We start from the raw sequence: 193703 nt of genomic DNA on the forward strand, positions 1-193703 counted from the left end.
TAATTTCATCAATAGAAATAGTCTGATCATCAAATACGAAATTGAAAGATCTGCTGTAATAATTTTTATAGTTGAAATAATCCGGGAGGGTAACGGAATCGTCTGAGGCATACGCACGAATAACCAGATCAGTACCTGAACGGATAAACTGAGCATCAGCCAGATTTGCACCTTTAAAGACTAAATCATTGCGTTGTGATTGATAAGATACATGATCATAGCCAATATCATAGATCACATCATGTCCGTGACCGGCTGTGAATTCGTAGCGGTCTTTTTCCCAGTCACCGCCATTAAGAATATCATTACCAGTGCCGCCAATAAGGATGTCGTAACCTCTGCCGCCGTTCAGGGTGTCATTACCGGCACCGCCGATGAGAATATCGTCTCCATCATCCCCGTTCAGCACATCATCCCCGTCTTCACCATACAGGATGTCATTATCATTACCACCATATAAAGTGTCATTACCGGCACCACCATTAAGAATATCTTTACCATACCAGCCGGCAATAACATTATCGTTATCATCCCCGGTTTGAGTAAAGGTGTAGTTATTCTTAATTTCATCAATAGAAATAGTCTGATCATCAAATACGAAATTGAAAGATCTGCTGTAATAATTTTTATAGTTGAAATAATCCGGGAGGGTAACGGAATCGTCTGAGGCATACGCACGAATAACCAGATCAGTACCTGAACGGATAAACTGAGCATCAGCCAGATTTGCACCTTTAAAGACTAAATCATTGCGTTGTGATTGATAAGATACATGATCATAGCCAATATCATAGATCACATCATGTCCGTGACCGGCTGTGAATTCGTAGCGGTCTTTTTCCCAGTCACCGCCATTAAGAATATCATTACCGGTGCCGCCAATAAGGATGTCGTAACCTCTGCCGCCGTTCAGGGTGTCATTACCGGCACCGCCAATGAGAATGTCATCTCCGTCACCACCGTCAAGTTCATTATCTCCGACTGTAGCTAAAAGGAAATCATTATTTGTTGTACCTTTTACGTTTTTATTATTATCAGAAGCTAAGAAAACCCCAGCATTTATAGCTGCTTCTTTATTAATATTGGATAACCATTTTTCTGTAAAATTGTTTTGAATTGCATAGTCTAAAAAATTAGATAATACTTCATATCTATTTGTCCATTGTTTGCTTATATCTGGTTGATAAATCAGAAAGTCACATAAATCTTCAAAGGCTTTTTCCGGGGTATTTGAAAATACCTGATTAAATAAAGCGGAAATATTTGAAAAATCTAAATATGCATTTCCTTTATCTATATTAATACAAATTTCATTAAGATAGGGTTGCAGACGGGTCTGTCCTAATAGACCTTGATAAATTGTTTCAGCTAAATCTTTATATGTCTTATCAATTGTATCATAAAGGTCTTGTCGCTCCTTTTCGGTTAATGTATAAAATATTTTGGATGATTCTCCCGTAAATGCATTCAATATGTTTAATTTATCTTTATATTTTTCAAGTTCTTCATCGGGCATAGGAATCATATCACGCTCTTGTGAAGGTGTTATGGCCGTACCTTCTGATTCAGTAGCAGACCAAACACTGGATATCCAATATTGCGCATTTTCAGTAAATTTCGGATCAGTTTTGGCCCATTCTAAAATAAGTTTATCTAATAAAGCTAACTGTTCTTCTTTTGTTTCTGCTGCTGAGTAAGCTTTTAATATTTTAGTAAGATTTGACGATAAAGCTGCAGCTTCTCGCAAATCACGTACTCTACCTACACCTTTTAAATTAGCAAGTTGCATTTGCTCATCGGTTAGTTCTATATGATCAATATATTCACTATAACGTGGATCATATTCAAAATTTACATCTCCCATTACATGTTCTGAGCCATCTGTTTTCTCATATGTTCCGGTTTGTGCTAATGTATTACCATTCCCTAATGATGTACTTGTATTTTTGTTACTTAGATTAAGAGATTTAATTCCAACCTGACTAAGAGTGAAAAGTTCATCTGCCTGAGTTATGCCATCTTGATTTAAATCACGCCAAACACGTAATTTAGAAAAATTTTTATCACTTGCATCTACCTTGCCGTCACCGTTGGTGTCAAATTCTTTTAATACAGCATAACCATTTTTAGCATATTTGCCATCTCCCATTGTTGTGCTATCACCAAACAATTCATTACCATTATTTATTATTCCATCTCCATTTCGGTCTATAACCAAAATTCCATCATCTGATTTTATCCACCCTGTAGCTGTTCTAATCCCATCATTATCGTGATCAAATAAAGCACCATCAAATTGATTTGTTCCAATTGTTTCAATACCATCTCCGTCTAGATCTAATACTAATGGATCGAATATATGATATTTTCCTTGACGGTTAGCTGACTTCCAGTTTTTATCTTTTGAACCGAAAAAGTTTTTCCAGTAGTCATTGATGTCCTGAATTTTTACAGGACCGTTATAAGTTTCATAAAAGCTATAAGCAATTCCTAAACCTGCAAATACTAGCCCAACAGCTTGTCCGCCGGGAATTATGGATGCAGTAGCAGAAGCAATATTAAAAATATCACCAGCCGTTAATTGTCCTACATCACAATCGTTATCAAGAAAATTAATTCCAGTTTGAAGATATGCAAATGCAGCTGATCCATATCCAAATTTGGCAGCCTGGCTGAATGGAATTGAAGATACATAAGAGCTCGTTACACTTGCCATACCGGCAGATGTTGATAAATTTGATTGACTGTGATTTGCTGCTGCAGCACCTTGAGCAGCGACACCACCTTTTGCAATAACAGTTCCTGCAAGTATTTGTCCAGCACCCATTAGAATTTCCTTAAATTGTTAAATATAAAAATAATAAAAATAATAAAAATAATAAAAATAATAAAAATAATAATTTAGATTGAATTATAAATTATACTGGCATATATTAACCTCGCTTTGTTTTGTATGAATTAGTTTTGCTAGTTTTAATATTAGAGTTTAGAATTTATGTAGATAATTTTACGTTATAAGTTAATAATAAATTTATATTACGATATATAACAATATGTATAATTAAAAATAATCAATTTAACAAACTTTATCATTATATTGTATTTGTTGCAATAACATAAATATATATATTGTTTTAATTTTTTAGTTAATATTAATAAATAAGTTCTGATTAAATTTATCCGAGAAATTTAATGGTTATAGTTATATTTTTTAATTTTTAAGTTATAGAAAATTATGAAAATTTCATATTTAAAAATATTTTATAAATATTAGTCTAAATTATTAGATTAATATTTATATAGCATTTATTGTTAAATTTGTATTATATTTTTACCGAAATCTCGTACCTTTTGCCAGTCGGTATATTCAATATGGGCATCCAGATGGGTTTCGCCTTTATTGAGTTTCATAACCAGACGCATCATGTAGCGGTCGAGCAGGTTGTATTTGGCATAGTGGAGCTCTCCGGCAAAAATTCCAATTAACTGAGGGCGCCATGGGCTTTTGGTAAAAAATTTACGTGTGTAGGTATGTGTTTGCGGTGTACTGCGATGAGGTTTGTTAGCCAGTATGCTAACGCTGAAAAAGGCACTTGGGGTGTTGCTGAGAATTTGCTGATGGCGTTCTATCCAGCGTGCCAGTTGAGAGGCGTAGTGTCCGTACCGGATAGAGGCACCGATAATGATCTTATCGTATTCCCCCTGCTGAATTAGCGGATCATCTGCAAGATTAATCATATCAACTGTGATACCGGCAGCAGTCCATTGCGCTTCAAGTGTTTGGGCAATTTTAAGGGTATAGCCAAAACGGCTGCTGTATACAAGCAGATATTTCATGGTGTACAGATTCAGATAAATAAGGCTTATCATATCACGTCTGCCGGTTTTTACTCAGGGTAATTATTTAAAGCTGATTTTGTTTATTCAGGTACAAGATATTGGCTTTTTTACTGCGCGGAGACTGGTACAATGGCGGCTGTTTTTGGAGATATATATGAAAGCCAGTCAGTTTTATATTTCAACATTAAAAGAGGCTCCGGCCGAAGCGGAGTTGGCCAGCCATAAGCTTATGCTGCGTACCGGGATGATCCGGCGTCTGGCCAGCGGATTGTATACATGGATGCCGATGGGGTTACGGGTACTGCGCAAGGTTGAACATATTGTGCGGGAAGAGATGAATCGTGCTGGTTCGATTGAATTGCTGATGCCGGTAGTTCAGCCGGCTGAATTGTGGCAGGAAAGCGGTCGCTGGGCATTTTATGGTAAGGAATTATTGCGTATTACTGATCGTCACGAACGTGAGTTCTGTATGGGGCCGACTTGTGAGGAAGTAATTACGGATATTGTGCGCAGTGAAATTCGCAGCTACAAGCAGCTGCCACTGAATTTTTATCATATTCAGACTAAATTCAGGGATGAGGTACGGCCACGGTTCGGAGTAATGCGTGCCCGTGAGTTTGTTATGAAAGATGCTTATTCATTCCATACTTCATTTGAATCATTGCAACAGACTTATCGGGATATGTTTGATGCCTATTGCCGCGTTTTTGACCGACTGGGACTGGATTATCGTCCTGTAGCAGCAGATACCGGCAGTATTGGCGGAACGGGTTCGCATGAGTTTCAGGTTCTGGCGGAAAGTGGTGAGGATGTTATTGCCTATAGTGATACATCTGACTATGCAGCTAATGTTGAGCTGGCTGCTACTTTGCCATTATCAGGAGAGCGCCTGAGTGCAGGGCAGTCTTTAAGCAAAGTTCACACGCCGAATGTACGCAGTATTGAAGATTTAGTGGCATTTTTAAATATTCCGGTTGAGCAGACTCTGAAATCGCTGGTTGTTGAGGGTGAAGAAGAGGGAACGGTGGTATTGCTGCTGGTTCGCGGAGATCATCATCTGAATGAAATCAAGGCTGAGAAGCTGGCAGGAGTAAAAGCACCGTTAACTATGGCTTCTGTGGCAGCTATTGAAGCTGCTTTCAATGGCGCACATGGTGGTTCGCTTGGTCCTGTGGGCTTTAATGGTAAGGTATACGCCGATTTTGCTACTGCAAAATCTGCAGACTGGGTAATTGGTGCTAATGAAGACGATCATCATTATACGGGCTTTAATTTTGGCCGTGATGCAGCAGAACCGGAATTTGCTGATTTACGCGAAGTAATCGCCGGTGATCCTAGTCCGTGCGGAACCGGAAGTCTGAAGCTGGCCCGCGGAATTGAAGTTGGCCATGTATTCCAGTTACGGACTAAGTATTCTGAGGCTATGCAGGCTACTGTTCTGGATCAGAACGGTAAAAGTGTTGTGCTGGAAATGGGGTGTTATGGTATCGGGATTACGCGTGTGATTGCTGCGGCAATTGAACAGAATAATGATGAACGCGGTATTATTTGGACCGAAGCTATGGCACCGTTTACGGTGGTGATTGTGCCGATGAATTATAAAAAGTCAGCTGATGTAAAAGCTGCCGCAGATAATTTGTATGCGCAATTACAGCAGGCCGGAATAGATGTGCTGCTGGACGATCGTGATGAACGTTCCGGTGTATTACTGCATGATTCTGAGCTGATTGGTATTCCGCACCGGATTGTGATTGGTGACCGTGGTCTGAAAGCGGGTAAAGTAGAGTATCAGGCGCGAAGGGATACTGAAGCTACTGAGCTGGCCGTTGATGCAGTAGTGCCGCATATTTGTGCTTTATTCAGCCGTAATTAATATTTTACATGTGCACAGACCGGACATTGTGCGTCTGGTTTTGGCTGATTATTATTAGAAAATAATAATCTGATTTGATAATGTAATTATGGTTGCAGTTTGAAGATTAACGAATAAAAAACCAGATTTTGCAATCTGGTTTTTTTTCTATTATTTAAGTAATTCGTCCGGAATCTTGCATACTGGAATTGGGTTGATTTTATGCTGCATGGCACGATGATAACGTTCATAAATAGCAAATACTTCGCGCTCGCGGTCAGTAAAATCGTCTATTTTATGGGTATCGTAGACACTCATAGCCCATTCGAGCTCAGGATAGGTTGCACCAATCTGCTCTTCATCGGTTTTATCGGCATCCCATAATCCATCCGTAGGCGGAGCATCAATAATATTCTGATCTATGTTCAGTTCTTCAGCCAGTGTATATACCTGACTTTTAAGCAGATCGGCAATCGGGCTGATATCTACGCCACCATCGCCATATTTGGTAAAGAACCCGACGCCGAAATCTTCTACTTTATTACCGGTTCCGACCACAAGCAGACCGCGTTCCTGAGAGTAGTAATATAGTGCAATCATGCGCAAGCGGCTGCGTGCATTGGCCAGTGCCAGCTGGGTTTGTTCATCTTTATTGTCACCAATGTCTACCGCCATGGTAAATGAGTCAAAGGTACGGGTAAGATCTACCCAGTGTTCTTCTATGTTGTTATAACGGCTTTTCAGCTGACGAATATGCTCCTGCGCCCGTGCTATCTGGTTAACTTTCTGATGAATAGGCAGTTCCAGTACTAATGTGGGCAAGCCTGTTCTGGCAGCAAGAGTAGAGACTACGGCAGAATCGATACCGCCAGAAACGCCTACAACAAAACCTTTGCATTTTGCCTGAGTGGCATAATCACGTAACCAGTTAACAATATATTCAATGATGGCTGCTGTTTGCATGGTGTATTCTTTCGCTGATTATTGAGCAGGATTAATATACTTCTTTAAGCTTTGCCTTGCAAAGGGTCTGTTGCGACTGTTGCTGCCGGCTTATGTATTTAATCTGATTGGGCAGTAAGTGGTATATTAGGTTAGAATAGGTATAGTTTATTAATGTCTTGTGACGGAAAAAATAGTTATATGCAGGATATGGTACCAGCTGAAATCCGCTTAAGTCAGAACCGGCAGAGATTACGGCTGGTTTACGGAGCAAAAACATATGAGCTTGAGGCTGAGTTTCTGCGGGTATTTTCACCCAGTGCTGAAGTGCGTGGTTACGTAGCGGGGCAGGAAGTATTACAGACAGGTAAGCGTGATGTAACGATTACTGCTTTGTCTCAGGTTGGTAATTATGCTTTGCGTATTGCATTTTCAGACGGACATGATACAGGGTTGTACGACTGGGATTATTTGTATGATCTGGCTGTTCGTCAGGCAGAACTCTGGGCAGGTTATGAAAAGCAGTTACTTCTTGCCGGTGCCAGCCGTGACCCCGACTGATTTGCGGTTATTCGGATGCAGGCAGCCGGATAAGTTTATTTGGGCAATATTTAATTCTGAAAGTGTGGTATGAGCGATCACAAAACTCATTTTGGTTATCAAACTGTTGATGAAGATGAAAAAGCGGGTCGTGTTGCCGGTGTATTCCATTCGGTGGCCAAAAACTATGATGTGATGAATGATGTGATGTCCGGCGGTTTACACCGGATCTGGAAGCACTTTACCATTACCACAGCTCCGGTACGTAAAGGCGATAAGGTACTGGATATTGCCGGGGGTTCAGGTGATTTGTCGCGCGGCTGGGCCAGACGGGTAGGACGCAGCGGTGAAGTCTGGCTTACTGATATTAATTCTTCTATGCTGACAGTGGGCCGGGATCGTTTGCTTAATGAAGGGCTGGCATTGCCGGTGGCGCTGTGTGATGCAGAAAAACTGCCTTTCCCAGATAATTATTTTAATCTGGTGTCGGTATCGTTTGGTTTGCGTAATATGACGCATAAAGAAGTGGCACTGGCGGAAATGTATCGCGTTTTACAACCCGGCGGTACTTTGCTGGTACTGGAATTTTCTCATGTATTCAAGCCGCTCAAGCCGGTTTATGATTTATATTCATTTAAGATGCTGCCGCTGATGGGTAAGCTGATTGCCAAAGATGCAGACAGCTATCAGTATTTGGCAGAATCAATCCGTATGCATCCTGATCAGGAAACGTTAAGAAAAATGATGCTGGATGTAGGATTTGATAGTGTGAATTATCATAATTTAACCGCTGGCGTGGTGGCTTTGCATAAAGGGGTTAAGTTTTAGTTTGTCAGTTGACACTGTGTTCAGGCTGCCATATGGTAGCCTGATTTGTTTTATATGTGACTGGATAATGTTATGAGTGAAATTGAACAATTACAGCCGCAGCCGGTATGGCAGTGGTTTGCGCGTTTGTGTGCGGTACCGCGTCCGACATTTCATGAACAGGCTGTGCGGGAAATGCTGGTTAAGGCAGCACAAGAACATAGTCTGAAAACAGATATTGATGCTAAGGGAAATTTGCGTATTTGCAAACCAGCCACTGCGGGTATGGAAAATTGTGTGCCGGTAGCCATTCAGGCGCATATGGATATGGTGGCACAAAAAGGCGCTGATTCGCAGCATGATTTTCAGCGTGATCCGGTGCAGACCCAGATTAAAGATGGCTGGGTTTGGGCTAATGACACGACCCTCGGTGCTGATAATGGTATTGGTCTGGCTATGGGGCTGGCAGTAATATTCAGTGAAGGTATTGCGCATCCTGAATTAACGCTGATTGTTACGGTTGAAGAAGAAATCGGTATGGGCGGAGCAGAAGCGCTAAGTGCGGATTGGTTGCAGATGCCCTATCTGATTAATCTGGATACCGAAGAAGCGGGTGAGATTTTTATTGGTTGTGCCGGTGGTCGTGATGCCAGTATGACCTTACCTCTGAACTGGCAAGCCGGTAAGCTGTCTGCATGTACTGTTCGGGTGTCCGGTTTACGCGGTGGTCATTCGGGCGTGGATATTGATAAAAATCATGCCAATGCCAATGTATTGCTGGCACGGGTGCTGTCTGGTCTGTATGCACAGATACCTTTTGCTCTGGGTTCATGGCAGGGTGGCGAGCTGCGCAATGTAATCACACGTGAGGCTCAGGCTGTGATTGGCCTGGAGGCTGATACAGCTCGTGCAGCTGTTGCACCAATTGCTGCTGTTATTGCTGCAGAATGGGCAGAAGAAACACAGTTGGATATTGAAGTTTTACCGGCAGAGGATCTGACTCAGGCCGCTACTTTGGAAAGTACTCAGAAAGCGCTTGATTTGCTGCTGGCTGTGCCCAATGGTGTAATGCGCATGAGTGAGCAGTTTAAGGGGATTGTGGAAACTTCTTCTAATATGGGGGAAGTGAAAACCGGAACCGATGGTTTACTGATACATTGTCTGATGCGTTCGCTTCTGGAAACACCTAAAGATGAGTTCAGTTTACGTCTGGCTGCATTGGCGCGGATGGCCGGGGCGAATCTGGAGTTAACAGCAGATTATCCGGGCTGGGCACCGAATGCAGACTCTCCTTTACTGAAACTAACCAGCACTATTTTTGCCCGTCACTATGGTAAACAGCCACCGTTGCAGATTATTCATGCCGGACTGGAATGCGGGATTCTCAGTGGTAAAGCACCTCATCTGGATATGGTGTCATTCGGACCGACAATACGTGCAGCACATTCTCCTAAAGAACGGGTAGAAATTAAAGCTGTGGCTGAATGCTGGTCTGTTTTGCTGGATTTACTCAAATCTATACCGCCACGGCAGTAATCTGGTTGCCGGTTGGTACTGAAAAGGCATGGCTGTGACATGCCTTTTTGCTATTTTTTTGCTGCTATTCTTCGTAAACAGGGATATAGTAATCCTTAGCCGGTTTGTACCGGCATAAATAATTTCGGTTTTGATATTGTTAATCAGAATGAATTACTTTTACAATGGCCCATATATTTTTGTCCGGACAATCTGCCGGATCAGGAAGTGAGTTTTATGGATACTCAACAAAATAGCCGTCGTAATTTTCTGCGTGCCGGCGCTGCTTTTGCTGGTGCCGGTCTGTTGCAGGCTTGTCGCAGCAATCCGAAGCCTGACGTCAAAACAGCATCAACACCTAAAGTACCTGTGCAAACCAATAATAATCTTAATACTATGCGTATTTTTGCCTGTTCTGGATTTGGTGAAAGCGTCAGCCGAAGTGAGCTGGCAGCCCAGCGTCTGGCTATAGCCGGTTTTGCCGTGAGTAATCAGCAGGCGTTTATGCGTCGCTATCAGCGTTTTTCTGGCAGTGATGCTGAGCGTGCTGCAGATTTGCAGGATGTTGCTATCGGCCGGGTACCTGTACCGAAGGTGCTGATGGGGCTGCGTGGCGGATACGGGGCGATGCGTATTTTGCCTCTGGTTAACTGGTCTTCTCTGGGTGCAAGAATGCGTGAGCAGGGTACATTACTGTATGGCTACAGTGATGTTACTGCTGTGCAACTGGCATTGCTGGCTCAGGGGAAAATGTGCAGTTTTGCCGGGCCAATGCTGTATAGTGAGTTTGGTAAACCACAGATGAGTTTATTTACCACCCGTTCTTTTATTGAGAACAGCTGTAATCCGAAAATGTCAGTTACAGTTGCCGATATACAGAATTATCAGATACGGGCTGAGGGTATTTTGTGGGGAGGCAATCTGAGTGTGTTGTCTGCGCTCGCCGGCTCTCAATTTATGCCACAGGTGAATGGCGGTATTTTGTTTATTGAAGATGTGGGTGAACAGCCATACCGGATAGAACGCATGCTTCAGACATTGTATCTGAGCGGAGTACTTGCACGACAGCAGGCAATTATTCTGGGTAATTTCCGTATGGGTTCGATTCGTGATGTCTATGACAGTAGTTATACTTTGAATTCTGTGATTCAGACGATGGCAAGGCTGACAAAGGTTCCGGTACTAACTGGATTTCCTTTCGGGCATATTACCGATAAGGTTACCTTTCCTCTGGGCGCTAAAGCAAGTTTGTATTCTACCAGTAATGGTGGTTATCAGATTGATTTCAGTGATTATCCGGTTTTGAATCCTTCTGTACTGGCTTTAAATACGCTACTTCCGCAACCGCCTGCCGTTGAGGGACTACTTAACGGATCTACTGCGCCTGCTAATGATTCTTCATCTGAAACCGAAGATACGATGTAATTATTCTGGCAGTAATTTGTCAGCTTGAGTTTTCAGCTGATTTATTCTGGCTGCTCCAGCCATTTGATAATTGCCTGATTATCAGCCGGAGCCCTGAGCTGACTGAGGGTATAGCGGTTCAGGGAATGATAAAAGGCTTGCTGCGCTTCGCTGAATAGTCGGGGAAGATAGCAAAACTCTGCCATTGAGCATGGGGGTTGCCGGCAGTTGATTAAATGAGGGGTCTCTGATGAGGCCAGCTCCAGTGCCTGAACAATATCACCCAGTTTGAGCTGATAGCTGGAGGCAGCCAGTTTTATACCGCCTTTTCTACCCTTAAAGGAATCAATCCAGCCGCTCTGTGCCATGAAATATACAATTTTTACCAGATGATTTTTAGATACGCTGAGCTGTCTGGCCAGACTTTCTACGGTAGAAAGTCTGTTCTCAGGCAGGTATTGTAAAGCTAATAATACGCGTAGGCCTAAATCGGTAAAACGGTTTAATTGCATGGCAGACTGTCAGACTAATGGAAGGTCAATTTTGCCTGTTTTCAGCTGCCATGAAAAGATTTCGTTTAAATAATTTCAAAATGGTTATTATGCTGCCAGCTGGCTGAATCCGCCTGTACCGAACAATTCCATGAAAATCTGACTTTGTGGTATTTGTAAATCACGCAGAGCCTGATATTGTGCATGCATAAATTCTATCGGGCCGCAAATATAATAGTCTGCATCAGCAGGCAGTAGTGAGCTGTCCAGTTCGGATAAATTCAGACGACCAGTTTTATCTGCTGCTAATTCTTTACCCGGATTTTCACAGGCCAGATAGCTGTGCAGATTAGGCATGCTTTGCTGCAATTCGGTGATATGCTGGTGCATCGCCAGTACATTACTGTTGCGGCAGGCATGAATAAAACTGATTTGCTGATGCGGATTTTTTTCTGCGGCAAGGGTATTCAGAATAGCAATCATGGGTGTGATACCAACACCTGCGCTAATCAGAACAGTATTTTTATGCGGATGGTGGAGTATAAAAGTACCTGTCGGGTTGGTTACTTCCAGTTCATCACCGATCTGGTAATGCTCATGCAGAGTTGTAGACACATAACCTTCAGCATGTTGTTTGTCACCAATTTCTTTTTTGACGCTGATGCGGAAATAGTTCGGGTGATTGCTGTCGGAAAGTGAGTACTGACGCGGTTGCCGGATGCCTAGCTGAGGTACCATAACCCGAACGGAAATATACTGACCGGGCTTATACTCCGGCAGCGGACTGTTGTCTGCCGGTTGCAGATAAAAAGAGGTAATCTCGCTGCTTTCAATCTGCTTATCAACTATTTTAAATTTTTTCCAGCCATTCCAGCCGCCTTCAGTTTTATCTTGTTTCTTATATAGATTTGCTTCTGTGGTAATAAGAATGTCGGCCAGTTGCTGATAAGCAGCAGTCCATGCTTCTATCAGTTCGCTTTCCATGGGGACGTTCAATACCTCACTGATGGAGTGCAGCAGATTGGTACCAACAATTGGATACTGATCCGGCTGAATATCCAGACTGACATGCCGGTGAGCGATCTGACTAACTGCATCGCCGAGGTTCTGTAATTTGGTAATGTTTTGAGCATAAGCCAGTACTGCACTGGCCAGTGCATGTGGTTGCGCATCATTGCGCTGGTTGCCAAGGTTAAATATTTCTTTCAGGTCGGGGTTATTAGTGAGCATCCTGTTGTAAAAGTAGCGGGTTAGTTCAACACCGTGTTCCTTTAGAGTTGGAATAGTAGACTGAACCAGTTCGATTTGTCTGGTAGTAAGTTGCATGATTGTTCTCCCGAAAATTTTGTATAATTTAATATGTATATAAAATACATATTTTATATTAGGCTGCTTAATAACAGCTGTCAATAAATACTGAATCAATTAAATGAATAATTTTTCTATTTCAATCTGTTCGGTATTGCTATCAAGGGATGAAATGCGGAAAGTGGCGCATAGATTGGCTAATATGAGTTAAACTGTCTGTTATTTTGGTTGTGGTATTTCTGGTCATTCTGGTTGTTATCCAGAATAGGGTGACAGGCTGTTGTGACTGATGAAATAAGCAGGATATCTGAGGAATGCTAAATTTATGATGATCCATCCGAATTTTGATCCAGTACTGATACATCTGGGTCCTTTGGCCATTCGCTGGTACGCATTAAGTTATATTGTTGGTTTTTGTTTGTTTATCTGGCTGGGACGCAGACGGATTAAAAGCGGGCAGACCATATTTACCAATGAATTGCTGGAAGATTTATTTACCTGGGGTGTATTCGGCGTGATACTGGGCGGGCGTCTGGGCTATGTGTTGTTTTATCAGTCTTCGTACTATTTCAGTCATCCGCTGGATATTCTGAAAATCTGGCAGGGTGGTATGTCGTTTCATGGCGGCTTTATCGGAGTGCTGGTCGCTATGTGGCTGTTTGCCTGCAAACACAAGGTTAAATTCTGGGCAGTAGCCGATTTTGTAGCGCCGCTGATACCGCTCGGACTGGCATGCGGTCGTATCGGTAATTTTATTAACGGCGAGCTGTGGGGGCGTGTTACCAGTGCTGATGCTTTCTGGGCGATGGGTTTTCCGCACGCGCATGATGATGATGTGGCGCTGGTGAAGCAGGATCCGCAACAATGGCTGCCGGTATGGGAAAAATTTCAGATGCTGCCGCGCCATCCTTCACAGTTGTATGAATTTATGCTTGAAGGAATTGTGCTGTTTGTGATTATGTGGCTGTTTACCAAAAAACCTCGTCCGCTGGGGCAGGCATCTATGCTGTTTTTACTTGGCTACGGTGTATTCAGGTTTATTGTTGAGTTTGCGCGTGAACCTGATGACTTTCTTGGTTTGCTGGCGATGCATATGTCTATGGGGCAATGGCTCAGTCTGCCGATGATTGTGATTGGCGCAGTCGGATTCGCTTATACTTGTAGAAAAGCAGCTTAAACTGAATTTATAAAGCTGTTAAAGCCGCAATAAAATATATTTATTGCGGCTTTAATTATTGGCGGACAGAGAAGGGTAATTAATCTTTACAGGCTGTCTTTGTGTGCCAGAATCCGCCGGCTGCCGCCCAGCTCGGCTGGTGAAACGATACCTGCGGCTTCGAGTGCTTCCATCAGATTTGCTGCACGGTTGTAACCAATGCGCAGATGGCGTTGTAAAGATGAAATAGATGTTTTACGGGTTTCCAGTACAAAGGCTACCGCCTGGTCGAATAATTCGTCACTGTTGGCGTTCGGATTAACCTGATTAACATTGGTCTGAGCAGCCTCTCCTGATAATAAGCCTTCTACGTATTGGGCAGGAGCCTGCTGTTTAATGAAGTTAACGATGGCATGAACTTCATCATCGGAGACAAATGCACCATGCAGACGGGTAGGTTCTGCCTGACCGGGCGGTAAAAACAACATATCACCTTTGCCCAGCAGGTTTTCAGCACCCATCTGATCCAGAATGGTACGGCTGTCAATTTTACTGGATACCTGAAATGAAAGCCGGGTGGGAATATTGGCTTTAATCAGTCCGGTAATCACATCAACACTCGGGCGCTGTGTTGCCAGTATCAGGTGGATACCGGCAGCACGGGCTTTTTGTGCCAGCCGGGCAATCTGCTGTTCTACTTTTTTGCCTTCTACCATCATCAGGTCAGCCAGCTCATCAATAACAACAACGATATAAGGCAGTTTATCCAGTGGCTCCGGATCGTCCGGATTGGTACTGAATGGGTTAACCAGTGGCGTTGATGCTACTTTGGCAGCTGCTACTTTGTCATTAAAGCCGGTAATGTTGCGTACTCCGACATGCGCTAACAACCGGTAACGTTTTTCCATTTCGGTAACACACCAGTTGAGTGCCTGAGCTGCTTCTTTCATATCGGTAACCACCGGAGCAAGCAGATGCGGAATGCCGTCGTATACACTTAATTCCAGCATTTTCGGGTCTACCATGATAAAGCGCACTTCGTCCGGCTGTGCTTTGTATAAAATCGACAGAATCATGCAGTTAACACCGACAGATTTACCAGAGCCGGTAGTACCGGCAACCAGTAAATGCGGCATTTTCGCCAGACTGGCAATCACCGGTGCACCGGCAATATCTTTCCCCATAGCCATGGTTAATTTATCAGCGGCTTCATGAAAGATTTTTGCGCCCAGAATTTCTGACAGCAGAACGTTTTGGCGTTCTTCATTAGGCAGCTCAATGCCCATTGTGGTTTTACCGGCGATGGTTTCTACAACACGTACGCTTTGTACTGAAAGGGAACGAGCCAGATCTTTATTAAGATTGACTATCTGGCTGCCTTTCACTCCCTGTGCCGGCTCGATTTCATAGCGGGTAATAACCGGGCCTGTAGTGGCACTGGTCACTTCTACTTCAACGCCGAATTCTTTCAATCGGGATTCGATGTGTGCAGCCGTTTGCTGCAAAAGCTCGCTGTTAACCACAGCAGGCTGACCGGAGGGTTTGCTGAGTAATTCTGTATCCGGTAAGTGAATCAGACCATTATCACTTTTTACTATAGATTCAGATACCGGTGCCGGTTCTGTTAAATCCTGTGCGACGGGTACTTCTGTACGTACAGCCACGGTTTTGCGGTTGCTGGTGGTAAGCTCGGGCGGTTCGATATTTTTTGCTGTAATATTTTTGGCCTGTTTAACTACACGCCGGACGGTTTTGTTGTTTGGAAATTCGGTAATTAACCGCTGCGGCCGGCGCAGTAATTTGCACCAGAACCATTCAAACTGTGCACCAAGTTTTTCGATTACGGTTAACCACGATACCTGCAATAACATTGACAGCCCGATCAACATCATAAATATACTGATAATCAGACCGCCGGTCATACCGAAGAACTGATGTAACAGTTTTCCGAAACTCTGCCCGGTTAAACCTCCGGCACCAATGGGCAGAGCATTCTCAAGCATACTGGTAAATACCAGATTTTCCAGGGCAGGGCTGAAAACCAGAAGTACAGCTAAACCACTCAGAGCCAGCCAGCTGCTGTAGGGTTTACTGTCAACGCTGGTGTTAAGAGAGCGTGCATTGAGCGGACGAAAGCTTTTATACAGGGCGATAATGGCAGCAATAATTAACCACCAGACAGATAAACCGAAAATGTAGTAGCCGATATCAGACAGCCATGCTCCGGTAAGACCAGCCAGATTATGAGTTTTATTAATTTGTGCAATACCGCGTGACCATGCCGGATCAGCCATATCAAAGCTGGCTAATGACAGTATGACAAACAGGGTAATCATCAGTGCCAGCAGCCAGAAAATATCATTAATGAGATTCATTAACCATGGCTGTCTGGGTTTGCTGATTTCCTGTGGTTTGAGTTTTTTCGGTAACTGCTTGCTCGGAGCAGTTTTTTTTCGTGTTGTGGCCATAAATGTTGCAGCTTAATTTGGTATTTTTATCAGAAATTAACTGGTTATTATACGTTCTGTCAGGCTCTGTATCTGATATTAGTAACAGGATTTAACGGTTTTTTGCGGAGTATCAAACCCAGTAACCGCAGCCGGGTATACGTGCACCATGAGCACCCGTAGCATGATGAGTGGCTACAGGCTGACGCTGATACCAGCATGCAGCCAGCCAGGCAAAGGCAGAAGCCTCAACCAGTTGTGCCGGAAGTTGTAAAGTATCGGTGCTGTATAGAGATATCCGGTGTAACTCAAGCTGCTGTGCCAGTGTTTGCATCAGAAGCAGATTTTGCGCCCCGCCGCCACATGCATATACGCTGCCGGCATCAGGTGCGGCATTTATAATGGCGTTTACTGCACTGTGTGCGGTTAGTTCAAGCAGAGTGCGTAATACATCTGCGGGATTTTCCTGTCCGTTAAGATACTGGCTGAGCCAATCGAAACTGAATAAATCACGGCCGGTGCTTTTGGGATAGGGCTGGCTGAAATAGGCATGGCTGAGCATGGCTTGCAGCAATGGCTCAATTGTCCGGCCTTGTGCGGCCAGTGTGCCGTTAAAATCAAATTCCTGCTGCCAGTTTTGCTGTACCCATGCATCCATCAGCATATTGGCCGGACCGGTATCAAAGCCGAATGCCTGCTGGTGTGGTTGCAAAACACTGATATTGGCAATGCCGCCCAGATTCAGAACCACACGGCATTGCTTTTCATCAGCAAAAACTGCCTGATGGAAGGCCGGTACCAATGGCGCACCCTGACCACCGGCAGCCAGATCGCGGCTGCGAAAATCACCTACTGTTGTGATACCGGTAAGTTCGGCCAGTAGTGCCCAGTCCATTAGCTGAATACTGTAATGCTGTTCCGGTACATGACGTATGGTCTGACCGTGACAGCCCAGTGCTGTCACGGCTCGTGCTTCAGTTTGTGCTGTAGTGAGCACTGTACTGACAGCCTGCGCATTCAGGTGTGCCAGCTGCTGTGCCAGTACGGCTGCCTGTGCCAGTTCGTTCTGCTGTGGTATTTGTAATGATAATAGCTGCTGCCTGAGTGTTTCCGGGTAGGCGACGAATGCATGTGCACAGACACCCAGCCATTGAGTACCGGAAAGTTTGGCCAGTACGGCATCAATACCATCCATGCTGGTGCCTGACATCAGGCCGATATAGTATTGAAAAGAAGGTGTGCTGTTCATCAGGCGAAAGTAGCCATTACCGGTGCATGATCACTGGGGCGTTCCCAGCCGCGGGCTTTGCTGTCTATCTGTACTTCACGCAAAGCCGGCAATAACGCATTGCTGATCAGTATATGATCTATGCGTAAACCAAGTTTGCGTTTAAACATATTCATACGATAATCCCACCATGTATAGTTTGTGCTGTCCGGGTAAAGATAATACAGACTGTCTGTTAATCCCAGATTCAGCAACTGCTGAAACCAGCTGCGTTCCTGTGCTGAACACAATACTTTGTCCTGCCATTTTACCGGGTCATAAACATCTGTATCGTGTGGTGCGATGTTAAAATCGCCCAGCAATATGGTTTTGGGATATTGTGTCAGCTCAGTGTTGATATAGTTATTCAGTGCCGCAAACCAACGCTCTTTATAGGCAAATTTTTCGCTGCCTACAGCCTCACCATTGACGCAATAAGCACAGATAATTCTGACATCATTAACCGTTGCCGCAATAATACGTTTTTGCGGTTCATTCAATTCGTGGATATCAACTGTTACGTCTTCAAGAGGCTGTCTGCTGAGTATGGCAACGCCATTATAGGTTTTTTGCCCGTTCCATGCTGCATGATAGCCAATTTGGGTAAAATCAGTTTCCGGGAATTTATCCTGCTCAAGTTTCAGTTCCTGCAAAGCCAGTATATCCGGCTGGTTTTCTTCGAGCCAGCGCAGCGTATGCGGCAGGCGCACATTGAGGGAGTTGACATTCCAGGTGGCAATTTTCATGATGGATTCTGTTTCAGCAAAACGGGTATTGTATGCGTAAAGTTTGGTGAGTTCCAGAGCAGATACCGCTATCAGTTAATCCAGCTGGGCAATGGTTACATTCAGATTACGAAAGCCGGATAACTGCTTATCCCAGTGATGCTGTTTCTTTTTGAAGTCAGCCAGTTCACGTGCATTCAATGTACGGGTGGGCAGGGCAACGCTGGTCGGATTTACCGGCTGTCCGTTAATCCGGACTTCGTAATGCAGGTGCGGGCCGGTAGAAACGCCGGTACTGCCTACGTATCCGATAATATCACCAGCCTGTACATGCTGACCAACACTTAGATTAGCAAAAGCACTCATGTGTCCGTACAGGGTTTGCATGCTGTCGTTGTGCCGAAGCACAACTGCATTGCCATAGCCCCCTTTGATACCAAAGCTTTCAACAGTACCATCCGATGGGGCATGTATGGGTGTTCCGCTGGCAACAGCATAATCGATACCGCTGTGCATGCGCAGAGTTTGCAATATCGGATGAAAACGTGTACCAAAGGGGGATGAAATCCGTGCACCATCGACTGGTACACTGGAAAACCCTTTGCGTAAAGGTTTACCGTTTACATCATAGTACTGACCGTTACCATCATTACCGGTATCGTAATAATAGGCATGATAAATATTGCCATTGTGGCTGAATTCTGCTGCGCGTATATCACCTGTTGCCAGTTCCTGACCGCGATAATACAGGCTGTCGTAAATCAGGCGGATAGTATCGCCACTTTGTAGCGAGTTAATATCAATTTTGTCTTTGAAAATTTCACGCAGTGATTCTCTGATTTCTACCGGAATACCGGCTTGTGCCAGTGCTCCGCGTGCAGAGGTTTTAACGACAACGGCTTTAAATGTCGGCAGGGTTTCAGTATCCACTGCGCTGATATCGGCATTCCAGTTATTACCGGTTTTTTTCAGTGCCACCAGATTTTTTTCGCCATTATCATCATCATTAAAAAACTGAATATCGGTAAGGAGGCCATTGTTATCCGTGCGGATACTGAAAACCTGATTGACCTGTAAATGCTGTACCTTATTTTTTATGATGTTAAGACTGGTAATGCGCTGAATTTCATCAGCACTGATACCAAAGCGGCTTAGTACCATGTTAATCGTATCACCGGGCTGGACAATTTCGTCCCGCCAGAAATTCTGTACAGGTACCTGGGTTTTAATGTTAACCGGAGCCAGTTTGAGTGTTATATGCTCTGGCTGATAACGATCTGAATTGTGTTTACGGCCGGATATGAGTACAACCAGTATAATCAGAAGCAATATGATTGCCACGGCAATACCACACCAGAGTTTTGGTTTGGCGGCTATTTTCTGTTTGAACTGCTTTAACAAGGCTGATGATTGAGTTAACAGGGACATGGTTGTGTATCGGGCAATCCATCCTAAAACAGGTAAATGTAAAACTATTTATCTGAAATTACCAGTGTCAGAATAATTTTTATGATTGATTTTGTGTTTGCTGTTGTAGTTGTCTTGCCCATCGGGACAGACTGATATTCAGTTGCTGTAAACATGGCTGTAGCAGGGTGTTTACGGAAGTAGCTACGGCTGAATTGTGATTAGGCTGATAAATAAATAGTTGATACAAATCTGACAGCATGATTTTATCCGGATCTTTTTGCAATATCCAGCCGTCAGTACAGTAAGCAATATAATGCTGCTTTTCGAGTTTAGAAAGTATCTGGTCTAAATGTTTATCACTGATTCCGAGCTTTTGCTGCAACAGACAGGATCTGACAGCCTGTCCTTGTTGCTGAGCTGTTACCAGTTGATACAACAGATCAAGTGCATTTTCAAATGGCTGATACTGACGCAGATGGCGAAATCTGTCCTGATGCCAGTAGGGCAAAGAAGAGGTAAGTACAGCACCGGCAAGTAACAGCAACCATAATAAATTCAGCCAGATTAAAAAAACCGGTATTGCTGCAAATGCACCATATACTTTCTGATAATTGCCGAAATAGGTAACAAAAATAGCAAAGCCGCGCCGCAATAAATCCAGCCCTACTGCTGTGATGAAAGCACCCAGCAGAGCATGCTGCCATTGAACAAAACAAAATGGTACCAGTTTATATAATAAAAACAATAAAATGGTGAATAGCGCCAGATTGGTGATAATTTTAAAAAGTGTGCTGTAAAACGGTATCTGATTGGCCATATTGGCCGGATTAGATAATAAATTAATAAAAGACAGGCTCATCCCCAGCACGACCGGTCCGAGGGTTAGCAGTGCCCAGTAAATCAGAATACGAATCCATAGTGGTCGCTGATCGCGTGCCTGCCAGATTTGATTAAATGCATGCTCAATTGTCTGTATCAGCATCAGTGAGGTAATAATCATAAAACTGATACCGACAGCAGTTAATCCGCTGGCTTTATCTCGGAAGTCATACAGATAGTCACCGACAGAATCGGCACCGGCTGCCGGTACAATAATATGGGTCAGAAACTGATTAAAGCGTGTGGCCATATCTGCAAACATGGGAAACGCGTTAATGACAATAACAGTAATGGTAAAAAACGGTACCAGTGCCAGCAGCGTAGTAAATGTCAGGCTGGCGGCAATAAGCGGCAGCTTGCAGCGCTGATAGTTATGCGCAACAAACAATAAAAACTGTGGCAGGCGCTGCTGTAAATATTTGCTTTTAAATAATTGTATATTCATGGCGACTCCTCACATGGCTGATTGTAACCAAAAAGAGCAGACGGCGCAGACTTTCCGTGCAGGCTGGTCAATTTATGACACTTACGGCACAATAATAGCTTTCAGACAATCTTCAAGGAGCAGTATATGGCCGATTTACCTATTCTGGTGGTGTATTACAGCCTGTCAGGCAGTACCCGTAATCTGGCACTGGCACTGGCTCGAGGTGCAGACAGTGTGGAAGGGTGTGAAGCTTTGTTACGCACTGTACCGAAAGTATCGGCTGTATGTGAAGCAACAGCAGCGGAGATTCCGGATGAAGGAGCGCCTTATGTTACTCTGGATGAAGTTCAGAACTGTGCAGCGCTTGCTCTGGGCAGTCCGACGAGGTTTGGAAATTGTGCCGCCCCGGTTAAATATTTTCTCGACAGTACCAGCAGCCTGTGGCTGGCGGGTAGTCTGATTGGCAAACCAGCCTGTGTATTTACCAGTACCACCAGTTTGCATGGTGGTCAGGAAAGTACGCTTTTAAGTATGATGACTCCGCTTTTGCATCACGGGATGCTGTTGTGCGGTATTCCGTTCAGTGAACCACAGCTTAATGGTACCCATAGTGGCGGAACACCTTACGGTGCCAGCCATGTGGCTGGTCATAATAATACCCAATTGAGTGCTGAAGAAGAGGCACTGGCGTTTGCGCAGGGTAAGCGGCTGGCTGAACTGGCGCTGCGTCTGAAACGCTAAAATTAATATCAGGAATAATCATGAGTTACCACACCAATCTAAAGAGTGAAGCTACTTTACCGACTATTTACCGTCATCGCTCCATCCGTAAATTTACTGAAGAAGCTTTAACGGATGAGCAGCGTGAAGCGATCTGGGAGGCCGGTCGTGCTGCTTCTTCATCCAGTTTTATGCAGAGTACCCAGATTATTCGCGTCACAGATGCAGAAAAACGTGCGGCTTTATGTGAAGTTGCAGCCAATCAGAAATACGTACGTACTGCTGCAGAATTCTGGGTATTTTGTATTGATTACACAAAACACAGGCAGGCTTTTCCTGAAGCCCAGCTGGACTGGACTGAAGGATTAATTCTCGGTGCTGTGGATGCCGGTATTATGGCACAAAACTGTCTTCTGGCAGCTGAATCAATGGGCTTGGGCGGTGTGTATATTGGTTCTCTGCGTAATAATGTCGTCCGCGCGGCAGAAATACTGGCGTTGCCGCCATTAACTTTTCCGCTGTTCGGCATGTGTATCGGGCATCCGGCTCAGGATCCGATGTATCGTCCCCGTCTGCCTCTGGAAACACTGGTGAGTGAAAACCGTTATAAGGCACTTGATGCAGCCAAACTGGCTGCTTATGATGAACAGCTCACTGCTTATTATAAAGAGCGTAGTGGTCTGGATCTGAACTGGAGTAAGGCTGTGGCTAATAATTTTTCTCAGCCGTTACGTCCGCAGATTCTGCCATTTTTGCATCAGCAGGGACTGGCGAAACGCTAAACAGACTGAATAAAAAATAACCGGTTTTGCAGGATAATTACCCGCAGAACCGGTTTTTTTATTTAAATACAGAATTACGCTGCTGCCGCATGGATAAAATCCTTTCACCCAGTGCCTGACCAAGCCGCTGATAACCTTTTGAGGTAAAGTGAACACCATCATTTCGGGCCAGTCCCTGATTAATCCATGGTTTCATACTGCATTCACCACCCATTACAGCCTGCCAGTCCCAGAAAAATACCTGCTGGCTTTGTGCCACTTCTTTTTGCATTTCCTGTAATTCAGTGAGTTTTTCCGGTCGTACGCCGCATGAGCCGGCTGTACTTTTCAGGCTTTCCGGTGCACCAAGAATCATAATGGCACTGTTGGGTGAGGCCGCACGAATGCGGTTAATAGTTTCAATCAGATTTTGTTTAACGGTTTCAATCTCAACCCCGTTATAGGCTTCGTTAGTACCGTAGGCAAGAATAATCAGGTCAGGAGCAATAACATTCAACTCCTGCTGCCATACCTGAGTATTCCAGCGTTGCCACTGAGTAAGCTGGGCTCCATTAATTCCCAGAGCAGAAAATACCACACCCTGACGGTTTTGATTACGTACCCACCAGCCGCCTATGGCTGTCTGAAAATTCATACCGGCGGTAACGGTAATCGGAAAACGTGCATTAAACTGACTGAAATGCCATTGATTGTCTTTGGGTTGTGCGCCAAGTTCAATCTGTTTACCATTACTGTCGGTAATCGTTAAATCTTCATCATTCGGTCCCTGACGGATAGTGACGGTAACCGTTTGTTCGGCTTCGGGCTCTCCACGTGTTTTGATGGTCATCACAGCCCCCACAGAAGGAACAGCTACCAAACCGCCAAGTGCATAATTCTGGCTGGTATCGGTACGGCTGGAGATAGCCTGCCAGCCCTGATTCTGATAGGTAAAACGCGCCAGACGTAAACCCGGAAACTGAGTCGGCATAGCCCAGCCGGGACCGCCATTGCCTAATTGCTGCTGTAAATACATACGGGCAGCATCAGTAAGGTAATCCGCTGCTGTATGTGAATCACCGATTTGTACTATATTGATGCTTTTTTTCTGTAATGCCTGGGCTATCTGAGCAGCATGATTATTCTGCGAAGATGCTGATACCTGTTTGCGGCCAGATTTTGCCGGAACCGGATCTGCTGAACAGGCCATGATCGACAGGCAGCAACTTAAAATGACAAAATGTTTTTTACTGTACATTTGTTGAATCGTTATCCATAGTTTGTGCTGGCAGGTTAAAGCGGTTAAAAATATTTTGGGCAATAATTTTTTGCCCGGTCACAGTAAAATGAATCCCGTCTGAACTGCGGGTTTTAATTTTTTTTCCATCGGTTTGCGTTACCGTATCATAAAATTGATCACCATTACTACCCAGCATTGCGCGGGTATCTACGACATATCCATGATTTTTGCTTACTTCATCGGCTGTAATCTGACGCAGATAAATCATTTGCTCATTCAATTTCTGTTTTCTCATACTTGGCGGAGTCAGCCACAAAACAGTGACCTGATGCTGTCGGGCACTATCCATAATCGTTTTGATGTGGTTGCGGTAAATACTTTCCCATTGAGGAGATGCGTAGCTGACAAATCTGCTGCCGTTATGCGGATCAGGAATATCCCATGGATCATTAGGACCAAGAAACATAACCAGTATTTTGATATGCGGATTATTATCCAGCGTATTTGCAATAGTTTGCGGCCAGTTAAAAAAGCTCGGATAGGTTAATCCGGTACTCTGTTTGCTCAGGTTAATGGTTTTAATACCATAAACATCACTGAGCCATTTTTGCACATGCGGTGCCACTCCCTGCATTAATGAATCACCGGCAAAAAATACTTCATCAGCAGCTGTAAGCGTAAAGGCTGCTTTCATATCATTTTCTTTTGCTGCTTTTTTCTGGGCTAACCGATGCTGTTCCTGTGCAAGTTTTAGTTGTTGCTGCAATTTGGCTTTATAGCTGTCCGTATAGGCATAATTATCATTAAAAGCAGTGATGATGCTGAGGTTAGCAGACTTGATATACTGATTAAGCTGGCTGACACCGTTATTAAGTGCTTCACCTGCACGGCTGCCTGTTTGCCACCATGTCTGCTGTTTCAGGTTCGTTAAAATACTATTGCTGTGGTAAGTTTGCTGATAATAGGCGATGACAGAATTTTGCATCAGCCAAAGTGAAATAGTTGCAGTGATGAGAAAGAATAGTAAAACAAAACGAAATTGTTGTTTATTACTTTTCTTTGGGCGCTCTCTGGTTTCTGTTTCTTCACTTGCAACGACAATAGGTACGGTCGTGATGGTTTTTACACTAACATCTGTTATTTCCCTGAACTGGGAAAATTTTTTTTTACTTCCCTTTTTGCGGTAAGAAGGCACGCGGCGATATTTAGAAATTGGCATAGATAAATCCCGGAATACCAGCCGGCGCACAGATTAATACCAGAACCACTAACAGTAATAAAGGAAGAATCAGACGGTATCGTGGCAAAGAATCCGCGCGCTTGTATAACATATTGGTAAATTTTGCCAGAAATGGATACAGTGTCCATGCCAGCAATAACAAACTAAAAAAATAAAACGGATTGGTACTCAGAGGTACATTAATATTGTTGTAAAGCAATGCGTGTAACAAAAGCATAGCATCGTTAAGTGTAGGTGCGCGGAAAAAAATAAAACAAAAACATACAAAATGTATAGTCACAACTATGCTGACAATTTTAGCTGGCCGGCTACTTTTACTCAAAGCGTCGCGAGCTTTATTCAATTCACAATGACGCAGACGACTGTACAGCCAGTCGCCCAGATTAAGCAATATCATCCCGGCTGCATGCAATAAGCCCCAGATTAAAAAATGCCAGCCTGTCCCGTGCCAGATTCCGGATAATGCCATCGCTATCAGTAGGTTAAGCTGAGTGCGTGCCATTCCATGTCGGCCGCCGCCCAATGGAATATAAATATAATCCCGTATCCAGGTTGATAAGCTGATGTGCCAGCGCAGCCAGAATTCGCGGATATTGTGTGCCAGTAATGGTGTGCGGAAATTTACCGGAAGGCGAAATCCCAGTAGCAGCCCCATTGCAATCATCAGGTCACTGTAACCGGAAAAATTAAAAAACAGCTGAACAGTATAGCCATATATGGCAGCCAGTATTTCCAGACTATGATATTGCATGGGATTGGCAAATACCGGATCTACCCAGTTGTCGGCAATCCAGCCGGACAGCCACCAGTTTTTCATTAAAGCCATTACAATCAGACACAATGCCAGAGTAGGTGCCAGAATTCTGCGGCGTTGCGGAGTATAGATTTGTGTTGCCATGCCGCAGGGCTGTTTATATATATCCGTTAACCCGCGTGCATCGTAGGCGCGTGCAATCGGGCCTGCAGTAATAGTAGGGAAAAAAGCCAGATGCAGGGCCAGACCCGGTAATGTAAAAACTTTACCGGCAGGCTGATTGTGGCATCGCTCCTGATAAAGCGAAACCAGATAGCTGATGGCCTGAAATGAGTAGTAGGACAGTCCCAGCGGTAATATGATACCCGACAGCCAGTCGGAACTCAGTTTCAAACTATCCAGGCCATAGCTGACAGACGTGCGGAAAAAATCAAAATATTTCCATAATGCCAGATTCAGAATAGTGCATATGATTGCAGTTATCAGCCATATTCTGGGTTTAGCGGCATGAACTATTCGTACAGATGTGGCATAAATAAATGCCGTAAATAGCAGTAATGCAATTAATGCCTGTATTTTTCCGCACAAATAAACAATCAGATAACTGGTGCACAGTAAAAGCAGATTTTGCAGTTTCGGTTTGCTGCCCAACAGCCAGTAAAGACAGAAAAAGGCAATAAATGAAAGGCCGAATTCAATAGATATAAAACTAAACATGAAACAGATAAACAGTCAGAAAGTAGTGATTGTTAAACCATGCCAAACATAAATAATAAGAAAAACAACAGTTGAGAATCAGTTAATTCATGTTTTTGCTTAAATCCGGATTATTTCCGGCAGCTAATATATGCATACAATATTCGTTTTGTAAAAGCATATAATCTATCAATGATCCGGTATTATGAATAAGCTTACAAAAAATCTCACATTACCAGAATAAACAAGTATTCTCAGTGTGAATGAAAAATACATATTCATAAAATATAAACACTGCAAACCGGAATATGTATTCTTTTCGCTTAATCTGAATTGGCTGTCAATTCTCAAGTCTATTAATGATTCAGTAGCTCACTGAACATGACTTGTACATACAAGTATTTTACCTTGATATGTGAAACAATGTAAGGAAATTAATAAATAAAAATTTATTATTTAAATAATAAACATATTAAAAATATTTACTGCTTTTGCTGATATCAATATTTCTCCGCACGAAGCCAGAGTAAACACCGGCAAAATTTCTGTGTTTTCTGCTATTATCAACTTATGTAAAAAATTTATTGCCGGTATGTATATAAATATTAACTATGGATTCCAGAATGATCTAAGCTGAAATCTGCTGATATTCACATTTGACTTTTACCATATGTCAGGGTTTAACGTATTAAATGGTATCAGACAATATTTAAAGGAATACTATGCACGACCACGACCATAACCATACACATGAGCATAAACATGATGAAACTCATCATCACCATCATCACCTTGGTGCACATAGTGCAGATAAAAAAGTTTTAAGTATTTCACTGCTGATTATCGGTGCATATATGGTGGTAGAGATTATTGGCGGCTGGTTAACCAATAGTCTGGCACTGCTGTCGGATGCTGGTCATATGTTTTCGGATGCACTGGCACTGGCACTGTCGTTAATCGCATTTCACCTGAGTGAGCGACCGGTAAACGGTCGGCAGACCTTTGGTTATAAACGCTTTGAAATTATTGCGGCGGCAGTAAATGGTCTGGCGCTAATGGTAATTGCAGTTATGATTGTTTATGAAGCCATAGGTCGTTTTGTTAATCCGCCGGATATCGCTACCCGGGGCATGCTGATTATCAGTACGATTGGTTTGCTGGTAAATATTATTATTGCCTGGTATATGCACAGCAGTAGTGAGACAGAACATAATGTAAACATGCGCGGAGCGTTTCTACACGTACTGGGTGATTTACTCGGTTCTGTGGGTGCTATTGCCGCAGCTGTACTGATGATGCTGTTTGGCTGGCGCTGGGCTGACCCGGTAGCAAGTATAGTGGTAGCCTGCCTGATTGCTTACAGTGGAATCGGAATCCTGAAAACCACTTTGCGTATTCTGATGGAAGGCACTCCGGATGCAATTGAGCTGGAGCAGCTGGGCAGAGTGATTCAGGATATGCCGGGAATTAAAGCTGTACATGATTTACATGCCTGGACCATTACCAGCAATATGAATGCTTTGTCCTGCCATATTGTTGTTGATGGTACATTAACGATAACGGAAGCAGAGAAACTGGTTAATGAGCTTGCAGAAGTATTGCTCAAACATGATATACATCATGTTACAGTGCAGACAGAAAGCGCAGCCCATAAACACAGCAATAATCTTTTATGCTGTATTCCTTCTGTTGCCGGTCAGCATGTTCATTAATACAATATAATCAGATTATCAGACCATATTTCAGGTAGAAAATCATGATTAAAGCTGTGTTATTTGATCTGGACGGTACCCTGGCCGATACGGCGCCAGACTTAGGGATAGCCCTTAATAATGTGCTGAAAAAGCAGAATTTACCGCCTAAAACTATGGCAGAGATTCGTCCGGTTGCCAGTCATGGCGCAGCAGGACTGATTAAACTCGGTACAGGTATGCAGCCTGATAAACCTGCGTTTGCAGCTTTGAGGCAGGATTTTATGGCTGAGTATGAACTGCATTTTACTGATCAGACAGTTTTATTTGGCGGCATCAATGAGTTATTAGAAAAACTGGCTGAACAGAACATAGCCTGGGGGATTATTACCAATAAGCCGCATGTTTTTACTGACCGTCTGGTACCAAAACTCGGATGCAGTATTGAACCGGCTGTAATAGTAAGCGGAGATACCACCAGTGCGCCGAAACCCAGTACCGAACCCATGTTCTATGCCTGCCGTCACATTGGCGTAGCTCCCGAAAATTGCCTGTATATCGGTGATGCAGAGCGTGATATGCAGGCAGGACGTAATGCCGGCATGATTACAGTGCTGGCGAACTGGGGATATATCGGTGCAGAAGACAACATATCGCAATGGCCAGCCGATTATATTGTTGAGCAGCCAAAAGAAATTCTTCAACTATTAAGTAAATAATTTTTTAAACGAACAAGGGGAAAACATGAAAACCATTGGGTTGCTCGGTGGCATGAGCTGGGAAAGTTCTGCTGAATATTATCGCATGATTAATGAACAAGTACGTGAGCGTCTTGGCGGTACGCATTCAGCCCGCAGCATCATGTTATCTGTAGATTTTGCCGAAATCGAAGCTTTGCAGCATCAGGGACGATGGGATGAACTGGCAGAAAATATGTGTACAGCTGCACGTCAGCTGGAGCAGGGCGGAGCACAGTGTATTGTAATTTGTACCAATACCATGCATCGTATGGCTGAACAGGTACAGAATAGTATAACAATACCTTTGCTGCATATCGCTGATGCAACGGCTAAGCAAATTTGCAGCCAGAAGCTGCAAAAAGTTGGCTTACTGGGTACCGAATTCACCATGAAGCAGGATTTTTATAAAGGCCGGCTTACAGAAAAATTTGGTTTAGAGGTATTGATTCCTGACGATAAAGATTGTCAGACAGTACATAAAATTATTTATGAAGAGCTGGTATCAGGTATCATACGTGAAGAATCACGCCAGCAGTATCGGCAGATTATCCGGCGTCTGGCTGATAAGGGCGCTCAAGCCATCATTCTTGGCTGTACCGAAATTATGTTACTGGTTTCGCAGGATGACAGTCCGGTACCGGTATTTGATACTACGGCAATTCATGCTACTGCAGCAGTAGACTGGGCTTTAACAGATAAATAATGCAGTTTCCGAAATATAAAAGCGGATAAACTGATAAAACAGATGGCTATCTAACCATCTGTTTTGTTTTTCACACAGATTCAGTTAAACGGTTGCGCAGCCAGCGTGCTGCTGTAGCTATTTCACCGGCGCATAAACCTATAGGACCGGTATCATTGGCAGCAAGAATATCTGCTGCAGCACCATGTAACCATACTCCGGCTGATACTGCCTGCTCCGGTGGGATTTGTTGAGCCAGCAAACTGCCGATTATACCGGCTAAGACATCACCGCTACCTGCTGTTGCCAGTCCCGGATTGCCGGTTTCATTTTGCTGTATCTGGCCATGAGGTGAAACAATCATACTCTGATGGCCTTTTAAAACTATCCATGCTGAATATTTTTGCGCCAGCTGGCGTGCGGCCTGATAACGGTTATTCTGAATTTCACTAATACTGCATTGCAGTAAGCGTGCAGCTTCTCCCGGATGCGGCGTTAAAACAACATTTTGATTATTATGCCTGCCAGTCAGCAAAGCAGGCTGCTGAGCAAGTAAATTCAGTGCATCGGCATCGACTACCATCATATGCTTCTGTTGCAGACATTCAGTCAGTGTTGCCAGTGCCGTAGTTGAGGTACTCAGACCACAGCCAATCACCCATGCGGTAACATCGGAACGGTGTAAAAGCCGTTCAGCGGTATTTAACATAATTTCTGGCTGCTGGCTTAGTATCGGCATTGGTAATGCCGGTTGCTGAAAACCAAGCCATACTTTACCGCAGCCACAATGCAGTGCAGCTATTCCGGCCAGAATAATCGAACCGGCCATGCCTTCTGCACCACCCAGAATACCCAGCGTACCAAACGTACCTTTATGGCTCTGAGACGGACGCTGCTGACACAATGCAGGAAACTGTCTGTTTGCCTGCCGTTGCCATTGGCTGAGAATATTTTTATCAATCTGAAAACTGTTCATTACCTGTTTCCCGTTATCATTGCTTAGCGCAGTAATTGATCCAGAAGGGCATTTTTAAGCTGCAATTGCTGTTGAGTATCGGCCAGTTGAGGCGCATATACCAGAAAACTGTCTTCTACCCGTTCATCCAGAGTAGTGATTTTGGCAAAGCGAATACTGATATTTAAATCGGATAAAACAGCAGCAATGTTGGCAAGTAAAAAACGCCGGTTTGCTGTAATAATGTGCAGACTGTACCAGCCCGGATTATCTTCTTCATCAATACTGATTCGTGGTGCAATCGGAATATGACGGCTACGTCGGCTCAGACTGGCCGGATTACTCGCAGACATCGGCAATTTACCATTTACAAACTGATTAAGCGCCAGCTCGGTTTTATTCTGAATGGTGAGATAATCATTCGGGTTGAGATTCGGCGGAAATTGCAGAATAAAAGTATCCAGAATAAAGTTGTGTTCGGTGATATAGGCGCGGGCAGTCAGAATGTTCATCCCTGCTTCACTGAAAACCGAAGCCAGCTCAGTGAAGAGTTTCGGGCGGTTAGGCATATAAACCATCACCTTCAGGGTATCATTATCCGGCAGCATCTGGCTGTGTGCCTGAGCCTGCTGTTCGTAATTAATAATTTTTGATAAATGCCATAAAATATCCTGCCACTCATGGCGGGCAAAATAAGCCTGACCGAGAATATGCCACAATTGGCGCTGCTGTGATTCGCTGATGTGATATTGATTTAACTCATGCATTGCCTGTTGCCGGCGGTCAAGAATAGTCGTGTGCCGGTTGCTTTGTTTACCATTGAGCTGATGCAGCGTGGCTTTATATAAATTTTCCAGCAAACTGGCTTTCCATGAATTCCAGATTTTCGGATTGGTGCCCCGGATATCTGCTACGGTCAGCAGATATAAAGCAGTGAGCCGTTCAACAGTTTTAACCTGTTTGCTGAATCGGGTAATCACTTCAGGGTCTTGAATATCTTCTTTCTGCGCTGTCATAGACATCAGCAGATGCTGTTCTACCAGCCACGCCAGTAAATCGCTTTCTTCACTATCCAGAAAATGATCTTCGGCAAAGGAGCGGGCATCGGCTACGCCTTTTTGTGCATGGTCACCACCACGGCCTTTAGCAATATCATGAAACAGTGCAGCCATATACAAAATATGTTTGCGTGCAAAAGTATGCATTAATGTTGCGGCAAAAGGCAGTTCATGGCTGTGCTGTTCCATAGCCAGACGCCGCATATTGCGTACCACCATTAAAATATGATCATCTACCGGATAAATATGAAATAAATCATGTTGCAGCAGACCGACAATTTTTCCCCATGCCGGCAAATACCGGCCGAGCACACCATACAGATTAATAAAGCGCAATAAATGAGTCAGACCCTCTCCGTGTTTGAAGAATCCGGCAAAGCATTCGCGATTTGCCGGATTTTGATAAAACTCTTCATTCACCAGCTGGTGTGCAGCCGCCCACCATACACGCAGAGTTTTTGGTGCCAGACCAATTATGTCATTGTGTTCCTGAGCAACACGTAAAATGGTAAATATATGCTCAGGCTGTTGCGAGAAAAGTTCAAGATTATGCACCGCCAGCATATTACCTACCTGATAATAATGCTGATCAAGATTAACCACCACACGCGGCAGAGAAGCGTAGACACGGTCGCGCAGCATAGGTACCAGAATACCACTGAGTTGTTTCACGCCTTTTAGTGCACGATAAAAATCATGCATTAGTTTTTCACTGGCACGGGAATTTGCATCATCGCGATAGCCAAGATTCTGTGCTACCTGAGTTTGTAAATCAAAAATTAATCTGTCTTCAGCCCGTCTGGCAGTCAGATGTAGCTCAATACGGATTCTGGCCAGCTGTTTCTGGCAGCTCAGTAACAGCCTGGCTTCAGTTCGGTTCAGAATAGCATTTTTCATCAGCTGATGAATCTGAGGAGGTAATCCCTGAACTTTTGCCAGCCACAATAAAGTATGAATATCGCGTAAACCACCCTGAGTGGTTTTTACATTGGCTTCCAGCAGACTGGCTTCACCGGCCGCTTTGGTATATCGTTGCCGTTGTTCCAGTATTTTACCTTCGATAAAAGCAGCCACATCCCGCTGTAAATCAAGCTGATGAATCAATTCAGCAGCCAGATCCTGCCGGCCGCATAAATACCGGCTTTCCAGTAAGGCTGAATCACCCGTTAAATCAACCCGGGCACTTTCACATAACTCATTAATTGTTCCCACCTTAGGGGCGGGCTGTAAATGGATATCCCATAATATTTGAACAAAAGCACCAATTTTCTGCTGAATATCGTCATCAATCGGATTTCTGCTGACAATAGCAATATCCATATCCGAATACGGATACATTTCGCCGCGTCCGAATCCACCTATTGCCAGCAGACACATTTCTTCTTCGGCAAACAATTCCTGCCACAGTGTAGACAGCACATCAGCAATTACTCCGGTATGCTGGCGAAAATAGACAAACGGATGCCTGCGCTGCCGGTATATTTCTGCCGCTTGTTGTTTGTGCTTGTGTAGCTTGTCCGACAACTGAGTAATAAGTGCTGAAGATGACATAATTAATAGCCGTGTGGTTGAGATTGACAATATGCATTTTGTATCGGGCGAATCTGATTCAGCCTTGCCTGATCGATTGCCTGAGCTATCTGCTGCGGTTCAGCCACTGTCCGGGCAATTGATGCTGCATCAATTGCCATTGCCGCAGACTGTAAATTTAGCCAGTGCTGTTGCTGAGGATATGGCTGATGTTCAAATCTGAGGCGTCCGCGTATATCAGCAAGGCATACACGCAAAATTTGCCTAAATCGATCCGGACGGCGCAATGCATCGGTTTTTTTCAGAATATCCAGTGTCGTTTTGGGTTTAAGCTGGCTGACACTATGTAACCTGATATGATATTCACATACCAGTAATGCCAGTTGCGCACAGGCTTTGGGTACCTGCCAGCGCCGGTTTATCGCTTCTACAGGTTCTATTCCGGCATAATCATGTCCGGGGTGGCGTGGTAATTTATCTGCCGGAGTCAGTCCTTTGCCCAGATCATGAGTGAGAGCAGCATAACGTTCTTCCAGTGAATAATCATTTTCAGCAGCATACTGCAGACACAGTAATGTATGCTCACCGGTATCTATTTCAGGGTGGAAATCAGCGCGTTGCGGTACGCCGAATAACGCATCAACCTCTGGTAAAATTACTTTCAGCGCACCGCAGGCACGTAAAACGTCTATCATCAGCCGCGGATTCTTTTCCATCAGCCCTTTAGCCAGTTCCTGCCATACCCGTTCGGCAACCAGAGCATTTACTTCACCATTATTTACCATCCGGCACATCAGTGCCATAGTTTCATCGGCTACTTTAAATCCATAACGCGCTGCAAATCGGGCAATGCGCAAGATACGTACCGGGTCTTCTGCAAACGCAGGGCTGACATGACGTAATATACCGCAGCGTAAATCAGCCAGCCCGTTATACGGATCAATCAGATTACCCGATGCATCTTCGGCCATAGCATTAATAGTTAAATCGCGTCGTTGTAAATCCTGCTCCAGCGTCACATCTGCCGCTGCATGAAAAGTAAAACCATTGTAACCGGCAGATACTTTACGTTCGGTACGCGCGAGCGCATATTCTTCATGAGTTTGCGGATGCAGAAATACCGGAAAATCCTTGCCTACGGGCTGATACCCGGCTTCCAGCATTTTTTTTGCATCTGCACCAACCACTACCCAGTCGCGGTCGACCACCGGCCGCTGCAGATACTTATCTCTTACTGCACCACCAACCAAATAAATTTGCATATAAAATATAAAAAAGTATTAACAGAAAACAGATGATTATTGTGCCGCAGTCCAATCAGCTTGTTAACTGGTTTTTTGCAAACATGCAGCTGGCAGTTCCGTCAGCCAGCATTAATAAGCAAACAGCCTTTGGAAAAGAGCAGGCTGAATCAAAATCATCTTAAAGAATATTTAACAGGCAGATAAATATCTGCTGTACGGAAATATAAAACGCTCTGCTTTAAAACAGAGCGTTTTTAAATAATATTGATATTACATCATCAGAGCCGGAACAATCATAGCCAGCCCTGGAAAAAACGGTACAGTTGCAAAGGCAATAATCAGTAAACGTTTAAACATCATTTCCTGCTGTTTTTCTTCGGTTACACTTACCACCAGAGTACCGGCAATATGAATCGGGTTAACGACACTGAGCATAGCTGGTGCCGCACAGGCAGTCAGAATCAAAGAGATTTGCGGAGAATCGCCAAAAATCGTAAATACCATCGGAATCATCAGGCTGATAACACCCAAAGTAGAGGACTCCACATTACTCAGGAACGTAGTCAGGTAAGCGAGCATAAACAATAAAGCAATTTTACTGCTGGTCATACTGAGCAGACCTTGTTCTACCGCTTTCATTGTATCTACCTGCATCATGGTACCGATGAAAACCAGCAGACCACTAATAACCACTACAGCATTCCATGGGATTTTTTTCACAAAATCTTTACTTTGCTGCGTAAAAAACAGCATCATAATTACTGCCAGCGTCAGAGCAGTCAGACCGACATTGGCTTTAGCAAATATCACTAATATCAGAAAAATCAATACCGCAATAGTAGAACAGATTGCATAAAATGGCTGTAACTGATGGTTATCACCATTTTCCTGTTTAATTGGTTTTAGCAGTACAAAGCCTTTTTCAGGCGCTTTAGAATCACCTGTTTCGACTACTCTTTTATCCTGAAATACAATTTGCAAGGCAATAACCAGCACAAAACTGATTAACATTCCCAGAAACCAGACCAGCCACGGACTATACTCAACATGTGCTTTTTTTGCTGCATCCAGAATAACTTGACCAGTAGGATTAATAGGTGAAAGTGCACCGGTATTGGCACCAATAATTGCTGCCATTTCACAGATGAAAAATAATCTGGGATGTTTTCTGCCTAAAGCAGCAATAACCGGAACCAGCAACGTTATCGATGCCGTAGAAAAGGCACCGGCTGTCGAAATCGCAAATCCGATAAAATAGCCAATCCAAGGAACAATATTAGTGCGATGTCCCATTTTTGCGTAAATCTGATCTGTAAACCAGCTTAAGCCACCGCTTTTTTCCAGATGAGCAAAAAGTAAGGACACACCGATTAACAGCGTTACAATGGCTCCGGGAAAATGGCTGAGTACATCCTTGCTGCTTAAAACTGTATTTGTATCAGAACCATCAGCAATTGCAGTTGTCGCCATAACCATTATCGCCGCAGCACTAAAACCTAAAAGACCAATATTGACATGTCGCCAGACTGCCAGAACCAAAATCACAACCAGTAATATAAGCGATAAAATTTGTGGTAAGTTCATAAAGTGTCCTGAATGGTTATTGTTTCAGAATGAATATGCTGAAAATCGCACAATAAATAACATTTGTATTTATTTCGGATTCAGAAAACTTTTCAGCCTGCAGCTAATATACGGATATCATTAAATTGTCATATAATTAGATTTAAAAAATATATATTCTTTATAAAATAATAAAAAAAATTACTTTTAATGTAAAGTAAAGTATAAGATATCTTTTTTAATGTTAAATAAAAGAAAATAAATCAGTATAGTCTGAATTCAGATATATAGTACTGCCATGAGAACCCTGTAACCCGCCTGAACAGGAGTCAGACGGCAGCATTTAACTTAAAGCTAAAGCATCACTGCCGGCAAAATCATTGTTAACCCCGGAATAATCGGAACAATGAAAAAAGCAATGGTTAGCAGGCGTCTGAACATTGCATCCTGCTGCTTTTCATCGGTATAGCTTACCACCAGCGTACCGGCAATATGAATCGGACTAATCACACTGAGTAAAGCCGGTGCTACACAGGCAGCCAGAATCAGCGACATATGTGCTGAACCGCCGAATATCGTAAAAATCATAGGCGTCATCAGACTGAGCACACCAATAGTAAAAGATTCAACATTACTCAGACTGGTAGTTAAATACGTAATAATGAACAATAAAATTATCTGATTAGTAGTCATACCGAGTAAACGGTTTTCTAAAGCATCCATGGTATGTACCGACATCATCGTACCAATAAACACCAGTAAACCACTGATTACCACCACAGCATTCCAGGAGATATTTCTGGCTAAATTTTTACTATATTTCGGAAACAGTAACAACAATAATACAGCCAGAGAAATTGCTGTTAAACCCACGTCAGTACCTGCAAATACCACCAGAGTGATAAAGAACAATACAGATAATGTTGAGCAAATTGCATAGGCAGGATTCAGTTGTCCTTTATCATTATTATCAACAGCAACTGGTTTCAGTAAAGCCAGACCACGAGCCGGTTTTTTTTCCATTCGTACTGTCCTGTATGCGACTAGGACTAAAAATTATTTGCAATACCAATACAGTACTGACACTAACTATTGTGCCCAGTAACCATAACTGCCATCCGTTAAAACTGACCTGGGCATGATTTGCAGAGTCACGAATAACCGTATCTACCGGATTAATCGGAGATAGAGCACCGGTATTGGCACCCACAATTGCAGCGACTTCACTGATGAAGAAAATTCTTGGCATACGTCTGCCTAAAGCCGCAATAACCGGTACCAGTAATGTAATTGTTGCAGTAGAAAAAGCGCCGGCAGTAGAAATAAACAAACCAATCATGTAGCCAACCCACGGAATCAGTAAAGTATGTTCACCACTTGCCTTATATACTTTATCCGTTAGCCAGCTCAGACTTCCGCTGCGTTCGAAATGCCTAAAAAGCAGCGATACACCAATGAGTAAAGTAACAATTGAACCCGGAAAATGCTCGAATACTGATTTAGAAGTAAGTAGCAGTGCCGGGTCTGGTGCTGTCGCTGAACCAGTTACCGTGTAGAACTGTGTTGCTGTAACCATTACTGCGGCTGCACAAAAACCCAGTAAGCCAATATTTACATGCCGCCAGATTGATAATACCAATATCAGTACCAGCAATACCAAAGATAGTATTTGTGGAAACTCATAAAAAAATCCGTAATTTATAATTTTATTTAATAAATTAAATATTTAAAATGTTTAAGTTTTAATGGATCAGATTAATCATGTACTGTGTTTCTTCATGGATTAATACCTTCGATGTATGTGAACAATATATTATTTTTTCTTTAACTTTATAACTATTATCCATAACAAATATTGTTCTCTATTAATTAGCTTTATCCAGCCAAAATAATAATGATAAAAACAATATTGATGCTTATAGTTAATATAGGTATTAAATATTTGCACAGCCGTAAAATAAAGTAATTTATCAGACAAACTTAAAAATTAAATTTTGATTCAGATAGTATTTGAAACCGGATATTAATATTTATTAATAAAAAACATAAACTAAGCATAAAAATAAAATAAAGTACATCAGTTTCGGTGTTGCATATTTATGCAGAACGTTTATCCGGATTCAGAGCAAAACCAGTTTAGTTTGTCTGTTTTAAGCGGAAATATTGAATCAGAGAATAAAAATAGCTTGATATTCAAAGAAGATTTGATGATTCAGATGGAACTTTGATAAAACAAAATAAACAGATTAATATCAAAGTATTCCATCAATTCGTACTGTTGTAAGATTTTTTTCTGAAAAAAGCGGCAAATAATATCAATTGATATAAGACTGATTTTTCTAATCAAGTAACATGATCAGGATTAAATAAAAGAAAGCTGCCTGATTACATTGATACAAGCTGTAAATATAGTTTATCCGAAAAAATACATATATGTAATCAGACAGCTTAATAACAGAAAATATTTAATGTTTACCGTCAGGAGTCCTGTTTTTTAATTTCCAGGTATTACCCGGATGCTGGGTTGGAGGTGCTTTTTCATGGTCTTTAATCGTGGCAAAATTATCCAGCTCATGGCCATGCTGATCAACTTCCTGATAAATCCCGCCATTGGTTCCAGAGTTATCGCCGGGTTTCAGATTGCTCATATACAACTCCTTTTCAATAATTACCGTGAATCTACGGTAGCTTTATTATTCTTTTAAATTTTAAATAATACAAGTACTTAACTATAATTTAATTAGCCAGAATTAAATTAACACAGTAAATTCCATTAAGGTAATGAAAAGTAAATTGCTTAGTGCCAATACTGCCATAATAATGTCGGTTCTGCTTATACCGGATAAAATGAATAAAAAATATAAATTGCTTTAAAATGCTTGAGCTTTTGCTATCCGGTATCTGCATCGTTTTCGGTTACAATACCTGTTTGCAAAGAAAAAAGTAAGGAAGTGTATGACATGCGCTCAGGTGCGTGATTACCTGCAAACGCAAGGATTAAAATTACCAGAGCAGGAAGTCCGGATGGCAATGCTGGTTGCGCAATCTGTACTGGAGCTTGCTCAGGCAGAAATCGATATGTCTGTGCTATGGTATGAAGAAAACGGATTTAGTCTGGCTCGTAAATTCAATTTAAGTCCAGATTCACTATACCAGATTCATCCGGCAGACTTATTTACAGCCAATGAGAACAGTGCATATACCTTGCGCCAGCTATATCTGGCTTTCGATTCAATAGCAAGCCGGCATCATAATGATGTATTTGCTTTATATTTATATGAAGGAAATAATGAAACAGGGAAGTTATGCCGGCTACTGGCACGCGGGTATCATTTTCCCGCTGTAATAAACTGCGATCAGCAGCAGGTAAATCAGTATTTGTTTGCACGTACAGCTTCTACTGGCTGGCTGAACCAGATAAATAATGTACAAATGTGGATTAATGACAGCAGTCTGACAGGAGAACAAAGCGGGGCTTCACAGCTGGCTGTTCCTGTTACTGGTGAAGAAGGGCAAGTACTGGGTGTATTGTTTGCCGCTCATCAGCAGCAAGATGCCATTTCCGATACGGAACTTATCGACTGGATTGCCCTGGCAATGGTAATTACACCACTGATGCATAATTTGCATAACGCTGCCACAACACATACCAAGGGATAAATATTATGTCAAAAATATATCAAAACCACATACAAGATAATAGTCCTGTACGCTTTATTGCTTCCTGCCGTTTACCAACGCAATGGGGTGAATTTACCATGCACGGATTTGAAGATGTACGCAACAGGCAGGAACACATTGCTCTTACCGTAGGCGATATTTCTACAGGAGAAGATATACTCGGACGAATTCATTCTGAATGTCTTACCGGTGATGCTTTATTTTCCAAACGCTGTGATTGCGGCCCTCAGCTTGAAGCTGCGATGAAAGCAGTACAAGAGGCAGGAAAAGGTGTAATTATTTATTTACGTCAGGAAGGCCGGGGTATAGGTTTACTGAATAAAATCCGGGCTTACAAACTTCAGGATGAAGGGCTGGATACCGTAGAAGCAAATCTTGCTTTGAATTTACCCATCGATGCCCGTGATTTTTCTTTGGCCAAACACATTCTTGATCATCTTGGCATACAGTCCGTACAGTTAATGACCAATAATCCGCAGAAAGTCGATACACTAAAAGCACTGGGTATTCATGTAACTAATCGTGTTCCCTTACATGTCGGACAAAATCCTGAAAACCGGCATTATCTGCATACCAAAATGGAAAAACTCGGACATTTTGCGGATTAATCTGATTAAATGACATCGAGGATGTTCTCCATAATATTTTTGCAATTAGTTAAGTATTACGGATTAAATTTAAAATCTCAGAACACAGATACTTTAAAAACTGCAACTGTGTGCCAGTAAATGAAATAGAGGCAAAAATTGCAGCCGAACGTTTTCAACAGCTTCAAATATCATGTGAATCACAATCTGAATTATTTTTGAATGTGGCATATCATTCTGTTATTACTCTTTGATTCACATCTGGTGATATCACCAAATACAATCAACTCGTCGGCATCAACCCATAAATAAGAAATTATCCCCTGAAATTTTGTACAGATAAAATTTCAGGGGATGAGTGTAATGTTTATGTTCAGATGAAGTTTATGAATATTCCTAGCTTAAATAACCAGTTTTAATTTCTCTCCATGATAAACGATTGATGCTGACGGGACACATAGCAACACCTTTAATTTTAGTAACGGTTACGCCACTAGGTCCGTTTTCAATTAATTCTGGTGTTTTTCTTAAACATGTAGTTAGAACAACTTTTCCTGGGTCTCTTAAAGGTGTATCAGTACCTTCTCCATATATTAAATTAATTTTGGCATCTTCTGCTATTAACTGTTTACTAAGTTGTCCTTCAGAATAAATTGCACCAGGTACCGTACCATCAGAATTAACAAATGCATGAGGATTATCTTTCGTTAGAGCACCACCATTTCTGACATCAAGCTGCAATCTACCCGTTGTAGTTGTGATTTGTTGCAGTCTGGTAGTTTTTACACAAGGGTCTTCTGGTAAGGGATCTATTGTTGTCTTATAGCTTTCTGTATACACGATACCGGTATTAAATATACCGTCAATTGGTGATACTACACGTTCTCCATTATCATGAAGATTTATATACCATCCTTTTTGTGATTTATCAAGCTTATGGTCAGATAAAGAATTATCAGATAATTCTTGCTTCAGTAACTCGGATTTTGTTACCAACGCATCGCCATCAGTTTTGCTTAAATCGTCATAGATACCATAAATTGACTGTTGATCATGGTTATTCAAATCAGATTGATAAATTGAACTACCCGTACCAAAAACTATTATTAATTTATCATAAGAAGTATTAGCATTTTGATTCGTATTTATATCTGCAGCATATACCATAGGTGATATAGTGATTGGTTGTCCGCTGCTGAATATTTTAGTGGCTTTCCATTTGCTCGGATCAGCACTATTCAAATCAAATCTGAATACATTGCCGCCATAATCACCAGCATATACATAATTGATAATGCCATCACCATCTGTATCAATCTGTGTAGGACTTGATAAACCGCCTATACCACCCGGTGCGACGATTTTTGTTATTAATGATCCTTTATTAGCTCCAGTTTTTTGGAATCCATCCGTTCCTACATCAATTCCTAACAGATCATATATATATAATGATGATTCTTCGGACATCTGTGGTGAGTTATCTGATTCAAGTGTGTCTGAATAATTATAACCATTACTGATAAAACCAACTTGTCGTACATGATTTGCTACAGATACAGAATCAGGGACTTCAGTATTTACCCGCAGACGTCCGATTGCAGGTTTACCGATAGTATAGCCAAATTTATTATCTTCACCGGATGGAGTTTGGAATAATGGTACATTTTCATACCAGTTTCCGCTTCCGGTATTATCAGCTGCTACTGCAGTGTTAGAAGTTAAATCTTTACCGCCAATATTGATAGCAAAAGCTCCTCGTCCTGCCTGTCCCATAGTAGCTAGCATAAATGAAAGCTGAGGACTATCTTTTCCTCTAGCTTCAGTTTGCCGTAAATATACTTGACCATTCATTAGATAACGATGAGGTTGTGTTGATTCTTCACCATATTTTTCTTGTACGAAATCTTTGTAATAATGTTCAACTAAATCACTACCGTCATTACTTTGTCTTTCAATTCCCATTGGCATATAGTTAAATTTCAGAGAATACGGATTTGTATCGCTATTTGTATATTTAAATACATAAACCATTCCGTCATTGGCTGAAGTAACCATATATTTCTGGAAAGAACTGTTTTCATTATGACCAATAAATGAAATATTATTAGAAAGAATATCACCCATTTTATTATCCGTAGGGCGTTTACGGTAATCCAATACAAAATCTGGATTGGAATTTTTTATATCTTTATCTGCTTTGGAGCGTCCTAGCCAGGTTAGTAAACCATCAAGCCATTCATTTTGATTTTTACCGTCATTGTTTTTAATTTTGAATGTTTCATTGTTCAAAGATTGACTAGAATGGGTTGATAAATGTGAGTCGGCATATAAATAAGTATTCTTGCCGTCGTTTAAAATAAGCTTTCTTTCACCAAAAGTAGGTTGATTACATGTGGTTTCACCTTCATATATTTGTTGTAAACTTCGAATACAAATTGTACTACTCCAGCCATCTGTACTTGTTTTAACCGTAGTAATGAGATTTCCGCTAATTGTATTTGATACACCTAGTACTGGTGCTGATGCGGTTATATTTACTCTTTCTTCTTTTATACTACCTGCAATATCCTCAAAAATATTTTTAAATGCATTGAGTATTTCAATTTCATCATTAGCATTATAAAAGCGACCTTCAGGGTGATCTTTAGTGTGTTCTCCTTCCGGTGTGGCTGCGTTTTCAAGATAAGGTATAGCAATCTTTCCCCTTTTACTATTTTTTAATCCAAGTCCGAAGCCTATAGTAAAAGTTTCTGCTGTTTGAGTAAATTGTTCTTCCAAAGGAGTGCCTGGATTTTTCGGATCCTCTTTATTGGCGTCCCAGGCCTTACCAGCTTCATCAACAGTTCTTCTTATTAATTTATTATATTTGCTTGCATCAGTTAGTTCTCTACCTTCTTTTTGGTATACAGCACTGGTATAAATATATGGACCAAAATTTTTAGAACTTAAAGTCTTACTATAAAATGAAAGAGCTGTAGTCGGGTCATTATTGAAATCCTTTTCTTTTTCCTTTGTCGTTTTACCTTTATAAAAATAGTTATCAAAAGTTACATCTGATGGTGCCACAAAGGCTTTAGCTTCACCATCTGTTAGTGCAACTATGAAAGACTTCTGACAACGAAATCTTAATTGATTCATAATAAGATTTCTGGCTAAAGAAACGTAGACACGGTGCATCGGAGTTGTACCGTGAGTAGTATACTTATTTATTAATTCTCTTACAAAATACTTATATTCTTCATCTGATTCCGTATCGTAGAATTTCAAGAATTTTGAATCTGCGGTGCTATCACTTGAATTATTCATGGGAACTAGAGCAAAATACATACTATTTCTATATTTTTCAACAATATCACGTAAAATAGGACGCAATATATTATCTTTGGTTGTTTTCAAACTTTTGCAGTGCCCATATCTGCGTTCACCATCAGGCGATATATGAGCATTAGGATTACCTATTGAACTTACAGTAATTTTATCTGGATGATATTCTGACCAGACAATGCTTATACTCCCATTCTTATTAACTTTTTCTATTTTGGTTTTATAAGAGCATTGATATAGAGTATTCTCATCCATACTAGCCGAATTATCAATATATAAAAGGATGTTTGGTTTTATGCTGTAGGATGTAGTTATCAGATTCTTTTTCTGGAATGAAAAAGGTGTGTCTGCAAAAAAATCGGTTTGTGCCTGAATTGTTAAAGGCAATAATGACAATGCTCCTATAATTGCTTTACAAAGTAATTTTTTCTCAATTCCTAATTTCTTGTTTCTAAATGTTTTATGGGTCATGAGGATTACCTATATATTGAATGTTAATTTAAGATAAAAACAAATGCATAATAGTAAATAAATTTTATTAGTGTATATTATCACTAAAACAGTTATCAATTATCAAATAAATGTGTTTTATATTAAATTAAGTAAAAAAAAAATAAATATATTATATTATTTGTAGCATTTAGGTCATATTTAACTAGAAAATTTTTATCAAAATTAGTTATATTTAATTATTTTTTAAATAAATATTTTTATTTTTAATTTTATTTTATATGTTAAGCTTATTATATTTATATTAATTTGTATGTTAGGTTGCTAAATAAAAATTTTAACTTGTTTCTATAATATGATTTTTTATTTATGATTGAAATATACTATTAAGAAACTAATTGAAAATCAGTTTTTAAGTATTCTTAGGATAAATTTATATAAATAAAACGACTGGATATACCAGTCGTTATCTGTATGAAATTATAAATTGATGTAACTTTCTTTTATTTCACGCCATGAAATCCGGTGAATTATGATCGGACAACGCGGGACATTAATAGTTAATTTATTTCCGTCTGTTGTCGCTGCTATCACGGCGGCACGCGAGCAGTTTTCTACCGGAGGAGATTTTTCAGTTAATGGTTTTTGGGTATATGAGCCGCCTATATCAATATTATTATTGCCTGAAACGGTAAAACCAAAAGGTCCTTCCGTACTCACGCTACTGCCTGCCGGCGCTGCTTCATCAAATACAAAATTCGGATCTGTGCTTTGTAATGCGCCCCCGGTTTTTACATTAAACTGAATTTTACCGGTGGTAACGGAGTTGCGCTGGACGACAGAAGTAATTTTGCACGGATCAGGCAGTTTATTTTCTTTTTCTACGTTATAAGTGCGCGATAGGACTGCGCCAGCATAAGAAACAATTACCGGTTTGGATACAATGCGCTCACCGGTGTTTTCTTTGAGATTAAAATACCAGCCTCGATGAACTGCCGGGTTTAGCGGATAGTTACTCAGTAAACGGTAATTGCCGGCTTGGATAAATTCTTGTTTTACCAGGCTGCTTTTGCTGATTTCGTGCACTTCTTGCTGGCTCAGATCGTCATAAATGCCATATACACTTTGCTGATCTTTATTTGTCAGGTCTGACTGATAAATATCGCTGCCTGTGCCAAAAGTAACAATTGCTGTTGGTATTTCGCTATTTGTATGCTGTGCTCCTTTTGCTTTAAGAAGAAATACCCCGGGTGCTGAAGTGATGGGACCATCAGCAGTAAAGATTTTATACACTTTCCAGTTTGACGGATTAGGAGCACGTAAGTCAAACCGATACAAATTACCCTGATAATCACCCGCATAGACAATATCAGCTACGCCGTCTCCGTCTATATCGATAACTGTCGGGCTGGAAAGGCCGCCGCTGCCATTAGGAGCAACCAGTTTGGCGATTAAATCTCCTTTTTTGCTGCCGGTATGAATATAGGCCTGGGTGCCTACATCTATTCCCAGTATGTCGTAAATATATAAAGCTGATTCAGGTGAGGGTTTGGCAGCGATATCCTGAGCCAGAGAGGGGGAGTAGTTATAGCCATTGCTGATAAATGCAGCCTGACGTATATGGTCTGTAATAGATGAATCTGAGGCATCGATATTTGAATTGACCCGAACTCTTGCAATGGCAGGTGAACCGATAGTATAACCAAACTGATTGTCTTTTCCACTGGGTGTCTGGAACAGGAAAACATCCTCATACCAGCGGGACGAATGCATGTTGTCTCCAGCTAATGGTCTGCCGGTAATAATGTCGTTTCCGCCGATATTGATGGCAAATGCGCCTCGTCCCGCTTGCCCGAGGGTTGAAACCATAAATATCTGCTGTGGCCGCCCGTTGCTGCCATCTGTTTGCTGTACCGCCATGCCTCCGTTAAGCAGGAAACGATGAGGAAAATTATCATTAACGCCATATTTTTTGCTGGTTAAATCCTTGTAATAGTGAGCAACCAGATCAGAACCGTCATTACTCTGCCTTTCAATCCCCATTGGCATGTAATTAAATTTTAAATCATAAGGAAATTTGGAATTATTACTCGAGCGGAAAACATAGACCATTCCGTCATTAGCTGATGTAATCAGATACCGCTGGCGGTTATTTTCTATATTGCCGGCTGTAAGAATCGGATTATCTATAATATCTCCTAAATCCCGCGTATTTCCGAAGTCTGGCAGAGAGCGGCGGGTACGATAATCCAATACAAATTCATTTTTTTTCTGAGTATCAGCAGTAAGTGAACGATTTAGCCATGCTAGTAAGCCATCGTGCCATTCATTACGATTTTTATTATTGTTGCTGATTTTAAATGTGCTGTTATTAAAGCTGTTAAGGCTTTCGTTAAAGAGTTGTGTATATTTACCATCATTAAGCAATAATTGCCGGTTGCCGTATGTAGGCCGCATCGGGCATGAGCTGCTGTCATTTTTGGTATTGATATCGTAAATACAAATCCTGCTGCTCCATGAACCGGTTTCAACCTTGGCGGTAATCGACAGATTACCCTGGTTGGTATTGGAAATGGCTACAGTCGGAGCTGTTGTAGTAGTCTGAATGGTTGATGCGGTCATTTCTCCTTTGATTGTTTTAAATATTTTTTCAAAAGCGCTGATAATTTCATCACGGGAATTTGCGTTAAAGAAACGTCCGTTAGGGTTGGTTGTTTCATTGTATTCGCCACTTGGCGTTGCGGCATTTTCCAGATAAGGAATGGCGATTTTGGCTTCGTTTGTATTGCGCTGCCCGAGTCCTACTCCGATGGTGAATGTTTGTGCAGTCTGGCGAAAACGTTTTTTTGTTTTTGGATCAACTTCATTCCATGGCTGACCCGCATCATCAGTTTTTTTTCGCACTGGTGAGGCATTAATGGATTTACCGGTTGAGCTATAGTAATCACTGGTGTAGATGTAGTCACCAAAGTTATAGTTATTGAGCCTGTCTGTATAGTATTTCAGACGCAGTGGTTTATTGGTATTGTGATTGCGGGCAAGAAAATTTAAGCGATCGTTATTAGTTTCAAAATCCCGATCAAAGTAGCTATCGTAGCGTGAATCTGTATTTTTGGTGAAATTTTTATCTGAAATAGAATATGTATTATCAGCTTCACCATCACTTAGCAAAATAATATAAGATTTTTGGCAGCGATATTTCAGTTTGTTTATTACCAGATTGCGTGCAATAACAGGAAACTGGCGTGTAGTGGGGGTGTCGCATGGTGTTTCCAGTTTTTTGATGTTATTTAGCATGCTTTCATAATTGGCCGGATCAGAAGTGTCATAAAATTTATTGAATTTTTTCTGGTCACCGGTGCCGCACATCGGGCGAAATGCAAAGTACATATCATCATGATATTTTTTGATGATATCTGTCAGTACTTCTTTAACGGAATCAATACGCCGGTAGGTATCACAGCTATATCTGACTTCTGAGGTATTTTTGGGTTTTTTTGTAAATCCGTATTCATAACTACCAAATGGCGGCCATTTGCCCCCTTTACCATCCGGATTGGGAATCCATTTACTCACCCGGCATTTATAGGTAATCGGTACGATGTTCATAGACATACTGCCTGAATCATCAATGTAAAAGGTAACATTGGGTTTAACGCTATATGACGAAGTAGTAATGGATTTACTTTGCAGATGCAGCGGAATATCAGCAAAGATATTTGCCGCAGCCAAAGCTGACGGAATAGCAAAAAGATTAAAAAGGCCCAGGACTGTGCGGCACAAAGTTCGACCGGATGTGATGTGTTTTGTTCCGGTAATTTTGAATTTATCTTTTTGTTTTTTCATGGAATTCCTTGTTTAGTAGCTTCTGTTGCTGACTTTTAGTAAATTCTTAGGCAATTAAGCTTTTTATGTGACAGACAAAAATAAAATATGAATGTGCAGCTGATTGTCAGATAAAATATAAAGATTCAAATAGAGGGGTATATTTAACTTTCCGGTGATAGTTACTCAGGAAAAATCTCTGTCAGGTTTCTGATTCAATACCGATGGCATTAATATGCTAAATAACTTATTTGGCAATTTTATGCTATTAAAGTTTAAATCTGAAAAATTAAAATCTATAGTTTATTTTAGAAGAAGATTGATTAACTTTGATTAGTTTATGCTGATAAGTTAGCGTAAAATTCTTAATTATTGCTCTTTATCTATTTTTATTATTATAAATTGCTATTTAATTTTATATAAATAATTTTTTATTTTTATTTAATAAATATTTAAAATCATTATTTCAATGTGAATAATTTATTTTAAAATTAATTTTATAGATTTTTAGCAATTTTATTGCTTAGAATATGATAATAAGCGTTTGTTGCTGTAAATATTGTATTTGGTTTTATATATTTTTTTTAATTTTAGGTGAATATGAAAGTATTGTTTGATATAACAAAAGTTCTATATGCCTTGGTTTGTTTTGCAGGTATATAGAATATCGTTTTCCACTTTCAATATAGAGATAATAGGGAAAGGAACAGAATTTTATATATTGAATGTCTGAATCAAACAGAGGATATAACCCATGCTATTGGTTAATCAATAACAAGTTTCAAGTACTATAAAATTTAAATTTAAAAAACAGTAAACTAAAAAAAATGTGCAACATTGCAATAAAAAGGGCTTGCTGTGTTTCTTACTCTGTGATTAAATACGCGCCTCGACAGCACAGGGTGATTAGCTCAGTTGGTAGAGCGTCTGCCTTACAAGCAGAATGTCGGCGGTTCGACTCCGTCATCACCCACCATTTTTCTGTTTTATGCGTTGCATAAAACTTGCGCGGTGGTAGCTCAGTTGGTTAGAGTACCGGCCTGTCACGCCGGGGGTCGCGGGTTCGAGCCCCGTCCGCCGCGCCAATTTCATATTTGCTGTTTTCTTTCTTAGGGGTGATTAGCTCAGTTGGTAGAGCGTCTGCCTTACAAGCAGAATGTCGGCGGTTCGACTCCGTCATCACCCACCATGTTTTTCTCTCCTGATTTCTGATTTAATTAAATTTTTGATTGTTAGTTAGCTATTTGTTTGCTGTTTTTATATGCAATCAAACTATCTGTGCTGGTGGCATTCATAGCCGATCATCAGTTTGTGATATTCAGGCTATTATTACTTGGTATTGTGCAATAAGAAACTCCATGGTATCTATACTCATTCACAGCTTATTTGCATCTGTCTGTATATGCTTAAGATATTTCACTTGGCACAATTTGCAAACTAACCTATAATTCATCGCTCAATCTTTTACTGATTGATTGCGGATATGGCGAAATTGGTAGACGCACCAGATTTAGGTTCTGGCGCTGAAAGGCGTAAGAGTTCGAGTCTCTTTATCCGCACCATTAAATATTTTGGAAACAAAGAATTATCAAGGTATTGTGACGAATTCGTGACAATACCTTTTTTGCATTTGGTAACTTGTATAAATGACTGTTTTGGCAGTAGATTCGTACTGAGTTTAGGTACTTTTATATATTGGAGTCTCTATATTCAGAAGAAGTTAAAAAATATTCAGCATATTTTTTATTATCTTTAAAGTAATCGGTCTGACTCTGACTAAAAACTATTTAGAAATTTGTTTTATCTGCTTTCAATTTTGTATTTTAAGTATAACTATCTTTGGTGGGATATTCGAATTTGCCAGAATTGGTAGTTAAATTAATTCTATATATATCTGTTATTAGTTTTTATTGACAGGTATTTATACAGATATATAGTTTATGCGTAAGGTATGGTTTACGGATAAATGATATTTATCAATAGGTAAAAAACAGTATATCGTAGATATTGTCTGACTGATTTTGAGTTTATTTGCCAGTTAAAACAAAAAATGCACCATTGTATAAATTCAAATGGTGCATTTTATTTTGCTGATATCTTTGTTTTAGTTACATGGTTTCAAGTGTCTCTATGCCTAGTAAGGCCAGACCCTGTTGCAAGGTTTTGCCGGTAAGGCTGGTGAGTTGCAACCGGCTATTGCGAGTGGCTTCGTCTGCTTTCAGTATCGGGCAGGCTTCATAAAAGCGGCTGAACAGGGTGGCAATCTGATACAGATAAGCGGCGAGATAGTGCAGATAAGAGGTATTGGCAACACTATCCAGAACATCTTCAAATTTAAGTAATTCTACAGCCAGTTGTTGTTCCATGGCTTCGTTCAGGGTGATCGCAGCATTGTTATCCCAGGTACCTGCTTTGCGAAAAACACTTTGCACGCGGGTATAGGCATATTGTAAGTAAGGAGCAGTATTGCCTTCGAAAGAGAGCATGCTGTCCCAGTCGAATATGTAATCACTGGTACGATTTTTGCTTAAATCTGCATATTTTACGGCACCTATGCCTACGACTTCACCTATATGTGCGATTTCATCGGCGCTCAGTTCAGGATTTTTGCTGGCAACCAGAGCAGATGCACGTGTTACAGCTTCGTTTAGTAAATCCATTAATTTTACTGTGTCACCGCTACGGGTTTTAAACGGTTTGCCGTCTTTACCCATCATGGTACCGAAAGGTACATGTTCCGCATGCACGGTATCAGGCAGCCAGCCGGCTTTACGGGCAACTGTAAATAATTCATCAAAGTGCAGGCTTTGGCGCGCATCCACAACATATAACAATCTGTTGCCGTGCAAGGTATTAATCCGGTAACGCAGGCAGGCTAAATCGGTACTGGCATACAGGAATCCGCCATCTTTTTTCTGAATAATAAATGCTGCTGGTTCATTATCCTGATTTTTAAACTCATCCAGAAAAACAACTTTAGTACCGTCACTGTCAACGGCAATACCTTTGGCAAGAAGTTCATTTACAGTTGATTGTAACTGATCATTATAAAATGATTCGCCGGTTACATCGGCTGGTAAAAGTTTTAGGCCAAGTTTTTTATAGACCGCCTGAGCATGTTGCAAAGAGGTCTGTACAAACTGTTGCCACAATGCCAGAACGCTGGCATCTCCGCTTTGAAGTTTAACTACGTAATCACGTGCTGTGTCAGCAAAGTTTTTATCTTCATCAAAACGTACTTTGGCATTACGATAGAATTGTTCTAAATCCGCCAGTTCGAGATCTGCACGCCCGTTTTGCTGTTGTTCTATCAGGTAGGCGACCAGCATACCAAATTGTGTGCCCCAGTCACCTACATGATTTTGGGCAATAACTTTATGTCCGAGAAAAGTAAGTACCCGGTTGAGGCTGTCTCCTATGATGCTGGAGCGTAAATGACCTACGTGCATTTCTTTAGCCAGATTGGGTGAGGAGTAATCTATAACTATTGTTTGTGGCTTGCTGTTTCTGGCAATACCCAGATGCTCATCCTGCAATGAGTCCTTAATATATTGTGCCAGTTTTTCAGGGCGAAGTTTTAAGTTAATAAAACCAGGGCCGGCAACTCCTGCTGTGGCAATCAGTGGGTTCTGCTGTAATGCATCGGCAACTTTTTGTGCCAGTTCGCGAGGGTTTTGTCTGGTTTTTTTTGCGGCACCCATGACGCCGTTAATCTGATAATCGCCAAAGTCTCGATTTTTGGCTGGTTGCAGAATAATTGGCTGGTCTGTGAGCCCGTTTGCACTGAATGCTTGTTCAACTTCAGCTGCAACTAGTTGATGTAATTTCATGTTGATCTGATAAATAGGAAAATGGCTAATTTTCGCATAAATAAGCGTAAATCGCATTAGCGCAGCACAATGAATAAACAGACTTGACGGGAATATTGCCTAAATTAGTTAAGAAAATTTTTTTGTGGCTATATAAGAATACTATATAGATAAATGGATTGGTAATTATCAATCAGATTAGCTGATTTATGCTGAATATGATTTGTGCGTTTTTAGTGTGTAAATGGATAATGTTGTTAAAGTATACCGGATACCAGCCGGTATACTTTAACTGTGTGATGATCAGCCTACGCGATAAAAGGCCAGACTACCAAGCAAGTTTGGCCAGAGGGAAATGCGTTTATTTCCGCTCATCACTGCTCGTTGCAAAATTTTTAAATGATTTTTGGCACATAATTTATCAAAATCCTGAAGGGTGCACCAATGAATGTTCGGGGTGTTATACCATTGATAGGGCATGCGTTCGGATACCGGCATATGTCCGCCCAGTGCGATTTGCAGGCGGTTGCGCCAGTAGCCGAAATTGGGAAAGGTGACAATAGTTTCTGCGGCGACTCGTTTCATTTCCTGCAGGATGTTTTCCGTATTTTGCATAGACTGAATGGTTTGGCTCAAAACGATGATGTCAAAGCTGTTATCATTAAAATGTTGCAAACCGGCTTCCAGATCAGCCTGTATTACGTTGATGCCACGTTGCATAGCAGCTAATACGCTATTGGTATTAATTTCTAATCCATATCCCTGACAATTTTTGTGTTTGACTAGTGCGGCCAGCAGTTCTCCGTCTCCGCAGCCTAAATCCAGTACACGACTATTGGGTGTAATCCAGTCGAAAATCATTTGCAGGTCATCACGCAGTGGTACTGATGATATGTTCATTGTGTTAGTTCAGTGGCAATATTGTTGAAATAAATGCGGATAGCCGCCTGATAATCAGTATCTTCCATTAAAAAGGCATCATGTCCGTGAGCTGATTTAAGGGCAATATATTGCACGGGTTTGTTGGCCGCTACCAAAGCATCCAGTAATTCCTGTGAGCGTCTGGGTGAAAAACGCCAGTCGCTGCTGAAGCTGGCTATCAGTATTCTGGCCTGAATTGCCGATACTGCGGCTACCAGACTACCATCATAATCACGCGCCGGATCAAAATAATCAAGTGCTTTTGTCATCAGTAAATAACTATTGGCATCGAACACTTCGGCAAATTTATCGCCCTGATAGCGAAGATAGGATTCAACTTCAAATTCAACGTTGTAATCATACTGATAGTTTGGTTGTCGCATCTGGCGCCCGAATTTTTTACCCAATCCGTCTTCTGCCAGATAGGTAATGTGTCCCATCATGCGAGCGATACGCAAACCTCGTCGTGGAATTTTCTGCTGTTGCGCGTATTGTCCCTGACAAAAATCGGGATCGGTAAGAATGGCTTGTCTGGCTACATCATTAAAGGCAATATTTTGGGTAGATAATCGTGGAGCTGAGGCAATAATCAATGCATGTCTCAGGCGTTGCGGTTTGTCGATTGCCCATTGTAATGCCTGCATCCCGCCCAGACTTCCGCCCATAACTGCTGCCCATTTATCAATGCCGAAGCGGTCGGCCAGCATAGACTGACTTTCTACCCAGTCCTTTACGGTTACCATCGGAAAATCAGCGCCGTAAGCTTTTCCTGTGTCCGGATTGATACTCAACGGACCGGTGCTGCCGTGACAGCCGCCCAGATTATTTAAGCCGACAACAAAAAAACGATTGGTATCAACAGGTTTTCCCGGACCAATCATATTATCCCACCAGCCGGGGTGTTTATCATTTTTACTATGGTAACCCGCTACATGGTGATTTCCTGACAGTGCATGACATATTAATACCGCATTACTTTTGTCTGCATTAAGTGTGCCGTAGGTTTCAATCATTAATTCAAACCGGGGCAGAACACAACCGTTTTGCAGGGTGAGCGGGCTGTCAAAAGACCACTTTTGCGGGGTTACAATGCCAATGCTGTCTATTTCTTTCATAGGATTAGTTAAAAGAATAGAAAACTGGCATTATAACGACTTTGTCTGGTTTGCACAGATATAACGTGTTTTGGAAAATAAATGATAGGCCGTTTGCTGCGTCTGTTTCTTTTTGTAATGTTATTGGGTGTTTTGCTTAAGTATATACTTGGAAGGCAGCAAAAACAGACGCTCGGATACTGGGTAAACTGTCTGGCGCTGGTGTTGATAGTAATTAGTTCGCTAATATTGCTGATATTTGTATTGAAATCTATTTTGTATTAATCAGCATTAATACAAACAGGTGATAAAAAAGCCGGTCTGATGTTTCAGGCCGGCCAGAGATATTTTCAGTATTTAAAGTAAGCTGCTCACTTCTGCTTTTTCTTCTTCAAGTTCAGCCAGTGTCTGATTAATACGCTGCTGACTGAATTCATCAATAGGTAAATCCTGGACAATAGTGTACTCGCCATTTTCACAAGTCATGGGAAAGCCGAATACTATTTCTTCCGGGATGCCATAAGAACCGTCTGAGGGTACGCCCATAGTAACCCATTCTCCATTACTGCCGATTACCCAGTCATGAATCTGATCGATAATTGCATTGGCGGCACTGGCAGCAGAAGACAGACCACGGGCTTCAATGATGGCTGATCCGCGTTTGCCTACTTTAGGCAAATACTCTTTTACATACCAGTCCTGATCATTAATCATTTCTGCTACGTTTTCATTATCTATCCGGGCAAAGCGGTAATCAGTGTACATGGTAGGACTGTGATTTCCCCATACACACAGCTGTTTTATTTTGCTTACTGGTTTATTAATTTTTTCTGCCAGCTGACTAAGTGCGCGGTTCTGATCCAGACGCATCAGTGCGGTAAAATTTTTTGCCGGTAAATCAGGGGCAGACTTCATGGCGATATAAGCATTGGTATTGGCAGGATTACCTACAACAAGGACTTTCACATCGCGGCTGGCCACTTTATTCAGTGCTGCACCCTGTGTTTTGAAGATTTCGGCATTGGCCTGTAATAAGTCGCTGCGTTCCATACCTTTACTTCGCGGACGTGCACCGACGAGGATAGCTATATCTGCATCTTTGAATGCCACTTCAGGATCATGAGTCGCAAACATATCGGTGAGCAGGGGAAATGCGCAATCCTGTAATTCCATCATTACCCCCTGGGCAGCAGTTTGCGACTGAGGCAAATCAAGCAATTGCAGGATAACCGGAGTATCAGCTCCCAGCATATCACCGCTGGCAATCCGGAACAGTAAAGCATAACCAATCTGACCGGTAGCACCCGTCACGGCAATGCGTACAGGTTTTTTCATAACATATCCTCTTAAAATAAAAACACGACTATAAATATTTTTTCTTGTCTTAAAGGTATTTAATATGTCTGTACTACAAGAATTTGGGCTGTATGATAGCAAAATTATTTTCAAAATTAAATTAATTGAAGTAATAGATTGATGCTTTTTTGAGAATATTAAGTGAGTTTTTCTGTGTTATCTTATGTCTTATATAAGACTTTATTTACATGAGTTTGAAATGTCGTACAATAGATTTAAAATCAGTTCGCTTAAAAGACACATTCCTTTATACCAGTCTGTAATGCAGCGGGTTTTTCATTTGCTTGCTGATGGTGATTTCAAGCCTGGTCAGCTTTTGCCTAGTGAATGGGATCTGGCCAGGCAGTGGAATGTAAGTCAGGGAACCGTGCGTAAAGGTCTGAGTGAACTGGCCGCGCGGGGTATTCTGCAGCGTTATCAGGGGGTAGGAACCTTTGTTACCCAGCAAAACTGGGACTGGGGATATTATCCTTTTACTGAAATTCCGGTATTGCAACAAGCTAAAACTGAGCAGGTTTGGCCGGTAGCTGAAGTTCTGAGTGTGACTGTTGCTGTTGCGGATGAAGAAACTGCTATGCAGTTAGGTATAAAAATCGCAGAACCGGTATGGAAAATTATGCTGCTATGGCGTACCGGTTATATTGAAGTGGCGGTGGATGAATTATTTTTACCTGTTGCGTTATTGCAGGATTTAAATGTACGTTTTATGCGCCGCCGCCGTAGTTTTTATGCTTTTTTGTTGCTTGAGTATGATGTTTTGATGGATACTTCGCGACAATGGCTTTGGCAGACAGTTCTGCGTCCTGAGATTGCCAGACTGTTGAAGGCAGATATGGCTTCGCATGCCCTTTGTATCGGGCGTTTGAGCCAGAGTGTCGACGGTGTTCCTTATGAATGGCGCCGGCGTTATTTACAACTTGGAAATCAGTCTTTGCAACTAAGTGGCAGCTCTGCTGAGTACTGATGCCAGTATTGTAAATAATTGGTGTGTAGTAATGTTGCCTGTTTGTTAAAAACTGGGTCAATTGCAGTAAATTTCGGTTGGGTGCGGCTTTGGTCGCTGGTTTTGAGTTTATATCTTCTAATAATACAAGAGGAGTCACCGATGCAAAAAGAAAGGCCAGTGTATCTGGATATACAAAAGATACGATTACCCATTCCGGGTATTGTGTCTATTTTTCATCGTTTTAGTGGTATCGCGCTATTTATCTGTATTCCGCTGTTTTTATGGCTGTTTTCAGGTACGCTTTCCCATGAATCTGCGTTCAATACTTATCAGGAGCTTGTGCATCATCCTATGGTGAAGTGCATTCTTTTTGTTCTTTTGCTGGCATATGTTTACCACAGTCTGGCCGGTGTGCGCTTTTTGTTTATGGATATTCATAAAGGTACAGAACTAAAAACGGCACGCGCTTCGGCTAAAGCGGTGGTTATTTGTGCAATTGTATTGTCCGTTATTATTTATGGAGCGTGCTTGTTATCATGATTGATCGTAAATTAGCCGGCGCGCACTATGGTCTGCGCGATTGGATTATGCAGCGTATCACGGCAGTAATCATGCTGGTGTACTCAGTCTTGTTTTTAATTATGATTATCTGTTTACCGCATAGTTATCAGGAATGGCAGTGTTTCTTTGCTCAGACGTGGGTTCGTCTGATAACACAGATTTTTGTGCTGGCACTGGTATTGCATGCATGGGTTGGTATACGTGATTTGTGGATGGACTATATCAAACCAGCAGGTTTGCGCCTGTTTTTGCATGTTGCCACTATCCTGTGGCTGGTTGGCTGTCTGATTTATTCTGTTAAAGTGATTTGGGGGGTAGCATGAATATGCCCAAGAGTTTGCCGATACGTCGTTTTGATGCCGTAATCGTAGGCGGCGGTGGTGCAGGGCTTCGTGCCGCTCTGCAATTATCTAAAGCAGGTTTAAATACAGTAGTGCTGTCTAAGGTTTTTCCAACCCGTTCTCATACGGTAGCTGCCCAGGGCGGGATTTCTGCTTCGCTGGGTAATGTACAGGAAGACCATTGGAACTGGCATATGTACGATACCGTTAAAGGTTCCGACTGGCTGGGTGATCAGGATGCAATCGAATTCATGACACGCCGCGCTCCTGATGCTGTAGTTGAACTTGAACATATGGGTATGCCGTTTGACCGGGTTGAATCCGGCAAAATTTATCAGCGCCCGTTTGGCGGACATACTGCTGAGTTTGGTAAACGTGCTGTAGAACGTGCCTGTGCAGTGGCAGACCGTACCGGTCATGCAATGCTGCATACCTTATATCAGCAAAATGTGCATGCAGAAACCCAGTTTTTTGTGGAATGGGCTGCTCTGGATCTGATTCGGGATTCAGAAGGTGTGGTAATCGGGGTTATTGCAATGGAAATGGAAACGGGTGAAGTTTTCATTTTGCATGCAAAGGCTGTACTTTTTGCTACTGGCGGTGCCGGACGTATCTATGCTTCTTCTACCAATGCCTATATGAATACTGGTGATGGTCTGGGTATGGCTGCCCGTGCAGGTATTCCTCTGGAAGACATGGAGTTCTGGCAATTCCATCCTACCGGTGTGGCGGGTGCCGGGGTGCTGATTACTGAAGGTGTGCGTGGTGAAGGCGGAATTTTGCTTAACAGTGAGGGCGAACGTTTTATGGAACGTTATGCGCCAACTGTAAAAGATCTGGCCTGTCGTGATGTGGTGTCCCGTGCAATGGCTATTGAAATTCATGAAGGCCGTGGTGTAGGTAAAAATAAAGACCATGTACTGCTGAAAGTGGACCATCTTGGCGCAGAAAAAATTATGGAAAAACTGCCGGGTATCCGCGAGATTTCCATTCAATTTGCCGGTGTGGATCCAATTAAAGATCCGATTCCGGTGGTTCCGACCTGCCACTATATGATGGGCGGTATTCCTACCAATTATCATGGTCAGGTGGTAATGGCCAAAGGTGATGATCTGGAAGCTCCGGTTCCCGGTTTCTATGCAGCAGGTGAATGTGCCTGTGCTTCAGTGCATGGTGCAAACCGTCTGGGTACCAATTCTTTACTTGACCTTGTGGTGTTCGGGAAAGCAGCCGGCGATCATATGATTGACTACATCAAAAAGCAGGTAGCACACCGTGAGTTGCCGGCAGATGTTGGTGAAAAAACACTTGCACGTCTAAGCCGTCTGGAAAATCAGACTAATGGTGAAGAGGTATCTGAAGTACGTAATGATTTGCAGCGGTGTGTACAGTCACATGCTGGGGTATTCCGTACAGATGCTCTGCTGAAAGAAGGAATTGAGAAAATCAATGAAATTGCCGAACGTGTAGCCAAAACCCAGATTCACGATAAGAGTAAGGTTTGGAATACTGCACGGCTGGAAGCGCTGGAGCTGGATAATCTGATTGAAGTGGCTCAGGCGACCCTGGTTTCTGCTGAGGCACGTAAAGAATCACGCGGAGCACATGCTTCCGATGATCATCCGAACCGTGATGATGAAAACTGGATGAAACACACATTGTACTACGCTGAAGATCAGCATCTGGAATATAAACCAGTACACACTAAACCTCTGAGTGTGGAATACATAAAACCAGCTGAACGCGTTTACTAAGGAACTATCAAGATGGAAAAAATCCGCTTCCAAGTGTACCGCTATAATCCCGATGTGGATGATAAGCCGTACATGAAAGATTATGAACTCGAAATTGAACCGACTGATGTAAAGCTGTTGGATGCGCTGATTAAACTTAAAGCGCAGGATGACAGTTTGTCATTCCGCCGTTCCTGCCGCGAAGGTATTTGCGGTTCTGATGGTATGAATATTAATGGTAAAAATGGTCTGGCATGTCTGACTGATATTCGCAGTCTAAAACAGCCGATAGTGTTAAAACCGTTACCTGCTTTGCCGGTTATCCGTGATCTGATTGTTGATTTTACTCAGTTCTTCAATCAATACCATTCAATTAAACCCTATGTGATCAATGATACAGCTGCTCCGACACGTGAACGTCTGCAGTCACAGGCTGAGCGTAAAGAGCTGGATGGTTTATATGAATGTATTCTGTGCGCCTGCTGTTCTACTTCATGTCCTTCTTTCTGGTGGAATCCTGACAAATTTGTTGGTCCTTCAGGTTTGCTGAATGCTTACCGCTTTATTGCTGATACTCGTGATACGTGCACCAATGAACGTCTGGACAATCTGAATGATCCTTACCGTCTGTTCCGTTGTCATACGATCATGAACTGTGTGGATGTTTGCCCTAAACATCTGAATCCGACTCGTGCTATCGGTAAGATTAAAGATTTAATGTTGAGAAGAGCTATCTGATGCAGGATTTTGATGATAATGCCAAACGCCGCATACGCTGGCTAACCCGACGCGGTTTACTGGAGCTGGATATTATTCTGGGCCGGTTTATGACACATGCTTTTGATCAGTTATCTAACGAAGAGTTAGCTGTGTTTGTGGCGTTAATGGATTTGCCTGATCCGGAAATTCTGGCGTTAATCAATCAGTCTGAGGGTTGTACTGATTCTGAATTTGAGTCTGTTCTGGCTAAAATCAGGCAGGCTCAGTAGCTGTAAATACATTGCTTTTGTTAACGTATTTAAGTTTAGTTTATTTAAATAGAAAAATTGAAAATTAAGGAGTTATGGATGACTAAGAAAGCTATACTGAGCATTGAGGGGCAAGAGCCTTTTGAGATGCCGGTTTTGTCTGGCAGTTTGGGTCCGGATGTAGTGGACATTCGTAAACTGTATGGTGAGACCGGGACATTTATGTTTGATCCAGGGTTTACTTCAACCGCATCCTGCGAATCCAAAATCACTTTCATTGATGGTGAAAAGGGGCAGTTATATTATCGGGGATATCCTATTGAGCAGCTGGCTGAACACAGTGATTATCTGGAAACATGCTATCTGCTGGTATATGGTGAATTACCTGATGCAGTCGAAAAGCAGAAATTTGAACTGGGTGTTTTGCGCCATAATATGGTGCATGAACAATTAACCTGGTTTTTCAGGGGTTTTCGTCGTGATGCTCATCCGATGTCAATGATGGTCGGGGTAGTAGGTGCACTGGCTGCATTCTATCAGGACAGTTTGGATATCAATAATCCTGAACACCGCCGAATTGCGGAATACCGCATGATTGCCAAGATTCCGACTCTCGCAGCTATGTGTTACCGCTACTCAAAAGGATTGCCATTTAATTATCCGCGGAACAATCTGACTTATACCGGTAATTTCCTGCATATGATGTTTGCTAAACCAACTGAGGATTATGTTGTTAATCCTGTGCTGGAACGTGCTTTAGACCGGATTTTCATTTTGCATGCGGATCATGAGCAGAATGCATCTACTTCTACAGTACGCATTGCCGGTTCTTCTGGGGCAAATCCGTTTGCATGTATTGCTGCCGGGATTGCCTGCCTGTGGGGACCTGCTCATGGTGGTGCCAATGAAGCAGTATTAAAAATGCTGGATGAAATTGGTGATGTGTCCCGCGTTGAAGAATTTATGCAGGGAGTTAAAGAAAAGCGTTATCGTCTGATGGGTTTTGGACATCGCGTGTACAAAAATATGGATCCGCGTGCCAAAATCATGAAGCAGACATGTGATGAAGTGTTAAAAGAACTGGGATTGCATGATAGCCCTAAATTCAAGCTGGCAATGGCTCTGGAAAAAATTGCGCTTGAAGATCCTTATTTTGTTGAACGCAAACTTTATCCGAACGTGGATTTTTACTCCGGTATTGTGCTGAGTGCACTGGGTATTCCGGTAACTATGTTTACCGTGCTGTTTGCACTGGCACGCACAGTAGGCTGGGTATCACACTGGCACGAAATGATAGCTGATCCGAATCAGAAAATCGGTCGCCCGCGTCAGCTGTATACAGGTTCCGGTCGGCGCGATTATCTCCCGGTGGATAAACGCTAGTTATTTATGTATTCAGGCAGCTTTATTGCTGCCTGAAGCATACTGATGCTTCATCACCATGCTTATACGTGGTGATCTGGAATCGGTATGTTGATATGCGGTAATCAGGAATCGGCAATCGATTCTTTATTGGTAGGGGATAGTGATATTCCTGTTTTATTAGTTTGAGGTAAAAAGGATTTTTACCATGATGGAAGAACAAACCAATCTTTCTTATTTATATGGTGCCAATGCTCCTTACATTGAGGAGCTTTACGAGAGCTACCTAAAGGATCGCGATTCAGTTGACGAATACTGGAAAGATTATTTTGACAAAGTAGCTGCATTACCGGGCTATGTTGCCAAGGATATACCGCAATTACCGATTCAGGAATCTTTTGTTAATCTGTCCAGACAGCATGCTGCTACTCAGGGTAGTGTTGATTTAAATGTATTGCAAAAGCAGGTATCAGTATTAAATCTGATGAATGCTTATCGTATTCTCGGTGCGCGTAATGCAAATCTGGATCCGTTAAAACGCCGTCCTAAAGAATATCTGGCTGAACTTGACCCGGCACAATACGGGCTGACTGCAGCAGATATGTCTACTAAATTTTATACCGGCAGCGATTTTGGAAGCAGTCCCAAACTGCCTTTATCTGAAATTATTAACCGCCTGGATCAGACTTATTGCGGCACCGTGGGTGTGGAGTATATGCACATTACCCGGCCGGATGAACGTAACTGGGTGCAGGAGCGGGTGGAAAAAGATTTATCAGTTTCCAGTTATACGCCTGAACACAAACGTCGCATTCTGAAACAGCTGACTGCGGCTGAAACGCTTGAACGCTATTTGCACACCCGTTATGTCGGTCAGAAACGCTTTTCGCTTGAAGGTGGTGAAAGTACAATTGTCGCCCTTGATTATCTGATTCAGCACTGTGGTAGTCAGGGTGTTGAAGAGGTTATGATTGGCATGGCACATCGCGGCCGCCTGAATGTGCTGGTAAATATTCTGGGTAAAGAACCCCGTGATTTATTCAGCGAATTTGAAGGTAAATATACAACTACTCTGCCAAGTGGTGATGTGAAATACCATATGGGTTTCACTTCTGATCTGGCTACAGGTAACGGGCCTTTACACGTTTCACTGGCTTTCAATCCTTCTCATCTGGAAATTGTTAACCCAGTTGTCGAAGGGGCAGTACGTGCGCGGCAGAAACGCCGCGGTGAATCCGGTCGTAATGCGGTATTGCCGGTATTGATTCATGGTGATTCTGCATTTATTGGTCTGGGTGTCAATCAGGCTAATTTCAATCTGTCACAAACCCGCGGCTATACTACCGGCGGTACTATCCATATTGTTATCAATAATCAGATTGGTTTTACGACTTCTGATTTACGTGACACTCGTTCTACAGTTTACTGCACAGATCTGGCTAAAATGGTTGATGCGCCGATTTTCCATGTGAACGGTGATGATCCTGAAGCTGTTAGCTATGTAATGGGTCTGGCAATGGATTACCGTAAGTCTTTCGGTAAAGACGTGGTGGTGGATATTGTCTGCTTCCGTAAACTGGGTCACAACGAGGGTGATGATCCGATGCTGACTCAGCCAATGATGTATAACAAAATTCATCAGCATCCGGGCACTCGTTCTCTGTATTCTGATCGTCTGGTAAGTGAAAATGTCATTACCAAAGAACAGGCTGAGGGACTGATTCAGGCTTACCGTGATGCACTGGATAAAGGTGAGCATGTTGAGCAGACTACTCTGACTGATTATAACCATAAGTATGCAGTAGACTGGACACCTTATATGGGTACCCACTGGAATCATCCGGTTGAAACCGGTATTCCTGCTGCTGATATTAAACGTCTTGCTGAAAAATTTACTGCATTGCCGGAAGGGTTTACTCCGCATAATACGGTGAAAAAAATGCTGGCCAGTCGTATGGCGATGGCAGAAGGTACGCAGCCGGTAGACTGGGGTATGGCAGAAACTTTGGCTTATGCCAGTCTGGTGACTAATGGTAATGGTGTACGCATTTCCGGCGAGGACTCCGGTCGTGGTACTTTCTCACACCGTCATGCAGTACTGCACGATCAGAAACGTGAAAAAAGTGATGCCGGGGCTTATGTACCATTGCGTAATCTGAGCGAAAATCAGGCTTCTTTCTTAGTAATTGATTCTATTCTGAATGAAGAAGCTGTATTGGCTTATGAATACGGATTTGCCTGCAGTGCGCCAGACCAGCTGGTTATCTGGGAAGGGCAGTTTGGCGACTTTGCCAATGGTGCTCAGGTTGCCATTGACCAGTTTGTCACTTCCGGTGAAACCAAATGGGGACGTTTATGCGGTCTGACGGTGATTCTGCCGCATGGCTATGATGGTCAGGGGCCGGAACACTCTTCTGGTCGTCTGGAACGCTGGCTGCAATTATGCTCTGAAGAAAATATTCAGGTTGTAATGCCGTCTGAGGCTTCTCAGATGTTCCATCTGTTGCGCCGACAGGTATTACGTCCATACCGTAAACCACTGGTAATCTTCATGTCTAAACGTCTGCTGCGCTTTAATGAATCCATGAGCCAGCTCAGTGACTTTACTGAAGGCCACACTTTCCGCCCGGTTATCGGCGATCAGGTTGAAGGTAATGAAAATAGTGTTAAGCGTGTGATTTTGTGTGCCGGACAGGTTTACTACGATATCAATAAAGCACGTCTTGAACGTGATCTGGGTAAAGACATTGCGATTATCCGCGTAGAACAGTTATATCCGTTCCCGTACGAACAGCTAGCTGCTGAACTGAGCCGTTATCCTAATGCAACTGAAATTCTTTGGGCTCAGGAAGAACCGAGAAATCAGGGTGCCTGGTTCCAGATTCGCCATCGCATTGAAAAGATTGCTGGTAGCAAGCAAAAGGTTATTTTTGCAGGCCGTCCGGCTAGTGCCTCACCAGCAGTGGGTTACATGAGTAAACACGTTGCCCAGCTTAAACAGCTGGTTGATGATGCGTTGGACTTAAAGTAATCCGAATCTGTTATGAATAACTGGCCACTGTAGTGGTGGCCGATACCCTTTTTTTTAGGAGTAATCCATGATTATTGATGTAACCGTTCCTATGCTTCCGGAAAGTGTGACCGAAGCTACCCTGATGACCTGGAATAAAAAAGTGGGTGATTTCGTACAGCGTGACGAAAACCTGATTGATCTGGAAACAGATAAAGTTGTACTGGAATTACCGGCTCAGCAGGCAGGTAAACTGGTTGAAATCATTGAAGCAGATGGTGCTACCGTAACTGCCGGTCAGTTACTGGCAAAAATTGATACTTCAGCTACTGCAGAAGCCGCAGCTCCGGCAGCAGCCGCTGCTGAAACTGCTCCGGCAGCTGCTGCAACTCAGACTGCCGCTCCGGCTAATCAGTCTCAGGCTGGTGTTGCCATGCCTGCTGCTGCCAAACTGGCAGCCGAAAAAGGTGTGAATACTGCTAATATTCAGGGTTCAGGCCGCGACGGACGTGTACTTAAAGAAGATGTTGCCGCTGCTGCTTCAGCTCTGGCTGCTGCTCCGGTTATGGCAACCAGCAAAGCCTCTGCACCTTCTACAACCGGTGAACGTGTGGAACAGCGTGTACCTATGTCGCGTCTGCGTTCTCGTGTTGCTGAGCGCTTATTACAGTCACAGCACGAAAATGCTATTCTGACAACATTTAATGAAGTGAACATGAAACCGGTTATGGATTTACGTAACCGTTATAAAGAACAGTTCCAGAAAGAGTATGGCGTTAAACTGGGCTTTATGTCTTTCTTTGTTAAAGCAGCTGTTGCCGCATTGAAAAAATATCCGGTTGTTAATGCTTCTATTGATGGTACTGATGTTGTATACCATGGTTATTTTGATATTGGTATCGCAATTGGCAGCCCGCGCGGTCTGGTAGTACCGATTCTGCGTGATGCAGATCAGATGAGCATAGCCGATATCGAACAGGCTATTCATGATTATGCAGTTAAAGCGAAAGACGGCAAGCTGGCACTTGAAGACCTGACTGGTGGTACCTTCAGTATTACTAATGGCGGGACTTTCGGTTCTATGATGTCTACACCGATTATTAATCCGCCTCAATCTGCTATTTTAGGCATGCATGCGACTAAAGAACGTGCAGTAGTAGAAAATGGTCAGGTTGTTGTACGTCCGATGATGTATCTGGCTCTTTCTTACGACCACCGTTTGATTGATGGACGTGAAGCCGTACTGACTCTGGTAGCGATTAAGGATGCTCTGGAAGATCCTGCCCGTCTGTTGCTTGAACTGTAAGCAAATAAACTGGCTGCTATAGTTAGTATTTTTATCTGGCAGGCAATAATAACAACCGTAATGATGGCCGCCACACATTATCAAATGGCGTTTGTGCCGCATTACGGTTTATTTTATCAGTCAGAAATATTCATGATTGAAAGGAATTTTAATGTCTCAATTTGATGTTGTGGTAATTGGTGCAGGTCCTGGCGGCTATGTCGCTGCTATTCGTGCCGCTGAGCTGGGTTTTAAAACTGCTTGTATTGATGCCGGCTTGAATAAACAGGGTGATGCACCGGCATTGGGCGGTACCTGTCTGAATGTTGGCTGTATTCCTTCTAAAGCTTTATTACAGACCAGTGAAAATTACCATGCAGCGCAAACTGAATTTGCCGAACATGGTATTGATGTTCAGGTTAAAGGCTTTGATGCCAGAAAAATGATTGAACGTAAAGATGCCATTGTAAGTAAACTGACTAATGGTATCGGTTTTCTGTTTAAAAAAGATAAAGTAGAAAGTATTTTTGGTCGGGGTTCTCTGCAAGGGCAGGCTGATGGTTTATGGCAGATTGAAGTTGATACTAATGGTAACAAGCAACAGATAACTGCCAAACATGTAATTGTGGCTACAGGATCTTTACCTCGCCCGCTGCCTTTAACTGAAATCGACAATGTTAATGTACTGGATAATGAAGGTGCACTGAATCTGGAAGCGGTACCGGCTAAACTGGGCATGATTGGTTCCGGTGTCATCGGGCTTGAAATGGGTTCTGTTTGGAATCGTCTCGGTTCAGAGGTGACTATTCTGGAAGCAATGCCGACATTCCTTGCTACAGCAGATCAGCAGGTAGCGAAGGAAGCCTTCAAAATCTTCACTAAAGAACAAAGTCTTAATATTCACCTTGGTGTAACAGTTAATGAAATTGTTAAAGGTGAAAACAATGTCACTGTTAAATATACAGTTGCTGGTGAAGAAAAAACTGAAACTTTTGATAAACTGGTTATTGCTATCGGCCGTGTTCCCAATACTAACGGACTGAATGCTGAAGCTGTTGGTCTGCAGAAAGATGAACGTGGCTTTATTATCGTTGATGATGAATGCCGCACTAGTTTGCCAAATGTCTGGGCAATTGGTGACGTAGTTCGTGGTCCGATGCTGGCACATAAAGCTTCTGCTGAAGGCGTGGCTGTGGCTGAACGAATTGCCGGTCAGAAACCTTTTGTAGATATGAACACTATTCCTGCGGCTATGTATACTCATCCGGAAATTGCATGGGTTGGCCAGACCGAAGAACAGCTAAAAGCTGCCGGTGTAAAATACAAAAAAGGTCAGTCCAGCTTTGCTGCCAACGGCCGCGCCCTGGGTATGGGTCAGGCTAAGGGATTTGTGAAAATTCTGGCTGATGCAGATACTGATCGTGTATTGGGTGTGCATATTATTGGACCTGTTGCATCAGAACTGATTGCCGAAGCCGTTATGGCAATGGATTTCAAAGCTTCCAGCGAAGATATCACCCGAATTGTTCACGCTCATCCTACTTTATCTGAAGTGACCCATGAAGCAGCATCTTCAGTTAAATAAGTTTTAAATAATATTCAAAAACAGCCCGTATCCATGAGGATACGGGTTTTTTAGTAGATTATTTTATATTGCTTGATTTATCTATTTGTCCTATCTATTTGTATTATATAATTATTTTTGTAGGTTTTTGTTTTGTTTTATTGTAATATCTGTAATATTGCTATTTTATTCATTAGAAAAAACTACATCAGGGAAGAAATATGGCACATAATTACAGTATTTTTCATGTTGAAGAACCGTTCAATGAGCTATCTGCGGGTGCTTTAGCTCAGAAGGACTATTATTATTATAATCAGTTAAGAACATGGAAATTTAAGGATGAACTTTTTCCTTTTAATGATATACATCATAAAAAATACGATGTCCGTGACGGTAGCGACTGGGACAGTGTGTTAAAACCACGTATTAAAGAGCGTCTGGACAAAGCTGATAATATAATTTTGTTTTTGAGTGAAAATACTTTTCAGTCCAGAGGGGTAAAAGAAGAATTGGAGTATGGTATAGGATATCTGAAATTACCGGTTATTGTGCTGTATGCAGATATACAGGATAAAAAACTTATGATGGTAGAGGGCAAAAAAGACATGAGTTTTAAGGTACATTATTTTATAAATAAATTACCCTTATTCAAACAATTGAAATCGCAAGTTCCTGTGTTGCATGTACCGCTAAATAAAGAAATGGTATCTAAAGCCTTAAAGAAAAATAATTTTGTTAAAAATAGTCATCTTAGTCCGAATAATTATATGCTAAATGATTAAAATATAATTATTTTTAATCGTTATAAATTTTAATGTATTTTAGAATCTGAATATTATTACCTATTAAGGTTAAAGAATTATTCCTGCCAGTGTTTTTTTATTTTATCAAGTGCTCTGCGATCACGTTTGGTGGGTCTGCCGTCCGGATATGCAGCAGTTATCTGACTTGCCTGATTTAAAGCCTTGATCTCTTCACGCTTAGCGATGCTATTGTTGTCTTCGCTATAAAGTAAACGGGCTTCAGGAGCCGGGCGGCGCATATGATTTAATCGTTTTACCTGAATTTTGTAAGGAAGAGAATTTAGAGTTAAATCAATGGTATCACCAATCTGAATATTCTTACTGTTTTTGACTTTGGCGCCGTTGACCTGTACCCGTCCCAGTTCAATATGCTTTTGTGCCAGTGCGCGGGTTTTAAAGAATCTTGCAGCCCAAAGCCATTTATCCAGACGCATTACTACTGTGCTGATATTATTGCTTTTATTCATATAATTTATATATTCCTGCTTATAATCTTTATTTATTTTAGTTGCTGATAATTGTTGGATTAAATAATTTAGCTTATTTAAAGCAGATTTTGCGCGAAATGTATAAGTTTAATCCGGTTTAACAGAAATTTTGTCGGTTATATTGAAAACCTGACGTAAATAAGCCAGAAATGTGCTGTTGTCTGTCATGGTTTTACCTGGCGAATCCGATATTTTGGCCACAGACTGACCATTACATTCAACAAGTTTTAATACGATATTCAACGGGGTTAAACCCATATCATTGGTAAAATTAGTGCCGATACCAAAGCTGGTTTTAAAACGGCTGTTAAAGTGAATATATAAGTCCCACGCGCGTTGTAAATCCAGACTGTCACTGAAAGTCAGCATTTTGGTACGGGTATCTATTTTGAGTTTCTGATAATGGGCATAGGCTTTTTCACCCCAGATATACGGATCACCGCTATCATGGCGCAGTCCGTCAAATAATTTGGCAAAATACAGATCGAAATCACACAAAAAAGCATCCATGCCGACTACATCTGTTAAGGCAATACCCAAATCACCACGATACTCATGTACCCAAGCTTCCAGTGCTGCTTTCTGAAAATCACGTAACCGGACATCTAAAGCCTGAAAAGCCTGCAAAAATTCATGAGCCATAGTGCCAATCGGTATCAGATTAAGTTCTTTGGCGATATGTACATTGCTGGTTCCTCTGAAAACGCCGGGAGCCGCCTCATGAAGGGTTTTAATCACATGCTTTTGCCATGAATAACGATAACGCCTCCGGGTACCAAAATCGGAAACAACAAAAGGAGAGTTGTAATGGTGCTGTTCATTAGCATAGTGATGAATCAGTTCAGCCTTTGCTTGCAGACGGCGCTCTCCCTCTGCCAGTATTTCCGGAGATTCCAGCCGATGAAAGTACAATTCGTTAACAATAGACAGCACAAATATTTCGAAAAACATCGCCTGAATAATCGGTCCTTCAATGCGGATATTCAGGTATTGATTATCATCTACAGATGTTTTGATAAAACGCCGTTTTAGCTGAAACAGCTCCATATAGTCGACGAAATCACTTTTAATAAAGCGCAGGCTGCGCAAATATTGCAATTCATCTTCAGTGAATTTCATCTGGCATAGCCGGTCAAGCTCCCAGTCAAGTTCTTCTAAAATTTCACCAAGCGGGTAGGCTGTTTCATGATTGTTACGGCAACGAAACTCATAGACACCGGTTGCCTGAGGGAATTGATGCAATACTACCTGAAGCATAGTGAATTTATATAAATCTGTATCCAGTAAAGACTGGATAATGGGCGGACGGTTGGTATCTATGGTCATATTGCTGGAGCAATTCATAAAAGTAATTAATATGTACTATGCGGAAATATATGTACTGAATTCTGTTTCAGAATTGTTACAGAGTTTTTATCCGCATTTCAAAATTTGAGCTCATTCATTTAACAATCCTCATTTATTCGGGGCTAAATTTTCCGCTCCTGTTTCCATTTGAGAAATGGGTTTTATCAGCATAGTTGTAATCTTTACCCGGCTGCTGTGCAGTTCGTTTGAATAACTGTAACATGATTTATTATTACAGTTGCGTTGCTTGAATATAATTTACTATCAGTATTGTTTCTGGTCTGCTTTGGATTTACTTAAACTGGGATTGAGCTTAATTTCATGTTCAGCCGAGATTTAATACTGTTTACTTTTGAAAAGCTTTTTATCAGTTAGCAATTGCCGGCATTTGCAGATGTGCCCGTACAAAAGCAATGGGTTTATCTGACTGAGCCTGCCACATAGTTGCAGTAACATGTGAAATGCGCTTTCCGGCATGCATAATTTCACATTGTGCATAACTGTCTACAGGCTTACCGCTTAATAAATAATCCGTTGAGTAGTCAATAATCCGGGCAGATTCCTGCAGGTTTTGCTGCTCCATCAGATATAAGCTGATACAACTCTGTAAAAAGCCGCCAATCAGACCCCCATGCAGTGCAGGCAGGAAAATGTTACCAATATTTTGTCTGGCAAAAGGCAAGCTGTACAGACGTTTATTAAGACTATCCGTACCAATTTGCAGATTAATTGCTGCACAGTACGGTATGCGCTGATGAGCTTGAATAGTCAGCTGTTCATCCGGTTGAAAAATTGTTGGGTTCATTTTGCCTGCTCCTGTTGCAGATACGCCTGTAATGCTTGCTGTTCTGCTTGGGTTAACGGGTTATGAATAAAAGTAGACATTCCCAGTGCAAATGGCCGGGTTTCATCATTTTGAAAGCAGTGGCTGCGGATAAAGGCAATTGGACCTTCCTGCCGGTAACAGTGTGCACGTACATGTATAGGCTGATCAGGCACTGGCTGCATCAGATAATCTATGCGCATATCCAGTGTAGCAGTCGTTTCAAACTGTTGAAACAATGCTGCTAATGTACAGGCGGAAGCCATATCTACCAGAGTAGTAATGACCCCGCCATGAATATTGCCGGTTTTCGGACTTTCCAGCAATTCGTCGCGCCAGTCTACCGAAATAACAGGTTCATGAGAACTACTGTCACCGTAGATTTTTAACCAGCGGCAATGCGGAATATTTAAGTAATGATTAAACAGAGTTTGAAATAATACAGGGTTAGCAGGCATAAGATTATCCTGATTGGAATATTAACTGTTATATTAGGGTTTTTTACAGTTATTGTCACTAGAATGCTGGTTTATTAATCGATTCTTGATTGTTGCCGGATTCGATACCGGCAGTCTGGATAGAAATCGGATCTCCGGTACTATGCTGGGTAATAAATACAAGCCCTTCTTTGGCCAGCTCCAGTAATGCTATGAAGGTGGTGACAACCAATGCCATACTGTCGTCATGCTTAAAGAGTTCTGTGAAATAACAGTGCTGCCGGGTTTGCAGGAAGCGCAGGACAACGGTCATCTGAGCCCGTACTGATAATGTTTCTTTGACCACATTATGGCTACGATTGTGCTGAGAGCGGGCAAGAATCGCCAGCCATGCCCGGGTTAAATCAGCTACTTGTACATGCGGTGGTTGCGTTACGGCTACCAGTTCAACTGGTAACCATGCCCAGCCGAAATCACGTCCGGCACGCGGTAAAGCATCCAGTCCGGCTGCAGCCAGCTTCATTTGCTCATAGGCAAGCAGACGGCGTACCAATTCAGCACGCGGATCGGCTACTTCTTCTTCGCTGGCGGGCGGAGCAGGAAGAAGTAAACGGGTTTTAATTTCAATCAGCACCGCAGCCATTAGCAAATATTCAGCGGTTAAATCCAGCTCATGCTGTTGCATCTGATGAATATAGGACAAATACTGCTCAGTAACAGTAAGCATGGGAATATCCAGTACATCAATATTTTGCTTACGAATCAGATACAGTAATAAATCGAGCGGACCTTCAAAGCTTTGTAATACCACTTGAAGTGCATCCGGGGGAATAAACAGGTCCTGTGGAATTTCGGTAACAGGCTGCCCGAAAAGCATAGCAACGGTTTTATCCGCTATACTTTCTTTACTCATGTTATGGTTCAGTGTTTGCACAGATATTCCAGACAAGCCTGAGCACAGCGCAAACCGAAGCTGGCTGTTACTACCATGGAGGCACCATAACCGGCGCAGGAAAGACCTTGCGGAGCAGTTTGTTCTGTTAGGCAGATACCAGACTGAGGCGGAGTTATAGTTTCGCTGGAATAAATACAGGGGATATGCATTTTATCTGCCGGCTGACGGCTAAAACCATAGTGTTTACGCAATGTATAACGCATATTTGCCAGCATGCGGTCATGGGTTACTCTGCTTAAATCAGCGCATTGAATCAAACCGGCATCTTTTTGTCCGCCTGCTCCACCGGAAACAATAAAAGGCTGGTTTCGGGAGGTAAAAAATGCAGCCATGGCCGCTTTTACGCGTACCTGATCAATAGCATCTATTACGAAATCGAATGGCTGGCTGAATATATGTTCGATATTATCTGCTTCCACAAAATCTTCAATGCAGTTAACCTGACAATCTGGATTAATATCAGCAATACGTTCGGCCAGAGCTTCGACTTTGGGTTTGCCAATCAGGCTGATTAAGGCCGGAAGCTGGCGATTGATATTTGATTCGGCTACATTATCCAGGTCAATCAGGGTCAGATAACCAATACCACTTCGTGCCAGAGCTTCTACTGCCCATGAGCCGACGCCGCCCACTCCGACTATACATACATGAGCCGAAGCAAAACGCTGAAGACAATCTTCACCGTACAATCTGGCAATGCCGCCGAAGCGACGTTGATAATTTGCAGAAAAAGTGAGTATTTGCGACACGTAAATTAAATCCGTAAAGCTGTTTTGTACAGGTAGTGGTATTATACTGTATCTGCCATGTGATTCGAATTGCAAAAAAGATAGGAGGGTTTCATGTATAGACATTTACTGGTAGCGGTAGATGGCAGCCATACTTCGGAAAATGCTTTAGATCATGCTATTGGTCTGGCTAAGGGTGAGGATGCAGAATTAACTGTCGTGAATGTTGCCAATCCGACTGAATATATGGCTTTGGCTCCTGAGTTTCTCCAGCATGAAAGTTATGAAGCTGCTGCGTTGTCAGAAGGCAATACTGTACTGGATGCAGCAATCGAAAAAGCAAAAGCAGCTTTACCGGAAAATAAAGTTCACCGGCATTTACTAATTGCCAATAAAGGGGCAAGAGAAATGGCTCAGATGCTGGTTGATTACGCTGACGGACATGGTAGTGATCTGATTATTCTCGGTACTCACGGACGCAGTGGTCTGATGCATTTATTAATGGGTAGTTTTGCCGAAACTGTCATGCGTGAAACTAATCTGCCGTTACTGATTATTCGCAGTGAATCCAAAAGTGAAGGATAAATAGTTTGATTTTATAAGTTAAGTATAAAGTCACAGCTGAAAAATAAAGCTGAATCCGTAACAAATCGGGTTCAGCTTTTTAGCTATTTATCTGAATTGCATTAACTGCATAATAACTTAAAAGTATTCTGGCAATTTAGCGAATATATTTTTTATGAATGTCTCTGAATAGCGGGTTATTGGCACTACCCAGCCATTCAAATGCAATCATCTCACGGCTGACAATTTCACAACCAGCCGCCTGCATTCGTGCCAGACCTAATTTAACATCTTCCGGTTTGCGAGAGCTGACAGCATCAGCAACCACAAAAACCTCATAGCCATGTGCGCGCAGATCCAGGGCCGTTTGCAGCACACAGATATGAGCTTCAATGCCGGATATGATGATTTGGTTAGCCTGTTGCAGGCTGTCTTCATTCAGCACACCGGCAGCATATACAGAAAAACTTTGTTTCTGAACGATTCTTGCTTGTGGTGCAGCAGTGATGATTTCTTCACGAGTTGCACCGATTTTATCAACACAATGCTCACTGATTAGGGTAGGAATCGCCATATCATGCGCCAGACCGGCCAGCCAGATATTATTGGCCAGCAATTCTTCAGTGTTGTTTAAAGCAGGCAACAGGCGTGTTTGTAAATCAATCATTAATACTGCGGAACGTTTACTGTCTAACAACATAATGTGCTTTCAGAAAGGTTAAATAATTTGCATGTAAATTATGCAGTATTTATATGTAGCTTAAGGTAAACACAGGTTAATCAGAGCAATGATGCTCACTGGCTGTATTAGCGGGCGGGAACGGTACCCATGCGTTCTGTCAGGGTGGTTCTGGGTTCACCAAACAGATTGGCGTAATAAGTTGTATTGGCCATTACATTTTTAACATAAGTTCGCGTTTCATCGAAAGGTATCGTTTCCGCATAAATTGCTCCTTCAAGAGGCGTATTGGCCTGCCAGCGACGAGCACGTCCGGGGCCGGCATTGTAGCCGGCTGTAGCCAGTACTTCATCGGCAAATTGTTTACGTACGCTACTCATATACCATGTACCCATGCGAATGTTTCCGCTCATGGTATACAGCTCACTGCTGTCCATGCCCAGACGTTTGGCTATATCACGGGCTGTAGCTGGCATGACCTGCATCAGTCCGGTCGCGCCAACACTGGATCGTGCACCTATCATAAAACGGCTTTCCTGCCGGATTAAGCCATACACCCAGGCAGGATCTATGCCGACTTGCTGAGCAAACGGAACAGTCAGTTCTTTAAATGGTGCCGGATAGCGCAATTCATAATTAAGCTGGTTATCAGCCCGGTCTGCACTATAGATACTCATTTCATAAAAACCATTGTTTTCGGCTAATGTTGCGGCAGCAATTAAGGTGTCATCATTGAAATTACGTGTCGCATAGCGCCATTCCTGCTGAGCCTGACGCCGCATTGTCCAGTTGTTTTCAGCCTGTGCAGTTTTAAATAAAGTCAGGGAGCGGTCAATATTGCCATCGGTTGCTATTTTGCTTTGAATTTGCTGGCTACTTTTAGCAACAGTGTTTTGAACACTTGCTTTGTTCCCGAGTGCTTCTTTTGCAAGCAGAGAGTAAAAGTTGTGTCCGCGTTTGGCAGTTTGTTCGAATATTTCCCGTGCCTGATTATTTTGCCCTAAAGCACGGTAGCTGCGTGCCAGCCAGTACTGCCATGTAACTTGTTGCTGCAAAGCTTCCGGCATGCTGCGAATAATATTATTCAGTTTCTGCCAGCGTTGTAAACGCAGCGCAGAACGGGCATACCATTCCCACATTTCATTATTCATCTGAGCCGGATCGGCACGGTCGAAATATGTCAGTGCATTTATAGAATTCAAACTATAAGCCTGCGCCAATCCCAATTGCCCCCAGCCAAAACCGATTTGTTCTTTAGTCAGACTGGCTGATATTTGCATTAATGTGTTTGCAGCACTGTCTTTACTGCGGTTTTCTTTATTGGTTACCTGATATAACAAAGCTTCCTGTGCGCCCTGACTGTTTCCTGCGCTGGCATTCAACGGATCAGGTAAAGGACTGCCCAAAGCCTGAGCCAGATTACGTGCATTTGTAATTTGATTCAGTGCAAGCAGATAACGTACACGCCGCCAGCCATTTTGTGCATTAATTTGCTGGCTGGCAGCAGCTTGTACAAGCAGGCGATTACATCCTGTCGGCAGATTACCCGTTTCCTGACTCAGACTGGCGATCAGGCTGGAATCACTTTCTATACCACCTTGTACCGCATAGCAACGGGTTTCCATATCACGGGCATTTTTATCCAGTAAAGCATATTGCTGACGAAAAACAGCCCAGTTTCCCCTTTTTCCCAATTGCTGTAACCAGTTATTACGAATACTGTTACTCATTGCACTGTCCGGCTGACGGGCCAGGAATTGAGCAGGTAAAACATCATCTCCGTCTTTAACTGCCTTAAGGGCATTCTGATATTGCTGGAAGCTGCTAATAATTTTATCTGGTGTTTCGCTAGCCTGAGTCCCCGGCAGAACCGCATTACCTGTATTAGTATTGATTGGCTGGACAGCTACTTCATGCTGATTGCTGCATGCTGTTATTAAAAGCACAGTACCAGAAATCAGACGATGCCGTTGAACTAATAATTTTGATTTCAGCATCATTAAATGTTTTATCAATTTTTTTCCTTCACTTTTTCTCATAATGTAATTTATTTTTTCCAGTAAGCTGGCGTAAAGAGTATAAAAACAGTAAAAATTTCCAGACGACCAAGTAGCATAATCATAATACATAACCACTTTTGAATGTCTGAAAGAAAAGCAAAATTATTGGCCGGTCCTACAGCACCCAGTCCGGGGCCGGCATTAGTAATACAGCTTATGGCAGCGGTAAGTGCAGACAGAAAATCCAGTCCGCTGATCATAAGTGCAAAGCTGAATAAAATAATAGTCAGCACATATACAAATACAAAGGCCATTACTGTCAGTGCACGCCGATCAGGAATATTGCTGCCGTTTATTTTAACCATACTGACAGCATTTGGATGCAGCATCAGCAGCATTTCTCTCAGACTGAATTTAAATAATACAATAGCTCGTACCGTTTTGATACCGCCACCGGCTGAACCGCCGTTAGATAGTATATTGGACAGAAAAAACATCCATAATGAAGCGATTAAAGGCCATTTGGCAAAATCTGTATTTGAGTAACCGTTTGCCAGCCCGATTGAAATCAGATTAAAACTGGTGTAGCGAAATGCTTCTGAAAAAGAATAAAAGCTATGCCACCACAGATACAGACTGATACTGACAATGCTGAATAAGAGAACACATAATAAAACTCTTACCTCTTCATCACGCCAGTAATAACGTAATGAGCCTTTCTGTAATGCATTAAAATGATTACTGAAATTGATTGCGCCTAATAAGGTAGCAATACTAAGAATAATTTCAATCGGAACAGAATGAAAATAGGAAATACTGTTGTCATGGGTAGAAAATCCGCCCAGTGAAAAAGCAGACATGGCATGACAGACCGCATCAAACCAACTCATTCCGGCCAGACGCAGTGCCAGTAAAGTGACTATAGTAAATAATACATAGACACCCCATAAGCGCTTAGCCGTTTCAGAAATACGCGGCGCCATCTTACTGTCTTTATTTACACCGGGTATTTCTGCTTTGAATAGCTGTGTTCCTCCTACGCCGAGCATTGGCATCACCGCAACAGCCAGTACAATAATACCCATGCCTCCCAGCCAGTTAAGCATGTGTCGCCAGAAATTCAATGATGGCGCAAGTGAATCCAGACTGGTAATAATGGTAGCACCGGTAGTAGTCAGCCCTGAAATAGCTTCAAAATAGGCGTTAGTAAAGCCTAGTCCGGGTAAATAAATATAAAAGGGCAGACAGGCAATCAGCGCAAAGCCAATCCACAGCATAAATACCAGTGTATAACCATCACGTGGTCGCAATTCACGGTTATAGCGCATGGTTAATAACCATGCCACTACACATACACTCATGCAAATGCCGGCAGTGAAAGCAAATGCCGGAAATACATGATCCATATAGATTAAAGAAACAATCGCTGGAGCAAGCAGTAACAAGGAAAACAGAAAACCGGTTTTAGCCACAATATGTGCCGTAGGCGCAATTTTATTTAGAAAACCTGATTCCTTGTGATGCAAAACAAAGCGATTGGTAAAATGGCTCATAGTCTGGCAGCCTTAAGCAAAAAAGCCCAGTTTGACCTGAATCATTTTTTCCAGATCCTGAACAGCCTTACGCCGAGCGATAAAAAATATAACATGGTCTCCATCTGCAAGAACTGTATCCTGATGATACATAATTATTTTTTCATTGCGTATGACTGCGCCAAAATAACAGCCGGCTGGCAGGCGCAGCTGAGTCATGGTACGACCGATTAACTTAGATGTATGGCGATCACCGTGCAGCACAACTTCAATCGCTTCTGCAGAACCGCGGCGTAACGGATAAACTGCCATAATATCGCCCAGATGTACATGAGTCAGGATAGAACCAATCGTAATTAAATGCGGAGATATCACGATATCAATGGCACTTCCCTGCAATAAATCAACGTAGCTGGAGCGATTAATAATCGCCATTACTCTTTTCGCACCAAGATTTTTAGCTAGCATTGCCGACATGATATTATTTTCATCATCATTAGTAAGCGCACAGAACACATCTATTTCATCGATATATTCGTTTTCCAGCAGACTTTCGTCAGATGCATTACCTACCAGTACAAGAGTATTGTTTAGGTTTTCAGCCAGCCATTCAGCACGATTTTGTTTTCGTTCAATAATCTTGATATCCAGCTTAGTTTCCAGTTGTTTGGCAACGCGATAGCCAATATTTCCGCCACCGGCAATCATTATCCTGCGTGTGCGTTTGTTAATCGGGCGCAGCTCACGCATGATGTTTTCTAGATAGGCTGTGGGTGTAAGAACAAAAACCTCATCATCTTCCTGTATGACTGTACTTCCGGTGGGAACGAGCAGATGATTATTGCGGTAGATAGCACAAATCTGACAATCTACACCTTCTTCCAGATGCTGTTTCAGGTTACTGATGGGCTGATTGACCAGCATACCGCCATTCTGAGCACGAATTACCAGTAAACGAATTTTATCGTGAGCAAATCGCAGAATTTGCAGCGCACTGGAATGTAGTAATAAATTGACGATTTGCTCTGTTACCAGTTGCTCAGGACTAATGGCTTCAGTGATATTGAATAAGTCCAGACTGGTTTTGTAATTATTATTACCGGTTTCGAATTCAACAAAATCGCTGTAGCGAACCCGGGCTATACGGTTAGGTGTATTGAATAGAGCATAGGCAATCCGGCAGGCTGCCATATTGGTTTCATCATTCTGAGTTAATGCTAATATCATGTCTGCATCCTGTGCACCGGCTGCGGACAATACGGAAGGCCAGGCACCATTGCCTACAATAGTTTGTACGTCAAGGCGTTGGTTAATTTGCTGCAAGGCACTCTCATTGATATCAATAATAGTGACATCATTATTAGTCATTCTGGCCAGATTACTGGCAATAGTTGAACCAACCTGCCCGCAACCGAGTATCAGGATTTTCACGTTATTTACATCACCTCAGTGGTACCTTCATTATTGTAGCCTTTGTGCTGAATGGTGGAAATATTGGTGTAAAACTACGACACTTATGTTAATTGAATATTAAAGATAGCAGAAAATCCAAATAGATTTAAAACTGATAAGAATAATATTTAAATAATTGAATCTATGTATTAATAATAATTCAGACGAACACGGATGGCGGTTGAAAATTGCAGTATGGAATACTTCAATGTATTATTAAGTTAAATTAATCATATGTAAATTAATGTAATACAATACAATAAAACCCATTATTACATTTTTAGCTAAATGTAAGGCATTTAAAAGTGTTAATTTTCAATTTACTTTTATACTTGGATAAATTATGAATTTAATCAGGCTTAAACCGAAATTAATTACTCTGGCATCTGTTTTAATGGCTTTGAGTGGTTGCGCTCAGGTTGCAGAAGTAATGGGTTATGATACTCAGACATTAAATGCCGCTGCTGCCAAAAGTTATACTCAGATGATGGGGGAGGCTAAAGCCAAAGGTGAAATTGAAACCAATACTCCTGTTGCGAAGCGTGTACATACAATATTTCAGCGATTAGTACCTTATGCTAATGAAGCTAATCAGACAGGCGTACCATTTGACTGGCAGCTTAATGTAATTAATAGTGAAATACCAAATGCCTTTGCAATGCCGGGTGGAAAAATGGTGGTTTATACCGGTATTGTTAATCGTCTGAATCTGAGTGATGATGAAATTGCGGCAATTATTGGTCACGAAATGACGCATGCTCTTCAGGAGCACAGCAAAAAAGCTGCCGGTCAGCAAATTCTGACTAGTGTTGCTCTTGAAATAGGTAGTTCTGCCTTACAGTCAAAAACAGGTGCCAGTGCCAACAATGTAGGCATTTATAAAGATGTTTTAAATCAGTTTGGGCTGACCCTGCCTTTCTCACGTCATCAGGAAAGTCTGGCAGATGCCGGCGGGCTGAAACTAATGGCACAGGCTGGATATGATCCGCATGCAGCCATTACGGTATGGGAAAAAATGAATAAAGTTATGGGTAATAACCGTGGCACAAGCTTACTCTCTACTCACCCGAGCAATGATGCCCGTATTAATGCACTGAAGAAAATGCTGCCAGAGGTATTACCTGTTTATGAGCAGGCAAAACAAAATAATCTGACAATGCAAAAAACCGGGATTAGTCAAAGTAAAAACACACAGGGAAGTGGTGCGCGAAAAGGAACCACTAAAAAGAAAAGTCGTTCCTGAATTTAAATAAATAAGATTGATTTCTTCAGATTAAATTCTGTCCTATATTATTTTCAGCAGCCTGTCTGAGGCTGCTTTTATTTTAATCTTTACATTTTCTTATCCTGACTACATTCGACTACAAATTATTTCAATCGTCCCTGTTTTCGGTTATCATTCATATTATTGCATTGGGAATGCATAATAAATTTACAAGAAAAATTTAAAAAACCATTACATTAAGGACATTCAAGATGTTAGAAGCCTACCGCGCAGCCGCTGCTGAACGCGAAGCACTGGGTATTCCGCCATTGCCGCTTACAGCTAAGCAAACAGAAGAGTTGGTTGAATTGCTGAAAAATCCTCCCAAAGGAGAAGAAAAATTTCTGGTTGAGCTGCTGTCGCATCGTGTACCGCCGGGTGTAGATGATGCATCTAAAGTAAAAGCATCCTTTCTGGGCGCAGTTGCAGAGAAAACTGTTACCAGTCCGTTAATTACACCGACTTTCGCTGTTGAATTGCTGGGTACCATGCTGGGTGGATATAACGTCCAGCCTTTAATAGAATTTCTTGATAATGAAGAATTGGCTTCTACTGCAGCCAATGCCTTAAAACATACCTTACTGATGTTTGATGCATTCCACGATGTAGAAGAAAAAATGCGTGCTGGTAATCAGTATGCAAAGGAAGTCATTGAATCATGGGCTAATGCAGAATGGTTTACTGCGCGTGAAAAAGTTCCGGAAAAAATCACGGTCACAGTATTTAAAGTAGTAGGTGAAACCAATACCGATGATTTATCACCTGCACCTGATGCGTGGAGCCGTCCGGATATTCCTTTGCATGCACTGGCTATGCTTAAAAATCCGCGTGAAGGTATTCAACCCGATAAACCGGGTGAGGTGGGACCAATCAGACAACTGGCTGAGCTGAAAGCCAAAGGTAATCTGGTTGCCTATGTAGGTGATGTAGTTGGTACAGGTTCGTCACGTAAATCAGCAACAAATTCCGTAATCTGGCATACCGGTAAAAATATCCCTTATGTACCGAATAAACGCTTCGGCGGCGTATGTCTTGGTGGCAAAATTGCTCCGATTTTCTTCAACACACAGGAAGACTCAGGTGCATTGCCTATAGAAGTTGATGTATCCAAATTGGAAATGGGCGATGTAGTTGATATTTTGCCTTATGAAGGCAAAATTATTAAAAACGGCGAAACAGTTGCTGAATTTGAATTGAAATCACAGGTAATTCTGGATGAAGTTCAGGCGGGTGGCCGTATTAATCTGATTATTGGTCGTAGTCTGACTGCTAAAGCCAGAGATGCATTAAATCTGGGGCATTCAGAAGTTTTCCGCTTGCCACAGTCTCCGGCGCCAAGCACTGCCGGCTTTACTCTGGCACAAAAAATGGTTGGCCGCGCTTGTGGTTTGCCGGAAGGTCAGGGTATTCGCCCGGGTACTTATTGTGAACCACGTATGACCACAGTCGGTTCACAGGATACTACAGGTCCTATGACCCGTGATGAGCTGAAAGATCTGGCCTGTCTGGGATTTAGTGCGGATTTGGTGATGCAATCTTTCTGCCATACCGCCGCTTATCCGAAACCGGTTGATGTTAAAACCCATAAAGAATTGCCGGTATTCATGTCTTCACGCGGTGGTGTGGCACTACGTCCGGGCGACGGCATTATTCATTCTTGGCTAAACCGCATGCTGCTACCCGATATGGTAGGTACTGGTGGTGATTCACATACACGCTTTCCGTTGGGTATTTCATTCCCCGCTGGTTCCGGTCTGGTAGCTTTTGCTGCTGCAACCGGTGTTATGCCGCTGGATATGCCGGAGTCAGTACTGGTACGCTTCTCCGGTAAAATGCAGCCGGGTATTACTTTGCGTGATTTGGTTAATGCTATTCCCTTGCAGGCTATTAAAGAGGGGTTACTTACCGTTGCCAAGGCAGGTAAAAAGAATATTTTCTCTGGCCGAATTTTGGAAATCGAAGGTTTACCGGACTTGAAAGTTGAGCAGGCCTTTGAGCTCACAGATGCTTCTGCTGAGCGTTCAGCTGCCGGCTGTACGGTAAAACTGCACAAAGAACCTATTGAGGAGTATCTCAAATCCAATATCGTATTGCTGAAAAACATGATTGCCAATGGTTATCAGGATGCACGCACACTGAAACGCCGTATTGAAAAAATGGAGCAGTGGCTGGCAGAACCGAAATTACTTGAAGCTGATGCTGATGCAGAATATGCTGCCATTATTGATATCAATATGGATGAGATTAAAGAGCCTATTCTGGCTTGCCCGAATGATCCGGATGATGTGAAAACCTTGTCTGACGTGGCCGGTACCCATATCGATGAAGTATTTATCGGCTCATGCATGACAAATATTGGTCATTATCGTGCCGCCTCTGCATTACTGGATGGTAAATCTGATCTGCCAGTCCGGCTGTGGGTAGCTCCTCCTACCAAGATGGATGCTAAAGAACTGTCTGATGAAGGGTATTACGGTATTCTTGGCCGGGTAGGTGCGCGTATGGAAATGCCGGGCTGTTCTTTATGTATGGGTAATCAGGCACAGGCAAGAGAGGGATCAACTGTCGTTTCAACCTCTACCCGTAATTTTCCGAACCGACTGGGTAAAAATACCAAGGTATATCTAAGCTCAGCCGAACTGGCAGCCATCTGTTCAAAACTGGGACATATTCCGAATATCGATGAATATCGCGAAAATATCGCCATTATCAATGATAAAGGTATTGAAATTTATCGTTATATGAACTTCAATGAAATTCAGGAATATGTAGATGTAGCGGCTAAAGTGGATGCCTAAGATGTAACATATATACTGATTGCTGTACAAAAGGCTGCTGGTGACGGCAGCTTTTTTATTGGCTGAAATTTTTATGACAATATCAAACCTGCATAAGCTTTCTAATTGAGTAGTTTTCAAAATGTTAAGATTAAATAATTTTTCAGATTACTGTTATAATAATTGCTAGCATTTTAGCAATAATATTAATATTTTAAGCCTATATCATATATATTTAGTACGCCTATATAAATATTAATTGTATCTATCCGCATATAAATTATTTAGACTGGTCATAATTTTCATCTAAGATAACAAAGATAGTTTCTCATGACGAAGGATAATAAATGAATATCGCCTCTAGCATCACCGATTTAATTGGTAATACACCACTGGTACAGTTGAATCGTCTAAGTGCGGGTTTACCGGGTAAAGTTGTAGTCAAACTGGAATTTTTTAATCCGGGCAATAGTGTTAAGGATAGAATAGCAGCCAGTATGATTGATGCTGCAGAAAAGGCCGGTAAAATTCATTCTGATACAGTGATTGTAGAACCGACAAGCGGTAATACCGGTATTGGGCTGGCCATGGTTTGCGCTGCACGCGGATATAAACTGATTATTACCATGCCGGAAACAATGAGTAAAGAACGGCGCATGTTATTGCGTGCTTTTGGCGCTGAGCTGGTATTAACGCCCGGAGCAGAAGGCATGTCTGGTGCCATTGCCCGTGCACAGGCTTTCGTTGATTCAGACCCGAAAAAATATTTTATGCCGCAACAGTTTGAAAATCCGGCTAATCCGGAGATTCACCGTGAAACTACTGCACAGGAAATATGGCATGATACCGATGGCAAAATCGATATTTTCGTAGCCGGTGTCGGTACAGGAGGTACCATAACCGGGGTAGGTGAAGTATTGAAAGAGAAGAAACCTGAAGTAGAAATTTATGCAGTTGAACCTGAAGCTTCTCCGGTATTGTCCGGTGGTTGCAAGGGGCCGCACCCGATTCAGGGTATTGGCGCAGGTTTCATTCCCAAAACTCTGAATACCAAAATATATGATGGTATTATTGAAGTGCCGAACGATGTTTGTTTTGATACTGCACGTGCCATGGCATCTAAAGAAGGTATTCTGGTCGGTATATCTTCCGGTGCTGCTGTATGGGCAGGCCTGCAGCTTGCAGCTAAACCGGAAAACAAAAATAAACTGATTGTAGTTTTAATTCCTTCTTATGGTGAGCGTTATCTTTCTACACCACTATTTGCAGATCTAGCCTGATAATTTATTTGCCTGAATAATGCCGAACCAGAAAACAACTGGTTCGGTTTTTTATTACAGTCATGGCTGTGTTACAATTGTAAACGATATATGTACAGCCACACGCTTAAGCTAGCTGGCTTTTAATTTTGTTTTAAGCAATATTTTCAAGCAATATACTGAGTAAACAAATGATGAAAAAAACATTAGCATTATGTGTCGTTGCAGCCTTTTTGGGTGGTTGTTCATCTGTTAAAAACCCTTTAACGGCTAAGAATAATAAAGAAGTTAAACCAGTACAGGTGGTAGATGGTACTGGAAGTAACGAATTTCATTTAGCCAGCAGTCATTGGTCTGATGTGGCACGAATCCGTGATGAAGCTACCCGCCTGAGCTTTCAGGTTTCACAGGGAAGCATGACCAAAGTTCAGGCTGCACAATTACTGGATCAGTTTCGCATTGCTCAGGTAGGGCATAACATGGTAGATGATGACATGTATGCCATTTATTTACGCAGTGTGGTTGAAAGTCAGCAAGGTTCAATCGATACAGCACAATCAAAAGCTTATATTCAGAATGCTTTATCAGGCTGGCAGCAGCGCTGGCCGGTAATGCGCTCCAAACCGGCTAATCCGGCATTCACCAACTTCCTGATGGAAGTGATGAATATGAAGCCACTTCAATAAATCATTTAATGTTATAGCTAAATACCCTGCCAAAATAGTTTAGCAGGGTATTGTTTTATTCATAGATACAGTTTCTTTGATAGCATAAAAAAGCAGCCTTTAACAAGACTGCCTGCTGTGAAAATATGGACTTAATTACTTAATAAGTTAGGCGGGATTTTAGCAGCTTGAAATAAAGTAAATTCTAAATCAACAAGATCATAAACACAGAATGGATCTGACTTCATAATGTTTTTCGCTTCTTCAAGTGAATCACTCATTACTATGCCGCAACGCTTTTAATGACTTTATATAAAAATTTAATGAAAAGCTTTTGTAGTCCTTCCCTTAGGTATAATAAATTCTTTTTCAAGATAGTTATAGTCTGCATCACTATTTGGATAAGTACTTAAGGCCTTAAAAAAGAAATTACCAGCACCTAAACTCTGATTCCTAAATAACCTACACCTTACTTAAGTCAACTATTCAACATTGCCCATAATGCACCTCATTGCCGCATAGAAATGGCAAGTCTGTTCATTCCATTCATCAGCGATATTGCAAATGTAAGGTCAGATATCTCTGTATCATTGAAGAAATTTTTTAATAACTCAAACGACTCATCATCGGCGTGGCTTGTCGATATTAGCGTTAACTGTTCTGCCCAGTTCAATGCCGCTTGTTCTTTTTTAGAAAATTGATCACTAACACGCCATCCGGCCACTTCAGATATGCGGCGCTGCGTTTCACCAGCTTTTAGCAAGGAATTTGTATGTAGATTCAGGCAATATGCACATCCATTAATTTGAGAAACTCTGAGATAGACCAACTCAATAAGATTCTGTTCAACAACGCTTTTCCCAAGGGCGACTTTCACGGCTCTAAAACCACTCATGAGTTCTGGCGATAAGTCAAAATATTTCATTCTAAGATTTTTCATGTTCTCATCTCCTTATTATCATTATTGTCTGCTAAATATATTAATAATGCAGCGGCATAACTAACTATAACATTAAAATTAATCATCATTCTTACCACAAATAATATTAATATATTTGCAATATTAATGATTTTGTTCTTTACGTTAATAATAGCACCAGTTTTATTGTCTAAAGGATTTGATGCTATTAACTTATTTTAGCAAAATATTAATCTAAAAATTTATTATGTTCTTCAAATTTAGCCAGTAATTCTTCCAACCGTTTTTTAAGTTTGAAAGTTACTATATTCATTAAGTCTTCCTTGTATTTTAATTATTGAAGTAAATCTTTAGCAAAATTTTTCATTGCCGAAAAATTTTGCTTATGAAGACTTCATTAATTATACAAAAAAGAGTTAAAAAAGCAGTTAATTGCTGTTTTAAAATGCATCAGGATTATCTAATGCATTTATTTTAATGTTATTTAAACAATTTCAGCTTTTTCAATAATCACATTTTCAACTGGTACATCCTGATGCGGGCCATGATTACCGGTTTTGACGCCTTTAATCTTATCAACTACATCCTGTCCTTCAACTACCTTACCAAATACAGCATATCCCCAGCCGTGTAAATCCGGTTTAGTATGGTTCAGAAAATCATTATCTTTTACATTGATGAAAAATTGTGCGCTGGCTGAATGAGGCTGCATGGTACGAGCCATTGCAATAGTATAGCGATCATTTTTCAAACCATTATTGGCTTCATTTTCAATCGGTTCATGAGTGGGTTTTTGTTGCATATCTTTATCAAAGCCGCCACCCTGAATCATAAAATTATCGATAACCCGGTGAAAAATGGTGCCATCATAAAAGCCTTCACGAACATAGCGTTCGAAATTTTCAGCGGTTTTGGGTGCTTTCTTATGGTCAAGCTCAATACCGATAACACCAAAATTCGTAGTTAATTTAATCATTAAAATCTCCTGAGGGGAGTAAAATAAAAAAATTGCAGAATGATCTGCAACGGTTAGTCTGCATTATGCATAGCAGTAACGTAGTCTACTTCTTCCTTGCTGCCAAGTACAACGGCTACACGCTGATGCAGGCCTTCTGGCTGAATATCAAGAATGTTCTGACGGGTGTTTGTAGCAGCCCCTTGAGCTTGCTCAACCAGTAAACTCATAGGATTTGCTTCATACATTAAGCGTAGCTTACCAGGTTTATCAGGATTGCGATTATCCTGCGGATAAGTAAAGATACCGCCGCGAATAAGAATCCGGTGCACCTCGGCTACCATCGATGCCACCCAGCGCATATTATAGTCTTTTCCGCGACAGCCACTTTTACCTGCCAGCAACTGAGCAATATAATTTTGCATAGCTGGCTGCCAGTGGCGCTGATTAGACATATTAATAGCAAATTCAGCTGTAGATACTGGTATCTGCGGATTTTCCTGAGTCAGTTGAAACTGGTTATGTTCATTCAGAGTAAACATGGCAATACCATGTTTCAATGTCAGTACCAGAATGGTTTGCGGTCCGTACAGCACATAACCACTGGCAAGCTGTAGCCGGCCGGATTGTAAAAAGCTTTCTGTAGTAAGCGCACCATCCGGCTTAGCCAATACCGAAAAAATAGTCCCGATTGATATGTTCACATCAATATTGGAACTTCCATCCAGTGGGTCGAATAACACCAGAAACTGTCCATTCTGACTGGCTGTAACAAATGAATCCTCTTCCTCGCTGGCCAGTCCGGCAATAGCCGGATTAGCAGAGAGGGTATCAATTATAATCTGATTGGATAAAACATCCAGTTTTTTCTGCTCTTCACCTTGTATATTACCAGTATGAGCACTGCCCAGAATATTATCCAGAGCGCCCATGCGTATTTCACGATTAATGTGTAGACAGGCCTGACTAATGCTCGTAATCACATCAGGCAAATTCGATGTAACAGCATATTTTTGCTGCTGCTGTTGCAGATAATCAGACAGTAAAACAGACATGCGAATACTCCCTTTTAAAACTCACTGTTATTATACATTTCTTAAGTATTATTCAGCTCGTTTAATCACTATATACATTAGATTTTATTTATCTTTGAATGATTTTTTTCAGAAAATCAATGAAGTTATTCAGCGATAATGATTGCGGATTTCCACTTTAATCCGATCTTCTTGATTTATTTATTACAGGCCGGATACACTTCGCATGAAAGCTTACAGAATAGCTTTAACTTTTCCCGACTAAATAACAGACTTTACTAACCATAAATTATTTATATTCAGGCAATCACAGAGTTAAGAACGAAATGTGCGCTGTCATCCTGAGCCAGTAACCGAGTCATTGCCGGTAATACCTTTTCCAGTATCCCGGGCAATGTGTACGGCGGATTGATAATAAACATACCACTGCCGTGCATACCAAAACCATCCGGGCGTGGTGCGTGTACATACAATTCTGCCTGAACAAAATTATCAGGAGCCAGTTTTTGCAGATTTTGGGGTAATTTCAGACTTTCACCACGGCTCAGACATGGATACCATATTAAATAACAGCCACTAGCAAATTTTTTCAGGGCGGTCTTAAGCGTGTCTGTTACCTGTTGGTAATCTTGCTTTAATTCATATGGCGGATCAATTAACACGACTGCACGCCGGCTTGGTGGGGGTAGCATAGATAGCAGACCTTTAAAGCCATCATCGCAAAAAACTTGAGCACGGTTTGGCTGTTTAATATTACGCATATTATTACGCAATAGTTCTGCATCCGCGGGATGTAATTCAAACAGGCGCAGACGATCCTGTTCGCGAGCCAGAGCCTGAGCCAGCCATGGGGAGCCGCAATAAAGATTTGTATCATCCGGCAGGCAGGAGACAACAGCATTACGGAATTGTTCTAAACTATTATCCAGATTAGTTGCAGCCAGAAGCCTGCCGATTCCCTCCCTGTATTCACCAACCTTCTGAGCTTCTTTACTGATCAGACTATATAACCCTGCACCTGCATGAGTATCAACATAGCAAAAAGGTTTGTCTTTCAGTTTGAAATATTCCAGTACTGTCATCAGACAATAATGTTTAAGAATGTCGGCATGATTACCGGAGTGAAAAGCATGGCGATAGCTGAGCATGTACAATAACTGCTGTAGGACTGATTAATTTAGCCTGTTATTGTACCGAATTTACCGGCACGGGCAAAAAAATCTGTATTAAAGCACTTTTCTGATTTATCTTTTCTTTGCGCTAGATTACACAAGATTAAGCTGATACTATGCTTAATCAATTAGAAAATATGACTACTAAAAGAGAAAAGCGAATGAATTACACACTTTATATCGGCAATAAAAATTATTCTACCTGGTCAATGCGGCCATGGGTAGTCATGAAGCATTTTCAGATAGATTTTACTGAGCATCTGGTAAGCTTTGACAGTTTTGCACCCGATTCGGTTTTTAAACAAACCATACTGCCGCTCAATCCTTATGGTACTGTGCCTGTATTAACAGATGATGATCTGATTGTTAGTGATTCTCTGGCAATTTGTGAATATCTTGCAGAACAACATCCGGAACTGGCATTATGGCCGCAAGACTATAAAGCCCGTGCCAGAGCAAGAAGTATAGTGGCTAAAATGCATAATGGTTATAATCATATACGCCGGCATTTACCCATGAATATTGAGGCAGTGCTGCCTGAAATCGGCCAGATTATCCTGCGGGATTTTCCCGCAGTAAAACAAGAAATTGATTTCCTTGATCAGCATTTGTCATCATTTCTGGCTGTATCTGAAGGACCGTTTCTATTTGGTAAATTTAGTATTGCCGATGCTTTTTATGCACCCATGTGTTTAAGATTAAAAGGTTTCCAAATTCATACTTCAGCAATACTGACTAATTATATAAATGCATTATGTGCCAATGAAGCAGTAGCAGCATGGATTGCTCAGGCGCTTGAAGAAAAAGATTTTATTGCTATGGATGAACCTTATCGCATAAAGCGATGAAAAAATTCTGAACATATAAAGCAGACAGCCTGATCAACTTCCGGCTGTCTGCTTTTATATTATTTATTCAGACTTTTCTTAATTTCTATAGCCAGCTGCGAATTCCACATGGCACCAGTAGCACTCATCACAGCATCAGCTCCGGCGGCACGGTAAGCCTGATAATGTTCAGTACAGCTTACACCGCCAACACCAATAATCGCAAAATGGTTTTGCAGACGGGCTCTTAATCTGGCCAGACGTTCTACCATTTCTAATCCGGCCCAGCGGATGGCATCACCACAAACACCACCGGTAGGTCGGTCTGTACCTAAAGCAGGTTTACCATCTGCATCAACCGGTCTGGCTGATAACGTATTTATAGTACTGTAGCCGTCAACTACTCCGTCCAGCTTACTTAATAAGGGGAAGATAGCATTATCATCTGCAAAATACGCTAGTTTCAGAAACAAAGGTTTATCCGGAACAGCATTTTTAATTTCTTTAGCTATCCGCTCCACTTTGTCAAAATCAAAGCACAATAATTTATTTACCCCTTCATTCGGACAGCTTAAATTAGCTTCCAGTATCGGTGCCTTTGTTTCATTTACTAGAACGGCCGTTCGGGCATAATCTTTTTCTATACTGGATTCATTACCCGGTGTTCCCTGAAAGCTGCCGATAACATATTGGCCTTTCTGCGCAGCCTGAATTGCTTCTGCCATATCAGCCTGCCAGATATCCGGATTATAAGAAGGTACGCCAAAAGAATTTGTTATAGATAAAGGCTGAGTGTACTGATTATCAGCCAGAACAGTATCCACATTAGCAGAAAGCTTACCGGCAGGATGAATAGATAGAACATTAGGCAACGGGTGGCTGGCCTGAGCTCGGCTTCGGACAGTTTTATAAACACATAAATCAAAACCATGCTTAAATGCAGCCCGAATAAAATTTGCATTTAACAAAGGGCCGGCAGGAATACCAAAAGGTAAATTAACCTCCATATTCAGAAAACGCTCAGGCTGGCTTTGAATATCAGCAGATACATTTAAATTTCTGAAATCACCGAAAGGCCCTTGATGATAATTATCTTCATAGCTTAATAAAGGGTTATAAAACGGAGTCGGGCTATTTTGCATTGTTATTCCTGTAAGTTTAAATTATTTTCTGTGGCATATTGAGTAAATATTTAATACGCACACTTATCCATTGCCTGCCTGAAAATATATATATAATTCGCTGGCGCAAAAAAAGCTACATACAATTTGTAGCTTTTATCAATCGTCTCAAAAACTCAGATTTTGTTTGATAACTTATAGTGTACACCACGATTTAAAACATAATAATGTTTTAAATTAATTTAACTCAGATGTGCAGTTCGGACAGCGTTTTGCCTGAATCGGAATATCTGTACAGCATTGAGGGCACTGTTTTGTGGTGGCTTTTGGTGCAGGGCTTTTATGCAGTTTGTCGATTCCTTTGACAACCAGAAAAATCGCAAATCCAATGATTACTAAACTAATAACAGTATTGATGAATAAACCAATATTCAGTGTTACCGCACCAGCAGCCTGTGCCGCACCCAGTGTTTCATACGGGCCCGGATATTTAGAACCACTGCGTAAAGTGATAAATAAATTGGAAAAATCTACCCCGCCAATCAGCAGACCAATTGGTGGCATGATGACATTATCTACCAGTGATTTCACCATATTAGTAAAAGCAGTACCGACTACCATACCGACAGCCAGATCAATAACATTGCCTCGTAATAAAAAAGCTTTAAACTGTTCAATAAATTTCATGTTTGCCTCCATAGTTGGCCTGAAAATCAAGTATTTGGCTTTTTCATAGTAGCGCGATAAAGCAGGCAGTCATACCAGAGCTAAGTTATTCAATGTAAAAATAATAAAAGATATAACTTAATTAAGAATAAATTAAGTTGGCTAAGGAGAATAGAATAATTAAAACAGATGGCTTCAACTTAAATTTGTCAATCTGGTTACTTTATATACAGTTTGCAAACCAGATTAGTAGCATAATAAAGTAAGTCAGATTTTGTTTATTAGCTTGGCTTAATTGTCAGATTTCTTAATATCTGAATATTTAAGTTCAATAATAGAATATTCGCACATATCCATATAATGCATACAATGGTCAATCGCTTCATCCATGACTTTTCTATCAGTTGCATGCGTTGCCTTCATAAATGCCCGGAAATTTTTCTTTTCCATTTTACGCAGAGCAGATGCATTACAAATATTTAATTCCTGACAATAATCATGCTGTACCTGCTGTTTAATAAATTGTTTTACTGCTTTTTTCTGTTCCTGAGAACCATCGTAATCCATCGGATGAATAAATTCAGCCTGTACCAGTGCTGAATATAATAAAATTAAAAAAAGTATGGTTTTCTTCATTATATTTTTAAATTTTATACACGAATGAATTGTCGGGATGAGAGGAGTTACATCTGGCATCAGCTCTGTTGCTATTATAAATAAAAATAATAGAATTATTCGAAATTATTATTAATAAATAGACTTTAGTGATTCAAAGCTTACATTACAAAAGCCAAACCCGAAAAAAGTTTGGCTTTGCATATACTGAGTTTTATATCAAAACAGCTGATACATAATATTTTATATACTCTAAATTAAGTTTGTATTAATAAAACTATTTACAATTTAGCTGTTATGAGTACTTACCAGATCTTCTGGTACGCCCAGAGCATTGATACTGTAACCGCCATCAACATATGTGATTTCGCCTGTGATACCTGAAGCCAAATCTGATAACAAGAAAGCAGCAGTATTTCCAACTTCATCAATAGTGATATTACGACGAATAGGATTTTGTGCAGATACATGTGCCAGCAAACGGCCGAAATTGGCAATGCCTGAAGCAGCAAGAGTTTTAATCGGGCCTGCTGAAATACCATTGCATCGAATTCCTTCCTCTCCGAGGCAGGCTGCTGTGAAGCGGATACCTGCTTCTAATGATGCTTTAGCCATGCCCATTACATTATAGTTAGGTATGGCACGTACTGCACCAAGATAGGTCAGGGCAAGAATAGAGCTGTTATGGCCACTCATTAACGGACGGGCAGCTTTAGCCAGTGCAGGCAAGCTATAAGCAGATACTTCATGAGCCGTCATAAATGCTTCGCGTGTAATACTATCCAGAAAATCCCCGTTTAAGGCTTCTTTTGGTGCAAAAGCAATAGCGTGTACCAGACCGTCAAGCTGCGACCAGCTTTTCCCCAAATCAGAAAACAACTGGCTGATTTCATCATCACTTTGTACATCACAGCGATATACCAGTTCTGAACCCAGTTCGGCAGCCATTTTGCGTACCCGGTCTTCTAGTTTGTCTACAACATAGGTGAAAGCCAGTTCTGCTCCCTGTTCACGACAGGCTTTGGCAATGCCATAGGCAATAGAGCGTTCAGAAATCATACCGGTGATGAGGATTTTTTTGCCTTGCAAAAAGCCCATAATTATTATCCTTGAACGTGATTTGTGTTTAGCTTAAAGGTCGCATTATAACTAATATTTACTTTTACGCGAAATATAGCGCTAGAGTAGAAACTTTAAAACCGGCTGATGTGATGACATTCAGCCGGTCAATATATAACTAAATATAATTAAAAAATTATTCAGTTAATCCGGATAAATAATGGTCTGCATCGAGTGCAGCCTGACAGCCTGATGCCGCGCTGGTAATAGCCTGACGGTATATGTGGTCTTTCACATCTCCTGCGGCAAATACGCCAGGAATATTTGTTGCGCCGACGTTGCCATCATTACCACCTTTGGTAATGAGATAACCTGTTGCATCCATATCCAGCTGACCTTTGAAAATTTCGGTGTTGGGCTGATGGCCAATAGCAATGAATATGCCGGTTATTGCCAGAATTTCACTTTCATTATCGGCATAATTGATGCGTACTGAATTTACTCCTTTGTCATCACCAAGAATTTCATCAACTGTAGCATTAAGTTTAAGAATGATTTTGCCTTCTTTTACCCGCTCCAGTAATCTGTCAATCATGATTTTTTCAGCACGAAAGTTGTCACGGCGATGTATCAGGGTAACGGTACGTGCGATATTTGCCAGATACAAAGCTTCTTCAATCGCAGTATTACCCCCGCCGACAACAGCTATATCCTGATCTTTGTAGAAAAAGCCGTCACAGGTAGCACACGCGGAAACGCCTCTGCCGGCAAAAATTTCTTCACTGGGTAATCCCAGGTACTTGGCAGAAGCACCTGTTGCAATGATTAATGCATCACAGCTGTAACTTCCCATATCACCAATAAGAGTAAATGGGCGCTGCTGTAAATCCACCTGATTGATATGGTCAAAAATCATATTGGTACCAAAGCGTTCGGCATGTTCCAGAAAACGCTGCATCAATTCAGGACCCTGCACACCATTAACATCAGCCGGCCAGTTATCTACTTCAGTTGTTGTCATCAACTGACCACCCTGTGCCATACCGGTAATCAGTGTAGGTTTCAAGCCTGCACGGGCTGCATAAACCGCAGCTGTATAACCGGCAGGTCCGGAACCAAGGATAATTAATCGGCTGTGTGTGAGTTCGCTCATGACATTTCCTTATTATTTGGGCAATACTAGGTAGGATAAATGGAGGTAACTGTACCACAATATCAAAAAAGAATTAAATTCTCCAATTTCAATTTAATAGAGTAGTTATTGGTTATCTGCACGCCTGAACAAAGTTAGTGATGATTATCAGCAATACCATCCAGATGATATTGTTTGCCACAATAGGGGCATTCAATACTACTGTTAGATTGAATGGGTAAAAATACTCGGGGATGGCCATTCCATGTTTCATGTTCCGGGCCGGTACATATCAATGGTAAATCATGCGGTGTAATGGTTGTAACTGATTGGGCTGTATTACTCATAATTATTTCCCTTGGTTAAGCTGAGAGCTAATCATACAAAACAGGCCTGATTACAGCAAATAATGTTGTAATCAGGCCTTTTATTCAGATAATTAAATGATATAAGTCAGCCAGGATTCATATTTGGTATTTTTGCCATGAACAATGTCAAAATATCGCTGCTGAATCTCTGTAGTCAACGTACCGCGGGAGCCACAGCCAATTACGCGACCGTCAACTTCACGGATAGGTGTGACTTCAGCTGCCGTGCCTGTAAAGAATACTTCGTCTGCGCAATAAACTTCATCACGAGTAATATGCTTTTCAGTAACGGTTAAATTCATATCAGCTGCGATAGCCATTACTGTACGCCGAGTAATCCCATCCAAAGCTGCATCCAGAGCCGGTGTGTAAAGTTTACCATCATTGACGATAAATATATTTTCCCCAGATCCTTCAGCAACAAAACCGTTTGAATCCAGCATAATGGCTTCATCATAGCCATTACGGGTAGCTTCGGTATTAGCCATAATAGAATTCATGTAGTTGCCATTGGCTTTGGCTTTAATCATGGTGATATTGGGGTGATGACGGGTGAACGAGCTGATTTGCACGCGAATACCCTTTTGCATACCTTCTTCGCCAAGATAGGCTCCCCATGGCCAGGCAGCCACAATTACCTGTACATCATTTTGATCTGGTGCTACACCCAGTTTGTTTGAACCATAAAAAGCCATAGGTCGAAAATAGCAGGAAGCCAGTTTGTTGGCTTTAACTACTTCAATGTGAGCCTGATTGATTTCTTCCATTGTGAATGGCAGATGCATGCCAGTAATTTTAGCGGAGTTAAACAGACGTTTAGTATGATCCTGTAAACGGAAAATAGCTGTTCCGTTTTGCGTTTCATAAGCACGTACGCCTTCGAAAACCCCCATACCATAATGCAATGTATGAGTTAAAACATGAGTTTGAGCATTTCTCCACTCAACAAGATTACCATTAAACCAGATAAAACCGTCTTGGTCGGCCATAGACATAATAAAACTTCTCCAAAATAAGACATTAAGCTGCGGTGGCCGGAACCCTGTGTTGCAATGGATAGGGCAAGGCAGGATTGGTGACTAGGCAGTACAAAAAATAATGGTAACAACAGCTGTTGGTCTTATCTTTAGCCGATAGCCGCTGTTACTTTATGTAAAAGTAAATATTATCACTGCCAGTTTTGCTTGCCAATGCTGAAAGCAGGGGGCAGTTTTTGCTAAAAAGGCGTGAAATCGTTTAAACTGTGTTGCTTCCTCAATAATCCGGCTTGTATCTGACGTCTGATTAAACCTTCAGAAAACAGTACAGTGTAAGGTGAATAAGTATGAAAATTATTTATGCATTAATAAAAATAGTGGTGTTGCTGATATTGTTGCTGCTTGCTGTAAGCAATACACAAATGACTGCATTCAATTACTTACCCGGACAAACTGTCAATTTGCCATTAATTGTCCTATTACTGATATTTTTTATTATTGGTGCTGTTTTTGGTGTGTTTGCCATGTTTGGGCGATTATTACGTCTGCGCAGTCAGGTCAATCAGTTACAGGCTAAGCTCGATAAACAAATTAAGGCAGCCGCTCAGGCAGTACATACTGAAAATCTTGCCACTACTGCTACTCAGTCACAATCCGGTAATTCTGATCAGAAGAAAGTAAATAATTAATATGGATAGTAATGATTTCTGGATGTGGCTGGCACCAGTTATTTTGTTACCTGTATTTTTTGCTATGGGCTGGTTTGCTGCCCGGGTAGATATGCGGGCAGTGCTGAAACAGGCGAAAGCCATTCCGGAAGGATTTTATAAAAGTCTGGATGCCCTGGCTGAGAATAAAAGTGCGGTTGCAGTACGTGAGCTGGCTGAGGTTGTCGATCAGCAAAATGATGCCCGTCAAAGCACTTATGAGCTGCATCTGACATTAGGGAAGTTGTACCGTCAGCGTGGTGAAAATGATAAGGCCATCGCTTTACATCAGAAATTACTGGAGCTACCGGAAACTATCGCAGAACGTCGTGATATTGTCGCTTTCGAGCTTGGCCAAGATTATCAGGCCGCCGGTCTGGTAGACCGTGCCGAGCAGATTCTGGTTGGTTTGCTTAATGGCAGTAAAGCCAGACAGGCACGGCAGATATTGCTGAATATTTATCAGCAAGATCGGGACTGGGAAAAAGCCATTAAGCTGGCAGAAGAACTCAGTACCGGAGACCAGACTTATCAATTTGAAATTGCTCAGTTTTATTGTGAGCTAGCTCAGCTGGCTTTGTATCAGTCTGAGTACAATAAAGCACGTGAGTATATTTTTCAGGCTCTGGCAGTCAATCGCAAATGCAGCCGGGCTAATATGATTCTGGGTGATGTTGAACTGAAACAACAAAATTTTCAGGCTGCTGTAGATGCTTATAGCGCTATTGAAAAACAGAATTATGAATATCTCAGTCTGGTAGGTGAGCGTTTATATGATGCCTATGATGGAATGAATAAAGCCGCAGACGGTCTGGAAGTTTTAATTGGTTTTGCCCAGACGTTTCCGCAGCTGGATTTATCTGGTGTGATATATGAAAAGTCTTTACCTGTATATGGTGAAGACCGAGCTACCGAAATTGTTATTGATCTGGTGCGGCGTAAGCCTACTCTGACCGGAACTTACCGTTTACTCGGCGTTTTACAAAATACTATCAGTTCGAAGTGGAAAGCCGAAGTTGATATGATGCGTTCAGTAGTGGGCATGCAGATGCAAAAATCTGTGATGTACCGTTGCCGCCATTGTCATTTTAAATCTCAGGTATTCTTCTGGCATTGTCCGGCTTGTAATAAATGGGAAACATTTACGCCAAATCGTATTGATGTGTAGTTGGCTGATAAGTCTTATCAGTTGCTGAATATTTGGTCTGATGTACAGAAATTCTGCACACAATCAGTTACAGATGATTTTTAAAAATAATAAATGATTTTTAAAAATAATATGATATTAAATTAGGGTTTAATATCATAATTAAATTATTTCTATAAATAAGTCTTTAGCAATATATATGTGTATTGTTAAAGACAATATTGAATGATGACTTGCGGAATATGAATCCATTGATGCTTGATACTACTTTAATGAATCAGAAAGCTAAACCTGTCATTGTGGCACTGGATTTTGCCAATGCTGAAACAACGCTGGATTTTGTTCGTCAGTTGGACCCGGATTTGTGTCAGCTTAAAATAGGTAAAGAACTATTTACTGCTACTGGCCGCTATTTGGTTGAGCAGCTTGTATTACAAGGCTATCGGATTTTTCTTGATTTAAAATACCATGATATTCCCAATACCGTAGCGTCTGCCTGTAAAGTGGCTGCTGATATGGGAGTGTGGATGGTAGATATGCATGCATCGGGCGGCCGAAGAATGATGGAAGCTGCTGCTGAAGCTGTTAGTAATTGCAGCCAGCCGCCATTATTAATTGCAGTAACGGTATTAACCAGTATGACTCAGAATGAACTGGCAGAAATCGGTATAAGCTCATCTATAGAAGAAACAGTTATTCGTCTGGCTGAATTAACCCGGCAATCCGGTCTTGATGGGGTGGTTTGTTCTGCTCAGGAAGCATCTTTATTACGCGGACAGCTCGGGCAGGATTTTTTACTGGTTACGCCCGGTATCAGATTACAAAATTCAATTACAGATGATCAGCGGCGCATTATGACCCCAAAAGCAGCTCTAGCAGCAGGCAGCAGCTATCTGGTAATGGGCAGACCGGTAACGCAAAGTCAGAACCCGATTGAGTTGTTGCAAAAAATTAATAACGGTCTGATTTAAGCAGAAAAGTTTTGATAAAAAATAGCTGCTAACACATATATAGTTAGCAGCTATTTTATTGGTTGTATAAATTGGATTATCCGGTTAACTGTTTGCTAATCAGTTTTTTCACCGGAGGCAGATTATTACTGATACGCAATACCAATGAGCGCATCAGTCGGGCAGGGTGGCTGTCGTTAGTAAATAAAGACACCATAGCGTTAGTTCCGTGATACAGAATCCGGGTATGAGGCATATGCTGTCTCTGGTATTGAGCCAGTAATGTCTGACTGCCAATATCTTTTCCTTTAGAGACGGCTTCATTAATCAGTTTGGACAATATGCCTACTCCGCTTAGTCCAAGATTAAAACCATGAGCTGTTACCGGATGCATACCAACTGCCACATCTCCAATCAGAGCACTGCGCTGAGCATAAAATGCATTGGCATGGACGCCGACAAGCGGGTAATGATGAACAGTGCTAACCAAATGCATCTCACCTAGCTTGCCTTTAAGCTGCTGGGTAATATCAGCCGCCAATTCAGCGGGAGACATGGCCAGAATGTCACCTGCATGTTCATTATTAATAGTAACAACACAATTAGTGAGATTTTCTTCAAGTGGCAGTAGCGCAAGAGTACGCCCGTAATGGAAACACTCCAGTGCAGTATGCTGATTACTCAATGTATGCTTCATTCGGAAAACAATTACTGTACGCCCGAAATCGTGAATCTGAGCCGAAACACCCAACTGGCGGCGTGTATTGGAAAAACGGCTATCGGCAGCAACAAGTAGTTTCCCTTTGATTAGCCGGCCATCATCCAGCTTGGCTTCAATTTGATTTGCATGATCATTTTTTACATCAATAATACTATGGCCAGTAATAATATTTACATTATTAAAGGCTTTGACTGCTTCGTATGCAGCACGCCGGATATTATGATTACTGATTAAAAAACCCAGTGTATTGGCCGGTTTGCCGCGAGCCATTGTTGGCTGTTCAAAATGGAGCTGATAGTTAGAATAGCCGTTAATTACTTTAGCATCACGCAAAGGATAAATTTCATCTGGTGCAATTTTGTCCCACATATCTAACTGCTGCATTAATTCCTTTGAATAATGTGTCAGAGCAATTTCCCTGCCATCAAAAGGCGGGTGCGCCAGTACAGCCATTTCCTGTTTTTCAACTACAGTAATTGAAAGCCCTGATGGAGCTAAAGCGCGTGCCAGACTTAAACCAGCAGGTCCGGCTCCAACGATAATGACATCAGTTTCTTTATCTGAGTGTGAAGACACATTATTTGCTGCCATAAAATCCATTCCTGAATGAATATATTCAATACAGCGTTAGAATAACTGAAAATGAACTTGAATCCTATATCCGTTTGAAAGAAAGTTAATAAACGTCAAGCTTAACCCTTAAATTATTGCTCTGTTAAAATCATGGTAATAGGATTTATATATGAATGATTATACAAATGGTTAAAAACTCATTTCAGGATCAATTGCAGCAACTGGGTAAACAGGCTAAAGCGAAACGTCTGGCAGAAGAGCAGCAGGCAAAAGAAGTACAAAAGCGCCAGGCAGATGTCAATTTTGCTGAAGCGATCGGAAAAGATATTACGCCATTAAAGGCAAGAAATCAGTTTCAGCATCCGCGTGATACCAGCCCGATTAAATTGCGAACCCGTCAGGAAGAATCAACAGACGAAAGCAGCTATTTTTATGTTGGTGAAAATCAGAATGATACTGCACCGCCAGTATTCAGTAAAAATGGTCGCGGTACGGCTGATATTAAGCGCCTGCAGGCGAAGCAATGGCCTATCGTAGCTTATGTGGATTTACATGGCTATCGTCAGGATGAGGCCCAGGAAGTACTGAATGAATTTATAGATTATATTCAGCAATATGGAGTAGTAGGTGAAATAGTTCATGGCAGCGGACTGGGATCAAAGGATTATCAGCCTGTATTGAAAACACTTGTACGCCGCTGGTTAATGGCACACCCCGAAGTGCTGGCTTATGCCCAGCCAAATGAGCGTAATGATGGTGCAGTATATGTGCTGGTTAAAAAGAAGCATCGTGCGTTTGAACGGGAATAAATTTGTATTTAAGTACCTGTCTTAACCCCTTAGCATAAAATAAAAGTGAAAATCAACAGAATCAGGTTAAACCGGATATTAGTATTAAGTTATTATCATAGAAAATGTCTGATTTTTTGTTTGATTTATAATTAAAAAAATAGGTTATGTTTTTTAGTATAAAAATCTGTATTGGTAATTTTCAAAATTGGTCTCGGCAAGATGATAAACATTAGCCTGACCAAATGGATTCAGTATATGCGGCAAAAAATGCCAACACAGGCATCATTATTTTCGTCTCCATGGTTTAAACCATTTGCACGCTGGTTTGACAGGCCATACTACTGGCAGCTCAATCGAGAACGTGCTGCCTCTGCTGTAGCTGTTGGCATGTTTTGTGGTCTCATGCCCGGACCTACCCAAATGCTTACCGCTCTGATAGTGGCTTATGTGGTACGCACACATTTACCCGTGGCACTTTTAACTACACTGTATACGAATCCGCTAACTTATATACCCTTATATTACTGTGCTTATCAGATTGGTGAGGGCTTATTATATGGTCAGTGGGGCAAAGCCATGCCTGAACTGCCAGAGTTTAAATTAGGTCATCTCGGGACTGAATTATGGCAATGGCTGATTCAGTTTGGTAAGCCTTTACTTTTGGGTGTGCCAGTATTGGGCATGATACTCGCAACCCTCGGATATATTGTGGTCTGGAATGGCTGGCAGTGGTTTGCACGCAGACATGTGACCACCATTCAGAAATAAAGACATGCAAAGATCATTAACGGATAACGAGTTGAGGTTGGTCAGAAAGTTTCTGGGTAATGCAGCAGACTGGACAAAAGTGCAGATAGTATGTGATGCATGGTGGCTAGTACATCCGCATGCTGCCATAACGTGCGGAAATCATATTATTTTTCCGGCGGCATATTATGTTGATGATTTTACTCAGTTAGATTTGAGTATGCAAGGCTGGCTGATGCATGAGCTTATGCATGTCTGGCAAAGCCAGCATGGTTTTCCAATTTTATTTGCCGGAGTTTGTCTTGCACTTAAAGCAGGCTACTATCAGGCTCGTGCCTACCGGTATCCGCCTCCGGAAACAATTATCAGCCTTAATCAGCTGAATATGGAGCAACAGGCGAATATAGTACAGCATTATTTTCTGGCATTGAGCGGTGATAAACGGTATCAGCACTCTCTAGTGGATTTTCGTCGCTTGCTTAAACCGCTTATCAGACATCCGGATAATCGTAGTCTGTTACCGCATTATTAACAGCCGGCTTTGGCCGGTTATTTTAGATAACTCTTAACTGTTATAATCCACACTTGTTTTATTGCCGGAGTGATACATGTCTGTATTTGAAGCAGCAGCGCAGCAACTGCAAACTGTACGTGATTTTTTACGCTTTACTGTGAGTCAGTTTCAAGAGGCAGAATTATTTTTTGGTCATGGAAATGATAATGCCTATGATGAAGCTGCCTACCTGATTTTACATACCTTACATTTGCCACTGGACACATTAGAGCCGTTCCTTGATGCCCGTTTGCTCGACACAGAAAAGTCACTGCTGCTACAGCTTGTTCAGCGCCGTACCAGTGAACGCATACCAGTGGCTTATCTTACCCATCAGGCATGGCAAGGTGCATATGAATTTTATGTTGATGAAAGAGTAATTGTGCCGCGTTCATTTATTTATGAGCTTTTAGGTGCACCGCTTCATCCATGGATTGAATATGATGAACTGGTACACAGAGCACTGGATTTATGCACGGGCAGCGGTGCACTGGCTATTCAGATGGCGCACATTTATCCGGATGCGATGATTGATGCAGTAGATATCAGTCTTGATGCGCTTGAGGTAGCAGGTATGAATATTGAAGACTATGGATTAGAGGATCGAATCAATCTGATTCATACCGACCTGTTTACCGGTATTGATACAACTTATGATTTAATCGTGTCAAATCCGCCCTATGTTGATGCCGAATCAGTCGCACAATTGCCAGAAGAGTATCTGCATGAGCCAGAACTGGCATTAGGCAGCGGGATTGATGGTCTGGATGCTACTCGGCAGATTATTCAGCAGGCTGCCAGATATCTTAACCCAAAAGGGGTATTGCTGGTTGAAATCGGGCATAATCGCGAAGTACTGGAGCAGGCATTTCCGGAATTGCCATTTACCTGGATGCCTACCAGTGGCGGAGATGGTTTTGTCTTTTTGCTGACACGCGAACAATTGTTAGGTGAAGCATAGATTAACTGTGATATATCTGGTTAGATTGTTCAGAAGTCCGCAAATTAAGACTTATGCCACGATGTAAAAGGCTTTCTGACCAGATTATTATTGTAATATCTGGGATCATCCGATACTTCCTGTCCTATCCAGTCTGGAAAAATAATATGCTCATCAGTGTGGTTTAATTCAACTTCAGCCACAATCAGGCCTTGATTCACACCTAAAAATTCATCAATTTCCCAGATAAGTCCATTTAAAGGTATGCGGTAACGGTATTTTTCAATTATTGGCTGCTCTGCCATATGAATGAGCATATGTCTGGCATCTGCAACCGGAATTGAGTATTCAAATTCAGTACGAGTAATGCCACGATTTGTGCTTTTAATCGTTATCCATGCTTTATCATCACAAATACGGATACGTACGGTTCGTTCTTTAACCGTCGATAAATAGCCCTGACAAAGATGCTTAGCTGATGCCAGATTCCGCCACGCATTGCCTACTACCAGAAATTTACGTTCAATTTCCTGTGCCATAATAAAATCTTATGAATCAACCTATATGCCAAAAAGCACCAGAAACTGTTTGGTAGTAAACTGGTGCACAGATTTGTGTCAGGCTGAATAATAACAGTTATGATGCAAGTCTGTTAGCAATTGCATTAAACATTAAAGATGCTTCCAGTGGCTGTTCCAGAAAAGAGGGCTCTGCTTTAGGCCAGGTAGACCATTGTACAATAACCAGCTTCTGTTTCTGATTAACCATAATAATCTGTCCGTAAATTCCTAAAGCCCACATGCTGTCCTGACTGTTCAGCCCTGTTTTTGGAGAAACATCATTTACAGTAGCCGGTACACTATTATTCCACCATTCATAGCCATAACTTCCTTCCGGATGCAGTTTGCTGACTGAATTTTTCGCCTGATTCCAGTTACGGGAATCTTTAACCCAGTTTTTAGGTAAAATCTGCCTGCCATCTGGCAGCGTACCATTATTCATTACGAAGAGGCCAAATTTACCCCAGTCTTCAAGCGTAGCATTAAATCCGTGTGCACCCACATCATGTTGTCCCACAGTATAACTGTGCCACACACCATCTTTGCTCATACCGAATGGTTGCCATATTTTATTCTGTAGATATCGGGCAATACTTTCACCAGTTGCTTTTTCCAGTGTGTCTCCTAGCAGCCATGCACCACCGGATGAATAAGACCATGCTTTACCGGGCTTAGCATATGATTTGCGGCCGGGTGCTTTTACCAGACTGTTAACGCAGGTATAAGTATCAGGATTGGCCTCACATTGAGTAAGTTGTGAAAAATCTGATTTCGGATCAGTGTAATCTTCGTTCCAGTTCACACCAGAAGTATGCTGAAGCAATTGACGAATCGTCACGTGCTCCCATGCTGTTCCCCGCACATCAGGATTATATTTAACTATCTCATCATTCAGTGATTTGATTTTACCTTCTTTCAGAGCAATACCTACTAGTGTAGAAACCACCGATTTACCCACTGAGCGTGATGTCCAGAGTGTAGTAGGATTATTACCATTGGCGTAATAATCCCATACTACTTTGCCATCTTTAATTACCATCATTCCGGTTACATTATTACGCTTTAAATAATTTTTTAGCAGATATGACTGACCGTGAATCTGATAATTTACATTAGACAGATTTTGAGGCGCTCTGGGCAGTGGCAGGCCATGAGCAGCGTGAAAAACATCACCGGGATAAGAGCGATAGTCATTACGAAAGCCAATTGCCCGTTGTTGCTGATTCCAGCTTAACATGTTTTTGACATCCGGTAATTTTTTGTCCAATGGAGCAGGGCAATTGTTGAGACCTAATGATTTACAGCTATTTGGCGTAGTTGCTGCATGAATATTAAAACTGGTAGTTAAACACAGAGTTAATAAAGCAGTTTTAAAAGTTTTATTTATCATTTTCATAAAATATTCTGTACATTATTTAAATCGTCAAGTATAGATAAAGTTAAAAATTCAGAAATTATCAGATTAATGCTTCCAATAATTTTAGATAATACCAATATAGATAAAAGGTAAAGCTAATTTAGAGGTTAAAAAAAAACCTGCTTTACAGCAGGTTTCTCAATTAATAATCAGGCAAAAGTCAAAATACCATCCTGAGCCGTTAACATAATTGTACTGTTAGGAGCATAGTCTCCAGCCAGTAATTCTTTAGCCAGTGGATTTTCGATTTCGGTCTGAATAGCCCGTTTCAGAGGACGTGCGCCATAGACCGGATCAAATCCCACCTTAGCCAGTACATCCAAAGCGGCATCATCAACCTGTAAATGTAAATCCATTTTTTCCAGACGCTGACGCAGACCGGCAAGCTGGATATTAGCGATAGCACGAATATTGGATTGGTTAAGACTATGGAATACAACAACTTCATCAATACGGTTAATCAGTTCAGGGCGGAAGTATTGTTTAACTTCATCCATTACTACTGCCTTAATCGCAGCATAATCATCGCTTTCCATTTTCTGGATTTCCTGACTGCCAATATTGGAAGTCATAACGATAACCGTATTTTTGAAATCAACTGTACGTCCCTGACCATCAGTTAAACGACCATCATCCAAAACTTGTAACAAAATGTTGAATACATCCGGATGAGCTTTTTCAACTTCATCCAGCAAAACCACACTATAAGGATTGCGGCGTACCTGCTCAGTCAAAAAACCACCTTCTTCATAACCAACATAGCCGGGAGGCGCACCAATCAAACGCGCAACGGAATGTTTTTCCATATATTCCGACATATCTACCCGAATCAGATGGGTTTCGCTATCAAACAAAAAGCTTGCCAGAGTTTTACACAACTCTGTTTTACCTACACCGGTGGGGCCGAGGAACAAAAAGCTGCCATAGGGTTTATTCGGGTCTGATAAACCGGAGCGTGAGCGGCGGATTGCATCTGCTACAGCGCGTACAGCTTCATCCTGTCCCACTACACGTTCATGCAATACTTCTTCAATTCTCAATAGTTTTTCCCGTTCACCGGCCATCATTTTGGATACCGGAATACCGGTCATACGCGAAACAATTTCGGCAATTTCTTCTGAGCCTACTTTAGTGCGTAACAGCTTGTTAGGCTGATTATTCTGTTGCCCGTTGTCAGCAGCCTGTAACTGGGATTCAAGCCGGGGTAATTCTTCATACTGGAGCTTGGCCACTTCTTCCCATTTACCATTACGCTTAAGCGCATCCATCTTAACTTTTAGCTGATCAATCTGCTCTTTAATTGTAACGCTGCCTTGAGCTTTGGCTCGTTCCGCTTTCCAGATTTCATCCAGATCAGCAAACTCACGCTTAACATTATCCAGCTCTTCATCTAGCAGTGCCAGACGTTTTTTGCTGGCTTCATCATCTTCTTTCACCAGAGATGCGCGTTCAATTTCCAACTGTATTTCACGGCGTTTAAGCTTGTCCATACTTTCAGGCATAGACTGGCTTTCAACTTTAATTAATGATGCAGCCTCATCAATCAGGTCAATGGCTTTATCTGGTAAAAAACGGTCGGTAATATAACGATTAGATAATTCAGCAGCAGCTACTATTGCCGGATCAGTGATTTCTACGCCATGATAGATTTCATAGCGTTCCTGTAAGCCACGTAAAATGGCAATGGTATCTTCAACTGTTGGTTCTTTTACCAGTACTTTCTGGAAACGGCGTTCCAGAGCAGGGTCTTTTTCAATATATTGACGATACTCGTCCAATGTTGTCGCACCGATGCAATGCAATTCACCCCGCGCAAGAGCCGGCTTGAGCATATTACCTGCATCCATAGCACCATCGGCTTTACCAGCTCCTACCAGTGTATGTATTTCATCAATAAAAATAATGGTATTGCCTTCGTCTTTAGCCAGATCATTAAGTACTGCTTTCAGACGTTCTTCAAATTCACCCCGGAATTTTGCACCGGCAATCAAACTAGCCAGATCCAGCAAAAGCAAACGCTTATTTCGCAAAGAATCCGGAACTTCATTATTCACAATTCGTTGAGCCAAACCTTCAACAATGGCAGTTTTACCTACACCCGGTTCACCGATAAGTACAGGGTTGTTTTTAGTACGCCGTTCAAGCACCAGAATAGTGCGCCGGATTTCATCATCTCGCCCGATTACGGGATCCAGCTTACCCGAACGTGCTTTTTCAGTCAGGTCGGTTGTATATTTTTTCAATGCTTCACGTTGATCTTCTGCGTTAGGATTATCCACACTTGCGCCTCCGCGAACGGCATCTATCGCCGAATTCAATTTATCTTCTGTAACACCAGCCTGTTTCAGAATACGTCCGCATTGTCCGTTTTCCTGAACAGCACCAAGCAAAAACAACTCGCTGGCAATATAAGCATCATTACGTTTAATAGCAGCTTTATCCATCAGATTGAGAATGTGCTGCAATTCAGTACTGGGTAGAATTTCACCCCCCTGACCGGATACTCTGGGTAAACCATTAATAGTAGAGTCAACCTGCTGTTTAACCTGTGCAACATTTGCACCAGCCTGGGTAAGTAAAGCAGCACAGCCGCTATCATTATCATTCAGTAAAGCCTTCAATATAAATACGGCTTCCAGATAACCAGCATCCTGTCCTAAAGCAAGACTTTGTGCATCTTGTAAAGCTTGCTGAAACTTTGCGGTAAGCTTATCGAATCTCATCAAAATTTCCTTTAGTTATATTTTCATTAACAGATATATTGGTATCAGAAAATTAATGTCAAGTACCAGTATGGATAAATATTTTGATTAGATTTAAATTCTTGATTTATAAAAAATCAACCTAAATATATTTAATATTTTTTATTTATGTTTATTGAAGAATTCAAGTCTCAATTTCCTACTTTGTATAATTTTATAGTGCATCATCAATATTATTGAAACAAAATTTATACAAATAGAAATTGTGAGCGTTTGTCAGGATGCTTTTAATTCAAAACGTCTGGAGCTACTGAACTTGAATTTCAATTATGTTGTTTTACTTTTTCAATTTACTTAATGAAGTAAAATTGTTTTAAAAACATATATATATGATTGGTTATTTTTATTATTCAGCCTTTATTATCATTTCAAAGTCCTTCAGAATTTCACAATTTTTGTGAGTATATCTGTGGATAACTATAAAAAAACAAGGTGAATCAATCCAATTTAAGCGTGATTAATTTTTGTGCAATTGCTTTGCTTATATCTCTAATATTTTGAGAAAAAAGTACTTGAAATTTTGATTCAGAATTTTAAATTTCTCTATTCCCGTATTTGTGAGAATAAAGATAAATTTTTTAACGAATGTAATATCAGATATTTAGATTAATAATATCTGAATAACTTAAATATTAATTCAATTTCTCAATGCTAATTTCTGTAAATGGTGTAAAATTTAGATATTGAGATTTTTTTAATATATGAGCCATGAGAACTGAAGAGTTTAATAAATGCCGTGAATTTCTTGAAGGGCAAATCATGCGAACTCCTGATAATAAAGAGTTGATTGCTACTTATCAAAAATTGCTCGAACTGAAAAGCATTTATGATACAGAAATTCATATATCAATGCTGGATAAAAAAGCCCGGAAAATGGAGTTTCAGCAACATGTTCAGACAAGTTTATCTTCAGGATCCAGTAGTACTGAAGATAATCCCGAGCTGAAAGATGGTAATTCCAAATATACTGAACTACAACAAAATCAACCTAATTCGATGTCAAATCAAACAAACTGGTATAACTATCAGCGAATCAAGCATCATGATTTCGGGAATAGTTAATTAGTTTCACATGGTAGAGTATAAAAAATATGTCTATGATATGTATGTTAAAATTGTAAAATAAAAGTTTCATGATATCGACGCAAAACTTTTATTTTACATATCACAATTATTTGCTGTATCTTTTAAAAACTATAGTAAGAATTTAGTTTTTTTATAAGTAGATAATCTTTCGTATAGAGTAGTCATTTCTACTAATATTTTCTAGCTAAGACAGTCTATGCAGTTTTCTGCTATTTATCCCATTAAAGCATTAATATCAAAAATTTTTTTGATAATTGGCAGAAATATTGCCAACCAAGAATAGTGAAATGAGTGGTAAAAATTATTTATTTCATTATGCAATTTACTTAGACTTATTCTTATAAAATATTCTAATATTTTGGAAATAACTGTGATCAGCAGGTTAAAGGTTTTGCTTAAGGCTTATCAGCCTTTATCTCAGCTTTTTTACAATCTACTTTTCCTTTTTAATGTGTAATTCAATGCAGTATTTTATTTTTTATCTTCAACCTTAACCTAGATAAATGAAATTTGAATAAAATTATCCTAATAATTTATCCGTTTTATAGCTACTTAGTCTGTTAAAGTTGATTAGCGTAGGACGGCATGCCGTAAACGGTGCAGAAAGACTGTTTCTGCGCATCGCTAGGGGATTCTGTACATAAGTGTTACGCATAGCTGACGGATGGATATGACAGAAAGACAATGGCAAGTCTACAGTGCATCGGCAGAGCGAACGACTAGGCAGTTAACCTGAAGTTTCGTTGACCGAATCCTACCGCGAAATCAGCACGTTCATTGTCGAACTGAGTAAGCATGAAGACGTGTCACAGCGCGCCAGCCATGAAAGCGAAATTCGGAATATAGCCGCGAACAGGCGAAGCAAGCAGACCGTCCGGCGAAGGTGCGTGCGGCGATACTCGAAAGCAATGACGTTGCCGCTGTCATCTTTCATTCGCGCGGCTTCCTTGTGGGCTTAAATGCCAAAACCCATTCGAAGCTTCGTTACGATACGATGGAACGTTAGGTTTCAGACGTCCACAAGCGCATGACAGACTGCATAGCGCTTCGGGAACTTGCGTTGAAGTTCGACAAGGCCATCGGCAGCATTCGCAGCAGCTTATAAAATAGGCGTTTGTTTCGAAAGCTTTAAAGCGCGTTCGCATGTGAATTCACAGTACCAGAAGGACTATGCACGACTTTCATACCGGGCTTATTTCGTCTAGCTGCGGTTGTTTAGCCCCAAATCGCTTTCTTGGCTGATTCGCTCAGAACGTCTACAACAATATCCCGAACACCCGATGCGATAGACTTTCCAGCCTTGCCCATTACCTTCTTGAAGCGAAGCGACGCAACTTGTGTCTTCGGGCTGTCTTTCGTAAGCTCGGTCAAGTCGGAACGGAACTGTTGCATTTCTTCGGGGGATAGATCTGCCCCAACTTCGACCAACTCAACGGCACTTGCAATCTTTCGTTCAGTCCAAGGGAACGCTTTACCGCAGTTGTGGCAGAACGCTGGTGGTTTGTAGAAGACACCGATGACTACTGCGTGATCATGTTTAAATTCGCCCCGAATAAATTCGCTGCAGCTAGGACAATTCATGATGGTCGCTTCACCACACTTCGAACAGAATGCTTCTCGTTGTTCGGGGTGTCGATCTGCGGCACTTGTTGTAACATGCCCGTTCAAACAAACTTGAGCGATTTGATAAGTACCCATATCTTCCCTTCTCGGTAATGCACGCTTTTTATAGATTTTTATGTGAGATAAAACTAATATTAATTAGTTAATTGTTTATTTTATTTATTATTTGGCGGAAGCGGTGAGATTCGAACTCACGGAGGGCTATCAACCCTCGACGGTTTTCAAGACCGTTGCATTAAACCGCTCTGCCACGCTTCCGTCTTTGAAGATGCGCATAATAGACGATTAATACGGATTTGCCAAGTGTTTTGTATAAGCAAACAGCGAATTTCTGGTTAAATCATTCATTTTATTTTTGATTAAATTTAGTGATGGCTGTTTTCATCACGCAGAAATACCCACTCTGTTTCACTGGATGAAGCTTTATCATAATAATAGCCATCATAATCGAATTCTTTTAACTGTTCCGGATCTGTTAGTTGATTTTCTGCCGCGAAGCGCATAAACAAACCTCGCGCACGCTTGGCATAAAAGCTGATAATTTTATATTTACCGTTTTTTTGATCTTTAAAAACAGGTGCAATAACAGGTACAGATATTTTTTTAGTATTTATTGCTTTGAAATATTCTTGTGACGCGAGATTAATAAGTACTTTATATTCTTCTGACTGTATATTCTGTTCAATGGTGTTGGTAATGATGTCTCCCCAGAAAGTATATAAATCTTTGCCGCGAGCATTTTTAAGTTTAATACTCATTTCTAAACGGTAGGGCTGAATTAAATCTAAAGGTTTAAGAACACCATATAAACCTGACAGGATAGACATATGTTGTTGCAAATAATCTAATGCAGATTCAGTTAAATGCAGCGCATCCAAGCCTTCATAAACATCACCATTAAAAAGATATACAGCCTGTTTGGCGTTTTCAGGTGTAAAAGGGGGCTGCCAGTTATGATAACGTTCGGCATTTTGTAAAGCGAGTTTATCGGAGATACTCATAAGAGTAGCAATTTCATGGGGAGCCAGTTGTTGTAGTAATGGCATTAGTTGTTGTGCCTGATCCAAAAGTTTAGCTTGCGTATACTTTTTTGTAGGTATCTCTACTGATTCATTTAATTTTTTTGCAGGTGAAATGACAAAATACATTTTTTATCCTTGTTTTCAATTATTTTTCCCAATATATATAATTTATCAAAATGTATGATAAACATATACTGAGGTGTTGCTATTTGCTTGATGTATGAGGCTTAAAATAAAGAATATAGTATTCTTTATTTATAAAAGCCGGTTATTTGCACAATTATAAAAAAAGCGGCACAATTCTTTACTCAATATTTATAGATAAATTAAACAATCATGTCTACTTTACAATTGCATCCTGAAACTATCGCCATCCGGGGTGCTAAGGAACAAACTCCCTATAATGAACACAATTCTGCACTGTTTCTGACCAGTAGTTTTATGTTTGAAAATGCAGAAACTGGTGCATCTTTATTTGCCGGTTCTACACAGGGTTATACTTATACACGTACTAATAATCCTACTGTTGCGGCGTTTCAGGCAAGGGTGGCTCAGCTCGAACAGGGAGAGGCTGGTCTGGCAACGTCTACAGGAATGGCTGCAATCAATGCTACTTTTCTTGCTCTGTTAAAAGCTGGCGATCATTTGGTAGCCAGTAAAAGTTTGTTTGGAACCACGATTGGATTACTGAATAATATTTTGCCACGTTTTGGGATTGAAGTGACACTGGTAAGTCAGACTGATATTACTGAATGGCGGTCCGCTATCCGTCCTAATACCAGAATGCTTTTTGTTGAAACGCCGTCTAATCCGCTGAATGAACTGGCTGATATTACTAAACTTGCAGAAATTGCACATAATAATCAGGCTATACTGGTTGTTGATAACAGTTTTTTATCGCCGGCTTTGCAACAGCCGCTGCGACTGGGGGCAGATTTATCAGTAGAGTCTGCTACTAAAGCGATTGATGGTCATGGGCGTGTAATGGGAGGAGTTATCTGCGGCAGTGCTGCATTGGTAAACGAAATTTTTTTACATGTCCGTACTACCGGCGAAGTGTTGTCACCTTTTAATGCATGGATACTTCTAAGTGGTTTGGAGACTTTGTATATCCGCATGGAAAAGCAGTGTGCTAATGCGCTGGAAGTTGCTCAGTTTCTTTCAACTCAACCACAGGTAATAACGGTACATTATACTGGTCTGTCTAATCACCCGCAGAAATCACTGGTGCAAAAGCAACAGCAAGGTGGCGGAATTGTTGTAGCTTTTGAGGTTAAAGGTGGTGAAAAAGCTGCCTGGCAGGTAATTGACATGTTAACTCTGTTTAGTAAAACCGGAAATCTGGGCGATGTTAAATCAACTGTCACTCATCCATGGACGACTACACATGGCCGTATGCCTCCGGAAGCCAAGCTGGAAGCCGGAATTCAGCCCGGACTGATTCGCTTATCTGTCGGTTTGGAGCATGCCTCTGATTTGAAAGCTGATTTAGCTAATGCATTAAGTAAGATAAATATTTGATGTATTGAAAATAATTTTCAGATTAATTTAAACAGCTATTAGTGTATTGTATACATGGTATCTAATTATCATATAGTCAGTTAGTTTTATTTTACTATTGCATTGATAGCTGATTAGCTATATTTTATATAGAAACCCGATAATAAAAGGAAACCATAATGAGTAGTGATTTAATTGTTCATGTAGGTGATGGCAATTTTGATAAAGAAGTTTTGCAGGCGAATGTACCGGTACTACTGGATTTCTGGGCTCCCTGGTGTGGGCCATGCAAAATGATTGCGCCTATTCTGGACGAATTGGCTTCGGCTTATCAAGGTAAGCTGAAAATTGTGAAACTTAATGTAGATGAGAATCAGGATACTCCTGCTAAATTTAATGTTCGTGGTATACCCACATTAATGATATTTAAAGATGGTGCCAGTGTTGCTACAAAAGTTGGAGCTTTGAATAAAGGACAACTGGAAGCATTTATCAATGCATCTATTTAATAATTTCTAACTAAATTAAGAATTATTTCGTGCTTTTGAAAGACTAAATCATATATAAGCCAAATAAATAGCTTAATATGATTCAGTTTTTCAAAAGCAAAATTTTTTATTATTTGTATTTATCTATTATTTTGTAGCTGGCAGGTTTTTCAAAATTTTCTCTAATCCATTAACTGCAAGTTTATTTGTATAAACTGAATAAATATTCTTATAATAAAGTTTTTTACTGGATTAATATAAAAATATATTTAATGTCTTATAATTTTATTATTTATTGAATTTAAATAATAATTAATCCATCACCAAAACATATAATACTATCGCTATCAATATTTATAATACATAAAATATTTGTTTATGTATTAATCTTGAGCTTAATTAAAATTGTGTTTATAAAACTTCATTTAATACTTTTGTTCATGCTATGATGTTTTTTGTGTCCTGTGTAAATATGGTGTAAATCAAAAATCCGATAATTAGTGAAATATAGTTATATTTGTAAAATTGAACAGAATATTTTATTAATTTGACATTTTGAAAGCATAATATTGTTCTAATAATGCTTAAGTTTGATTAATGTTTTATTTTTTTGTTTAAATTAATGTAATTTAATTATATTTTTTCTTATTTTAAGTATTTGGGAACTTTATTGTGTACGTAACACGGGTTTTGTTAGAATGATTTTGTGATATTTCATTCGGAATTAAACGAAAGCGAGTACGCTATGAATCATAAATCCAATATGTCAGTTTCTCCACCAAATGCTGATCAATCCAGTGCATTAAATAAAACGTTTATAATTGCCTGGTTTATTTGTGCTATTTTTTATTTTGTACAATATGCATTGCGCTCGGCCCCAAGTATTATGCAGGCTGAAATTATAGACACTTTGCATATTTCTAAAGTTGAAATGGCTGGCATTATCGGTCTGTATTTTTATTCATATGCTTTCTTTGCGCTGGTATCAGGTGTGATGCTGGATCGTATCGGGCCGCGTTTTACTGCCTCGTTGGGTATTATTTTAGTTGCTATTGGTTGCGTACTATTCTGTTCCGGAACAGTTATAACTGCTCAATTCGGTCGATTCCTGCAAGGTGCAGGTTCCGGACTTGCTTTTACCAGTGCAGTATTTCTGGCCACACGCGGTTTTCCGAAAAAATGGCTGGCAACTGCTGTCGGTATGACTCAGTGTTTCGGTATGCTTGGCGGATTTATGGGACAAGCTGTTGTATCGCCGATTATTAAAAATCAGGTGCTGACATGGCAGATGTTCTGGATAGTGGCTGCTGGTATACTGGTTGTAGTTTTCTTTGGCTCAGTGTTATCTACACCACGTACTCGTGAAGGTAAAATTGACTGGAGTGGTTTAAGCCATCCTTATATTGTGGTATTGAAAAATCCACAGTCTTACATTTGTGCTTTCATCGGTGCCATGATGTTCCTGCCTACCAATGTTGGTAATATTGCATGGGGAAATCAGTTTTTACAGGACGGACTGATTGCTAAAGATGATATAGCCTTACGTTTGGCAATGGTTCCGCTAGGCTGGGTAATTGGTTGTCCGATTTTAGGTTATTTATCTGATGTAATTGGTCGCCGTAAGCCAGTTGTGATGGGTAGTCTTATTGCTATGGGCATTACTGGTGGTTTTATTGTTTACTTGCCTGATGTTATGCCGCCTTTTGTGATGGGTTTATTATTCGGTATTGCTTCCGGTGCGGCAATGATCCCTTATACGATGATTAAAGAAGTGAATCCTGATGAAGTTAAAGGTACAGCTACTGGTGTGATTAACTTTTTCGTATTTGTGATTAGTGCAATTATGACCAATATGTTTAATATTCTGATTGACCATCTGACAAAAGCAGAAGGTCAGCTGAATTTGAAAGTTTTCCAAACTGCTGACTATGTTTTTGTAGGTGGTTTGATTCTGGCATTTATCATGACAATGTTTGTTCGTGAAACTGGCAGTCAGGCTAAAAAATAATGTTTGAGCGGATATAATAATCGGCTTTAAATTTAAAACGGCTACTTTATGTAGCCGTTTACTTATATATATTCTAAGTCAGAAAATTATTGGACTAAAGAAAATTCAGTCCCAGTTTAAGTCTGGATTTTGAGCAATAACTGCTTTGAACTGAGCGATAATATTATCTAAAGCTTGCTGATTATCAGCTTCAAAGCGTAATACTAGTACAGGAGTGGTATTGGAAGCTCTCATCAGCCCGAATCCATCTTTAAATTCCACACGCAGTCCGTCTATAGTGATGCGCTCAATCTCATTTTCAAATTGTGCATTTTGTGCCAGACTGGAAATAATTTCATGTCCGGTTTGTCCGGCCGGAACAGCAATATTCAGTTCTGGTGTAGAAACTCCTTCAGGTAAATCATTCAAAACAGCAGAAGGATTTTCATGTCTGGATAAAATTTCCAGCATACGTGCGCCGGCATATAATCCGTCGTCAAAGCCTAGCCAGCGTTCTTTAAAGAATACGTGACCACTCATTTCACCGGCTAATAATGCATTGTGTTCCTTGATTGCTGCTTTGATAAAACTGTGACCAGTTTTGCTCATGATAGCTTCGCCACCATGCTGTTCAATCCAGGGTTTTAATAATCTGGTGGATTTTACATCATAGATAATTTTTGCTTGCGGATTGCGTGCGAGAACATCAGCAGCAAAGAGCATTAGCTGACGGTCAGGATAGATAATCCGTCCATCTTTTGTTACAACACCAAGACGGTCACCATCTCCATCAAAGGCTAGTCCGATTTCGGCATCGCTTTTTTGCAGTACCTGAATTAAATCCTGTAAGTTAGCAGGTTTAGCCGGGTCAGGGTGATGATTGGGAAAATTGCCATCTACTTCGCAAAATAATTCCTGTACTTCACAGCCCAGAGCGCGATATAAATCGCCGGCATAGGCTCCAGCCACACCGTTTCCGGCATCAATAACGATTTTCATTGGTCGCTGGAGCTGAACATGATTAGTTATATAATTAATATATTCTGATGCAATAGGTAAGGGAACAACATTACCGGTATGTTCAGATTGAGCGGCAAGCTCGTCGGATTCGATAATTTTACGTAAAGCCTGAATATCATCTCCAGCCAGAGTAGTACCTGCCAGCATCATTTTAAAACCATTATAGTCAGGTGGATTGTGACTGCCTGTAATCATGATACCGCTGCCTTGGCAATGTTCAACAGCTGCAAAATACAACATTGGTGTGGCAACCATACCTATATCGATTACATTGATACCGCAGGCAGTGATGCCCTGAATCAGACTTGCTGCCAGAATCGGACCGGACAAACGGCCGTCACGTCCTATTGCAATCTGATCAACTCCTTTGCTGAGGGCTATTGTGGCAATAGCACGGCCAATCAGTTCGGCAGTATCTTTATTCAGTGAAACATCTACGATACCGCGGATATCATATGCTTTGAATATGCCGGCATCTATCTGTTTGGTATTCATGTGTTTTTCCTTGTTTGTTCCTGTATTTGAATCTAGGTATGTTTATATTTAATTGGTATTTGATGATATAACCGGAATATTAGTGCAACAATTAAGCTTTATTGCCGGGTGTAGGTAAACCAAAATGACTATAACTTAGTTCAGTGGCCATGCGTCCCCGCGGCGTGCGCTGTAAGAATCCTTGCTGAATTAAATAGGGCTCGATAACATCTTCGATGGTATCAGTTGATTCACCAATTGCCGCGGCAATATTATCCAAGCCGACAGGTCCGCCTGAAAATTTATATAAAATTGCTTCCAGATATTTACAGTCCATAACATCCAGTCCAGACTGGTCAATATCCAGCATTTTTAAGGCTGCATCTGCTGTAACGGCATTTATTTCACCCTGATGTTTTACTTCTGCATAATCTCGTACACGTCTGAGCAGACGATTAGCGATACGCGGTGTACCGCGGCTGCGTCTGGCTATTTCTGCCGCTCCGGTATTATCAATTTTGAGTTGCAGCAGCTGAGCCGATCGGCTCACAATCGTAGTTAAATCTGCATTATTATAAAATTCCAGACGTGAAACTATACCGAAACGATCTCGCAATGGATTAGTTAACATGCCGGCGCGTGTAGTTGCTCCGACCAGAGTAAATGGCGGGAGATCGATTTTGACTGAACGCGCAGCGGGTCCTTCACCAATCATGATATCCAGCTGATAATCTTCAAGTGCCGGATACAATATCTCTTCTACTACAGGATTCAGCCGGTGAATTTCATCAATGAAAAGTACATCATGCGGTTCCAGATTGGTAAGCAGTGCGGCCAGATCGCCTGCGCGTTCGAGTACAGGTCCCGATGTCTGACGTAAATTGACGCCAAGTTCATGAGCAATAATATGTGCCAGAGTGGTTTTACCAAGTCCCGGCGGACCAAACAATAAAGTATGATCCAGAGCTTCGTGCCGTATTTTTGCTGCCTGAATGAATATTGAAAGCTGCTCTTTGGATTTGTGCTGACCTATATAATCTGATAACGCACGCGGACGCAGAGCTCGTTCGAGTAGCTCTTCCTGTGCTGAAGCTGTCTGCGGGCTGATGACGCGTTGTGGCTGTGCGCCTGATAGTTGGTCTGTTTGTAACATGAGTAAATAAAAAAATAAATTATATCAATATTGAACTGAAACCTGAGTAAATGGAAAACAGACTAAGTAAAGTTATGATTTTAAACAGGTGTACACATGCTGGCAAAAACCTGAAAATATTCTGGGAAGGTCTTATTGACACACTGCGGATCATCAATATAAACAGGTGTTCCCAGTAAACTGATAAGTGAAAAACACATAGCCATTCTGTGGTCATCATAAGTGCTAATATGAATATCTGAATGTAATTTTGCCGGTGGTGTAATACTGATACTGTCTTCAGTCTCTAATACTGTGGCACCTAGTTTACGTAATTCGCAAGCCATGGCATTGATTCGATCAGTTTCTTTAACACGCCAGCTGGCAATACTGCGAATATGACAGGTACTTTTGCTGGCAAGAGCGACGATAGCCAGTGTCATAGCTGCGTCAGGGATATTATTAGCATCAATATCAAAAGGCAGAATGTTCTGATGTGGGGCACGGGATATTTCAATAAATTGTTTACCCCAGTGTACAGTTGCTCCGATTTTTTCAAGCTCTTGCACAAATGCTACATCACCTTGAATACTTTGATTGTCTATGCCATTGACACGAATAGGTTCTCCTGAAATTAAGCCGGCAGCAAGAAAGTAGGAAGCACTGGATGCATCTCCTTCCACATAAATTTGAGCCGGAGCATGGTAACGTTGTCCTGCATTCAGTCTGAATGTCTGATAATGATCATGTTCAACGTCTACTCCAAACTGTTTGAGCAGATTCAGAGTAATTGCGATATAAGGTTTAGAAATTAATTCACCTGTAACTTCGATAGTATACTTTTTACCTGTTAATGGTAGAGCAATGAGTAATGCAGTTAAAAACTGGCTGGAAACATTACCTTTAACACTAATATGATCAGTATTCTGTTGCCGGATTTCATGAATTTGTAATGGCGGAAAGCCGTTTTGTCCTTTATACTCAATCTCGGCGCCTGTCATTCGCAATGCATTAACCAAATCGCCGATAGGACGTTCATGCATACGATTTACACCATGTAAATAATATTCACCGCCTGTTATCGCCAGTACTGCTGTTAATGGTCTGAATGCAGTACCTGCATTACCAAGAAATAAATCAGCTTTCTGTTTAGGGAATTTACCCTGACAACCATATATTCTGATATTTAAACCAGAGTTAGTACTGTTTACGGGAAGATGTTCAACTCTAACGCCAAGTGTTTTCAGTGCTTCCAGCATATAGCGGGTGTCATCTGAATCAAGTAAATCATAAATTTCACTGACATTATCCGCCAATGCAGCAAGGAGTAAGGTGCGGTTGCTGATACTTTTGGAGCCGGGCAGATTAATACTGGCAGGATGACAGGTACAGGCTTTTAAATGCAAGGTCTTCATGTATAAATTGGTAAATTTGAAGTATTTGATTGAAAGTTTATCAGTTAATTGTACTGTGGGATATGCATATCAATCGCAAACAGGATAAATATACATAAAATCGGGAACCATGAAGGAGTATAATTTAGCTGAGCAGCAGTAATATTGGTTATAATAGCAAATATATTAATATATTAATTTAGTAAGTATAAATATGAATTTTGATTGGCGCTGGTCTATACCCAGTACAGTTTGGTTATTAATGATACTGGCTGTTCCTTTTGTTCAGCAATTACATATCAATCCTGACTGGGTATCCTATGTAGAAAATACACAAACCATTTTTCTGCTATTTTGTTTTTTATTTACTTTACTTTCAACTTTATGCAGTGGTTTAAAAGGAAAAGAAAAAGCATTCTGGCTCTGGGCATCATTATGGTGGCTGGTATTGCTGGGTCGTGATCAGAACTGGGGCAGGCAAACTTTTTCCGGATATTCTCATGCTGTGTATCATGGAATTGCTGCTGTACTGATTTTAGGCCTGATTTTAATGTTGCTGTGGCCGCAGCTACGTGCAGGAATCCAGTATTATTACCATCAACCATTTCCTGTATGGAATTTCCTTTTGGCTGCAGCCGGCTTTCTGCTGGCTGATGCAATTGAGCGTGGCCGATGGATTGCACAGTTTATTTTGTTAAATCCGGTTTATGATGATATGCTTGAAGAATTGTATGAATGTCCGTTTATGCTTGCATTATTTACTGTCTCTGCAGTATTGCAATGGCGAACAATTATGCAGATGAAAAGATCTTTAAAGCAGGTTAAGGTGTAATATTTCATTGATTCAGATAAAAATTGAGCCATCAGAGTTTGCTAACCAGTCTGATGGCTCATTAGTTTTTGATATAAATGATATCAGTTTGTGTTTAAAACGAATTTTATGATATATAAATATAATTTAGAACAATCTATAAGGCTGAAAAGAGCTTGTTAAAAGGTACTAATATGGTTGCAATACAATCAGAACCGCGATTAAAAGTAATTGCAATTGATGGTCCCAGTGCATCTGGAAAAGGAACGGTAGCAGCACGGGTGGCAGCTATTTTGTCCAGAGATTATCTGGATTCAGGGGCGCTTTATCGGTTAACTGCACTATATGCCCAGCAACAGGATATAAGCTGGCATAACGAACATGAAGTGGCTGCTCTTGCACAAGAGCTTCCGGTAGTTTTCAAGAATGATTCAATTATTCTGAATGATGAGGATGTAACTTCAGCTATACGGACAGAAAGTATTGGCATGGGTGCATCAGCTATTGCGGCATTGCCTGAAGTGCGGACTGCATTGTTGCAGCGTCAGCGAGATTTTTTAACTCCAAGAGGACTGGTTGCTGACGGAAGGGATATGGCTTCTGTTGTTTTTCCGCAAGCCGAACTCAAAATATTTCTTACAGCCAGTGCGCAAGTACGGGCGCAGCGGCGGGCTTTGCAGTTAGGGTTGGCTGTTGATGGTCCGGATTTTGTGCAAATTCTTACTGATATTGAAAAACGTGATCAGGCGGATCGTCAGCGTACTGTGGCACCGCTTAAGCCAGTGAGTGATGCAAAAATTTTAGACACTTCTTCTCTTAATATTGAAGAAAGTGTGAAAAAAGTACTTGATTGGTATCGAAAAATCTAAAATTAGGTTATAATTAAACTTTTTGTACTAACATTCTTAGCATTTCAATATTTGAAAATGTTTGAATTTTGTACTAAATAATTGTTTTACATGTTTTTATACTGACAGGCTTGTAATAGATGCCGGCAGTAATTATATGGTTTGACTGGCACAGTCAGGGTGTGCCGGTTTTGATTAACTAACTTTTGTATCCCCTGACGATACCTGTTTGAGAACATAAATATATGACTATGGAAAATTTTGCCCAGTTGCTGGAAGAAAGTTTCACCTTGCAAGAGATGAATCCCGGCGAAGTCATCACCGCAGAAGTTGTTGCCATAGACAATAATTTCGTCACTGTGAATGCCGGTCTGAAGTCAGAATCTCTGATTGATGTGAGCGAGTTCAAAAATGCAGCGGGCGAGATTGAAGTTAAGGTTGGCGATTTTGTTACCGTAACTATTGAATCTGTGGAAAACGGTTTTGGTGAAACCAAGCTGTCACGTGAAAAAGCCAAACGTGCTGCTGACTGGATCAAGCTGGAAGAAGCCATGGAAAATGGTGAAATTCTGTCTGGCGTGATTAATGGTAAGGTTAAAGGCGGACTGACTGTGATGATTAACAGTATCCGTGCATTCCTGCCTGGTTCACTGGTTGATGTACGTCCGGTTAAAGATACTTCTCACTTTGAAGGCAAGGAAATTGAATTCAAGGTAATTAAACTGGATAAACGCCGTAACAATGTTGTGGTTTCACGCCGTGCTGTTCTGGAAGAAACTCTTGGTGAAGAACGCAAAGCCTTGCTGGAAAACCTGAAAGAAGGTTCAGTAGTGAAAGGTATTGTGAAAAACATTACCGATTACGGTGCTTTCGTTGATCTGGGTGGTATCGACGGTCTGCTGCATATTACTGATCTGGCATGGCGCCGTGTTAAACATCCAAGCGAAGTGCTGGAAGTTGGTCAGGAAGTTGAAGCTAAAGTATTGAAGTTTGATCAGGAACGCAGCCGCGTTTCTCTGGGCCTGAAACAGCTGGGTGAAGATCCGTGGAATGGTCTGGCCCGTCGTTATCCGCAGGGTACCCGTCTGTTTGGTAAAGTTACCAATCTGACTGATTATGGTGCATTTGTGGAAATCGAGCAGGGCATCGAAGGTCTGGTACATGTTTCTGAAATGGATTGGACTAATAAGAATGTTCATCCAAGCAAAGTAGTTCAGATGGGTGATGAAGTAGAAGTGATGATTCTTGAAATTGATGAAGATCGTCGCCGCATCTCTCTGGGTATGAAACAATGTCAGGCTAACCCATGGCAGGAATTCGAATCCAACCATGAAAAAGGCGATAAAATCAAAGGCGTTGTGAAATCCATTACTGACTTTGGTGTATTTGTCGGCTTGCCTGGCGGTATCGATGGTCTGGTTCATCTTTCTGATCTGTCATGGACAGACGGTGGCGAAGAAGCTGTACGTCAGTTCAAGAAAGGTGAAGAAGTTGAAGCTGTAGTTCTGGCCATTGATGTTGACAAAGAACGTATTTCTTTGGGTGTAAAACAGCTGGCTGGCGATCCGTTCAGTAATTATGTCAGCGTAAATGACAAAGGCAGCATCGTAACCGGTAAAGTGAAATCACTGGATGCTAAAGGTGCTGTTATTGCATTGGCTGATGATGTTGAAGGCTATCTGCGCGCATCAGAAGTTTCAAATGATCGTGTTGAGGATATTCGCAATGTCCTGAAAGAAGGCGATGATGTTGAAGCTGTGATTACTACGGTAGATCGTAAAAATCGCAATATCAATCTGTCTATTAAAGCTAAGGATGCTCAGGAAAGCAGTGCTGCTATGCGTTCGTTGTCTACTAACAACAATGCTTCAGCCGGTACTACCAGCCTGGGTGATTTGTTAAAAGCTAAATTATCTGGTGAAAGCGAATAAGCGGTTATGACGAAGTCGGAATTAATGATTCGCCTGGCGGAATTATATACTGCTAATAATGATAGTACTGTATTAAATGCTAAGGACGTTGAGCAAAGTATTAAGATTCTTGTTGATACGATGACTCGAGCTTTAGCTAAAGGTCAGCGAATTGAAATTCGTGGATTTGGTAGCTTTGATTTAAATCACCGTCCAGCTCGTGTTGGACGTAATCCTAAAACAGGTGAAAAGGTGTCAGTACCGGAAAAATATGTACCGCACTTCAAACCTGGTAAGGAATTACGTGAACGTGTTGACAAAGCTCTCGTATCTAAAGATAAATAATTCTGTTTTATTTTAGATAGACGTTAACGCCGCAGTTTCTGCGGCGTATTTTTATTTTATGGTGGTCGGATGTTAAGTAGGTGTGCTAAGGTTACGTCTTTTAACTTTTGCTAAATACAATTCTGACATCTAGAAGAAATCAATTATATGGCCACATCAGTCTTTGTTGCTCCCGAATTTAATAATCAAAGTCCTCTTACTTGGTATCAGGCTGCAGAACAGCAACCCGGATTCATACATGATGCAGCTCAGTTACGTGCAATTAAACAACTGGACAGACTCTGGACAGAGTTGATGATGTTCAAACGTAAACGAAACCGCTTTCTCGGGCGCAGTCTGCGTTCGCCGCGCGCACCGAAAGGCTTGTATATGTATGGTGGAGTCGGGCGTGGCAAAAGTTTTTTAATGGATATTTTTTTTGGATGTTTACCATATCGGCGTAAACGCAGAGTCCATTTTCATGCTTTTATGGCAGAAGTGCAGGAACGATTAAAAGATCATCATAGTCAGACTAATCCATTAAGTGCAGTCGCACAGGATATTGCACGTGAAGTAAGGGTGTTGTGTTTTGATGAATTTCATGTCAGTGATATCGCTGATGCCATGATTCTGGGAAGATTACTTGAGGGCTTATTTGAGCAGGGTGTGGTTATGGTGGCTACGTCCAATTACGCTCCATCTGAGCTTTATCCGCAAGGTCAGAATCGTTCCAGTTTTTTGCCTACTATTGCACTAATTGAAAAAGAGCTGACTATTTTAAATGTAGATGGCGGTGAAGATTATCGAATGCGTACATTAAAGCCGGCAGATATATTCTATATACCAGCAGATGCAAGCAGTGAACAAAAATTAACAGAGTTATTTCACAAAATTAATGGTGAACAGGAAATTACTGGCGGAGAAATTGAAATACTTGGGCGTAAATTACCATACAAAGCAATTTCTGATACAACAATTTGGTTCGACTTCAATACATTATGCTGTGGTCCGCGCTCACAAAATGATTATCTGGAACTGGCAAAAAAATTTCGCGTATTAATTTTGTCAGACATACCCAAAATGGGATCTGGTCAGATGGCTGAAGCACGACGGCTTACCTGGTTAATTGATGTTTTGTATGATTATCGTATTAAGTTATGTGCCAGTTGCGAGGTCGCTATAGATGATATCTATACAGACGGTGATTTCGCCAACGAGTTTACTCGTACAGCCAGCCGTCTTACAGAAATGCGTTCAGAAGAATATTTAACTTTACCTCATTTAACACTTGATAGTGAAAATGCAAGTATAGGAAAAGATATTAAATAAGACTGAATTTTGTTAAAATGACAAGATATGTTTTTTGAAGCAATTTGCGGCAAAAAATTAGTATATTCAATATTTATGGAAACAAATATGACTATCGAGCGCACATTATCTATTGTTAAACCTGATGCAGTTGCTAAAAACGTTATCGGACAGATTTACAGCCGTTTTGAAAATAACGGCCTGAAAATTGTTGCTGCTAAAATGAAACATTTGTCTCAAGCTGAGGCTGAAGGTTTTTATGCTGTTCATAAGGAACGTCCATTTTTTGCAGATCTGGTAAGTTTTATGATTAGCGGACCAGTGATGATTCAGGTGCTGGAAGGTGAAAATGCAGTCGCCAAAAATCGAGAATTAATGGGTGCAACTAACCCTAAAGAAGCCGCTGCAGGCACAATTCGTGCTGATTTCGCTGATTCAATTGATGCCAATGCTGTTCATGGCTCAGACAGCCTTGAAAATGCAGCTATTGAAATTGCATATTTTTTTGCAGCCGATGAGCTATGCGCTCGTTAATACTGTAAATAAATTTACTGAACTTAGTCCACCTGTACAGGTGGACTAATTTGTATAAATACAAGTAGGAGAAATAAAGTGTCTGATTTTTTTAATTTATCTGTTTTGAAATCGCTTCCGGTTCAGAAATTTAATGAAACCAAACCATTTCCAAATCATTTATTTAAGGAAATATTACTACCCGAAGCATTTAATGAATTGTATAACAATTTTCCCAGTCTGGATCTATTTGAAAAGCATGTGAACAGACCACGCGGAAAAAGCGGGCAGCGACCTCATAATCGATACTATCTGGCATTTGAAAAATCTATATATCATAAAAATGATCAGTCCGGACTTGGCGTAACCAAAATTGAGCAGTTGCCGAATGTATGGCAGGAATTTGTACGTGAGGTACAAACATCGGAGCCTTATCTGGAGTTTTTAAATCGTTATTTAAATCTTGATGAATATACTATTCGTTATGCATGGCATGTAGGTGAAACTGGTTCTGAAGTTTCACCGCACTGTGATAGTCTTGATAAAATCGGTACACACATTTTTTATTTCAATACTTCAGCCGACTGGGAAATTGAATGGGGCGGTTCCATTTTAGCTCTTGGCGGTAAAAAAACAGATAAAACGAATCCTGATATCAGTGATTTTGAAACTGTGGAAGGTTTTGATATCCGCGATAACAGCAGTTTTTTATTTAAAAATACTTCCGACGGATGGCATGCAACTGAAGTTTTGACTTGTCCTCCAAACCACTATCGTCGTTTATTTAATGTCATTGTTCAGAAAAAGAAAACGGAAACACCACTGAAAAAAATATGGCATTATCTGTCTGGTAAAAATTAAAGAATTGTATAGATTGTTGAATAAAGTTGTATTATCAGCATAATAGAATGACTGAAAACCAGTTATTACTATTTATTGCTTACTTAATGTATTACCCTGATGAAAACCAATTTGCTAAATTTTGACTTACCCGGTTTAACTGCCCATTTTGCTCAAATGGGAGAGAAACCTTTTCGTGCCAGACAAGTGATGCGCTGGATGCACTTAGGCGGAATAGCCGATTTTACAGATATGACTGATCTGGCTAAATCTTTGCGTCATAAATTACTGGATAATGCGGAAGTAAAAGTACCGGATTTACTGATTGAGCAAAAATCAGCTGATGGTACATGCAAATGGTTGCTTGATGTTGGTACTGGTAATGGTGTGGAAACGGTTTTTATACCGGAAGATACCCGGGGTACGTTATGTATTTCTTCGCAAATAGGCTGTGCATTGGAATGCATGTTTTGCTCTACCGGCAGACAGGGTTTTAACCGCAATCTGACCACAGCAGAGATTATCGGGCAGTTATGGTGGGCTAACAAAGCCCTTGGTGTTACGCCTAAGGATGAAAGAGTAATTTCCAATGTGGTTATGATGGGAATGGGCGAGCCATTAGCCAATTTTGATAATGTGGTGACAGCATTAAGTATCATGCTGGATGACCATGGCTATGGTTTATCACGTCGTCGTGTAACTGTATCTACTTCGGGTATGGTACCCCAGATGGATCGCCTGAAAGAAGTTATGCCTGTAGCATTAGCTATTTCACTGCATGCTTCTAACGATCAGGTGCGTGATAAACTCATTCCATTGAATAAGAAATATCCGCTTAACCAGTTAATGGCTGCATGTCAGCGTTACTTGGTAAAAGCACCGCGTGATTTTATTACCTTTGAGTATATTATGCTGAAAGGCATTAATGATGCTCCCGAACATGCGCGTGAATTAATCGCTCTGGTTAAAGATGTGCCGTGTAAATTTAATCTGATACCGTTTAATCCGTTTGCAAATTCGGGGTTTGAACGTTCAACAAATGAACGGATCCGTGTATTTCGTGAAATTTTGCAGGAAGCAGGTTTTGTAGTAACAGTCAGAAAAACCCGTGGTGATGATATTGATGCAGCATGTGGTCAGCTTGCGGGAAAAGTAAAAGATAAAACGCAGCGACAACAAAAGTGGCAACTTGTACAGGGATGATTCGATGAAAAAATTGGGGTTAACTCTATTATGTGCACTGGTATTATCAGCCTGTGCTACTCAGACTATGAACAAAAAACCGACAGCGGCACAGCGAGCCAGAGAGGTAGCACAGATTAAAACTCAGCTGGCGGTAGAGTATTTGAAAAATCAAAATTATCGTCAGGCTGTTGAAGCGATTGATGAAGCGATAAAAAATAATAGTAGTTCACTTGATGCATGGTTGATACGCGCTCAGATATGGCAGTATTTAAAAGAACCGGCAAAAGCAGAAGAGAGTTTTCAGCGTGCTTTGTCATTAGCATCAGATAGTGCAGAAGTAAATAATAACTATGGCTGGTTTGTGTGTGATGTTTTGAAGAAGCCGAATGCATCATTAGCTTATTTTGATAAAGCTTTGGCTGATCCGACTTATCCTACACCGGAAATTGCCCAGTTCAATAAAGGTATTTGCAGTAGTCGAATGGGGCAGTATCAGCTAGCCAACAGCTATTTTGAACGATCTTTAGCAGCTAATCCGAATTTTATTGCTGCAAAGAAAGAAATGGCACGTAATAATTTGCTGGCAGGTAATGCTTCGGATGCCAATTATCTGTTTAAGCAGTATCAGAGTCAGATAAATAACTTATCTGCTGATGATTTATTATTGGGGTGGAGAATTGCAAGATCTTTGGGTAATATGCAGGCCGCTTACGAATATGAAGCACAACTGCGTAATAATTTCCCTTATTCTGCTGAGTTAGAGCAGGTTTCTACAGGAAAATTCTGATGAATGAGCAAACCAAAAATCCCGAGTCCGGCCCAAATGCAGCAGTTACTCTGGGAACATTACTTTCTCAGGCACGAAAACAGAAAGGACTGTCTGTAGGTGAAGTTGCCGAACGTTTAAAACTGCCGGCACGGCAAATTGAGGCAATGGAAAGCGGTAGCTATAAAGGTTTGCCAGAAGCTGTATTCATCAAAGGCTTTTTAAGCTCATATGCCCGTTTGCTCGAAGTAGATGAAAAAGAACTGAAGCAATATTTTCAGCAGATTTTTCCTGCTGCCAGTCATTTGTCAACTTCAGACAATAATAAAGTCGTTTCTGCGGATCTTGATTTTAAAGGTAAGCCGCAGCGTCGTCATTTTCCACGCTGGCTGATTGTTGTATTGGTAGTAATTTTAATCAGTGCAGTGGTATATGCATGGCAGACTAAATCTACATCTGAAAATGCCAGACAAACTGCTACGGCGGGTCAGGAAGTATCTGTGCAAACAGCTTCTATTAGTGATATCGCTGCCAGTAATATTCGTGTTGTACCAATGACGGACAATGAACACACCGGTTCCCAGACTGTTACCGAAGTTACTGCCGCCAGTCAGTCTGCTAGTACAAGCAATACTACAGATACACAAGTTTCTCAGCCTGCTGTATCAACTTCAGATACATTGGTAATAAAACTTGAAAACAGAGGCTGGTTACAGGTAAGTGATAAAAATGGCAAGCTGCTCATCAGTCAGGTGGTAGATCCCGGTAGTACACATCAGTTTAGCGGAGCTGCTCCATATAAAGTAATACTTGGTTATACCCCTGGTGCCAGTATCCGGTTTGCCGGCAAAGATATCGCTATTGAACAAAACAAGAAAAGAACCGCAGCAATGACGGTAGGTGGAAATTGAAATGACCTTGGCTGGAGTACGAAGGAAAACCCATCAGGTAAAAATTGATCATGTAGTTATCGGATCTGAAGCACCCGTCAGAGTACAGTCTATGACTAACACTGATACTGCTGATGCTGAACAAACAGCCATTCAGGTAAAAGCACTGGCAGATGCCGGTTCTGAACTGGTTCGAATTACAGTTAACTCACCTCAGGCGGCGGCCAGAGTATCTGAAATTCGCCAGCGTCTGAATGACATGGGCTGTAATGTCCCCTTAGTTGGCGATTTTCATTTTAATGGCGATCGCCTGCTTAAAGATTATCCGGATTGTGCGACAGCACTTTCAAAATACCGGATTAACCCGGGTAATGTGGGTAAAGGTGTGAAGGGCGATGAAAAATTTGCTTTCATGATTCATACAGCAGCAGAGCACGATAAAGCTGTTCGCATCGGAGTAAACTGGGGTTCGCTGGATCAGGCTCTTGCAAAGCGCATGATGGACAATAATCTGGCTTTAGCAACTCCTCAGCCTGCAGAAACAGTTATGAAAGAAGCATTGATTGTTTCTGCACTGGAATCTGCGCAAAAGGCAGAAAGTCTTGGTTTACCGGCTGACCGGATTATATTGTCTTGTAAAGTATCTAATGTACAGGATTTAATAGAGGTTTATCATAATCTTGCTTCCCGTTGTATGTATCCGCTGCATCTTGGTTTAACCGAAGCAGGAATGGGGAGTAAAGGTATCGTAGCGTCTACTGCGGCTTTGGCTATTTTATTGCAACAGGGTATAGGTGATACCATTAGAGTATCGCTTACTCCTGAGCCGGGAAGTGCACGGACACAGGAAGTAGTGGTTGCTCAGGAAATCCTGCAAACCATGGGATTGCGTTCTTTTACGCCGCTGGTAACAGCATGTCCCGGATGCGGACGTACAACCAGTACCGTGTTTCAGGAACTGGCGCGGGATATTCAGCAGTATTTGCGTGAAAAAATGCCAGTATGGCGGCTGCAATACCCGGGCGTTGAAAATCTGAATGTAGCGGTTATGGGTTGTGTTGTTAACGGGCCTGGTGAAAGTAAACTCGCCGACATTGGCATATCTTTACCGGGTACGGGTGAAACACCTGTTGCTCCTGTATACGTGGATGGCGAGCGCAAAACTACCTTAAAAGGCGAGCATATGGCTGAAGAGTTTCTGGCCTTGGTGGAAGAATATATTCAGACCAATTATGGTGAGCAGGGTAAAAAGCGGGAAACAGCGAAAGTGATTCCGATTACGGCTTTATAAGATAAATATACTGTTATAGCTGTCAGCAGCTAATCTAGTTTAATAGGGATATACAAATTAATTAATATGGGTCAGAAAATCCAGGCCGTTAAGGGCATGAATGATTTACTGCCAGTAGAGCAGAAAGATTTTAAACTGACATCTGCACTCTGGCAGGCATTTGAAGACGTAGTGGTCGCATGGACACGCAGTTTTGGTTATAACCAGATTCGGACACCGGTTGTTGAGCAAACTGGTTTGTTTGTACGTTCAATCGGAGAGGAAACCGACGTTGTGGGCAAAGAAATGTATACATTTGCCGATTCCAACGACAAACTGAGCCTGAGCCTGCGGCCGGAAGGTACAGCCTCCTGCCTGCGTGCAGTTGTTGAGCACAACTTACTTTATAATAGTCCGCAAAAATTATGGTATATGGGGCCGATGTTCCGACGGGAGCGCCCACAAAAAGGGCGGTATCGTCAGTTCCATCAGGTTGGTGTTGAAGCATTAGGATTTAACGGCCCTGATGTAGATGCCGAGCTGATTGCCATGACTGCGAATCTCTGGGAACGGTTGGGTATTCGGGAATACCTCACACTTGAATTAAATACTCTGGGTAATCAGCAGGAGCGTACTGCTCACCGTACTGCACTAATTGCTTATTTACAACAGCATGAAGCCATTCTGGATGAGGATAGCCGGCGTCGTATGCATACTAATCCGTTACGTGTGCTGGATACTAAAAATCCCGATTTACAGGCAATGGCGAATGCTGCGCCACGTCTTATAGATTATCTGGGTGCAGAATCACTTGCACACTATAATACTTTAAAAAATATGCTGGACGGGCTTGGTATCACATATGTAGAAAACCCGCGTCTGGTTCGTGGTCTGGACTACTATAATCTGACCGTTTTTGAATGGACGACAACTAAACTTGGCGCACAGGCAACTGTATGCGGTGGTGGTCGTTACAACGGGCTGATTGAAGAGCTTGGCGGTAAACCAGCGCCGGCTATTGGCTTTGCATTGGGTATTGAACGTCTATTACTGCTTGTACAGGAATTTGGCAAACTGCATATTAACAATGCGCCTGATGTATATATCATGCATCAGGGAGAAGGAAGCAGTCTGATTGCCATGCAGCATGCCGCATTATTACGTGCAGCAGGTTTGAATGTTTATTTACACTGTGGTGATCAGAGTCTGAAAGCCCAATTGAAAAAAGCTGATGCCAGTGGTGCTGCAATAGCAGTAATTGTTGCTCAGGAAGAGCAATTAAACAATACACTAACGCTTAAGAATTTGAGTACTCATGAACAACAGACTGTTGCTGCCGAAGCAGCTTTACAGTTAATCCAACAATGGAAGAATGCATAATGGTTGTACATATTCAGGATGAACAGGAAGTTGCAAATTTCAAATATTTCTGGCAACGCTGGGGACGCTGGATTTTTGCTATACTGGTTATATTGTCATTGGCATATCTGGGTTATGTGCTGTATCAAAGTCATTTACGCAGTAATAATGAAAAAGCAGCAGAAGTATTTGATACATTTATTTCACAGGCTAGTGCCAATAATTTGACTGAGAGTAAAAAAGCACTTGTACAATTACAGGAAAAATATCCTGATACCATGAATGCAACTCAGGCTACACTGATGATGGCCGGTTCAGCATTTGACGATGGTAAATATGACGAAGCCATCCGCCATTTGCAATGGGTTAAAGCCAGACAGCATGATGACTTATTGCAAACAATCGTTGCGCAGCGGCTGGCTACCGTATATTTGCAGCAAGGTAAATACAATGAAGCCTTACAGGCGCTGGATGTAAAAGTAACCAATGAATTAAAGCCGGTTCTGCTTGAAACCAAAGGTGATGTTTTACAGGCACAGAAAAAAAATACCGAAGCCGTTGCTGCTTACCAGCAAGCTTTGAATTTATTATCAAAAGATTCAGTACAACGCGAAGTCATCCAAATGAAAATAAGCAGTTTGAGTTAATCAATGCTTAATAAAACCTGAAATTCCGGCCGGAAAAACCGGTAGGAATTTCAGGTTTATCAGTTGTACTGAAAAGCTTGCCGCTGGCAGGCTATTGCTGTTTTAAAGCAATAGAAATTATCTGAAAGAATGAATATGAAACCAACGATTGTTCTGGTTGGTCGCCCGAATGTAGGCAAATCAACATTATTTAACCGCCTGACCCGTACACGTGATGCACTGGTTGCCGATTTACCCGGCCTAACCCGCGACCGGCATTACGGGCATGGTAGAGTGGGAAGTAAACCTTATCTGGTTGTTGATACCGGTGGTTTTGAGCCGGTAGTAGATAGCGGTATCTTATATGAAATGGCTCGCCATACTCTGCAAGCCGTAGATGAGGCGGATGCAGTTATCTTTCTGGTAGACGGACGTACCGGTCTGACGCCACAGGATCAGATTATCGCCAACCATTTGCGCCAGAGTTCCCGGCCTGTATATCTGGCAGTGAATAAAGGTGAGGGCGCTAACCGACCGATTCTGGCAGCAGAGTTTTACGAATTAAGTCTGGGAGAGCCTATCGTTATATCAGGGGCGCATGGTGACGGCGTGTATGGACTGATAGAAACTGTACTGGAAGACTTTCCCGAAGAAGAGGAACCGGTAAACAGTCATCATCCGGTTTTTGCAGTTATTGGTCGGCCGAATGTCGGCAAATCAACTTTGGTTAACGCAATCTTGGGTGAGGAGCGGGTTATTGCTTTTGACATGGCCGGTACCACACGTGACTCAATTCACATTGATTTCGAGCGCAACGACAAACCTTTTACCATTATCGATACCGCCGGAGTACGTCGTCGTGGCAAAGTAGATGACGCCATTGAGAAGTTTTCCGTTATTAAAGCAATGCAGGCTATCGAAGCAGCTAACGTAGCTGTACTGGTACTTGATGCACAACAGGATATAGCCGATCAGGATGCAACTATTGCCGGCTTTGCATTGGAAGCTGGGCGTGCTTTAGTTGTTGCAGTAAATAAATGGGACGGAATAACCGAAGAGCGCAAGCAACAGGTTAAGCGTGATATAGCACGTAAACTGTATTTTCTTGATTTTGCTAAATTTCATTATATTTCGGCATTGAAAGAAAAAGGAATTGACGGGCTCTTCAGTTCAATTCAGGCCGCCTATGATGCTGCAATGATTAAACTGCCTACCCCGAAAATTACCCGCGTATTACAAAGTGCGCTGGAACGACAGCAACCTCCACGCGCCGGCTTAATTCGCCCTAAAATGCGTTATGCCCATCAGGGCGGCATGAATCCGCCAGTTATAGTCATACATGGTAATGCCTTACAGCATATCAGTGATGCTTATACCCGATATCTGACACAAACATTTCGCAAAGCATTTCATTTACAGGGTACACCTTTACGTATTCAATATAATGTAAGCGAGAATCCATATCAGGAAAATGACAGCAAACCAGCGCAGCCATTGCGTCGTGTCAAACTAAGTAACCGGATTGCCAAGCGTGAACAGATAAAACAATCGAAAAAGCAGGTAAAGCGTAAAAATAAAGTCAGTTCAAAGAAAACAAATGCCCATTAATGTGATAGCATTGACACTGCTTTCTAAATCGCTGTACGCAGGTGCAGCTAAGCGATAACATAATCAAAAAAACAGGAGTAGCCAAATGAGCGCCAAAGGACAAATGTTACAAGATCCTTTCTTGAATGCACTGCGAAAAGAGTATGTGCCAGTTTCAATTTATCTGGTAAACGGTATTAAACTACAGGGTCAGGTGGAATCATTTGACCAGTATGTTGTACTTTTACGTAATACTTCAGTAACACAAATGGTATACAAACATGCGATTTCCACAATTGTGCCTGCACGTGCAGTAAGCTTGCAGCATGAACCGAAACCTGCATCAGCAGAATAATACAGTCATACTGCATTAGCAAAAAGCCGTGGATTTCCACGGTTTTTTTTGCTAATGAGTCATCGATTTGGAAAACAGATTAATCACAATAACACCCGCCAGTATCAGACCGATGCCAATAATTGCCGGCATATCCAGCTTTTGTCCGAATTTGATCCAGGCTATGACTGACACACAAACAATGCCCACACCGGACCATACTGCATAAGCAATGCCTACAGGCATAGTTTTCAGAGTTTGTGCAAGAGAATAAAACGAAATAATATAGCCCAGAATAGAGCAAATACTGGGCATCAGCCGGGTAAAACCATTACTCAGCTTAAGCATACTGGTTGCAAATATCTCAGCCAGTATAGCGATGGAAAGAAAAATCCATTGATTCATATTTATCCTTCTCGTTACTGCATTAGTTTCCTTGTGCAGTTATATTACGTATGGTTGTTATAAACTGAGTACAAATTTATTGAGTTTTACATAATGTTCAACAAAAAATTTTCAATATCAGCTTGAATGAAAATAAAGCCGTTCCTGAAAATTTAACCTGAACACTTTCCCATATAAAAACGGATTCAAGACTGAATCCGCTTTTAGAGTGCAATACTGATGAAGTGACTCAAAATACAACCAATGATTAGCAAAAATACTTAAGCCTTTTCTTCAGTACCATAAAATTTCGTACCAATTTTAATGCTTTCTCTGCCATGCTCACGCCGCCAGGCATTGCTGTCACGTAAAGAATAAGCACAGCCACAATATTCCTGCTGATAAAACTGCTCACGCTTACTAATCTCAATCATACGCTGACTACCGCCGCCTTTACGCCAGTTATAATCCCAGTAAACAAGATTAGGATATTTTTCTGCCGCACGTTTGCCGCAATCGTTTATTTGCTGCATATTTTTCCAGCGGGAAATCCCTAATGAACTGGTAATAACCGAAAAACCATTTTCATACGCGTACAATGCTGTGCGTTCAAAGCGCATATCAAAACACATAGTGCAGCGAATGCCGCGTTCCGGTTCAAACTCCATCCCTTTAGCGCGTTCAAACCAATTGTCCATATCATAATCAGCATCAATAAAAGGAATATTGAATTTTTCCGCAAATGCCTTATTTTCATCCTTACGGATTTCATATTCTTTTTTCGGGTGAATATTAGGATTATAGAAGTAAATCGTATAATCAATACCAGAGGCCAGCATTGCTTCCATAACCTCACCCGAGCAGGGCGCACAGCAAGAATGAAGCAATACTTTATTTTCCCCGTTGGGAGGAGTTAATTTCGGGCGTTGTATATCAGTAGTCAGTTTTTGTGGGTTCATTGATGTGATTTCCTGTTATTCTAGTTAAATATCTTTATCAGTAGATTTTAGCAAAGCTACCAGCGCAACGACATAGCCCGAAAGAAAAAAAGCGTTCAGATATCTGAACGCTTGTATGAAAAAGCCATTTTAAAGAGCGGCTAATGCCTGCTCATAATCCGGCTCTGTCGTAATTTCAGCCACTAACTGACTGTATAAAACCTGATTATTTTCATCCAGCACAATAACCGCACGGGCACATAAGCCGGCTAAAGCACCGCTGCTCAGTTTAACCCCGTAGTTTTCCTTAAATTCAGGATGACGGAATGTTGACAGAGTTTTTACCTGATCCAGCCCCTCTGCACCACAAAAGCGAGCCTGCGCAAATGGCAAATCGGCAGAAATACACAACACAACAGTATTAGAAAGATTGGCCGCAGCTGCATTAAAATGGCGTACAGATGCAGCACAAACACCCGTATCTACACTAGGGAAAATATTCAGTACTTTACGTTTACCGGCAAAATCGGTAAGCGATAATTCATTTAAACCGGCATCAGTCAGCGTAAAAGCTGGTGCTGTACTGCCTGCTTTTGGAAACTGACCACTGACTTCAACAGCGGTACCTTGAAGAGTTACTGTACTCATGACTGCATCCTTCTGATGTTTAATTTGATTAACAATGTGCAGGCTTATTGTGGGGGATTGGCAGGGAACTGTCAAAGATTATCTATGCTGATTATATGCAGTAAATAGCAGCAAATATAGCACCTGCATAAACGCAGAAAACCAACATTTTTCTGACAATTCAGCAAAAACGTAAATCTTAGAAAATACGACTGAGAAAATTTACAGCATCATCAATCAGCCAGTCTGCATTGCAGTCTCTGATTTCAGAGCAATCGGACTGAATACAAACTGGCTTGCGTAATAAAGCTTATTCAACACCAGACCGGCGTACATAATGCTGTAAATCATAAGCAATATTATTTTTACTGCTTACATGGCTGCTGCTTTCAGTTTGTTGCCAGATATCCGTATCAATTGCCGGAAAAAAAGTATCTCCGGCAACATCAACATGAATTCTGGTTAACCGCAAATCGGTAGCCAGAGGCATCGCCTGAGTATAAATTTGTGCCCCGCCCATAATAATAATTTCAGGGCAACCGGCTAATTGCCTGAGCGCTTCTTCAACACTGTGACACAAAATTGCTCCGCTGAATGTCTGCGCATCCTGCCGGCTGATAACATAATTGGCGCGGCCTGGAAGCGGTTTTCTGGGCAGCGACTCCCAGGTTTTACGTCCCATAACAACCGGCTTGCCCATAGTGTAACTTTTAAAAAATTCAAAATCTTCGGGCACATGCCAGGGAATACGATTATTTTCGCCAATACAGTTATTATCCGAAAGAGCGGCAATCAGCGTAATTTTATTCAGAGTATTCATACAGCTACAGGTGCTTTAATGTGGGCATCCGGATGATAATCAGTAAGCGTAAAATCTTCAAACTGAAAAGAAAATAGATCTTTTACATCAGGATTCAGATGCATTTGCGGCAATTTTTTCGGTGTGCGGCTTAACTGCAGTTTAGCCTGTTCAAAATGATTACTATATAAATGAGCATCACCCAGCGTATGAATAAATTCCCCCGGCTCTAAATCACATACCTGAGCAATCATCATCGTAAGCAGAGCATAGCTGGCAATATTAAAAGGCACACCCAGAAAAATATCAGCACTGCGCTGATAAAGCTGACAGGAAAGCCTGCCTTCAACCACATAAAACTGAAACAGAGCATGGCAGGGCGGTAAAGCCATCTCATCTATCAGTGCCGGATTCCATGCAGAAACAATCAGGCGACGGCTGTCGGGATTGTGTTTAATCTGTTGCAGCAGATTACTGATCTGGTCAATATGGCTGCCATCCGGTGCCGGCCAGCTGCGCCACTGATAACCGTATACCGGCCCCAGATTACCATCAGCATCTGCCCATTCATCCCAGATAGAAACATTATGTTCATGCAAATAGCCGATATTAGTATCGCCGCGCAGAAACCAGAGTAACTCATAAATAATTGAACGTAAATGCAGCTTTTTAGTAGTCAGCACAGGAAAGCCATCAGCCAGATTAAAACGCATCTGATAGCCAAAAACCGAGCGCGTACCCGTGCCGGTACGGTCTGCTTTATCTGTGCCACGGTCTAAAACATGTTGCATTAAGTCAAGATACTGTTGCATGCGGATTTATCCAAATAAAAACGGCCTAATTGTAACTTAAATCAACTCAGACTGGTTTGCGGCACCTTCTTTTACCGCCTGCCATGCTTCTGCAATCAGGCTGGCATCGTTATTTTTTAATAACGAAGCATCAGACAGCATCCTCCGCCACTGGCGCGCACCGGGTAAACCATGCATCAGACCCAGATAGTGCCGAGCCATATGGCGCAATGAAATATCCGGATTAGCCAGCTGCCGTTGAGCATAGTCAATTAACTGATTAACCAGGTCTTCATATTCAACAGCCGGCTGGTGACTGGCGTAAAATTCAGCATCCCAGCTGCGCATCAGCATCGGATTATGATAAGCCTCACGTCCGACCATTACCCCGTCAACATACTGCAAATGCCGGTGAATTTGTGCATTATCAGTAACCCCGCCATTAAGAATAATTTCCAGATCAGGAAATTCCTGTTTCAGACGATAAACATAATCATAACGTAAAGGCGGGATATCACGGTTATCTTTCGGCGATAACCCTTCCAGCCATGCATTGCGTGCATGAACAACAAAAATACGGCAGGCCGTTTTTTCACGTAGCGTACCGACAAAATCAGCCAGAGGCTGATAGGCTGTTTCCTTATCCAGACCGATGCGATGCTTAATCGTAACCGGAATATTAACCGCTTCCTGCATAGCATTTAAGCATTGTGCTACCAGTTCAACTTCACGCATCAGGCAGGCACCAAAAGCACCTTGCTGTACCCGCGGGCTAGGGCAGCCGCAGTTAAGATTAATTTCATCATAGTCATAACCGGCAGCAATTTTAGCAGCCTGTGCCAGAACTGCCGGCTCACTGCCGCCCAGCTGCAAAGCAACAGGTTGCTCCTGCGGATGATAGGCCAGTAATCTGTCACTGTTGCCATGGATGATTGCATTAGCATTAATCATCTCTGTATACAGCCACGCATTTCTGCTAATCAGTCTGGCCATATAGCGGTAATGCCTGTCTGTCCAGTCCAGCATCGGCGCTACGGATAAAGTTCTTTTTGGTTTGGCATTTTGCCGGAGCTGGTGTGCATCACTTCCGGCTGAATATTCTGCGGCAATTAATTGTTTATGTTCCTGCATAATCCGGCACTCATATAACACCGCCAAAGAAATACCGAACGGATATTTCCGGCCGGTATTTAGTCGGTTAAATTTCTGATACAGGCAGATTATACATGGGATAACCGAACTGCCAGTTTAGCAATAGCAGTAAAGCTGATATTTTAATTAATCCTGTTGTTTTAGCCTGAATCAGCGCAACGGCATTTCAGATTTAATCAGCTTAATTTCTCTTTCACGCCGTTTCTTTTTAAAATGATTTTGCAGCCATATTTTATGCTGTATCTTGCATTGCGGACCCAGATAAATATTATCAATATATTCTTCTACATGCGTATATTCGACATACAAACTGTTAGCAGATTGGTAATCCTGCGGTTCAACAATATTATCATCGGCAATATGAGTAATATAAATCATCCGGCACTCATCTTCATCTTCAAAAGCAGCATGTTTTATCAGGCAGGAAATGGGTAAAACCGCCAGACTGAGTAGTTCGTCTAGATTAGAGATTTTTTGTAACTTGGAATTATCCAAAAGTTCTTTAATCAACTCTTTTATTTTTTCTAAATTGTCACGAATACAACTGATTTTTTTAGGTTCATCTAATGATTTAATATATTCATTCCACTCGCTATCAATGGCTTTTGGTGTTTTTTCATTTTTGTTTTCCAGATAAAAGGATTGTTTATTGCGTTTTGCTAACGCCATATATCCTGTTTCTGGATCATAAAGTAGAGTATTTATTTATATTATTGAAAATAATATAAATAAATGTAATTTTGCGGTGGTAAAGTACCTCATTAGGTACCAGTTTAAAATTTGGCTAACAAGCCAAATTTCTTTACATTTTATTTGTTCAAAAAGTTTCACAATTATGCACAAAGTGGTATAATGTTTCTGTATTAATAAGTAATTAGCAAGTATGGCGTTTTTATCAGGTGTTAAGCAGTTTTTTAGCCGCAATTCCGCGGCTCAAAGTACACCTAAAAACGGCACTAAAGTCAGTGTTCAGCAAAATAATTTTAACCCCTCGCAAATAAAAGTACCTAAGCAGCAACAGGGTAAAGCTGTCTATTTAACTAAGTCTGCAATGTCTAGTGGCCAACCACTAAGTAATGAAGACCGAAATTTAGTTAATACTGACATTACTTCTTTCAGAACTGAACAAGATACACAGAAAGTAATCCGGAAATTTGCCATAGCAATGCCAGATTTATCGGCATCTGTAGCTGCTTATATCCGGATGGCAGTAACCAAAACATATACTGCCACTGCCAAAAATCAAGATGGTACTTTTAATAGAGATGCGACTACAGCTCTTCAATCAATTTTGACGAGATTTGATGTCTTAAAGAATTATGAAGAAGGTTTTTCAAATACAGCTTCTATTCGAGCTGTAGCTGAGATGCTGGCAAAGGAATTGAGATACTACGGAGCTTGTGCTCTGGAGTTAGTTTTAGATAAGCAACGATTACCTATTCGCTTACAACCTATCACAGTTACATCTATTAAGTTTGTTCCTGAAACAGATGGCAGTTTAAAACCAATTCAAAAAGTAGATAACGACGAGATTGACTTAGATATTCCAACATTTTTTTATCGCCCTATTGATCAGGATTTACTCACTGCTTATCCAGACAGCCCTTTAGAAGCAGCTATTCAACCTGCACTTTTTAATCAAGAGTTCATGGACGATTTACGGCGTATTGTTCGTCAAGCTATTCATCCACGAATGAAAGTGACGATTAATACTGAAAGTATATTAGCGCAGATGCCTGCTTATTATCAGGAATCTACGGATGATGAAGACGAGAATACTAAGGTAAATAATTATATACAGGGCGTTGTTGACTCAATATCTAACATAGTAAACAGCATGGAACCGGAAGATGCCTTTGTTTCTACTGATAGTATTGAGGCGTCATATATAACTGCCGGTAACAATTCTCACGATTCAGAAATAGCTAATTTACAAAATATGATTGATGCCAAGGTTGCTACGGGTACTAAAACTTTACCTGCAATCCTTGGTTATGGTTCAGCTTCTAGCAATATTGCATCAACTGAATCGCTTCTGTTTATGAAGTCCGCAGAAGGTGTCCAGTTTGCCTTGAATGACATTTTCAGTCAGGCATTGACACTTGCCCTGAGATTGATGGGTTATGACGTCTATGTGGATTTCAGTTTTGGCTCTATTAATTTACGCCCAGATGCTGAGCTGGAAGCTTTTAAAGCAATGGAACAGTCCAGAATTCTGGAACAACTAAGTTACGGATTTATTTCTGACGATGAGGCTAGTTTACGACTTACAGGGAAATTGGCTCCAGAGAGTATGCCTGAATTGTCAGGAACAAATTTCACAGTTAATAAATCGTCTGTTTCAGAAAATCCTTATAGTAACACATCACAAGGTGCCTTAAATCAGGATTTGAATCAGACCAATACACCAAAAAATGCAAAGAGCAAAAACGGAGGGAAAGCAGGTAATTGAGTATTAGTTTGAATAAACCAGAATTATGGTTAGGTACTGAAAGTTCGTTGGCTTCTTATCAAAATTTTTGTGCGAACTACGAAGAAAAACTAGCAGCCAACATGAAACTTTCTTCAAGTGATTCTCCGCAATCACTTCTTGAGCAAGACCTTTACATTAAACATGGAGATGTTGCCATTGTACCTATTAAGGGTGAATTAGTTAATGAGGATATTCCCGTAGTTTTAGCAAAATTGTGGGGGGTAACTACATACAACTCTCTACAAGAATCTTTTTATGAGCTTGCTGAAGATAAGGATGTAAGCCGAGTCATTCTAGATATTAACTCAGGTGGTGGAAGTGTCTCAGGTATAGATGTTACACACTCAGCTCTTAAGTATCTTAAGAGCAAAAAACCTGTTGCAACATTTGCTGATCAGTGTCATTCCGCAGCTTATTGGTTGGGTAGTTTAGGGGAAAAGTTCGTACTGGCTAGACTTGGTTCAGTAGGGTCAATAGGTGTAGTTACGTTTCTTTTATCACATAAAAATCGACTGATTAAAGAAGGTATCACCCCAACGGTAATTCGGTCAGTCGATAAAAAGTGCTTAGTCAATCCGTATGAAGACCTGACAGATACTGCTAAAGCCGAGGTACAAGAACGTGCAGATTATATACATGGCATTTTTGTAAATACAGTAGCCCAAAACCGGCTTTTAAATCCTGAATATGTAAAAACCAATATGGCAGACGGTAGCAGCTATTTTGGTAATGAAGCAGTTAACCGTCATTTTGTGGATTCAATTGACACCTTGGAATCCCTTTTATCTACGTGGCAACCACAAGATTCGGGTAGCCGCAATTATCAACCCAGTAGTCACCTGACTACATTTAATGGAGAACCTAGTATGAGTGTAACAGCTCCAGAGGAAAAGGCAGCTACTGAGGTAACTGCAAACACTTTTCAACCTGAAATTGCAAGCTTACAAGCTCAATTAAAGGAGCAAGCAACAAAACTTGCAGACTTGACTAAGCAAAACTTTACGCTTTCAAGCCGAAATACAGAATTAGAGGCTACAAACAAAGCTTTAGCTTCCAATTTAGTAGATGCTAATCAAACTGCGGATAAGTATGCCGAACTTCTGGGTTCAGCTATTCAGGCTAAAGCGGCTGCTTTAAACGTAGAAGCTTACCTGCCGACTGACATTGCAGGTTTAGAGGCTCTGAATCAACAGATTGATATTAAATTCCAGCAGAAATATCCATCAGGCGGAGTAGCGATAACTGACCCAAAAGTTATGGAGTCTGAGACTAAAGAGGAAGTTAACTGGATGAGTCAGATTAAGACCAACTAAGGAGATTAAATGGCTAAATTTATTTTAAGTATTGTCGCAGAACATAATTCTCGAAATACGATTACTAATACCTTTGGTACCTTAGATTCTAAGTTTACGAATGAGGATCACAATAAAGCAGTTAAGCGTACTGATTCTACGGCTATGCAGTTATGTGAAGAAGGTGATGAGATTGAAGGTTTTGTTGAATCTGTTGAGCCCGGTACACAAGACGGCTACTCCTACGGGACTTGCGTTCGGTATGCTTCTCTGGTTCGTATGTTTGTAACCGGACAGGATTTAAAAATTGGAGACTACGTTGTTTGTGGTGCACAAACTGCACCAGGTGTTGCCAATGGAAATGATGATTTTCCATTAAATAGTTATGGTACGACCGTGGTGAAGAAAGGCTCACCCGTTAATTTTAAATGGCGAGTTATCGCTTTAGATATTCGTAATCCTAATGTGTATTTAATTGAAGCAATTTAATAATGAAAGGAACTTATGTCCGGAATAATTGGTAAGGCATCATTTATTGAATCAGGTGGTAGACCTTCTCAAATACCTATTTCAATAGATCTTTATAAAGCAGCCGCTGAATGTAATCTTTCTGTACCTGCTTATTTACAGCAAGAGTATGGTCAGAAAGCTGATAAAAACTATGCTAAAGGTAATGTTTTTTCACAAGTGATGGCATCCCTAAATGCACCTATTGATGAAAAGGGTAAAGGTTTTCGAGCTATGAAGCTTGGAAATATTTTGGATGGGTCATTCCGAGCAGCAGTAACTCAGGATGCAAAAACAGCGAGTACGATTTTAGCACCTGCTGCGATTTTAGCATTAGTAGAAGAAAACCCCGCCGGAAAAAATAACGGTACGCTCAGTCTGTTTGAAAAGTTGATCGCAGTAGATGAGTCTATTGAAAACGACACTTTTGCACTGCCAACTTTTGATTCGTCAAACGCAGATAAACAACATGTTTCCACTATTGGTCAGTTAGCGACTCCTAATATTGTAGGTCAGTTAAAGGTTTCTCAGAGAGCTAACACAATTCCAACTTTTTCTTATGCCTTAGAAGCCTCAGATAAGGCTCTAAAAGCATACTCCATTGATGCTATAGCAATTTACCTAAGACGTCTACGTAAGCGATTAGCTCTGAATTTAGTACACCAACAGTTTAATTCTTTGATTAATGGGGATGTTGATATAGGTATGAAACCTCTACCTGTAGTTCCTATCAATAAATATGATAGTGAAGCTGGTAATGGTGTGTTAACCCATAAAGCTTATGTGAAATGGTTACGGGATAACTGGGAATTTAGTCTGGTAGATTATGTTCTGTGTAATGAAGATGATTATTTCAGAATTATCGAGCGTAAAGGTCGGCCTACTATATTAACTAACCCTGTTACTAGCTCAGAACAAATGGCTTATCCGGCTAAACCTATCAATATGGATTTTTATGAACCTCAAGTATTCATTCTTAAAGCTGGCATTATTCCGGCTGGTACTTTGGTAGGAATTGATTCACAGAGTGCTATCGCACGAGTTAGAAATTCTCAGGCTAATTACAGCGCGGTTGAAGATATGGCTATGCGTCGTGGTAAGGCAATGCGTTTTGACGAAGGTCAAATTATATACCGTCATGATGATGAGGCTTTTAAAGTAACTACTCTATTTTAAACTAATTTAACAGGCTGCTTCGGCAGCCTGCTGGAGAATTTTATGGCAAAAGATAACCAACAAGATAAGTCTGATCAGGTTGAACAAATTGAAACCTCTGATAATGTTGAGGAATTAGAACAAACTGAAACCTCTGACCAGAACCCAAATAAACAGAACACAACTAAACAAAAACCCCCGAAGGAAAGTCCTGCAATGGAGACCAAAAAAGTCGTTTCAAAATTACCTGAAGCTGTCAAAGTCCGTGTAACTCGTGGCTATAATTTACTTCACCCTTATACAAATAAACATGTTACAACTGAATTACGAGAATTTCCTTGTGATAACTGGTTGCTGGCACAGTTACAGGCAGGTTTCGTAGATATGTACACAGTCACCAACGAACGTTTACTGTGGACAAACGGTAAATTGGTGTATGAAAAGTAGATAAGTATGTCGATGGAAATCCCTGAAACAGGGCTACCAGACCCGGTAGCTATTCAGGCTGCCGCCGGTGCACCTCTGGATATTGTATTAGAACCCTTCGGCACACTGACAACGACTGACGAAGTCCGGGCTATTTTTGGGCTTTCCTCAGCGGAGTTGTCAGACGACATGTTGATGCAACCTGTCTATATAAGTGAAGTAAAGGAAACTTTGTTACGGATTCGTCCAGAGTTATTCAGTAACTGGGGCACTTTACAGAATGAACGATTGCTGGAGATGGTCAAACGAGTTGCTCTTTACAGCATCTGTAATTTAATAGGTGAGACTTTACCGCTTATAGCAGCACGTGTATTGACTGATTCCAAAGCTTCAATTCAACGTTTCAACTCAGATTTATCCAGTATAGCTGAAACGATTCGAAATCGACTGAATCAGGCAATAAGAGCATTGAAGCAGTCTAAAGCTTCTAATCAACTTCCACGGTTTATGGGTGCAGGTCAGCCTAGCTATGATCCTGTGACTGGATAAATATGGATTTAGTAGCGGTTTCTAGACGGTTCGACATGACCCCTATATGGGATGCTTACACAGGGGAGAAATTAAAAGACACCTGTCAGGTAACTGTATGGGATAACCCAAGACGAGACGGTTTAACCACATTACGGCGAACGTTGTCTATGGCGTATTCTGTAAAACTACCTGTAAGGCATACCCTTATTATAGGGGGACAGGTTTGGATAGTATCAGCTTATTCAAACCCGGATACATGGGAAAAAGATGTAAGCCGTAAAGGTTATGTTGCTCAGTTGGCTGAGTTAGGGAAGGTAGCCAGAACCAGCCAACTGTTAGACGGCTCAGGTGAACATGTTTATATGTCCAGAGTCTGGGTTAAGGATGTTAAAGATATTACAACATCCTCTGAATTTCAAAGTCAGTACTACATCTACTTTACAAAAGGTGAGCATTTTGAAGAGGGTGAATTTGCATTCATTAAAGACCGCTGGCACATCATTCGAAATATATACACGTCTACTGCCGGGTTTTATATAGCTGAATGTAATGAATTGGAACCTGAGTGTCTTTTCTCCTTATCAGTTGATATCGGAGATTACGATCCTGTTTCAGAGACAACTACTAAAGATATCTGCCAAATACCTGTTATTAAGCTGGATTGGCGGGACGACTATACCAATAGTCTTCCCTCAGCAGAACCTCAGCAGGTCGGAGATATCCGGTTCAGAACCTCCCAAGAATATGCTGAATATTTGGAGAAAGCTGTAGAAGTGTATTTTGAGGGAGCGAAGTGGAAGCTTGTTAGGGTTGAGCATAAAAATCATGGAGCTATTTCTGTAGTGGTTAGGAAAGTTTAATGCGGGTAGTTTTGAAAAAATCAAAGAACGGTTTACCTGTACTTAATTTGCTTCAAGCTCATGTACGAAAAGAAGCTGCTGAACGGTTGATGTTTTTAGCTAAAGTGGCTCTTGAAGTTGCTACAGAACATACGCCAAAGTGGTCAGGAGCTGCCACAGAGAGCTGGAAATTGTCGCTAAACGGGGAACCCACAGTAGATTCAGGTTATCCAGTATTTGTTGATTCTCCTGCATTTGAGGAAGGTATCCATGACTCAAAAGCACCAGCATTTAACAGGTCTGTTGTAAATGCCGAATTAAAACGAATTCGCTTGGCTGTGTATGCAAAAGTCCGGGCAGGTAAAGATGTAAAAATCACTCTGTACAACTCTCAGCCTTATGCTACCAGATGGCTATCTTCCAACTCATTGGGAATTTTGCTGCGTGCAGTAAATCAGGATTACTACACGTTTAATGAGATTTGTGCCGAGGTAAGGGTATCTGCACGTTTGGCGCAATTCGGGAAGTGGTAATGGATAGAGAACTTTTTCGTGACGCGGTCACAACTAAATTTAGAGATAAATTCTCAAAAAGAACGGACTGTCTCATTCAGTATGAGAACGACAAACTTATCGATATTGGAAAAATTACTTTACCAGTTATTTCTTACAATATTATTTACTTAGATTCAAGGCAGGCGGATTTTAATGCTGACCCTTACATACTTGATGAAGGACATGTTCTGGTAACAATTCTAGTAAAAGACAGTGTAGGTACGCTGATTCCCGTCAGACTTCGTGATGAGTGCGCTGTCTTATTGCAGCGACAACATCTGGCTGGCGCTCAAATGGAGATTGGTAAATTGTTACCCAACTCCTATGCCGAAAAAGGGTGGGTAGGTTATAGAGTTTCTGTACCTTTTCATCATTATCATCTTTAAGAAAGGAATTCATGACATTACGTGTTGGCTCAACCTCCTATGCTCAGTTAGCTTTTATGCCTGAAGTTGAGATAGGAAAAACCCCGACTACCGGTAAGGGTATAAATTTGAGAATGACCGGTGAAAGTTTGGAACAGAACATTACAAAGGATGTTTCAAAGGAGATTAACCAGTCCCGTCAGGTATCCGGTATGTTTCTTACCGATGCCCAGACATCCGGTGGTTTTAATATTGAACTTAGTGCTCGTGAGTATGACCCGTTATTTGAGGCTCTGTTGATGGGTACATGGTCTAAGTTTGGTGATAACGGTGTACTTAGTGTTCAGAGTATAGCAATCTCTTACGATGACACTACACAGTTAAGTAAACTGGAAATCACAGCAAACAGAAATACAGACTTTACCAAGCTTCTGTCCGTTGGCAATTATTTTTCAGTTTCTGCTGACGAAGCTTCGGCAGAGTTTAACTATCCTCTTATAGTGGCCCAGGTTGAAGCTGGAAGTATTTATGTAAAAACAAAGCTCACTGACACTACTTTGGCCACCAATGTGAAGATATATCACGGCCATGTTAGTAACGGAGTGACAGATCGCTCGTTCTCTATTGAAAAACGCTTAACTGATAAAGATCAGACTTTTGTGTACTCAGGTATGCATGTTAATAAAATGTCTTTAAGTTTTGAGAGTCAGGCTGCTGTAACCGGTAACTTTGATTTTATCGGTATGTCCTCAGAGTGGGGTACTGGCCGGATGCTGGGAGATAAAAGTGAATATATCCCAAGCCAGACAGGAATCCCTATTAATACCGTTGTTGGTATGAAAGGTGCACTACTGGATGGGGAGGATGTCCGTGAGAAATTAACCGCTGCTATCGAAAAAATATCTATTGATTACGATAACTCTATGAAGGGTCATGCGGGGATAGGTGTTCTGGGTTTTGTTGATATTACAGCCGGAACTATTAATGCCGGTGGCACTATATCGATGTATTTTAATGATGCCAGTATATACAACGATGTGATTAGCCAGAAGCATCACCGTCTGGAATTCGCTGTCTACGATAAAGATGGCCATGGCTATGCATTTATCTTCCCTTGCTTAGAGTTGAAAGACCCTAAAGCAGCAGTTAGTGGTAAAGACGAAGCATTAAAAATGGAGCTGGGCTATACAGCTTTACAAGACAGCGGTAATACAGACAAGACATTTTTTATTGAGAGGTTTTAAGCATATGCCAATACCAAAAGATCGGCGAATTCCAAAACGAAAAGTAGCAGGCTTTTGTCCTGAACGAGCGTACACATTTGATACGGAGAAGGAAACTCAAGGCGTCTGGTTTGATATAGATGTTACTACAGGGGCTAAGGTTAAAGTAGCCCGCTTTGGTTCTTCTAGATACTATCAAGTTTATAATCAGGTTCTGCAACGAATCGCCCCGAACCCCCAGAGTCTGACAAAGGAGCAGCAGGAGAAGGCTGTACGTAAAGTTGTTGATGAAACTGTAGCAGAGTGTGTTCTTCTGGATTGGAGTAATTTTGTAAAACTAGATGGTACCGAGCTTCCTTATTCAAAAGAAGAAGCAATTAAATTACTCAGTTTAGATTCTTTCTTCGATGTAATTTTGTCGTTTGCTCAGCAGTCTGAACAGTATCATAAATATAGTGTGGAGGAGGCTGTAAAAAACTAACTGCCGTCCTCAAATGGGAGAATAAGTTTGGGTCTTCAATTAAACACTATCTAGCTTTACAGGCCGACGGGATGCCGGTTAAAGCTCTGGAGACAAGACCCGAACTAAAACAGGAATATGTATGGCTATACAATGCTTATTCCTTTCTCTCACCCAGCAGGACACTAGGTGCAGTGGGTGAGTACTATATACCGTTATCGGAATATGAAGCTTATTTTTCTATATTTAAAATAGAGGAGGTGTCAGTAAGAGAATTTGCTTTGACCGTTTTGTATCAAGTAGACCATGCGATGCTTAGTTTACGTTATGCAGAAAAAACCACCGGATAACCGGTGGTTTTCTTTAAAGCTCAAAATCGCTTAAATCGTCTTCATTAAGTTCGGCATCAATCTGTCCGACCAGATAAGAACTAATTTCTACCTCCTGAGGTGCTACCTGCACGTTATCAGAAGATAGCCATGAATTAATCCACGGAATGGGGTTCTGTTTAATCCTGTACAGATCAGGTAAACCTACAGCCTGCATTCTCTGACCAGATATAAATTTAATGTATTCAGTCAGGATAGTTTTGTTCAGCCCAATCATAGAGCCATCTTTGAACAGATACTCCGCCCAGTTTATTTCCTGTTGAACAGCTCGTTGAAATATATCTACTGACTCCTGCTGACACTCATTAGCAACCTGCTTCCATAACTCACCCTCTGAGCCGTTACGCAAGTTATTCAACATCTGCTGGGTACCTGTGAGGTGTAAAGCTTCATCACGGGCAATCAGTTTGATGATTTTGGCATTGCCTTCCATCAGTTCGCGCTCAGCAAAAGCAAAGGAGCATGCAAATGAAACATAAAAGCGGATTGCTTCCAGTACATTGACACACATCAGGCATAGATACAGCTTTTTCATAGTAGGTACAATATCAGTACCTCCCTGAATCCAGTCTTGGGTAGCCGCTATCAACTCATCATAGTAGACAGCCACCTCATCAGCGCGGGCCAGAATATGCTTATTGTCCATGATGTCATTGAAGACTACCGACGGGTCGGTAAAGATATTCCGGATAATATGTGTATAGCTTCTTGAGTGTATGGTTTCGGAAAATGTCCAAGTGGTTACCCAGGTCTCCAGTTCAGGTAAAGAGCATATAGGTAAAAAAGCTATGCTCGGGCTTCTCCCCTGAATAGAATCCAGAAGAATCTGATATTTCAGATTACTGATAAAGATGTGTTTTTCATGTTCAGGAAGATTGGCAAAATCTGAACGGTCTCTGGATACATCAATTTCTTCCGGTCTCCAGAAGAAAGACAACTGTTTTTCAGTTAATTTTTCCAGAAACAGGTATTTCTGCTGGTCATAGCGAGCCACATTTACAGATTGACCAAAGAACATAGGTTCCTGTAACTGATTATTATGATTCCGATTAAATATTGAAAAAGTCACAAATACTCCTTGAGGTCTTGCGACCTCATGAATTTAGATTTTACAAGCTCCACTGTCACAACCACTGTCTGCCAACGAATCCTGAGTATCATCAGACCCGTCTCGGGTATTGTGGTAGTACAAGGTTTTAACTCCATATTTATAAGCAGTCAGCAAATCTCTCAGCAGTACTTTCATAGGAACTTTAGCGTTCTCATATTTTGCTGGGTCATAATAAGTGTTAGCAGAAATAGACTGATCCACAAATTTTTGCATCACGCCGACCAATTTTAGATAGCCCTCATTAGATTCCATATCCCAAGCCAATGTGTAGTCTCTGGCCAGTCGGTTAATATGTGGAACTACCTGCTTTAATATCCCGTCTTTAGAAGCTTTAACAGTGATAAGTCCGCGCGGAGGTTCAATACCATTAGTAGCATTAGAGACCTGACTGGAAGTTTCTGAGGGCATAAGTGCAGTAAGCGTAGAGTTACGTAAGCCGTATTTTTGAATGGCGATTCGTAAGTCTTCCCAATCCTGAATTAACGGAGTTGAGCAAAATTCGTCTATATCTGTTTTATAGGTATCAATCGGAAGTAATCCTTGAGCATAGGAAGTATCTTCAAAACTACTGCATTTTCCGCGTTCTCTAGCTAAATCAATAGAGACAATTAATAACATATACTGGATTGCTTCAAATAATTGATGAGTTTTACGAACTGCTTCCGGACTATCATATTTCAGGCCGTTAGCGGCCAGATACGTTGCAAAATTAATGACGCCAATACCCAGTGGACGACGGGCTAGGGTCGCTTGCTTGGCAGCTTCGGTTGGATAATCCTGATAGTCCAGTAAATTATCCAAGGCTCGCACTAATAAAAATAAAACCATACCAAATGAAGCAGCAATACCTTCGTCATTTAAACTTTGTGTTTCAAAATCTATTTTAATAAATTTTTCAAGGTTAATTGCGGCAAGTGTACAGAGTGCAACTTCCCCTAACTTTTCAGGGTTTTCGAGGCTTTCTCCCGGACGAGTGGGTAAAGTAATTTCAGCACAAAGATTAGACTGGTAAATCGGAGCTTTCTCTGGGTTAAAAGCACTGTGTGTGTTGCAGTGATCTACATTCTGAATATATATACGTCCGGTACTAGCCCGTTCCTGCATTAAAAGGGAGAATAAATCTTTTGCCGGTACAGTTTTTTTACGAATAGATTCATCAGCCTCATAAAGAGTATACAATCGCTCAAATTCCGTTTGGTCAGCAAAAAATGCTTCATACAAGCCAGGGACATCAGAAGGCGAAAACAATGTGATTTTTCCGTTTTCAATTAAACGGGTATACAGCAGGCGATTAATTTGTACACCGTAGTCAAGATGCCGTACGCGGTTCTCTTCAACCCCACGGTTGTTCTTCAGTACCAGCAGATTTTCTACTTCCAGATGCCATAACGGGAAATATACTGTGGCAGCTCCCCCACGGACACCACCTTGTGAGCAGGATTTAACGGCTGCCTGAAACATCTTATAAAATGGAATACAGCCTGTATGCTTGGCTTCACCGCCACGAATTGCACTGCCCAGTGCGCGAATTCGACCAGCATTAATGCCAATGCCTGCGCGCTGTGATATATATTTTACAATTGTATTAGAAGTAGTATTAATGCTGTCGAGGCTGTCATCACAATCAACTAGAACACAAGATGCAAACTGACGGGTTGGGGTACGTAACCCTGCCATAATGGGTGTGGGGAGAGATATGAAAGACATGGCTAAAAACTGATAGAAAAATTTCACATAGCCTAGACGGACATCTGCTGACTCTTTTCTGAACAAACACATTGCTACAAGCATGAACAGAAACTGAGGTGACTCATAAATTTTCCCAGTTGTCCGATTCTGTACCAGATATTTGCCTTCTAACTGTTTAATTCCGGCATAAGCAAAAGTCATATCATAGTCATGATCCATAAGGTCATCGAGATTTTCAATTTCTTCTCTGCTGTAATCTTTTAAAATCTGACTATCATATAAGCCCAGTTCAGTTAGATTAGTGATATGTGTATATAACTCAGGCGGAAAAAAATCACCAAATGCCAGTTTCCGAATTCTAAATAAAGCTAATCGGGCAGCGATGTACTGCATCTCTGGTTGCTTTTCTGAAATTAAATCGGCTGCGGATTTAATGAGCAGCAGATGGATATCATCAGTAGAGATACCATTGTAAAGTTGAATATGTGCATTTGCTTTAATTTCACTGATAATATCCGGAACCTCAAGCTGTATATAGTTCTGGTTATCCTTTTTTTCAGAGCAGCTTATTACTGCCCATTTTAAGACATCGTCAATCTTACTTTCATTATAATCTTCCAAATTACCATTACGTTTAGTTACTTTTAGATTTGACATAGTTTCACAGTGTTAATTAAGAGAAGTAGTATTGTAATTTTTTGCGTTCAATTTGTATATAAAAACGAAACAAAAAGAACGAAAAAATGGTAAAATTAGGACTTCAAATGTGATGTCTGAGAGTTAATGGAAGAGAAGTACGAATTAGGTTTTAGTAGTGAAGGTTTGGCAGAGCTATTAGCACAAATAGTTAAATTAAACCAAGCTCTTACAAATTTAGGTCAAAATACTCAGGGTTTAGAACACTTTAATCAGGAATTCCGCAATGTCGATGCGCAGATGCGTAAAAGCACGGCAGGAATGGTTCAGGCTTCCAGAAACCTATCACAGACGCTAGCCAGTCACTCACTTGCAACAGCAGAGTCTCTAAAAAATATTAAAAAAGCTCTGAGAGAAGTAGAACCCGAAGCTCGTAACTTTCTGACTAATCTTCTTAAGAATAATAACTTTGACCGTTACCTGTCTGACCTGAATAAATTGAATAAGGGTCATGAATTTACCCGGAATCAATTGCAAAAGCTGGCTAAACAGGCAGAGGATTTCAATTCTGTCGTCGACCATCTTCGTAAGGACTCAGGGATTTTTACTGCGTTCAAAAATATGTTCGGCAGTGATGCAGCCTCACATCTGCAAAGTAAGGATTTTCTGGCTGACTTAGACCGAATCCGTCGGTCTCTTAATCAGATTCAGAAGGTAGACACCTCCAAATCCCTAGACTCTCTGACTCGTCAAAATAATAGAAATCAGCTTTTAAATGATCAGGTAAGAGAACGTGTCAAAGTCTTACGTTCAGAAACAGAACTCAATAAGCTTAATGCAGCTCAGCTAGGTAAACATCTTGATGCGCTTCGGGCGATAAGCACCGAATATAGTCGCATTCAGGCCATGCCTAAAGGAGCTGAGAGGTCTTCGGCTTTTAGGGAATATCGTAGAAACTACGGTTCGGCTGCTGCTACGGCTGCTTCACAACAGAGTATCAGTAAAGCACTGGCGAGTGGAGATGTACGAGCTGCGCAATTACTGGCTCAGGCAGAAGGGCGGACTTTAGATGTACTGGTTAAACAGCAGAATGTCAGTCGCAATCTGAATCAGCAACTGGAACAGCGATTAGCTATTGCACAGGCTGCATCTGTAAGTAATAGCAGACAGGCTGCACAATTAGAGGCACAGCTTCACTATTTGCGCGAGATGCGTAATGAGTATCTGCGTATCAGTGCTTTACCAGCCTCACCCTTAAAGTCCGCAGAACAGCGTGTTTATAAATCCCGTTACGGTGCCTATGCAGCATCTGAAGCAAGTATGCCTACTATCAACAAGGCAATTGATTCCGGTGAATCTGCATTATTACGGTGGCGACAGATAAACGGGGAAATTCGCAATGTAATGGTGTCTTCGCGCGACCTGCATCAGGTGTGGCGAGGTATGGCCGCGGGTGTTAATCAAATATGGTTGAGTTGGGGTTCTTTACTCCCAATGGCGGCCGGTCTTGCCGGAGCCTCTACAGTATTTAAGTCTTTAACTGTAGGTAAAGACTTTGGCTGGCAGATGGAACAGGTGGGTGTGGCTGCCGAGGCTGGTAGTGCTAAAGTAGCAGAGCTGTCTCAAAAAATTCTGGATATGGGTTCCCAACGGTTGGTTCAGGGACCAATTCAGATTGCACAGGCTTTAAAAGTTCTGACACAGGCAGGTCTTTCGGCATCTGACGCTTTTAAGGCAATACCTGCCACACTTAATCTGGCTCTTGTAGCTGGCGACCTGTCCGATGAAGATTCTGCTAAGTTCCTGGCAGGTTTGCGTTCAGCATTTCATCTGAATAATGAAGACGGGTCTTTAAATGCGCATGCTTTGCAGGAGGCTGCTGACCAGGCTGCAATGGCAGCGAACGTTTCTCAGACTTCCGTAGGGAAGATGACTGAAGCACTAAAACAGGCGTCCTCTGAGGCTGCCCGTTTCGGCTTATCTGTTACAGATACTTCTGCTGCGCTGGCTATTCTGGCTAAATATAATATTGAAGGTTCCGCAGCCGGTACATCTCTGAAGAATTTTCTAAGTGACCTTTCAGGACGTACAGCGAAATCTACTAAAGCTCTTAATCAGTTAGGTCTGTCAATTTATGATGTGAACGGAATGGTAAAACCGTTCAGCCAGGTGGTTGCTGAGCTGCAATCTAAATTGCGCGGATTAACTGATCAGCAGCAACAGCAGTGGTTAAAAGCCATATTCAACGAGCGTGGTTTGAAGACAGCCAACATTTTGCTGTCTCAATCTGGAGATGAATTTACTAAACTGCATAACCAGATTGCCCGTGCGGGTGAAAACATGGGTTACACCACGACGCAGGCTGCTCGACTGGGTGATACTGCTCAAGGTTCTTTCCTGAAAATGAAGAACTCATGGGAAAACACCTTTGCCTCAATCGGACAAAACACCCAAGGGGATTTTAAGGGTTTGATGTCTTCACTTTCGAACTTTGCTAACGATGGCAATGTTCGTCAGATTATTACAGGGCTTACATCGGGATTCCTGAAACTGGCCGACACGGTTGTAAATACCATTAAGGTTTTAACTCCGGTTGCTCCATTACTCACAGGCATTGCCGCAGCTGCCGCTACTGTATCCTTTATGAACTGGGTAGGCGGACTTGGTCTGGTATCAACGGCTGTTGGCTTAGTTTCATCTGCCTACAGAAGTGCGTCTCTGGCTACACAGACGTTTGCAGCTATTCAGGCTGGTACAGCAACCACGCTGGCAGGAACTACCGGAACATTAGCTGCTCTTAAAACAACTGTTACCGGGTTGTTTACCGCAATGGGACCCGTTGGCTGGTCTGCATTAGCTGTAGGTGGTTTTGCTGCGTACATGGTTTTATCCAAAAAGGCTGTAATTGATTTATCCAGTGAAATTAAAACTCTGGATTCCAGTTTAGCTGCGGTTAAAACCGATGTATTGGAGAAATTTAATACAACTGGTGCCGGTCTTCGTTTAGATCAGAAATTAGGTTTAGGCTATAAGTCGAACTTCCAGCAATATGCTCTGGAAGCTGAAACTACAATTCAGGCTTTTGAAAAGAATCGTCAGAGAATTGATGCGGCAGTACAAGATTCCCTTGGTCAGATAAACTCAGCAGCAAGTCAGAGCTCAGCCTACCGGATAGAGCAGGAAACCTTGCTGCTTGACCGTAAACGGACATTGATACAAGAAGAATTGACACGGTTTGACCAGGCTACGCAGCATAAAAATAAATTAGATACTCAGTCTGCTCAGATTAGAAGCAATCTGGTAAACGACCTGTATACGCTTGAAATGAACTTGATGTCTAAGCGCACTGCTATGGCTATGCAGCATATGCAGGAAATTCAGGCGGAAGCTGTGAAAACTCAGAGTTTTCTCAGTAGTATATTTGATAAGAAAAATTCAGAAGTCAAAGACCGTTTAGACTTTGTAAACAATAAAAACTTCCAGCACCTGTTAAATTCAGAAGATAAGAAATTTAAACTTTTTGTATCTCAGGGTATGCCGGCAAATCAGGCTAATGCTCTGACATCTTCTACATTTACAGAAGGTGAATTGAGAGAAAGATTAAATCTGTTACTCTCTCCTGACGGTTTAAAAGAACTTAAAAAGCAAATTGAACAAGACCCTCAGCGGACAGCCATTTATCTGCAAAACCTGAAAATTGGTGCTGAAAATCTGGCTTCAATGAGTGCTTACAAAAATCAAATTCCTTACAGTGAAAAAAAAGGCTCTGAAGGTATTGCCCGTAATCTTCTATCTATTGGTGATGAACAACTAAGTAAGAAAGCCCTCACAACATTAACGGCACTGCTGACACAGACAGAATCTAAACTGGCCGGAGAACGTAAAACTTCACTTGAAGTTCGTCAGTCTAAGAATCTGATTGAAAACCCTCCTGTATTAAATCCGGCGTCGTCCAGACCTTTACCTACATACAATTCAGACTTAGGTAATCTGGAAAAGACTGCTTTACAGGATACACAGAAGTCACTGCGTGACCAGATGCAGAAAGAATTGGCTGCAAAGGGGAGTGTCTCAGATTCTCTGGTAAAAGCCTTTATGGACAATGCACGTGCACTGGATGAAATCAGCCAGTCTGAGTACACCCGTAAACTGCGCCAGAAACAAATAGAGGCTGAGAATTTTCTGAAAAGTAAAGGTTCCGCTGAGGATAAAGCCCGTGCTCAGAAAACTCTGGATGCTATCAAAAATGTGACAAACAAGGGTTCAGAACTGGCATATCAGGCTCTGACCAATGGTATGACGCGGGTCACCTCCGGTTTTGGTCACAGACATTCACCTAAAGCTGGGGCTTCCACTTACCACAATGGTATAGACTTGGCCATGCCTGTAGGCACAGTGATTAATGCACCGGAGAGCGGTAAAGTTATCCGCTCCTGGTCTGGGGGTGCCGGTGGAACACAGATGCAATTTCAGGGCGACAGCGGAATCATATATGGCATGGCGCACCTGTCTGCCGTTCTGCGTCAAACAGGTGACAGAATAGAACGCGGGCAAGCTTTAGCCCGCTCTGGAAACACGGGTAACACTACCGGACCACATCTACATCTAACAACAACTGTTAATGGAAAAAAGGTAGACCCCAGAACAGTAAAGCTTGGTCCGCGTAGTGGAGCGTCCAATGCGCTCGCAAGTGCTATAGGCGGAGATACTACTAACTATACTGAAGCTGCACGAGATACTGTACGTGAGCTGCAAATGCAGGCGCAGAAATACTCTTTAGACCAGCAGAGTAAACTACTGGAGCAAAAGAAAGTAGAAGTAGATCTGCAAAATCAATTGGGCGTTATTACTGACCGTGAAAAGGCCAGACAGGAGATGCTTCTGCAAGTTGAAAGCCTGCGTATAAAACAGGCTCAGGCTCTGGCTGAATTAAAGTCTAAAAACGTAGATGAAAATGCAACAACTTATAAAGATACATTTGCAGATTATCAACGTCAGATTGAAAACACACAACGTACATTTGAAGCTGCTCAACAGGCACAAACTAACTGGAAAGTGGGCTTAAAACGTTCTTATAACCAGCTAGTAGATGAATCTATCAGCTACGGTACTTTTGCACAAAAGGCATTTAGTTCAGTTACTGACTCTGTCATTTCGGCTATGCAGAATCTGGCTGTAACCGGAAAACTAAATTTTAAGAGTATGACAGCAAGCATTCTCGGAGACTTAGCCAAAATAGCAATGCGAATGGCTATGCTGAAACTCATTAATGTAGGGATGAGTGCTTTCGGAGGTGGTGCAGGTGGTAGTTTAAACAGTTTATTTGCTCGCGGCGGTGTTGTATCACAAGGTGGAACCCTCGCTTATGCTAACGGCGGCGTGCTGCATCACCCGACTACATTTGCTATGGCCAGAGGCATGGGTCTGGCAGGTGAAGCTGGTCCGGAAGGAATTCTACCCTTAACCCGAATGGCAAATGGTGATTTAGGTGTACAGGCTACCGGAGGCGGAGCAGGTACGGTAATAAATTCTCCTGTAACGGTGTCTGTAACTGTTAACTCAGATGGTAGTTCTGAGTCGTCTGTGGATGCTAAAGGAGCTGAGGGTTTAGGTCGGACAATTGGTAAAACTATAGAGACTGAAATTTATAGGATTTTAACAAAAGAAACACGTGCCGGTGGCATGTTCGCAAAGAGTTAATAAAGTATGGATATATTTAATCGGGACTGGATTCCGGACAGAGATATGGGTGTTGAGGATAGCTCGGATGCTGTAAAGGTAATTCAATTTGGTGGAGGTGTCGTGCAGCTAATACCATTAAGAGCTGGTTCACCTCTGAAAGTCTATAGCCTGTCGTTTACACGTAAACCTGCAACCATTAAAGCAATTGAGGATTTTTTAAACCAGCATACAGGTAAGCGTTTTCTATGGGAACCCCCATTAGAGAACCGGCAAATAATTGTTATTCATTCTGATAAATCCATTAAAAAAACAGGATTTGAAGACGTCCTGTCTGTAAAGTTCACGGAGGTTGCTATTTGATGAATGCACGTATTAACCAGATGAGTGAAGAGTGGTTTAAAGCCACTGAAAAGTTGGATCAAGATGTATTGGTTGAACTCTGGACAATTGATTTACGGAATATTGGTGGTCAGATTTATAGATTTGCAAATAATACTAACGAGCTGGGTAAGAATTTTATCTGGCAAGGGCATGAATTTGCAGTTTACCCGATTTTAGGTGAGGGATTTGAAGTCTCCACGCAAGGAACATCTAACAGACCAACTCTGACAATATCCAACGCTCTGGGCTTTGTAACCGGAGCTGTAGAAGAATATGACCAATTAAAACGAGCCACTGTCTATCGGCATTTGGTCTATAAGCAATTTATGGATGCTGAAAATTTTGCTGAGGGGAATTCTTCTGCTGACCCTTTACAGGAGATTAAAACCAGCTACGTTATTGAACGTATGGTCTCCTTAACAAGAGAACAGGGAGTATTTGAACTGGCAGTGCCCAGTGAGTCAGACGGTGCAACTGTACCATGCAGGGTGATGACCTCACAAAATTGCTGCTGGCAGTATCGCGGTGAAGGCTGTGGTTATACCGGGCACGCTGTGGCCGATGAAAATGATATGCCCACCAATGACCCCTCACTAGATAACTGTGGTAAACGTTTATTGAGCTGTAAAGCCCGATTCGGAGAAACCGCTGTGCTACCAATCGGTGCCTTCCTGTCAGCAAGAAATGTAAAGGCTTAATATGAAATTAACTAAAAAAGTCCAGGGTCTGATTAAAACTCATGCAGCAGACAGCAAAACAGAAATTTGTGGGTTTGTTGTACAGAATAAAAGAAGTCAGACCTACTACCCGTGTACAAATGTTTCAGCTCTACCTAAGGAGAGTTTTGAAATTAGTCCAGATGATTGGATAGCTGCGGAAAAGCAAGGAGAAGTAATCGCGATTGTTCACAGTCACCCGAATAATGAGCCTTATCTGTCGGGTGCTGACCGGGTAGCTCAGCACCAGAGTAAGTTACCCTGGGTTTTGGTAACCGGAGGTGAAATAAAAACGTTCAGATATGCCCCGTTATTACGTGGAAGAGTGTTTGAATATGGAACCCGGGATTGTTTTACTCTGATTCGTGATGCTTTTATGTTGACTGGCATTGAGTTTCGTGACCATCAGCGAATTGACATTAATTATGATGCGGAAATTCATAGCTTTGAAAATAACCTACCTGACGGAGGCTTTTCTAAAGTTCAGGATCTACAAGTGGGTGACGTTATTCTGACAGCTTACAGCAATATCCCTGCTCATGTTCTGCTGTACATCGGCCACGGGGAAGTTATTCACCACAAGGTTGACCGCCTAAGCGGTAAAGAAGTCTACACAGAGGCACTGCGCCGGCGCACTGACAGCATCTGGAGACATAAAGACTGGCAGCCAGACATGATTGTGGCCATAAAGAATGATTTAGAAAATAATGTAAGAGGTTTAAGTGATTAAAGTTGTTTTTCATGGTGATTTACGCCGATATGGTCAGGAGTTCAGTCTGCACGCTCACAGCCCGGCTGAAGCTTTGAAAGCCTTAATGGTACAGATTGAGGGCTTACGTTCTTATATTAATGCCGGGCAGTATCAGGTTAAGTTCAATCAGGATATTCTGGATGAAGAAGCTGTTAAAGAAAAATTCCACCAGTATGCTAAGGGTGAGTTACATCTGACACCTGTTACTTCTGGTGCGGGTAAATATACACAGATTGTTGTAGGTGTAGTGTTGATTGCTGCAAGCTGGTATGCGGGTGGTGCTGCTGGATGGGCATATCTGGGAACAAGCACACTGGCCGGCGGGATGTTTATGATGGGTGCGTCACTGGTACTCGGGGGTATAGCCCAGCTATTAACTAAAACACCTTCTCTGGATATGAACTCTGGCAAAGAGGAAAAGTCCAGCAGAAATACATCATTCTCTAATCTGCAAAATTCTGGGGCAGATGGTCAGCCTGTTCCTCTTGCTTATGGTCGTGTCCGGTGTGGTGCGAGAGTGATCAGTCAGGGGTATCAGACCCGCAGGGTAGATACTAAAAATGACCCGGTAATGCAGAATCCTGATATTGGTTTAAATCTGAATTTAAAGAAAACGTTTGTGACTCCGGTAGCAGCAACTGCTCCTAACGGCGTTGCTTACAATATTGACCGTAATAATGATAGTGTACTTAATGCCAATTATACCGTTAGCGTAGGAGTGGATTGATATGGGTGGTAAACAGTCTAGTGGTGGCAGTCGAACACCTTATATCGCCCCTAATACTGGCTCAAGTGCTCAATCTCTGAAAGTAGTTCATGCTATATGTGAAGGGGAAATACAAGGTTTTGTAACTAAAGACCCTCTGCAATCTGTATATTTTGATAACACACCTGTACAAAGCCGGTCTGGAGAATTTAATTTTCACGGTGTAACCGGACTATTTACTACAGGTGCCGCTGATCAGACTTATCTACCTGGATTTGAGCAGGTTGATAATGTTACAAATGTAGGCGTGGAAGTTAAAAAATCTCTGAATATTTCCAGAACTGTGTCTAATGATAATCTGACCAGTTTACGGGTGACTGTAGGTGTAAGTAAAAATTCCAAGACAGATAAAAAGACCGGAGATGTTAAACCTACTACCACACAAGTAGTGGTGGATTTAGTTAAGAATACTGTCTTCTCTTCTCAAGTAGTAACATTTACAGAGAAAAGCAGCGGTAACTTTATGACCGATGTGGTATTTGATAAAGTACCTGCCTCACCATTCAATATCAGAGTTTCCCGAATTACCGATGACAGCAACTCTGATTTAGTGGTGAATAATACATATTTCTTCTCGTATGTCGAGATTATCGGTACAAAACTGAATCACGCTAACACTGCGCTGGCTGCGTGGTCAATTGATACTGACCAGTTTGGAAATAGTATGCCTACGATTACCTATGATATTTTGGGTAAGCTGATTCAGGTTCCTTCAAATTACGACCCTGTTAATGGGACATATAACTCTCCGGTTTGGGATGGCTCTTTTAAAGTAGCCTGGTCTAATAATCCGATGTGGGTGCTGTATGATATTTTAACGACTAGTCGTTATAGTAGTATTGCCAGTCGGATACAGGCTTCTGACATTGATAAGTGGACACTTTACGCTATAGGTAAGTGGTGTGATGATTTAGTTGACGATGGATTTGGTGGAAAAGAGCGTAGGGCAGTATGCAATGTTTATGCCTCAGAAGAGCGTGCTGCTTATGACTTAATATCTGACCTGTGCTCGATTGTGACCGGTTATCAGATTTGGAATGGTGCTCAATTCTCAGTAGTGGTCGATAAAAACGACCCGCCGGTTGCACAATATACCAATACCAATGTGGAAAATGGTCAGTTCACTTATTCAGGTGTAGGTGTTAAAGCTATTCATACTGCGGTGTATGTTCAATATATTGACCGGAATAACAATAGCGAGCCTACACAAGAGTTAGTACAGGATGACGAGGCAGTCCGCAAATATGGATTTATTGCCAAAAATGTTACTGCATTCGGTTGTGACAGTCGTGGTCAGGCTATCAGGTTTGCAAAGTGGCTGCTTGAAACTGAGCGACGTCAGCAGCTATCCGTATCCTTCACTGTAGGTCGGGAAGGTTTAAGGCATTTACCTCATGACATCATTCAGGTGGCTGATAGTGACTACGCAGGAACACCATTAGGCGGTCGGGTTACTTCGGTTAAGGGTAATAAAATACGAGTGCCAAGCCTGAGGCTTGAAGAAGTTCCAAGTAAGCCTAAAACGTAATAGATTGCTGAAATAATAGGCAAAAAAGAGTATAATATACGCGGTTTAACTGCGTATATTTTTATGGTTGACATAGTAAAAATTGATCTGGGATTAGATTCTACAGGAAGAGGTGGAGACAGTCAAAGAACTGCATTTGAGAAGTGTAATGATAATGCTGAAGCATTAGGTGGAGGTGTCAAGGTTCTCACAGATAATCTGGATACATTAACTAAGGCTGCAACAAATTTTGCTGCCAAAGGTGATAATTCAGATATTACATCTTTAAACGGCTTAAAACACAATATTGTTCAAGCAGCGGATGCTTCGGATAATATGGGTTCTGTTACCCTGCGTCAGCTTAATGCTAAATTTGCTCAAGGTTCAGGCTCTTCAAGTGGTACAACACATGTAGTTTCAGACTACATCGGAGCTATTCAGTGGTTTAATGGCTCTCGTGCTGCAATTCCTGTCGGTTATGTTCCGGCGGACGGGCAACTTCTGAATAGAGAAGATTACCCTGAATTGTGGGACACACTGTCTAGAAACTTACTCAATATAATTAGCGATAAAGAATGGCTCAATACACCGGATAAACGTGCTTCTTTTTCTTCTGGTAATGGCTCAACAACCTTCCGGGTTCCGGATATTAACGGTAAACAGTCTGGCAGTCTGAAAGGGTTGTTTGTTCGTGGTGATGGTTATGCTGCGAGCGGTACTGTAAATGGTGATGCTATTAGAAATATTTCGGGAAAGATATCAGCAGCCGGTGCTGTGGCTTGGCAGGAAGCAACCGGAGTATTAGAAGCCTATGGAGCGACCGCCCCGTATGCAGATGATGTCCCAAACAGTCAGCAATTGCCTACGCAATTAAAATTTGATGCGTCAAGAGTCGTTCCCACCGCTGATGAGAACAGGCCTGTGTCTGCTAATTTTATAGCTATCATTCGTGTAAACAATATTCTCAGTGTTAATACACGGCAGGAAATTGTGACAGCTCAGTCTAATGTACCTGCTAATGGCTCAGTAGTATCCGGAGGTGTTTTAGAAACTTCACTCTCAGTTAAAGGCAGTAAATATGCATCAGCCAGTATAAATAGTATTAAAACGGTTAGTGTAGACGGAGTGGGTATTCAATTTAATACAGTGGATTACTCAACTAAAACGCCTACTACTCGCCAATATACTTTAAATTCTGATTCCGGAGAGATTTTTACTTATAGTAATCCGGCAGTAGGACGAAATAAGCTAGGGCTGGGTACTGCATCTACCTATAATGTTGGTCAGGATGGTGCTGTCATACCTGTACTGAATCAATCTAACGTATTTTCAATGCCTCAGGTTATTAGAACATACGGAGGTGGGAACACTAATCTTTGTTTAGAGAATAGTGCGGGTTGGGGTGCTGGAGGCACAATTGTAACTGGACAGGTATACCGAGGTCCGTTGTTGACTTCTAGTTGCCCTATGTGGGGTGATCTGCAAAGAGGAATACGGGCAGACTTCTTTATAGAAGAATGTGCGGGTTATTCTACACAGGCAACTATTAGCCTTAAAGATTGGAGTCAGAACTGGCATTACTGGGTATTTAAAAATGATAACAACGCTTATAGTTCTGGTACTTGGATTAGTTCATCCGATAAACGTTTAAAGACTGAATTTAAGGTTATAGGTTCAGATACTGATATTCTAGAACAGTGCAAATCCTTCAGAGGTTATGTATTTAAACGAAAAACCAATAATCATTATGAAGCAGGATTTATAGCACAGGATATTGAAAAGGTGTTGCCTGAAAGTGTCTACGTGAATCAGGATATCACTCTGAATGACGGTACAGTAGTCAAAGACTCCTTAAGTCTGGACTATGGTGCCATGAGTGCCTATAACCATGAGTGTATTCTGGCTTTAATCAGTAAAGTGGATGAATTAACTAAAAAGATAGAGAGTTTAGAGAAGAAGCAGGAGACGGATGCCGAAGTTTAAGCATAAATCCGTAGTAGGCGGTACAATTTTTGTAGCAACAAAAGAGGGTATCAAGAGCGCAAAGATAACAGCGCAATCTGGAAGTAACTTAACTATCAACCCTGTCATCCCGATACAAGAAGGTGATACCTGTGTTATTCATATGGATGTTAAGTCGAGGCTGTTTCGCACTGTAAGTATCACAGAGAACGCCAGAGAAGAGACCTACACCATCTCAGCAGTTAGCCATGATCCATCTAAGTATGGTGAGATAGATTCAGCCGCTAATTTCCCGACCACAATTAATAAAACTGATAAAGCCGAAATTAATAATATTACGGTCTCAGATGAGGGCGGTAAGGTTAATGTAGGTTGGGATGGTTCACTGTCTGGTTCCTACGTTTCTTATGATGTCAAGGTTTACCGTAATGGTGCGTTTTATCGCCATATACCTGACGCGCAAACCCCTAATATAGAATTAAATGACTTACCTTGCGGTAACTACCGTATAGAGATACGAGGCAGGACTGCTAAAGGTACATTATCAGAGCCTCAGGTTAAGACTTTTGTTATTGACTACACCTTGACAGGATTTCAAGCAAAAGGTGGCTTATATTCTATTCAACTATCTTGGGTTAATCCTATAACTGTCGTAAATCAGGCTTGTACCGAAATATTCATAAACACTGAGAACAGATTAGACACTGCGCAGTTATTGGTTTCTGTACCTTATCCCACTAGTAGTTACACAGTACAAAATGTAAAACTATCCGACCACTATTTTCTATGGGCGAGATTTAAGGATGAAACTGGGGTAACTGGTGATTTCACGAATGTTATTGAAGCAACCGCCGACCCTGACCCTAAACCTATTCTCGACCAGATTAATGGAAGTCTGTCTTTTGAACAGTTTAAACCAGAAATTGCCGACGAATTACTTCAAAACATCCCAGACTTCGCTGGTGACAGTCAGGAGATGGCAGGGAATGATACACCGCGCGCTGGAAAATGGGATGTTTACTCTCAGATTACCAGCGGTGACTACGCTCTAACCAAACAAATAAAAGCGGTTAAATCCCAGGTTAATCAGAATATAGCTACTGTCGCTGAACAGATAACAACATTAGCTGACAAGCAGCATGCTGAAAGTGAAAAACTAACTACAGTCGTTGCACAGGTTAATGATACAAAAGCTCAGGTTACTGAGGTTGCCCGTTCATATGCTGACCTAAATGGGAAGCTGTCTGCGACATGGCAGGTGCAGGTATCTGTAGATAATTCCAAAGGGCAACCGATTATCGGAGGTGTGCATTTGGGTGTGGACGGAGCCACAGGTCAGTCTGAATTTGTGGTACAGGCAGATAAGTTTGCCGTCTGGACAAGTCAGAAAGTGCCTCTGTTTACCGTTCAGGAAGGCATACTTGGTTTAAATGGTGATTTAGTACTTTCTGGTACTTTGAGTGGTAAAACGCTGATCGGTAATGAGCTACGAGGGGGACAGATAAATGGTGGTTCATTAAACATAGGTAATGGACGTTTTGTAGTTGATAACGGTGGTAACGTCAGCATACGGGACAACAGCCAGGCTAAACAAGGTATGGTCTTTACTAGTCAAGGTCTCCGTGTATACGACACTAACGGAAATATTATGGTTGTTATCGGATATTTGTCTGGACATTACTAGGGGTATTGTTTGTACGGTATAGAAGTTTATTTAGGTTCAGGTGTAAAACTCCTGTCTACAACTGAAATGGGTGTAGCGTTTGATATCAATAAATCCGGGCAGAATGTTGATTATAGTTGGACACCCAATAAATATTCTCAAGTTGAATTCCCACTTTCGCCCATTATGGGTTATTGGTCAGACTCTGAACAAGGTGTAGTTGATCAGTTCAATGCTGCAACCACAGACTCTGTAGCTCATCAATTATGTGAGAACACTTATACTCCTGGCTCAATTTCCTATGCCAACGGGCATATAGTTAGTTCAACAGCCAGCCTTCTAGGTTTAACAAATACAATAAATTCCCCGGCTAAATCTATAATTCAACCCAGCGCACCTACATATGGGTTTTGGGGTCAGGGGAGCCTGATCAGCATTATGCAAGAGATGTCTTCATATATGCTTAAAAGTAAATTTGTTCAGCGGTCACGGCGGATGTGGATGAAACGCGGCAAAGTGAAATTTGACAGCCCTACCATGCATCTATTAGTAGTGCGTGTAGGACAAGATGAAGTGGCTGCTTTATATCCAGCAGATTTCTCCAGTTCATTTTCTATTGGATTATTCAGTAAGACACCTACACAGGAAATCTACGTAATTTTCAGTGAAGCTGATTACGTGGATATTCAGATACAAATATATAGTAAATGGCCCACCGCACCTATTTATCCAGGCTATGGCATTGAAACTTTCCGGACCGACGGTAGTAAAACATTTACATCTCAAAATCCACCCCTGTTACCTGTCTTTGTTTCTAACTCAGGAAGTATCAATTCTATCCCTTCATCAAGCTACAAACTTGGATGCGTATTTAGTCGTGTAGATACTTTTGTCTATGGGAGACAGTCAGGGTCAACTGCCTGCTGTGTATTTAACGGTATCAACTGGGTGCATGGTAGTAAATGGGCTTCATCTCTAATGGGGTTTACTGGCGGAGGTGAGTGGAATCCGAGTGATAAATCCCGACAGTTCTCTTTTAGTATGGGTACGTTTGACTCAAATACATGGGACTGGATGGCCAGCAGAAGTTCAAATTCGAAAGAGGGAGCCTACGTGAAATACTCCTTACCTAAGTTTGCAAAAGACAGAGGAATAACTAAAGAAGCTTTAGAGCAGGTAGGAGTTTTTATGGGTGTGGTAGTGTATTAGTTAAATTCACTATTATAATTCATTTATGATAGTGAATTCACTATTTATAAGGAAAAAATAGTGAATTTATGCTATAATATAACTTATTAAATACCAAAAGAATCTATGTCTTTAAGTTCAGGCGGATCTAACTATGTTCTGAATCTGGGTGCTGTAGGTATAACCGGTACTTTTCTAGGAATGCCTATTGAGGCTCTTGTTTTAGGTGCATTAGCCGGTGCAGCAGTTCAAAGTCTTCAACCGTCTATAACACGGTTGTCTGGCGTAACGAATGTAGTTACAAGCACATTATTAGCCGGTGCATTCACACCGGTATTACAGTTTACGATTGAGAAAGAATTTAATCTTGATAATGCCAATGCCTTTTTTAGCGCAGCTATCCCTGTTGTGATTGGTGGCGCATGGCCTTGGCTGTTACCTATTGTTGCAGATGGAGGAAAACGAATATTGACAAGTTTATTTGATAAGTTCGGAGGCTCAAAACATGATTAACCTATTAGCATCCATAAAAATAACTGCGTCAGTATTTATCTTCCTTTTTGCAGTGTGCCGGATATCCAACCGGCAGTGGAAATTTTATCAGCTAGAGATGTGGGCGTATGTCCTGCTTACAGCCGGAGCAGTCTCGGCAATTGCAATGGTGCTTCTGTCACCAACGATTGTTCTGGCACCTGCTGATATTCCGATTGATGTGGGTATGGCGTTATTTTTCTATTCCCAGATCACTCAATTAACTAAAAACCGCAAACCAAAGGGTGTACATGATAAGACAAGGTAGCAAAGGAGCAGAGGTGCGTGCGTTACAACACGCATTAGGTTTAACAATAGATGGTATGTTTGGTGTCAAAACCCAAACGGCAGTTGAACAATTTCAACGACAATCAGGTTTATTAATAGATGGTGAAGTTGGCTCTAAGACTTGGGCTAAATTAATGCCGGTATTAAGAGAAAAAGACCTGAAACCTATTAATCCGAAGATATTTTTTGACAATATCCGACCGTTATTCGGTAAGTTCACTCAGACCCAGGTAGATTGCCTGAATATTCTCGTGCCTTGTATGGCAGGGCAAACCACTAATAATACAGCTTATATACTGGCAACTGCTTATCATGAGACGGCTGCGACTATGCGGCCAATTGAAGAGTATGGTAAGGGTAAAGGGCGAAGATACGGCCAACATATAAAACAAAGTGGCAAAGCATACAGCAGCAGCCTGCCTATCTATTATGGACGAGGTTACGTTCAATTAACCTGGTATGAAAATTACGAGAGAGCAGGTAAGGCATTAGACCTTGACCTGATTCATCACCCAGAACTGGCTTTGAAAACAGATGTAGCTTATGCCATTATGGAACAGGGTATGGTTGAAGGTTGGTTTACCGGTATGAAGCTAGAGGATTATATTTCTTTAAATAATGCGGACTACAAAGGAGCAAGGAAGATTATTAATGGTACAGACAGAGCAGTAAAAATTGCAGGTCATGCAGAGCTGTTTGAATTGGCTTTACGTAGGGCTCGCGCATGACTGTAAAAGACGTTAAATCTCTAATGGCAATTGCCGTATTTATAGGTTTGGTGTCGTATTTTACTGTAGATAGAGAACTGAAATATGAGAAAGGGCGGTTAGAGCCAACCGAAGATTGTCAACCTAGACCCAAATAGACAACTGGTCAGATGAATTACGCATCTGACCAGTTTTTGTAGTTAGTGTAATATATTGAGTTGCTTAAATTAATATAATTCATGCAAACCTCATAGTTTAAAGATTAATTTTTAGTTCCCATTTTAGAATGTAATTTCCGTAAATTACTCAGACAGTTGAGAAGAATCTCCAGTTCCTGCATGCTGACATTACTCTTTTCCAGCATTTCTAACATCTTCGAAGAGGATTTCGAATCAACAGGGGTATTAGGGACACGGTCAGGTACCTCCCATTCCAACTTAAAAGCCTCTGCTATAAGAAGCATAAGTTTCCGATTAGGTTGTCTGCTGTAAGACTTGTCTGAGCTTTCGTACTTGACACCCGAACTTCTGGATAGTCCTACAATATCCCAGAACTCTTCAGTAGTTAAACCCAGAAGAGCAGTCCGGAGATTAATGATATACGACTTCCATTGCCTGGGGTCTTGCGGGATGAGTGGATTGACACCTATATCTTTAAGCGTCCGTTGAGCTCTCGCAGCTAATATTGAATTGTCTTTAGTCTTGTCTTTGTTAGTCATTCTCACTTGTTCTTGATAAAATTAATTTAAAAATTTATTTTACCGTATTAATAAGGAAATAAAAACCAGAGGAGTTAACTCTGGTTTTTACGTTTACAATGTAATTAGGTTATCAGCAACAGCTTCCGTTGTATCTTCATGCGTGACGATAATTATCTGATCAAAACCTGTAGAAGTAATAAATCCTAAAGCTCGCATCTGGCGTTCAACATCACAGGCTGCAAAAGGTTCATCCAGTAACATAAAACCGCATGTTGGCAAAAACGTTTTCGTTAGTGCTACCCGAATCGCTATGCCTAACACATCCAGCGTACTGCCTGACAATGCTTTAGTATTATGACCATCTACTTCAAACCCGGTACTGGCTTTAGTAACCATAGAAGGTGTATCTCGCATGGTGCTGAAATACTGGGAAATTGTATTGCAGACCTGCTGCCAGATGGTGTTGGCCAGTATAGGTTTAATCTCACGTAAAGCCTTTAACAATGCGTTATTAATTTGAGTATTAATAATCTCATTCTTAAAGTTATTAATTTTGTCTTTTACATTATTTTCCTCAGTTTTAAGTTCAGAATATTGTTTGCGCAGTTGCTCAACTTTAACCGGTATCTCAGATTTTTTACTATTAACTGAATTGATACCATGTTGAATATCATTCAAGTCTAGTCTAACCTGATTTAAAGTGTGGGAAAGTTCAGCAGATGAGGTATCAGATTCAGGTACCAGAGCAAGGTTTTCAGTTAACTCCGCCAGTTGGGTTTCAGCATCAACAAGCTGTTGTTTAAAAACTTCCTGCTTAGATTCCCACGCTGATAAGTCCTCCAGTAAATCTTCGTACACTTCCAGTTGCCTGGAGACCTCATGATCTACCTCTGCGAGTTCTCCACCTGCCCATTTATATTTCAGAGGGTATTTTCCGTCATCGTCTATAACCCATTTTGAGTTTATTGCAGGGGTAAATTCAGGCTGACGCAAGACCGCTTTCAACTTGTTAATTTCAGATTCGACTTCAACAATAGAGTTATCCAGTTTGGCCAACTCAATATTGAGTTCAACAATTTCCTCGGAAATACGAGCGTTGTTTTTCTGCATCTCATCTGCATTATCCCACTCTCGTTTACAGGTGGGGCAGACTAAATTAGTACATTTCTGGTCTTCCAGGTTCTTGCGCTTTAACAGCAACTCCTGTTTCCGAATCCTGTACTCACTATAGTTTGATTCAAGCAGTCCTATATCTTGCTGTATGGATTTTTTTGTTCCATTAATTCTGATAAGTGGATTTTTAGAATCAAAATGACTAGGACAATAGTAGGAATAACTTAAATAATCTAAATGCAGAATCCCAAGCTTTTTCTGAATGTCGGCCTGTGCACGTATATTTTTTAATTGCTCATGAAATTTCACACGTGATTCAGCATCCACTACAAGATGAGCGTTTGGTCGTGTAGATACAGGTGCATTTAACCCTGACCTTATAGAATCAAGGTTCTTTTCAACGTTTGCAATAGAGAGTTTTAACTTATTTCGGGTTTCTTCTTCCCCCCGGATTTTACCCAACTGCTCTGTAAGTCTGTCTATATCAGATTTTTTACCAGCAGCCTGAGCTTCAAGTGCCTGTAACTGTTCATCTAGAACACTATTTTCAGTAGCTTCAAACTCATCAATATCGATAAATTTATCTATCTGCTGTTGGGTATTGACCAGTTGAGTTTCCAGTTCTGCAACTAGCTGTTGCAGGTGGTCAGACTTACCCAAACTAAAATTGGTCTGTAGAGTATTAATGTAGCCATCGACCACATCAAAATCTGCCAGCTTCTCTATTAGTTGGATAGATTTACTACCTTCATCTAGTGTACCTCTGACTGAATTCTGCGAGGCAAACATTAGGTTAGTACCTGTTCCGGGCTTTAAATCCAGAAGTTGTTCACAACGTCTGGTTACTTCACGCTGTCCTGTGATTTTTATATCCCCGGAATTAAGCTCTGCCCCTCTGGCAGAACGTACAATGTGATATATCTGACCGTTTAAATCCAGTTCTAGGGTTACAACATGGGATTTGTCTGGTGCACCCCAGGTAGTTAAATCATTTGAACGACAGGCTTCTACACCGAATAACGCAAAGGTTACAGCTTCGAATATGGTTGACTTACCACATTCATTTGCTCCTCGGATAACTGTAACACCTTGCGTAAATTCTAATTTGAGAGAAGTATGCTGTCTGAAATTTGTTAGTTCTAATTTTGTTAGCATAAATTCTTTTTAAAGATAAAAGCGGTTTCTTCTTTTCCAAGCCCTAAGTTCTTTTCTGTTAGAATTAAACTTACAGAACCTACGTAGTCTGATATTAGAGGCTAGATTCCAGTGAAACGTATACTTATAAGAATCTGGTGAGACATCTTCTACAATCAGGTTAAGGTCGTTTGTAGTACACCTAAAAGACTTAAGTACCACACCCTCTGGTAGCATCTTAGGGTTCTCGTAAACAGGGCTTTTATTACTAGATATTAAACCTTTTACATAAGGTTCAGAAGGATCATTACAATTCAACTTTAAATTATAAAATCTTAACTTTCCGTCTATTTGCAAATTATTCTCATGGCTTAACACAGGATCTTTCTGAACTGTATAAATATAATTTATAACCTTTAGAATATCTTTGTACTTTTCTGTACCAAACTCCCGTTTGAATACTACACGGGCTAACCGGTCAACCATGTGATTAATAAATCGCTCCTGTCTCGCCTCTGTATCTAAACGTCGTCGGTTATTCCAATAACCTGTTATTATCCTAGGATAGCGATAGGCGGCTGTTTTTGATAATAGAACATTGATATCAAAAAGTAAGTTTATCTTATAATAACCTCTATCCTCTGTTAATTTAACCAGGATGTCTACCCAGGATTCAGAAAAAAGTTGTGATAGGAGCTTCTGTAAACGGTTTTCAATCTCACCACATAATCTATCTAAATCCAAAGCATTCCCTGAATCTTCAGAATTTAGGTCTAAATTAGTTGCATTAGTCATAATTTTCCGAAATAGCCTAAAAGGCCAGTAACTATTACCAGAGTTGTACATAATATAGCTATAAGAATTATGAAATTTCTAGCTCTGTTTTCAGATTCTTCTATAGTATCTATAGCTGAAAGTACCGTAGGAAGTAAAATAAAAAGTGCCATAATTACTATAAGTGTGAAGTTCAATTTAATTATCCTCCTTCAAGGCTACCACCTCTTCAAATCTAGGTTTCAATGACTCAGGTAGTCTGCTGGCAACCAACTCTTTAACATCATATTTTTTAACATCATCAACCTCTGCAAGCTTTTCATTACTTAGAGATTTAATTCGAATTGAATTTGTTACCACAAAAGCCTCAGATTTCTGACGTATATTTTTAAGTGTTGAAATAGTGGCAGCCGCCTCTGACTGATCAGCTTCACCGGATATTCTTAAAAAGTGTTTCTCCGGAATCTCTGAGGCAGTCCAATCAATTTCAGCAAAGCAATCTGCTATCTGCTGATAGGTTACATATTGCAATCCTGTGTCATCTAACACTACATATTGTTTAGTATCGTCGCCCAGACAGTCAGCAATGGAACTGACAATCTGATTTCCTACAATATGAACATTACCTATTTGCCGTTTTTTGTGCTCATGTGCAAATACTAGGGTAGTTCCTGCTTTTGCAAATTCCAGAGCTAAATCGCCAGACACATTTAAAGAGTGATCAGTCTGAGCTGCGAACTTGTTGTCATAATTTGCATGTAGAAAAACATACTTAGGAGACTGTTTTAAAACCTCGGCCAACTCCTGACTAAACAAATCCTGATTCATCATGTGTGGAATGACAAATATTCCCGGATAAATCTCTTCGTATTTTTTACTAATGATTTTTACATTAGAAATTGAAGCTTCTAAATACGAAGCCAAATTATGAAAACTGGAAATAACATCTGAACTCTTGCTTTCATCGTGATTTCCAGCCGCCAAAAATAAGGTTTTATTCGGATTATTTACGCACCAGTTTTGCAGATGTCTAAACACAAAAAATTCAATTGACTTATCTACATCAGACTTATCAAATAGGTCTCCATTTATTAATAGATCTGAATTATTTGCTCTGTTTAGTAAATCTAGAAACTGTTGTTTCATGAATTCTGTCAGGGCTTTCTGACTTTCAGGTGTAGTTCCTGTCTGACGAGACACACCTAAATGTGTGTCATTAATGACGGTGAGTTTCAATAGATTCCTTTTTAGAAAATTTAGTTTTTAATTGAATAAAAAGATTACAGGTTATACATATTAGAAAAGTTAAACTTCTTGAAATTATGACCACTAATATAAATAATCCAATAATTCCTAATACCAATCCCCAATCCCAGTCCCATTTCCAATTCCAAGTAAACCTGCTTACATAGCCCAAGTTCTGCATCAGGTTTCCTTATTCATCAATATCTAAAACTTCAGGAGTTTTATGCTGATTAGTAGTGGGGTTTAATGCTGAGGATAAGGAATTTTTAACTCTTGTTAATTTCTTGTTAGTATCTGATTCTTCGAAAAATACAAGAGCTTTCTTTATTAGTTTTTTAAGATCTTTTTCTCTAGATTTAGGAAATTTTATCTCTTCAGGACTAATAACAGTAAGTCCGTCTGAATAGTCAACAATTATAGATTTGTAGCCATTATCAGGGCGTATATATAAACAGTAAGGGGTGTAAGATATACAAGGTTTGTATTTATCTAAGTCAGATAGAATAATTTCCAACATATCACACAGACTGTCATCAGCTACAATATAGCCTTTTCTCTTTTGAAACCTCCAACTAAAAATGTCGCTTAACTCCGCCTCTGATATTACGTTGGCTATAACAGTACATAGAAGTCCAAATAGCGAAATGAACAGAACAATCATAAGTACAATTAGTAGAAAATTTAAAAATCCTGGCATACAACTTTCCTCTGTTAATTATTCACTGAGTTCTGTGACAGAACCTCTTTTAAAACTGCCAGCAACGCGCTGTCAGCAGTTAGATGTTTTTCATAATTACTTAAATCAATACTGGCTTGTCCTTGAATATTGAAAGTTTCATAGACAACATCTAAAGGTACTACGTGCCAGTATCCAGCTTCGTAATGGTGAACTAAAATGGATACAGTGCTTCCTGCTTCCGATCGTCTGTACAACTTCGCTCGCTGATTGTCGCTAAATGCCTTTTTATTTAATCGATAAGTATGCTTAGTGCTCTTAACTTCTATAACCCCATGATGGTTAGGTAAAAACCACTGGAAGTCGCCTACCTGGGCCATAAACGTATTTCTGGCCGAAGTAGCGTCATACATACGTTGCCAATCGAAAATAGGAAGATTTACATTTTTAAGAGCCTGTCTGACAAGTTCTTCTGATTCTTTACCGGTATTACGCATAAACACCTCCGGGTGTTAGTTCTAAAACTAACACCCTGTATTAAAAGTTACATATTCTTTAATTTTTGGTCTCGTTCGTAGTCATCCCGACACTCAACAGAACACCAGCGTAGGTCACCTTCCACGGGGTCACCGCAGTACAGGCAGTAACCTGTAGGTTTTGTAGTTTCTGTATTTTGTTTGGAATTACGAAGAGCCGCTTCTAAAAGGCTTTGCTCAACCAAGGATGCCTGATCAGCAATATCTACCATCAGTGTCTCCTTAACTATAAAAATAATTGAGTCGCGTAAGCTGGTCGCGTAGGACATACTCCATTTCTTTATACTCACCCTTACGTAAAAGGGTGACTATTTCAATAAGAGTTTCTTTATATTCAGCCTGAAGCTCTGAATATTTTTCATCTGAATTCAAATCCTCAGAATCCAAATCAGCCATTAACTCTTCTATTGTCTCTTCTTTACTAACTAACTCTTTCTTGAGCTTGGCATTTTCAGTGGTTAATCTTTCTAACTTACTTTTAAACTCAACAAAACCTTCTGATTTACCAACCTCAATATCCTGAGATGTTAAGCCTCTGATAATTTTGTAAAGTTTAGCGTTTTCAGTTTTATAGGCTTTTAGAATTTGATGTTGGGCCTCAAGCTCTACTAATTTAGCTGTACTTATCACACTGTGAACAGTTGGGTTACCCATAAAGTTCTCCTCATGCAGCCTGCAAGTCTCGTTCAGAAACTTTGTTAATCAGTGCAGTGATGTTTTCAGCAGTTGGAACAACGTCATCACCCAACTCATGCTGATCACCAAACGTCCAACCAATTGAGACAGAACTTTGAATAGGAACTTGCATATTGGCATAGTGTTCAGTCATAGCTTTGTAGATTAACGGGATAACTTCCGGCATATCTTTAATAGCAATAGAAAAGACTAACTCATCATGAATCGGAGCCAGGAAACGAATATCGTATTTATCCCTGATACCAGCTTCATAAATACGTCCCATTGCCAGTTTAGTCATTTCAGCACCGGAACCTTGCACCATGAAATTAACTGCCCGACGTTCATCTTTTGACGCTTCATAGATATTAGTGCTATTAATGTTCTCAAGATGACGACGTGCGCCTAACATAGTCAGACTATATCCAAGGGCTTTGGCTTGTTTAACTACTTGGGTTTTCCATTGCTCTACACCAGGGAAAGCATCGACTTTGGCTTTGATGTATTCAGAGGCATCATATTCAGAGCAACGTAGTGTAATTGACAGTTTTTGTGCCTCAACACCATACTGTGTGCCAAAGTTGACTGTTTTAGCTAATTTACGCCAGTCTGAAATCTCTTTGTGACGAGGGTCGTCTTCATTAACCTGAATAGCTTTGAAAGCTTCGTAGTCCATACCAGAAATTTTGGCACCTGTAATAGAGTGCATATCTCGCAGATTTTCACCAACATAGCAGGAGAGCATATTTTCATCCTGAGATAAATCAGCAATAATCCTTAACTCCTGCGCTGAAAAGTCCAGCGACACTATCATGGCCTGATTATGGTGAGGTTCTATAACAGTACGGAAATCTCCGGCACCTTTAGGAAACTGTTGCAGGTTCGGATTAGATGATGAGAATCTGCGAGTGTTCGTACTGCACTGGTTCAAACTGGCATGGATTTTCCGGTCTTTCCAGTGTGGAAGCATCCGATAGGTTTTATAAAACAGATTAAACCTGGTTTGTAATGTCTTTATTACTAACAGGTTTTCTAACACTTCCCGTTCTTCTGTACCTTCCGCAGTGTCGTAGCAGATAGCTAGCTCTATAGCATCCGCATCTGTTTTAGGTGAACCGTCTTTCCCTGCTTTATATTGAAGCACAGTTGGTTTATTCCGAATACGAACCGGTAGCTGTAGAGTCTTGTACATAAGTTCGGCTAACTGGTCCGGGCTATTGAAATTAAAATCAGGTTGACCCTTAAACATAGCTTTTAAAGCTTTGTTTAAATACTCAAGATCACCATCCTCTAACCAGCTTCGTAAATCGTCAGCACCAGCTAAAGAAAGCTCTTCAAGTAAAGCTTCAAATTTGTGTTTACGTGTCTTAAATGGTTGACCCTTTAAAAGTTGATATGCATATTTAATACCCTCAGGTGTTTTATAATTCTCTTCTGTTAGGGGTTTGAAGACTGAGCCTTCCCATTGTCTTTTAGTCAGATATTGATAAATTTCATTCTGGTGTTTTTCTAATTCGGCTTTATCTCGTTTATCTAATGCAGCTAACGTAGCCAAGTTGATATTCAAACCATCCAGAAAAGCCTGTGCTGTCCAGAACGCTGCGCTAATTTCAACCTTACGATAGATTTCCCAGCTATGCTCTGTAAGCATAAATAAGCGATACCACTGAAAGAGGGCAGCAGTACAGATCGTATCATCTGAGGCATAACTTAATGCTTCTGTTAATGTCAGCTCGTCCATCTTCCGGATGTGGCCATCAGAATCTGTAACTGTCTCAGCAAATGTAGCCTGTTCATAATTCAACCAGCGTTTTGAGTTTTCTTTTAAACCTAATGGACTGTTTTCATCCACATAAGATGCCATTAACTTGGTGTCATCAACATCTCGCAAAAACCATCCGTAAGTATTTTTCAGGACAGGTAGCTCAAAGTTCACGTTCTGAATCACAAACCGATGGGTGGGATTGAGAAATAGTAGAACTTGCTCAACCATTTCAAGCGAAAGATTGTCAGTATTAGCATGATTAATACTGAAATCAAATGTATATTGAAAATTGCCGCCCAGAGTTAATTGCACACTGACTAACTCAGATCCAAAAACGTCTAATTTCTGACCTTGTCCTTTTTTAGTTGCGTTTATCGCAGCCAGCCAGTCATCTGACTCCTCCGGAGTTGATGTTTCAATATCCAGAGACACATAGGGACTTTCTGTTGCAATCCGTTTAATCTGGCTAAAGACTTCATTGAAATTACTTTGGGTTACACCAATTACTTTTTGAGCATAATTCAAAAGATTTGGGTGATGAATCACACCAGTCTTATTAACCCCATGCTGCCATTCTAATAATGACGGTTGAATCATTTCAGTATGTAGTTTGGCACATTTTAAGGACAGTTCAACAGACTGTGAGTGATCAATCAGTTTTTGTAACTGAGGACATTTCTCTACGTCTTCCTGCATCTTTACTAAAGACTTAGTTTCAATGAGTCTACGTAAAACTTCTAAACCGTTATCCCCAAACTTAGCATAAACAGCTTCAAAAGCCTTTTTACCAAAGCCTGGTGCACCTTTGATGTTGTCCGAAGTATCACCTACAGTAGCTTTATAAACATCTATAAAGCCCACGGGAAAGTCGCCGAATGGGTTAGTATTTAAATTTTCATTTATATAAGTAGATACATTTGAATGTTTCGAAAGAATAGCTAAGTCACCATCAACTGACCAAACCAATACAGGCTCCTCAGTTATAGTCTGAGCAAACCATGCAATCAAATCCTCTGCTTCAACCCCTGGATGTGAAACAACTTGTGAACCAAGATTGAGCATAGCCTCAGTCCACATTTCTTCTAGTTTATTGTACTCATTAAAGATGGCCTGGGATTTAGTTCTACCTTGTTTATATTCAGGATAGATGGCTTTTCTAAACTGAGTTCCGTCTCTTCCTTCTTTTACCCAGACGATATCTTTAGGGTTTAAATGAAGCTGTTCACAAAAGGTTTTTAGTACATTAGTAGCATTATCAAATCCGTACTGTGAAGTATTTATCCATTGAGATGTAACTTCATTATTCTCATTTGTAAGTTCTTCTATGTACCCAAATTCACTATCTTTCCCAGCAAATAGGACTTTTTTAAGAATACCACTAGTATCAGCAAATACTTGCATTAGCGTCTCCAGAATCTGTAACTTGTGTTTTTGCCCGGAAATAGAACGCGGGCAATTTCTAATACGTTCAGAAAGTTCTGTTTAACGTCTGGTTTATGCAAAATGAGAGGAAAAACATTGACACAGTAGACATAAAGGTCATGTGCCCACTCATCTCGTAGATTAACCGGACTGTTTTGAAAAGATTTCAGACATTTAATAGGGGAGACGGATGTTTTATTCTGATAGTTTTTGAGAGCGATATCAGTCCACAAACCCCACCGGTCGTGGCTCCATCCGAGATTTACATCGTTAAGTTTGATAAGCAATTGCTCATTTGTAATTATTAAACCGCGATGCTTATCCAATGCATTTAGTTCCCCTAAAACATCAATGAGTAACCAGAGAAAATATCTGAAGCTTTGCGCATGTTTGTTCTGCACAGTTGAGCTGTTTAATAACCACTTCTGAACATCAGGTAGTAATTCAGGTATTGTCGGGTTGTAGATCCAATCAAATAATCTGTTTGTATTATTTTCAGGGATTGGATGTTGCCACTCAAAAATGTTTAATCCGAAAACCGTTTGTTTTTCCAACACAATAGTTGGAGCTTTAAATATTGGCTCTCGCGCTGGGCTGGAAAAAACTGCACTTTTAGGTAGTGCAGTCAGGAACCTTTCGAAATCCTCTGTAAAACTCAAGATCTTTTTTCTAAGCTTTTAATTGTTTCTTTCACAGCCGTTGGAACAATATTCTGTATTTCTTCAAGTGTTAAATTAAATTCAGTAGCCAAATACCGGAGAATATCGCAGGAAGATTCAATATCGGCTAATGCAGCGTGTGCTGCCCGCTGTTCAAGTTTCAGATTACTTACTGCAGTCTGTAATTTGTGATTTCCCCAGAAAGGAAACTTACAACGGATTAAAGAAAGCGTATCTAGAACCTGTTTCCCTGTAAATCTGTCCGCACCAATCATCCGAATATCAAATTTCACATTGTGACCGAATACAGTATCAACACCTTTTACCCAGTTTAAAAACGGAGATGTTTCAAACACTTCTTCAATAGTTGGCTCATTTTTGACATCGTCATTGGTAATACCATGAATACGAGTAGCACTTTCAGAAATAGGAATTAAAGGGTTAATTCTCTGGTTTAAAGAATCGACGGTTTTAAATGTTTTCGCATCAACTAAAATCGCAGCTAACTCAACTATTTTTGCTCCAGAGCCAAGACCTGTGGTTTCAGTATCAATACCTAAAATATACATAAAATCCTTAAAGGGCGTTGATACCAACGCCCAGATAAATTATTAAACGGCAAGTGGAGATTGTTCTGCTGGATCTTCTACTGCGGTAAAATCAAATTGAACCCAATTAAAGCCTCTACCTTTTTTATCCCGCTTAGTTAACTGTACACAGGTTTTGTTTTTTGCTTCGACCGTGTTCTTATTTAGCTCGGCTAAAAATACAAAGGATCTCCAAGCCTTCAAGCTTGAAGGTGAGAAATAAGCCATTACAAAATCAGAAGAAGTTAAAGGTACAACTGTTCCATCTTTTAGAGGGTCAGCACTTTTAAACCGCCCAAATAGAGCACCGCGTTCTTCCCATGAAGCTTCCGGGAAATCTTTTCTAACTCTATCTAAATATTCATCTTGAGGGATTCGATTACCTTCTTCTTCTACATAACCATTAAAGGCTTTAACGGTTCCTTCATTTGCATCTCTTCCTGGTACTTTCAGGCGTAGATACGGTGCTATATTAATAGGTAGTATAGTAATACTATCCAGAGTTAGATCAAGCTCGCCACCTCTGGCAGAGGCTAGAGATACTCCAGCAGCCGTAACAACACAAGCGTGGAACGTTTCTTGAGGTAATTGCATCTCTGCAATCGGGACATTAAAGGAAGACTGTGCTGTGGCTACAATATTTTGATTTTCTGTAACCTGAGGAACTGTGTTCACAGTTCCATTTAGAGTTGTGGAATTCAAAGTGTTGTTAATTGTTTCTGTGGAATTTAAAGGTTGTTCTAGCATAAATTTTCTTTCGTAAAATAATAAATAAAGTTCAGTAATGATATATTTTGGAACATCAAAAAAGTATAAAAATTCAAACCATAGTTAAATGGTTCGTTATGGATACTTTTTTGAACATATAGAGGAAAAAGAAAACTAACCATCTATATGGTTGAGTTGATAATAACCCAAATTTAAATCCAATTCAAGACTAAATTTAGGTTGAATCAACTATTTGGTACTAAAATTAGCTACACCGGCTTCTTCCATTCGGGCAACATCAATTTTGATACAATCTGTGCCTAGAATAGTATCTGTAAAAGAGTCGACTGCAAAAGACGCATTCTTCAGAACAGAGTGAAGCTCTCTATCAGATGAATAAACAGGTACGACTCCAATCTCTTTACAGCGTTTTCTATAACTAAAGAATAGTCTGGGTGCAGAAACAATTAAGTATTGAACTCTGCCCGCAGCACTGTCGCCATCCATAAAGCGGTAATGTGTTCCAATCACAATCTTACCAACAGAAATATCTGACTCTCTGGAAGCATTCGACATAGATTTCATAAACATAACTACTTCACTGGCTACTTCTGTAGTCCAGAAAGCTTTATTCAGTAAAGCTAAACGCATTGCTTTTAACTTTTCTGTAAAAACATCTCCGAAATGCTCAAATAATGTCGCTGTAAAGAAGTCAAAACCAGCTGTTACAGCGATAGCATTTGAAACAATACGATCATTTGCTCCGTTATATAGTAAATTTGAAACCTCCTCTTCAACAGTAAGATAAGAATTTTTTAAATCAAGTAAATCACATGTAATAGCACGTTTGGCCAGTAAATAACCAAGAGCACTGATCAGTATTTCGTTTCTGGACAGAAATTTAACATGTTCTGCGCGGCCCACTTTGTCATCCAAATGAAACATGGCCGGCACAAGCCGTTCCAACAGTGACGTTTGCGATGTGTCTATCGATTCACCTAGCCATGCAATAGGAGCCAGCATGGGTTGATTGCTTAACTCTGCATAATGCGAGCCGGCAGTGTTGCCTCCACCCTTACTTACGGTTGAACCGACCGTATAGGCTACTTGAAGTAGACCTCTGAAGTCTTGTAACCACTGAGGTGATACATTCTGAGGCTTTACTTCATCCACTACTACTGGAATAGAGGCTGAACTGACCAACCGTTTCTCAATCGCAAATCGTGAAGTATTATTCGCAGCTAATACATTTAACTTATTTTTAAACGAAAACAGATTCAACAGCAAATTAATAGTTGTAGTTTTACCTGACCCGGCCTGGCCCACAATCTGCATTAACGGGAAATTTTTTATCAAATCCAGTTTATACAAAATGTGTTTAATAAAACATGCTGAGAACCAACCCAGAACCACAGACAAACTATAAGTATTACCATTTAAATCTAATAAGTGTTTTACAGCTTCCTGCAACTCACTCTTATTTTGTTCAGGTACATTAAATAAATCTGTCTTAAAAATCCCCGCTTCATTTGAAGCATCTACATAAAAAGGGTAGTTATGTATCGAAGATTTTGAAATTGCCCCTTCATAAGTATCTTTGGCTTCAACCCAGAATCGACTAAACAGACTTTCTGTATGATGTTCTTCATTTTCTTTAGCATCCGCCACATCAACATATACACCTTCAAGACAGGTGGCTTTTAATTCTTCATAACCATCTGAAGATGAGCCTGCAAAATTAAGCAATGCCTGACGAAACCGGCTAGACTCTTTCATGGTCAAACCCGCTATATGTCCGCCTAATTTCTGAATATGTAAAGAGAATTTAACCTGATTATTCAGCTCAGCTAGCGATATAACCATTCTGGGTAAAGAGTTACCCAGAACTACAGGTATCACACTATAGTGCGTAATTAAACCATTCTCGTCTCTAATCACTTGGAGTGAATCAGGTTTCCAAGCATAATCCGATACAGTTAAAACATCTTTAGAAGTTAACTGTACAACGCCAAGATCACTGGCATGCATGTCACCTGCCATATTCTGAACAAATTTTACGCGCTCAATTTCATCCTTCATATCTATTCCGCAATAATCCAGATTGGAAGCATATTCTTCTTGTAAGATAGACCTTAAACCTATTGAGGTATACTCAAAATAGTTATTTTCAGCTACATACCGAAAAGCCTCACGCATAGCTACTTCTATGTCATGTTTGGATGAATGGGTTAACCCCTTTATTTGCGAACGTTTTTCAATAAAACCTTTAATAGATTCTATATACTTGTCTTCATGTTCCAGAGTGTTCATACCTACAGCTACCGCAGCAATAGCCATCTGTAACTTTATATCATTCAGGTTCTTACCTTGATTAACAGCATCTCCTGAAAACAGTGCCTGAATAGTAGGTACAGCACTAGGATTAGGGAAACTTAGTTTCTTAGTTTTATTTTTAGCTCTTGTCTTCTTCTGTTCATTTAAGTTAGCTATAGCCACAGAATAGAGAGTTGATAGCCCCTTATTAAATTCCGCATCCTCCGGGCGGATATCTGGACGTTTTTGGGAACACCAATCCCAGTAACCCTGTTCATCCAGAGTTAGTAGTTGCTCTGGGTGGATAGGGACTTTCCACGAAATCTGTCCGTTGTCCAAAGTTCGTGATCGATAGGTAGTACGCCACATTCGTCCGCGTTTGGCTGTATAAACCCGCATATCTAAATGAGGTGTAATTAACTCCCAAGCTAAACTTCTATAAATGTCAGGTAGGTCAGGAACACCTTTCAGCATTGCAATATTTTTTGCTTTTTCTGACATCAGGCAAACCATAGGAATAGTGCAATGCACCCCTTTACGTCCAGATAGCCACCATGATGCCTGACGTAAATCGAAACCCAATTCTTGTAGTTTTCGCATAAAACTGCGGACGTCCTCTAAAACTGAATCGATATCTCCTTCACTGTCCCAATCAAGATAAAACGGTCCGCGGTAAGCCAAATTTTCCGGAGGAGGTTCACCTTTATTCCACTTAGCATTACAATCCAGAATAGTCATAAATTCAGGTTTATGCTCATTAAGATAATCTTGGCGATTTATATCTTCTAAGGTTTGCCACGGACTCTTTCCGGTCATGACACTATAATACCAACTCATTTTAACCTCCGAACAACCAATCACGTAAATCTTTATAGGAATATTGAATCCGGTTGGCTATAGTATCTTTAGCTAATAAAATATCCTGTCTGCGCATTTGTACTGTACCCTTGGCACAAGCTAGTCTAACCCGGCAAGTTTCTGTTTGACCGTTTCTATCGATTCGACCTATAGCCTGAATCAATTCTTTAGGTATCATAGGTAGCTCAACAAATAAAATATCTGTACAAACTTTCTTGATACCGTCTAAACCAGAACCCATAGATAGGGGTTGGCCAATTAAAATCTTGCAATCATCTTCCTTAAGAAATCGATTCAAATTTTGCATTTTGACTTTCGCTGTTAGCTTTCCGTAAATTTCCACAGCATTCCAGGGTTTACAAAAATCTTTTAAAGCCCTAATTGTGTTCTGGTAATAGGCAAAGATAACTAGCTTCCGACCGCCAAGTTCTGACATAATCTGTTCAATAAGTTCAAAAGCTTTTACTTTTTTACGAGCTTCTTGTTTAGATTTTTCATCTTCAAAAAATGACTCATAACCTACGATTATTTGTTGTAACATTATGTGAAGCTTCTGAACTGTATTCCCATTAATTTTCTCATTGCCGTATTTAAATAAAGCATTCTCAGCTAAACTGTCATAAGCTTCTTTATGTGATTTCTCTAATTCATAAAAAATAGGTTTGAAAATAACCTCAGGTAAATACTTATCTACATCCCTACGAAAAACCCGTGCACTATTAAACAAAAAGTTTTCATTTAACTCATCCTCATTCTTATACTCAAGAATCTTGTTAAAAAAATCTCTGGATTTCACATGCTTAGCATCAAACCATTTTTTAGATACATAAGCATCAGGGTTCGTAATTGAAATATAGGCATAAGCATCTTCGGGTGTGGTCAGAGGCGTACCAGTCATAGCTATAAATCTACGTTCAGCTACCACGATATGTATCCTTCAACAATTGCTGTAATAAATTAATTGATTCAGTTGAGTCTTGTTTTTGGGCAGACGTCTTAGTAGACTGTTTTCTTTTAGTCTTTGCTTTATGATTTAAAAATAACGCAGATTGACCAGTTAAGAATGCCTTGACCGCTTTATAATTCCCTGTAGCAATATTTTTCATAGATGTAGCTTCATCTACGATGAGGGTAACTTTCTTATCGAGAAAGAAGTCAAACAAACGTTTAAAATCATTTTTAAACACCTCTATAGACATAAGTAGGTAGTCAGCATCTAAAGAAATTCTATTACGTTCATCTGGCGTACCAGCATAGATTTGAACACGTTTAATTTCAGGAATTAGCTTGATAGTTTCTTCCCACTGAGTTAAGAGGATAGGAGGCATTAAAATAATTGTTGTCTCGTACCCTTGTAATTTATGATAGAGAGATGCAGCTAGTGCGGTTAAAGATTTTCCGGTTCCAACTTCAAAATACATTCCCGCAGCCGGTTTATCGGCAAATGCATTTACCCAAGTAGATTGATATGGATAAAGCGGAAAGGGTATCGAAAATTGTTTTTCCACTAATTCAGCAGCATTAGATAAAGGGTAATAATCAACAATCTCTTCTGCTGGCAATTTATTTAGAAGACGCTTATATTCTTCTGCACTAACAAAGTGCTGCTTAGGACTAAACCTAAGATGCCCATGCTCGAGCTGTTCCGTAGTTGGGGTCATAATCAGATTTTTGGGGGATTCCAAGGCTGGAGAAATCCCACTTTTTTCTAGCGTATTCTGAAATATCTGTGTCATTATCTACGTCCACCTCACGTTTAAAGTTTTCTATCATAATTTTTTTATCTTCTTGTTTTCTTCTCTGAACCTTCTCGTAGTATTCAAGGGAGGATAACGGTGAAATATCTACTTGTTGTAATTTTTGTATCGATTTGCCTGACGCATCCCACTCTACGACAGCTTGAATAACGGGTTCTTTATCGTAATATTCCGGATATTCTAAAAAAAAGACATAATCTGGTAGATACCCTTGTCTAATCTTGTGTCGTAATACATTAAGTTCTAATTCAAAAGGATGACGAATCAATCTATAAGTCTTACCTAACTTTTCTTGCATATTTTTAGGAAGTTCCTGACACAGTCGTACTTCTTTTATAGAGCGGTAGTACCGAAGACCCGTAGGATCCATGTGTCTGAATTTCGCTAAGAGAGCTATATACCGTTCAGGTTTACTTAAATCTTTGTCTACATATATAGTTGTATCTGTATCTATACCCATCTCCTGCATAATAGCTTTGTATTCCGGATCATCCTCTGAACGGTCACCGATTGCTTCTACTTCGGGATGTGGATTTTCAACTTCATATCTGTAATTCCGCCACAAAATCGGAAAATGCTCCTGAAAATGTTTTACTAACTCTGGTTTTTTCACTTTTAAGCGATTCACGCTTAAAAGCCATGAAATAAAATCTTCTCCATCCAGAGCAGCCTCCCTCTGAGACCTACCCCTAAATTTTAAAATTTCAAATGATTTATATACTCGAACTCTGTCACGATTAGTTCTCCAATCCATACCTAAACAATTAACAATTCTGGAAACCGGAAGAAGACTTCCATCAGGGATAAACTCCAAAGTTTTCATCTCCCCTGCATCCATATACTTAAATACAAACGGCTGTAAAAGTGCTGACATAGAACCCTCGTCACTATAAAAGTTCTAAATTGAAATAATTTAAATCAAAAAAGAACAATTAAAAGCCATAGAAAAACCTGGGCGGAACAAAGTTCCAACCCAAGTCTTTATACTACTGAATCTAACGAGTGTTCGTCAACCTTATATTTAACGCATAATGAATTATCTGATAAAAAGCCTCAGTATTTAAGTTTAAAACTCTAAGTATTAACATATTTTCCCCTCTTCACGCAGGGTTCGTTGGCTTTTCCAACCTCTGAGGTTTGCGTGGTATTCTGTATCTTCACAAGCAATAGCTTGATGTTCAAGAGGTGAATAGTGCTCTGGTTTACTTCCTACAAGTTTATCGTATAACTTTGCATTCTCGTCATACGAAGGAAAGTTTCCATTATGATTCAGATAGGAAACACGAGCACAACGTGCTGCTGAATCTTTACCAAATAATTCCATCAATCTTAAAGGTGATTGGTTTTCATGATCACCACCTAAGTAATAGGGTAGATGTATATTGGTTAACTTAGGCTTAGAAGTCTGTAAAGCATTTCGTATTTTCTCTGCCAAGTTTCTAATTTCAGGTTGTGCAGCAGGGTGACAACGTAATGCGAAGAAGTTGTCCCAATCTGTAGCTGTAACTACTACAGATATCTGAGAAAACCATTCTGTAGGTCTATTTGCCCACTGCTTATGTAGACCTAACTTAGAGAGAATCCAGACACCAAGACTATTATTTATGGCCATACCATACCAAATGGCTTTTGCAAGCCAAAGACGGACGCCTTTCAAATTTTTATCTTGAGCCTGCATTCCCGCCTGATTTTTACCCCAGCGGACAGGTGTAACAAAATTACCCCAAATGTTCTTAAGCATTCTGGAAACTGGAACAGCACGGCTACTTGAAGCATTCCGGGAAAACATTCTATGAGTCATAAACTCAGAGTGGATGTATCTGGGATATTTTAAATTCAAAGTAGTTATCCGGCATCCTTGTGAACTGATAGAATCAGCCAATACTTTAACTTCTACTTTTGCTAAGTTCATATATCCCCACTTGTCCGTAACCGTAAGAAAACAGGGTGGCGAGGTGCTTCCTTAATACCGTGTGAAAAATACTTGTATGTTACTAACCGACCAAGTAACTCATCTCGACGCTTCCAGAACTCCTGACGCTGGGCATCGTTAAAACCAGTACCGATTTTGAACTCAACACCCTCAGGTGTTTTACAAATTAAAGCTCCTAATTTGTTACCACCTTCTAAATTTTCTTTATGGGAAGAACGCTCAGTAAGTCCAAGTGCATTAGTAACTGCCTGATTATGGTTATGCATTAGTTCTTCAAACCCGATAATCTCAGCCTCAGCATCTAGGAATCGTTTCAGCTTTATCATACCCTGCTCATTAAGGGTACTACGACCTTGCTTATACAGAGCTGTAGGAGAGCGAAGGATTACACCTTCATAACCTTGAGCTAATACTTCTCGTTCATAAGCTTCTAACTCTTCGTATGAAGTGATTAATTTGGTATCAACAAGTTCAACGAATCCCTCTGGATACTCTTCACTTCCGAATCTGATACCTTTAAAAGGCAACGATAGTAATTGAAGTCTAGATTTATAATCCCAGCCTGAGACCATATAATTATCAAAAACACAGAAAGTAACGTAAGGCTCCCCGGATTCTCTTCTAACAGCACCCGATGTATTATTGTACACATCCTTATCATAAGGATTGCCAACTACCAATTCTCCATCAAGACCATTTAGCATACGTCCAAATGATTTTATGATATTTTGTACATGCTTGTTAGGAATTAGCTTATTAGAACGGGTATAACCTACACCATCCTTAATGTACATACGCACACCATCAATTTTAGGTGATGCCCAGAGTGGAAACTCTAAATCTTTTTCTTGACCTTTTTTCAAGGTTGCTGCTAACATAACTCTGAATTTTTCATTCGACACATTTTATCCTTTACAGAATTTGGAATTTTAGGTAACTCAGACCACGCAACGTCATAGCCCGCCACAGGTGTGCCGATGCGCAAAACTCCATACTTGGACAGTACTAGTAACTTAGCTGCCCGTGGGTCTGGTTTATGTTCTTCAATATCTTTTAGATACACTAATGCTGCTGTTGGAATAGTTTTATTCAACACACGATAGAATCCTTTAAAATAAAAATTAATTCTGATTAATTTAGTTTATAACTAAGAGTGGAAGTTTATATATCCCAACCTTCTGTAACTGCTAATCTTTCAGTTGTCATCATAACCATCCTCTAAATTTTTCTTAACTTCACTAAACCCTTTACACAATTCTTCCCAACCAGATTTTGATTGATTTATTGCTGCCCAATATAAATCATTCAATTCAGGTTTTTCCTGTAATACATATAGCATCATCAAATTACAAGAAGCATGAGCAAGATGAGGAAATCCTGATTCAGGGTCATTTATTTCACCAGAATGAAATGCGGTCAGATGTCTTTGGAGAGCTGCATACAAGCGGCTCCAGTTCAAGCCCTCCCGCCAATTATGATCTGAGTATTTTTCCGCTCCGAATCCTAAAACCGTAGCAACCGCTGTTAGCCATTTAGGGTCTACTAAATCTAAACGGGGTTTTCCATTATCATGTTTTATACCAGGCATTTTGAACCCTCGAATCTTAATATATATGCATAAGTATCTCGGTTATAGCCAGCAGGGAGTTTGCCATTTAATCGGTCAAACGGAGGCAGAATTCCAAGTCTAACCCATCTATATATAGTGGATACTGATACGTTCAATACTTTAGCCACATCTGATACGGAATAAAAATCTTTACTCATACAATCTCCAATTTATATAAATGTCTTTTTACTAAGGATCTAATTCGATTTAGATACATAACAAACATGGCATTTAAAGAACCTGGACCGGCATAACCCATATTTTTTAGATTTTCTTCTGCTGAATTTAGTATCTGTATTAACTTATCAGGCTCAGTATTTTGAATTTTTTCTGTAAGAGGAGGACACCAGTCTCCCTTACATGCTGCTTCTAAATAGGGTCTTAGTTCAGAGTCTAGGGTTGTTGAGATTGAGATTTCAGCCATTGAGATATCTCCAAATAAGTGGTTGGAAGGTAAAAACTATTTTTAAATGCATCACTGTTAGGGAAATAGTTTTTCTTCGCCACTATTAAAATTTCATAGTTATTTTTAGAGTGAATATAGGAATCTTGATAATAACCAGAGGCTATAGCAACTATTTTTAGTAAAGCTTTATTGCCAACATAATTATTCTCAATAAATTTAAGGGTTTTATTACGTTTTAAATAACTCTCTAAGTCATATTCAAATTCACTTAGAGAACTCTTAATAATCATTAGGGGTATCCCATAAATGATATTAATGGTCATCCTTGTACTCCTTGATGGCATTCCGTAGAAAACCATAGTATCGATTCGGTATAGATGTATCCTCCTGCTCAACAGTACGAATTAGACCTTTTAATAAAATATCTACCTCCTGTAATGAAAAATTTTGAACAATCTGGTTTATGTCTGAATCTGACAAATGTTTCATAAGTAAACCTTTATTCGTACTACTTTTAACAACTTACTTCATATCGAAAGCTATTATATCAAGTGTTCAAAAAAATATATATAATTTGTAATAAATGTACACATTATTTATATAAATACTTGTTTAATAGCTAAATTTAATAATCAATTTTTAAATCTATTTATCATTTAAAATACCTAATTTATATTTATGCTCTGGTATGACGGTGAGAGAGTTTTCAGAATCGCTAAATTTTAATTTACCGGATAAAATTAAACCCCGAACATGTTGCTCAGGGTTTTTAACAGTTTTATCCAATTCTACAATTGCATATTCATATGTATTTTTAAATACACGATAAACTTGCTTGCCTTCTTGCACTAAATTTCCTCAAATTACTAAAATAATTAACCGAACCTGTTTCAGTGACTTCACCTAACCCAACAGAATTAGCAAAGTCTACTAACTGGTTATACATAAGTTTATATTCTCTATTTACAGCCCTCCTTAAAATAGTTTTATTTAAATTTTTTGGAACAACCGGAAAACAGAGTAGGGTATAAAGATCACTATTTTCCCCACTCACTGTTGGTAAGGTTTTCTCAGTTTTCCACTGTAATAAGCAATCCGATATAAAACTTTCAAGGTCTAATTCAGAGTTAATAAGAATCTGAAAACCAGAAGTTTTCCCGTAGCATAACTTGTACTGATAAAAGATAGTTTTCTTATTAGTTCTGGAAACAAATTCATAAGCATCATGATAAGCTTGAATAAGAAACCTTAAATCATCTGACAAATCCCAACAATCGTCGGCTGCTACACTAATACTTGAGGCTTTAAACTGAAAATTTTCAATGCTCATGAAACTGATCAGTTAAGGGGATATTATCCAGCGTTTTGGCCACCTGATTTAAAAACTCAAGGTTGTTGATCTTAATATTTTTAAATTCTTCAGCCAGACTTTTTAAAATATCTGAATCTATTCCGTCCAGAATTCCGGCCAGAATTAAAGCATTTATTTTGGCCATATGAGCTGAGTCTTTGTTATAAAGGTCACCTATAAACTCATCTGCCTCTGTAATTAAACAATCACTTTTAATTAAACTGGCTACACTGGTTTCGGTAGTTTCCATAGAACCTCTAATTATCTAAAGTCGAAAACACACCCATCCATAAATGTGTAATTATCATATTTAAACGCTTGAACGGCCTCGTCTAAATCCACAAGATCTAAAATAAACTGATAAGTTCTATATAGCTCCCCAGTCTTAGGATTTACTGACCCAGGTAAACACCTAATAGATTCTTCCAAATACTCACGTACATAATCACCAGGATCCGAGTCATAGCTACCTATGTACGCCTCTCTCCCTTCCTCTAGAGCTTCTTTTACAGACAAGGAACTATCATAGTTGTCCCAGGTAGCTAAAACATAAGTCAACTCCTCGGAGTCTAACTCAAACACATCCCATACTTGAGGGTCAACATGAGACTCTGACACGAGTTGCTTTAGTACTAGTCGAACTTCCGAATCAAAATCAAAATCCTGAAACATAAACTCAGGCTCATCTTCGTCTTTATGAAGTTCTTTACAGGCAACGATAAAGTCGTCATAGCTATCGTAATCAGACATATCCAGCCATTTACCAAATAAACTACCTTCGTTATATTTTTTATAAGTTCCTACATAAACACCAGCATACATATAGTTCTCCTAAAATGAAAAGACCGCCGGATTAAGGCGGTCTTTAATTAAATTTAAGCTATTTCAAGATAATTAATAGAATTGAGCCTATTATTGGCGGTATTAAAAAAAGTCCTATTCTGTTCAATCCCAACAAAGTCCCTATCTAGCATCAAAGCTGCAGCACCCGTACTTCCTGAACCCATAGCAAAATCCAAGACAGTGTCACCGGGATTGGAGTAAGTTTTAATAAAATACTTTAGTAGCTCTATAGGCTTTTGTGTCGGGTGTAGTGCATTGGTTTGTTTGTCACTTGGAAAAACTAAGACACTGCGCGGATACCTTTCTGTGGAGTCATATTTGACACCCTTTTCAGCTTTCCCATAAAGCTCACTATTCAATGAATTCCTACTAGATACTTTCCTTATATGCCCGTCTGTTTTTTGCGGGTTGTATGTAGGCTGTTTCCTATAAAACACAGAAATAAATTCATGTGCACGCAGTGGTTGTCTGTTCGCATTAAGAAACCCTGTTGCATGGGGTTTTTCCCACACCCAATCGTACCGATAGTAATCTTCATTACTAAGCCTTAAACGACTTGAAAAAGGTTCAATTCCGAAAATTAAGATAGCCGCAGAATCTTTTGCTACTCTATGCAACTCTTTCCACAAAGGTTCAAGTGGGATCACCTTATCCCATTCGTACTTAGTAACGCCGTAGGGTGGATCTGTAATGAGTAAATCAACACTGGCTTCTGGCAGGTGCTGTAACTCATTTAGACAGTCGCCGTTAAATAATCTCATAGGTTGTCCCCATAATAGAAAAGCCACCGTTTGGTGGCTTTAGCTTGTGTTGTGGTTTAATACGAAACAGAGTCAGCTAATTGCTGATTAATTATCTGACATACTCTCTGTAAGTAATAGTTTTAAGTTCTCTTTTGGTTACGTCGATAAACTCTTGCGGCTGCATATAGAAAATATCTTTTTGGTCAGGGACGGACGACTGTAGCCAACGTATTTCAAACTGTCTCTGCTGTATTTTGACAGTGCTTTCAATAAGCATGAAAGTATCAACATCCTGTAACTTGTCGTCTTCAATCGTAAATTTCTTTACTAGAGTAAAAAGCTCTGCTGTTGTTAATAGTTTATTATTATCAATTTTATAAAGAAGCTGATTTTCAAGATCCTTTTTGCTCAAAATACTCTCCTTAAAATTAAATCTCTCAGTCTTATTTCCTAAAAGGTAAAATATCTGACCACTTTAAATCTTCATGAGCTGTATAAAAACAAAACCAAACAAATGGAATCATGAAAATAGGAAATAACATAAATAAAATCAAACAGAGCCATATTAGTAAGGCAGGATACTTCCCAGTGGGTAGAATATCCTCATTAATCTCTTGAAGACTTCGACACAAACCCTTAACCATACCTATGAACATCGCAAAAGGAATTCGTACTAGAAAAAGAAAACAAATTAAAACCCAGCCAAACAATAAAATAAATAAATTTTTCAAAATACCTCTCCAAAATAAAAGCCAGCTAGATGCTGGCTTTAAAGTAGAACTTCTCCGGAAGAATTAATCCAACGTACTCGATGCTCTGTATGAATTTTTGAATGTACTTCTGTAGGTTGATCGTCAAACGTATATTTGTAAAACCACCCGTCATCCTCCGAGTCATACTCCAAATAAAAATATCGGTTTGATAGTTTTACTATAGTAGCTACACGCTCATAACCCCAATCCCTTCGTAATGTTTCGTCTGTATGCGAAAACCAAGAAACTAACTTTTCAAGTATTTGTTCACTTAGGTATTCACCTCTATCAATTTTATTTAAAAGGTATTTTTCAATAGTTTGTTTATCTGACACGTTCATCTCCTTAAAAGTAAAGCCAGCAATTAGCTGGCTTTAAAGTAGAACGTCTCCAGCGGAGTTAACCCAACGCTCATGCTCCTCCGTACGGGTTTCTAAGTGTACTTCTGTCGGTTGACCATAAAATGTATATTCCTGACGCCACCCATCATCTTCCAACTCATACTTCAGATAGAAATATTTGTTTGATAATTTAGATATAGTGGCTACACATACATAACCAACCTGTATCTTAAGTACTGTGGCTTTATGCAAAAAGACAGTCACTAATATTTTAAGTTCGGTTGCATTTAAATCTTTACCTCTATCAATATTTTTTAAAAGATAATCTGCATCTAACTTAGTATATGTCATTATAATCTCCAAAGTTTGTTAAAGTTGGTACTTAACTGGCTTAGCATTTTCCCAATCACAAGTTATTCCACCTGAATTTCCAGAATCAAAAATTAAACAGGTAACTGTTCGGCCATCCTCTAAAGTCCTGCATATTTCAATAGTGCTCCATGATGAAATCTTACTTTGCGATCCGCAACCGGCAATAAAAAAGTCGCCATAGCGACTAGAAATAATTTCATTTTCATATGTAACTTTTAACGTTAAATGAAGGGTTCAAAATATTTATCCAAAATAAAACCCAGCTAATTGCTGGCTTTATTTATGTTCATCAGAACGCTTATAAGTAATCTTTCCTTTAACTCTACCACCATTAATATTTTCAATGGTGAAAGTGTTAACGTCCCCCCTAATCAATCCACCATCGTTGATAATTTCATCGGCATCAACATCTCCACGTATCTGACCACCATTGATATTTTTAATTTTAATAGTGTTAACGTTTC

At 40.8% G+C, this 193703-nt stretch carries 178 protein-coding genes and 5 tRNA genes; 84 read left to right on the forward strand and 99 right to left on the reverse strand.

The window, feature by feature from the left end; all coding sequences use genetic code 11:
- Positions 1-2827: calcium-binding protein (locus H3V11_RS08240; RefSeq protein ID WP_198224312.1), on the reverse strand; the 2827-nt coding region annotated here is incomplete at its 3' end.
- A 485-nt stretch (positions 2828-3312) separates the two neighbouring features.
- Positions 3313-3870 carry a menaquinone-dependent protoporphyrinogen IX dehydrogenase gene (hemG, locus tag H3V11_RS08245; RefSeq protein ID WP_198224314.1) on the reverse strand — a complete coding sequence of 186 codons (558 nt, stop codon included), beginning with the start codon at positions 3868-3870 and terminating at the stop codon, positions 3313-3315.
- Between the two features lie 124 nt (positions 3871-3994).
- On the opposite strand from hemG, the gene H3V11_RS08250 reads away from it, so the two are divergent.
- A complete protein-coding gene (locus H3V11_RS08250) occupies positions 3995-5713 on the forward strand; it encodes a proline--tRNA ligase (protein ID WP_198224316.1) in 1719 nt (572 codons plus the stop codon).
- Between the two features lie 150 nt (positions 5714-5863).
- Here the strand turns inward: H3V11_RS08250 and nadE are convergent, their stop codons facing one another.
- Positions 5864-6655 (reverse strand): NAD(+) synthase, encoded by a 792-nt coding sequence (gene nadE / locus H3V11_RS08255; RefSeq protein ID WP_198224318.1) that lies wholly within the window; start codon positions 6653-6655, stop codon positions 5864-5866.
- Positions 6656-6808: 153 nt separating this feature from the next.
- On the opposite strand from nadE, the gene H3V11_RS08260 reads away from it, so the two are divergent.
- From H3V11_RS08260 to H3V11_RS08275, 4 genes are all read left to right on the forward strand, one after another.
- Complete coding sequence (locus H3V11_RS08260) at positions 6809-7195, forward strand: gamma-butyrobetaine hydroxylase-like domain-containing protein (RefSeq protein ID WP_370570180.1); 387 nt, start codon at positions 6809-6811, stop codon at positions 7193-7195.
- A 69-nt stretch (positions 7196-7264) separates the two neighbouring features.
- Positions 7265-8002, forward strand: coding sequence for a bifunctional demethylmenaquinone methyltransferase/2-methoxy-6-polyprenyl-1,4-benzoquinol methylase UbiE (gene ubiE / locus H3V11_RS08265; RefSeq protein ID WP_025330921.1), 738 nt, complete (start codon positions 7265-7267; stop codon positions 8000-8002).
- Between the two features lie 72 nt (positions 8003-8074).
- Positions 8075-9517: an aminoacyl-histidine dipeptidase gene (locus tag H3V11_RS08270; protein WP_198224320.1), complete on the forward strand. Its 1443-nt coding sequence runs from the start codon at positions 8075-8077 to the stop codon at positions 9515-9517.
- A gap of 216 nt (positions 9518-9733) precedes the next feature.
- Positions 9734-10921 carry an LD-carboxypeptidase gene (locus tag H3V11_RS08275; protein ID WP_084586323.1) on the forward strand — a complete coding sequence of 396 codons (1188 nt, stop codon included), beginning with the start codon at positions 9734-9736 and terminating at the stop codon, positions 10919-10921.
- A gap of 41 nt (positions 10922-10962) precedes the next feature.
- On the opposite strand, the gene H3V11_RS08280 is transcribed toward H3V11_RS08275, so the two are convergent.
- Both H3V11_RS08280 and hmpA read right to left on the reverse strand, forming a co-directional pair.
- Positions 10963-11412 carry an Rrf2 family transcriptional regulator gene (locus H3V11_RS08280; RefSeq protein WP_084586324.1) on the reverse strand — a complete coding sequence of 150 codons (450 nt, stop codon included), beginning with the start codon at positions 11410-11412 and terminating at the stop codon, positions 10963-10965.
- 87 nt (positions 11413-11499) lie between these two features.
- Positions 11500-12717: an NO-inducible flavohemoprotein gene (gene hmpA, locus H3V11_RS08285; RefSeq protein WP_198224322.1), complete on the reverse strand. Its 1218-nt coding sequence runs from the start codon at positions 12715-12717 to the stop codon at positions 11500-11502.
- A gap of 307 nt (positions 12718-13024) precedes the next feature.
- Between hmpA and lgt the strand changes: the two genes are divergently transcribed.
- A complete protein-coding gene (gene lgt, locus H3V11_RS08290; protein ID WP_198224324.1) occupies positions 13025-13876 on the forward strand; it encodes a prolipoprotein diacylglyceryl transferase in 852 nt (283 codons plus the stop codon).
- 86 nt (positions 13877-13962) lie between these two features.
- Here lgt and H3V11_RS08295 read toward each other — a convergent pair whose 3' ends face one another.
- From H3V11_RS08295 to H3V11_RS08315, 5 genes are all read right to left on the reverse strand, one after another.
- Entirely contained in the window at positions 13963-16323 is a 2361-nt protein-coding gene (locus H3V11_RS08295) for a DNA translocase FtsK (protein ID WP_198224332.1), read from the reverse strand.
- A gap of 112 nt (positions 16324-16435) precedes the next feature.
- On the reverse strand, positions 16436-17551 hold the full coding sequence (locus tag H3V11_RS08300) for an anhydro-N-acetylmuramic acid kinase (protein WP_198224334.1): 1116 nt from the start codon (positions 17549-17551) through the stop codon (positions 16436-16438).
- Positions 17551-18315 carry an exodeoxyribonuclease III gene (gene xth, locus H3V11_RS08305; protein WP_174830268.1) on the reverse strand — a complete coding sequence of 255 codons (765 nt, stop codon included), beginning with the start codon at positions 18313-18315 and terminating at the stop codon, positions 17551-17553. Before xth ends, H3V11_RS08300 begins: the two co-directional genes overlap by 1 nt.
- Before the next feature lie 75 nt (positions 18316-18390).
- Positions 18391-19722, reverse strand: a complete 1332-nt coding sequence (locus tag H3V11_RS08310) for a LysM peptidoglycan-binding domain-containing M23 family metallopeptidase (protein WP_198224336.1) — start codon at positions 19720-19722, stop codon at positions 18391-18393.
- Between the two features lie 79 nt (positions 19723-19801).
- On the reverse strand, positions 19802-21028 hold the full coding sequence (locus H3V11_RS08315) for a YihY family inner membrane protein (protein ID WP_198224338.1): 1227 nt from the start codon (positions 21026-21028) through the stop codon (positions 19802-19804).
- Between the two features lie 126 nt (positions 21029-21154).
- Between H3V11_RS08315 and wrbA the strand changes: the two genes are divergently transcribed.
- Together wrbA and nfsA are read left to right on the forward strand one after the other, a co-directional pair.
- Positions 21155-21751 carry an NAD(P)H:quinone oxidoreductase gene (gene wrbA / locus H3V11_RS08320; protein ID WP_198224340.1) on the forward strand — a complete coding sequence of 199 codons (597 nt, stop codon included), beginning with the start codon at positions 21155-21157 and terminating at the stop codon, positions 21749-21751.
- Positions 21752-21771: 20 nt separating this feature from the next.
- Positions 21772-22512: an oxygen-insensitive NADPH nitroreductase gene (gene nfsA, locus H3V11_RS08325; protein ID WP_198224342.1), complete on the forward strand. Its 741-nt coding sequence runs from the start codon at positions 21772-21774 to the stop codon at positions 22510-22512.
- Between the two features lie 58 nt (positions 22513-22570).
- On the opposite strand, the gene H3V11_RS08330 is transcribed toward nfsA, so the two are convergent.
- The 3 genes from H3V11_RS08330 to H3V11_RS08340 are packed head-to-tail and all read right to left on the reverse strand — an operon-like array spanning position 22571 to position 26442.
- Positions 22571-23701, reverse strand: coding sequence for an SGNH/GDSL hydrolase family protein (locus tag H3V11_RS08330; protein ID WP_198224344.1), 1131 nt, complete (start codon positions 23699-23701; stop codon positions 22571-22573).
- 37 nt (positions 23702-23738) lie between these two features.
- Positions 23739-24950, reverse strand: coding sequence for an SGNH family hydrolase (locus tag H3V11_RS08335; RefSeq protein WP_198224346.1), 1212 nt, complete (start codon positions 24948-24950; stop codon positions 23739-23741).
- A complete protein-coding gene (locus H3V11_RS08340; protein WP_198224348.1) occupies positions 24937-26442 on the reverse strand; it encodes an MBOAT family protein in 1506 nt (501 codons plus the stop codon). Before H3V11_RS08340 ends, H3V11_RS08335 begins: the two co-directional genes overlap by 14 nt.
- A 701-nt stretch (positions 26443-27143) precedes the next feature.
- Between H3V11_RS08340 and H3V11_RS08345 the strand changes: the two genes are divergently transcribed.
- The 3 genes from H3V11_RS08345 to H3V11_RS08355 are packed head-to-tail and all read left to right on the forward strand — an operon-like array spanning position 27144 to position 29555.
- Positions 27144-28133, forward strand: a complete 990-nt coding sequence (locus H3V11_RS08345) for a cation diffusion facilitator family transporter (protein WP_198224350.1) — start codon at positions 27144-27146, stop codon at positions 28131-28133.
- A 44-nt stretch (positions 28134-28177) separates the two neighbouring features.
- Entirely contained in the window at positions 28178-28831 is a 654-nt protein-coding gene (locus tag H3V11_RS08350; RefSeq protein ID WP_100125388.1) for an HAD family hydrolase, read from the forward strand.
- A 25-nt stretch (positions 28832-28856) separates the two neighbouring features.
- Positions 28857-29555, forward strand: coding sequence for an aspartate/glutamate racemase family protein (locus H3V11_RS08355; RefSeq protein WP_025330903.1), 699 nt, complete (start codon positions 28857-28859; stop codon positions 29553-29555).
- A gap of 70 nt (positions 29556-29625) precedes the next feature.
- On the opposite strand, the gene H3V11_RS08360 is transcribed toward H3V11_RS08355, so the two are convergent.
- From H3V11_RS08360 to H3V11_RS08390, 7 genes are all read right to left on the reverse strand, one after another.
- Positions 29626-30510, reverse strand: a complete 885-nt coding sequence (locus tag H3V11_RS08360) for an NAD(P)H-hydrate dehydratase (RefSeq protein ID WP_198224352.1) — start codon at positions 30508-30510, stop codon at positions 29626-29628.
- A gap of 23 nt (positions 30511-30533) precedes the next feature.
- Entirely contained in the window at positions 30534-33098 is a 2565-nt protein-coding gene (gene glnD, locus H3V11_RS08365; RefSeq protein WP_084586337.1) for a [protein-PII] uridylyltransferase, read from the reverse strand.
- Between the two features lie 2 nt (positions 33099-33100).
- Positions 33101-34339, reverse strand: coding sequence for a multifunctional CCA addition/repair protein (locus H3V11_RS08370; RefSeq protein WP_198224354.1), 1239 nt, complete (start codon positions 34337-34339; stop codon positions 33101-33103).
- 252 nt (positions 34340-34591) lie between these two features.
- A complete protein-coding gene (locus tag H3V11_RS08375; RefSeq protein ID WP_198224356.1) occupies positions 34592-35905 on the reverse strand; it encodes an SLC13 family permease in 1314 nt (437 codons plus the stop codon).
- Between the two features lie 333 nt (positions 35906-36238).
- Entirely contained in the window at positions 36239-36907 is a 669-nt protein-coding gene (locus tag H3V11_RS08380; protein WP_198224358.1) for a hypothetical protein, read from the reverse strand.
- On the reverse strand, positions 36855-37610 hold the full coding sequence (locus H3V11_RS08385; RefSeq protein WP_370570181.1) for an SLC13 family permease: 756 nt from the start codon (positions 37608-37610) through the stop codon (positions 36855-36857). The genes H3V11_RS08380 and H3V11_RS08385 overlap by 53 nt, the downstream gene beginning before the upstream one ends.
- A gap of 739 nt (positions 37611-38349) precedes the next feature.
- Entirely contained in the window at positions 38350-38532 is a 183-nt protein-coding gene (locus H3V11_RS08390; protein ID WP_084586340.1) for a hypothetical protein, read from the reverse strand.
- Positions 38533-38839: 307 nt separating this feature from the next.
- Between H3V11_RS08390 and H3V11_RS08395 the strand changes: the two genes are divergently transcribed.
- Positions 38840-39544 (forward strand): hypothetical protein, encoded by a 705-nt coding sequence (locus H3V11_RS08395; RefSeq protein ID WP_198211058.1) that lies wholly within the window; start codon positions 38840-38842, stop codon positions 39542-39544.
- Positions 39545-39549: 5 nt separating this feature from the next.
- Positions 39550-40173: a GTP cyclohydrolase II gene (ribA, locus tag H3V11_RS08400; RefSeq protein WP_110414290.1), complete on the forward strand. Its 624-nt coding sequence runs from the start codon at positions 39550-39552 to the stop codon at positions 40171-40173.
- 375 nt (positions 40174-40548) lie between these two features.
- Here the strand turns inward: ribA and H3V11_RS08405 are convergent, their stop codons facing one another.
- The gene (locus H3V11_RS08405) at positions 40549-43947 is read right to left on the reverse strand and encodes a PilC/PilY family type IV pilus protein (protein ID WP_198224362.1); all 3399 of its coding nucleotides are present in this window, start codon (positions 43945-43947) and stop codon (positions 40549-40551) included.
- Between the two features lie 459 nt (positions 43948-44406).
- Entirely contained in the window at positions 44407-47772 is a 3366-nt protein-coding gene (locus H3V11_RS08410; RefSeq protein ID WP_198224364.1) for a PilC/PilY family type IV pilus protein, read from the reverse strand.
- Positions 47773-48651: 879 nt separating this feature from the next.
- Between H3V11_RS08410 and H3V11_RS08415 the strand changes: the two genes are divergently transcribed.
- The 4 genes from H3V11_RS08415 (at position 48652) to H3V11_RS08430 (ending at position 49313) form a co-directional block, all read left to right on the forward strand.
- Positions 48652-48727 (forward strand) — tRNA-Val (locus H3V11_RS08415).
- Positions 48728-48759: 32 nt separating this feature from the next.
- Positions 48760-48836, forward strand: a tRNA-Asp gene (locus H3V11_RS08420).
- 28 nt (positions 48837-48864) lie between these two features.
- Positions 48865-48940: transfer RNA gene (locus tag H3V11_RS08425), tRNA-Val, on the forward strand.
- 288 nt (positions 48941-49228) lie between these two features.
- Positions 49229-49313, forward strand: a tRNA-Leu gene (locus H3V11_RS08430).
- A 546-nt stretch (positions 49314-49859) separates the two neighbouring features.
- Here the strand turns inward: H3V11_RS08430 and argS are convergent.
- From argS to H3V11_RS08450, 4 genes are all read right to left on the reverse strand, one after another.
- Entirely contained in the window at positions 49860-51581 is a 1722-nt protein-coding gene (argS, locus tag H3V11_RS08435; RefSeq protein WP_198224366.1) for an arginine--tRNA ligase, read from the reverse strand.
- Positions 51582-51863: 282 nt separating this feature from the next.
- Positions 51864-52460 carry a methionine biosynthesis protein MetW gene (gene metW, locus H3V11_RS08440; RefSeq protein ID WP_198224368.1) on the reverse strand — a complete coding sequence of 199 codons (597 nt, stop codon included), beginning with the start codon at positions 52458-52460 and terminating at the stop codon, positions 51864-51866.
- Positions 52457-53596, reverse strand: coding sequence for a homoserine O-acetyltransferase (locus H3V11_RS08445; protein WP_078475758.1), 1140 nt, complete (start codon positions 53594-53596; stop codon positions 52457-52459). The genes metW and H3V11_RS08445 overlap by 4 nt, the downstream gene beginning before the upstream one ends.
- Positions 53597-53932: 336 nt before the next feature.
- Entirely contained in the window at positions 53933-54910 is a 978-nt protein-coding gene (locus H3V11_RS08450) for a malate dehydrogenase (protein WP_025330888.1), read from the reverse strand.
- Positions 54911-55130: 220 nt separating this feature from the next.
- Between H3V11_RS08450 and H3V11_RS08455 the strand changes: the two genes are divergently transcribed.
- The 11 genes from H3V11_RS08455 to H3V11_RS08505 all read left to right on the forward strand — a co-directional run bounded on the left by H3V11_RS08455 (position 55131) and on the right by H3V11_RS08505 (position 67483).
- Positions 55131-55895 (forward strand): GntR family transcriptional regulator, encoded by a 765-nt coding sequence (locus H3V11_RS08455; RefSeq protein WP_198224371.1) that lies wholly within the window; start codon positions 55131-55133, stop codon positions 55893-55895.
- Positions 55896-56036: 141 nt separating this feature from the next.
- A complete protein-coding gene (gene sdhC, locus H3V11_RS08460; RefSeq protein WP_078475761.1) occupies positions 56037-56417 on the forward strand; it encodes a succinate dehydrogenase, cytochrome b556 subunit in 381 nt (126 codons plus the stop codon).
- Entirely contained in the window at positions 56414-56761 is a 348-nt protein-coding gene (gene sdhD, locus H3V11_RS08465) for a succinate dehydrogenase, hydrophobic membrane anchor protein (protein WP_025330885.1), read from the forward strand. Before sdhC ends, sdhD begins: the two co-directional genes overlap by 4 nt.
- Positions 56762-56763: 2 nt before the next feature.
- Positions 56764-58533, forward strand: coding sequence for a succinate dehydrogenase flavoprotein subunit (gene sdhA, locus H3V11_RS08470; RefSeq protein ID WP_232335801.1), 1770 nt, complete (start codon positions 56764-56766; stop codon positions 58531-58533).
- 12 nt (positions 58534-58545) lie between these two features.
- Positions 58546-59250 (forward strand): succinate dehydrogenase iron-sulfur subunit, encoded by a 705-nt coding sequence (locus H3V11_RS08475; protein ID WP_110414284.1) that lies wholly within the window; start codon positions 58546-58548, stop codon positions 59248-59250.
- Complete coding sequence (locus H3V11_RS08480; RefSeq protein ID WP_078475763.1) at positions 59250-59501, forward strand: succinate dehydrogenase assembly factor 2; 252 nt, start codon at positions 59250-59252, stop codon at positions 59499-59501. Before H3V11_RS08475 ends, H3V11_RS08480 begins: the two co-directional genes overlap by 1 nt.
- A gap of 78 nt (positions 59502-59579) precedes the next feature.
- Positions 59580-60863 carry a citrate synthase gene (gltA, locus tag H3V11_RS08485; protein ID WP_037476469.1) on the forward strand — a complete coding sequence of 428 codons (1284 nt, stop codon included), beginning with the start codon at positions 59580-59582 and terminating at the stop codon, positions 60861-60863.
- Between the two features lie 187 nt (positions 60864-61050).
- Positions 61051-63873, forward strand: a complete 2823-nt coding sequence (locus H3V11_RS08490) for a 2-oxoglutarate dehydrogenase E1 component (RefSeq protein WP_037476466.1) — start codon at positions 61051-61053, stop codon at positions 63871-63873.
- Positions 63874-63940: 67 nt separating this feature from the next.
- Positions 63941-65158, forward strand: a complete 1218-nt coding sequence (gene odhB, locus H3V11_RS08495) for a 2-oxoglutarate dehydrogenase complex dihydrolipoyllysine-residue succinyltransferase (RefSeq protein ID WP_037395180.1) — start codon at positions 63941-63943, stop codon at positions 65156-65158.
- Between the two features lie 151 nt (positions 65159-65309).
- Positions 65310-66722 (forward strand): dihydrolipoyl dehydrogenase, encoded by a 1413-nt coding sequence (lpdA, locus tag H3V11_RS08500; RefSeq protein ID WP_198224373.1) that lies wholly within the window; start codon positions 65310-65312, stop codon positions 66720-66722.
- 200 nt (positions 66723-66922) lie between these two features.
- Positions 66923-67483 carry a toll/interleukin-1 receptor domain-containing protein gene (locus tag H3V11_RS08505; protein ID WP_037395175.1) on the forward strand — a complete coding sequence of 187 codons (561 nt, stop codon included), beginning with the start codon at positions 66923-66925 and terminating at the stop codon, positions 67481-67483.
- A gap of 77 nt (positions 67484-67560) precedes the next feature.
- On the opposite strand, the gene H3V11_RS08510 is transcribed toward H3V11_RS08505, so the two are convergent.
- The 6 genes from H3V11_RS08510 to H3V11_RS08535 all read right to left on the reverse strand — a co-directional run bounded on the left by H3V11_RS08510 (position 67561) and on the right by H3V11_RS08535 (position 72294).
- Positions 67561-67971: an RNA-binding S4 domain-containing protein gene (locus tag H3V11_RS08510; protein ID WP_198209120.1), complete on the reverse strand. Its 411-nt coding sequence runs from the start codon at positions 67969-67971 to the stop codon at positions 67561-67563.
- A 108-nt stretch (positions 67972-68079) separates the two neighbouring features.
- On the reverse strand, positions 68080-69318 hold the full coding sequence (gene pncB / locus H3V11_RS08515; protein ID WP_025330876.1) for a nicotinate phosphoribosyltransferase: 1239 nt from the start codon (positions 69316-69318) through the stop codon (positions 68080-68082).
- A gap of 388 nt (positions 69319-69706) precedes the next feature.
- Positions 69707-70144, reverse strand: coding sequence for a PaaI family thioesterase (locus H3V11_RS08520; protein ID WP_198224374.1), 438 nt, complete (start codon positions 70142-70144; stop codon positions 69707-69709).
- A complete protein-coding gene (locus H3V11_RS08525; protein ID WP_084564379.1) occupies positions 70141-70620 on the reverse strand; it encodes a PaaI family thioesterase in 480 nt (159 codons plus the stop codon). Before H3V11_RS08525 ends, H3V11_RS08520 begins: the two co-directional genes overlap by 4 nt.
- Before the next feature lie 58 nt (positions 70621-70678).
- A complete protein-coding gene (locus tag H3V11_RS08530; protein WP_198224568.1) occupies positions 70679-71512 on the reverse strand; it encodes a ScpA family protein in 834 nt (277 codons plus the stop codon).
- Positions 71513-71520: 8 nt separating this feature from the next.
- Complete coding sequence (locus H3V11_RS08535) at positions 71521-72294, reverse strand: ThiF family adenylyltransferase (RefSeq protein WP_244912860.1); 774 nt, start codon at positions 72292-72294, stop codon at positions 71521-71523.
- Positions 72295-72396: 102 nt separating this feature from the next.
- On the opposite strand from H3V11_RS08535, the gene H3V11_RS08540 reads away from it, so the two are divergent.
- Positions 72397-72867: a universal stress protein gene (locus H3V11_RS08540; protein WP_078475771.1), complete on the forward strand. Its 471-nt coding sequence runs from the start codon at positions 72397-72399 to the stop codon at positions 72865-72867.
- A gap of 136 nt (positions 72868-73003) precedes the next feature.
- Here the strand turns inward: H3V11_RS08540 and H3V11_RS08545 are convergent, their stop codons facing one another.
- From H3V11_RS08545 to trkA, 4 genes are all read right to left on the reverse strand, one after another.
- Positions 73004-73546 carry an isochorismatase family protein gene (locus H3V11_RS08545; protein ID WP_037395161.1) on the reverse strand — a complete coding sequence of 181 codons (543 nt, stop codon included), beginning with the start codon at positions 73544-73546 and terminating at the stop codon, positions 73004-73006.
- A gap of 107 nt (positions 73547-73653) precedes the next feature.
- The gene (locus tag H3V11_RS08550) at positions 73654-75522 is read right to left on the reverse strand and encodes a lytic transglycosylase domain-containing protein (protein ID WP_198207150.1); all 1869 of its coding nucleotides are present in this window, start codon (positions 75520-75522) and stop codon (positions 73654-73656) included.
- 50 nt (positions 75523-75572) lie between these two features.
- Positions 75573-77078, reverse strand: coding sequence for a TrkH family potassium uptake protein (locus H3V11_RS08555; RefSeq protein ID WP_198224375.1), 1506 nt, complete (start codon positions 77076-77078; stop codon positions 75573-75575).
- A 12-nt stretch (positions 77079-77090) separates the two neighbouring features.
- A complete protein-coding gene (gene trkA / locus H3V11_RS08560; RefSeq protein ID WP_025330867.1) occupies positions 77091-78488 on the reverse strand; it encodes a Trk system potassium transporter TrkA in 1398 nt (465 codons plus the stop codon).
- 364 nt (positions 78489-78852) lie between these two features.
- Between trkA and H3V11_RS08565 the strand changes: the two genes are divergently transcribed.
- The 4 genes from H3V11_RS08565 to H3V11_RS08580 all read left to right on the forward strand — a co-directional run bounded on the left by H3V11_RS08565 (position 78853) and on the right by H3V11_RS08580 (position 84495).
- Positions 78853-79752 (forward strand): M48 family metallopeptidase, encoded by a 900-nt coding sequence (locus H3V11_RS08565; protein WP_084551247.1) that lies wholly within the window; start codon positions 78853-78855, stop codon positions 79750-79752.
- Between the two features lie 233 nt (positions 79753-79985).
- Positions 79986-82571 (forward strand): bifunctional aconitate hydratase 2/2-methylisocitrate dehydratase, encoded by a 2586-nt coding sequence (gene acnB, locus H3V11_RS08570; protein ID WP_084551246.1) that lies wholly within the window; start codon positions 79986-79988, stop codon positions 82569-82571.
- 326 nt (positions 82572-82897) lie between these two features.
- Complete coding sequence (gene cysK / locus H3V11_RS08575; RefSeq protein WP_037395155.1) at positions 82898-83830, forward strand: cysteine synthase A; 933 nt, start codon at positions 82898-82900, stop codon at positions 83828-83830.
- Positions 83831-84003: 173 nt separating this feature from the next.
- Entirely contained in the window at positions 84004-84495 is a 492-nt protein-coding gene (locus H3V11_RS08580; RefSeq protein ID WP_084564387.1) for a prokaryotic membrane lipolipid attachment site family protein, read from the forward strand.
- Between the two features lie 131 nt (positions 84496-84626).
- Here the strand turns inward: H3V11_RS08580 and H3V11_RS11980 are convergent, their stop codons facing one another.
- From H3V11_RS11980 to H3V11_RS08600, 5 genes are all read right to left on the reverse strand, one after another.
- On the reverse strand, positions 84627-84755 hold the full coding sequence (locus tag H3V11_RS11980) for a hypothetical protein (protein ID WP_255516528.1): 129 nt from the start codon (positions 84753-84755) through the stop codon (positions 84627-84629).
- A 227-nt stretch (positions 84756-84982) separates the two neighbouring features.
- Positions 84983-85414, reverse strand: a complete 432-nt coding sequence (locus H3V11_RS08585) for a carboxymuconolactone decarboxylase family protein (RefSeq protein WP_198224381.1) — start codon at positions 85412-85414, stop codon at positions 84983-84985.
- 463 nt (positions 85415-85877) lie between these two features.
- On the reverse strand, positions 85878-86369 hold the full coding sequence (locus H3V11_RS08590) for a peptidylprolyl isomerase (protein ID WP_084551241.1): 492 nt from the start codon (positions 86367-86369) through the stop codon (positions 85878-85880).
- A gap of 53 nt (positions 86370-86422) precedes the next feature.
- The gene (locus H3V11_RS08595; RefSeq protein WP_198224383.1) at positions 86423-87403 is read right to left on the reverse strand and encodes a class 1 fructose-bisphosphatase; all 981 of its coding nucleotides are present in this window, start codon (positions 87401-87403) and stop codon (positions 86423-86425) included.
- Between the two features lie 278 nt (positions 87404-87681).
- A complete protein-coding gene (locus H3V11_RS08600; RefSeq protein WP_084564393.1) occupies positions 87682-88530 on the reverse strand; it encodes a 23S rRNA (adenine(2030)-N(6))-methyltransferase RlmJ in 849 nt (282 codons plus the stop codon).
- Positions 88531-88715: 185 nt separating this feature from the next.
- Between H3V11_RS08600 and H3V11_RS08605 the strand changes: the two genes are divergently transcribed.
- Positions 88716-89402 (forward strand): glutathione S-transferase family protein, encoded by a 687-nt coding sequence (locus H3V11_RS08605; protein WP_198224385.1) that lies wholly within the window; start codon positions 88716-88718, stop codon positions 89400-89402.
- Between the two features lie 59 nt (positions 89403-89461).
- On the opposite strand, the gene H3V11_RS08610 is transcribed toward H3V11_RS08605, so the two are convergent.
- The 7 genes from H3V11_RS08610 to H3V11_RS08640 form a co-directional block, all read right to left on the reverse strand.
- A complete protein-coding gene (locus tag H3V11_RS08610; RefSeq protein ID WP_198211077.1) occupies positions 89462-90523 on the reverse strand; it encodes a hypothetical protein in 1062 nt (353 codons plus the stop codon).
- A 216-nt stretch (positions 90524-90739) separates the two neighbouring features.
- Entirely contained in the window at positions 90740-91189 is a 450-nt protein-coding gene (gene mscL, locus H3V11_RS08615; protein WP_025330856.1) for a large conductance mechanosensitive channel protein MscL, read from the reverse strand.
- Between the two features lie 270 nt (positions 91190-91459).
- Entirely contained in the window at positions 91460-91804 is a 345-nt protein-coding gene (locus H3V11_RS08620) for a hypothetical protein (RefSeq protein WP_198224387.1), read from the reverse strand.
- Positions 91805-92071: 267 nt separating this feature from the next.
- A complete protein-coding gene (gene fabI, locus H3V11_RS08625) occupies positions 92072-92881 on the reverse strand; it encodes an enoyl-ACP reductase FabI (protein ID WP_025330840.1) in 810 nt (269 codons plus the stop codon).
- 157 nt (positions 92882-93038) lie between these two features.
- Complete coding sequence (gene trxB / locus H3V11_RS08630) at positions 93039-93995, reverse strand: thioredoxin-disulfide reductase (protein WP_198224389.1); 957 nt, start codon at positions 93993-93995, stop codon at positions 93039-93041.
- A gap of 134 nt (positions 93996-94129) precedes the next feature.
- On the reverse strand, positions 94130-94321 hold the full coding sequence (locus tag H3V11_RS08635; protein ID WP_037395126.1) for a zinc-finger domain-containing protein: 192 nt from the start codon (positions 94319-94321) through the stop codon (positions 94130-94132).
- 92 nt (positions 94322-94413) lie between these two features.
- Complete coding sequence (locus H3V11_RS08640; RefSeq protein WP_041879414.1) at positions 94414-95337, reverse strand: branched-chain amino acid transaminase; 924 nt, start codon at positions 95335-95337, stop codon at positions 94414-94416.
- A 329-nt stretch (positions 95338-95666) separates the two neighbouring features.
- Between H3V11_RS08640 and H3V11_RS08645 the strand changes: the two genes are divergently transcribed.
- The 3 genes from H3V11_RS08645 (at position 95667) to pyrF (ending at position 98144) form a co-directional block, all read left to right on the forward strand.
- Positions 95667-96008 carry a lipopolysaccharide assembly LapA domain-containing protein gene (locus H3V11_RS08645; protein WP_025330836.1) on the forward strand — a complete coding sequence of 114 codons (342 nt, stop codon included), beginning with the start codon at positions 95667-95669 and terminating at the stop codon, positions 96006-96008.
- A 1-nt stretch (position 96009) separates the two neighbouring features.
- Positions 96010-97194, forward strand: a complete 1185-nt coding sequence (gene lapB / locus H3V11_RS08650) for a lipopolysaccharide assembly protein LapB (RefSeq protein ID WP_025330835.1) — start codon at positions 96010-96012, stop codon at positions 97192-97194.
- Positions 97195-97415: 221 nt separating this feature from the next.
- Complete coding sequence (pyrF, locus tag H3V11_RS08655) at positions 97416-98144, forward strand: orotidine-5'-phosphate decarboxylase (protein WP_198224391.1); 729 nt, start codon at positions 97416-97418, stop codon at positions 98142-98144.
- Between the two features lie 76 nt (positions 98145-98220).
- Here pyrF and ubiM read toward each other — a convergent pair whose 3' ends face one another.
- Positions 98221-99435: a 5-demethoxyubiquinol-8 5-hydroxylase UbiM gene (ubiM, locus tag H3V11_RS08660; RefSeq protein ID WP_198209148.1), complete on the reverse strand. Its 1215-nt coding sequence runs from the start codon at positions 99433-99435 to the stop codon at positions 98221-98223.
- A gap of 167 nt (positions 99436-99602) precedes the next feature.
- On the opposite strand from ubiM, the gene H3V11_RS08665 reads away from it, so the two are divergent.
- The 4 genes from H3V11_RS08665 (at position 99603) to prmB (ending at position 102469) form a co-directional block, all read left to right on the forward strand.
- A complete protein-coding gene (locus H3V11_RS08665; protein ID WP_084551285.1) occupies positions 99603-100226 on the forward strand; it encodes a Smr/MutS family protein in 624 nt (207 codons plus the stop codon).
- Between the two features lie 237 nt (positions 100227-100463).
- A complete protein-coding gene (locus H3V11_RS08670; RefSeq protein ID WP_198211082.1) occupies positions 100464-100976 on the forward strand; it encodes a DUF2062 domain-containing protein in 513 nt (170 codons plus the stop codon).
- A 4-nt stretch (positions 100977-100980) separates the two neighbouring features.
- Complete coding sequence (locus tag H3V11_RS08675) at positions 100981-101487, forward strand: type IV secretion protein Rhs (RefSeq protein ID WP_144235722.1); 507 nt, start codon at positions 100981-100983, stop codon at positions 101485-101487.
- Positions 101488-101563: 76 nt separating this feature from the next.
- Positions 101564-102469, forward strand: a complete 906-nt coding sequence (gene prmB, locus H3V11_RS08680; RefSeq protein WP_198190040.1) for a 50S ribosomal protein L3 N(5)-glutamine methyltransferase — start codon at positions 101564-101566, stop codon at positions 102467-102469.
- Positions 102470-102513: 44 nt separating this feature from the next.
- Here the strand turns inward: prmB and H3V11_RS08685 are convergent, their stop codons facing one another.
- From H3V11_RS08685 to clpB, 3 genes are all read right to left on the reverse strand, one after another.
- On the reverse strand, positions 102514-102987 hold the full coding sequence (locus H3V11_RS08685; RefSeq protein WP_198224393.1) for a CYTH domain-containing protein: 474 nt from the start codon (positions 102985-102987) through the stop codon (positions 102514-102516).
- A gap of 97 nt (positions 102988-103084) precedes the next feature.
- Positions 103085-104404 carry a serine hydrolase gene (locus H3V11_RS08690; protein WP_198224395.1) on the reverse strand — a complete coding sequence of 440 codons (1320 nt, stop codon included), beginning with the start codon at positions 104402-104404 and terminating at the stop codon, positions 103085-103087.
- A gap of 170 nt (positions 104405-104574) precedes the next feature.
- On the reverse strand, positions 104575-107148 hold the full coding sequence (gene clpB, locus H3V11_RS08695) for an ATP-dependent chaperone ClpB (RefSeq protein WP_037395109.1): 2574 nt from the start codon (positions 107146-107148) through the stop codon (positions 104575-104577).
- Between the two features lie 798 nt (positions 107149-107946).
- Here clpB and H3V11_RS08700 point away from each other — a divergent pair.
- A complete protein-coding gene (locus tag H3V11_RS08700) occupies positions 107947-108249 on the forward strand; it encodes a hypothetical protein (protein ID WP_100125493.1) in 303 nt (100 codons plus the stop codon).
- 1239 nt (positions 108250-109488) lie between these two features.
- Here H3V11_RS08700 and H3V11_RS08705 read toward each other — a convergent pair.
- The 3 genes from H3V11_RS08705 to yaaA form a co-directional block, all read right to left on the reverse strand.
- Complete coding sequence (locus H3V11_RS08705) at positions 109489-109971, reverse strand: DUF2321 domain-containing protein (RefSeq protein WP_198224397.1); 483 nt, start codon at positions 109969-109971, stop codon at positions 109489-109491.
- Positions 109972-110063: 92 nt separating this feature from the next.
- Positions 110064-110154 (reverse strand) — tRNA-Ser (locus H3V11_RS08710).
- A gap of 107 nt (positions 110155-110261) precedes the next feature.
- Entirely contained in the window at positions 110262-111044 is a 783-nt protein-coding gene (gene yaaA, locus H3V11_RS08715; protein ID WP_084553117.1) for a peroxide stress protein YaaA, read from the reverse strand.
- 210 nt (positions 111045-111254) lie between these two features.
- Between yaaA and H3V11_RS08720 the strand changes: the two genes are divergently transcribed.
- From H3V11_RS08720 to H3V11_RS08730, 3 genes are all read left to right on the forward strand, one after another.
- A complete protein-coding gene (locus H3V11_RS08720; protein ID WP_198224398.1) occupies positions 111255-112439 on the forward strand; it encodes an O-succinylhomoserine sulfhydrylase in 1185 nt (394 codons plus the stop codon).
- A gap of 158 nt (positions 112440-112597) precedes the next feature.
- Complete coding sequence (gene trxA / locus H3V11_RS08725; protein WP_037395093.1) at positions 112598-112927, forward strand: thioredoxin TrxA; 330 nt, start codon at positions 112598-112600, stop codon at positions 112925-112927.
- 742 nt (positions 112928-113669) lie between these two features.
- The gene (locus H3V11_RS08730; RefSeq protein WP_198209166.1) at positions 113670-114914 is read left to right on the forward strand and encodes an MFS transporter; all 1245 of its coding nucleotides are present in this window, start codon (positions 113670-113672) and stop codon (positions 114912-114914) included.
- Between the two features lie 105 nt (positions 114915-115019).
- Here the strand turns inward: H3V11_RS08730 and H3V11_RS08735 are convergent, their stop codons facing one another.
- The 3 genes from H3V11_RS08735 to aroA form a co-directional block, all read right to left on the reverse strand.
- Entirely contained in the window at positions 115020-116408 is a 1389-nt protein-coding gene (locus tag H3V11_RS08735) for a phosphomannomutase/phosphoglucomutase (RefSeq protein WP_198224400.1), read from the reverse strand.
- Between the two features lie 91 nt (positions 116409-116499).
- The gene (gene ruvB, locus H3V11_RS08740; protein ID WP_025330817.1) at positions 116500-117540 is read right to left on the reverse strand and encodes a Holliday junction branch migration DNA helicase RuvB; all 1041 of its coding nucleotides are present in this window, start codon (positions 117538-117540) and stop codon (positions 116500-116502) included.
- Positions 117541-117620: 80 nt separating this feature from the next.
- Positions 117621-118934, reverse strand: coding sequence for a 3-phosphoshikimate 1-carboxyvinyltransferase (gene aroA, locus H3V11_RS08745; protein ID WP_198224402.1), 1314 nt, complete (start codon positions 118932-118934; stop codon positions 117621-117623).
- Positions 118935-119127: 193 nt separating this feature from the next.
- Here aroA and H3V11_RS08750 point away from each other — a divergent pair, with 193 nt between their 5' ends.
- From H3V11_RS08750 to hfq, 15 genes are all read left to right on the forward strand, one after another.
- On the forward strand, positions 119128-119745 hold the full coding sequence (locus H3V11_RS08750) for a hypothetical protein (RefSeq protein WP_198224405.1): 618 nt from the start codon (positions 119128-119130) through the stop codon (positions 119743-119745).
- Between the two features lie 173 nt (positions 119746-119918).
- Positions 119919-120593 carry a (d)CMP kinase gene (cmk, locus tag H3V11_RS08755; RefSeq protein ID WP_198224407.1) on the forward strand — a complete coding sequence of 225 codons (675 nt, stop codon included), beginning with the start codon at positions 119919-119921 and terminating at the stop codon, positions 120591-120593.
- A gap of 224 nt (positions 120594-120817) precedes the next feature.
- Positions 120818-122503, forward strand: a complete 1686-nt coding sequence (rpsA, locus tag H3V11_RS08760) for a 30S ribosomal protein S1 (RefSeq protein WP_025330813.1) — start codon at positions 120818-120820, stop codon at positions 122501-122503.
- A gap of 6 nt (positions 122504-122509) precedes the next feature.
- Positions 122510-122827 (forward strand): integration host factor subunit beta, encoded by a 318-nt coding sequence (locus H3V11_RS08765; protein ID WP_037395076.1) that lies wholly within the window; start codon positions 122510-122512, stop codon positions 122825-122827.
- A 147-nt stretch (positions 122828-122974) separates the two neighbouring features.
- Positions 122975-124135 carry a cell division protein ZapE gene (gene zapE, locus H3V11_RS08770; protein ID WP_084586679.1) on the forward strand — a complete coding sequence of 387 codons (1161 nt, stop codon included), beginning with the start codon at positions 122975-122977 and terminating at the stop codon, positions 124133-124135.
- Between the two features lie 87 nt (positions 124136-124222).
- Positions 124223-124648, forward strand: a complete 426-nt coding sequence (gene ndk, locus H3V11_RS08775; protein WP_025330810.1) for a nucleoside-diphosphate kinase — start codon at positions 124223-124225, stop codon at positions 124646-124648.
- A gap of 78 nt (positions 124649-124726) precedes the next feature.
- The gene (locus H3V11_RS08780) at positions 124727-125488 is read left to right on the forward strand and encodes a hypothetical protein (RefSeq protein ID WP_198224409.1); all 762 of its coding nucleotides are present in this window, start codon (positions 124727-124729) and stop codon (positions 125486-125488) included.
- A gap of 99 nt (positions 125489-125587) precedes the next feature.
- Positions 125588-126670, forward strand: a complete 1083-nt coding sequence (gene rlmN / locus H3V11_RS08785) for a 23S rRNA (adenine(2503)-C(2))-methyltransferase RlmN (protein ID WP_041879482.1) — start codon at positions 125588-125590, stop codon at positions 126668-126670.
- A gap of 4 nt (positions 126671-126674) precedes the next feature.
- Positions 126675-127439 carry a type IV pilus biogenesis/stability protein PilW gene (gene pilW / locus H3V11_RS08790; protein WP_041879487.1) on the forward strand — a complete coding sequence of 255 codons (765 nt, stop codon included), beginning with the start codon at positions 126675-126677 and terminating at the stop codon, positions 127437-127439.
- Positions 127439-128329: a RodZ domain-containing protein gene (locus H3V11_RS08795; RefSeq protein ID WP_174830184.1), complete on the forward strand. Its 891-nt coding sequence runs from the start codon at positions 127439-127441 to the stop codon at positions 128327-128329. The genes pilW and H3V11_RS08795 overlap by 1 nt, the downstream gene beginning before the upstream one ends.
- 1 nt (position 128330) lies before the next feature.
- Positions 128331-129599: a flavodoxin-dependent (E)-4-hydroxy-3-methylbut-2-enyl-diphosphate synthase gene (ispG, locus tag H3V11_RS08800; protein ID WP_198224418.1), complete on the forward strand. Its 1269-nt coding sequence runs from the start codon at positions 128331-128333 to the stop codon at positions 129597-129599.
- Between the two features lie 66 nt (positions 129600-129665).
- Entirely contained in the window at positions 129666-130958 is a 1293-nt protein-coding gene (gene hisS, locus H3V11_RS08805) for a histidine--tRNA ligase (protein ID WP_198224420.1), read from the forward strand.
- Complete coding sequence (locus tag H3V11_RS08810; protein WP_041879496.1) at positions 130958-131584, forward strand: tetratricopeptide repeat protein; 627 nt, start codon at positions 130958-130960, stop codon at positions 131582-131584. Before hisS ends, H3V11_RS08810 begins: the two co-directional genes overlap by 1 nt.
- A gap of 135 nt (positions 131585-131719) precedes the next feature.
- A complete protein-coding gene (gene der / locus H3V11_RS08815) occupies positions 131720-133171 on the forward strand; it encodes a ribosome biogenesis GTPase Der (RefSeq protein WP_084551197.1) in 1452 nt (483 codons plus the stop codon).
- 85 nt (positions 133172-133256) lie between these two features.
- Positions 133257-133505, forward strand: a complete 249-nt coding sequence (gene hfq / locus H3V11_RS08820; RefSeq protein WP_025330801.1) for an RNA chaperone Hfq — start codon at positions 133257-133259, stop codon at positions 133503-133505.
- Between the two features lie 51 nt (positions 133506-133556).
- Here hfq and H3V11_RS08825 read toward each other — a convergent pair whose 3' ends face one another.
- The 7 genes from H3V11_RS08825 to H3V11_RS08855 all read right to left on the reverse strand — a co-directional run bounded on the left by H3V11_RS08825 (position 133557) and on the right by H3V11_RS08855 (position 138844).
- Entirely contained in the window at positions 133557-133889 is a 333-nt protein-coding gene (locus H3V11_RS08825) for an SMR family transporter (RefSeq protein ID WP_198224422.1), read from the reverse strand.
- Between the two features lie 260 nt (positions 133890-134149).
- On the reverse strand, positions 134150-134827 hold the full coding sequence (locus H3V11_RS08830) for an epoxyqueuosine reductase QueH (protein ID WP_025330799.1): 678 nt from the start codon (positions 134825-134827) through the stop codon (positions 134150-134152).
- Between the two features lie 129 nt (positions 134828-134956).
- Positions 134957-135454: a thiol peroxidase gene (tpx, locus tag H3V11_RS08835; RefSeq protein ID WP_084551136.1), complete on the reverse strand. Its 498-nt coding sequence runs from the start codon at positions 135452-135454 to the stop codon at positions 134957-134959.
- A gap of 289 nt (positions 135455-135743) precedes the next feature.
- Positions 135744-136244, reverse strand: a complete 501-nt coding sequence (locus H3V11_RS08840) for a dihydrofolate reductase (protein WP_025330797.1) — start codon at positions 136242-136244, stop codon at positions 135744-135746.
- Positions 136245-136249: 5 nt separating this feature from the next.
- A complete protein-coding gene (locus H3V11_RS08845) occupies positions 136250-137044 on the reverse strand; it encodes a thymidylate synthase (RefSeq protein WP_198224424.1) in 795 nt (264 codons plus the stop codon).
- A 36-nt stretch (positions 137045-137080) separates the two neighbouring features.
- Positions 137081-138154 carry a tRNA dihydrouridine(20/20a) synthase DusA gene (dusA, locus tag H3V11_RS08850; RefSeq protein ID WP_198209191.1) on the reverse strand — a complete coding sequence of 358 codons (1074 nt, stop codon included), beginning with the start codon at positions 138152-138154 and terminating at the stop codon, positions 137081-137083.
- Between the two features lie 171 nt (positions 138155-138325).
- Positions 138326-138844 (reverse strand): DUF2971 domain-containing protein, encoded by a 519-nt coding sequence (locus tag H3V11_RS08855; RefSeq protein ID WP_198224426.1) that lies wholly within the window; start codon positions 138842-138844, stop codon positions 138326-138328.
- A gap of 214 nt (positions 138845-139058) precedes the next feature.
- Between H3V11_RS08855 and H3V11_RS08860 the strand changes: the two genes are divergently transcribed.
- The 12 genes from H3V11_RS08860 (at position 139059) to H3V11_RS08915 (ending at position 148350) form a co-directional block, all read left to right on the forward strand.
- On the forward strand, positions 139059-140627 hold the full coding sequence (locus tag H3V11_RS08860) for a hypothetical protein (protein WP_198224428.1): 1569 nt from the start codon (positions 139059-139061) through the stop codon (positions 140625-140627).
- Complete coding sequence (locus tag H3V11_RS08865) at positions 140624-141961, forward strand: S49 family peptidase (protein ID WP_198224430.1); 1338 nt, start codon at positions 140624-140626, stop codon at positions 141959-141961. The genes H3V11_RS08860 and H3V11_RS08865 overlap by 4 nt, the downstream gene beginning before the upstream one ends.
- Positions 141962-141970: 9 nt before the next feature.
- Entirely contained in the window at positions 141971-142429 is a 459-nt protein-coding gene (locus H3V11_RS08870; protein WP_198224432.1) for a hypothetical protein, read from the forward strand.
- Between the two features lie 15 nt (positions 142430-142444).
- Positions 142445-143623, forward strand: a complete 1179-nt coding sequence (locus H3V11_RS08875; protein ID WP_198224434.1) for a hypothetical protein — start codon at positions 142445-142447, stop codon at positions 143621-143623.
- Positions 143624-143665: 42 nt separating this feature from the next.
- Positions 143666-144049 carry a hypothetical protein gene (locus tag H3V11_RS08880; RefSeq protein ID WP_198224436.1) on the forward strand — a complete coding sequence of 128 codons (384 nt, stop codon included), beginning with the start codon at positions 143666-143668 and terminating at the stop codon, positions 144047-144049.
- Between the two features lie 6 nt (positions 144050-144055).
- Positions 144056-144577: a hypothetical protein gene (locus tag H3V11_RS08885; protein ID WP_198224438.1), complete on the forward strand. Its 522-nt coding sequence runs from the start codon at positions 144056-144058 to the stop codon at positions 144575-144577.
- 2 nt (positions 144578-144579) lie between these two features.
- On the forward strand, positions 144580-145419 hold the full coding sequence (locus H3V11_RS08890; protein WP_198224440.1) for a hypothetical protein: 840 nt from the start codon (positions 144580-144582) through the stop codon (positions 145417-145419).
- Positions 145419-145931 (forward strand): hypothetical protein, encoded by a 513-nt coding sequence (locus H3V11_RS08895; protein ID WP_198224442.1) that lies wholly within the window; start codon positions 145419-145421, stop codon positions 145929-145931. Before H3V11_RS08890 ends, H3V11_RS08895 begins: the two co-directional genes overlap by 1 nt.
- The gene (locus H3V11_RS08900; RefSeq protein WP_198224444.1) at positions 145931-146338 is read left to right on the forward strand and encodes a hypothetical protein; all 408 of its coding nucleotides are present in this window, start codon (positions 145931-145933) and stop codon (positions 146336-146338) included. The genes H3V11_RS08895 and H3V11_RS08900 overlap by 1 nt, the downstream gene beginning before the upstream one ends.
- An 11-nt stretch (positions 146339-146349) precedes the next feature.
- A complete protein-coding gene (locus H3V11_RS08905) occupies positions 146350-147561 on the forward strand; it encodes a phage tail tube protein (RefSeq protein WP_198224446.1) in 1212 nt (403 codons plus the stop codon).
- 4 nt (positions 147562-147565) lie between these two features.
- Positions 147566-148021 carry a hypothetical protein gene (locus H3V11_RS08910; protein WP_198224448.1) on the forward strand — a complete coding sequence of 152 codons (456 nt, stop codon included), beginning with the start codon at positions 147566-147568 and terminating at the stop codon, positions 148019-148021.
- Between the two features lie 71 nt (positions 148022-148092).
- The gene (locus H3V11_RS08915) at positions 148093-148350 is read left to right on the forward strand and encodes a hypothetical protein (protein ID WP_198224450.1); all 258 of its coding nucleotides are present in this window, start codon (positions 148093-148095) and stop codon (positions 148348-148350) included.
- 13 nt (positions 148351-148363) lie between these two features.
- On the opposite strand, the gene nrdB is transcribed toward H3V11_RS08915, so the two are convergent.
- Both nrdB and nrdA read right to left on the reverse strand, forming a co-directional pair.
- Positions 148364-149407 carry a class Ia ribonucleoside-diphosphate reductase subunit beta gene (gene nrdB, locus H3V11_RS08920; RefSeq protein WP_232335804.1) on the reverse strand — a complete coding sequence of 348 codons (1044 nt, stop codon included), beginning with the start codon at positions 149405-149407 and terminating at the stop codon, positions 148364-148366.
- A gap of 84 nt (positions 149408-149491) precedes the next feature.
- Complete coding sequence (gene nrdA / locus H3V11_RS08925) at positions 149492-151846, reverse strand: class 1a ribonucleoside-diphosphate reductase subunit alpha (protein WP_198224460.1); 2355 nt, start codon at positions 151844-151846, stop codon at positions 149492-149494.
- Between the two features lie 126 nt (positions 151847-151972).
- Here nrdA and H3V11_RS08930 point away from each other — a divergent pair, with 126 nt between their 5' ends.
- The 12 genes from H3V11_RS08930 (at position 151973) to H3V11_RS08985 (ending at position 167988) form a co-directional block, all read left to right on the forward strand.
- On the forward strand, positions 151973-157525 hold the full coding sequence (locus H3V11_RS08930) for a phage tail tape measure protein (protein ID WP_198224462.1): 5553 nt from the start codon (positions 151973-151975) through the stop codon (positions 157523-157525).
- Positions 157526-157531: 6 nt separating this feature from the next.
- Positions 157532-157867, forward strand: a complete 336-nt coding sequence (locus H3V11_RS08935; RefSeq protein WP_198224463.1) for a phage tail protein — start codon at positions 157532-157534, stop codon at positions 157865-157867.
- On the forward strand, positions 157867-158586 hold the full coding sequence (locus H3V11_RS08940) for a phage minor tail protein L (protein WP_198224465.1): 720 nt from the start codon (positions 157867-157869) through the stop codon (positions 158584-158586). Before H3V11_RS08935 ends, H3V11_RS08940 begins: the two co-directional genes overlap by 1 nt.
- A 1-nt stretch (position 158587) precedes the next feature.
- Complete coding sequence (locus H3V11_RS08945; protein WP_198224467.1) at positions 158588-159334, forward strand: C40 family peptidase; 747 nt, start codon at positions 158588-158590, stop codon at positions 159332-159334.
- Positions 159327-160082: a tail assembly protein gene (locus tag H3V11_RS08950; protein WP_198224469.1), complete on the forward strand. Its 756-nt coding sequence runs from the start codon at positions 159327-159329 to the stop codon at positions 160080-160082. The genes H3V11_RS08945 and H3V11_RS08950 overlap by 8 nt, the downstream gene beginning before the upstream one ends.
- Position 160083: 1 nt before the next feature.
- Entirely contained in the window at positions 160084-161649 is a 1566-nt protein-coding gene (locus H3V11_RS08955; RefSeq protein ID WP_198224471.1) for a host specificity protein J, read from the forward strand.
- A 63-nt stretch (positions 161650-161712) separates the two neighbouring features.
- Positions 161713-163611: a tail fiber domain-containing protein gene (locus H3V11_RS08960; protein WP_198224473.1), complete on the forward strand. Its 1899-nt coding sequence runs from the start codon at positions 161713-161715 to the stop codon at positions 163609-163611.
- Positions 163612-163753: 142 nt separating this feature from the next.
- Positions 163754-165274, forward strand: a complete 1521-nt coding sequence (locus H3V11_RS08965) for a DUF1983 domain-containing protein (protein ID WP_198224475.1) — start codon at positions 163754-163756, stop codon at positions 165272-165274.
- Between the two features lie 480 nt (positions 165275-165754).
- Positions 165755-166462, forward strand: coding sequence for a hypothetical protein (locus H3V11_RS08970; protein ID WP_198224477.1), 708 nt, complete (start codon positions 165755-165757; stop codon positions 166460-166462).
- A gap of 105 nt (positions 166463-166567) precedes the next feature.
- The gene (locus H3V11_RS08975; protein WP_174831526.1) at positions 166568-166954 is read left to right on the forward strand and encodes a hypothetical protein; all 387 of its coding nucleotides are present in this window, start codon (positions 166568-166570) and stop codon (positions 166952-166954) included.
- On the forward strand, positions 166947-167240 hold the full coding sequence (locus H3V11_RS08980) for a hypothetical protein (RefSeq protein ID WP_174831525.1): 294 nt from the start codon (positions 166947-166949) through the stop codon (positions 167238-167240). Before H3V11_RS08975 ends, H3V11_RS08980 begins: the two co-directional genes overlap by 8 nt.
- Positions 167224-167988 carry a peptidoglycan-binding protein gene (locus H3V11_RS08985; protein WP_198224488.1) on the forward strand — a complete coding sequence of 255 codons (765 nt, stop codon included), beginning with the start codon at positions 167224-167226 and terminating at the stop codon, positions 167986-167988. The genes H3V11_RS08980 and H3V11_RS08985 overlap by 17 nt, the downstream gene beginning before the upstream one ends.
- 241 nt (positions 167989-168229) lie before the next feature.
- On the opposite strand, the gene H3V11_RS08990 is transcribed toward H3V11_RS08985, so the two are convergent.
- From H3V11_RS08990 to H3V11_RS09145, 32 genes are all read right to left on the reverse strand, one after another.
- On the reverse strand, positions 168230-168685 hold the full coding sequence (locus H3V11_RS08990; protein ID WP_198224491.1) for a hypothetical protein: 456 nt from the start codon (positions 168683-168685) through the stop codon (positions 168230-168232).
- A gap of 93 nt (positions 168686-168778) precedes the next feature.
- The gene (locus H3V11_RS08995) at positions 168779-170935 is read right to left on the reverse strand and encodes an AAA family ATPase (protein ID WP_198224492.1); all 2157 of its coding nucleotides are present in this window, start codon (positions 170933-170935) and stop codon (positions 168779-168781) included.
- 9 nt (positions 170936-170944) lie between these two features.
- Complete coding sequence (locus tag H3V11_RS09000) at positions 170945-171709, reverse strand: hypothetical protein (protein ID WP_198224494.1); 765 nt, start codon at positions 171707-171709, stop codon at positions 170945-170947.
- A gap of 177 nt (positions 171710-171886) precedes the next feature.
- Positions 171887-172924 carry a metallophosphoesterase gene (locus H3V11_RS09005; RefSeq protein WP_198224496.1) on the reverse strand — a complete coding sequence of 346 codons (1038 nt, stop codon included), beginning with the start codon at positions 172922-172924 and terminating at the stop codon, positions 171887-171889.
- A gap of 199 nt (positions 172925-173123) precedes the next feature.
- Positions 173124-173630, reverse strand: coding sequence for a hypothetical protein (locus tag H3V11_RS09010; RefSeq protein WP_198224497.1), 507 nt, complete (start codon positions 173628-173630; stop codon positions 173124-173126).
- 14 nt (positions 173631-173644) lie between these two features.
- Positions 173645-174106: a hypothetical protein gene (locus H3V11_RS09015; protein WP_198224499.1), complete on the reverse strand. Its 462-nt coding sequence runs from the start codon at positions 174104-174106 to the stop codon at positions 173645-173647.
- Positions 174107-174153: 47 nt separating this feature from the next.
- Positions 174154-174357, reverse strand: coding sequence for a DUF2116 family Zn-ribbon domain-containing protein (locus tag H3V11_RS09020; RefSeq protein WP_174831517.1), 204 nt, complete (start codon positions 174355-174357; stop codon positions 174154-174156).
- Between the two features lie 10 nt (positions 174358-174367).
- Complete coding sequence (locus H3V11_RS09025) at positions 174368-174799, reverse strand: hypothetical protein (RefSeq protein ID WP_198224501.1); 432 nt, start codon at positions 174797-174799, stop codon at positions 174368-174370.
- Positions 174800-174809: 10 nt separating this feature from the next.
- Positions 174810-177986: a DNA polymerase gene (locus H3V11_RS09030; protein ID WP_198224503.1), complete on the reverse strand. Its 3177-nt coding sequence runs from the start codon at positions 177984-177986 to the stop codon at positions 174810-174812.
- Positions 177986-178666, reverse strand: a complete 681-nt coding sequence (locus H3V11_RS09035) for a hypothetical protein (protein WP_198224505.1) — start codon at positions 178664-178666, stop codon at positions 177986-177988. The genes H3V11_RS09030 and H3V11_RS09035 overlap by 1 nt, the downstream gene beginning before the upstream one ends.
- Positions 178663-179235: a 3'-5' exonuclease gene (locus H3V11_RS09040; protein WP_198224507.1), complete on the reverse strand. Its 573-nt coding sequence runs from the start codon at positions 179233-179235 to the stop codon at positions 178663-178665. The genes H3V11_RS09035 and H3V11_RS09040 overlap by 4 nt, the downstream gene beginning before the upstream one ends.
- 42 nt (positions 179236-179277) lie before the next feature.
- Positions 179278-180000 (reverse strand): hypothetical protein, encoded by a 723-nt coding sequence (locus H3V11_RS09045; RefSeq protein WP_198224509.1) that lies wholly within the window; start codon positions 179998-180000, stop codon positions 179278-179280.
- A gap of 210 nt (positions 180001-180210) precedes the next feature.
- Positions 180211-183111 carry a hypothetical protein gene (locus tag H3V11_RS09050; protein ID WP_198224511.1) on the reverse strand — a complete coding sequence of 967 codons (2901 nt, stop codon included), beginning with the start codon at positions 183109-183111 and terminating at the stop codon, positions 180211-180213.
- Between the two features lies 1 nt (position 183112).
- Positions 183113-184057 (reverse strand): helicase-related protein, encoded by a 945-nt coding sequence (locus tag H3V11_RS12075; RefSeq protein WP_198224513.1) that lies wholly within the window; start codon positions 184055-184057, stop codon positions 183113-183115.
- Entirely contained in the window at positions 184047-184793 is a 747-nt protein-coding gene (locus H3V11_RS09060) for a DEAD/DEAH box helicase family protein (protein WP_198224515.1), read from the reverse strand. Before H3V11_RS09060 ends, H3V11_RS12075 begins: the two co-directional genes overlap by 11 nt.
- Positions 184753-185712 carry a hypothetical protein gene (locus H3V11_RS09065; protein WP_198224517.1) on the reverse strand — a complete coding sequence of 320 codons (960 nt, stop codon included), beginning with the start codon at positions 185710-185712 and terminating at the stop codon, positions 184753-184755. Before H3V11_RS09065 ends, H3V11_RS09060 begins: the two co-directional genes overlap by 41 nt.
- Before the next feature lie 258 nt (positions 185713-185970).
- Positions 185971-186801 (reverse strand): FAD-dependent thymidylate synthase, encoded by an 831-nt coding sequence (locus H3V11_RS09070; protein WP_198224526.1) that lies wholly within the window; start codon positions 186799-186801, stop codon positions 185971-185973.
- Entirely contained in the window at positions 186798-187724 is a 927-nt protein-coding gene (locus H3V11_RS09075; RefSeq protein ID WP_198224528.1) for a hypothetical protein, read from the reverse strand. The genes H3V11_RS09070 and H3V11_RS09075 overlap by 4 nt, the downstream gene beginning before the upstream one ends.
- Positions 187694-187918 carry a hypothetical protein gene (locus tag H3V11_RS09080; RefSeq protein WP_198224530.1) on the reverse strand — a complete coding sequence of 75 codons (225 nt, stop codon included), beginning with the start codon at positions 187916-187918 and terminating at the stop codon, positions 187694-187696. Before H3V11_RS09080 ends, H3V11_RS09075 begins: the two co-directional genes overlap by 31 nt.
- A 99-nt stretch (positions 187919-188017) precedes the next feature.
- On the reverse strand, positions 188018-188410 hold the full coding sequence (locus tag H3V11_RS09085; RefSeq protein WP_198224538.1) for a dATP/dGTP diphosphohydrolase domain-containing protein: 393 nt from the start codon (positions 188408-188410) through the stop codon (positions 188018-188020).
- Positions 188398-188589 (reverse strand): helix-turn-helix domain-containing protein, encoded by a 192-nt coding sequence (locus H3V11_RS12080; protein WP_198224540.1) that lies wholly within the window; start codon positions 188587-188589, stop codon positions 188398-188400. The genes H3V11_RS09085 and H3V11_RS12080 overlap by 13 nt, the downstream gene beginning before the upstream one ends.
- A complete protein-coding gene (locus tag H3V11_RS09095) occupies positions 188586-188855 on the reverse strand; it encodes a hypothetical protein (RefSeq protein WP_198224542.1) in 270 nt (89 codons plus the stop codon). Before H3V11_RS09095 ends, H3V11_RS12080 begins: the two co-directional genes overlap by 4 nt.
- Positions 188825-189160 carry a hypothetical protein gene (locus H3V11_RS09100; protein ID WP_198224544.1) on the reverse strand — a complete coding sequence of 112 codons (336 nt, stop codon included), beginning with the start codon at positions 189158-189160 and terminating at the stop codon, positions 188825-188827. Before H3V11_RS09100 ends, H3V11_RS09095 begins: the two co-directional genes overlap by 31 nt.
- Before the next feature lie 322 nt (positions 189161-189482).
- Entirely contained in the window at positions 189483-189686 is a 204-nt protein-coding gene (locus tag H3V11_RS09105; RefSeq protein WP_198224546.1) for a hypothetical protein, read from the reverse strand.
- A complete protein-coding gene (locus tag H3V11_RS09110) occupies positions 189652-190167 on the reverse strand; it encodes a hypothetical protein (RefSeq protein WP_198224548.1) in 516 nt (171 codons plus the stop codon). Before H3V11_RS09110 ends, H3V11_RS09105 begins: the two co-directional genes overlap by 35 nt.
- The gene (locus H3V11_RS09115) at positions 190157-190438 is read right to left on the reverse strand and encodes a hypothetical protein (protein WP_198224550.1); all 282 of its coding nucleotides are present in this window, start codon (positions 190436-190438) and stop codon (positions 190157-190159) included. The genes H3V11_RS09110 and H3V11_RS09115 overlap by 11 nt, the downstream gene beginning before the upstream one ends.
- A gap of 11 nt (positions 190439-190449) precedes the next feature.
- Entirely contained in the window at positions 190450-191010 is a 561-nt protein-coding gene (locus tag H3V11_RS09120) for an antirestriction protein ArdA (protein ID WP_198224557.1), read from the reverse strand.
- Positions 191011-191063: 53 nt separating this feature from the next.
- Positions 191064-191792 carry a site-specific DNA-methyltransferase gene (locus H3V11_RS09125; protein WP_198224559.1) on the reverse strand — a complete coding sequence of 243 codons (729 nt, stop codon included), beginning with the start codon at positions 191790-191792 and terminating at the stop codon, positions 191064-191066.
- 91 nt (positions 191793-191883) lie between these two features.
- The gene (locus tag H3V11_RS09130; RefSeq protein WP_198185915.1) at positions 191884-192186 is read right to left on the reverse strand and encodes a hypothetical protein; all 303 of its coding nucleotides are present in this window, start codon (positions 192184-192186) and stop codon (positions 191884-191886) included.
- A 357-nt stretch (positions 192187-192543) separates the two neighbouring features.
- Complete coding sequence (locus H3V11_RS09135; protein WP_198224561.1) at positions 192544-192861, reverse strand: hypothetical protein; 318 nt, start codon at positions 192859-192861, stop codon at positions 192544-192546.
- Between the two features lie 39 nt (positions 192862-192900).
- Positions 192901-193218 (reverse strand): hypothetical protein, encoded by a 318-nt coding sequence (locus H3V11_RS09140; RefSeq protein ID WP_198224563.1) that lies wholly within the window; start codon positions 193216-193218, stop codon positions 192901-192903.
- Positions 193219-193515: 297 nt separating this feature from the next.
- The coding region (locus tag H3V11_RS09145) for a hypothetical protein (protein ID WP_198224564.1) at positions 193516-193703 on the reverse strand (188 nt) is incomplete at its 5' end.

Origin of the sequence: Snodgrassella sp. W8158, from assembly GCF_016100435.1 — a bacterium.
Lineage (GTDB): Bacteria > Pseudomonadota > Gammaproteobacteria > Burkholderiales > Neisseriaceae > Snodgrassella > Snodgrassella alvi.

Excerpts from the sequence above, each read along its gene's own strand:
- hemG (WP_198224314.1), bottom strand. The coding sequence starts at position 3,870 with ATGATAAGCCTTATTTATCTGAATCTGTACACCATGAAATATCTGCTT.
- H3V11_RS08250 (WP_198224316.1), top strand. The coding sequence starts at position 3,995 with ATGAAAGCCAGTCAGTTTTATATTTCAACATTAAAAGAGGCTCCGGCC.
- nadE (WP_198224318.1), bottom strand. The coding sequence starts at position 6,655 with ATGCAAACAGCAGCCATCATTGAATATATTGTTAACTGGTTACGTGAT.
- H3V11_RS08260 (WP_370570180.1), top strand. The coding sequence starts at position 6,809 with ATGTCTTGTGACGGAAAAAATAGTTATATGCAGGATATGGTACCAGCT.
- ubiE (WP_025330921.1), top strand. The coding sequence starts at position 7,265 with ATGAGCGATCACAAAACTCATTTTGGTTATCAAACTGTTGATGAAGAT.
- H3V11_RS08270 (WP_198224320.1), top strand. The coding sequence starts at position 8,075 with ATGAGTGAAATTGAACAATTACAGCCGCAGCCGGTATGGCAGTGGTTT.
- H3V11_RS08275 (WP_084586323.1), top strand. The coding sequence starts at position 9,734 with ATGGATACTCAACAAAATAGCCGTCGTAATTTTCTGCGTGCCGGCGCT.
- H3V11_RS08280 (WP_084586324.1), bottom strand. The coding sequence starts at position 11,412 with ATGCAATTAAACCGTTTTACCGATTTAGGCCTACGCGTATTATTAGCT.
- hmpA (WP_198224322.1), bottom strand. The coding sequence starts at position 12,717 with ATGCAACTTACTACCAGACAAATCGAACTGGTTCAGTCTACTATTCCA.
- lgt (WP_198224324.1), top strand. The coding sequence starts at position 13,025 with ATGATGATCCATCCGAATTTTGATCCAGTACTGATACATCTGGGTCCT.
- H3V11_RS08295 (WP_198224332.1), bottom strand. The coding sequence starts at position 16,323 with ATGGCCACAACACGAAAAAAAACTGCTCCGAGCAAGCAGTTACCGAAA.
- H3V11_RS08300 (WP_198224334.1), bottom strand. The coding sequence starts at position 17,551 with ATGAACAGCACACCTTCTTTTCAATACTATATCGGCCTGATGTCAGGC.
- xth (WP_174830268.1), bottom strand. The coding sequence starts at position 18,315 with ATGAAAATTGCCACCTGGAATGTCAACTCCCTCAATGTGCGCCTGCCG.
- H3V11_RS08310 (WP_198224336.1), bottom strand. The coding sequence starts at position 19,722 with ATGTCCCTGTTAACTCAATCATCAGCCTTGTTAAAGCAGTTCAAACAG.
- H3V11_RS08315 (WP_198224338.1), bottom strand. The coding sequence starts at position 21,028 with ATGAATATACAATTATTTAAAAGCAAATATTTACAGCAGCGCCTGCCA.
- wrbA (WP_198224340.1), top strand. The coding sequence starts at position 21,155 with ATGGCCGATTTACCTATTCTGGTGGTGTATTACAGCCTGTCAGGCAGT.
- nfsA (WP_198224342.1), top strand. The coding sequence starts at position 21,772 with ATGAGTTACCACACCAATCTAAAGAGTGAAGCTACTTTACCGACTATT.
- H3V11_RS08330 (WP_198224344.1), bottom strand. The coding sequence starts at position 23,701 with ATGGCCTGTTCAGCAGATCCGGTTCCGGCAAAATCTGGCCGCAAACAG.
- H3V11_RS08335 (WP_198224346.1), bottom strand. The coding sequence starts at position 24,950 with ATGCCAATTTCTAAATATCGCCGCGTGCCTTCTTACCGCAAAAAGGGA.
- H3V11_RS08340 (WP_198224348.1), bottom strand. The coding sequence starts at position 26,442 with ATGTTTAGTTTTATATCTATTGAATTCGGCCTTTCATTTATTGCCTTT.
- H3V11_RS08345 (WP_198224350.1), top strand. The coding sequence starts at position 27,144 with ATGCACGACCACGACCATAACCATACACATGAGCATAAACATGATGAA.
- H3V11_RS08350 (WP_100125388.1), top strand. The coding sequence starts at position 28,178 with ATGATTAAAGCTGTGTTATTTGATCTGGACGGTACCCTGGCCGATACG.
- H3V11_RS08355 (WP_025330903.1), top strand. The coding sequence starts at position 28,857 with ATGAAAACCATTGGGTTGCTCGGTGGCATGAGCTGGGAAAGTTCTGCT.
- H3V11_RS08360 (WP_198224352.1), bottom strand. The coding sequence starts at position 30,510 with ATGAACAGTTTTCAGATTGATAAAAATATTCTCAGCCAATGGCAACGG.
- glnD (WP_084586337.1), bottom strand. The coding sequence starts at position 33,098 with ATGTCATCTTCAGCACTTATTACTCAGTTGTCGGACAAGCTACACAAG.
- H3V11_RS08370 (WP_198224354.1), bottom strand. The coding sequence starts at position 34,339 with ATGCAAATTTATTTGGTTGGTGGTGCAGTAAGAGATAAGTATCTGCAG.
- H3V11_RS08375 (WP_198224356.1), bottom strand. The coding sequence starts at position 35,905 with ATGAACTTACCACAAATTTTATCGCTTATATTACTGGTTGTGATTTTG.
- H3V11_RS08380 (WP_198224358.1), bottom strand. The coding sequence starts at position 36,907 with ATGGAAAAAAAACCGGCTCGTGGTCTGGCTTTACTGAAACCAGTTGCT.
- H3V11_RS08390 (WP_084586340.1), bottom strand. The coding sequence starts at position 38,532 with ATGAGCAATCTGAAACCCGGCGATAACTCTGGAACCAATGGCGGGATT.
- H3V11_RS08395 (WP_198211058.1), top strand. The coding sequence starts at position 38,840 with ATGACATGCGCTCAGGTGCGTGATTACCTGCAAACGCAAGGATTAAAA.
- ribA (WP_110414290.1), top strand. The coding sequence starts at position 39,550 with ATGTCAAAAATATATCAAAACCACATACAAGATAATAGTCCTGTACGC.
- H3V11_RS08405 (WP_198224362.1), bottom strand. The coding sequence starts at position 43,947 with ATGACCCATAAAACATTTAGAAACAAGAAATTAGGAATTGAGAAAAAA.
- H3V11_RS08410 (WP_198224364.1), bottom strand. The coding sequence starts at position 47,772 with ATGAAAAAACAAAAAGATAAATTCAAAATTACCGGAACAAAACACATC.
- argS (WP_198224366.1), bottom strand. The coding sequence starts at position 51,581 with ATGAAATTACATCAACTAGTTGCAGCTGAAGTTGAACAAGCATTCAGT.
- metW (WP_198224368.1), bottom strand. The coding sequence starts at position 52,460 with ATGAACATATCATCAGTACCACTGCGTGATGACCTGCAAATGATTTTC.
- H3V11_RS08445 (WP_078475758.1), bottom strand. The coding sequence starts at position 53,596 with ATGAAAGAAATAGACAGCATTGGCATTGTAACCCCGCAAAAGTGGTCT.
- H3V11_RS08450 (WP_025330888.1), bottom strand. The coding sequence starts at position 54,910 with ATGAAAAAACCTGTACGCATTGCCGTGACGGGTGCTACCGGTCAGATT.
- H3V11_RS08455 (WP_198224371.1), top strand. The coding sequence starts at position 55,131 with ATGTCGTACAATAGATTTAAAATCAGTTCGCTTAAAAGACACATTCCT.
- sdhC (WP_078475761.1), top strand. The coding sequence starts at position 56,037 with ATGCAAAAAGAAAGGCCAGTGTATCTGGATATACAAAAGATACGATTA.
- sdhD (WP_025330885.1), top strand. The coding sequence starts at position 56,414 with ATGATTGATCGTAAATTAGCCGGCGCGCACTATGGTCTGCGCGATTGG.
- sdhA (WP_232335801.1), top strand. The coding sequence starts at position 56,764 with ATGCCCAAGAGTTTGCCGATACGTCGTTTTGATGCCGTAATCGTAGGC.
- H3V11_RS08475 (WP_110414284.1), top strand. The coding sequence starts at position 58,546 with ATGGAAAAAATCCGCTTCCAAGTGTACCGCTATAATCCCGATGTGGAT.
- H3V11_RS08480 (WP_078475763.1), top strand. The coding sequence starts at position 59,250 with ATGCAGGATTTTGATGATAATGCCAAACGCCGCATACGCTGGCTAACC.
- gltA (WP_037476469.1), top strand. The coding sequence starts at position 59,580 with ATGACTAAGAAAGCTATACTGAGCATTGAGGGGCAAGAGCCTTTTGAG.
- H3V11_RS08490 (WP_037476466.1), top strand. The coding sequence starts at position 61,051 with ATGATGGAAGAACAAACCAATCTTTCTTATTTATATGGTGCCAATGCT.
- odhB (WP_037395180.1), top strand. The coding sequence starts at position 63,941 with ATGATTATTGATGTAACCGTTCCTATGCTTCCGGAAAGTGTGACCGAA.
- lpdA (WP_198224373.1), top strand. The coding sequence starts at position 65,310 with ATGTCTCAATTTGATGTTGTGGTAATTGGTGCAGGTCCTGGCGGCTAT.
- H3V11_RS08505 (WP_037395175.1), top strand. The coding sequence starts at position 66,923 with ATGGCACATAATTACAGTATTTTTCATGTTGAAGAACCGTTCAATGAG.
- H3V11_RS08510 (WP_198209120.1), bottom strand. The coding sequence starts at position 67,971 with ATGAATAAAAGCAATAATATCAGCACAGTAGTAATGCGTCTGGATAAA.
- pncB (WP_025330876.1), bottom strand. The coding sequence starts at position 69,318 with ATGACCATAGATACCAACCGTCCGCCCATTATCCAGTCTTTACTGGAT.
- H3V11_RS08520 (WP_198224374.1), bottom strand. The coding sequence starts at position 70,144 with ATGAACCCAACAATTTTTCAACCGGATGAACAGCTGACTATTCAAGCT.
- H3V11_RS08525 (WP_084564379.1), bottom strand. The coding sequence starts at position 70,620 with ATGCCTGCTAACCCTGTATTATTTCAAACTCTGTTTAATCATTACTTA.
- H3V11_RS08530 (WP_198224568.1), bottom strand. The coding sequence starts at position 71,512 with ATGAGTAAAGAAAGTATAGCGGATAAAACCGTTGCTATGCTTTTCGGG.
- H3V11_RS08540 (WP_078475771.1), top strand. The coding sequence starts at position 72,397 with ATGTATAGACATTTACTGGTAGCGGTAGATGGCAGCCATACTTCGGAA.
- H3V11_RS08545 (WP_037395161.1), bottom strand. The coding sequence starts at position 73,546 with ATGTTGTTAGACAGTAAACGTTCCGCAGTATTAATGATTGATTTACAA.
- H3V11_RS08550 (WP_198207150.1), bottom strand. The coding sequence starts at position 75,522 with ATGCTGAAATCAAAATTATTAGTTCAACGGCATCGTCTGATTTCTGGT.
- H3V11_RS08555 (WP_198224375.1), bottom strand. The coding sequence starts at position 77,078 with ATGAGCCATTTTACCAATCGCTTTGTTTTGCATCACAAGGAATCAGGT.
- H3V11_RS08565 (WP_084551247.1), top strand. The coding sequence starts at position 78,853 with ATGAATTTAATCAGGCTTAAACCGAAATTAATTACTCTGGCATCTGTT.
- acnB (WP_084551246.1), top strand. The coding sequence starts at position 79,986 with ATGTTAGAAGCCTACCGCGCAGCCGCTGCTGAACGCGAAGCACTGGGT.
- cysK (WP_037395155.1), top strand. The coding sequence starts at position 82,898 with ATGAATATCGCCTCTAGCATCACCGATTTAATTGGTAATACACCACTG.
- H3V11_RS08580 (WP_084564387.1), top strand. The coding sequence starts at position 84,004 with ATGAAAAAAACATTAGCATTATGTGTCGTTGCAGCCTTTTTGGGTGGT.
- H3V11_RS11980 (WP_255516528.1), bottom strand. The coding sequence starts at position 84,755 with ATGAGTGATTCACTTGAAGAAGCGAAAAACATTATGAAGTCAGATCCA.
- H3V11_RS08585 (WP_198224381.1), bottom strand. The coding sequence starts at position 85,414 with ATGAAAAATCTTAGAATGAAATATTTTGACTTATCGCCAGAACTCATG.
- H3V11_RS08590 (WP_084551241.1), bottom strand. The coding sequence starts at position 86,369 with ATGATTAAATTAACTACGAATTTTGGTGTTATCGGTATTGAGCTTGAC.
- H3V11_RS08595 (WP_198224383.1), bottom strand. The coding sequence starts at position 87,403 with ATGTCTGTTTTACTGTCTGATTATCTGCAACAGCAGCAGCAAAAATAT.
- H3V11_RS08600 (WP_084564393.1), bottom strand. The coding sequence starts at position 88,530 with ATGCTCAGCTATCGCCATGCTTTTCACTCCGGTAATCATGCCGACATT.
- H3V11_RS08605 (WP_198224385.1), top strand. The coding sequence starts at position 88,716 with ATGAATTACACACTTTATATCGGCAATAAAAATTATTCTACCTGGTCA.
- H3V11_RS08610 (WP_198211077.1), bottom strand. The coding sequence starts at position 90,523 with ATGCAAAATAGCCCGACTCCGTTTTATAACCCTTTATTAAGCTATGAA.
- mscL (WP_025330856.1), bottom strand. The coding sequence starts at position 91,189 with ATGAAATTTATTGAACAGTTTAAAGCTTTTTTATTACGAGGCAATGTT.
- H3V11_RS08620 (WP_198224387.1), bottom strand. The coding sequence starts at position 91,804 with ATGAAGAAAACCATACTTTTTTTAATTTTATTATATTCAGCACTGGTA.
- fabI (WP_025330840.1), bottom strand. The coding sequence starts at position 92,881 with ATGGGCTTTTTGCAAGGCAAAAAAATCCTCATCACCGGTATGATTTCT.
- trxB (WP_198224389.1), bottom strand. The coding sequence starts at position 93,995 with ATGAGCGAACTCACACACAGCCGATTAATTATCCTTGGTTCCGGACCT.
- H3V11_RS08635 (WP_037395126.1), bottom strand. The coding sequence starts at position 94,321 with ATGAGTAATACAGCCCAATCAGTTACAACCATTACACCGCATGATTTA.
- H3V11_RS08640 (WP_041879414.1), bottom strand. The coding sequence starts at position 95,337 with ATGTCTATGGCCGACCAAGACGGTTTTATCTGGTTTAATGGTAATCTT.
- H3V11_RS08645 (WP_025330836.1), top strand. The coding sequence starts at position 95,667 with ATGAAAATTATTTATGCATTAATAAAAATAGTGGTGTTGCTGATATTG.
- lapB (WP_025330835.1), top strand. The coding sequence starts at position 96,010 with ATGGATAGTAATGATTTCTGGATGTGGCTGGCACCAGTTATTTTGTTA.
- pyrF (WP_198224391.1), top strand. The coding sequence starts at position 97,416 with ATGAATCCATTGATGCTTGATACTACTTTAATGAATCAGAAAGCTAAA.
- ubiM (WP_198209148.1), bottom strand. The coding sequence starts at position 99,435 with ATGGCAGCAAATAATGTGTCTTCACACTCAGATAAAGAAACTGATGTC.
- H3V11_RS08665 (WP_084551285.1), top strand. The coding sequence starts at position 99,603 with ATGGTTAAAAACTCATTTCAGGATCAATTGCAGCAACTGGGTAAACAG.
- H3V11_RS08670 (WP_198211082.1), top strand. The coding sequence starts at position 100,464 with ATGCGGCAAAAAATGCCAACACAGGCATCATTATTTTCGTCTCCATGG.
- H3V11_RS08675 (WP_144235722.1), top strand. The coding sequence starts at position 100,981 with ATGCAAAGATCATTAACGGATAACGAGTTGAGGTTGGTCAGAAAGTTT.
- prmB (WP_198190040.1), top strand. The coding sequence starts at position 101,564 with ATGTCTGTATTTGAAGCAGCAGCGCAGCAACTGCAAACTGTACGTGAT.
- H3V11_RS08685 (WP_198224393.1), bottom strand. The coding sequence starts at position 102,987 with ATGGCACAGGAAATTGAACGTAAATTTCTGGTAGTAGGCAATGCGTGG.
- H3V11_RS08690 (WP_198224395.1), bottom strand. The coding sequence starts at position 104,404 with ATGAAAATGATAAATAAAACTTTTAAAACTGCTTTATTAACTCTGTGT.
- clpB (WP_037395109.1), bottom strand. The coding sequence starts at position 107,148 with ATGAGATTCGATAAGCTTACCGCAAAGTTTCAGCAAGCTTTACAAGAT.
- H3V11_RS08700 (WP_100125493.1), top strand. The coding sequence starts at position 107,947 with ATGCGAACTCCTGATAATAAAGAGTTGATTGCTACTTATCAAAAATTG.
- H3V11_RS08705 (WP_198224397.1), bottom strand. The coding sequence starts at position 109,971 with ATGGGTACTTATCAAATCGCTCAAGTTTGTTTGAACGGGCATGTTACA.
- yaaA (WP_084553117.1), bottom strand. The coding sequence starts at position 111,044 with ATGTATTTTGTCATTTCACCTGCAAAAAAATTAAATGAATCAGTAGAG.
- H3V11_RS08720 (WP_198224398.1), top strand. The coding sequence starts at position 111,255 with ATGTCTACTTTACAATTGCATCCTGAAACTATCGCCATCCGGGGTGCT.
- trxA (WP_037395093.1), top strand. The coding sequence starts at position 112,598 with ATGAGTAGTGATTTAATTGTTCATGTAGGTGATGGCAATTTTGATAAA.
- H3V11_RS08730 (WP_198209166.1), top strand. The coding sequence starts at position 113,670 with ATGTCAGTTTCTCCACCAAATGCTGATCAATCCAGTGCATTAAATAAA.
- H3V11_RS08735 (WP_198224400.1), bottom strand. The coding sequence starts at position 116,408 with ATGAATACCAAACAGATAGATGCCGGCATATTCAAAGCATATGATATC.
- ruvB (WP_025330817.1), bottom strand. The coding sequence starts at position 117,540 with ATGTTACAAACAGACCAACTATCAGGCGCACAGCCACAACGCGTCATC.
- aroA (WP_198224402.1), bottom strand. The coding sequence starts at position 118,934 with ATGAAGACCTTGCATTTAAAAGCCTGTACCTGTCATCCTGCCAGTATT.
- H3V11_RS08750 (WP_198224405.1), top strand. The coding sequence starts at position 119,128 with ATGAATTTTGATTGGCGCTGGTCTATACCCAGTACAGTTTGGTTATTA.
- cmk (WP_198224407.1), top strand. The coding sequence starts at position 119,919 with ATGGTTGCAATACAATCAGAACCGCGATTAAAAGTAATTGCAATTGAT.
- rpsA (WP_025330813.1), top strand. The coding sequence starts at position 120,818 with ATGACTATGGAAAATTTTGCCCAGTTGCTGGAAGAAAGTTTCACCTTG.
- H3V11_RS08765 (WP_037395076.1), top strand. The coding sequence starts at position 122,510 with ATGACGAAGTCGGAATTAATGATTCGCCTGGCGGAATTATATACTGCT.
- zapE (WP_084586679.1), top strand. The coding sequence starts at position 122,975 with ATGGCCACATCAGTCTTTGTTGCTCCCGAATTTAATAATCAAAGTCCT.
- ndk (WP_025330810.1), top strand. The coding sequence starts at position 124,223 with ATGACTATCGAGCGCACATTATCTATTGTTAAACCTGATGCAGTTGCT.
- rlmN (WP_041879482.1), top strand. The coding sequence starts at position 125,588 with ATGAAAACCAATTTGCTAAATTTTGACTTACCCGGTTTAACTGCCCAT.
- pilW (WP_041879487.1), top strand. The coding sequence starts at position 126,675 with ATGAAAAAATTGGGGTTAACTCTATTATGTGCACTGGTATTATCAGCC.
- H3V11_RS08795 (WP_174830184.1), top strand. The coding sequence starts at position 127,439 with ATGAATGAGCAAACCAAAAATCCCGAGTCCGGCCCAAATGCAGCAGTT.
- ispG (WP_198224418.1), top strand. The coding sequence starts at position 128,331 with ATGACCTTGGCTGGAGTACGAAGGAAAACCCATCAGGTAAAAATTGAT.
- hisS (WP_198224420.1), top strand. The coding sequence starts at position 129,666 with ATGGGTCAGAAAATCCAGGCCGTTAAGGGCATGAATGATTTACTGCCA.
- H3V11_RS08810 (WP_041879496.1), top strand. The coding sequence starts at position 130,958 with ATGGTTGTACATATTCAGGATGAACAGGAAGTTGCAAATTTCAAATAT.
- der (WP_084551197.1), top strand. The coding sequence starts at position 131,720 with ATGAAACCAACGATTGTTCTGGTTGGTCGCCCGAATGTAGGCAAATCA.
- hfq (WP_025330801.1), top strand. The coding sequence starts at position 133,257 with ATGAGCGCCAAAGGACAAATGTTACAAGATCCTTTCTTGAATGCACTG.
- H3V11_RS08825 (WP_198224422.1), bottom strand. The coding sequence starts at position 133,889 with ATGAATCAATGGATTTTTCTTTCCATCGCTATACTGGCTGAGATATTT.
- H3V11_RS08830 (WP_025330799.1), bottom strand. The coding sequence starts at position 134,827 with ATGAACCCACAAAAACTGACTACTGATATACAACGCCCGAAATTAACT.
- tpx (WP_084551136.1), bottom strand. The coding sequence starts at position 135,454 with ATGAGTACAGTAACTCTTCAAGGTACCGCTGTTGAAGTCAGTGGTCAG.
- H3V11_RS08845 (WP_198224424.1), bottom strand. The coding sequence starts at position 137,044 with ATGCAACAGTATCTTGACTTAATGCAACATGTTTTAGACCGTGGCACA.
- dusA (WP_198209191.1), bottom strand. The coding sequence starts at position 138,154 with ATGCAGGAACATAAACAATTAATTGCCGCAGAATATTCAGCCGGAAGT.
- H3V11_RS08855 (WP_198224426.1), bottom strand. The coding sequence starts at position 138,844 with ATGGCGTTAGCAAAACGCAATAAACAATCCTTTTATCTGGAAAACAAA.
- H3V11_RS08860 (WP_198224428.1), top strand. The coding sequence starts at position 139,059 with ATGGCGTTTTTATCAGGTGTTAAGCAGTTTTTTAGCCGCAATTCCGCG.
- H3V11_RS08870 (WP_198224432.1), top strand. The coding sequence starts at position 141,971 with ATGGCTAAATTTATTTTAAGTATTGTCGCAGAACATAATTCTCGAAAT.
- H3V11_RS08875 (WP_198224434.1), top strand. The coding sequence starts at position 142,445 with ATGTCCGGAATAATTGGTAAGGCATCATTTATTGAATCAGGTGGTAGA.
- H3V11_RS08880 (WP_198224436.1), top strand. The coding sequence starts at position 143,666 with ATGGCAAAAGATAACCAACAAGATAAGTCTGATCAGGTTGAACAAATT.
- H3V11_RS08885 (WP_198224438.1), top strand. The coding sequence starts at position 144,056 with ATGTCGATGGAAATCCCTGAAACAGGGCTACCAGACCCGGTAGCTATT.
- H3V11_RS08890 (WP_198224440.1), top strand. The coding sequence starts at position 144,580 with ATGGATTTAGTAGCGGTTTCTAGACGGTTCGACATGACCCCTATATGG.
- H3V11_RS08895 (WP_198224442.1), top strand. The coding sequence starts at position 145,419 with ATGCGGGTAGTTTTGAAAAAATCAAAGAACGGTTTACCTGTACTTAAT.
- H3V11_RS08900 (WP_198224444.1), top strand. The coding sequence starts at position 145,931 with ATGGATAGAGAACTTTTTCGTGACGCGGTCACAACTAAATTTAGAGAT.
- H3V11_RS08905 (WP_198224446.1), top strand. The coding sequence starts at position 146,350 with ATGACATTACGTGTTGGCTCAACCTCCTATGCTCAGTTAGCTTTTATG.
- H3V11_RS08910 (WP_198224448.1), top strand. The coding sequence starts at position 147,566 with ATGCCAATACCAAAAGATCGGCGAATTCCAAAACGAAAAGTAGCAGGC.
- H3V11_RS08915 (WP_198224450.1), top strand. The coding sequence starts at position 148,093 with ATGCCGGTTAAAGCTCTGGAGACAAGACCCGAACTAAAACAGGAATAT.
- nrdB (WP_232335804.1), bottom strand. The coding sequence starts at position 149,407 with ATGTTCTTTGGTCAATCTGTAAATGTGGCTCGCTATGACCAGCAGAAA.
- nrdA (WP_198224460.1), bottom strand. The coding sequence starts at position 151,846 with ATGTCAAATCTAAAAGTAACTAAACGTAATGGTAATTTGGAAGATTAT.
- H3V11_RS08930 (WP_198224462.1), top strand. The coding sequence starts at position 151,973 with ATGGAAGAGAAGTACGAATTAGGTTTTAGTAGTGAAGGTTTGGCAGAG.
- H3V11_RS08935 (WP_198224463.1), top strand. The coding sequence starts at position 157,532 with ATGGATATATTTAATCGGGACTGGATTCCGGACAGAGATATGGGTGTT.
- H3V11_RS08940 (WP_198224465.1), top strand. The coding sequence starts at position 157,867 with ATGAATGCACGTATTAACCAGATGAGTGAAGAGTGGTTTAAAGCCACT.
- H3V11_RS08945 (WP_198224467.1), top strand. The coding sequence starts at position 158,588 with ATGAAATTAACTAAAAAAGTCCAGGGTCTGATTAAAACTCATGCAGCA.
- H3V11_RS08955 (WP_198224471.1), top strand. The coding sequence starts at position 160,084 with ATGGGTGGTAAACAGTCTAGTGGTGGCAGTCGAACACCTTATATCGCC.
- H3V11_RS08960 (WP_198224473.1), top strand. The coding sequence starts at position 161,713 with ATGGTTGACATAGTAAAAATTGATCTGGGATTAGATTCTACAGGAAGA.
- H3V11_RS08965 (WP_198224475.1), top strand. The coding sequence starts at position 163,754 with ATGGATGTTAAGTCGAGGCTGTTTCGCACTGTAAGTATCACAGAGAAC.
- H3V11_RS08970 (WP_198224477.1), top strand. The coding sequence starts at position 165,755 with ATGAAACGCGGCAAAGTGAAATTTGACAGCCCTACCATGCATCTATTA.
- H3V11_RS08975 (WP_174831526.1), top strand. The coding sequence starts at position 166,568 with ATGTCTTTAAGTTCAGGCGGATCTAACTATGTTCTGAATCTGGGTGCT.
- H3V11_RS08980 (WP_174831525.1), top strand. The coding sequence starts at position 166,947 with ATGATTAACCTATTAGCATCCATAAAAATAACTGCGTCAGTATTTATC.
- H3V11_RS08985 (WP_198224488.1), top strand. The coding sequence starts at position 167,224 with ATGATAAGACAAGGTAGCAAAGGAGCAGAGGTGCGTGCGTTACAACAC.
- H3V11_RS08990 (WP_198224491.1), bottom strand. The coding sequence starts at position 168,685 with ATGACTAACAAAGACAAGACTAAAGACAATTCAATATTAGCTGCGAGA.
- H3V11_RS08995 (WP_198224492.1), bottom strand. The coding sequence starts at position 170,935 with ATGCTAACAAAATTAGAACTAACAAATTTCAGACAGCATACTTCTCTC.
- H3V11_RS09000 (WP_198224494.1), bottom strand. The coding sequence starts at position 171,709 with ATGACTAATGCAACTAATTTAGACCTAAATTCTGAAGATTCAGGGAAT.
- H3V11_RS09010 (WP_198224497.1), bottom strand. The coding sequence starts at position 173,630 with ATGCCAGGATTTTTAAATTTTCTACTAATTGTACTTATGATTGTTCTG.
- H3V11_RS09015 (WP_198224499.1), bottom strand. The coding sequence starts at position 174,106 with ATGCGTAATACCGGTAAAGAATCAGAAGAACTTGTCAGACAGGCTCTT.
- H3V11_RS09020 (WP_174831517.1), bottom strand. The coding sequence starts at position 174,357 with ATGGTAGATATTGCTGATCAGGCATCCTTGGTTGAGCAAAGCCTTTTA.
- H3V11_RS09025 (WP_198224501.1), bottom strand. The coding sequence starts at position 174,799 with ATGGGTAACCCAACTGTTCACAGTGTGATAAGTACAGCTAAATTAGTA.
- H3V11_RS09030 (WP_198224503.1), bottom strand. The coding sequence starts at position 177,986 with ATGCAAGTATTTGCTGATACTAGTGGTATTCTTAAAAAAGTCCTATTT.
- H3V11_RS09040 (WP_198224507.1), bottom strand. The coding sequence starts at position 179,235 with ATGTATATTTTAGGTATTGATACTGAAACCACAGGTCTTGGCTCTGGA.
- H3V11_RS09045 (WP_198224509.1), bottom strand. The coding sequence starts at position 180,000 with ATGCTAGAACAACCTTTAAATTCCACAGAAACAATTAACAACACTTTG.
- H3V11_RS09050 (WP_198224511.1), bottom strand. The coding sequence starts at position 183,111 with ATGAGTTGGTATTATAGTGTCATGACCGGAAAGAGTCCGTGGCAAACC.
- H3V11_RS09060 (WP_198224515.1), bottom strand. The coding sequence starts at position 184,793 with ATGACCCCAACTACGGAACAGCTCGAGCATGGGCATCTTAGGTTTAGT.
- H3V11_RS09065 (WP_198224517.1), bottom strand. The coding sequence starts at position 185,712 with ATGAAAACTTTGGAGTTTATCCCTGATGGAAGTCTTCTTCCGGTTTCC.
- H3V11_RS09070 (WP_198224526.1), bottom strand. The coding sequence starts at position 186,801 with ATGAACTTAGCAAAAGTAGAAGTTAAAGTATTGGCTGATTCTATCAGT.
- H3V11_RS09085 (WP_198224538.1), bottom strand. The coding sequence starts at position 188,410 with ATGCCTGGTATAAAACATGATAATGGAAAACCCCGTTTAGATTTAGTA.
- H3V11_RS12080 (WP_198224540.1), bottom strand. The coding sequence starts at position 188,589 with ATGAGTAAAGATTTTTATTCCGTATCAGATGTGGCTAAAGTATTGAAC.
- H3V11_RS09095 (WP_198224542.1), bottom strand. The coding sequence starts at position 188,855 with ATGGCTGAAATCTCAATCTCAACAACCCTAGACTCTGAACTAAGACCC.
- H3V11_RS09100 (WP_198224544.1), bottom strand. The coding sequence starts at position 189,160 with ATGACCATTAATATCATTTATGGGATACCCCTAATGATTATTAAGAGT.
- H3V11_RS09110 (WP_198224548.1), bottom strand. The coding sequence starts at position 190,167 with ATGAGCATTGAAAATTTTCAGTTTAAAGCCTCAAGTATTAGTGTAGCA.
- H3V11_RS09115 (WP_198224550.1), bottom strand. The coding sequence starts at position 190,438 with ATGGAAACTACCGAAACCAGTGTAGCCAGTTTAATTAAAAGTGATTGT.
- H3V11_RS09120 (WP_198224557.1), bottom strand. The coding sequence starts at position 191,010 with ATGTATGCTGGTGTTTATGTAGGAACTTATAAAAAATATAACGAAGGT.
- H3V11_RS09125 (WP_198224559.1), bottom strand. The coding sequence starts at position 191,792 with ATGAGATTATTTAACGGCGACTGTCTAAATGAGTTACAGCACCTGCCA.
- H3V11_RS09140 (WP_198224563.1), bottom strand. The coding sequence starts at position 193,218 with ATGACATATACTAAGTTAGATGCAGATTATCTTTTAAAAAATATTGAT.